This window comes from Prevotella multiformis, from assembly GCF_018127985.1.
Lineage (GTDB): Bacteria > Bacteroidota > Bacteroidia > Bacteroidales > Bacteroidaceae > Prevotella > Prevotella multiformis.
In genome coordinates, this window is record NZ_CP072357.1 from 1,095,344 (window position 1) to 1,326,029 (window position 230,686).

Sequence of the window (230,686 nt, forward strand, 5' to 3'; positions counted from 1 at the left end):
TTCGGGAAGCCCGGGGCAGCGTTCAACCCCGTGCCGATGGCCGTACCGCCCATGTTGATTTCATGCAGGAGGGCCGCATTGCGGTTGAGGTTGGCAACCTCTTCCTCCAGCGTATTCGCAAAGGCATTGAACTCCTGTCCGCTTGTCATCGGCACAGCATCCTGCAGCTGTGTGCGTCCCATCTTGATGACGTTCTTGAACTCCTCTCCCTTCTTTCGGAAGGCGTCGATCAACAGGTTCAGGTGTTCTATCAGCTTCTTGTTCAGAAGGATGAGGGTCAGGCGGATAGTCGTCGGATAGACATCGTTGGTAGACTGTCCGCAGTTGGCATGGTCGTTGGGCGCACAGTACTGGAACTCGCCTTTCTTGTGTCCCATGATTTCGCAGGCACGGTTGGCAATCACTTCATTGGCATTCATGTTGACGGATGTGCCGGCACCGCCCTGCACCATGTCAGTCACAAAATTCTCGTGCATCTTTCCGGCGATGATTTCCCGGCATGCCTGTGCCATCGCATCAGCCACCTCATCGCTGATTTCACCCAGCTGGCGGTTGGTCTCCACGGCAGCCAGCTTGACGTACGCAATGGCCACGACATAGTCGGGATAGTCGCACATACGCTTGCGCGAGATGTGATAGTTGTTGATGGCACGCTGTGTCTGCACACCGTAATAAGCCTCCTCCGGCACTTTCAGTTCACCCAGAAGATCGCTCTCTACACGAAATTTCTTTTCTTCCATGATTTTTAATTGATAAAGTTAGTTTTGTGATTCTATTGCCTGGCGGAAGAGGGTCTGCACCCCTCCGTCTTGTTATATGGATGCCGGTGTCCACCCATGGTGCGCACACAACGCCCAGAGAGCTACACGTCCGGCATCCTCTCCCGCATCCGGCTCCACGTTTAGTAGGCCTTGATCCTGTACATGAAGCCCAGTTCGATGCGGTTGGTATTGTACTTGTCGAGGCCGAATCCCTCCTTGTAGGTCACCTTTCTGCCCACATAGGCGAGGAAGAGGCGCAGGTCCTGGCTCTTAATAGGATAGTACTCCACACTGCCGACATAGCTGTAACACTTGCGGAAGTCCTTGAGGTTCTCGATCTTCGTCACGCTCGCCGTTTCATACGATCCCTTCAGCATGAGATTCCACTGCGGAGCAAACTGCCAGTTGAGTTTCGTCACGAACGAGTTGTAATGAACGTCGCTGAGCCAGACTTTGCCTGTGAATCCTGTAATAGAAGGTGCTATCTCACCTGTCGCGATTCCCAGACGGTCCAATCCGTCGAACTCACCCATATAGTCGAAATACCACTGCAGCCTGTCCAGATTCAGCTTCTGCCCCAGGAAGAGCGTGCGGCTGTACTTGTGGTGCGCCTCTCCCTGCAGCCCCAGCGACCAGCGGGTCTGCAGCCTGTCGTTCAGGAAGCTGCCATTCCAGTTGACGATGTAGGCAAGCGGGTTGCGCGGTTTCTCCAATGCCCTCACATGGGTTCCGTCAGCCTCGACGGCAAGCGCATTGCCACCGTACACCTCCTCGAATTTCTCATTGTGGGAATTGGTCACATTCAAGACGAACTCCTGTGTAGGAACCGGCCTGAAAGCCGCCGTCACACCGGCCATATAGGTATCCAGCGTTCCGCCCACTTCCGAAAATTCATAGATATACATCGGGTTCTCGTCATACTCGAAGCCGCCGTAAGCCTGGGTAGTCTTTCCGCCTTCCAGCCTGAACTTGTCGGAGAACCTGTACCCGACCATCATGATGTCGGTCGCCTTGGCGAAGTTATCCTCCCCACTGGCGACGTTCGACTTGTTCAGCCGATGGCGGAACCGGTAGTAAAGCCGGTCGGTCAGGTTACCCTTTATCTCCAGACGAAGCTGTTTGTTGGCAAAAGCGGTTCCCCACGTGTGGTCAGCATCCGACTGTGCCTGTGCGCTGGCAGCATAATTGATGTAGACATTGAACATGTCATTGTGTTTCTTCAGTCCGGCTATCTCTTCAGCCAACGACTTGAACTGTCCGTCACCGGAGCCGTAACCGTGATTGTCCTGTGCCTCTGCCACCAGAGAGAGGGCAAGCAGACAGGTACATAATAGGGCCTTTTTCATATTGTTGTGGTGTTTGAGGATTGATATTTATAGGCGGTGATAGGTGATGAAAGGCGGTAATAAGCAGGGATAAGCGGTGATAGGGGGGGGACGGGGGAGATAATGGGAGGCAACGGGGGACAGGGACGGGCGGGACGGGCAGGCAGCCCTACACTGCCGGCTTCCTAATACTCATTGAAGTACTGCTGGATTGTCTGCCAGTCCCGGGTCTTGGTCAAAGCCAGCATCAGCAGGATGCGCGCCTTCTGCGGATTCAGATTCAGGGAGGCGACGAAATGGTACCTGGCATCGTCGACCTCTCCGTTCAGGTTGGTAGGGCCGAACGGCACACGGCTCGAACGGACAATCTGAATGCCGCCGTTCTGCGCCTTCAGGGCGACATCGAACACGTCTTTGTAGAAATTGCCGTCGCCGACACCGGCAAGGACAATGCCGTCGAACCCCGCATTTACAAACGCCTGCATCGGCAGCGGAGAACAGTTGGCATAGCCATAGACGATTCCCACCTTAGGGAGCGCGGTTACGTTGTCAACGTTGAACGCCGAAGTCATCCCCTGCTTCGCAACCGGCGTGTGGAGGAAATAAGGCCGGCCGTTGTAGACATACCCCATCTCACCGTAGAGACCGCCCTTGAAAGCAGCACAGTCTGTCGTATGGGTCTTGACGAGCGCCTTGGCTTCAAACAGTTCGTTGTTCATGCAGGCCATCACGCCATGTCCTTTTGAAGACGGGTCGACGAGCGTACAGACGCCGTTGTAGAGGTTGGCCGGCCCGTCAGCACTGATAGCCGTCGAGGGGCGCATGGCCCCGACAAGGACAACGGGCTTGTCAGAGTGGACCGTCAGGGACAGGAAGTAAGCGGTTTCCTCCATAGTATCAGTGCCGTGCGTAATCAGCACACCGTCATACCCTTCCTTGTTCAAGAGGTCGTTCACCCGCCTGGCGAGCTTCAGCCATACCTCATCGTTCATATCCTGACTGCCGATGTTGACGAGCTGCTCACCCGACACGTCCGCAATGTCCTTCACCTGCGGCACGGCCTCTATCAGTGTCTGGATACCCACCTGTCCTGCACCGTATGCGGAGCTTGTAGCCGATGCCGAAACACCGGCGATGGTTCCTCCTGTGGCGACGATGCGGATCCGCGGTTTCTGCGCCATGACGACAGTCGCCGTCACCAGCGCCATCACGGTCAGGGATGTGATCTTGAATATTCTCATAAGATTGGAATTGATAAGTTGAACATACTTGCCAGAAAAGGCGCGGGCAGGGCTGCATACATCCGCCGAACTGCATCCCTTGGAGAGACATCCTTTCACATCCTGCTCCTACAGGAACTGTATCACCAGCACCCCCAGCCCGATGGACACCACCGTGGTGATGAACCCCGGCAGCTGGAAGCTGTGGTTGACGACATACCTGCCCACGTGAGTCGTGCCTGTCCTGTCGAAATCGACGGCCGCCACCTCCGTCGGATAATTCGGAAGGAAGAAGTAGCCGTTGCAGGCGGGGAACATGGCAATGAGCAGCAGCGGATTCACCCCCAAGGCAATGCCGACAGGGTAAAGTGTCGTCACCGTCGCCGCCTGCGAGAAGAGCATGATGCTCAACAGGAAAAGCGCCACGGCAAAGAGGATCGGTGCGGAAGTGATCATGGTAGACAAGGCCGCATCCAGGACTTTCTCGTTGCCCATGTAGAAGGTGTTGCCCATCCAGGCTACACCGAAGATGGCGACCACCGCATTCATGCCTGCCTTGAAGATATTGCCATTGACAGCATCCCCCACTTTCCCCTTTCCGACGAGCAGTATCAGGGCGGCATCAGACATCATGATCATCTCTATCGTCTGACTCATCGACACACCCTCCGGACGAAGCCCTGGAAAGAATCCGAAGACCACTACCAGTGCTACACCGAACAGGAAGGCAAGGACAGAACGCTTCGCCACCCGACTGTTCTCCGTCCCGGCCACGACACCCGCCTCCCGAACTTCATCCGGACTGATGAGGCCGGCAGCCACCCGCCGCTTATACTCCGGATCCTCCTCCAGCTCCTTGCCGACATGGTTCTCTACGAACGCAGCGACAAGTATAGACAGGAAGGCCGTCGGCACACAGACCATCAGCACCGTCCCCAGTTCTACCCCCTTGGCTCCCAGCAGGTCCTGGCTGATCAGTGCCGCCGTGGCCGCACTCACAGGACTGCAGGTGATGCCGAGCGAGGCCGCTATCACGCTGAGGCTCAGCGGACGCTCCGGACGTATCTTATTGGTCTGCGCAACCTCCGATATAATCGGCAGCAGAGAATAGGATGTATGGGCAGTACCCGCCACGACACAGAACAGCCAGCAGATGATCGGCCCGAAATAAGTAATGTGATCCGGATGATTCCGGAGAAACCCTGCCGCTACCCCCACAAGATAGTCCAGACCGCCTGATGCCTGAAGGGCTGAGGCCGCCGTAATGACGGCCACGATGATCATCATGACGTCAACGGGGGCCGTGCCGGGCGGGAGGTGGAAGCCGTAGACAAGGACAAACACTCCCACCATGCCAAAGACTCCCAGCCCGATGCCTCCGATACGTGTGCCGATGAAAATCAAGGACAAGACGATCAGCAGTTCTATGATAACCAGTGCTGTTGCCATAAGCAGTGTCTTGAATGGCGTGTAATGGATCCACATCGCAAATATAGGAAAAATATCAATAGCTTTCTAAAACCAATCAGCAAAAACAGACGGTTTAACAAACTTTAGCTTCACAAAGCCACCTCTCCCGCCGATTCCGAGCCGGACGGAACAGAAGATGTGACACTTTGATTATCTGAAGGTGCAAAAAGAAACCGTCAGCAGGCTGCACAGACAGAAATTCCCAACCGGTTGGGAACCAAGTTCCCAACGCCTGGGAAACCTGTTCCCAACGGCTGGGAATGATGTTCCCGACCGACAAGGAATTATCGGATGCAGCGTTCTGAAGACAACACCCGCCGACGAGACCTCTTCCCATGTGTGTCTTCACCCTGTGAAAGACCTTGTCACTGCATCCAGCCTGACGGTCCTGTCACAAAAAAGGCGGACACACACGTGCCCGCCATTGCTTGTCTCATTAAAATATTACTTGAATCGTTGTCTTGTCCTCATGTCTCCCGACGCGGCAGATTCCCTACCGGATGACTATCTTCCGCCCGGCATGGATATAAATGCCGCGCTGCACCGGACGGGCGGAGAGCCGCTGGCCAGAGAGTGTATAATAAGCACTGTCTGCCACATTCCTGCCAGCCTGCACATTGTTAATGCCCATGGCAGCCGTCTTGTCAGTAAGCGTAAACTTCCCGTTCTCCTTCGTTGAGGAGATTTCAAAGTAGGAGGTCTTCTTCACCCGCTCGACATCCAGCGTCTGGTTGTCGCTCGCAGTAGCTGCTGTTCCGATGCTGAACACGAAGTTCACGTAGTCGTCTGCATTGTTGAGGGTATAGTCCTTATAGTACCATTTCTTTCCGTCTTTGGTTTCCGCTGTCGTCACACGGTCGCCCGGCCACGCCGTACCCTTGTGCGTGCCGCCCCAGGAGTGATAGTTCACGTAGCTGTTCCAGCCCACCTTATCGGCATTCACATAGACCCGGATGGTCTGCGGCGTGAACGGTACGGGGCGTTTCACCTTGTAGGAGCGGGTAATGACCTTGCCCACAACTCCATTGACGAGCAGTGCCACCTTCAAGGTCGTCTCACCCTCGGGGATGGTTATCTCCGTATCTGAAGCTACCCGTGTGCTGCCAGCCGTGGGTGTCGTACCGTTCGTTGTATAAACAAGCCTGGCATCCGCATGAGCTGACACAGCCGTCAGCTTTACTTTCAAGTCCTCTGTCTCATACGTACCGCTTGCCTTGTCCGCCCATGGCGTTTCTGCCTCACGGGCGAGATAGTAAGCATAGTGATAGCCGCTGAGCAGCTTTGCATAACGCCCCGGGGATACAGACAGCCCGTTGGCACCCTTGCCGACAACCACCAGCAGCTTGCCGTTCGTTCCCTCGACGGTATTTGCATAGTAGTCTTTCGAGGAACGGTAGGGCAGATAGCTGCTCATATTCGTCACGCCAGCCAGCTTGCGGGCGGCGATCATCGCCTTGATTTCCTTCGGATAAGCCAGGTAATGGGCATAGAACACACAAGGTGTGCCCGGCATTGCCAGCAGATAGGCATTCGCGGCAAGCGTGTCCCGGCGGATGGGGTCCTGAGGTTCGGAAGCCGAACGATACTGCATATCATGGTTCTCGACAAAGGTGACGGCATACTGCCGGTACTTCCCATCCTCGACCGTAAGCCCCGATGCCCCTGCGAGCTTCTGCCAGTCGTCGGCATTGACGGCATCACGCACCGTATAGCGGAAGGCGAAGTCGAAGGCTGCGCTCTTCTTGCCGGTGGCGTCGATCCACGACTTCACCGTATTGGTATTGCCGTCCCAGTACTCGCCGACAGAGTACTTCACGTTGGCAGCCGTATTATAGTCGCCGATGTGCGAACCGGCAAAGCCCTTAACCATGTCATAACGGAAGCCGGCATAACCGAGATCGTTGAGCAGGTAATTCTCGTATGCCTTCACGATTTTCTGCACGTTCGCTTGCTTGTGGTCGAGGTCGCGCATACCGTCCCATCCTTCTCCTTCGTCATCGTTCGTACTGAGCTGCACCCCTGTACGGCGGGCCTCAGCGGCAGCTTTGCCATTGTCGTCGTTGGCGCAGACATCCGTTGACTGATGCTGATAAGTCACCCCCTTGTAGGCCTCGGCAGGGAAGCCGAACCAGCCACTGTTCGTGCCGTGATGGTTGATGACGACATCGGCGATGGTCCCGATGCCTTTTGCCTTGAAAGTTTTTATCATGCTGCGGAGCTCCGCCTCCGTACCGAACGAGGAGTTCTGGTTGAAGTAATAAAGCGGATCATAGCCCATCGACTTCGATGCAGCCGCCTTGCCGCTCTGCGGCACCCATACAAGGTCGAAGCAGCCGGCGAAATCGTCGGCTTTCTTCTCCAACACCGTCCATTGGGAGTCGTCGAATGAATCCCAGTAGAAGCCCTGCAGCATCACGCCGCCGTAGCCGGCCGGCCAGCCCTGTACCCCCTGTGCCATAGAACAGAGAGAAAGTGCCAAAGTAAATGCACCTGCTAACATTCGTTTCATATAGATCTCAATTTTTAGTTCGTCTGTTTCTGGAGTCAGGAAGAATAAAAGGAGTCAAGGGGATAAAAGACTCCCCCGCAACACTCCGATATATCCCATACTCTAAATGACACATTCAGCCATTGTCAGTAGGTACAAAGGTAACCATTAATCATCTGCCACACGACATATTGCTCTTCTGCCATGCAAAATCTTGATGCAAACGTTTGCACTCGTATTTTCAATTCTGTGCGGGTTTCCACCGACATCCCCCAAAGAAACGTTCCATCCGTCTCATTCGCCCAACAAAAAAGGTGCATCAGCTTTCACACCGATACACCTCTTTCTCAATTTATAAATCCTGTATTTATGGAGCTACTTCCATTGTGCAATGAGACTTGGTATCACACAGAAGGTAGAGTTTGATGTTGTACTTACCGGCTGCAACCTTGATATTGCCGCCCTTGAGAGTAATGTCGGCCAATGAGCCGCCCCAGTCTAAATCCCAGGCTTCGTTGGCACGGAATTTCATCTCACCCTCGGTCAGTGTGATGCCTTTGATTTCCCAGCACTTGTCTGTTGCGTTGTAGGTCATTGCCTGGTCGCTGTCCCATCCGCCTGCTGTTGCAGAACCGATGACACCGACACGGTTGATAGCAGTGTAGGTAAGCGCCTGTGACGTGAGGTCGACATCCACCTTGTAGAAGCCCTCAGGCTCTGTCATGACGATGTTGCCACCTTTCTCGACGAGTCCTTCGCCATAATCCGTACCGTTCCAGTCCTGCTGGGTAGCGAACTTAAAGCCGTTCTGGTTGAGGTACATAAAGCCCGTGTACTTGCCGTCGGCATCAGGGCTATAGAGCGGATTGCTGAACGACCAGCCGTTGGCATCGCCCGACATGTACAGATACTGCGTGAAAGCCGGTGCGACACAGGTGACCTTTGCCTTCACGTTCTGTGTGAGTGAAAAGCCCTCGCCACGCTGCAGTCTCACCTTGTTCGTAACAGCGACAGCCACTTCGTGCAGGTCGCCGTTCTTGCCATAGAGGTTCTCTACGGCAGAGACGAGTTCTGAGCTCTTCACCTTTCCGCCCTCACTGGCATTCAGTGTCGCCGTCTTGCTGTTGCTGGAGAGTACGGCCGTCAACGTCTGAGAAGTTACGGCATCTGCAGAAACCAACGTCGGAACGAACAGCTGGACTGAGTCGGCCGTCTCCGTCTTGAAATCGATGGCCGGTGCTTCAGCGACGGTAAATTTCACTTCGCCGGCTGTCTCTGCACCGTTGGCCTGTGGCTTAGCCCACTCTTCATATTCATCGCTGCCGCAACTTGCCAGCAGCAATGCGGCACTTGCCATGATAAACAATTTCTTCATTTCGATTCTTCTTGTTATGTGAGGAGGACGCGCCGCCATGGTTGTGCCTGCCGGCACGTCCCCTGTAATCATCCTTAATAAACTATTGCTTTACAAAAGAATACTGACCCGTAATATCGTTGAAGTAGACCGTGTAGGTGCCCTTCTTGTTACGGATGTTCTTTCCACCCTTGGTGGCAACACCATAAGGGAACGCCTCAGCACCCCAGTTGTCGTCCCAGGCCCCGTTGGCAGCGAACTTGCAGCCCTCGCCGTCGGCACCGGTAGACTTCTCCGTGAAGGTCACGGTACCCTTCCAGTCATGGTTCTCAACGACCGAGGTCTCGGCTGTCAGCGGCGTGCCGCCGGCAGCATTCCAGCTGTCATGTTTGCCTGGAAGTGCCATCGAGGCATAGGCAGTAGGTGCTGCTCCCGTGTACTTCTCGATTTTCAACTTCAAATTCTTCGTATCGTAAGTGATTGTGTAGTAACCTGCTTCCGGAACTATAATATCTCCGGAACCACCGTCGTTGTACTTGAAGTCGCCGAAGCTTGCACCCTGACCGACCTGACCGTCATTCCAGCTTGAAGGATTCTTCTTCAGCTTGAAGCCGGCTGTTGACAGGTAACCCGTCCAGGAGATGACACCCTTTCCGGTCTTCTTGTCATACTCCTGGCCCTCCATAGGCAGCAATGGAACCACCTGACTGTTGCCCCAGGAACCGTCACCGAACGATCCGCCGACGAGGTACCACGTCTCGACCGGTGCGTCGGAAAGTTCAACATAGTAAGGAGCAACGCTCACCTTCACCGGATTGGAGTAAATGGTATCACCTTTCACCAATGAATAGACACGCGCATAAAGTTCCTGGCTGGCAGGAACCTTTCCCTCTTCATAACGTTCCATCTTCTCGACGGCCGTAGCAAGGTCGGCAGCAGAGACCGATGTAGAGCAAGTCGTTGTCGGCGAACCTACAGGCGCATAGTCGCCCCGCTCGCTATCCATATCCACCACCTGGTCGACAGACTTCGTCCACTTGTTGGTGGTAGAGAACTGCATACCGTACTCAGCCGATACCGGGAAGCCGTAATCCGGCTGTGACCAACTGAAGTTCAGGCCATTGGCAACCTTCAGGTCGACTGTCTGGGCTGCGTATGCAGGTGTATTCAGCGTGAAGGTTTTCGGTGTCTGGAGGGTCGGATTGTTGTCCAGATCCTTCTCGCAGGCAGAGAACAGCGCCACACTTGCACACAACAGCAATGATGACTTTATTATTGATTTCATATTGATTGTTCTTTAATCGTTTTGCTTTCTATTGTTCTGTACGTGTCACTTCGATGAATACCCTGGGTTCTGTGCCAGATTGCCGTTGGCTGTCAGGTCGCTCGTCGGAATCGGGAAGAGGTTGAAATGAGCATCAAAGTTACGGCCGTTCTTCACGCCGCCCTTCCAGCTCCAGTTGTAGTTGACGTTGCCGCCGAAATAGCCGAAGCGGATCAGCGTAGTACGGCGCAGGCCCTCGAAGTAGAACTCGCGGCTCCACTCGTCGCAGATCTGGCGGAGAGAGTAAGCTGTATAGGTCGTTGCATGAGCACGGCTGCGGAGTTCGTTGATGTACTTCGCACCATCGGCGGTCGTCGTGCCGCCGTTCTGGCGGGCATCAGCCTCGGCATACATCAGGTAAGCCTCGGCAGCACGCATAAGGAAGAAGTCGGCATCAGGGAACTTGGAATCGTGTCCGGCAGAACCGTCCGTCTTGAAGTTGTTGAACTTGCAGACAGAGAAGCCGTTGGTAAACACCTTCACGCCATTCTCATCATCGCCGTTGGTAACGTTGCGTCCGTCACCGTCGAAGAGGGCACGGTCGTCGTCGGCTGCCGCCGGCATGGCGTATGCACTGATATTGGGAGCATCGTTGTTCGGGAAGAACTTCTGTACAAGGTCGGGACGCATACGGTTGCCGGCCCATCCTTCTGTCGTGTTGTTACCCTTTTCCGTGGCACTCTTCACACGCTCCTTGTTGTCGTTGCAACCCGCCATGAGGAAGAGGGTCGTACCCCATGAAGTGGTCTTCTTGCCATCCTGCAGAATCGGGAATATGGCCTCAACGGAGGAACCGTTCTCACCATTGTCACCCATGAACAGCTGCTGGTAGGCACTCCACTGTCCCTTCTTCGCAGTGTAGAGCTTGTAAGGAGAGTCGATGACTTTCTTGGCATAGGTCTTCGCATCTGCCCAGTCAGCAGTGCCGGTATAGACCTCGGCATTCATGTAGAGACGTGCCAGAAGCAGCCAGGCTGCTGCCTTGTCAACACGGCCGTAACCCTGGGTGGAAGAAACCTTGGGCTGCGGTTCGTTCAGTCCCTGTTCAATCTCCTTCAGCTCGCTGACCAGCCATTTGTAGAGGTCGGCACGCTTGATACGCGGAGGTTTCGTTGAAGAGATGGCTGTCGTGAAAGGAACATTTCCCCATTCATCCAACAGATAATAATAGTTCAGCGCACGGATGAAGCGTACCTCTGCCGACATCGTTGCGTTGTAGTCGCCGTAATCTGACAGATACTGGTTGCAGTAGGTGATACCCACACAAAGACGGTTATAAAATCCCTTCAGCATGGGGTTGGACGCATCGTAGGTGTTGAAGTTGAAGTTGGCAACACCCTCGTCGCCCCATGAGCAGATGGCCTCGTCGGTTGGCAGCTCCTGCGAGTTGAACAGCTGACGGATGTAACCACTCGTACCACCGTCGATACCGTCAACATCACTGTCGCCGTTGGCACCGCCGTTTCCGGCCATGGCAATGTGGGCATAACACTTGTTGAACGAGCTTTCTGCCGGCGTATTCTCCTTCGTATTGAGGTTCGGGTCAATCGGCTTGACATCCAGGTCACCCGTACAAGAGGAGAGTCCTACAGACAGCAGAAGCGCTGCCGCAGAGAACATATATTTGAATTTAGTATTCATTGTCTTAACTCTTTAATAGATTTAGAAATTCAGGTTCAACCCCAGGATGAACGAGATAGGACGCGGATAGAGGTTGTTGTCAATACCGTTGAACACCTCCGGGTCGAGGCCCTTATACTTGGTGATGCAGAACACGTTGTTGACAGTTCCGTAGATACGGCCGGAGATACCGTTCCATGAACCCTGCTTGAGAAGGTTCGCGAAGCTGTAACCCAGTGTCACGTTGTCCATCTTCAGGAAGGAAGCGTTCTGTACCCAGTAGTCACTCTGTGTTGAGGTCGGATCATTTGACAGCCAGTTGTCACCCACAACTTCTGAAGGACGGTTTACAAGGAACTTGCCTTTCGGGAAAAGATCCGAAGTCGACATATTGGAAGTACTTGCAAAAGCGTCATTGTAGACATAGTTGCCGATGCTTGCACGGAGTGCGAAGCCGAGATCCCAGTTATGGTACTCGAGGCGGGAAGCAAAGCCCATGGTGACAGGAGCCGCCGGTTTCTTGTAGTAGTACTTGTCTGCATCGGTGATCTTGCCGTCGCCGTTGCGGTCTACGACAACACCCTCCAGCGGCTTTCCGTTCTTGTCGTATGCCTGCTGGAACACGTGGAAAGAATTGACTGCATTGCCTACGTGCTGCGCCTGGATGTTTCCGCCTGTGCCGGCAGAGATACCGCCTGTAGGAACGTAATAGTCAGGGTCAGAACCACCGTTGAGGTCGGTGATCTTGTTGTAGGTGTAGGTGAAGTTGTAATCCATCGTCCAGTTGATGTCCTTGGAGTTCACGGCCAGCCAGTGAATGCTTGCCTCGACACCCGTGTTGTACATCGATCCGATGTTGCTCATCACCTCGTTGCGGAAGTTGGAGCCCGCCGATACGGTCGCTTTGTTGAGGAGGTCGCTGGTCTTGCGGTAGTACCAGTCGACGGTACCGGAAAGACGCTGCCTGAGGACACCCCAGTCAAGACCTATGTTATAAGAGGTAGTCGTCTCCCACTTCAGTGTCGGGTCATACGCTTTCGGACGGGCCAGAGAGCCGTCACCGGCAATTGGATAGTAAGAGTCGTTGCCTGTGTTCATTTCGTACACAGCGAAGTAGTTGTAGTCGCCGATACCTTCCTGCTGACCGGTCATACCCCAGCTGAGGCGGAGCTTCAGGTCGGACAGCCAGTCGATCTGCTTCAGCATGTTCTCTTCGTTCATGCGCCATGCGAAGGCGAAGGACGGGAATACAGCCCAGTGGTCCTGGAAACGGGAAGAACCGTCGTCACGTACTGTTGCCGTCACCATGTAGCGGCCATCCATCAGAGACCAGTTGGCACGGCCGAAGAAAGAAACGAGGTAGTTCTCCGTCGCATAGTTATAGTAACTGCGGTTGCGCTCCTTGCCGGCAAGGCTGGTGTCCTTGTTCGTCGAAGGATAGAAGCTCCAGTAAGAATTATGGGTGTTGTGCCAGAAGTGTGCCCACTCGTAGCCGGCCATGATGTCAAAGTGGTTCTTGGCCTTGTCGTTGAAGTCGTGGTAGTACTGTGCGTAAGCAGACAGCTGCATATTGCGCTTCAACTGTGACTCCCAGCCGTATGAGCCATAATAGACAGCCAGTGGGGAAGCCGGGTCGACATCCGTTACCTGGCGTCCCTTTGCAACATCAAGGCCTGCCGTCACGTGGAGGCGCAGGTCCTCAAAGCCGTGTACCTTATAGTCGATGTCAGCACTGCCGAGGAAGTCGCGGCTGATGGCACGGTCGTTCTTCAGGTTGAGGATAGACACCGGGTTCTTGGTTGCAAGAGAATAGAATGTCATCGGCCATGTCGGATCGTTGAGGGCTGTACCGTCATCCGTCCACTGGTAATAACCGCCGAAGTTGTTGAAACCGTCTGCATAGACAGGCTGTGTCGGGTCGAACTGACGTGCAGCCTTGATCGCCTCGCCGTCAGCATAGCGGTTCTTGGTCCACATGCCCTTGGCGTTCAAGGTGACCTTCAAATGGTCGTTCAGGAGAGAAGGGCTTAATGTCAGGGCACCCGTGAAACGCTCGAAGCTGGAGGTCTTGACGATACCCTGCTGGTTGGTATATCCCGCACTGACACGGTAAGGCAGCCAGTTGGCAGCCTGACCGGACACAGCTACGTTGTGGTCGTGGCCGATGGCGGTACGGAAGATTTCGTTCTGCCAGTTAGTATTGGCCTTGCCCAGGCTTCCGTAAGCTGTCGGGACCTTGTTGCCGTTAGCGTCCAGCGTGTACAGTGCCGTACCGTACTTGCTCTTTATCAGGTCACGGTACTCATCAGCCGACAGCACGTCAAGGTTCTTCGACTTCGTGCTGACGGTAAAGCTGCCGTTATAAGAAATCTGCATACCGCGACGACCCTTCTTGGTGGTGATGATGATGACACCATTCGAACCACGTGAACCGTAGATAGCTGTAGCGGAAGCGTCCTTCAGGACGTTGAACGACTCAATATCCTGCGGATTGACGAGAGAGAGCGGATTGGCCACACCCTTGACACCTGTCTGGTCCATGGCCACACCGTCGATGACAATCAACGGACTGTTGGACGCATTCAGTGACGAACCGCCACGGATACGGATGTTAGAACCGCCACCCGGCGTACCGCCGTCGTTGGTGACGCTCACACCGGCAACTTTTCCGGCGAGCATATCCTGCGCATTGACAACCAGACCCTTGTTCTTGCCGTCCGGCTTCAGAGCCGTGACAGAACCGGTAAGGTCGCTCTTCTTCACAGCACCGTAACCGATGACGACGACTTCATTCATCTGCTGTGCCACGTCTTCCTTGAGCGTGACGACCATGCCATTGGATGCAGCGACCTGCTGCTTCTGATAACCAATGTAGGAGATTGTCAAGGTTGCACCGGGCTGTACGTTGACAGAGAAGTTACCGTCAAGGTCGGTCACCGTACCGTTGGATGTCCCGTTGATAAGGACGGAAGCACCAATGACGGGCTCGCCGGCAGCATCCTTCACCTGTCCAGTAACAGTAGACTGTGCAAAAGCACTGACTGAAAGGAACAGCCCCAGCAAAAGGGTCAGTATCCTGACAGGAAATTTGCATTTTACCTGCTTCATCATTTTTGTTAATTAAAAGATTATAAATTGATTAAAGTTATTTTGTACACTCCGTCAAGGTCGGTTAATAGCCGATAGCATTGGCTTTATGTCTGCAAAGTTAATCGAGTTTGACGGATTTCACACTTTTTTGTCTTTGAAAATGTTATTTACGCTGTGCAAACGTTTGCACAAATAAATAATGATTAATAAATTGACATAGGTCAAATGATTTGTGAAAAATGTGTATATTTGCGTTACCAAAACAACAAACGGGCTAAGAACGGACTAAATCGAATGGTTGATACACCCAGCATAACGATGAAGGATATTGCACGGGACCTCGGTGTCTCCGTGGCGACGGTGTCTCGCGCCCTCAAGGACAGCCCCCGTATTTCGGCCGAGAAGCGGGAAGAAATAAAGAGGTATGCGCGCGAGCATTACTTCTCTCCGAACACCATTGCCGAAAGCCTGCGGAAGAGCAAGGTACAGCCTATCAAGGTCATCGGTGTCATCATCCCACAGCTTTCCCACTTCTATTTCTCGTCTATCCTCTCGGGAATCGAGGAAGAGGCCTCGGCACGAGGCTACCGGCTGATGGTGGCACAGAGCCGGGAGAAATACGAGGACGAAGTGAGGATATGCCAGGCATACTTAGAGAGCAAGGTATGCGGTATCATCGTATCGCAGGCCAAGACCACTTCCAAGTACGACCATTTCCAGCGGCTCGCCAGACACGGCACACCGCTTGTCTTCTTCGACCGTATCTGCACGGGCATCAATGCCAGCCGGGTCGTCGTCGACGACTACATGGGAGCCTACGCCGCCGTCACCCACCTCATCGACACAGGCTGCAAGCACATCGCCTTCTACGGCACGAAGCTGACCATGGAGATCGGCAGGAACCGGTACAACGGCTACCGGGACGCCCTGCTCAAACACGGCATGCGCCCCGACGACCTGCTGATCAGGAACTGCGACAACCGCGCCGATGCCGAGGCCATCACACCCGACATCATGAGCCTGGGCATCCCGCCCGATGCGTTCTTCGCCGTCAACGACGATACGGCCATCGGCATTCTCTATTCCTGCAAGCGCATGGGCTACCGGGTGCCGGAGGACATTTCCATCTGCGGCTTCACGAACGGTGAGCGGGCCGTAGCCTGCGAGCCGATGCTGACGACGGTAGAACAACGCGGCAAACAGGTGGGCGAAGAGGCCGCCAACATCCTCATCGACCAGGTGGAAGGAGCCTTGCCAAAGGACAAAGTAGTGAAGCGGGTGGTCAGGACAAGGCTGATCATCAGAGGGACAACAAGGTGAAAGCCTCCCCCAGCCCCCAAGGAGGAGCATGCCCACGGAAGCCAGTCAGGACAAGGCCTATCATCGCTTATCACAGCCTATCATCACCTACAACAGCCTATAACCGCCTACCCTTCCTTACAGGATCCGGGAAGGCACAAATACAAATACAACAATGAAGCAAAAGCCTAACTTAAGTTTCTGGCAGCTCTGGAATCTCAGTTTCGGATTTTTCGGAGTGCAGATCGCCTATGCGCTGCAAAGCGCAAACATCTCCCGCATTTTCGCGACACTGGGTGCTGACCCGCACAAACTCAGCTATTTCTGGATACTCCCGCCGCTGATGGGCATCATCGTACAGCCGATCGTCGGGACACTGTCCGACAAGACATGGACACGCTTCGGACGGCGCATACCCTATCTCTTCATCGGGGCTGCCGTTGCCGTCCTCGTGATGTGCCTGCTGCCGAACGCCGGGTCGCTCGGCATGGCGGTATCGACGGCCATGGTCTTCGGACTGCTCTCGCTGATGTTCCTCGACACGAGCATCAACATGGCCATGCAGCCGTTCAAGATGCTGGTAGGCGACATGGTCAACGAGAAGCAGAAGACGCTCGCCTACTCCATACAGTCGTTCCTCTGCAACGCCGGATCCATTGCGGGCTACGTCTTCCCCTACTTCTTCACCCTGCTGGGCATCTCCAACCAGGCGCCGCTGGGCGTCATCCCCGACTCCGTGGTCTATTCCTTCTACATCGGTGCGGCCATCCTCATCCTCTGCGTCATCTACACGACAGCCAAGGTAAAGGAAATGCCACCGGAGGAATATGCCGAGTACCACAGCCTGAAGAAGGCCGACAACGAATCGAAGGCAAGCATGCTCACCCTCCTGAAGAATGCGCCGGCCACCTTCTGGAAAGTGGGCCTGGTACAGTTCTTCTGCTGGTTTGCCTTCATGTATATGTGGACTTACACCAACGGCACCGTGGCAGCCAACTGCTGGGGCGTGGATATGTTTGCAGCTGACGCCACCACAACCACAGGCTATCAGGAAGCCGGCAACTGGGTGGGCATCCTCTTTGCCGTGCAGGCCATCGGCTCCGTAGCATGGGCAATGGTGCTCCCGCAGTTCAAGAACCGCAAGATGGCATACGCCCTTTCGCTTGTCTTAGGCGGCATCGGCTTCACCATGGCGGCCTACGTACACGACCAGTACCTGCTGTTCCTCCCGTTCATCCTCATCGGCTGTGCCTGGGCTTCCATGCTCGCCATGCCGTTCACATTCGTCACGAATGCACTGGAGGGCTACGGGCACATGGGGGCATACCTCGGACTCTTCAACGGCACCATCTGCATACCGCAGATCGTCGCTGCTGCGGTAGGCGGCGTACTGCTTCATCTGGTGGGCTCCGTACAGAGCAACATGATGGTGGTTGCCGGCGTCGCCCTCATCCTCGGTGCGCTCTCCGTCGGCATCATCAAGGACCGCCGCACGGCAGAATAGGGTTTCACAACTCTTTTTATATATCTCTCTGAAGAACAAGGTGTGTTGAATGGCGATTCAACACACCTTTCTTTTGGTTCTTCCGTTGTGCGGATGCTTTTCGTATAGCTTTAACGGAAGAACAGAAGTGATTCATTCAACAAAAACACAGCCAAGACCGTCAACAGTCTATCCTGTTATCCTCCTCCGATACAAAAACCTTTTCATTAACACGTTGGAAAAACAGATAAGACATTGAAAAGTCCTTACACAATTCAAACAAATCATCTGCGAACATAAAAACACACGTACAAAAAGAAAAATTGTAACCGACAGTCAATCAGCTGGTTATTAGGCCATTTATAAAAGGTGCTTAATTGGGCCTCAAAAGGGCGTTGGTAATGCGCTGAAAGAGCACCTGCTGCAAGTCAATCAGGCTTCTTTTAGAAGCCAGAAGAGCATGTGTCCGCTTTGGCTGCATGAAAACAGTTTACAGACACTGGTGATATGGGAAGTTGTTTGCAGAAGAGGAAAGACAGGCTGATGGACAGGCTTCGTATCAATCTGCCTTTTCAGCATTTCATCGGTTCTTCCGAAATATGGAGTGATAAAGCAAGCCTGCTACATAATAAAGCATACAGAGAAGCGGAGGAAAACCATCACGTACAGGTCAGACAGGGCTTTCCACGTCACTGCAATACCTGTTAAAGGTTAACGTCCGGCTTATGTGGGAAGTGTTGACCGGACTGGAACAGAAGCCGGCAAAGGGACGGCGATGCCAGGACATCGTCTGTAACGACAGACTCCCTGCCGCCATCCTCCATTCACGACAGCAGGGGCTGCCGGCATCTGCCGGCAGCCCCTGCTGTTGTATATAATTAAGGTGGAATAAAGTGTCCCACGACCCTCAGACCTTCCTTTCCCGCAGGAAAAGGGAATGTAACCCTATGTTCTGTACACCTGTCAGAAACTGAGAATCATTGTCTGACGGTGTCCCAGCGGGATGTTCCTGGTCAGGTCGACGGACTTGCCTGTGGTGATGTCGGTGGCTGTCGCATGTGTTCCGATTACTTCGGCATAGCGTCCGACTTCAAGCTGGTTGTCGGCTTTCCTTCCGTTGAGGACGGTGAGTACGGTCCTGCCTTTATGTTGACGGGCAAGCACATAGACCCCGTGCCAGGGGATGAACTGTGTCTGCGAACCACGGGTGATGACTTCGTTGTTCTGCCGCCAGTGCAGCAGTCGGCGGATCCAGTCGTACATGGCATTCTCGGCTGCAGTGCGTCCTTCAGACGTGAACTTGCTGACCTTGTCGCCCGGGAAACCGCCGGGGAAGTCCTTGCGGACATTGCCGTCGGTCACCTCCTTGGTGCCGTTCATCAGTATTTCCGTACCATAATAGAGCTGCGGGATGCGGTTCATCGTCAGCAGGAGGGCATAAGCCTGCTTCAAAGCCGTAGAGTCCTTTCCGTTTCCGAGGAAGCGGTCGGTATCGTGGTTTTCGATGAATGCCATCACGAATGACGGGTTGGTGTAGAGATAGTCATAGCAGAGGGAGTTGTAGATACGGTTCAGTCCCTTCCACCAATCGTCCGTCTCTTCGTGCTTCGCCTGTGAAAGGCGGTCGAAGAAGGCGAAGTCCATCACAGTCTTCAGGTAGCTGTTGATGTCCGACAGTTTGCTGTCCTTCTGCCAGGCTGCCGTGTAAGCCGGCTCTGTGACCCATGTCTCGCCCACGGCGTTGAAATTGGGATATTCCGCATCGAGTGCCTTCATCCACGCTGCCATTGCCTTGCGGTCGGCATAGGGATAGGTGTCCATGCGGATGCCGTCGATGCCGACGGTCTCGATCCACCACTCGGAGTTCTGGATAAGGTACTTGATGACGTGCGGGTTGCGCTGGTTGAGGTCGGGCATGGACGACACGAACCATCCGTCCACGGTCTCCGCCATGTCCACCTTGCTGGCATACGGGTCGAGAACAGGGGTGAGCTTGTAGCTTGTCTGCAGTCCGTAGCCGGGATGGTTGAACCAGTCTTTTGACGGTACGTCCTTGTTCCAGGGGTGGTAGTCGCCGCAATGATTGAAGATCATGTCCATGACGACCTTCAGTCCTTTCCTGTGACAGGCGTCGACAAGTGCCTTGTATTCCTCGTTCGTACCGAAGCGCGGGTCAACACGGTAATAGTCGGTGGTGGCATATCCGTGATAGGTACTGTATTTCCCGCCGTCAGCAGGACGGTCATTCTCCAGTACCGGCGTGAACCAAAGGGCTGTCACGCCGAGGTCGGTGAAGTAATCGAGGTGCTGGCGGATGCCTTCCAGATCGCCGCCGTGCCGCAGACTCGGTTCGTTGCGGTTGCAGAGCTGATCCTGCATGCCCTTGACGATGTCGTTCTTCGGATTGCCGTCGGCGAAGCGGTCGGGCATGAGCATGTACAGAACATCCGAGTTGTCAAACCCTTTCCGGTCGGCACCGGCCATGGCACGGGCTTTGAGCTGGAGCTTCTGTCGGGTGGTCTTACCGTTTTTGTTCGTGAAGCTGAGGGTCACTTCTCCTGGCTTCGCATCTTTCAGGTTGAGGTAAACGAGGAGATAGTTCGGCGAGTCGAGCCGCACGAGCGAGTCTATCCTTGCATTCGGATAGTCGGTGGACACATCCGAGAACTTGATGTCCTTGCCGTAGACCATCAGCTGGAGTGTCGGATCCTGCATCCCGGCGAACCAGCTGGCAGGCTCGATGCGCGATATGACAGGCGCGGATGGACGTTGACGGGCGGCTATTGGCATTGACACAGTGAACAGTAAAAGGAGGACAGACTTGCTGAAAACTTGTTTGAATTTCATATTCGGTTCATTATTGTTGTGCCGGGATTCATGGGCCTGATCAGTCCCTGTCAGGCTCATAAGCTCCCTTGTTTAATTGTGAAGAATCAGTGCGCTTTGCCCGTCTACCATCACTTCACCGCCTTCCATCTCGCCCAGTCCGGATTCGTTTACTTCGCCGTTGGCGCATACGATGGTGTATTTTCCTTTAGGGATATTGACCGTGCGGAGCTCCTTGTTGGCGTTGAGGACGACGTAGATGTCGTTCCATCTGTCGCCGCCGGCATGCTCCTTCAGGCGGAAAGCAACGAGACAGTCCTGCGTCGGGAGAAACTCGAGATGTCTGCGGACAAGGTCGGCATTGCCCATGTGGAAAGCCGGATGCGCCTTGCGGAGATGGATGAGGCCGCTGTAGTATCTGAACACCTGTGGATAGACCTTGAGGTTGTTCCAGTCGAGACGGTTGATGCTGTCGGGCGAGTTGAAGGAATTGTGTACCCCTTTCTTGTCGCGCAGCATCTCTTCTCCGGAGAGCATGAACGGCACTCCCTGCGAAGTGAAGACGGCCGTCTGGGCAAGTTCGTCCAGCCTTATCAGCTCGTTCTCGTCGTATTCAGCCTCCGGGACAGAGGCTTTCAGGCGGTCGACGAGGCACATATCGTCGTGACAGCTGACGTAGGCGACCATCTGTGTCGGCTCTGTGGCGTATGGCTTTTTGGAATAGTTCACCTTCGAATAATCCACCTGCGGATGCGCGATCATACCCGCTATGCCTGCCTTCAGGCTTTCTTCCAGCCCTGCTACCCCTCCGAGGAAACCGGCTTTATGGTCATCGGAGAAGGGGCCGCGCAGTGCATCGCGTATGTCATCCGAGAAGGCAGCAACGCCCGGCATCTGCGGGATGGCGGCTTTCATCGCCAGTTTCTCCTGCGGATAGGCGCACGTACCGGCGCTCCATCCCTCGCCATAGACGAATATCCCGGGGTCGATGGCATTGAGCTCACGGCGGATGTCGTTCATGGTCTGGATGTCATGGATGCCCATGAGGTCTACACGGAAGCCGTCGATATGGTACTCGTCCACCCAGTATTTCATCGACTCCAGCATGAAGTCGTGCATCAACGGCCTCTCGCTTGCCGTCTCGTTGCCGCAGCCCGACCCGTTGGAGGGGGTGCCGTCGGCATTGTAGCGGTAGTAAGCCTTGGGGAACGTACGCTCGAAGTTGCTGTTGGCAAGGTCGAAGGTATGGTTGTAAACCACGTCAAGAATCACTCTGATCCCCGCTTTGTGCAGTGCCTGCACCATCTGCTTGAATTCCATGATGCGGCGTGAGGGGAGGTCGGCGTCATAGGAATAGCTGCCCTCCGGTACATTGTAGTTCAGCGGGTCATAGCCCCAGTTGTATTGCGGTACGCCCGGTTTTGACTCGTCCACAGAGGCGAAGTCAAAGGAAGGAAGGATATGGACGGCATTGACGCCCAGCTTCTTCAGATGGTCGATGGCCTTCTGTTCGGTCAGTGCGAGGAATTTTCCTTTGTGTACCAGACCTGATGACGGGTCGACGGAGAAGTCCCGGTGGTGCAGCTCGTAGATGACCAGATCTGCCGGACTCTTCGTCGGTACACGCCGGTCGGTGCTCCAGCCTGCCGGATCGGTTTCCTTCATGTCGATGACGGCACCGCGGCCTCCGTTGCAGCCGACAGCCTTGGCGAATACGCCCGGTGTCTCTCCGTGTCCGATGTCGAAGGTATAGAACTTGCCTTTCAGATTGCCCTTCACGGTGACAGTCCAGATGTTGTCACCGCTCTGTACAAGCTTTATTTTCTTGTAGGCTTTCCCTCCCCGTCCCGCATCGTAGAGCCGAAGTGTCGGTTTGGAAGGGGCGTTGAGGCGGAAAGTCGTCTCGCCGGGAGAATAGGACATCTCGTTGAAACGCTGCTGGGCGGAAACATTCTGTGAGAGAAAGAGGGCGGCAATGGATGCTGCCAGATGATATTTCATATTCATTGTCTGTGTGAGGATAAAAGCCTGACCCAGCCCTTCAGAGGGAGGAATGAGACAGGCGGTGATGGGAGATGTGAGTGGGGACAAACGATAATAAGCGGAGATGGGCGGAATGGAAGATAACGGGAGACCATGCGAGGTCATGAGCAATAACAGGCGATGCCAGGCAATATCAGACGACAATATACGAAGACAGGCGGTGACGGGTAACCGAAAGAACCCCCGTCACCGCCTTCTCTGTCGTTATCGGCCGGCCTGGCTGATCAGGTCGGTTACCTGCTCATTGAAGGCCTTGTTCTTCATCAGGTCCTCAATGCCGACGTGCATGCGGTAGCGCCAGTAATGCTTCGGATTGGCCGGAATGTTGATGCGTTCGGCGTTCGGATCAGCCAGACGGAGGTCTTCGTCAATGCTCATCCAGTCCTGGATACCGAGGATGCACAGCAGACTCGGCGATGTCAGATGCCGGCTGACAATGTCTCTTGCCAGCCATCCCGGCAGCGGATGAGGTGCCGGGCCGCCCCGGTGCAGCATACTGTTGAAGTAATCCTGCGCACGTGCCCAGTCTTCATCCCACCACTGTCGCAGCGTCGCCATGTCGTGTGTGGAGATGGTGCTCACGCTCCGGTACGGGTTTTCGCTGAGATGCCCGAAGCGTACATGCGGATCCTTCGGCATACTCTGGATTTCCAGACTGAGGATGCGCAGTTCGTTCATCACCCATGCCACGCAGTCGGGCACCATTCCGAGATCCTCGGCGCAGACCAGCATACGGGTGGCATTCACCAGTTTCGGAAGTTTCTTCATTGCCTCCTGGTACCAGAACTGGTTGTTGCGGCGATAGAAATAGTCGTTGTAGAGCTTGTTGAATACAGCCTTGTCGCTGTCGTAGAGGCTCTCGTAGATGAAGTCGAACTGAACGCTGATGCGCGGATGGAATCGGTTCGGATCCTTGTGGTCGCGTACGAAGAGCACGTCGCTGATCAGGGCATAGAGTCCGTCACGGATCCAGACATCCGTCTCGGAGTTCTTACCCGCAAACACTTTCTCCACCTTTCGCTGCGTATCATACTCCGGACGCATCCTGTAACGGTCGCCCCATACGTGCTCCACATACTTCTGCCGCACCTCATCGGCATGCTCACGGAAGATACGGTCGAGCACCCAGTCGGTAATGAACGGCTCCGTGAAGAGTTCCTCCTGCCAGTGCAGTCCGTACCCTTCGATTTCCTCACGGCTCATGCCGAGAGCCGGTGCGAACTGTCCGAGCAGTCCGTGAACCGAGCTGATGGGAATCTCCCAGATACGGAAGAAGCCGAGTACATGGTCGATGCGGTAGGCATCGAAGTATTTCGCCATGTTTTGGAAGCGGTTGACCCACCACTGGCAGCCGTCCTTGATCATCTCGTCCCAGTTGTAGGTGGGGAATCCCCAGTTCTGTCCGTTGACGGAGAAATCATCGGGCGGAGCACCTGCCTGTCCGTTGAGGTTGAAGTAGCGAGGTTCCGTCCACACGTCACAGCCGTAGCGGTTCACGCCGATGGGAATGTCTCCTTTCAGGATGACCCTGTGTGCCTGCGCATACTCGTGGACTGCCTTCAGCTGGCTGCTCAGCACGAACTGTACATAATAGAAGAACGCCACTTCCTTGTAGGCTGCATCCTTGGGATTGGACAGCGCCTTGCGGTCGGATTCGTCCCACTGCTTATGGTCTGCCCACCGGGAGAAGTCGGCTGTCCCGAATTTATCCCTCATGTAGCAGTACTGCGCGTAGGGAACGAGCCAGCTCTCAGTCTCGGCAAAGAACGCCTTGAAGGCACTGCTTCCCAGCACTTTCTCCCCTTCCTGCGCAAAGAGCAGCCGGAGGTATTCCGTCTTTGCGTCGTTTACACGCTCATAGTCGATCTGCGGCAGAGCGTTGAGTTCCTTGCGCAGTGCCTCGAATTTCTCCCGCTGCTTCTTGTCCTTCAGCTCCGGCAATGTCGTGAGATCGGCATATTGCGGATGCAGGGCAAAGACCGAGATACAGCTGTAAGGATAGGAATCCGTCCATGTATGGGTGATGGTGGTGTCGTTGATCGGCAGAATCTGCAGCGCACGCTGTCCGGTCTGGCTCACCCAGTCGACCATTTTCTTCAGGTCGCCGAAGTCGCCGATGCCGAAGCTCGATTCCGAACGGAGCGAGAACACCGGAACCAGTGTTCCTGCCACGCGGATGGCCGGAACCGGGAAGAACGCCTCGTCCAGTTCGTAGACGATGGCATCTCCTTCCTCCATGCCGGGCAGTTCCAGCATCCGGTTGTTGCTGTATTCCCATACCGGAGCTGCATCGTTGTCGCGGTTCTTGATGAAGAATTTTATTTCAAGCTGGCTGCCCGAGAGCTTTGCAGCATCCAGGGTAAGGCTCCATTCGTTGATGCTGTGCTGCACCATCTTCAGTGCCTTCTTCACGTTCCACGCCCCCAGTGCAGGCTCAGCCCCTGACAGGTACAGCTCGTCCGACGCACCTAACTGCGGCGCACGCACCTTCAGCGTTACGGCCTTGTTGTAATTGTTGAGTCTCGCTTTCGTCAGTTTCTTCCCCACGATGCAGTCGGCAAGGGCGGAAGTGTAGAGGTAGGCATCCTCCGGGAGGTCGCTCCAGTGGTCGTAGACACGGTAGTTCAGGCCGCGTTCTGCATTGAATTCCAGTCTGTGGTTCATTATCCCCCATTCCCTGCGCTCCTCATTGTCGCCGCGGAGAATGCTGTAGAAGTAGTCTACTTGCGTGCCGGGTTTGGCGTCTTTCTTCACTTCCACCTCCCAGTGGTAGCCGTCTTCCGTACGCATTCTGTACTGTGAGGCCTCATGCGCCCCGTTGTGCTGACCCGTGATGATGTTCAGGACAAGATCTTGTCCATAGTAGGTCTGGTAGTCAATGTGAAACTGTACGTTCATATAGAGTTGGGATAGTTATTTTTCGTCAAAGTTAATCAAATTAATGCAGAATCGCAACTCTGCCGCACATGATTTAAATCAATTTGTGCGTAATCGATTGCATGATGTCGGTCAGGTGAGATTTCTCCAGACGCCCGCCGCCGCATCTTCTCCGTGGTATCGGCGTGTCACCGGCTCCGTATCTGCCTCTTCACGAGGGCATCCGAACTCATGAAGAAGCCTCCCGTACCACGCCCACACCAGGGAAACTCCTCATTGTCAGCCGTTTGCCTGCACCCTATGCGACCTTTCCGCTCCGTCCCCGGCCTTGCAATATCACCGACAACACAGCCTGCCCCGCTGCTTTCTGCAAACGTTTGCACAATGAAAAACACTGATTATCACCGGCATCTACATTCAATACGGCTTAAAACAGTACATTTGCAGGACAAACCCGAAGATACATACAACCTAAATATATAAGATGAAACGATTACTTTTATTATTTTCATTCCTGCTGTCGTTACAGCAGGGATTCAGTCAGGGATGGCCCTCCAAATATCAGGGCGTTATGCTGCAAGCCTTCTATTGGGACTCCTACGAAGATACGCATTGGACAAAATTGCAGTCACAAGCCGATGTCATCAGCCGTAGTTTCAACTCCATCTGGGTGCCGCAGAGCGGTTATTGTAATACCGGTCTCAACGGCAAGAGTATGGGCTATAACCCTGTGTGGTGGTTCAATCAGAACAGTTCTTTCGGTACGCAGGAAGAACTCAAACAGATGATTGCCGCATTCAATGCCAGGAATGTTGCGGTGATTGAGGATGTCGTGATAAATCACAAGAGCGGCGACAAAGACTGGTGCGACTTCCCGGAAGAAGAATGGAAGGGGAAGAAACTTAAATGGTCATTGGCTGACATCTGCCGGGATGACGAGGCAAATGAGAAGTTCCCTGTTTCTGGCAATTACGATACTGGCGACCATTTCGGCTACCGTGACTTAGACCACAAGGGCGAGAACGTACAGAAAAACGTGAAGACCTATTTGCAGTTCCTCAAGGAAGAGATGGGCTATAAGGGTTTCAGATACGACATGGTGAAGGGTTATGGTGCGGAGTTTATTAAGATATACAACGAGGATGCCAAGCCGGAGTTTTCTGTCGGAGAGTATTGGGACAGCAATTATGACAATGTAGTGGGCTGGATCAAAGGAACCGGCTACACCTCGGCAGCTTTCGATTTCCCTTTGAAATACATCATCAACGATGCCTTCGGAAACGGTAATTGGGGCGCACTGACCTATAAGGGGGTAGCCGGCGACCCGAACATGAGCCGCTATGCGGTGACTTTCATAGACAATCACGATACTTATCGCAACGAAAACGGTGAGAAGTTGCAGAACAACATCCTGGCTGCCAATGCTTTCATATTGGCAATGCCGGGTACGCCCTGTATCTTCCTTCCGCACTGGAAAGCCTATCAGACCGAGCTTGAGAAGATGATTGCCGCACGTAAAGAAGCGGGCATCAGCAATCAGAGCAGGATAGTATCAGGTAAATACTACGATGGCGGTTATGTAACCATCGTGCAGGGTGAGCGCAGTAAGATTATGGTTATCAGCGGTTATCCGAAGGGCGTTGACACGGAAGGGTACACACCCGTGTCGGTCGGAACGGCAGAAAACCCGAATTATGCCTTCTATAAGGAGACAAATCCTGCAAAGGACATCACGGTATATGTGGAAGCAAACGAGCAGCCACTCTATCTCTATGCGTGGACGGACAATGACAGTCCGCTCACAGATGGCTATCCTGGAACCCTGTTGACAAAGAAACGGCAGGTGGGCGATAAGGTATTCTATTATATGACATTGAAGGCTGACCGTCTGAACTTCCTGCTCAACAAGGGTAGTGATGCTACAAAGACGGACGATGTACGGGGTATAACCAACGATGTGTTCTATACCTACAACAACAGAAAGGCAACGGATAACACTGCGCAGTATGAAAATGAACCTGTTATGGGTGAAGTGAATCCGCTTACTTTCAGCAACAGTGAGACTGTAGCTTTCTTTGAATCGCCTGCATCGTGGGGCAAAGCAGCTTGCTGGGCATGGGATAGTCATTCAAATTATACGGGTGGCAACTGGCCGGGACAGCAGTGCGAATACATCGGGAAAGCTGCCAATGGCAATAAAATATGGAAGTGGACCTGCAACGTTACAGGAACACCGGAAAATATCATGTTCAATGATGGAGTAGCCACAGGCACACAGAAAAGCCATGAATACGCCTTTACCAATGGCGGCTATTACACGATGAGCGAGAGAACCGGTGCAGGCAGCAACACCGACAATCTATTTGAACGCGAATTTAAGGGGAATGTGAAGAGTACCCTCTGCCTGCCATTCAATGTCAGTCCGACAGAAGCTGTGCAGCTTGACGGTAAGATTTATCAGCTGACAGGTGCGTCAAACGGAGTCTTCATCTTCAAGTCCTGTAACTCGATAGAGGCTTTCAAGCCTTACGTCTTTATAGCCAACAGAACCGCAAAATGCCTCATTCCGTTCCGTGGAAAGGCTGTACTTTCCGGCAATGCCATTCCTGCAACAATTGGAGATTACACCTTTGCAGGTACAATGGCCAAGGTGACGAAGGTGTCAACAGCAGAAACATCCTGTTTTATCTATACAGCAGCTGACGGCAGCTTTGTCAAGGCAAACAGCAATGCCGGTGTCGTCATCCCTGCCTATCGCTGTTACTTCCAGACGAAGTCGGATGCTGCCGCACCTGCCAAGATGCAGTTCATCAACGAATCCACTGGTCTGAGTACAATCACTTTATACGAAGATGACAACATCTATACGCTGCAGGGTGTATGCCTGGGCAGGCGTTCAGCACAGTCCGACCTGCCAAAGGGGATATACATTTACAAAGGCCGAAAGATCCTAAAATAAAGAAACGACAATGAAAAGACAATACCTGATCCCAACAATCGAAGTGCACAAGCTATCCTGTGAGAACTTATTAGACGGTTTCTCACAGCACAGTGAGACCGCCCCAGAAGCTCCCGGCGGTACAGAAGCAGGTGCAAAGGAATATGACTTCGACTTATGGGAAGACGACAATTACGACGGACAACAGTTCCTTACAGATTCGCGATAATCTAATACCGTCTGCAGATTATAAGCAAGGAGCAGGACGCAGCAACAAAAATTCCATCCAACAAGCGGGGACTGCCGACACATCGGCAGTCCCCGCTTATCGTTCCTGCAAATATCGCTTGTGTGTGATGCTGAAAGACGCGCGTCCGAGATAAGAAAAAAAGTTCTTCCTTTAAATGGATAGATGGGAATAGAATAAAGGGCTTGTGTACTTGCATAGTATGACTCTCCCAAAACGGATGGTCTTGCAAAGGAGGGTAAACTACAGGATAAAAGGCAGAAAAGACAAATTGATACGATGCCTGTCCGTCAGCCTGTCTTTCCGTCTTCTACAAACAACTTATTCTCAGATTATCGGTGTTTGTAAATATTTTTGTGCAGTGCAAAGCTGACACATGCTCTTCTGGCTCCTGAAAGATGCCTGATTGATCTGCAATGGGTGCTCCTTTAGCGTGTTACCAACGCCCTTTTGAAGTCCAATCAGACACCTTTTACAAACGACTTGACAACCGATTGATTGACTGCTGGTTACAGACCCGCTTTTTGCACGTGTTCTTTACATTTACAGATGATTTGTTTGAAATTATGTAATGGTTTTTCAAAATCCTATCTGTCTTTTCAACGTATTAAAATGAAAAGGTCTTTGACTCGGAGGCTGATGATTAGGATAGACTGTTGACAGTCTTGGCCATGTTTTTGTTTCATCAATCACTTCGGTTCTTCCGTTAAAGCTATATGAAAAGCATCTACGCATTGAACGGAAGAACCTGAAAAAGCCTCCCGTGCCACACCCATGCCGATGAAAAGCACCTATTGCAGTAACTGGAACAAACCGGTATTCGCACTTCCTTCAGAAGTGCGGATGCCCGACACCGATTGTGTTGCCAGTAAACACCATACGTGCTGAGGGTTTGCACCGACACAATATACCGCTGTCCTCTCATCCCTTTATCTGTGATCATGGAAAAGCAAACATTGCATATATGAATCTGACCGTTCTTTCTCAGACGACAGGCTATAGGGTACAAGCTGAAAAAGAGGGGCGTATAACATCATGGTATGAACCGTCTGTCGTGACGTGCAAGAGAGACCTATGGCTGCAGGAGGCAGGGCACATAGGCTACACCGCCAGCTTTGCCCCCTTCAACATTCTGCGCGTGTCCGCTTTTCTCAAACTTTTTCATGGATTGTCGGGAAAAGGAAGTACCTTTGCAGAGAATTCATCTTTCTCTTCGCACAGGCAGAGAGAATTGGTGAAAACACATATATGACAAGGCGTTTGCCAATGCTTTTTCTTGGCAGTCCAAACCTTTACGGACTATCCATCACAGCCGGGAACAGAGTTACAGTAGATTTCTGCAGATGTGTATATCAGGATCCCACATGTACCCTTCCGAGTACATACAGGTAATCTTCACATATCAGCGTGGACTTCTGTGCTGCTCGGGATTACCTGCGACAGCCATACGAAGACAACGGACTGCAAGGACGGGCAACCAGCCTGCCCACGCTTTTCATATCATGTGGAAATATACAACAAACACAGAGGTTCCACAGGGCAGCAAGGGAACTTTTCACAGCTATGCTACCACATCCGTCATTTGGGAAAGCAGACATCTGTAACGGCCTGACCCGTTCCGCAAAGGTACTCCTCAAAGGAATATCATCTCCTATCCGCCGTGAGTTCCCGTTCTTTGTCCTGTTCTTCCTGCTCATCAGCTTGTCTACGCTCAAGTTTTTCATCTCAGGAATGCTGGGATTCCATCTTGATCCGATTGTATTTGAAGATCTCGCACGAGGGCTTTCCGTCAGCTATGTCTTTACAGCAATCATCAGCTACACAAGAAAGAAATGGCTGAAAGTTATGTTCTATGCCATCGGCCTTTCCCTTTTCGGGCTGAATGTTTTCTTATGGCTGGTCTTCCATCTCATCATACAGCCCCAGATCATCACGTTCATTGGGGAGACCAACAGCAGAGAGGCAACAGAATTTCTGTCCACCTATCTGTTCTCCCGGAATGGGATTATCTCCATAATCGTCATTTGTTTTGCACTCATGACAGTTGTAATGGCAGAATGGAGACACGATCTTATCGATAACTCTATATCACAGAAAACCAGCTGGACTGCAAGAAAGGCCTTCCTGTGGGGCACTGTCATTACAGTCCTTTTCGGTTTCGGCCAATTCGACATCTTTTATCATATCGCAAAAAGCAAGACCACCGACGACTTACCGATAAAAGACACCTTTCCTTATGATACCGTCACGAAGATGATTTTCTCCCTTAACAGCATACGGACAACCGAAAACGAATTACAGGAAGCTGTCAAAGCCTCTTGCAAGGCGGAGAAGGGGACTGTCGCCGATAATGACTCTTTAAACGTCGTATATATCATCGGCGAATCGTATATTAAATATCACTCCAACCTGTATGGCTATCCTCTATTGACAACACCAAGATTAACAAAAGAGAAAGCCAAAGGCAACCTGTACATCTTCAATGACGTGGTCAGTGCGTATGCAGCAACCTCGCTCACCATAAGGAATACATTCTGCTGCAATTCCCTGATGGATAATGAGAAATGGTATCACACGCCATTCTTCCCTGCCATATTCAAAAGGGTCGGCTTCGATGTATACTATTGGGATAATCAGAAAACGGACGTGACAGAAGGGCTTACAGGGTTTACAACCAATTCATTCCTATACAACAAGACCATAGCAAGCCTATCTTATACCGCTTCATCTGATAAGACTTTCCGCCATGACGACCAGCTTATCCAGGACTATTTCAAGAACAAGAAACCAACAGGAAAATACAACCTAATCATGTTCCACCTCTGGGGACAGCATATAGACGCAGCCTCAAGATACCCCCATAACAAGTCTTTCAACAGATTCACATTCAAGGACATTCGGCGGAGGGATTCGTATCTTACAGAAAGCAAGCTGCAAGATATTGCGAATTACGACAATGCCACATACTATAACGACTCGGTCATCAGTCACATCATCAACAGATACCGGAAGACGAATGCTGTCATAGTTTACCTGTCCGATCACGGAGAGGAAATATATGATTACCGCGACTCAAAGGGACGGGTGAGTGCGGCCCCAGGACAATATAAGGAACTTCTGAAATATCAGTATGGCATTCCTTTCATGATATGGTGTTCTGACACTTACAAAAGGAAGCATCCTCAAGTGATAAGAAACATCAAGGCTGCACTGGACAAGCCTTTCATGACAGACAATGTGTGCCAGATTCTCTTCGACCTCAGTGGAATCCAAACAAAATATTATGTTCCGCAAAGAGATCTGCTGAGTCCGAAATACAAGATCAGGGACAGGATACTGGGGAACGGGGACAACTACGATAAAATTATGCGTTCCCGTCAAAACAAATAAAAAACGCCGTCTGCAGATTACAAGCAAGGAACAGGACGCAGCAACAAAAATTCCATCCAACAAGCGGGGACTGCCGACACATCGGCAGCCCCCGCTTGTCGTTCCTGCAAATACCGCTTGTGTGTGATGATGAAATGGATCTGACGAAACGAAGTGCCAGGCCGTCAGGAAAGAGATGTTTCACACATGTAATCTCTCCTCCAAAAGACTTTCCCGTCCGGCATCCCGGCCCGACCTGCTTATTGGGGAAGCCGCCACTCCAGCCCCGTGAGTTCCATCAGCTTGTTGAACGCAGGAGAATATCGCGCACCGGCATAGCCATGGTCGTACTCGTACCGGACGACCTTCCCCGGACAGTAGACCGAGACACACAGTCCGCCCATGTCATAACAATAATCATCGGAAACCAACGAGTCTATGTCTCTTGAGGTATGGTCGACATACAGTTCCCTGACAAGTTCATTTATCTTCCAGGCCGTTACACCGCTGATCTGTACAGGCACGATAGAGTCCTCATCCGACTCTTTAAGCGGGAAATACACTTCGTTCTTCACGACACGACGGTTCTTGTACACCATCCATCTTACCGTATGACGTACTTTCATCATTCCGGATGCAGGGGCAATCTCAATGGAATCGAAACCGGCGGCAGCACACCTGTCTGTTTTCTTCTGCTGCGTACCCGTGGAGCAGCCTGCCACCAAAGCGGCGAATAGCCCCAATATACAAATTGATTTCATACTCATGTCTGTTCACTAATTAAAAAAGTAATGTTGCAAAGATAAACATTTAGGACTGTAAAGCCAAATAAAGTCCATAAAATATGAAGTGGCAACCATGAGAGGCTCCTGTCCGCCCCGTCCATTTCACTTACGAGGACGTTTACCCTCCGCCAGCACCGCAGGACTGACAACAGCTTCATCTTCCAAGAAAAATGCAATAAGGAACATTTCACTTTCTATGAACCAGCTTTACGGGAAAGTGCGGTTTCCAACAGTCCATTTAGCAGAAAAGTACAGGAACCAGAGAACCTGATACGGAAAAAGTGTAGTATGCAGCCCTCCATACTACAGAAAAAGTGTAGTATTTGCTTGCTCGTTTTATAGGAAAAGTGTATATTTGCCGCAGTATAAACATTAGAAAAGTGTATTCATGCTGTATAGAAAGATCGGGGAATTTATAAGCTCTCACCTTCAGACACCTGATGGAAAGATACTTCTGATAGATGGAGCACGACAAATCGGAAAGTCATATATCATCCGACATATCGGCCAGAAGAAATTCAAGAATTACATTGAGTTAAATATGGAGGAGGACAAACTCGGTGACCGCCTGTTTGCCGATGTCCGTACTGTACGGGATTTCTACCTGACACTGAGTATCAATTTTGGAGACAAAATGGGCGACAAACACGACACCCTTGTGTTTATCGACGAGATTCAAGCATACGACCACCTGTTTACTTTACTGAAATTTCTCAGGGAAGATGGACGGTTTACCTATATAGCCAGCGGTTCTCGTCTGGGCATTGCCTTAAAACAGACAAGTTCCTTGCCTTTGGGAAGTATCTTGGTCAAACATATGTACCCTTTAGACTTTGAGGAGTTTCTCATCGCAAACGGTGTCGGGCAGCTGCTGCTTGACAGCCTTTACAAGAACTTTTCGGACAGGAAAGCCATGCCTCTGGCAATCCACAACAAGCTGATGAGTCTGTTCAGACAATACCTTCTCTCGGGTGGTCTCCCGGATGCCGTCAACAATTTCCTTGGACAGAACAACATACGGACAACACGTGAAGCTCAGGAAGCCGTCTACCTCAACTATGGCATTGATGCCGCCAAATATGAGCAGCAAGCAACCCGCCGCCTGAACATCCGGCGCATCTACGAAATGATCCCATCTAACCTCGAAAAGACAAAAAAACGAATCATAGCCAAAGAGATAGAAGGAAAGACAGGGAAAAGAATGTCCAACTACGCAGAGGAGTTCGAATACATCATTGCTTCCGGGATTGCACTGGAGGTCAAGGCAATCAGTACACCCACCTTTCCCCTGATACAAAACAGCGGGAAAAATCTTTTAAAACTCTACATGAATGATGTGGGAATACTGACTTCCATCTATTATCACAACAATCCGAAGGCCGTGCTTGATGATGTTCCAAGCATTAATTTAGGTTCCGTCTACGAGACGGTAGTGGCCCAAGAACTGAAAGCACATGGCTATTCTCTTTATTACTATGACAACAAACAGAACGGAGAGGTCGACTTCCTGATAGACGACACAGAGCATCTCAGCGTCATGCCGATAGAGGTCAAATCTGGAAAAGACTACAAAAAGCACAGTGCCCTGGACAAGTTTGTGTCCAACAAGCACTACAATGTCCACCAGGCATTTGTACTGTCCAATGAGCAGACCGTAAACACGCAGGATGGCATTACATATATGCCTGTTTACTACATCATGTGCTTCAAAAACCAATAAGGAAGCGCATCATAAGCAGGACAGACTCCCTTGGTATCTCCTCTTAATAATATATAAGCACGGCACAGCAAGAAGAGCGTATGTCAAGCTGGCCCATGGCAGGCATCAGATCCTGCGCATTGGACAATTGACATACGCTCGTCTTACACAGCCGGATGTACTGCATCAGAATGTAAGGGTCAGGCCTACAGAGAGGGCCGTCTTCCCCTTATAGACAGGAGCATGGTCGGAGTTCTCGCCGAAAGTCTTGAACAGGTTCTGGCGAACCTGCGCATACAGGCCGAACGTCTCACTGAAATTATAACGCACGCCGGCCTGCAGACCACCCGTGCGCAGTCCGATGGATGCACCGGTATAGATGTCCATCACGGACGGCAGCTTCATCACCTCCGCCCAGTGGTAATCACCATGAAGACTGAAGTCGTAACCATCCAGGGCACCGTAATCATCATCGTCACGGTCCTTGAGAGGAATGACCGTTATCTGGCCGCCCAGCGACACGAAGTCGCTGATGGCATAATCACTTCCTGCCTCGAAGCCCGACTTGCCGCCGACATTGGCATAACCGGCATAAACCTTTACGTCTCCATCACCGTCCCAAGCCTGTGCACATACGGAACGGGGCACGCAGAGCAGGCAGACTACCATGGCGAGCCACAGAAAGAGGCTGCCGTGTCTGAAAGAATTTTCCATTGTCGTCTTTTCCTTTTATCTAATTGTATACTTTGTGATGGCGAACACCTTACGCCTTTCACCTGTCTTCGAATTCTTCACCACCTGTGTCCCATAGACAAGGAAGTTGTCTCCATACCAGTACTGCGAGTTGGAATAGCGCATTTTCTTGACATCCTCCTCATCATTTCCGGTCTCTATCATCTCCGACGTACGGTCCTGGATCACCTTGCCGTCAGCATTCCTGAAGAGTTTGGAAACCAGCCGGTTCTTGTCGGCAAAAAGCAGGTTCACATTGTTTCCCTTCATGCTTGCCGAGACAAAACGTTTCACATACATCGGCAATGTGCGCGGATCCATCGGGAAGCACTCGTCCCAGAGCAGATTGCCGGCCGCATTGAATTTCGCCAGGACAGCGTGCGTGTAGGCATATCCGGCAAAAGTCGACATGACCATATTGCCCACCATCGTGGTACGGTACACCGGATAATAAGCCTCACCGAGGTAGAAGTAATCCTTGCCGTCGGTCATGATGCGGTGCGAGGCCATCAGATAGTCCAATGCGTACTCCTTGCCAGCCTTCTCGGCCTTTGCTTTTCTGCGCTCTACCTTCGCCTGCTTGCGGCCGCTCATGTACTCGGTGAAATTCTTGAGATCAAGGAAATTGTAGAACTTGATGTTGTTGAACCGGTTGTTCTTCAGTTCAGAGAAGAAGATTCCTTCCGATCCCCCTTTCTTCACTTTCGAGTAGGTTCCCGTGACGAAGAACCTGCCGCCGGCCTTAGAGACAGAGGCAGAGACGATGCGCTCGGCAATATCTGCCGTCAGGTTGTCTGTCCCCAGCACCTTTCCCTGCTTGTCCACACGCACCAGCTGCACATCATCCCCGGTGCGCACCAAGGCATAGATGACATTGTCAATCACGGTGTTCTCAAGGATGAAAATGTCCTTGTCCTTCACTTTCGGGAAATGGATGTCGGCGAAATTACAGTGGCCGGTCTTCAGGTCAATGATGCCGATGCGGTCCGTCTTCTTCTGCGTCGAGCTGAATACGACCGATCCGTTTGTAATGACAAGGTTGCGCATCGATCCCTTGCGGGTGTACTCACCGTCCGTAACGTTGCACTTGCGTGTGGCGGCATTGAAGGCGACGACCATGAACGAACCGTCCCTCTCGCGCAGCACCGTGTAGAGCACGCCGTTCTCAACCACATTGGAATAGTAGTACATTCCCTTGTCAATCAGCATGGAGTCGGCACTGACATACTTCATCGCCGTTGAATAATATGCGGTTTTGAAATACCGTTTCCCGTCCTTGGTGTCCTTGGCAAACGACTGTACGACCAGTCCTTTATCACCGACAGGCAGCACCAGCTGGTCCTCATAGTCGGCCCGGTACGGAAACTCGATACGTCCCGCCACCTGTGCGGTCATACTCACCGACTGCGCAAACAGCGCAATCATACATAGCATAAAAGTTTTCATTGCTTTACAGTTTTATTATTGGTTTATCAGTCCTAATATATGGGAAGCCGATTCCCAACCGGCCGGGACTTGTGTTCCCGGCCGCTGGGAGTCACATTCCCAGCGGCTGGGAACCATGTTCCCAAGCAGCAGGGGATGTTGAAGACAATCCCTGACGAACGGGCCTTCCGGCTACGCCTGGAAGACGATTGTCAGACTTGTCTTGCTCTGGACAGGTCGGCCTTTCTGTTCGGCAGGCTTCCACTTCGGCATGGCGTTGGTCAGACGGACGGCCTGGTTCTTGTAGAACTCCGTACAGTTGTCCAGCACCCGCTTCTGTTTGGCCGCATCCATCTTCAGGAAATGCCTGCTTGTCCCCTGCACGTTCTCTACCCTGACGACACGTGCGCCGGTGACGGAGCCGTCCATCTCGACATTGAAGACGACAGTCATCTCAGCATGTACCTTCGAGCGGATGGACTGGATAGTGTGGTGCTGCCGCTGTGCGAAATATCCGGCGACGGCTTCCTGTCCGCCGTCGAAACTGGGGAGTACGTCTGTTCTGCTTGTCTGCGGAGCTGGTGCGACGGTCTCCAGCTTTTCCTTCAGCTTGTTGATTTCCACCGTTCCCATGACAATCCGGCCGTCTGGGCCAACGAGATACATCGAGGGGATCCAGTCAATCTTGTACAAGCGGTCAATGACGGTTGCCTTCCTGAACTTCTTCAACTCGCTCACCTGTATCCAATGCATCTGATAGCGGTCCCAGTAGGTCTTCGCCCATGCGTCACGGTCGGTATCGAATGATATGCCGATGAACTGCACGCCATGGTCACGGAACTGCTCGTAGAGAGCCTTCATCGCCGGAATGTCACGCCGGCAGTCAGGACACCAGCTGGCCCAGAAGTCCAACACCACATAACTGCCGCGATACTGACTCAGCCGTATGTCCTTTCCGTCATACGTTTTCAACTTGAAATCCGGCGCAGGTGTGCCCGGTTTCAGCATATTCACAGCATACCTGGCATCCAGCCCCGAAGTCTGCACGGTGTCTGTTGTCTGTGCAGAAGCCGTCGCTGCCGCCATGAAGAGCAGGCAGGCAGCCGCTAAGAATATTCTTTTCATAACTGTCCCTGTCTTTTTTTCTTTTTTGTCCGATCATCTATTAGCAACCAACACAAAAGCACTATGGCTATCAGCAATGCTGTTACAGAAGAATAAAGCAATCCCATACAGTTTCCTCCTATTTCTTGTTATTACGATTAGAATTATTACTTGTACTTGCCTGAATGAAGATAATGCCGATCGCCAGAAGCAATCCTGATATCAGCAACGCCATTATCGACATAAACGGTTCGCCGAACCCTTTGAATGCAGATGTAAGAGCTACCGCCGTCATCAGGTACTTGGCTATATCCAACAGCCAGTCCCCAAGTTTTTCTTTCAGCTTGTCAGTCATGCTGCAAATATACAACCTTATTCTGAATACAGCAAACGGCTTATTGTATTTTTTCTATTGTCAGCGTCTGGTCACAGTAATCTACGACCGCCGGACGGTGGGTGATGAAGATCACCGTCCGGTCGTGCCGGGAGAGTATGTTCTGCAAGAGCTGGCGTTCTGTCTGCGGATCAAGGGCCGATGTAGCCTCGTCAAAGATCATGACACTGCGGTCACGCAGCAGCGAACGGGCAATGGCAATGCGCTGTGCCTGTCCTTCGCTGAGGCCGCCTCCCAGCTCCGAGCAGAGCGTGTCGAGCCCTAAGGGGAGATGGAAGACGAAGTCGGCACAGCTCTTCTCGAGCACGGCGACCATCTCTTCTTCCGTGGCATCCACTTTCCCAAGCAGCAGGTTCTCACGGATCGTACCGCTGAGGAGCGTGTTGCCCTGCGGCACATAGACGAAGTTGGTACGCATGAGCGGTGTCAGCTCCATGCGTTCCTGTCCGTTGTAGATTTCCACCGACCCTTTCTTCGGCTTCAGCAAGGCGAGAAGCATACGCACAAGTGTGGTTTTTCCTGCACCCGTCTCGCCGAGAATGGCTGTGCAGGAACCGGGATAGAAATTGAAGCTGAGGTCTTTCAGTATCTCCCGGTCGCCGTCGTCATAGCGGTAATCCACGTGCCTCAGACGGATTCCGCACGGTCCGTCCAACTCTATCGGCTCTCCCTGTTCCTCCAAAGGATCTTCTTCCAGCTCCATCAACCGTTCGGCGGCAGTAAACACGGACACGAAAGCGGGCACCAGCTTCGTAAGCTGGCGGGCAGGACTCTGTATCTTGTTCACCAGCTGCAGGAAGGCCGTCATGCCGCCGAACGTCAGCGAGTGGAGCGACATACGGATGGCAGCCCACGTGAAGGCGACAAGATAGCCGAAAGCGAATCCGAAGTTCAGGACGAGGTTGGAGAAGACCGAGAACTTCGTCCGGCGCACCACCCTGCTGCGGAGTTCGCGCTGTGTCCCCTCCAGCCTGCCCACGATCATCTCGTCGCTCTCGAGCGTCTTGATGAGCATCCGGTGCTGGATGGTCTCCTGGAGAACGCTCTGGACCTTCGAATCAGAGTCGCGCACTTCTCGTGTCAGCCGCCTCATCTGGCGCACATAAACCTTGCTGACCAGGACAAACAGCGGTATCATGACGACGATGAGAATCGCCAGCCGCCAGTCCATCGACATCAGATAGAGAAACGCGCCGAGGAACATCGCCAGCGTAGAGATCGAACTCGGTATGGTCTCAGTGAGGAAGTTCACCACATTGGCGACATCAAACTCCAGCCGGTTCAGCACATCGCCACTGTGGTGACGCTCCTTCCCATGCCATTCCGAGCGCAGGATACGGTCGAGCATACGCTGCTGCATACGGTTCTGCGCCTTGATGCCCAGCAGGTTCCGCACCCATACGGAAGCAATGTTCAAGGCGAAGTCGCAGAGAATCAAAACTCCCATGACGGACACTGCCACATAGATACTGCCGTCGATGACATGAGACGCCACGTCGATGGCGTGCTGGACAGCCCCTACGGCAGCCAGCGAGACACCCACACCGAGGATGCCTATCACTGCGTTCAGCACCGCCTGCTTACGGTTTCCGCGCCAGGCGATCCACAGCCAGCGGAATATTTCCCTGGCCGTATAGTGCGTGTCAGGAACCTGCAAGAGTCTTTTTATCCTGTTCATCATTGTTTTCTGCTTGTCTTTGTATTCAAGGGTGGAGAGGTTTGCGCAGCGTCCGGAGAGAGGCGGAAAGGCTTGCCACAGCATCCGGAGAAGGGGAGACGGAATTGCTGTCCTCGCACAGACCGGCAGCCTTCTTCCCCGTCTTAGAGCCTGCGGGCATCCGCTCCCCACATCAGTTTCTCACGCAAGGTGGAGAAGAAACGCTGTCCGCTTCGCTTGACAATCCGGACTTTATGCGGAGCTTTCCTGATGGTCAGCGTCACTCCCTCCCGCAGCTTCTCCGACCTGCCGTCCACAGCCGCCAGGAAGTTATGGCTCCGGCTTTCCACTTCCAGCCGGATTTCACTGTCGTCGCTGATGACGATCGGGCGGATGTTCAGACTGTGCGGCGCGACGGGTGTCACGCTCAGAATACCCGACTGGGGAACGATGATCGGACCGCCGATCGAGAGGGAATAGGCTGTCGATCCTGTCGGCGTACTGATGACCAGTCCGTCGGCAAGATAGGTGACGAGGTATTCACCGTTGACACTTGCCCGGATGGAGATCATCGCCGCATTGTCACGTTTCAGAATGGCAATGTCGTTCAGCGCATAGGGACAGCCTTCCAACGGCCCGCCGTCAGCCTCGAGCTGGATCACCGCACGCTCTTCCATCTCCGGCTGGCCCTCAAAAACCTCGTCGAGTGTAGCCCGGATCTCATCTGGAGTCACATTCGCAAGAAAGCCGAGCCGCCCCATGTTCACGCCGATGATCGGTATCTGCTTCGCACCTACCCTGCCCGCCGCCTTCAGGAACGTACCGTCGCCGCCCAGCGAGATGACGTAGTCGACATCGAAGTTCCCCCCCTCGAACACGCCGGCTATGGCGACAGCACCCTCCAGCTTCTGCCGCAGCCCGAGGTAGAGGCTCTGGTCCAGATAGATCTCCGCATCGTGACGGACCAGATATTCTAACATACCCCATATCCGGACAGACTCCAGGACCTTGGACGCATTCCCGAAAAGCGCAAAACGAAGTCTCCTTTTTATCATAAAACGTATCTTTTTAAATTCTTTTAGCCTGACAAACTCTACAAAACCATAGATATTTAGTACATTTGCAGCATACTTGCATCTGCAAAAGTAAATATTTTAATTGGATTTATTACTTAAAAACAAAACAAATATGGGTAAAGTGTACGAGTTTCTCGCCAACGGCTTCGAAGAGGTAGAGGCGTTGGCGCCGGTAGACATCCTGCGCCGCGGCGGCGTAGAAGTGAAGACGGTCAGCATCACGGGCAGCCGTCTTGTGGAGTCGTCACACGGCGTACCGGTCAAGGCCGACCTCCTCATAGAGGAATTGGGCAATGCCGACGACGCCGACCTGCTGCTGATACCGGGCGGCATGCCGGGGGCAAAGAACCTGAAAGACGACTCCCGGGTTGGGAAGATGCTCCTCCGCCAGTATGAAGACGGAAAGCGTATAGGAGCCATCTGCGCCGGCCCGATGGTGCTGGGGGTTCTGGACATCCTCAAAGGCAGACGCGCGACCTGCTATCCGGGTTTCGACAAATTCCTCACAGGGGCAGAATACACGAACGAGCTGTGTACCGTCGACGGAAACATAACGACCGGGAAAGGACCTGCCGCTTCTTTCCTCTATGGTCTCAGACTGCTCGAGCAGCTCACATCACCCGAGAAGGCCGACGAGATAAAGAAGGGAATGCTGCTCGACGAACTGACCGCCCTGCACTGAAAGACAACGGACAGCATGAAATACGTCATCATCGTCGCCGGCGGAAAGGGGCTGCGGATGGGGGCTGACATCCCCAAGCAGTTCCTGCCCGTCGGCGGGAAGCCTGTCCTGATGCACACCATCAGCCGCTTCCGCGCCTACGACAAGGACATGAACATCGTCCTCGTCCTGCCGAAAGAGCAGCAGGCCTACTGGCAGAAGCTGTGCGGGGAATATCACTTCGGTGAGGAATACCGGCTGGCTGACGGCGGTGCAAGCCGCTTCCAGTCGTGCAGAAACGGACTGTCGGCGATTCCCGACAATGCGGTAGGGCTCGTCGCCATCCACGACGGGGTACGCCCGTTCGTCTCCACAGAGACAATCGCCCGCTGTTTCGACACGGCAGAGAAGACGAATGCGGCGATTCCCGTACTCCCTGTGACCGACACCCTGCGCTATACCGGCGACGCACCGGGAGGAAGAAACGTGCAGCGCGGCGACTACAGAACGGTGCAGACACCGCAGGTGTTCGACATCCAGCTTGCCAAGAGGGCATACAGGCAGGACGAGAATCCGGCATTTACGGATGATGCCAGCGTCGTCGAGAGCCTCGGACATCCCGTCACCATGGTCGAAGGCAACCGTGAGAACATCAAGATCACCACCCCGTTCGACCTGCAGGTGGCAAAGACGCTCTTAGCTCTCAACACATCGTTTTCTTTTCGAAGGCATTATGACCGATGCTTGAAGCAATGTTTACCGGATGAGAACAACAAGCCGGCAGAGGCTTAAAGCAGAAGCCTATGAGTGAAAGACCCATGCGCCAAAGAGATGCAGAATGCACGGCTGCAAAGCTTGGAAAAGCCCTCCCGGAGATTATCTCCATGGCAGACGGAGCATCTTTTCGTGAAGAAAAATGTTTCTCTCCATGGAAAGAATCCGAAGCAGACAGATAAATTCCCAAATGGGAAAGAGGGAGAGGCAAGGCAGTCCCATTCACACCGCATCATCCGAAGGCATAGACTTCAAGACAACCTTTGCCATATACCCACAATAATATGAATGATGGCCTTCGGATCCTAAATTAGAAATGGACATACTATCGCAAGACATCATGTATCTGCAGGGCGTAGGCCCGAGAAAGAAAGAAATTCTGAGCAGGGAGCTTGGCATCCGTACCTACCGTGACCTGTTGGAATACTTCCCCTACAAATACGTCGACCGCACGAAAGTATATCTCATTTCAGAGCTTTCGCCGGACATGCCCTTCGTACAGATAAAAGGCAGGATCATCCGCTTCGAGGAGACTGAGACGGGGAAGCGCAGGAAACGGGTCATCGCCCACTTCACGGACGGACACGGTATCTGCGACCTCGTATGGTTCAACGGAACGAAGTACGTCTATCAGAACTACCAGCTCAACAGGGAGTATGTCGTTTTCGGAAAGCCAGGCGTCTTCAACGGCAGATTCCAGTTCTCCCATCCCGATATCGACGATGCCGCCCAGCTGCAGCTCAACGACATGGGGATGCAGCCTTTTTACATCACGACCGAGAAGATGAAAAAGGCCGGAATTACCTCCCGGGCCGTGGAGAAGCTGACGAAGACACTCATCGGCAAGCTCAGCGAGCCTCTGGAGGAGACGCTGCCGCCCTTCATCACGAGCCACCTGCACCTCATTTCCCGGGATGCTGCCCTGCGTAAGATCCATTATCCCAGGTCAGTCGACGACACCCAGCGTGCCCGTGTCCGCCTGAAGTTCGAGGAGCTTTTCTACGTGCAGCTCAACATCCTCCGCTATGCCAGCGACCACCGGCGCAAGTACCGGGGGTACATCTTCAACCGCATCGGAGCACAGTTCAACTGGTTCTATACCCACAACCTGCCCTTTGAACTCACCGGAGCACAGAAACGGGTGATGCACGAGATACGTGCCGACATGGCCGGCGGACGGCAGATGAACCGCCTGCTGCAGGGCGATGTGGGTTCGGGCAAGACACTCGTCGCCCTGATGTCCATGCTCATCGCCATCGACAACGGTTACCAGGCGTGCATGATGGCACCTACGGAAATCCTTGCCGAACAGCACCTCCAGACCCTCAGGGACTTCCTGAAAGGGATGAACCTGCGCATAGAACTGCTGACAGGCATCATAAAAGGAAAGAGACGCCGGGAGGTACTCGACGGACTGATGGACGGCTCCATCCACATCGTCGTCGGCACACACGCCCTCCTCGAAGACAAAGTGCAGTTCCACCGCCTCGGCATGGCCGTCGTCGACGAACAGCACCGCTTCGGCGTGGCACAGCGTGCCAGGCTCTGGGGCAAAAGCGAGAATCCTCCGCACATCCTCGTCATGACGGCCACGCCCATCCCCCGGACGCTCGCCATGACCATCTACGGCGACCTCGACGTCTCCGTCATCGACGAACTGCCGCCGGGACGCAAACCGATACAGACCCTCCACAAGTACGACGACCAGATGCCGAGCCTCTACAACGGCATCCGACAGCAGATACACCTCGGACGGCAGGTGTACATCGTCTATCCGCTCATCAAGGAGAGCGAGCGGATGGATCTCAAGAACCTCGAAGACGGCTTTGCGGCCCTGTGCGACATCTTCCCCGAGTTCCGGCTCAGCAAGGTACACGGAAAGATGAAGGACAAGGAGAAAGAAGCGGAGATGCAGAAGTTCGTCAGCGGACAGACCCAGATTCTCGTTGCCACGACAGTGATAGAAGTGGGCGTGAACGTACCCAACGCCAGCGTGATGGTCATCCTCGACGCACAGCGGTTCGGTCTCTCCCAGCTCCACCAGCTGCGCGGACGCGTCGGACGCGGGGCCGACCAGAGTTACTGCATCCTCGTGACAAGCCACAGGCTGACGAAGGAGACCAGCAGGCGCATCGACATCATGTGCGAGACAAACGACGGCTTCGAAATTGCAGAAGCCGACCTCAAGCTGCGCGGACCCGGCGATCTGGAAGGGACACAGCAGAGCGGCATCGCCTTCGACCTAAAGATCGCCGACATCGCACGCGACGGACAGATCGTACAGATGGCGCGTGAGGAGGCGCAGAAGATCATCGATGACGACCCCGACTGCCGGAAAAGTGAATACAGTCTGCTTTGGAACAGGCTCAAAACGTTAAGAAAGACTAATATTGACTGGGCTTCCATCTCATAGCGGAAATTACCAGAAAACCGCCGGGAGACTATGGTTTAAAGGCTTGACATAAATCATCTGCGGGCAGGAAGAAGTGAGCCGTTTTGTTAAACAGCCTATAAAAACTGTTAAGCAGCAACTTTCCCTATATTTTTTCATTATCTTTGCAAAGTCTTTTGGTTCAAAGTTGTATGCCATTTTTCCGGCAAACAACCCTCCACCAATCGAAAGGGACATGAAAAACGGTCCCGTGCCGGCATGGCATCTGAGTTTAGAAATAAAACAACTTGATTATGACTTTCAGAAAGATAGTTAGAACTTTTGCACTTACATCTCTTTTAACCTTGACATCCCATTCTGCCAACGCACAAGACCTGCTCGCACGCCAGGCTCCTATCGACCGCCGTGCCAAAGCACTCGACACCATGGTCATCACCCGACTGCGTGAGGCGGAAGAAATCGAAGAACCCGCATCCGAACTCTATAACGACTGGAACAACAACTACGCACACCGCGGGGGCAACCTCCCGGACGTGTACAAGATAGACCTCCGCGGCTTCCACATGCCGACGCCGAGCCGTGTCATCACAAGTAACTTCGGCCGCCGCTGGGGCCGCCGCCACCAGGGACTGGACATCAAGGTCTATATCGGCGATACCATCCGGGCAGCCTTCTCAGGCAAGGTACGCGTCGTGAAATACGATGCCAACGGATACGGAAAGTACATCGTCATCCGCCACAACAACGGACTCGAGACCATCTACGGACACCTCTCCAAGCAGATTGTCTCACCCAACCAGACGGTACGTGCAGGCCAGCCCATCGGTCTGGGCGGCAACACGGGACGTTCCACCGGTTCGCACCTCCACTTCGAGACACGTCTGGCAGGTGTCGCCCTGAACCCGGCACTGTTCTTCGACTTCGCCCATCAGGACGTTACCGGCGACTACTATGTGTTCCGCCGCAGCACCGTGGCACAGGAGTCTGACCGGGCGACAGCAGCGCGCGGTACCTCGTCAAGCCTCGGTTATTCCCGTGAGAACATCCAGGGAAGGAGCAACCGCAGCTACAGCCAACGGCAGGAAAAGACCTACAACACCGATTTCTCCAGCCACACGCCACGGACAGAGGCCGCAGCAGAGGGCAGCCAGATCACTTACCACAAGGTGGTCAACGGCGAGACACTGGAGACGATCGCACGGCAGCACGGCATCAGCCTCGAGCAGCTCTGCCGACAGAACCACCTGGGGAAATTCACCAAGGTGGTGGGAGGACAGCTGCTTGCCATCGGCAAGTAAACAAGACAGAACATGAATACGGACAGCTCCGGCAGGCATCAACCTGTCGGAGCTGTCTGCTTTCCGCTCCACACGGACGACAGCAGGAACGCTCCTGATGCACGGAGACGAGAACCCTTCACCGGCAAGACCGTCCCATACCAGCAGACAGACAGGAGGACGGCCGGACTTCCTCGCAGAAACGGCAGAAGTGCGGACAGCAGACGACCTTGACGCCGTTGACAACGGCCAGGACGTTTCCCTCTTCCGCAGTCCTCCTGTCTCCGGGACTGCCCCCCGCTCTGCCCTAAAGAAAGAACCATAGAAAAAGGGTACACAAGCACTCCTGCAAGGAGAACCCGTGTACCCTGTACTCTATGTCAGTTTAAATACCCGCGTTTATTTCGAACGCCACAGCCCATGGAGGTTGCAGTACTCACGTGCATAGACCTCTGTGGCATCGGTCCTGAACTCTGCTACCGGCCGGTCTGTCGGCTCCAGATACTTGCGGAGCACTTCGTTCTTATCGGTAATCAGCTCTATCCAGAGAATGGAATGCGCCTCCGTCATGGGATGCTCCACCTCGCCGACTGTGACACGGTAGCCGCCGTCAATCTTCTCAACGACCGGCACATGCTTCTCGGTAGCTGCATCTGTGGTATTCTCCTTCAGCTGCTTCATGCCGTCCAACCCACACTCACCGCCTGCAAGAACTTCAACGATGCTGCCACTCTCTGCACACTTATATAATTCGTTTCTTTTTACCATAATAAATTATTTCTTAATGTCCGGGTGCAAAGGTAAGGGGTTTTTCTGAAAGAAGCAAGCCCAGAACTTGAAATTATTACAGTTTTTACATTGTTTAAGGATCGGATGAGTCCTGCCCCGCTTCTATCCGGCAGACGGAGAAACTGCTGCCGGCGCACACGTCCGGGACAGAGCGCCCGTCCCGGATGACAGGAACACGTCGGGAGGAGAACAGGCCGGACGAATGTCCGCAGCCGTCCCTGACCCGAGGACAAAGGGACAGAGCCGGCTTTCCCGGCATTACCACTGTCCGGCCAGCATCTTACATCCAAGACCGCCAACAGCCCTTTGCAATATGTGTGACCGGAACAGGAAAGAATCCGTCTATCCGCCTTCTGTCGATGCGATGGTGCCCGACACCGACCGTGCCGGCGGTGGACACCCGCCGTGCTGAACGCACACACGCATACAACATGCCGTCGGCACGGGAACCGCCTGCCGTCGAAGAAATATTGCACAAGCCAAAGCCAGACGATCGGATCTGATGAATGAGGACATTTTTCCTGGAACAACGAGGGTTTGTCGGGCGGAGGGGGACTGCGCATAGAAATCTATACCGTTCAAGTTTTATCCGTCTGCAATATTTCAGAATATAAAACTGCTTTTATCCTAAAATTTGTACCTTTGCCAACAGATATGAACAGACGGATACTTTTCACATTTGCGGTGTTGCCGTTTTTCACGATGGGGGCAGTTGCGCAGGACCATATCAATCCCGAGGACCGGACGGTGGATATGGATTCTCCCACGTTCGTGCCCATGGTCCACATCGGCAAGGCGAAAGTGGGGACAGACAGTATTCAGTATGTGCGGACGAGCAATGTCTATGTCTTCCCCCCGCTGGAGTTCAAGAACAAATCGCAGGAGATGGCTTATTACAGGCTGGTCTACAACATCAAGAAAGTGCTGCCGATAGCCAAGGAGTGCCATCAGATCATCCTGGAGACCGGAGCCTATCTTGAGACCATCCCGTCGAAAAAAGAACGGTCCGAGCACATGAAGCGGGTGGAGAAAGAGATATGGAACACCTATAAACCCCGTATGAAGAAGCTGAGCTTCTCGCAGGGAAAGCTCCTCATCAAACTCATTGACCGGGAATGCAACTCCACCTCCTACGAACTTGTCCAGGCCTTCCTCGGTCCGGTCCGCGCCGGTTTCTACCAGGCTTTCGCCTGGGCTTTCGGCAGCAGTCTGAAGAAGCGGTACGACCCCAAGGGTGCCGACAGGCTGGTAGAACGCATCGTCCTGCAGGTCGAGGCTGGACAGCTGTGAGGGGGACCGTCGCATACACCTAAACCAGAATCCTTATGAAACGAACATTCCTCTTACTACTGCTTGCCTGCTGCCTGCAGACCGTACGGGCACAAGGCGTGAAACCAGCACACGTGTCCGTCTATCCGGTTCCGGCTGATCTCCCTGAAGTCATTTCAGCGGTCAGCGAGAAGCTGCTGCCGGTGCAGGGAAAAATCACGGAGACACCGCTCATGGAGCTTCTTACGCATGAACTGTATATTCCCGGTTCCGATCCGGCCGGCCCGACACACCCCACCTGTCCGCCGTCTCCGTCGGATGATGAGGAAAGTGACGCGGAAGATACGGCTTCCTGGGAGGACGACATGGATTCCGTTGTCGTGGACTCCGCTGCCTACGACACGGAGGGAAAGGACAAAGGGGTTTCTACGGTTTTCATCGTCAACAGAACCGACTCGGCGAAGGTGGAAGCTCTGCTGGCACTTGCCCGTGAGAAAGGCTTCTATGACGCTTCGCGCTACCGGTACTTTTTCCAGCTGGACGGCCTCAGCAACACACAGCTGTATCTTTATATAGCTGACATGAAAAGCCCCTATGCCATCCCCTCTGTCCAGTACACGGATGTCTGGTCGGAGGATGCCCGGAAAAACAGCGATGACAATCCCTGGCTGTTCTCCCTGAATATGAACCGGACGTCAAGGGATGCCTTCGCCCTGCTCAGTCACCGCAGAATAAGCGACGTGGCGGCCATCTTCGTGGATGACGAGCCTGTTGCCATCCCGCGTCCCATCCCCGAAGAACATTACGACGGAAGCCTGCTGCTCGTCTGCAATCCGGCGGATGCGAAGCGCAGCCGCCTTTACGACCGTCTGAAGGCTGGTGCCGCCCACGTGCCGGAACCCGCCCCCCTGTTCCGCCCGCAGTATGTTGCCGGCGACACGCTGACCTATCGGGTCACATGGCCGAAACCGTATGAAGAGAACTGTCTTGACCATATGTTCCGGCTTGTGCCGCTGCTGTCAACTGACAGTCTCTGCCGTCTGGAGTTGATTGCCGATACCGTTCTCTCCTCCAGCAAGGAAGACCTGGAGTTCCATGGATTCAGGATTCCGATAGGAGAATTCCGTCAGCTGCTGCGCCGCAATCACTTCGTCATCGTGTATAAACCGGCATCGAACGATACGGGCATAGAACTGAAGGACAAGGAACGGTTTGCGAAAGAGCTGATGAAAATGTTGATGCGCCAGGCTCCGGCATGGAAGAAAGTACACCGGAGAGAGTCGGGCGATACCGCAGAAGAGGTGGCCATGGTGATGACATTCTATATCGTAAACGGAGTTGATCTATGGGATTTCTATCCTTCCATGCCTGAACTGCAGATGATGACCACCTTCAACAACCGCTTTTCAGCAGGGCAGACATCAGGAGAATACTTTTTCGACAGATTTGAAGGTGTGGTGAATTACCATATTGCGCACACCGGACAGGGGACCGTGATTTCCCTCCGGTCAGAAGAAGACAGATTCTATCCGACAAAGAATGGGTCAGTCCTAAAACCCAGTTGCAAGCCTACCCGCTTAAACACACAATTTCATAAGCCTATATAAAAAGAAAGGAATATCTGTAACTCCTCTGAACTGTGCCCTGAATGCCTTAACCTTAGCATTGAATGACTCGGCATTTGCATTCGTAGCTCTGTTTACAAAGAAATTGAGTATGGTTTGATAATGATTTTCAAACGTGTCAATCACTGTGTAGAAATTGTCCACTCCCAGCTCTTCAACCTCATTAAACCATTTTGCCAGCTTCAGCCTTGCAGCATCCTTGATGCTCTTGATGTTATAAATGTCGGTAAGTTTCATAGCCAAATCATATGCCTTTTTCAGTGTCGGATAATGTTCAAAGATGATCTGTGCCCTACCTTTCTGTGTTTCAGTCCACTTGGTCTTGTGCTTGGTCAATATGAACTTTGCTCTGGCGAGCAACTGCTTGCGCGTGTCACCATTGCTGTATCTAAATGGTATATATTCCTTTCCCTTACTTTTAGCTTCTTTTATCTCCTCATTCTCTTTATCTCTTGCCATCCATCGGTAAGCGATACGCATGTCATCCAGAGCATCATAATATAGTTTCTGCACATGAAATCTGTCATTGGTAATAAGTGCTTTGGGAAAAACAGAGCGGGCTATGCGCATCATCGAAGATGACAAATCGAGTGTTATCTCCTTGACAGTCTTCCGTTTAGAAAGGTTTATCTTCTTGAGAACCTGGATGACGTCCTCAGCCTTGGTCCCTTTAACCACAGCCACTAAAGTCCCTTTTCTGCCCTTTCCCGCCTTGTTGGTCAGAAAAGTATAAACCTCGCCACTGCTTAGACAGGTCTCATCGATACTTAGACTCTCTCCTATGTTATCTTCAAACAATAGCCAGTCTTGAGCATGATCCAACTGATTCCAGCTACGATAATCACTGAAATGTTCCTTGTACTGTGTGGATAACAGCTTGCCATTTACGCCATAGTGCGCACCAATGCTTGCGATGCTCTCTGCAGTGGACTCAATTCTATTCTTTTAAAAAAGAAACGAACTCGGGGGATAGTTTACTGCCCTCGGCCGTCAAATCATCATATGAATAAGTAAATATCTCTCCGTTGGAACTGTCACGCCACTTGCGACGGCGAACATGGAGGTAAACTGCTTTGCCACGAAGGGGAAAGTCCTGAATAACACGCTCGCTGGTAAAACCATAACTGCTTACAGTGCCTAACTTATGGTCTGACTTTTCCATGAAGTTACGCTCGTCAAGCCAAAAGTCAAACTGGGAAACACTCTCTTGAATATCGACAACATCAAAGTAGTCGGCAAGTACATCTGGAAAGATGCAACGTAATAATTGGTGACTCTTCATGATGCAAAGGTAATAAATACTTATGAGATTGTGTGCTTAAGCGGATAGACTTGCAACTGGGTTTTAGGACTGACCCCAAAGAATTCCATGGAAGTCCATGTTGATACAAAGGGGCTTATAGAAAAAATCGAGTATCACAGCCTCATGGAAGACACGGACAACGGATATACGATAGAACGGATAAGATAAGAAAAACGCCGGTACTCTCAGCGAGCACCGGCGTTATCAGTATGTTTAACTAAGAAATCTTTTCCAAATGAAAGGAAACCTCACGGCCGCCTTTATCATCCCAGATCAATCGTTAAACTTTTACCTTAATAAAATAACTAAAAACCTAAATCTATTACTACTAACCTAAACAATCTATTAACCTTTTGACGATGCAAAGGTAGAGAGATTTCTGTCTTCACACAACTTTTCACCGGAGAAATCCCTGAACACCGCATCATTCTTGACGCAAATCAACTCATTGCGTACGCAAACAACCAATATTTTGTTACTTTTCTTGTCTGTTTATCGCTTTTCTTGTAACTTTGCTGCAAACGATACGCCAATGAGAATACTGATAGTAAATACCAGTGAGAAGACAGGCGGGGCGGCCGTTGCCGCCAACCGGCTCAAGGATGCGCTGAACAACAACGGCGTGAAGGCGAAGATGCTGGTGCGTGACAAGCTGACGGACGACATCACCGTGGTCAGTCTCGGCCACGAATGGCAGAACCAGCGGCACCTGCTCTGGGAACGGTTCTGCGTGTTCTGCCACCTGCACTTCTCACGGGAACACCTCTTCGAGATAGACATCGCCAACGCAGGGAGCGACATCACGAAGCTGAGGGAGTTCAAGGAGGCCGACATCATACATCTCTCCTGGATCAACCAGGGCATGCTCTCCCTGAAGAACATCCGCAAGATCCTGTGCTCGGGCAAGCCGGTGGTGTGGACGATGCACGACCTCTGGCCGGCAGCCGGCATCTGCCATTATGCCCACGGCTGCTGCCGCTACGAGAACGGATGCGGCAACTGCCCGCTGCTGCCCGGCGGCGGCAGCCCGCACGACCTGTCGGCAAAGGTGTGGAAACGCAAGAAGGAAATGCTCAGTCACGGCAACATCTGGTTCGTCACCTGCAGCCAGTGGCTCTCCCGGCAGGCGAAACGGAGCGGACTCCTGCGCGGCATCAGCGTCAGGGACATCCCCAACCCGATCGACAGTCACTTCTTCCAGCCACAGGACAAGCAGGCGGCCCGGAAGCGGCTGCACCTCCCCGACGACAGACGCCTCGTGCTCTTCGTCTCACAGCGTGTGACGGACCAGCGCAAGGGAATGGACTATTTCGTGGAGGCGGTCGCCCGGATGGCGGAAGAGCATCCGGAGATGAAAGGACATACCGGCATCGCCATCCTCGGCGGACACGCCGAGGAACTGGAGGGGAAACTGGCACTGCCGGTCTATCCCATCGGCTACGTGAGCGACCAGCAGCGCATCCGGGACGTCTACAATGCCGCTGATGTATTCGTCCTTCCGTCGCTCGAAGACAACCTCCCCAATACCATCATGGAGGCCATGGCGTGCGGGGTACCGTGCGTGGGCTTCGCAGTCGGGGGCATACCCGAAATGATCGACCACAGGAAGAACGGCTACGTGGCGGCGGAACGTGATGCCGCCGACCTGGCAAAAGGCATCCGCTGGGTGCTGGACGAGGCCGACTATAAGGCTCTCTCAGAAGCGGCCGTGGCGAAAGTGCTGCACAGCTATTCGCAGCGGAGCGTTGCCAGACAGTACCTGGAAGTGTATAACGAGGCGATGGCCTATAAGAATTTCTGTCTATGATCACATTCTCTGTTGTCACGATAACCTACAATGCGGCCCCGGTGCTGCAGGCGACACTCGACAGCGTACTCATGCAGGACTATCCTCATGTAGAGCATCTCATCATTGACGGAGCCTCGACGGATGAAACGGTGCAGGTTGCCGAAAGCTATCGGCAGCAGTCTGCCGAAACCGACAACGAACATGTAGTGCGCATCCAGAGCGAACCGGACAACGGGCTCTACGATGCGATGAACAAGGGACTGCGGCTGGCGACAGGCGACTATGTCGTCTTCCTGAACGCCGGCGACCGCTTCCCTGCCGCCGACACGCTCGACCGCGTGGTGCTGGCTGCCGTGGTGGGCGACGGCGAAGAGCATCCTGCCGTCCTCTTCGGCGATACGGACATCATCGACGAGAAGGGCAACTTCCTCTGCCATCGCCGGCTCAGTCCGCCCGAACGCCTCACCTGGCGTTCCTTCCGCTACGGCATGCTGGTGTGCCATCAGGCGTTCTACGCCCGCACGGACATCGCCCGGTCGCTGCCGTATGACACCGGCTACCGCTATTCAGCAGACGTAGACTGGTGCATCCGGGTGATGAAAGAGGGGGAACGGCGCGGACTGCTGCTGCGCAACATCCATGCCGTCGTGGCCGATTACGTGCAGGAGGGACAGACGACCCTCCACCACAAGGAGTCGCTCCGGGAGCGTTTCGATGTGATGCGGCGGCATTACGGACTTCTCCAGACCTTGTTCCTCCATGCGTGGTTTGCCCTCCGGAGTCTTGTCAGATAGGACATACCTGCCTGTTCCAAAGGGTTCTTCCGTTAAAGACGTGGATGCTTTTCGCATAGCTTTAACGGAAGAACCGACGAAAATATAGCCAAGAGCGTCAACTTTCCATTCTATTTTCATCCTCCGATACAAATCCCTTTTCATTTGAATACGTTGAGAATACAGATGGGATTTTGAAAAGTCATTACATAATTGCAAACAAATCATCTGCAAACAAAAAGAACACGTGCAAAAAGCAGGTCTGTAACCGGCAGTTAATCAATTGGTTATTGAGCCGTTCGCAAAAGGTGCTTGATTGGACCTCAAAAGGGCGTTGGTAACACGCCGAAAGAGCACCTGTTGCAAGTCAATCAGGCATCTGTCAGAAGCCAGAAGAGCATGTGTCAGCTTGGATCGCATGAAAACAGTTTACAGACACCGATGATATGGGAACAGGTCGTCTGTAAAAGACGGAAAGACAGGCTGATGGACAGGCATCGCATCAATGCGCCTTTTCAGCATCTTATCTTGCAGTTTGTCCTCTTTTGAAGACCATCTGATTTCGGACAGTCATGCCATGCAGGTGCATAAGCCATTATTCTATTCCCCATCTACGCATTTAACGGAAGAAGCTTTTAAAGGGCTTTAATACGTCCTATCGATTGTTAAGGACGGCAATATTCCCGGTCATCGGGCGTTTTTCATCCGTACAACAAAGAAATGACAATGAAAGCTATCAGAATGAAAATGCTGGTTGTCCTGTCGATGCTGTGCCTGTCGGCAGCAGCCCAGACAGAGTACAGCGGCATCGCAGGAGCATCCCCGAGACTCGTCAGGGCACACAAGAAAGCACTGCAGAAAGAAGCCCGGAACAGTTCACGGACAGAGACCGTGTCCGGCACGGCAGGTCGGCAGCCAGCCGGCAGCCAGCGTGTCACCGCCAGCACTGCACCCCGGCAGACGGCCCGCAAGGATTCCGGTGAAATGGAGGTAAGACAAGGGCTGCAATCCGTCTCACGAGGCGTAGGACAGGTGGTGAAGCGTGAAGTCAAGACCATGGGAGAGATCACCCGCAAGATAGGCGAAGGGGGCAAAAAGTTCTTCAAGAAACTCGGGAAAGGCATCTCCGACTCCTTCAAGTCCGACAGTACCAGTCACAAATAACACGCTCCTTACTGCCCGGAAAGGCTTTTCCCGCATATCCGGGTCCGGCACACAGGGGAAAGAAGGCATCCTCCCTACAGCCCGGGGACGGCTTTCTCCGGTGCTTCCAGCACCGACGGTACAAGGAACAAATGCCGCACGGCAGGGGACTGTGTTCCTTGAGGATATGGTTTTCAATCCCATGCCCTGCCCTTCCTCCTTATTTTATCACACACAGCCTTTGCCGTTTCCGGTCAATTTCATACCTTTGCCGGCATGATTATCCAAATGCAGAAAGCTAAACCGAGGATAGAGGAGCTGGACTTCCTGAAATGTGCGTTCATCACCCTGATGATCGCCTTCCATCTTGTCTATATCGGAAACACCTACCCTGTCGCCAAACAACTGGTCTATACCTTCCACATGCCGGGGTTTCTGCTGGTATCAGGCTATCTGTTCAATGTCAGCAAACCCTGGGCGGCCTTGGGGAAGACACTGCTGTGGATATTCATTCCCTATTCCGTGATGGAGACCGGCTACACCGTAATGGCATCGCTGCTGCCTATCCGCGAGCACATCGACCACCTGACCCCAGGACTGCTCATCGACCACATTTTCCTTCATCCGACAGGCCCTTACTGGTACCTGCATACACTGATGCTGTGCGGAGCATGTTATTACGTGGCTTTCAGGAAACCGAGGGGAAGATCCGTCCGGACAGCCGGAACGGGGAAACCGCTCATCCCCGAAAGGCTGATAAGCCTGGAGAACCAGATGCTGACGGGGCGCTTCGTTCTCCTTGCCCTTTTCCTCTGGCTGCTCTCCCATGGCTGCGGACTGCTCTCGACCGCCAATGCCGCTTATTTCTTCGCAGGGGCTGCCGTCCGGCAGATGGTGGGCGACTTCCGCCGTGCCTTCCCTGTCAGCTGGTGGACTCTGCCGCTGCTGGCCACAGTGTGTCTCGACCCCGGCCATTACCACAAGGAAACATTCTGGGGTGCCTGCATCGTCTACCTCGTCATCTGCTCACTGCTGTGGATCTATTCACGCAGGATTCCACAGGGGCTGAAACGCCTGATGCTCTTCATCGGACGAAACACCTTTCCCCTCCTGCTCTTCTCTCCCGTCTTTACGATTCTCGCCAAGTACTACCAGCCCCTGCTGCTCCGTGCAGAGCCTACGGGGATGCTTTTTCTCGCCGTCAGTGTAGGTTTTGCCATGGCCGGATCGTTCGGAATAACCTGGATGATGGACGCGACAGGCGTTTCAAGACTGTTCTTTGGGAAAAACGGACTTAACCGGTAGGCGGTGACGGATCCTTCACCGCCTGGCGACGGCGACCTTACAGACTCTCCTGCGCCAGCACCTCCCCGTCCAGCGTATAGGCGGTGAAGACACCGTGCTCATAGACCATGAAAGTAGGGACATTCCCGCCTTTGGGAAAAGTGATGGAACCGAGATTGCAGACAAGCGTACGGTCTTGGCGCGTAAGTTCCCACAGGTGCGTATGTCCGTAGACGATTGCATCAATGCTGCCTTTCGGCATCGACACCTTATTATATATATGTCCGTGGGTCAGGAAAAGTCTCCTGCCCTCGTCGACCAGCAGCAGATAGTCCGCCATCATCGGGAAATCCAGCAGCATCTGGTCGACCTCCGCATCACAGTTCCCCCTTACAGCCACAATGCTGCCGGCCCGCCTGTTCAGGGCTTCCACAATCCCTTTGGCATCGATACCCTCCGGAATGGAGTTGCGCGGACCGTAGTTCAGGATGTCTCCGAGAATACAGAGCATGTCACAATGTTCACGGTCGTAGAACCGAAGTACCTTCTCAAGTGCGGGCAGACTGCCATGGATGTCTGATACCAACAGATATTTCATTATGCTATGGTTATTGGTTATGCCGGCAAAGGTACGGCTATTTTCCCATATATCCTTGACAGCCGCAGACATATTGCCGTCGGGCAGGACACAGGACATCCTCCTCCTGACCGGCAGAGCATCCGGGCTCCTCCTTTCATGTGCCCCGCCGGCCATCTTTCCCCGGTAAAACAACGGCTGCCGTCCGGCAAGACCAGAACCGCATGGATTCCCATGCGTGATCTCCTTTCAACTGGCTGTTCCTTTTTGTTTTAGGAAAAGCCAGCCCACCGGCTTCATCCGAAAAGCCATGCCGGCATCGGCCGGACAGCGCCTCTTTCACGACAGGCGGCTTCCGTACCGGCGGCTGTTGTATGCGTGTCAGGCCTCAGCAAGACGGGCGACCACCAACAGCACGATTTGTGTCAGGCACCTTCTCATCAGCAGAAGGCAGTGGAACGGATCTGTCCCGGTCCTTGTCACAGATTCGGCAGGCAGCCGGCGGCAGGCTCATACGGAAACTGCCAGCCGGACAGCGATTTAACATGATATTGGAAACAAAAGCCGCCTTTTCTGCAATGTTGTTCCGTAGTCAAAATAGGGATATATATATTTTTTTAAAGAAAACACCTGATTTAATTTGTTTGTTTAAAACTTTTAGCTATATTTGCGCCATAGAAGTCTATTACTTACAACCTAACATGATAATAACATAAAGGACCTGCCTTATGAATATGAAAAGACTCGTTTTATGTTCCTTGTTCATGCTGTCAGCCATTGTCAGCTTCGCCCAGCAGTTGTTTACCTCCAAGGGCGTCGTCGTCGACGAGACGGGCGAGACCGTCATCGGAGCGACTGTGCAGATTGCGGGCGACAGCAAGTTGATAACCGTGACCGATGCTGACGGCCATTTCACACTGGGCAATGTGAAGCCGGGATCGAAGATGGAAATCAGCTATGTCGGCATGAAAACCTTTTCGGGCATTGCCAAACCCGAAATGAAAGTGACGCTGGTCAATGACAACTCCACCCTGGACGAAATCATCGTAACGGCCTTCGGAGAACAGAAACGTTCCGCCTTTACAGGGTCCGCCGCCATCGTAGACTCGAAGAAGATGGAGCAAAAGCAGCTGAACAACGTGATGAGCAGTCTGAAAGGTGAAGCGGCCGGCGTACAGATCATAGACAACAGCGGTGAGCCGGGAGCGACACCCGCCATCCGTGTGCGCGGTTTCAGCAGCATCAGCGCCGGACAGAGCCCGCTGATCATCGTGGACGGTGCGCCCTACGACGGCGGATGGAACAACATCAACCCTGCCGACGTGGCCTCCGTGACGGTGCTGAAGGATGCCTCCTCGACGGCACTCTACGGCGCACGCGGCGCCAACGGCGTCATCATGGTGACGACCAAACGCGCGCAGGCAGGCAATGCCCGCATCACGGTCGACATGAAATGGGGTGCCAACACCCGCATCAAGCGTGACTACGAGACCATCAGCGACCCCGCAGAATACTATGAGTATTATTACAAGGCACTGTATAACTACCAGCTCAACGGACTTGGACTGACACCTGCACAGGCTATGGTGGAGGCCAACAAGCAGCTTCTATCACCACCAAATGAAGGCGGATTGGGCTATCAGATCTTCACAATCCCCAACGGAGAATACCTTATCGGGGCCGACGGCCGCATCAATCCGCATGCAACACTGGGGCATATCTTCAACTACAATGGGAAAGAGTACATGGTGACCCCTGACAACTGGGAGCGACTGGGATTCCGGCACGGTGCACGAAAACAGTATGACATCAGCCTGACCGGCGGAAGTGAGAAGATGCAATACTATCTTTCTTTAGGATATCTGAACAATGAGGGCATTGCCTATAATTCGGACTTTAATCGAATAACGGTACGTGCCAAAGCCGACTATGAGGCACTCAAGTGGCTGCGCGTAGGTACAAACGTAAACTTCAGTCGTACAAAGTACCATTCTATTAGTTCTGACGACAACGGTCTTTTCTATCAGATCAACAACATGGCTCCCATCTACCCGGCATTTATCCGTGATGGTGCCGGCAACATCATGACCGACGAGAACGGACAGATGTATGATTACGGAGACGGATCTTTGATAGGATATGCACGCCCCATCTTGCCAAACAACAATCCTTTGCAGGAGAACAGTTTGAATACAAACAGTAGTAAAAACAACATGTATTCTTTCTTCGGATACGCTGACATTATGCCGATTAACGATCTGAAAATCACACTCAACGGGACGCTTACGAGCTACGACTCACGCGGGACAGATGCGACACAGCCATTTTATGGTTATAGCCGCACAGCCTACCCGACAGGTTTCGTGTCAAGGTCAAGTGACCAGACATACTCTTACAACTTCCAGCAGCTTGTCAACTACCACCATGATTTCGGACACCATCATATGGAAATACTCTTGGGACACGAATTCTATCGCAGTCGTTACGAGAACTTGTTTGGTACAAAAACGGGCATGGCATCTTACTTTACCAATCAGACGCTGGCGGGAGCCATCAAGCTGGACAAGACTGGAGAAAGCGGAAACAGCGCATACGAATCAGAAGGATTCTTTGGCCGAGGACAGTACGATTACGACCAGAAATACTTCGGCAGTATCTCTTACAGGCGTGATGCGTCAAGCCGCTTTGATCCGGACCATCGATGGGGCAACTTCTACTCTCTTGGCGGTGCATGGATCATCACAAAAGAAAAATTCATGAAGTCACTCCGCTGGCTGAACATGCTTAAGCTGAAAGCCTCTTTCGGACAGCAGGGCAATGACAACATCGGCGACTTCCACTATATTGATACTTATTCCATCGTGAACAACAATGGTAAAGTCGCTCTTGTACTGAACGAAAAAGGCAATCCTGATATCACCTGGGAAACCAACAACAATTTCAACATCGGTTTCGATTTCGAGCTTTTCAACAGCCGTCTACGTGGAAGCGTCGAGTATTTCTACAAGAAAACAACAGACATGCTCTGCTTCGTTGAAGCCCCGAATTCGGCAGGCTACAAGGGTTCCTACGACAACATCGGTGACATGGTGAACAAGGGACTGGAGGTGGATCTCTCCGCAACCGTCCTGAAGAAAAAGAACATCAGCTGGGATGTCAACGTGAACGCTACAACCTATAAGAATAAAATTGCCAAACTCGCAGATGAGCTCAAGGCCGACTTGGTTGTTGACGGACATCCAGGTTATGTTTCAGGAGATAGGCTCTATGCCGAGGGACTTCCTCTTTACACATGGTATATCCGCCGTTATGCGGGACTGTCAGAGGAAGGGAAATCAATGTGGTACTATACTGACAATGACGGGAACTTGCAGAAAACAGATGTATATGGAAACGCAACCTATTACAACTGCGGGAGTCCTCATCCAGACCTTTATGGCGGTTTCGGGACGACACTAAGCGCATACGGACTCGACCTCTCCGTTTCCTTCAGCTACTCTATCGGTGGAAAAGCTTACGACTATGGTTATGCGAGTCTGATGGGAGTTCCTATTGGAACATCTGGCGGCTGTGCAATCCACAAGGACGCACGGAAAGCCTGGTCAACGGACAACCCTACAAGTGATATCCCCCGCTGGCAATACAATGACCCGAATTCCGTGTCTGTAAGTGACAGATTCCTGGTCAGTGGAAGTTACCTGACTTTACAAAGCATCAACTTCGGCTATACACTGCCTGACAACTGGGTTCAGCGCATAGGACTGACCGGTATCCGTGTTTATCTGGCGGCAGACAATGTGTACTACTGGAGCAAGCGGAAAGGATTTGACCCTCGCGGCTCTTTCTACGGAAGCAGCAGCACAGCTGATTACAGTCCAACACGTACCGTTTCAGCAGGCTTAAAGCTAACTTTCTAAGATCAACATCAACTAAAAATCAAAGAAGTATGAAACACCGTATATTAAATTACTTCATGTCACTGGTCATGCTTGCAGTAATCTCGGGACTTGGAGGATGCATAGACTCTGTCGACCCATCATCAACACTGACCTCCAAACAAGTAAAAGACCTGACCTCCTCTCAGCAGGGTTTGCTGAACGGCATCGTTTCTTATATGATCAAGTTCGGTTCTTGGGGTGACGGAGCCTTGCCCTTGAACGATTGGGGTTACCCGTGCCAGATGTTCTATCGGGAAATCCTCGGTTCCGACATTCCCGTCTACAACAGCAGTTACAGCTATTGGCCGGCTGTCGAGAACGGAAATGACTCACGTTACAAGGCCTATTATACTTACGATTATTATTACAGCCTCATAGCAACCTGCAACAATGTGACAAGTGTGATTGACCCTGCCACGGCTTCCCAGACTTCTAAGAACTATCTGGGAATAGCCCTGGCTTACCGTGCAATGGCCTATCTGGATATAGCACGTCAGTTTGAATTCAAGAAGACAGGTATCGCAAGTCTGGACGATAAGGCAGAAAAGGACAAGATATGGGGGCTTACCGTGCCTATCGTTACAGAGAAGACAACCAAAGAGATGCAACGCCACAACCCACGCGCTCCTTTCTATACGATGTACCGATTTATCCTGACCGATCTGAATCATGCGGAAGAGTATCTGAAGGACTATACTCGACCTAATAAGAAAATGCCTGACCTCAATGTAATTTATGGAATGAAGGCACGCCTATGGCTGGAACTGGCCACACGTTTTGACAAATCAACTGACGACCTAAAAAACGCAGTAGCAGCCGAAGACTCCACAAGCATTACATACGACAAATTGGGTGTGAGAACAGCTCGTGAATGCTACGAGAAAGCACGCAGCTATGCGCGTTTAGCATCAAATGGTTACAGCCCTGTCACAGAAACAGAATGGCATGACCCTAAGAAAGGCTTCAACACACCTAACCAGGCTTGGATGTGGTGCCTCGGCTATAGTACCCGAGAGGAGCTTACCTATATGTACTACACCTTCACAAGTACGGTGACAACTGAGACTGACTGGGGGCTGACACGTGCCTATGGAGCCTATCGCATGATAGGGAGCTGGCTTTACGGTCAGATCGGACAAGGCGACTGGCGCCGTTATTCATGGGTCGCTCCCGATGCAGCAGGGACGCACGAGGGATACAAGCAATACGACTCTCTCACAATAGCAGGGCATAAGGTACCATGCTCCTTGCTGAACGAGGAAGAATGGAAAGAACTTCCTGCTTACGTGAACACGAAATTCCGACCGGCAAATGGCAACAGGGTAGATCCTTATGCAGGTCAATTCATCAGCCTTCCGCTGATGCGTGTAGAGGAGATGAAGTTCATTGACATGGAGTGTACGGCACATCTCGATGGCGTAGCAGCCGGTGTCGCCGCCCTCAACTCGTTTGTCAACACCTATCGCTACACAGACAACTCCTATCAGGCCAACGCCACGACAATGGACGAGTTCGTCAAGGAATTGATGATCCAGAAACGCATAGAATTCTGGGGAGAGGGGATTACTTACTTCGACTACAAGCGCCTTGCATTACAGGTTCGACGAAAAGACAACACAAACTACGAGCCGATTGCACAGATCAATTCCAAGCCCGGTTATGTCTGCCCATGGATGAACTTCTTTATCCTTGAATATGAATCGCAGAAGAACGTTGCCTGCAAACCGAATCCGGACACTTCCGGCAGCCTTACGGTGACCAACCAGTAATCATTTAGGAAATTGACAGATAGACCATAAACAAAGACAGACCCTGAAGACGAGCATCGTGTCCCGGCTTCGGGGTCTGTTTTCTTTATCATGGATATTATGGAGATAAAAGACATCTTTGAACTGCGGAAACAAGGACGGACCGAAGAAGCATACGCAGCCATCCTGCCCATGTATGCCGCACACAAGGGGCACTATACCACGATTGCCATGTTCTGGGTGGGTGTGGACATGATGAGACTCCGGTTCCAGCAACGCAGACTGGAGGAAGCATATAAGATATTCAGGAGTCTGGTGAGACTCTACCCTACCATGGACGACAAGGACCTGAAGGGGCAGAATGCCATGATGCGAGCCGCCCTGCTCGTCTTCGACCATCACCCGGCTTTCTCTATGCTCGACTTCATCACGCAGTGGGACATCACCCGACTGACGGAGGAGGACTGGACAAGAGGAGAGAGCAACGGACATCCCGTTCCCTCCATCGGGATGCGTGTCGTCGGCAAAGTGTTCAAGGAAGTAGAGGGCAAGCCGACGGTCGACATGGCGCTGAAGGCCGCCCCCATTCTGGCCGAGGCACTGAAACACAGTCCTTACAACATGAACAACCAGCGTTACAAGGCGATGATCTACCGGATCATGGGCAAGAAGGACAAGGCCGTCAACATCTACATGCACCTCATCAGCAAGCACCGGCAGTCCTACCTCTTCCACGAACTGTCCGAGCTCGTCGATGACGAACGCTATAAGATCGCCCTGCTGTGCAAAGCCATCTCCGCACAACGTGAAGAGAAGTTCCGGCAGCGTATGCGGTTCACCCTCGCCGGCCTGCTGTTCGGCAGAGACAAGGCCCGCGCCCGTTACGAACTGGACAAGTGCCTCGCCATGCGCAGGCAGTTAGGGTATTCCATCACATGGGAGATGCAGAACCTCGCAGCCAGCCTGGCGGAGGTCGCCCCCGTGTCAGACATCGATGAGAAGAGCTTTTACAGGGAGCAGGAGACGGTCCTCCGCGAACTCATGCGGTAGTCCCCATGCCGCACCTCTCTTCCCTCTTCCATGTTCTCACCGGCTGTTCGGCAGGTGCCCCCTCCGGCTGCACGTCCGGCTTCTCTGCAAAACATCTTTACAAAGGCTTTTCAGGATGTGCCGCTCATTGACAGCCGATACGGAGCCATTTGCATAAACAGAACCTGCAGAGACTTCTGTCCGTTCAAGGCAGAGTCTAAAGATTACCCTGGACAGATGCTCCTTCAGGCGACCGTCCCTTGCATGAGAGGCCCACACGACTACCCGAGGCGAATGCCCTGACAGAGAGAAGGTGCATGGAGACCGCATGATCCGACAGCCTTTCCCGTCCTCTTCCGCCCATTTCCGATAGCCTGACAAAACAGAATCCGACAGGACCGGCAGTGAAAAACACCGGCAGTTTGCCGGCCTCGCAGCGATATTTGGAGACATTTGCTTTGCAGTTTTATCAATTTACGTTACCTTTGCACAAAGCATATAAACAAAAAAGTAATATCTATCAGGCAATGAAGCATTCTATCGGAAGAATACTGGCGGCTGGAGCAGTGGCTGCAGGACTGGCGGTACTGACAGGCTGTACAGGAGAACAGTTCCACGTGACGGGTTCCGTCGCAAATGCCAAGGACTCTGTGCTCTATTTTGAACACAACGGACTGGACGGATTCTCGACCGTCGATTCTGTCAAGCTCGATGAAAAGGGGAATTTCTCGTTTGCTGGTGACAAGATGGACAATCCCGAGTTCTACCGGCTGCGTATAGCAGGACAGATCATCAACATCGGCATCGATTCGACGGAGACGGTCGAGGTGAAGGCCTCCTATCCGCAGATGGCTACCGATTACACCGTGAAGGATTCCTACGAGAATGAGAAGATAAAGGAACTGGCTCTGAAGCAGATCGGCCTGCAGGCGCGTTGCCAGACGATTCTTGCCGAACGTCCCGAACTGGCCGACTCGATCATCAACGTGATGCTGACCGACTACAAGCGGGACGTGTCACGAAACTATATCTTCAGGGAGCCTATGCGGGCTTACAGCTATTTTGCCCTCTTCCAGTACATTGCCGTCGGCAACCAGGCCCGTCTGATCTTCGATCCTGCCAAGGACGCGAACGACAACAAGGTGTTCGGTGCCGTTGCAACGAGCTGGGACACCTATTATCCCGGTACCGAACGTACGCAGAACCTGCACAACATCACGATCAAGGGGATGAAAGACGAACGCATCGTGAAGGCACAGAACAGACCGGTGGAACTGGAGGCCAAGGAGCTGGGAGTAGTAGACCTTCCGCTGCGTGACAACCATGGTCTGGAACGTCATCTGACAGACCTGAAGGGCCATGTCGTACTGCTCGACTTCCATGTCTTTGCCGCCAAGGGCTCGACGGAATACATCATGAAGATGCGTGACCTCTATAACAAGTATCACGACCGCGGACTGGAAATCTACATGGTCTCGCTGGACAACAACGCACACTTCTGGAAGGAGCAGGTGGCCAGTCTTCCCTGGATCAACGTCTATGACGACACGGGCATCAGCCAGGCATATACCGCTCCGGCACAGGCGTTCCCGATCATCTATCTTATCGACCGCGGCAACAACATCGTGAAGAATCCTTCGCAGATCAGGAATCTTGACGAGGAGATAGCGAAACTGCTGTAATACGGCTTGCCGTACTGTCCCCCCGGAGGAAACATGAGCGGACGAACTCATGATCGCATCCCGCCCGCTCGCTTTTACGCCCCGTGGTATATAATACATGGGGACAGGCTGCCGGAGGGGATGAAGCGTGTCGCTCCGGTTGCCGACTTTGCCGGTGCAGGCTGTCAGAAATCTGCTGCATGGAACGACAAAAGGCCTGTGCAGGGTGTGAAACCCTGTGCAGGCCTTTTGTCTTTTTGTGTTCCGGCCGGATTCAGACCGGCTGTTGTTTACTTCTTCAGCTTCAGGTCATAGTTCATGTCCTTCGAGTTGACAGCCGGCTCCTCGAAGTCGGAGCTGACAAGACGGAGCGTCGAGTCGTTCACGACGAGGAAGTTGGTCTTGTTGTCCTTGCCCAGCTCGAACTGATAGTAAGTGTTACTCTTGCCCTTTACATCCTTCTTGACAATCTGGTACTTGCCTGTATAGTTGTAGGTGGTATCAGCCTCAGTGTCCGACTTCATGTAAGACTCTGACACGCTGAAACCGTTTGTAGAATCCTGTGCGAGTGCGACACGGTACTTGATGCCGGCAACGTCGGCAGCAGGGGTCATGCCCTCGTAAACAGCCGAGTCAGCTGCTACGGAAGAGTCCTGTGCACTGTCCTTGCTCTCGTTGTTTGCAGTAGTCTTGCCATTGTTGCAGGCTACCATAGCTGCGCAGGCAGCTACCATTAACATGATTTTTTTCATAATTATACTGTTTTAGCTTGTAAATGCTTATTTAACTCCCGAGGTGCAAAGATATTACATTTGAATTTAAAAACAAGAATGTTTTAACCTTTATTTCGTCTTTATTGCATCGGTTTTATTTTATCTTTATCGCCATGGCCCGGAGCTGCTGGTTGCCTTTCTTGTCGGTCAGGCGGATCATGAAATGGTAGTCGCCGGGGTCGATGTCCTCCGGAATCTGTATGTCCTGGCTGGCATCGTAGGCCTTCAAGCCATGCGGAATCTTGTAGTCCTGATTGTAGATCCAGGGCTGCACCGCCTTCTTCTTAGGGTCCAGGCTGCACGATGAGGCCTGCGTACCGTGGGTGTGATGGTCGAAATTGTTGTGTATCTCGATGTTGTAGTTGCCCAGTTCTTCGTTGTCGGTAAAGCGGTAACGGAAAGGAATCTTGTCCCCTCGGTTGTACACCTGGCAGTCGACCGGGTTGGCGGTGATGCCCTCATCGGTGATGACAGGCATATCATCTGCCATGTCATCGTTGCCACAGGCGGCCGTGAGGAGCAGTGCTGCTGCGGCTGCCAGACTGAATAGAATCTTCTTCATCGTTTGTTCGTTTATTGCGTAGGAAGCTGCCGGGGGCAGCTGTTCATGGGCTGGAGCGGAGGCTGACGAGGATGCGCCAGGCCGCCGGCTGGTCCGTCTGACGCATCTTCCTACGCTGTGTGGTTGTTTTCTTGTCGGTTACTTGATCGTGAAGCCTTCGATCTCTTCTGTCGTCTCGCGACCCTCTGCATCCTTCACAGTGAAGTGGATGTGATACTTTCCGGCCTTGCATTCAGCGGGAATCGTCACCTCCTTTTTGAAGGTCAGCTTGCCCGTTTTCCCATTGAGATCGTCCACTTCTATTTCCGTCTCTTTGTCACCGTGGAACTCGATTTCAATCTCTTTCACTTTGGCGACCGTCTCTATGTCGGCCGTGAAAGTGACCTTTCCGTTCACCGTACTCTCCATCTTGTCTACCTTGAGATTGGCTATCTTCGGTGCTTTGGGGTCGACGGCTTTCTTCTTCAACGTGATTTCCGCACTGACAAAGTCAATCTTTTTCTCCTCATTCTTGACGATGATGAAGCACTGGTACTTGCCCTCGGCGAGTGTCTCGGGGAGGTCGATGTGCTCGTGGAACCGGGTGTTCAGCACGCCGACGTACTTGCTGTCGGTGTAGGTCTTCTTGATGACGTTCTTCCCGTCCTTGGAAAGTACGACCTCAACGGACTGTATCTTTGAGCCTGATTTGATGTCGCATTCCAGATGAAGGTCATCGCCGATCGTGCCCGTCTTGCTGTTCTTGTGTCCGAACTCCACGTTCTTGAACTCGATGTTGCTCTGTAACAGATCGTCATCATCGTTACTGCACGACGTAAATGCCAGTGCAATCACACTCAGGAGTGCCATAGCACCCGTAAAAAGTAGCTTTTTCATTGTTTGATTTGTTTTTTGAAGGCTTCCGCCTTGGTTTGAATATAAGTTCACTGTTCGTTTCGTTTTGTCTGGGCTGTGAGGACATCACAGTGACAGGAGCGATGTGCCCCGTCCACCATGATGATTCCCCGACAGTCTCAGGTCGGTTTGCAAGATCAAGTGTTATATCTTGTTCCACTTCCGGGAATCGTATGCATCAGAACTCGAAGGTCGCCATCAACGCCACGTTGCGTCCCGGTTCCGGCACGTCGATGAGCCGGTAGAAACTCGTGTGGTCGTAGTATTTGCGGTTGAGGAGGTTCTCCGCATTGAGGGTCAGGCGCAGTTTCCTGTCCCCGAAGGCAAAGTCTTTTCCTGCATTGAGGTTGATGGTGTAGTAACCTGATGTCGGCTTCTCCGGCGGAACGATGCGGTTCTGTCTGCCGGTGACGTGCAGGTTGAGTGCCACGAAGCCTTCATTACCGGCTTTCTTCCGGCAGAATCCGTATTTCAGGGTGACATCCGCCGACCAGGGGGTCGAGAAGGGGAGCGTGTACCCTTTCTTTTCTCCAGACAGCTGTTCGGCATAGAGATATTCACCTTTCAGTTCCGCATCCAGAGAGGGGAGTATCTTCCAGTCTGTCTGCAGCTCGAAGCCACAGCGGATGACACGGCTCTGCGTGTAATAATACCACTGCAGCCCCTCGTAGTAGTCGGGAGTCGGATTCATGTAGATGTAGTTCGGGAAATAATTGAGGTACGGGTCGAACTGAACCGTCACCCTGTCATTCCCCCAGTGGATGCCTGCGTCCAGCTGGTAGGATTCTTCCGGGTTCAGACCAGGATTCCCCTTTTCATATCTGAAGATGTGGTAATTGACGCCGTCAGTGCCCAGTTCCTTCGGAATCGGGACACGGAAGCTCTTTCCGACGTTCGCCTTCAGAATCCACTGGCCGACAGTATAGTTCACGCCGGCCGACCACGTGAGGCTGTTGAACGAACGGCGGAGATCCTCCGAACGTTCCTTGAAGACGGAGTCGGTGGCGCTGACGGGCGTTTTGAACCAGTCTCTGTAGCTGTGGATGCTTGTCCTGACGTGGTCGTACCGTACGCCGGCATTCAGTATCAGGTCTTTCCTGACCGTGAACCGGTCGAAAGCGTATGTACCGAATGATGCCGTCTCGAAGTCCGGCATGATAAAGCCCCAGCCTGAACGGCGGTTGTGCTGGTACTCGCCGTTGAAGCCTGCGGTGAGTGTATGCCTGCTTCCCAGAGACAGCCGTGCAATGAGGTTGGCTGTATAGGTGTCCTTCTTGAACTCACGTTCCAGGCTGCCGGGCGGAACCGGCATATAGCCATGCGACACCGGTTCGGAAAGTTCCTTGCGATGGTTGTTCTGATAGGCGAGGTCGGCTTCCAAAGCAAGACTTCCCTGTTCGTAGACCGTGTGGCTCATGACCCTCAGATGGTTCACACTCTGGTAAGGAAGGTCGATGTCCCGGCGCGACCTGTCGTAGTCGATGTCCGACAGTCTCACCTCCAGTCCGTGTGCGTTGGCAAAGAAGCCGCTCTTGCTGTACGCATCCGACAGCTTCAGTTCCGTATGGAAGTTGTGGCTTCTGTAACCGAGCGTCATGCTCCCGTCGCGTTCAAAGCCGGCCGTGTTGCGGAGCCGGCGGTCATGCAGCGGAATGTCGTAGGAATAGTACTGGATGCTGCCCGTGGGGACTTCGTAGTCGGCATAGTCGATGAATGTCCCGCTGGCTTTCCAGTAGAAATGGTCTCCGGCACCCTGCAGACGGGCTGACAGACCGACCGACTCGTTGTTGCTGCGCATGAACAGCGATGCGCTTCCCTGGAACTTCGCAGTCGGGATGTAGTTACCGTACAGGCTGATGACCCCTCCGATGGCATCCGAGCCGTAAAGCAGGGCGGCCGGTCCTTTGGTCACTTCGATGCGGTCGATGGCAAACTGGTCTATTTCCAGACCGTGGTCGTCGCCCCACTGCTGCCCCTCGTGTTTGATGCCGTCCTCTGTTACAACCATGCGGTTGAAGCCCAGGCCGCGTATCGTCGGCTTCGACTGCCCGGAGCCGATGTTCATCGCCTTTACGCCGGGGATGCCGCTGAGCGTCTGCATGAGACTGCCCGCGAAGTTGTTCTGAAGAAACTGCCTGTCAATGCTGATGGTATTGACGGACGAACGCATTTGAAGGTCTTTCTGCCTGTTGCCCAGTACGGTTACGTCCTGCATGACAATACTGCTGTCGACATCATTCCCTTTCTGCTGGGGAACTGCTGCTGACAGATGATTGCCTGCGCTGGCAACCGCACACACAGACGAAAGAACAAAAGCTCCAATAGCCTTATTCATTACCATGTGTTTATGATTTCTTGATGAAATGATGGATCTGTATGCTTGTCACAGGCACATAGACGGCTGTGCGACAAGCTGATGACGTGGTGCAGCGGCATGGTTCCATGGTGTGGATACGGCATGGCATTCCTTTCTGTAAGGACACACTACACCGCCATAGCTCCTTTGACTGCATCCGCGTCAGACGATTCCTCGATATGGGAATTGTCTTCTAAAAGTCGGCAGGAGGAGCACGGAGACTCGTGACTTCAACCTCCGGACGCCGATAAGGTGTGACAGCGGAAAGGAAGAGGAAGCCGAAGAAGATGACAGCTACCGCATCCAGCCGGATGTCCGTAGCTCTCATGTAATTGAAAAAGGCAAAATGACAGATGGCACAGCTGCCGGCATTGTGGCTCTGGCTGTGCTGTCCGGAAGTCTGATGACCGGCGGAAAGCTCCGTCTCCACCTGGCATACGTGTACAGACTTGACAACCATCGGCAGCATGAAAAGTGCCAACAGCAGCCACGCTATAAGCGTATGTCTTGTTTTCCGGTTCTGCCTGGTCATTTACAAAATCCTTTTTACTTCTTGGCAAAGATATTTATTATTTTCCCACAAAGCAAATAATGGTGGCTGCTTTTTGATATAATTAACACAAGCGGGTACAGCCTTCCCTGCCCCGCAGTCCTCAGCCTTTCCCGGGACAGAACATAGGGCCGCACCGGATACTGACACTGTTGTTTCCGCCCTTTGTCCGTGTCGTTGCCGACAGGATGATGCTCCGGGATGATACGGCCGGCAGGCCGGCACAGCGCAGAGACTCGCAGCATCGGCAGGCCCCATCCTTCATCAGTGCTGTTCATCAACAGATATAAACCAGGAAAGTCCGGCCGGGCAATGCTCTCCGAAGGGAACAGCTGCCGGCCGGACTTTCTGCTTTCCAATTCAACACGGTCTCTTTCCCGTCACTTTAGGGAGCGTGCGGAAAAGATGACAGAGACGCTTTCCACAATTGCAGGAAACGCTCCATGTTCTTTATCGCAGCACGAAACCGTAAGAAACGAAGAAGGAGGTCTTGTCCTTGTACAGGTCTCCGCGGTAATTGTTGTGGCGGATGCCGAAACCGATTTCCGACATCACGCCGTTCTTCCTGTCAGCTTTCAGGTAGATACCGCCTTGACAGTACATATAGCCTCTGTCGTGCCCGCCGCCGATCGTGTGGCCGACGATGAGGCGAGGCTGCACGTTTATCATCGTGAGGATGCGGAATGCGTCATAGCTTACCTGTCCGCCAAGCGTCGCAAGGTAGTCGTAGGTCTTGACACCTTGTATCTTTGCCAGGGTGATGGCGTCTTCCACCCTCGCTCCTACCGACAGCTTGGGTGTCAGGTCATAAGTCGCAGAGACGTTGGGCGTGACGATCCTGTAGTTCTTGCCGGCAAGTCCCAGGTCAGTGCCCAGCGTCATGGCAAACCTGGTGGTCTGTGCATGACAGAGAGAAGAGAATACTGTCAGCAGTGCGAAAATAAGTGTTTGCTTCTTTCTCATAATAATATCTCATTTAAATGGTTCCGTTGTCTGTTCTTACAACCTCAATCGATCTTGCCATCCAGACCTTCGCATGGACATAGGCGGCCGTATTGGCACCGGCGACAAGGATATAGCCGTATCCCCGACACAAAAGCCGACCGTCTTTTCAGCACGTCAACTATTAAATTCATCGAAAAACACACAATATAATTATTGTTTAAAAGACTTATTATTGCAAATATAGCGATTTGCTTCCTATATGCAATACAACGTGTTGCTTTTTAATTTATTTTAATACAGAAGGGCGTTCTTGCGACCCACATTCTCTTCTATGTTGCTATCCACAGTGCATACAGACACACTGCTGCTGTACAAGGCAGGATGGTTCCGTTCTTGTTCTGTCCTGATTATTTACCATAATCAACACCGGCAAGACAGCCCATTACACACATCTGCGGGATGCCGGGTATATTCAGCGGGACAGGCCGATGCACCTTATCTTTTCCAGTCCGCAACCAGCTGTTATCCAGACTTCTACGAGCACCTTTTGAAAAGGTGCCTGATTGCGGCCTTAACAGGCGTTAGTTGGGACGTTGACAGGCGTTGATTGGAACGTCATCAGGCGTTGATTGGAAGGCGGTCAGTGCCCGGTTGCGATGCAGCCTGCCTTCTCCAACGGTTCTGACGGCTGTTTCCACCCCGGAAAAATACCGTCAGGGCGACTGCAAATGTAAAGAACTTTCACCCTTCCTGTCAGGCCGGGACGGCATGGAAGCGAATGCGGCATGGGACGTTCCCCGTCTGACAGAACAGAACGGACTGAAGCGGCAGATTCATCCGAGACCCGACGGCCGGCAAAGGGTCTGCTGCCTGACGGCCGGGGGATGTGCGCATCGCATTAGTTAAATAATCGTAAATAACGGGTGCGGAAAACATCACCCTTATAATATAAGGTCGGAAATAAGTACCTTTGCAGTCCGATTATTATTGTGGGTACACTTAGAGCCCCGTACGGTTCGTGTTAATAGTGCTGTCTTTGGCCGGGCAGCATGGTTAGGACAAGCACGGTCGTAGAAAGAAAACGTTTTTTAGTAGTAAAATTATTAATTTTTCAGAATGGACACTTTAAGTTACAAGACTATTTCCGTCAACAAGGAAACAGCTAAGAAAGAGTGGGTCGTCATCGATGCCAGCGATCAGATTGTAGGTCGCCTTTGCTCTAAAGTAGCCAAGCTGCTTCGCGGAAAGTACAAGCCGACTTTCACTCCACACGTAGACTGTGGCGACAACGTAATCATTATCAATGCAGCCAAGGTTGTATTCTCCGGCAAGAAGGAGACAGACAAGGTCTACACACGTTATACTGGTTACCCGGGCGGCCAGCGCTTCAACACCCCTGCCGAGCTCCGCAAGCGCAAGAACGGCATCGACAAGATGATCCGCCACGCCGTAAAGGGTATGCTGCCGAAGGGCATTCTGGGTCGTCACCTGCTGGACAACCTCTATGTCATCGAAGGAACAGAGCTCAACGGTCTCGAGGCACAGAAGCCAAAGGCAATTGATATTAACCAGTATAAATAATAAGGAGAAAGATGGAAGTAATAAATGCAATCGGTCGCCGCAAGAGCGCAGTAGCACGCGTTTACCTCTCTGAAGGTACCGGCAAGATCACTATCAACAAGAAAGACTTAACTGAATTCTTCCCATCAGCTATCCTGCAGTACGTGGTTAAACAGCCACTGCAGTTGCTCGGTGTAGAAGGGCAGTACGACATCAAGGCCAACCTCGACGGCGGCGGCTTCACAGGACAGAGTCAGGCTCTGCGTCTCGCCATCGCCCGCGCACTGGTCAAGATCAACGCTGAAGACAAGAAGAACCTGAAAGACCACGGATTCCTGACACGCGACAGCCGCAAGGTCGAGCGCAAGAAGCCAGGTCAGCCGAAGGCCCGCGCTCACTTCCAGTTCAGCAAGCGATAAATGGTTTGAGGTTTGAGGTTTGAGGTTTGAGGTTTAAACTTTGAGCATTGAACTTTGAACATTGAGCATTGAACTTTGAACATTGAGCATTGAACTTTGAACATTGAGCATTGAACTTTGAGCATTGAGCATTGAGCATTGAGCATTGAACATTGAGCATTGAACTTTGAACTTTGAGCATTGAACATTGAGCATTGAACTTTGAACTTTGAGCATTGAACTTTGAACTTTGAGCATTGAACTTTGAACTTTGAGCATTGAGCATTGAACTTTGAACATTGAGCATTGAACATTGAACTTTGAACATTGAACTTTGAACATTGAGCATTGAGCGTTGAATACTGAGAATGAATATCAGGACTTGAGCGTTGCGATACAGCATCAGCTGATTCAGCAGCGAAACCTCAAATCTCAATCCTCAAATCTCAAATCTCAAATCAATCGGTTTAGTATCTAAACCGGCGCGATTCCTGATCGGGGGACTACCCGCCGGTTGATTCTAACAAGCCTGGCAAAGCTCATTTGCCAAGAAGAATTAAAAAGAAAGTAAACAAGAAAAAAACAAACGAAATGTCAAGAACAAATTTCGACCAGTTACTGGAGGCAGGATGCCACTTTGGCCACCTCCGTCGCAAGTGGAACCCCGCCATGGCTCCTTACATCTTCATGGAGCGCAACGGCATCCACATCATCGATCTTCACAAGACTGTAGCCAAGATTGACGAGGCTGCAGAGGCACTCAAGGGACTTGCCAGAAGCGGAAAGAAGATCCTGTTCGTCGCTACTAAAAAACAAGCTAAGGAAGCTGTAGCCGAGAAGGCCGCAGCTGTGAACATGCCATACGTCAACGAGCGTTGGGCCGGCGGTATGCTGACCAACTTCCCTACAATCCGTAAGGCAGTGAAGAAAATGACGAACATCGACAAGCTGATGAACGACGGAACATTCGCCAACCTCTCCAAGCGAGAGCTGCTGCAGATCTCCCGCCAGCGCGCCAAGCTGGAGAAGAACCTCGGGTCCATCGCCGACCTGACCCGCCTGCCGTCTGCCCTCTTCGTAGTAGACGTCATGAAGGAGCACATCGCCGTCAAGGAGGCCAACCGTCTGGGAATCCCAGTATTCGGCATCGTCGACACCAACTCTGACCCCAAGAACATCGACTACGTCATCCCGGCCAACGACGACGCAAAGGATTCCGTAGAGGTGATCCTCACCGCCTGCTGCGATGCCATCGCAGAGGGTCTGGAGGAGCGCAAGGCTGAGAAGGCCGACGAGAAGGCCGCAGCCGAGCAGGCTGAAGAGGCTGCCGAAGCAAAGCCGAAGCGTGCTGCACGCAAGGCTGAGGAGGCTCCCAAGACCGAGGAGGCTCCCAAGGCTGAGGAAGAAACACCAGCTGCTGAGTAACAATTGAAAACATAGTGGGCGCTGGTGAGTGCCAATGGGCTGCCGTATCCGTGCGATACATGAAGGCTCATCGTCTCTCATCAACGCCCACGATATTTAAATAACATTAGAAAGGAAAACAATAAAATGGCTGTATCTATTGAAGATATCAAGAAGCTCCGTGCCATGACCGGTGCCGGTCTGGCTGATGTAAAGAAGGCCCTCACAGAGGCTGAAGGCGATTTCGACAAGGCAAAGGATCTGCTCCGCGAGCGCGGTCTGGCTATCGCCGCCAAGCGTTCTGACCGTGAGACATCCAACGGTTGTGTGCTCGTCAAGCAGGTTGACGGCTTCGCTGCTATGGTCGCTGTCAAGTGCGAGACCGACTTCGTTGCCAACGGCAAGGACTTCATCGCACTCGTCCAGGAGATTCTGGACGCTGCCGTTGCCGCCAGGTGCAAGAGCCTCGACGAGGTAAAGGCACTGAAGCTCGCCAACGGAGAGGATGCCGCTACCGCTGTCCAGCAGCGTTCCGGTGTCACGGGTGAGAAGATGGAGCTTGACGGCTATAACTTCCTGGAGGGCGGTAACGTCTCTGTTTATGACCACATGAACAAGCACACCCTTGCTACGATGGTTCAGCTCAACGAGAACAATGAGGAGGCCGGTCACAAGGTAGCCATGCAGGTGGCAGCCATGAAGCCGGTAGCCCTCGACGAGGAGTCTGTTCCACAGTCTGTCAAGGACGAGGAGTTCAAGGTTGCCGTTGAGAAGACCAAGGAAGAGCAGGTGGAAAAGGCTGTCGTAGCTGCCATCAAGAAGGCAGGCATCAATGCCAACCTCGTTGACAGCGAGGACCACATCGAGTCGAACATCAAAAAGGGCTGGCTGACCCGTGAGGAGGCTGACAAGGCTGTGGAGATCCGCAAGACCGTTTCTGCCGAGAAGGCTGCCAACCTCAATGAGAACATGATCCAGAACATTGCGAAGGGTCGCCTCAACAAGTTCTTCAAGGAGAACTGCCTCATTGACCAGGAGTTCCAGTTCGGCGACGGCGACAAGCAGAGCGTCGGCGAGTGGCTGAAGGCACAGAGCAAAGATCTCAAGGTTGTTGCCTACAAGCGTTTCACACTCTCTGCTGAATAAGCCGGAGACTATCCTTCTGAGAAAAGAACAGGGAGTCGCAGGAAAGCCGTTTGGCTCCTGCGGCTCCTTTCTTTGTCAGAAGGGACAGACGGGGGATAAGCGATGACAGGCGGTCATAAGCTCCCGTCATCACCCATCACCGCTTATCACCGCCTATCACCGCCCATCACCGCTTATCATCGTCCATCACCTCCCATCCCCATCCTAAAAAGCCAACACCCAATGAAGATCTTTGCAGTCGGCATGAATTACGCCGAACACAATAAAACGCAGAACGAAGCGTTATCAGGAAAGGAGACGCCCGTCCTCTTCACCAAGGCCGACTCGGCCCTGCTGAAAGACGGAAAGCCCTTCTTCATCCCCGACGACCTCGGGATGATAGAATACGAGACAGAACTTGTCGTGCGCATCTGCCGGCTCGGCAAGACCATCCCCGAGCGTTTCGCCCACCGCTATTACGATGCCGTGACAGTGGGCATCGACTTCACGGCACGCGAACTGCAACAGCACCTGATGGAACAGGGAATGCCCTGGGATCTGTGCAAGGGCTTTGACGGCGCAGCCGCCTTGGGTGAATGGGTGCCGAAGGACAGATTCCTTGACATCCAGCGGCTGCGCTTCCGGCTGGCCGTCAACGGCAGGACAGTACAGGAGGGATATACAGGCGATATGCTGTACAAAGTGGATGAAATCATCAGCTACATCAGCCGCTATTTCACCCTCAAGACGGGCGACATCCTCTATACGGGCTGTCCGTCAGGCTGCGGCTCTGTCCATATCAACGACCATCTGGAAGGATACTTGGAGGATCGGAAAGTCCTCGAGTTCAACTGCAAATAGACAACACGGAAAGCATGCAGGACAAACCTGCTGCATATACCAACGATGAAAGGATTGTCCATCACAATGAAGAGAACATCCATTATACTCTGCTTCCTGCTGCTCATGGGCTGTATGAGACTGTCAGCCCAGCAGCAAAGATTCTTCAACCTGACGGTGGAAGACGTGACCATCGACTCCGTACTGCCCCACTTCCACTATGCCATTCCTGTGGGTGAGCAGTATGCCGACTCCGTCTACGAGCTGGAGATACGCTATCCGGAGTTCATGGACATGAGCAAGACCGACATCGAGCGATACAATGCACTGACGGCCGTCATACCACCCTCACTGCCCGAGATTCACCGCCAGATGACGGTGGAACGCAAAAAAGGCGTACTGGAAATCTCGCTCATGCCCATCGTACAGCGCAACGGGAGAAAGCAGTTTCTCGTCAGTTTCATGATAGCACTCACCTCCCGGCCCAGAACGAAGACCGCCAGCGGGAGAAAAGACCCTGCCACCCGTACAGGCGCCATGCAGGCAACTTCCGCTGCCAGCCGCTATGCGGAACACTCCGTCCTTGCCAGCGGCAAGTGGGCGAAGATACGCATTCCGTCCAACGGGGTGTACCAGCTGACACCGGAACTCATCCGCCGTGCAGGCTTCTCACACATGAATAAGGTGAAAGTCTATGGCTATGGCGGCAATCTGCAGGACGAAGTACTGACAGCTGATTTCATCACTTCGCACGACGACCTGCAGGAAGTCCCTACCTATGACGCAGGCGGCAGGCGGCTCTTCTATGCCCGCGGCCCTGTCAGCTGGGAGCAGAACACATCGTCCAGTAGGACCCGCAACCCCTATTCCGATTATGGCTATTACTTCCTGACAGAGGACGACAGCGGTACACCGGCCGTCATCGCAGACAGCACGGAGTTCCTCAACAGCTTCTATCCCGCTGCCGAAGACTATCACAGTCTGCACGAGGTGGACGACTTCAGCTGGTATCACGGCGGCCGTAATCTCTTCGAGAAGACACCGCTGAAGCTGAACGAGAGCAAAGTCTTCACCTTGGCCAACAAGGCACATACCGCAGCCGGCAGGCTTACCGTAGCCGGCACGACAGGCACCTATGCCTCGACGGTGAAGCTGGAGGCGAACGGCAGAGACCTCGGTGAAATAAGAATAGCACCCCACGACTCGTTCGACAAGGGTTATGAGGAGGTAAGAAGCTATGCGCTCGACAACCTCCGCGCAGTCGACAGCATCAAGGTTACGACTACGGCAGGCGGTCCGGCACGGCTCGATTACATCGCCATGACCTATCCGGCACCAGCACCGGCACCCTCGTTGAAATCGAACTTCCCGGTACCGGAATACGTCTACAACATCACCAACCAGGACCATCATGCAGACGGACCGGCCGACATGGTCATCATCATTCCGACAAGCCAGAAGCTCTTGGAACAGGCCGAACGGCTGGCCGACTTCCACCGCACGCACGACAACCTTACGGTACGTATCGTTCCGGCTGACGAACTGTACAACGAGTTCTCCAGCGGAACGCCGGACGCAATGGCCTACCGACGCTACATGAAGATGCTCTACGACCGTGCTTCCGGCGGCAGCCTGCCGAAGTCGCTCCTGCTCTTCGGCGACTGTGTATGGGACAACCGAATGCTGACCCCTGCGTGCCGCCATCTCAACCCGGACGACTACCTGCTGGCTTACGAGAGCGAAAACTCCTTCAGCGAGACCGACTGCTATGTCAACGACGGATGGTTCACCCTCATGGACGACGGTGAGGGCAGCGACCTCCTGCGCCGTGACAAGGAAGACCTCGGAGTGGGACGCTTCCCGGTGACGACCGTAGCGGATGCCAGAACCTTGGTGGACAAAACCATCCGCTATGCCGAAAACAAGAACGGCGGCAGCTGGGAAAACACAATCATGTTCATGGGTGACGACGGCAACAACAACCTGCACATGACAGATGTCAACGAGACCGCCGAGACCATCATGGCAGCCTATCCCGACTATCAGGTGAAGAAAGTGATGTGGGATGCCTACACCCGTGTGTCGTCTGCAACAGGCAACACTTACCCCGAGGCAAGCAGCATCATCAGGCAGCAGCAGGCACAGGGAGCACTCATCATGGACTATGCCGGCCATGGCAAGGAGGACCAGATCTCCCATGAAGCGGTGCTCCGGCTGACCGACTTCGCCGGCTTCACCAATGCCAACCTGCCGTTATGGATCACCGCCAGCTGCGACATCATGCCTTTCGATGCCACCATGCCGACCATCGGCGAGACGGCCATGCTGAATGCGAAGGGAGGGTCGGTGGCATTCTGGGGAACGACCCGCACGGTATATGCCTACTACAACAAAGCCATCAATACGGCTTTCCTCCGCCATGTGCTGAGCTTTACGGACGGCAGACCGACCACCCTGGGCGAGGCCCAGCGGCTGGCGAAATGCGAACTGATCAATGGCAACAGCGACCTCACGCCGAACAAACTACAGTACGCTCTCCTGGGCGACCCGGCCCTCTCGCTGAACCTGCCTACCCTTCAAGTCAAGGTGGAGACCATCAACGGACAGACACCGGACACATCCAACCCGATAACTCTCAAAGGCGGTTCCATCGTGAAGGTAAAAGGCTATATAGCCAAGGACGGTGAGAAACAGACCGACTTCAACGGACTGCTCGCAGCTACCGTACGTGACACAAGAGAACTGATCACCTGCAAGAAGCAGGAAGATACGGCAGAAAAGGCTTTCACATTCTACGACCGGCAGAAAGTGTTGTACAACGGAACGGACAGCATCCGCAAAGGTGAGTTCACCTTCACCTTCGCCCTGCCGCGCGACATCAATTACACTTCAGGCACCGGACTGATGAACTTTTCTGCCATCAATGAAAATCACACGCTCATGGCCCAAGGGCACGAAGAGGGCTTCAGCATCGACGGGTCAGAGACTGTCTACAACGACTCCATCGGTCCGTCCATCTACGCTTATCTCAACACACCGTCCTTTGCGGACGGCGGCGAAGTCAACAGCACGCCATACTTCTTCGCACAGATTACCGACAAGGACGGCATCAACGCGTCCGGCAACGGCATCGGACACGATATGCAGCTGACAATCGACGGCAAACTGACGCAGACCTATGTCCTGAACGACAACTTCCGATACGACTTCGGCAGCTACACATCCGGCTCGACGGGCTACAGCCTGCCGGAACTCTCCGAAGGACACCACACCCTCCAGTTCCGTGCATGGGACATCCTGAACAACCCGTCGACCGTCACCCTCCACTTCAAGGTAGTCAAGGGTCTGGCCCCGGAAATCTACAGTGTCAACGCATCGAAGAACCCGGCTACCACGGAGACGACCTTCATCGTGACACACAACTACGTCGGCTCCAACGTGGATGTCGACATCGAAGTCTTCGACATGAGCGGCCGTCTGCTCTGGCACCGGGCAGAGACGGGAACGGCATCAGGCAATGCCATCACGGCCGACTGGGACCTGACGGTCGACAGCGGGAAACGCCTCCACACCGGGGTCTATCTCTATCGTGTGCGGCTCAGCAGCGACGGAGCAACGAAGGTGTCCAAAGCCAAGAAACTCATCATCCTGGACAATAAATAAAGCAGGGATGACGTTACAATCCATGAGACAATGCCGAAGGAGGAAGGCGATCCGCACCTCTCCGCCCTGACACCGTCTCATGGATTTTCATTTAGCAACAAGCAACCCAAGTAAAGAATGAATAAGACACTCCGCACCGTCCTCTTCTCGGCAACGGTACTTTCCGCTTCCGCCGCCTTTGCGCAGGACAGCAAGAAGGATATGTTCAATCCTGTCAATACGGCAGTGACCTCGCAGACCATCGCTCCTGATGCCCGTTCGGCAGGTATGGGTGATGTCGGTGCGGCCACCGACCCGGACGTGAACTCACAGTACTGGAATCCGGCCAAGTACCCTTTCACCATTTCCCGCGCCGGTGTCTCACTGAACTACACGCCCTGGCTGCGCCAGCTGGTGAACGACATCGACCTCGCTTACCTCGCCGGTTACTACCGCATCGGCGATTACAGTGCCGTGTCCGCCTCCATGCGCTACTTCTCCCTGGGTGAGGTGACGACCGACGACGGAACAATGACCATCAATCCCTACGAGATGTCATTGGACGTGGCTTATTCCCTGATGCTCAGCGAGCACTTCTCGCTCGGCGCCGCTGTACGCTGGATCTATTCCGACCTGACCTACAGCTACAAAGACGACACTTCACCGGGCTCTGCCTTTGCCGCCGACCTGTCGTGCTATTACCAGAACTACATCAACATCGGTGAGCGGGAGTGCCAGCTGGGACTGGGCATGAACATCTCCAACATCGGATCGAAGATCACCTTCGGCGGCGACAACCGTTCCGAGTTCATCCCGACCAACCTCCGGCTGGGTGCTTCGCTGATGGTTCCCATCGACGAGTTCAACCGTTTCACCATCGCCGCCGATGCCAACAAACTGCTCGTTCCGACCTATCCGAAGCGCAATGCCGACGAGTCGCAGGTCGATTACGACAACCGCCTGCAGAAGGATTACTATGATGTCTCGTCCATATCGGGGATCTTCAAGAGCTTCGGTGATGCGCCCAACGGGTTCTCCGAAGAGATGCAGGAGATACAGTGGAGCGTCGGTGCGGAATATACCTACAACGACAAGTTCTCCCTCCGGGCCGGTTATCACAATGAAAGTGAGAACAAAGGCAACCGCAAGTACTTCACCGTCGGTGCCGGTTTCAAGATGAACGTCTTCTCCCTCGATGCCGGCTACGTCATCGCGACGGCCAAGAACAACCCGCTCGACCAGACCCTCCGCTTCTCTCTCTCGTTCGACATGGACGGCATCAAAGATCTCTTCAAGAGGAAGTAAGGTCACCTCCGACCATCACCCATCACCACTTATCATCACCTATCATCACCCATCACCGCTTATCACCCCCAATCCTCATGCAGACCCCCCAATCCCCCTCCATCCCATCCTTCCGCGTCGGAATGGGATACGACGTACACCGTCTCGTTGAAGGACGCGGCCTCTATCTCGGAGGCATCAAGATCGAACACAGCCTCGGGCTGCTCGGTCACAGCGATGCCGACGTGCTCATCCATGCCATCTGCGACGCACTGCTCGGTGCTGCCAATCTGCGCGACATAGGCTATCACTTCCCCGACACAGCCGCTGACACGCTGGACATGGACTCGAAGGTCATCCTCGGGAAGACCATCAGGCTCCTTGCAGAAAAGGGGTTTCGTGTGGGCAACATCGATGCTACCGTATGCGCTGAACGGCCGAAAATCAATCCGCACATCCCGGCCATGTGCAAATGTTTAGCTGAGATTATCGGCTGCGACCCTGATGCCGTCTCCGTCAAAGCCACCACCTCCGAGCGGATGGGCTTCGTCGGACATGAAGAGGGAATGGCGGCCTATGCCGTCTGCCTCATCGTGAAGGACTGATCCGAAACAGACAGCAGGCATTTCCAACAAGAAGGCAGGCAGCCTACCCACAGCAGCCCCCCTCTCATTCTTTTCCCGATAAAGGGAGAGGACGAGAGGGGGCTGCTGTGGGTAGGCTGCCTGCCTTCTGTCTGTCCGGTCGCCGTCCGGCCCGCCGGTCATCCGGCACGGCATCCTGCTATCCTTTCGCTTTCAGAATCAGCCGGAGGCTCTGTTTGTAATTCAGATAGTTCCACACCCAGTTGAGCAGGATGAACGCCTTGTTCTTCACGCCGAGGATGGAACGCAGATGAACGACGAGCCACAGCACCCAGGCTGCGAAGCCGCCGAACTTCCGGCCGCCGATTTCCGCAACGGCATGGTTACGCCCGATGGTCGCCATCACGCCGAGGTTTCTGTATTTGAAGGGCTTTTCCTCTCCGCCGCATTGCAGGGACTTGAGGTTCTCCGCCACGGTCTTCGCCTGCTGCATGGCCACCTGTGCCAGCTGCGGATGGCCGAGCGGATACTCCTCATCGCCTTCTATCAGGCTCTGGTCGCCGATGGCAAAGACATCCTGCACACCCTTCACACGACAGAACCGGTCGGTGAGAATCCTGCCCGCATGGCCGATGCTCTCCGCCGGCAGCCCCTCAACGGTGTTCGCACAGATGCCGCTCACCCAGATGACCGTCCGGGCAGGAATCTCCAGACCGGCACTCGTCTTCAGAATCCCGTCCTTGTATTCCGTCGCAAACTGCGGCTGACGGATGTGCACGTGCAGTTCCTTCAGATCGCGCTCGGCACGTGCCGACGAGACCGGATCCATGGCGGCAAGGAGACGCTTACCCGCATTGACGAGATAGATGTGCATCTGCGAGGAATCCAGGTCGGGGTAATCCCGGGCGATGATGTTCTTCTTCATCTCCGCCACAGCCCCCGCAATTTCTACCCCCGACGCACCGCCTCCGACGACCACGATGTTCATCAGCGCCTGCCTGCACGCAGGGTCTTCCTCTGTCTCCGCCTTTTCAAGATTCCGCAGGATGGTGTTGCGCAGCTGCATGGCCTCGCTAACGGACTTCATGGGGAGCGTGGTGGCCTCGATTTCCTTGTTCCCGAAGAAGTTTGTCCGGGCACCTGCCGCCAGTACAAGGTAGTCGTAGTGGATGTCGCCTACGGAAGTCACGATCCTCTTCCCGGCCGCATCCACCGCTTTCACCTCCGCCATCCGGAAGAAGAAGTCCTTGTGTCCCTGGAAGAGACGGCGGAAGGGGAAGGAGATGCTGCTCGGTTCGAGACCGGCGGAAGCCACCTGATAAATCAATGGAGGGAACTGGTGATAGTTGTTCTTGTCGACCAGAACCACCTGGAAGTCACCGCCGGCCAGCTTGAAAGCCAGCTCCAGCCCTCCCAGACCGCCGCCTACGATGACGACCCTCTTCTTTTCCGTACGTTCGATGTTTGCTTTCATTATCCCTGCTGTATATAATATGCTGTTCTATATATATGTGTCCTGTATGCGACACAGAAAATACTGTGCCAAAGTCGTTTCCCGGTACGGATGTTCCCGACCCATCGGGAATCCTGTTCCCAGGGCTTGGGAATGTCGTTCCCAGGGCTTGGGAATGTCGTTCCCGAAGCCCGGGTGTCCCGCCTTCCGTGTCACTCGTAGATCAGTGTCGTCAGCCGCTCCTGCGGAAAGAGCTCGCACGCAACCGCCTGCACCTCGTCTGCCGTAACGGCATCAATGTCACGGAAAAGAGCCGTGATGTCCTTCTTCCAGCCATAGTGCAGGAAGCCCTTCCCGAAGTCGAGAGCAAGGTTCTCCCGGTTGTCGCAGGCAATGCCGATCTGCCCCTTGATCTGCTGCCGGGCGACAGCCAGCTCGTCATCGGTAAGGGGAACGGACATGAAGCGGTCGAGCTCCATGCGGGCAAGACGCATGCACTCGTCGACATCGCCGGCATCACAGCCGAAATAGATGCTCCAGACACCTGTCGTGGAATAGTTCACCATCGTGCTCTCCACCGTATAGACGAGTCCCCGCCGCTCGCGGAGTGCGAGGTTCAGCCGTGCGCTCATGCCCGGACCGCCGAGGATGTTGTTCAGCAGATAGAGTGCCATGCGCCGCCGGTCGTGTACACAATAGGCACGGTTGCCGACCATCACGTGTGCCTGATGGGTATGCCTGTCTGTCCTGACCGTCTGCGGGCGGTAGCTGCTCAAGGCCGGACGGATCGTCTCCCCGTCGCCGACAGGTCCGCCGAAACCGGTCACATTTGTGCCGTTCGCTTCAGCCAGAAGACGGAGGAGGGCGTCAAAGTCGATGTCTCCGTAGGCAAAGAAGACGGCATTCTCCGGGCGGTAATGCCTGCGGGTGAAGCGGAGGGCATCCGCCGTAGTGAACTTCCGCACGCGGTCCGCCGTCCCGAGGATGTTGTGCCCAAGGGGGTGACCGCCGAAGACGAGGTTCTCAAAGTCGTCGTAGATCAGCTCCGCCGGACTGTCGTTATACGACTCTATCTCGTCGCAGATGACTTCTGCCTCCTTGTCGATTTCCTTCTGGGGATAGACACTGTGGAAGACGATATCCGTCAGCAAGTCCACCGCACGGCCGACATGCTCTTTCAGAATCGCCGCATAGTAAACAGTATCCGCCTTGGTGGTGAAGGCATTGAGTTCTCCGCCCACCTCTTCGAGACAGTTGATGACCTCCAGTGCCGAACGCCTCGCCGTCCCTTTGAAACTGACGTGTTCGCAGAAGTGGGCGATTCCCTCTTCACCGGGCTGTTCGCTGGCCGACCCGGCGTTCACCTGGTAACCGCAATAGACCACCGGAGAGGCCGAAGGCAGAGCGATGATGCGCAGTCCGTTGCCGAGGGCTGCCGTCTGGTAATTCGTCATAAGGTGCAAAATTAAGAAAAAAGAACGAAAGGGAGCAGACTTTGCTGCCCAAAGAAAAAAGAACCTGATTCTTTTTGTAGTCCGCCCGATTTACACTATATTTGCACGACAAAAGCAGACACAACATAAGTCACAGTAAAATGCGGAAAGTTATAGGTATCGGCGAGACCGTACTGGACATCATCTTCAAAGACAACAGGCCCCTCGAGGCCGTACCGGGAGGCTCTGCCTTCAACGCCATCACGTCGCTGGGCCGCTGCGGGGTCAATGCGTCGTTCATCTCCGAGGCCGGCAACGACCACGTCGGCAAGTACATCATCGGCTTCCTGAAAGACAACGGGGTCAATACCGACAACGTGGCGACCTTCCCCGACTCCAAGTCGCCTGTGTCGCTGGCGTTCCTCAACGAGAAGAATGACGCCGAGTACATCTTCTACAAAGATCATCCGCACGACCAGCTGGAGTTCACTTACCCGGACATACAGCCCGATGACATCGTGCTTTTCGGCTCGTTCTATGCGGTGAATCCGGTCATCCGTCCGCAGCTGGTGGGGCTGCTCGACTATGCACGGTCGAGGGGAGCCATCATCTACTATGACGTCAACTTCCGCCCGGCGCACAAGGACGAAGTGATAAAGATCACTCCCAACCTGATAGAGAACCTTGACTATGCCGACATTGTCCGCGGCAGTCACGAAGACTTTGCGACACTCTACAGGAAAGAGGATGCCGACAAGGTCTACAATGCGGAAATCTCCTTCTACTGCCGGCAGTTCATCTACACCCACGGCAGCCGGCCGGTAGAGGTGCGCGGCGGCAAGAACATAAAGAAGGCTTATCCTGTACCCGACACGGAGGTCATCAGCACGATCGGTGCCGGCGACAACTTCAATGCCGGTTTCATCTTCGGAATGCTGAAGCAGGGCATCACACGGGCCGACCTCGACAGCGGGCTGAGCGAGGAGCAGTGGGACGGACTCATCGCAAGTGCCCTGGCTTTCTCGGCCGATTGCTGCAAGGACATCTTCAACTATGTCAGCAAGGAGTTCGGAGAGAGGATGAAAGGGTAGAAGGCATCGGAAGTGAAAGGAACCGGGAGGGGTGAAAGGCGTCGAGCCGACAGTGCCGCAGGATGCAAGTCCGACAGGAACATACGCAAAAAGGTCAGTCGGCTTTCACACCCCCAATCTCTCTGAACCCTTCCGCAGCTTCTTCAACTGCTCCAACTCCTCCTCCCAATAAAGAACCAAACCCAATATAAAAATGATAGAAATTGCCAATAAAGTTTATTACGTAGGTGTCAACGACCGCAACAAGGCGCTCTTCGAGGGATTGTGGCCGTTGCCTTACGGCGTCAGCTACAATTCTTACCTCATCGACGACGAGAAGGTATGTCTCATCGACACGGTAGAAGTAGACTTCTTCGTCCAGTTCATCGAGAATCTCCGTGAGGTTCTGGGCGACCGTCAGATCGACTATCTCGTCATCAACCACATGGAACCGGACCACTCCGGTTCGCTGGCGCTGCTGAAGAAGTACTATCCCAATATCCAGGTCATCGGCAACAAGAAGACCTTTGACATGATGGCAGGCTTCTACGACATCAAGGACAACACGACAGAGATGAAGAACGGCGGGGAACTTCCGCTGGGCAGCCATACCCTGCAGTTCTTCATGACACCGATGATCCACTGGCCGGAGACGATGATGACACTCTGCAAAGGCGAGGTGTCGCACCTCTTCACAGGCGACGCCTTCGGCTGCTTCGGCGCACTGAACGGCGGTTTCATCGACCAGGAGATCGATACCGACTGGGCATGGCCGGAGATGGTGCGCTACTATTCCAACATCGTCGGCAAGTACGGCACACCGGTCCAGAACGCACTGAAGAAGCTCGCCGGCATCCACATCGACTACATCTGCTCCACCCACGGACCGGTATGGCACAAGTATGTGGACAAGGTCATCAGCCTGTACGACCGTATGTCGAAGTACGAAACTGATCCGGGACTGGTCATCTGTTACGGCACGATGTACGGCAACACGGAGCGCATGGCAGAGCAGATCGCCCGTTCGGCGTCCCTCGCCGGCGTAAAGGACATCCGCCTGTACAACGTCTCCAAGACCCATCACAGCTACATCCTGCAGGACATCTTCCGCTTCCGCGGCCTGATTGTGGGCGCTCCTACCTACAATGCCGGCCTTTACCACGAGATGGACGTGCTGCTCCAGGAGGTTGCCAACCGCGACATCAAGCACCATCTCATCGGCTGGTTCGGCTCTTATTCGTGGGCTTCAAAGGCGGTCGCCGCCATCGGTGAATGGAACGAGAACCGTCTCCACTTCGAGAAGGTGGGCGAGCCGGTAGAGATGAAGCAGGCCCTCACGCCGGCCATCAAGGACGAGTGTACACGCCTGGGCCGTGAGATGGCAGCCAGACTCTTGGAAGGACAGGCATGAACATAGCTGTATTCTGCTCGGCAAACAACGACATCGATCCTGATTACTTCCGTGCTGCGGAAGAACTGGGACGGTGGATCGGCGAGAACGGACACGTCCTTGTCTACGGTGGCGGCAACAGCGGACTGATGGAATGTGTCGGCAAGGCGGTGCATGAAGCCGGCGGACGCACCATCGGTGTCGTTCCCCGCATCATGGAGGAAGGACGCAGAGTGAGCGGTTATGTGGATGTAGAGATTCCCTGTGAAGACCTCAACGACCGCAAAGCCATCATGATGGAGCGGGCTGATGTGTTCCATGCGCTGCCCGGCGGTGTAGGAACACTCGATGAAATCTTCACCGTAGCAGCCTCCGCCTCCATCGGTTATCACCGCAAGAAGATAATCCTCCACAATGTAAAAGGATTCTGGAACAGTCTGGTCGACCTGCTGGACGACCTGCAAAGACACGGCATGACACGTGGTGATTACCACGATTCCATCGAGATAAAGGACGCATAGGAATGTCCGCCCCAAGGCCGTACAGACCGGAAGAGGCGGCATGACGGCCCGTCTGGACGGCATCGGCCAGCATATTGCCCAGCAATTCACAGGACGGAAAAGGAAGGTGTGTCAAAATGCGAATTAACAGCTTGACAACCTTCAAACTATAAGCAGGTTTTCCTAAAAGCAAAGAAAAGACCATTTCTTTACTCAAAATCGAGTACAGAAATGGTCATTTTTAATGAATTGTCTCAAACTGCAAGATGATCAAAATGGTATTTGCATTTTGACACACCCTCATAAGCCATGGTCTTTTACAGCGCCTTCAGACTGATGGCGAAGCCGCCGCCGCGTGCTTCCCAGAGCCTGAGGACATCGCCCTTCTTCACCGTACGCTTGGTAATGGCGTATGCGCTCGGGTTCTTCTCGTAGTCGGCATCCTTGCCATCGGCATAGATCGTCGCCTCATACTTGCGCCCCTTGTCGAGGAAGTCGAGCCGGATTGTACTCTGGCGGGCAGCCAGTCCGGTCTTGCCGCCTACAAACCAGTTGTCCGTCCCTTTGGCCTTGCGGGCTACGGTGACGTAGCGTGCCGGTTCGGCCTCCAGGTAACGGCTGTCGTCCCAGTCGCAGGCTACGTCCTTGATGAACTGGAAGGCATCGTTGTACTTCCGGTAGTTCTCCGGGAGGTCGGCTGCCATCTGCAGCGGACTGTACATCGTCACATAGAGGGCGAGCTGTCCGACAAGCGTGGTGTGTACATAGCTCTTGTTGTCGCACCAGGCAGAGAGCCGTGTCTCAAGGATACCCGGCGTGTAGTCCATCGGGCCGCCCTGCAGACGGGTGAACGGGAGGATGACCGTATGGTTGGGGGCGCTGCCACCGAAAGCTTCATACTCCGTGCCCCGTGCCGACTCGTTGCCGACGAGGTTCGGCCATGTACGGCAGAGACCGGTAGGGCGTGTCGCCTCGTGTGCGTTCACCATGATGTGATGTCTGGCAGCCTCCTTGACGACATGGAGATAATGGTTGTTCATCGACTGCGAATAGTGATGGTCGCCGCGCGGGATGATGTCGCCCACATAGCCGGTCTTCACGGCATCATAGCCGTATTTGTTCATCAGGTTGAACGCCTCCTCGAGGTGACGTTCATAGTTGAGCGCACTGGAAGAGGTCTCGTGGTGCATGAGCAGTTTCACACCCTTCGAGTGGGCATACTCGTTCAGAGCCTTGAGGTCGAAGTCAGGATAAGGCGTGACGAAGTCGAACACGTCCTGCTTCCAGTGGCCGAACCAGTCCTCCCAGCCGATATTCCAGCCTTCCACCAGCACCTCCTGCATTCCGTTGGCTGCAGCGAAGTCGATATACTTCTTCACGTTGGCAGTATTCGCCGGATGGCGGCCGTTGGGTCTGGCGTGCGCATAGTCGGTCTGACCGAGCTTCACGGAACTGAACTCATCCGTATAAGCCCACGGCTTGCCGCCCGCTATCATCTCCCACCACACCCCGCAGTACTTGGTAGGATGGATCCAGGAAGTATCTTCGATTTTGCAGGGTTCGTTGAGGTTGAGGATAAGGTTGCTTGCCAGCATATCCCGCGCATCGTCGCTTACCATCACCGTACGCCATGGGGTCTCGCAAGGTGTCTGCAGACATCCCTTCAGACCTGTCGCATCAGGCGTGAGCCACGACTCGAAGGTCATCGTCTTGTCGTCGAGATTGAGGTGCATGGTAGAGTAGTCGGCACATGCCGCCTCGTGGATGTTGATGTACAGACCGTCGGCAGACTTCATCTGCAGGGAGGTCTGGACACCTGTCTCCGAGAACACGTCAACAGAGGAGTTGCCCCAGTTCACGGCATCATGGAAGCGCGAACGGATTTCCGACAGCTTCGACTCCTGTGTCTCCTGCTCCTGCGTGTCATAGTCGCCGGGGAGCCACCAGGCGGTGTGGTCGCCGGCCATGGCAAACTGCGTATGCTCCTCCTTGATGATAAAATAGTTCAGCTCGGGCTGCTGCGGGAACTCATAGCGGAGTCCCATGCCGTCGTCGTAGACACGGAAGCGGATGACGATGTCGCGCCTGCTGGAAGGCTGGCTGAGGTCTACCTCCAGCTCATTGTAGTGGTTGCGGATGGTAGCCGTCTCGCCCCATACCGGCTTCCATGTCTCGTCGAAAGCAGTCGTCCGGGTGCCGGTCTTCTCAAAACCGTCCATGAGGCTGGTCTCTTTCATTCCTTTGCTGGCGTGTTTGTCCTTGGCAAGCTCCAGTCCCAAATGCGAAGGTTTCACGACAGCCTTACCTTTGTAAGTCATCTCGTAGGTCGGCACACCGTTCCCTGTCAGCGAGAAGGTCACGGAGATATTGCCGTCCGGAGACTTCACGGTCTGCGCACCGGCAATGTCTGCCATCCCCATCAGTAGCCCCAGAAGGGCAATGTAGGTTTTCTTCATTGTTCTGTTAAAGTATAATATGGATACCAATGTTTAAGTTCGATGATATGCAAATTTAGATAAAATCTCTGAAATACAGGCCGGTTTTATAGAGGAATTTATATAAAGTTCCTGAATTATCAGCCTGTTTTATGGAGGATAGACGACAAGGAACACGAAGGAGAGAAAGGAACGGCCATCAAGTCATCGATTTTAGCCGGATTATACATCACCCACCCTCGTCATCCACCGCCCCCTGCCGCCCCCCCTCCCTCGGAGTGCCCAGGGGAAGTCCCTGTCCCCGCCCCGGCTCGGGAAGCCACTGTCCCCTCCCTCGGCCTGGGGCGGCTCCTGTGCCATCGGGAAAAGGTTCTTCCGGAATACGGAATGACAAAGTAAGCCAGCTACATCATAAGGCATACGGAGGACAGGACGGCGGAATGACAGAATAATGTCTGCCCTTTTGCTCTTTTACCTTTTCACTTCTCCAACAGCTCCCTGCCTCCGTGTGATATTTCATTAAATCCATCAACGCACGAGAAACGAACCTCATCACTCCCAATTCCTGAAGACCAAAAAAATCACCCGCGACAAAATAAGCAGCCTTTCTTTCCGTTTCTACATTATATGATAAGAAAACCCTATTCATTCACTAACAAATTGAAAGTATGAAAGTAAAAGGACTAAAGTCAATGGTCGTCCTCCTGGCAGGAGCGACCCTCATGAGCTCCTGCGTAGGCTCATTCGCCTTGTTCAACAAGCTCGCAAAGTGGAACAAGCATGCAACGAAATCCAAGTTCCTCAATGAGATCATCTTCCTGGTCATCTCCCCGGCCTACGCAATCTGCAGTGCCGCCGACATGTTCGTCCTCAACACCATTGAGTTCTGGACAGGCGACAACCCCGTTGCCAACCGTGTGGGCAAGACCCGTAACATCAAGGGCGACGACGGGCTGATGTATGCCGTGAAATACCTGGAGAACGGCTACCAGATCACCAAGCCGGACGGAAGCGTGTTCTATTTCACTTACAACAAGCAGGAGAACACATGGTACATGAATGCTGAAGGACAGGAAAAGAAAGTGCTCCATTTCAATGGCGACGGATCCGTAAAGGCCTTCCTGAGCAACGGTCTGACAGCTGACGTCACACCCGATGCTGCAGGTGTCTACGAGGTACGGCAGATGCAGGCCGGCACAAGCTACTTCATGGCAAGGAGATAACAGCGTCTCCTCTGACCGGTGTGGGGCATCAGGTATCCCGGTGACTGACCGGACATCGAGCCAGGACGGATACCTGATTCCCCCGCCGGTTTATCGCCGGCTACAATTGAAAGACCGGCGGCCGGCTCCGGACACCCTGTCCCGGCGATCCGGGAACACCGGACTGAAGGCGGAAAAGAAATCTGTACTGTCATAATAATTTACCACCGCCCGTCAGAAACAGAAGGAACGGAACGAGAGCCTCCGTCCACCTTCCGTCTGACCATGCGAAACACCTTTCCAACGAGAGAAAAGCACATTCCAAGACATCAGCAACCTGTTTGTAATCAGACAGATAGAATACACTCTGGCAAGAAGTGCCCAGTTGCGTTGCAAGTGGGCGTTAGTTGGCTTGCAAACAAGCACCGCTTAGAACGCTATCGGGCGTTGATTGGAAGCCAAGTGACCAACGGTTACGATACAGTCCATCGCATTCTGCCATTCCGGGAATGGTCAGGATGCACGGAACGGAGGGTTTCACAGCCTGCAATCGTAAAGAAAATTCATCAAAGAAACAGCCATTGAGGATTTTCCAGACAGGCTGTCTTCCGGAGGGACGCACCCTTCCGGCCGCCGCACGTGCAGGCGTATTCTTCCCCTCTCATTGCATGTATGTCAACAAAGCAGGTTCTCCGCATGAACTGTGGCAGTACAACCCACCGGCAAATTAGGCTGACAATGCTTGCATATCTGAAAGAAACAGGCTATCTTTGCTGAAACAAAGTTACCTGTCGGATGATGAGACAATATTTCTATCTGGCTCTCCTTGCCCTACTTCTCACGGCCTGCACGGCAGACAACGGGAAGAAATACGTGATCGGTGTCTCACAGTGTTCGGAAGACATCTGGCGTGACAAGCTCAACAGCGAGCTGGTCATGAGTACTTACCAGCATGACAACGTTGTCCTGAAATTCGCTTCCGCCAATGACGACGACCGGCTGCAGGCAAAGCAGATCAGCCGCTTCGTCAAGGAGGGGGTCGACCTGCTGATCGTCTCGCCCAACCAGATACATACCATCTCTTCCGTCATCGACAAGGCCTATGACAGGGGAATCCCTGTCATCCTGTTCGACCGCAAGACCGACTCGAAGAAGTACACGGCTTTCATCGGGGCAGACAACTACGAGGCAGGGCACGAGATGGGTGCGTTCATCGCCCGGCAGCTGAAGGGAAAGGGCAATGTCGTAGAGATATGCGGACTGGAAGGGTCGTCGCCTGCCATCGAACGCAACCGCGGCTTCATGGATGCCGTCAGCGGTTTTCCGGGCATCAGGGTCGTCGACCGGCGGTATGCCGGCTGGCTGAAAGACCGCGGGGCGGCTGCAATGGACAGCATTCTGGCCGGTGGACAGCACGTGGATTATGTCTTTGCACAGAACGACCGCATGGCGGTCGGTGCCTTGCAGGCGGCAGAACGGCATGGCATAAGGGGAATGAGGATTGCAGGCATTGACGCTCTTCCCGTCCCCGGAGGCGGCATGGAGAACGTTCGCGACGGCAGGATGGAGGCTTCCTACATCTATCCTACCCGCGGCGACCTCGTCATGCAGCTGGCATTGAACATCTTGGAAAAGAAGCCCTACAAGCGTGACAACTACCTGAAAGGCACACTCGTAACGAGCAACAATGCCAATGCCCTGCTTCTTCAGAGTGAGGAAATCATGAAGCAGACAGCACGGATCCAGTCGCTGCATGGCAAGGTGGACAATTATCTGGCTCAGTACAATCATCAGAAAGTCTATCTCCTGCTTTTCAGTGTCATCATCATCCTGCTGGCCGGAATCATGGTCTATGCCTATCGGACGACCGTCATGCGCCGGCATATCGAAGAGGAGGCGACAGCCGCCAAGCTGCAGTTCTTCACCAACATCAGCCATGAGCTGCGCACGCCGCTGACGCTGATAGCCGACCCGGTGGAATACATCATCCATGATCCGAACCTCAGTCCGCAGCAGCGCGGCATGCTCCAGATCGTACAGCGCAACGTGGCCGTCCTCAGCCGGCTGGTGAGCGAGATACTCGATTTCCGCAAGATACAGAACGGGAAGATGCAGCTGCACCTGTCCGACTTCGACCTCTCCGAGTGCATGCGGCAGTGGCTCGGCCTCTTCGACACGTCGGCCCGGAAGAAACACATCACCCTGCAGCTCCATGTACCGGAATCCATCCCCATGCGTGCCGACCGTGACAAGCTGGAGCGCATCTGCTACAACCTGCTCAGCAACGCCATGAAGTACACGCCCGAAGGAGGCTGCATCGGCTTTGCTGCTTCCGTGGAGGCTGACAAAGTGGGGATTATGGTGAGCGACAATGGCTGCGGCATTGCACAGGACGACCTGCCTTATGTATTCGACCGGTTTTACCAGGCCGGCAATGCCGGACATGGAACAGGCATCGGACTGGCACTGGTAAAGGCGTTTGCCGAGCTGCACCATGGACAGGCGACGGTGGAGAGCGAAGAAGGGAAAGGCTGCACCTTCGTCGTCAGCATGCCGCTCCGCCAGGAAGGGAAGGCCTGCGCACAAGAGGTGCAGCCGGACGGCCCGCTCATCGAGACGGAGGAGAACACGGAGATTCCCAATCAGGCCCGCCATGTCGACGACCTCATCCGGCCCGCTGAATCCGACAGGCCGGAAGTGCTCGTCATCGACGACAACGGCGACATCCGCACTTACCTCCGTTCGGCACTCTCCCCTATATATAAGGTGAGCGAAGCTGTTGACGGTAAGAACGGGCTGGAAATGGCAAGGCGGATAGTACCCGACCTTATCATCTCCGATATTATGATGCCTGTCATGGATGGACTGGAGTTCTGCAGTCAGCTGAAACAGGACAAAGCCATCAGCCACATCCCCGTCATCCTGCTCACTGCCCGTAGTCTTGACGATCAGCGTGTCGAGGGGTATGAGCATGGTGCAGATGCCTATATATCCAAACCTTTCTCCCTCCGGCTGCTTCTTTCGCGTATTGACAACCTTATCCAGAGTAGGAAAAAACTCAGCCAGCTCTTCTCAAACAGCGATGAAAACGATGTTTTGGAGAAGCTGTCGAACGAAACAGACAAGACTTTCATCACCCAGCTGCGCAAGATAATTCAGGATAATCTTGGTGACAGCGAGTTTAATGTGGAGAGATTCGGCGATGAAATCGGGCTTTCTCGTGTCCAGCTCTATCGCAAAGTAAAAGCCCTGACAGGTCATTCTCCTGTTGAAATGCTCCGTAAAGCCCGCCTCATGCGTGCCCGTCATCTGCTCCAGACAACCGAGAAATCGGTGTCTGAGGTGGCGTATGCTGTAGGTTTCTCCACCCCAAGTTACTTCTCAAAGTGCTATAAGGAAGAGTTTGACTTGCTGCCGGCACAGGAACGTTGACGACCATATATCAGCCACATACAACAAAACGTTCACAGGATAGAACGAATGTTTCGCAGACACAATATTTGCAGTCTATGAACGGATTTTGCGCCACACAATTAATTTATCAATGTAATTTTGCACCGTAGTTAGTTACCTGAAAGGAAGAAAAGACTGCAACTTAAAGTATTCACATTACTAAACAATTTAATTATGGTCAACTTTTATCATTTTTCATTACGCTTAGGTGCGTTATTGTTAGCCACTTTGCCTGCCTTCTCTATTGTCAGTGCTCAGGATGACAACAGTAGCAAGAAGGATAACGGGAACAAGGAAGAGAGCAATCGTAACGTGATGTTGAACGCTGCCAGTGCCAACGGTCCACGTGAGATACAGATTGGTCTGCCTTCTGCTGATGTCAATGTGCTTGAGAACGGTTTGCCGGTTACCTATGCAACCAATCCCCGCAGCGTCAATTCTCTTTGGCGTGGCGATGCCAGTCTGAGCCATCAAGGCTTGCTGAAGATTGCCGAAACGGCCATTACAACCGGCAATATCGGTTATGCTGTCAACTCTTTCACACAGTTGGGGCAGGATGGTTTCCACGGAACACTCAACTACAAGACCAATCATTTCGGCTTGCAGGAAATGTCGTTGAACCTGAATGGTTCGTTCGGAAAAGGCTGGTATTACAGCGGAAGCATGTATCAGAACAGCGATCCCGGTACGTTTAAGATCAAGAGTTCGCAGAACCAGGACCGCACACAGATTTACAAGGCAGCCATCACGAAGCGTTATGCCGGTAACAAAGGTGAACTTACGGCTATGTACAGCTATAGCAACAGCCATCCTGTCTATACTTACGCCACACAGTCCGCACCGTTTATCTATGCCGGTGACGGTAGCGTGAAGGAGTATGGCGACTTCAAGCTCGGTACGACTTCCTATCTGCCAGTGGATGCGAACATCACCTATCGGGATATGCGTGACGGTCAGTTGAAAAGCACTTCCCTCTATGATGCCATCGCCAATCGCAGCAGTCAGATTTCATTGATGAACAACTACGATTTCGGCAACGGACTCTCTTGGAAGGCAATGGCACGCTTTGATCATGGTCATGCTGCTTTGGTTTATCAGACTCCGATGTCGCTGATTAACACGAAAGCACCAGGTTTCGTCAACAATTATATGCAGTATGGCATTGATGGAAGTCAGTCGCTTTATAATGGTGAGTATGTCCAGACCCGTATGTCCTGTCTGAACTCTGGCGATGTCAACGAATTCCTCTTCACTTCAGAGCTTTCAAAGAAGTTCCGCAAATCAACACTGCGTGTAGGTGTCAACGAGTGGTACTATCACATTGATTATACATCTAATACAACGATGTACGACCAGAGCGTTCCTTCTGATGGAAGCTATGCTGTACGACTCTATGATGCTGGCAAGCGCACGTCCTTCTTCTATGATTATAACAAGAACGCATCCGAATTCTACCGTGGTCATGAAAACAAGACAGCCCTTTACTTCACCCATGACTGGGACATTCTCCCACAGTTGAATCTCTACTATGGTGCCCGTGTAGAGCTGCAGAAACTCAAGGGTGAGAACCTTGCTGTGAAGAATGCAGCTGGTGATTACGTCGGACGATTTACCGATTACCATCTCGGTGCTACTGCTGCTGACGGCACGAAGATAACCCCTGTGCCATTGGATTACAGCTGGTTCAACTATGACCTCGCCCTTGCTGCAACCTATAAGGTGAACAAGCATTTTGGACTGACAGGTGATTTCACCTATATCGTTCAGCATCCGAAGTTCGAGGCTTTCTCTCCAGCGACACTCCCTAACACTGACAAGGTTTCTGTTCCTCTCGGGCGTGTAGGTTTCTATTACAACAATTCATGGATGAGCCTCACCTCTCTCTTCTCTTACATCTCAAAGACCAACAACAACTCTACGCTTAATCTTCAGCACGGAAGCGAGATTATGGCCGCACCACTTACTTACGATATACAGACTATCGGATGGACTACCGACGTGGTTGCCCATCCGGTAAAGGGGCTTGACGTTCATTTCCTCTTTACCTATCAGCGTCCTACTTACAAGAAGTATGAAACTTCGGTTACCTTCGCTGATGGATATGTCGGCAGTATCAATGCTACTGGCAACATTGTAGCTGAAATTCCAAGAGTGCTCATCGAGTTTGACCCGAGTTACATGGTTACGAAGGACATCAAGCTATGGACCAGTTTCCGTTATTTCAGCAAGACCTACGCCAATATCAATGATGCCTACTACTTCAACGGACACTGGGAAACATTCGGAGGTGTGAACTGGCAGGTTAACAAGCGACTGGCTTTAGGCTGTACAGTAGTGAACTTCCTCAACCAGACAGGTGCCAAGGGTAGTATTGCCGGTGCAGAACTTATCACCAAGGATGAAGCCAAGAACATCAAGAACCAGCTGATGACAGGCAGCTATCTCCGTCCTTTCACAGTTGAGTTTACCGCTTCTCTCAAGTTCTAAGACGCTTGGCTGCCCATGCTTCCGGGTTATTCGGATTGTTACCAGGTTTTGGTGACTTTGTTACCAAGCACTGGTAATACGTCTACAAAGCGTTTGTAATGCTTCTACAAAGCATTTGTAATATGTGTACAAAGCGTTTGTAATGCTTCTACAAAGCATTTGTAATATGTGTACAAAGCGTTTGTAATATAGTTACCAGATGCTGGGAATATATGAATAATCAGTTGTTGGCAGGTGGATTGTTGACATCTTGCACTCAAGAACATATCAGAAATAAGAGTAAAATATTATCCGGCATGTTCCATAAGTTCCAAATTCTGACTGGAACATGCCATAACTAAAAACAGCTATGAACAGAAAGAATACTATCCTATGTGCTGCATTGACAGCACTTTCACTGTCAGCCACTGCACAGACAATGAAGATTACACGTGCTGGTGATACCACCATCGTGAAGATTGAGAAGTCACCGCGGTATCTCATCCTTCCTGTTGAGGAGGAGAAGGACGAGGCGCAGGTGCTCCTTGACAACGGAAAAGCGACCGACACGTGGATGGATGTACGGTTGGCACAAGAAAAAACCGACTATTGCGTGCCTTTCAAGCTCAATAAAGGCGGGACTTCCATCGTTAAGATTCTCAACCTGAAGGCTGATGCACTGGCACTCAAGAAGGGACAGATGAAACTTTCAAATGTCTGGGATGTGACCAATACCGACTTCTACCGCCCTTCTTACCATCACACTCCTTCGTATGGCTGGATGAACGACCCTAACGGTATGTTCTACAAGGATGGCGTCTATCACCTCTGCTATCAGTATAATCCATACGGTTCCAAGTGGGGTAACATGCACTGGGGGCATGCCATCAGCCGCGACCTTATCCATTGGAAAGAGGTTGAGCCGACAATTGCACGTGACCCGATGGGACATATCTTCTCGGGAAGTGCTGTTATCGATAAGGAGGGTACAGCGAAATACGGCAAGGATGCCATTGTTGCCCTTTATACATCAGCCAGTGACAAGAACGGTCAGATACAGTGCATGGCATATAGTACCGATGGCGGTTACACCTTCCACAAGTATCCGGGAAATCCAGTCCTTACTCCTTTTGACGGACTCAAGGACTTCCGTGACCCGAAGGTGTTCTGGTATGCACCGCTGAAGAAATGGTATATGATTGTTTCAGCCGACAAGGAGATGCGTTTCTATTCGTCACCTAACCTGCGGGATTGGACTTATGTCAGTGCTTTCGGTCAGGGTTATGGCGCACAGCCTAACCAGTTTGAGTGCCCGGACTTCTTCCAGCTGCCTGTTGATGGAAACCCGAACAAGAAGAAATGGGTGATGATAGTCAACATAAATCCGGGCTGTCTCTTCGGCGGAAGTGCTACGGAATACTTCATCGGTGACTTCGATGGGAAGAATTTTGTCTGCGATAGCAAGCCTTCTGTTGCCAAATTCCTCGATTATGGCAAGGATCATTACGCCACTGTAACTTTCTCTGGTGTCCAAGACCGTGTACTGGGTATTGCGTGGATGAGCAACTGGCAGTATGCCAACGTTACTCCTATCCGCCAGTATCGTGGTGCCAACACTCTCCCACGTGAGTTCAAACTCTTTACTGGCAAGGACGGACAGATTTATATGTCGTCCAATGTCGTACCCGAAGTTGCCGGACTGAGAAAGACTTTCAAACGTCTGCCTGACTTGGTCATTGCGCAGGGGAAGGATTCAAAGGGTCTCTCCTCCAGCAAGGAGAATGCCTTTGAAATGGAGATGGACGTTACTCCCGGTGATGCTGCCAGGACTGGTTTCATCCTCTACAATGAAAAGGGTGAGAAGGTGAACATCTATTTCGACATGAAGGCTGGCAGGCTTGTCATGGACCGAACGGAGAGTGGTAGGACTAAGTTCGGTGAGAAGGCTGAAGCCCATAAGATAGAAAAGGAATTCGACCTGCACGAACACCGTGAGATTAAGGAGCCGTTCCGCAAGTTGAATTCAGTCAATTATAAGAATGACTTTGCACTCGGCACATGGGCTCCGTTGAGTCTCTGCGACTCAAAGACCTATCATCTGGATGTCTTTGTTGACAAGTGTTCAATTGAAATCTTCGTCAATGGCGGTCGTATTGCAATGACTAATCTTGTGTTCCCGACGCAGCCATACACATCTGTCAAGTTCTACTCTGATGGCAACAAGGCCGCTTACAGGAATATAAAGGTGAGTGAGCTGAGGCTGTAATTTGCTGATTTTCTGCTGCGTTGAGGCTTTGGTACTGTCGGGAAGATGACTATGGTCAACCTTGTCTTCCTCCCCAGTCCCTGCAACAAGATTCTTGCAAAGGGCTGTAATGGGAAGACTCGTGCAGTGAAGAGGTGAGTAACGCAGCATAAGGGAATGTAACATCTCGTTCATTTGTCGCAAGAAAATCCCTTTGGGAAACATTTGTTGCGATGAATGAACGGAAAGTAAAAGCCGTTTTCACTGCTAAATCATAACTTTGCAATCGAAATCAAGACAATCACTTTACACAAAACTAAAATTTAAAGATTATGTCGAAAACCAATAAACTCACGCTGCTGCCCGTAATGCTTTGCTTCTTTGCAATGGGTTTTGTCGACCTGGTGGGCATTGCTTCCAATTATGTGAAGAGCGACTTGCATCTGTCGGATTCCACAGCCAATGTCTTTCCGTCCCTTGTCTTCTTCTGGTTCCTCATCTTCTCCGTCCCGACGGGAATGCTGATGAACAAGATCGGACGCAAGAAGACGGTGCTGCTCAGCCTTGTCGTCACACTGCTCTCACTGCTCCTGCCCGTCTTCGGCGAGTCGTACGGACTGATGCTCGTGTCGTTCTCGCTGCTCGGCATCGGCAATGCACTGATGCAGACGTCGCTGAATCCGCTGGTTTCAACGGTGATGAAAGGCGGCAACCTCGCATCGACGCTTACCTTCGGGCAGTTCGTGAAGGCGATAGCATCCTTCATGGCACCTTATCTTGCCATGTGGGGAGCACAGGCAAGCATTCCGGCTTTCGGCCTCGGGTGGCGTGTCCTCTTCCCCATCTACCTCGTTATCGGTGTCCTGGCCAGCCTCCTGCTTTTCTCTACCCCTATTGAGGAAGAACCCATAGAAGGCAAGGCAAGCTCGTTCACGGAGTGTCTCAGCCTTCTGGGGAAGCCCATTGTCCTGCTGAGTTTTCTCGGTATCATGTGCCACGTGGGGATTGATGTCGGTACGAACACCACCGCTCCGAAGATTCTCATGGAGCGTCTCGGGATGACACTGAATGACGCTGCTTTCGCCACTTCGCTCTATTTCATCTTCCGTACCCTCGGCTGTCTGACGGGTTCTTTCTTCCTGCGCGTGATGAACAACAAGGTGTTCTTCATCATCTCCGTCACGATGATGGCGCTTTCCATGATCGGCATGGCGGTAGGAACGTCGAAAGCAGTCCTCTTCGTGGCTATCGCCCTGGTCGGTTATGGCAACAGCAACGTCTTCTCGATGGTCTTCGCCCGTGCGTTGCAGAGTGTGCCGGAAAAGCAGAACGAGGTGAGCGGACTGATGATCATGGGACTCTTCGGCGGCACTGTCTTCCCGCTCCTCATGGGCTTTGCCAGCGATGCCATCGGACAGATCGGAGCTGTCATTGTAATGGCGGTCGGCGTATGCTACCTGTTTACGTACATTCCTAAAATGAACAAATAAAGCCAATATGAAACAAGTAATCGTAGGCCTCGGAGAGGCATTGTGGGATTGTCTTCCGGAAGGAAAGAAGCTCGGCGGCGCACCTGCCAACTTCGCTTATCACGCCGGACAGTTCGGTCATGAGTCGCTTGCCATCAGTGCCGTCGGCAATGACGCACTCGGCAAGGAGACACTCGATGAATTCGACAAGAAAGGGGTACGCTACCTCATGCCCGAGGTAGATTATCAGACGGGTACCGTGCAGGTGGAACTCGACGGCGAGGGTGTTCCCACCTACGACATCAAAGAGGGCGTGGCCTGGGACAACATCCCCTTCACGCCCGAGATTGAAGAGGCGGCCCGGAACTGCCGTGCCTTGTGCTTCGGCTCTCTGGCACAGCGCAGCAGCGTGAGCCGGCAGACCATCCAGAAATTCCTGGACGCTACGCCGAAGGACTGCCTGAAGATCTTCGACATCAACCTGCGCCAGAACTTCTATACGAAAGAGGTGATTACCCACTCGCTCCACCAGGCGGACATCCTCAAGATCAACGATGAGGAACTGGTGACGATCGGCCGGCTCTTCGGCTATCCGGGACTCGACATGGAGAACAAGTGCTGGCTGCTGCTGGGCAAGTACAACCTTGATATGCTCGTACTTACCTGCGGCGTGAACGGATCCTATGTCTTTGCTCCCAACTTGCAGTCGTATCAGGAGACCCCGAAGGTGGAGGTAGCCGATACCGTCGGGGCCGGCGACTCCTTCACGGGTGCCTTTGCATCCGCCATCCTCGCCGGCATGCCTATCCCTGAAGCTCACAAGCTGGCCGTAGAGGTGAGTGCCTACGTCTGCACGCAGAACGGCGCCATGCCGAAACTTCCCAGGGAACTGCTCGACAGGGTCAAGTAAGGAAATCGGCCGCCGCGTACGGATTTTGCCCAAAGGGGTAACAACAACACAACACAGACAATACCGGCAGGTATCGGGTAAAAGATGTTTCAGGATAGACATGGACGGCCCGGACTGACAGCGGAAGGGACTCCCTTCCAACGGTCAGCCCGGGCTTTCCGTGTACTGTCAGACCTCCGTCCTCCGACAGCCCCACACCTCCCTGATTGAAGAAGAAAGATACCATCACGCCTGTCCTGTGATTCCGAAACAGCAATGTGCAGCGGGAGGCGGGAGTATTTTCCCATCGGTCAGGGAAGATCGGATGCAGAATGGGAAACCGTCAGAAGCCTTCCTTTGATTTGTAAGGATAAATTACCACCCGTTACAGGGAAAGGGCCGGGACAATGCCGTCATGCCGCCATCCGGCGAGGACGACTGCGGAGCAAGAGGAAACAGAGTTTAAGGTGATTCACAAATCACTAACAGTCAAGCACATACAACTCTCTTTCCAAAAGGTGCCTGATTACGCTCCAAACAGGCGTTGGTTGCCATGCAGACAAGCACCCCTTAGAACGCTGACGGGCGTTGATTGGAAGTCAGGCAAGGGTCGGTTAGAAGATGACCCCACATCCCTTGCCTTTGAACGGGTACGGCAGTGAGGGAAACAGACGGTCATCGGCACGTGGATTGTAAAATTATTTCGTGTCAACGGATGATCCGACAGCCGGATTTCCGCATTCAAACCGGGGACACAGGAAGCCACCCTTTACCGGAAAAGAAAAGGTGCATCCGACATTCCGGTGACAGGCGGAATGTCGGATGCACCTTCAGCGGGCTCCGCCACTGCGGCGGCTGTCTCTCTTCCCGTCAGCTTGCCGGACAGAACTGTATGCACACCGGACGGGGCAGCTGTATGTCCTGACGGGTATCGCGCAGCTGTCCGGTGGACTTGTCACGGCTGAACACCTGTATCTTGTCGGCATCCCGACAGGCTACAAGCAGGTATTTCCCGTTGGGCGTGATCGTGAAGCTGCGGGGGTGGCTGCCTGTACGGCACTTCCCTATCCTGACGAGCTTCCCGCCCGCTTCTACCCTGAAGAGGGTGATGCCCTCCGCCTTCAGGCGTGTGCTGGCATAGACGAAACGGCCGTCAGGGCTGACGTGGATGTCCGCCCCGCCCCGTGCATGGGCATCGTCGGCAAGGATGGTCTGCGTAGCTTTCAGTTCGCCCTTGGCATAGTCGAAGACCGTGATGCAGCCCGAGAGTTCGCTCATGAGGTAAGCATGCCTGCCGTCGGGCGAGAAGACGAGATGGCGCGGCCCTGAGCCTCGTTTCACGTGCGTGGCAATGCCGTACGGCGAGAGCGTCCCCTTCGCCTTGTCGTATCTGAACGTGAGAATCTGGTCGGCGCTGAAATCCGTTGCCAGCACGAATCCGTCGGGGGCAAAGCGCACGCAGTGGATGTGCGGAACATTCTGCCGTGTACGGTCAGGGCCGCCTTTATAGCCGGCAAACTGTTTCGTCATCTTTCCCAGGGTCCCGTTCCGCAGGACGGGGAAGACGGAGAGGCTGCCGCCGGAGTAGTTGGCGGTAAGCGCCACCTTCCCGTCTGTCGCCACATAGCAGGGATCCTTGCCATGGGTCAGCTGGGAATTCATAAACGACATGTTGCCCGTCACCGGATCAAAGGCGATGCTGTTGAGCGTCGCCGTCGCATCGTTGTTCTCGCTGACGGCATACAGATGCCGTCCGTCACGGGCGAAGGCGAGGTAAGACGGATTCATCACTTCCAGCGTACTGCGCAGCGCGGCGACACCGGTAGTCTGGTTGAAACTGAAGGAGTAGAGCCCTTCGCTCCCGGTTCCGGTATAAGTCCCGACAACCATGTCCAGGTCGTTCCCGGCCATGCTGAATGTCGGCAGAGCCGTGGCAATCATGCCTAAAACAAGTGTTTTTGCTTTCATTGGATGGGTTTGATTGATTGTTTTGAATGTTCATTTCCGCTGACCCGAAGACGGATCTTCTCCTGTCACGCTCCTGCAAAAGTAAAGAAAAAGATGTGAACCTGTTCTGTTTTTTACTTTTCTTTGTCTTCAATGACACTGTTTAAGGCAGATTCGGAAAATCCACCAGCCGGATTCCCACCCGAAACATCGACCGCCGCACGGTACCGTCACGCCCATGCGAACCACGGCTCCTTGCGGCCCTGACAATCGAAAAAGGCTCCGCATCCCTGCGAAGCCTTTCGTTTAACATCAGACTTGCTCACGCAAGCCGTGTGTTCTTGTACTAACTCAAATAATTAACTTTAATAACGACTATTTTTCTATTTGACAGGGCAAAGATACAAAAAAAGTGCAGAATAGAATGTAAAATATCCTATAATTAACGGTGCTTTTAGACTTTATAACAGACGCACGGCATTCATATTCAATTATCGGCCATTTCTCTACACGGCACGGGGATTGTAAGACCTGTCCGGCGCATGGCCGGCTGGAAGCGGGCCGGCAGACACCCTGAAACGGTATAGAAATCAGGGATTAAGGCCAATTTTAAACGGTTTTATTTGCTCATCTCAAAATCTTGCCGTACCTTTGCACGCCGATAAAGGTAAATATGCCACCTGAGAGTCTGCGTGCTGACTGATGGAAGCCAGTCACAGGCGAGTGTCTTTCTGTGGGTTCGTTTGGTGGCGCACTTACCTTATTATATTAGGATAATAAATCATAAACAAACGAATTTGAAGACATTTGAAGAGTTGGGTGTGAGCGAAGAGATTCGCCGCGCCATCAGTGAGCTTGGATTTGAACATCCAATGCCTGTACAGGAAGAAGTAATCCCCTATCTGCTCGGTAACCGAAACGACGTCATCGCACTGGCACAGACCGGTACGGGCAAGACGGCCGCATTCGGCCTGCCGCTGCTGCAACGGATCGACACCGGCAGCAAGGACACTCAGGCGGTAGTGCTGAGTCCGACACGTGAGCTTTGTCTGCAGATTGCAGACGACCTGAAGGATTTCGGCAAGTACATCCCCCATCTGCACATCGCCGCCGTCTATGGCGGTGCCTCCATCGAGACGCAGATTCATCAGCTGCGCCATGGCGTACAGATCATCGTGGCTACGCCGGGCCGTCTCATCGACCTCATGCACCGCGGCAAGGCACGCCTGGACAAGGTGACGAACGTCGTTCTGGACGAGGCCGACGAGATGCTGAACATGGGCTTCCAGGAGAGCATCACCGAGATACTGACCGGTGTGCCCGAAGACCGCAACACCCTGCTGTTCTCGGCTACGATGAGCCGTGACGTGGAACGGGTGGCAAAGGGCTATCTGCACGACTACAAGGAAATCGTCGTGGGCAGCCGCAACGAGGGTGCGGAGAATGTCAACCACATCTATTACATGGTGAATGCCCGCGACAAGTACCTTGCCCTGAAGCGGCTGGTGGACTTCTATCCGAAGATCTACGCCATCGTCTTCTGCCGCACGAAGGTGGAGACGCAGGAAATTGCCGACAAGCTGATCAAGGACGGCTACAACGCCGAATCGCTGCACGGCGACCTCTCCCAGCAGCAGCGCGACCTCACGATGCAGAAGTTCCGTTCGCACCTCACGCAGATCCTCGTGGCAACGGACGTGGCGGCACGCGGACTGGATGTGAACGACCTGACACACGTCATCAATTACGGCCTGCCGGACGACATCGAGAACTACACCCACCGTTCCGGACGTACAGGCCGTGCGGGCAAGAAGGGCACGTCCATCTCGATCATCCACTCCCGGGAGAAGCACAAGGTGCGCAACATCGAACGGGAAATCGGTAAGGAGTTCGTGGACGGCACGCTGCCGACACCGGAAGAAATCTGCAAGAAACAGCTGTTCAAGACCATGGACGACATCCTGAAGACGGATGTCGACGAGGAACAGATCGAACCATACATGACGGACATCAACCGCCAGTTCGAGTACATCGACAAGGAAGATATCATCAAGAAGATCGTCACAGCCACTTTCGGACGTTTCCTGAACTACTACAAGAATGCGCCGGAGATAGAGAAACCGTCGTCACGCAGCTCACGGGAGAGTTCCCGCAGCGGCCGCGGAGAGGGAAAGTCCGGACGCAGCCGCGGCCAGCGCAAGGCAGAGAACGGCTACAGACGGCTGTTCATCAACCTCGGCAAGACCGACGGATTCTATCCGGGCGAGGTGATGCAGTTCATCAACAAGAACGTACACGGCCATCAGGAGGTAGGACACATCGACCTGCTGTCCAAACAGAGCTACATCGAAGTGCCGGAACAGGATGCACAGAAGGTGATGCGGGCACTGGACGGCACGACGTACAAGGGACGCAAGGTACGCTGCAATGACGCTGAAGAAGGCGGGCATGGACGGTCGGACAGAGGCCGGGCAGCCAGCGGCCGGGGCGGTTACGGAAGCCGGGGAGAAGGACGGCAGGACAGCCGGGAGCGCAAGGGACGCAGCCGCCGGGAACCGGAAGAGGACTTCTCCTTCGCACAGCACAAGTTCAAGAAGGACGACTGGAAGGAACTCATGAAGGGGGCGACGGCCAAGCTGAAAGGCGAGGAACCGGACTTCTCGGAGGAAGGCTGGGCACGCCGCCGGCCGAAGAAGTAGCCGGCTATCATCGTTTCCGGGCTTTGGGAACGGCATGAGAACGTGCCGGAACTCCGAATCGGGAAAGACCTCTGTTCCCTGCTGACCGTATCAAACCCTCATAAACATCAGAACAACCGCTATCATCGAGTTTTTGACTCTCTGGTAGCGGTTGTTCTTTGCAGTCGGCAGCTGTCTTCCGTCGGAAGCGGGTCCTGACACGTCCGCTTACCCGTACAAAGTGTCTGCAACATTCCTGCAAGGCATCACGGACGGCTTTCTCCATTGACATTCATGCAGGGAAAAGACCCGTGCTGTAAAGTCCTACGCTGCCCTCTGCCGATACTTCACGAAACAAGGACAGCCCTGTCGGAACCGGGACAGGGCTGTCTGCTTGTTGTACAGTCGTTGTAAGCCGGATGTCGGGAAGAGGCTTACCTTTGAGAGGGCACTCGTCTTTGCTGTGCCGCCGCACCTTGCTTACTGCGGGTTGATTTCCTTCAGCAGGCGGTCGGCATGTCCCCATTTGTCCATCATATAGAGGACGAAACGGATGTCAACACCGATACAACGGGCAAGGTTGCGGTCGAAGTTGATGTCGCTGGAAAGACTGTCCCAGTTGCCGTCGAAGGCAAGACCGATGAGACGTCCCTTGCCGTCGAACATCGGTGAGCCGGAGTTTCCGCCGGTAATATCGTTGTTGGTAAGGAAGCAGAGCTGCATCTTTCCGGTTGTCTTGTCAGCGTAACGGCCGAAGTCCTTGACGGTCATCAGACTCTTCATGACAGGTTCCACCTTGTAGTCTTCGAGCTTTGCACCGCGGTTCATCTTCTCGACAATGCTCTCGGCTGTCGTATAATAGTTGCTGTTGAAGCCACCGATCATATAGCCCCCAACCTGTCCGTAAGAGAGACGCATTGTGAAATTGGCGTCGCTGTAATGGGGCATATCCATCTCCATCTGCACCTTCGCTTCACAGAGTTTCTTCTCTTCATTCTCGATGGATTCGGCTTTTTCTGTCAGATCCGCCATGATTGTCTGGTAGACCATGATGAGCTGGACACCCAGCTGTATGCCCGGGTCCATGAGGTTCTTCTCATCGTTATAGAATTTATACCCCTTTGTCAGCAGCTTGCTGTGGGCATACAGCCAGTCAGTGTACTTCTTGTAGTTGTTGCCGAACTCGCCCTTGATTTTCCCGTAGAAATCCGGAAGATACCTGGCCGGCACATGCTCACCATAATTCTTCAGCATGGCCGCTGTCATCTCCTTGTCGAGCGCCAGATTCCATTCATCGCTGTTGTCCTTGAACTGCATGTACTGCTGCTTGGGGTCGTCTTTCGGTCCCTGCGGCTCGATGGCTCCGCGCGAAAGGTCGAAGGTTCTTTGGAGAAACTCCGATGTCCTCCAGAACGATTCGTTCCAATAAGCTTGGGCTAATGCCGGTTCCCTGCTTGTCTCATAGAGTTTACCCAGCTTGGCGAAGTCTACGCTTACAGCCGGGTCTTTCACGGTTTTGGCATCAAGCCACTTCTGTATCTTCGCTTCGTATTCCGCCTTCTGCCGGATAAGGCCGATGGAATCGATACATTTGTTCATTCCCATCGAGTTCTTCCAATAGTTGGCAGAGCCGACATACTTGTTCTCATACTGGATGCGGGTCTTCTCGTTCCGGTCCATGTACTTCTTCATGATGGCGAGCTTGATGTCACGCACCTGTACACGGGTCGTGTTGTCGACGTCACGACGCTGCTGTATTCCATACGATGACAGATAGCGGCTGGTCGAACCGGGATAACCCACGGTCATGGCGAAGTCCTTGTCCTTGTAGCCTTCAAGGCTCACCGGCGCCCAGTGAGCAGGATGGTAAGGTACGTTGTCTTTTGAGTAGGCCGCCGGCCCGTTGGTCTTGGGGTCGGCATAGATGCGGAAGACGGAGAAGTCGCAGGTCTGCCGCGGCCACATCCAGTTGTCCGTCTCTCCGCCGAACTTTCCCATGCTCTTGGGCACGGTGAACACCAGCCGGACATCAGGGAAGTCCTGATAGGTCGTTGCGTAATACTTGTTTCCCTCGTAGAACGGGTCAATGGTCACATGTAAGGTCTTGTCAATCGCCTTTACGGAGTCGGTCATGTGGTTCGTCAGAGAGTCGATGGCGGCCTCTGTCTGTTCGGCATCCTTGCCTGCAATGAGTCGATTGACACGGTCCGTGATGTCCTGCTGGTTCTTCATGAACGACACGAACATGTTTTCATTGGGCAGTTCTTCGACATAGTTCCTGGCATAGAATCCGTCCTTCATGTAGTCGTGTTCAACGGTGGAATGGGCATTGATCGCACTGAAGCCACAGTGATGGTTGGTGAACACAAGTCCATCCGGCGACACGACGACACCCGAGCAGAATCCCGAAAAGTTGACAACGTAATTGCTGATGGCATCGGGCGAGTTGTAAAGCATGTCGCAAGGCAGCTGGAATCCCTCGGCAACCATTTGTTCGTAGACCGCATCAGGGAGGTTGTAGAGCGTCCACATACCTTCGTCGGCATGCATGGATGTGCTTCCCCATGCGAGAAGTCCGGCGATAAGCAAAGCTGATTTTTTCATATTCGTATTATTTGTTGAATGATATATTTATACTGCTTTCCTGGGAGTTCAAGAAGCCGGAGGGGGAAGGGGAATATGTTTCGGCAGTCGGAGGTTTTTGACAGACGGTGCCGTCGGCTGCGTTCTTTTTCCTCTCCATTCTCCTTCAGAAGCCGTCTTCGGCATCCTTCAGGAAATTTTCTTCGGTGTCCGTTACAATCTTCTCCTGTGTCGTTTGGAGCCGCCGTCCCCTGGCTTCCTTTACATCTTCGGCTTTCCTTTATCGGCTTAGAGCTGTTTCTCTGACTGCAGAAAGCCACTATTTTGATATGCGTCGGCGCAATTGTGCCAAAGGCAGGTCGTGATAGACGATATGTGCAATGAAGAAGATGATCACCAGCGTGTTGACACCCAATGCTGCCGGGACTGAAAGGTTGGCGTTGCTGTAAGCGATAATGGCGAAAAACAGTCCGCCTATCAGAACGTAAGTAAAGATACTCTTCAGCGGATAGTCTATCGGATACTTGCGCTGGCCGACGAGATACGACAATACCATTGCCGTTGCATTGCCCAGGAAGCCGGCCCATGCGCAGGCGATGTAGCCGTAGCGGGGTACGAAAACCACGTTGATTCCGATGATTACAGCACAGCCGATTCCCGAGAAGTAGGCTCCCCAGATGGTCCTGTCGATGAGCTTGTACCAGAAACTGAGATTGAAATAGACACCCGTCATGATGCCGCCCGCCATCACGACAGGAACGACCCGCAGTCCTACCCAGTAGTCCCGGCCGATGATATGGCGCAGAACATCCATGTACCCCATTACCACCAGGAACGCCAGCAGCGTGAAGATGATGAAGAACTTCATGGCGCGGGCATAGGTCTCCTTGTTGTCTTTGTCGCGTGCCTTGCCAAAGACGAACGGCTCATAGGCATATCGGAAAGCCTGTGTGATCATCGACATGATCATGGCGATCTTGCTCGCTGCACCGAAGATACCGAGCTGTGCGTGTGCATCGCTGCCCTTGTAGACGTAGGGGAAGAGAATATAACCTGCCGTCTGGTTCAGTATTCCGGCAATGCCCAGGATAAGAATCGGCCAGGAATACGACAGCATTTTCTTCGCCAAAGGCATATCAAGCAGCTTCCCGCCTGCAAAGAAACCTTCTTTCAGTTCTCTCCAGAAGCAGAAGGTGATGGTTCCCGTGCAGACAAGGTTGATGTAGAAGGCGTAACCCACCTCATGTCCGCCGAGAACAAGATAGTAGACAAGGTTCAGGACGATGTTCAGAGCGATGAACAGCAGCTTGAATGCCGCAAACTTTATCGGACGCTTCTTGTAACGGAGGTAGGCAAAAGGAATGCACTGGAAGGCGTCAATCGCCACCGTAACCGCCATTACCCATACATAAGAGGGGTGCGCCGAGTAGCCCATGAAACTGCAGATGGGTTGCAGGAAGACGAAAACCATTGCAATGAACAGCAGTGACGACAGTCCTACCATCGACAGGACAGTGGAATAAACCTTCTGTGGATTCTGGTCCGTCTTGTTGGCATAACGGAAGAAAGTGGTCTCCATGCCGTAGGTCAGGATGACGAGCAGCAGCGCCGTATAGGCATAGATATTCGTAATGACACCGTAACCCCCGCTCACCGCACTGATCTTTGCTGTATAGAGGGGGACGAGAAGATAGTTCAGAAACCTTCCGATGATACTGCTCATACCGTAGATGGCAGTGTCCTTTGCAAGTGATTTTAAATTTGCCATTGTCGCTTTGTTATTGGGCTTATTACCGCTTATATTGCCTGTTATCGTCTGGTCACCGTCCTGTCGTCATCTAAAAGAAAACATAGCAGACGGCTATTGCGGCAATCACGCCGGCCAGGTCCGCCAGCAGTCCGCACGCTACAGCGTGTCTTGTGTACTTCACGCTGATGCTGCCGAAGTAAACAGCCAGAACGTAGAAAGTCGTGTCCGTCGAGCCCTGGAAGATACAGCTGAGCCTGCCGACGAACGAGTCGGGACCGTAGCTCTTCATGGCTTCCAGCATCAGTCCGCGTGCCCCGCTGCCCGACAGCGGCTTCATGAAGGCAGTCGGCAGCGCACCGACGAAATCGGTATTCAGTCCGCATTGCCCCACACACCACTGTATTCCCTTTATCAGCAGGTCCATTGCACCCGACGCACGGAATACTCCCACTGCCACGAGGATAGCGACCAGATAGGGAATGATGCGCACAGCCGTAGAGAACCCTTCTTTGGCTCCCTCTATGAAAGCGTCATAGACGTTTACTCTCCGCAGCAGGCCGGCACCGATGAAAAGGACGATGATCGACATGAGGATAAGATTGGAGGCGACGGAGGTCACCGTACCCATCGTCTGCTTGTCCATCTGCCCGAATCCCCAGATCACCAGCCCCACGAAAACCGTCAGCCCCACAAGGGCTGCAAGCAGAGCAGGCTGGAAGATATTGATGCGCTGCCAGCCGGCCGTGATGATGATTCCGGCAAGCGTTGCAACGGTCGTCGCAAGCAGGATGGGGATGAACACATCCGTCGGCTGGGCAGCTCCATACGAGCTCCGGAAGGCAAGGATGGTCGTCGGGATGATGGTCAGCCCTGACGTATTCAGCACCAGGAACATGATCATCGGATTCGTTGCCGTGTCTTTCCTCGGATTCAGTTCCTGCATCTGTGCCATGGCCTTCAGTCCGGTAGGCGTGGCCGCATTGTCAAGTCCCAGCATGTTCGATGCGATATTCATGAAGATGGACCCCATGACAGGGTGGTTCCTCGGGATGTCAGGGAAAAGTCTGGTGAAAAGAGGACTGAGTATCCGTGCCAGCACGTTTACGACACCTGCCTTCTCGCCGATTTTCATGATGCCCAGCCACAGTGCCAGCACTCCGGTCAGTCCCAATGATGTCTCGAAGGCGGTCTTGGACGAATCAAAGGTCGCATCCACCATCTTCTGGAAGATCGTCGTGTCACCCGTCAGCAGAGAGATGATTCCGAAGACGAAGGCAATGAGGAAGAATGCTATCCAAATGCAGTTCAGTACCATTCAGTTTGTCTGTTACAGCTGTTCATTGTTTGATTGTTTTCAGGGGCGGGGACAGACAGCCCCGCAGAAGGCACCATTCTTTCCCATTGCAAATTTAGATAAAATTCCCGAACTATAATCCAGTCGGATAAAGAAAATGCTTTTTCTTTAAAGGAAAGACAATCCATTCTGTGTGTGAACCCGCAGTAAAATAAATGAAAAAGACAGACAGACACTTCCTGTTCCGTACCATCCAACCGTGGGAAAACGCACGAGGCATATCCTATTGAGTTTTTTTCAAAAGCAGGTGAAACAGGCTGTCATTCCCTGTTTTTGTCGATGACAACCCTGTATCACATATACCATTTAATCTTTTTAACGTACAAAGCAGGCTGATTGTTCCATGAAGTTTTTAACTTTGCAACCAAGAGTTTTCGGAATAGCGCATTGTCTGTATTCCGATTGCGCACATCAGGTTTATTCCATTTGCAAAGAACAATACAGTAACAGCAGACCATATGGGTATATTTGACTTCTTCAAGAAAAACAGGCATAAGGAATGCCGGAACAATCAGCACACGACAGAGGTGATGGCGGAGGAAGAGGAGGAGGCAGACTTGTGGGCCCAGGCTTGTATGGCAAAACCGCATTGCTATACGAAGGAGGGGAAGAAGCCCATCCTGAGTTTTGTCGTGACGGAGGGGATAAACACCATTCTGCCGATGTACCCCAACGAGCTGTACAGGAAAGGCAAAAACGGATTCGCCGACATACGCCTCATTTTTGTCAGCACGTCCCGGAAAGGAGAGCCTGTCGATCTTCCTTTCTTCCACTGTGTCCCCGCACTTTCCAACTATGCACTGGACATCAGAGAACCGAACGTATTGATCAGGGGACTGAACGCACTGGAAATGGGGGAGATTATATCAGGTGTCAGACATACGCTGGCGTGCTGTCCTGAAAGAGAGAAAGTATAGCCGCCTCCCCGTACATCCCATACAGAACCACCGGGACACAGCTCCCCCGCTTTCATCCCCCATTCCGGAAGGAGAGCGATAAAACCTGCCTGAAATGTGAAGACTTGTCCCTTGTGCGGGCCTTCATGTTCCCACAAAAGCCCTTTCAGGAGACTGACTTTTCTCGCAATATAAGTTTTAGTTTTGGTTGCCGTCATTTTAACATTTCTCACCAATCCACTGTATATAAGCACTTTAATTATTGAACAAGTGTGACGGTAGTGACAGGAAAAGTCGTTTTGTGTCCATTGCCTAAAGTGAACGAATCACACATACAGAAGAACCGGCCCCTCCATAAAATGCGTAGATGAGGTTCTTTGATATTTATGGGATGTCAAGGGATTTGCATCACCTATCAATCTATGCAACATTGCTTTACAGTTGGTTGAGAAACAAGTGCGTGACGTTTTGGAAGGCGGGCACAGACCTTCCCATGGTGTTAGCAATCGTATAAATCTATCCCTTTAACGGAAGAACCCTGAATAAGCGACCTATTTAGTCATCTTCAAAATTAAATTCAACTTTACTTTGAAGTATAATCTCTTTGAGAACTTCCGTAACCGCATCTGGTTTGTCTAACTCCTCAAGTTAGTTCTTTAATTGTGGAATGTTGATAATCTCCTCTATACAATCAAGGTGGTCATCAACAGCTTTTTGCACAATAGATGTTTTAAATATTATTTATCGATACGGTTTTGTGAAAAACAACTTGTAAAACGTGGTATTCACCAAAAGAATGTGTAAATTTGGAGCGTTTATATAATGTAATACAAATATGGCAAAAAAAACAGTATACATTATGTCGTTTCTGTTCTTTGCAACCCTTCCTTTATTTGGACAAGTTGTAGATGGATATGTATTCGATGAAATAGATTCTACTGCCATTGCTAATGTGTTGGTAAAAGTCGACAATAATAGCGAGTTGTTTGCTTTAACAGATAGCCATGGCTACTTTAAATTAGATAGTGTTGCATTGAAAGATAGCCACATTATTTCTATGAGCCATATATCTTTTAATTCTCTCACAACAAAATTAACAAGTAATGGGACAACATATTATCTTAAGCCCAAATATGAGATGCTGAATGAGGTTGTGGTTGAAAGTAACTGGATATACAGGAAAGATGGAATGGTCGTTGTCGATTTTGGAAAAATGAAGATGGAACAAAATTTGCAATTGTCAGATGCATTACGTCATATCCCAGGAATTGTTAAGAACTCTAATGGAAATTATTCTTTGGGTGGGAAAAATGCAGTCATATATGTAAATAATGTAAAGCAAAACATTTCACCCCAATCATTGGAGGCTTTTCTGGAGAGTTTACCTGCAAATATTGTTGCAGATATAGAACTGACTTTTGTCAATTCAGGGAAATATAGTGCATCCACCGAGGCTGTTATAAATATTAATACTAAAAGCAATATACCCCTGGGTCAGTCAGTACAACCATATGCTTTTACTTCAATTTTCCCACATGGAATGTATGATACTGGTGGAAATATTTTTTATATGGTAAAGAAAAGCAGATGGCTTTATAATGGCACGCTTTCATTTGCAAACGAAAGAATATACAAGTCATCTACAGATAGCTTGTCGTATAATGGTCTCAAAATCCTTGATGACCATAATTTCAGCGATGGCAGAAATAATGTGTTTACATATAGAGGAAGTACAATTTATGAGTTTACAAACAAATCCAAATTAAGTCTTAATGCGTTTGTATATTACGATAAAGGCAGTGCCGATTTAATTTGGAACAATTATAACATCAATCAATATACTGCGAACAAACATGCCCATAGTGACCTTTATAATATTTCATTGTCATATACTTTACCTTCTATCAACAAAAGGACAAATGGCCATTTGACATATTCCTTTTCATACGGTAATGATAACTCTAAATTGGATTACCTGGCAAAAGATGAGGTATACAAGAGTTCAGACTTGAGAATGAGTGGATATATGAATACATTTAATATAGATTTAAACTCAGAAGTAAAATCCTTTTTATTCTCTTATGGACTACAGGTGGACTATAATAAAGTGAAAGATCATGTTATCTATTCACATGTCAACATGGATAGAAATGATGTTGATGAATCATTTTCTGGTCATGAAGTGCTAACAGGGCTATATGCGCAAGCAAAGTATACATTTTCTAAGCGAGTATCTACACGTCTTGGTTTACGAATGGAGAATACACAATATACATATTCCTCTACTACTAACAACAACAGCAATCATTATGTCAATTTCTTTCCATCCTTGTTGACGTATATTAATATGAACAATTATAATTCGATTATTGGTATTGTCTCAAATATAAACAGGCCTAAATATTCATGGATGGTGTATGGAGAAAGACAGGCAAATGATATGGTATCTATGTATGGTAATCGGGATCTGAAACCAAATAAAGCATACGGCTTTGTTATTTATAACACACTATTTAAATATATGAATCCTAATTTTTCATATATACTAACATATGACTTCATTGGAAATATTTTTTCCTCAAATGGTCAACATTTGTCCAGTACCTATCAGAATATTGCAGATCAACAGACGTTTAAGACAAACATAGTCATACCGTATCGTTTTGCAGACAAGAAAGTTATGGGGCAATTCCAGTTCAACCTCGCTTATGATAAGCTATATAACTTTAAAAACCAATTCTCATTGCCTGCTAATCGAAAGTGTTCGTATGTTAATTATAACATTCATTCTAATATAAGTTACTCTCCAGCAAGTAGGATTTACTTATCAATAGATGGAAATTATTATCCAACATATAAATCCTCTTTAATGAATGCGGCAGCAAATGGCTCTTTAGATTTTGAGCTACAATATATGATGCTAAAAGAAAAGAATCTTCAGCTTAGATTGACTCTTAATGATGTATTTGCAAGAGATGCTAAAAGAGTATTCTATTATGTTGATGGTCAATATTCCTCTTATCAACGGCACATTGGACCAATATTCAGATTGTCGCTTAAATATGTATTCAATAAAGGCCAAAGAGTCGTAGATGAATATCGAGATTACACTCCATCCAACGGCCGATTAAGATAATAAGTCTTTCAGTTTCACATACTGTCAAATTAAAAACAATTTAAACTATAGAGCCGATTTTGTCCTGCTATCATTTTAATATTTTTCATCAGTTCCCTGTATATAAACATCTCATTAATTAGGGAAGCGTGACGGAAGTGACAGGAAAAGTCGTCTTAAAAGCGCATGTTTTGTCCATAAAAATTACTTTTGTTTTATCAGGAGGATGTGAGGAGACAATCTGTTCGGAAACGGAAGGGGAAACGAATGAAACCGGAAAACGAACAGGCTCAAGAGAGGTAGCAAATCACTTATAGACAGACACATAGGAATCTTACAGGAAAAGGTTCCTGACAACATTCTAAGAGGGCGTTAGTTGGCTTGCAACTAACGCCCTCTTGGGATGCTAACGGGCGTTAGTTGGAACACAGGGGACGGCCGGTTGGAGTCCAGGGGCAGGTCATCCCCATTCCTGGTAGGTTTCTTCAGTAAGAGAACAGGGTATTTTCATCTGCAAAATGTAAAATACTTTCAAACCTGTAAAGAAGCTGTCCGGTTTCATTCCGCCTCTGACAGGCACCGGCAGCACACGGCAGCAGGTCGCCGCCCCTGCACCGCCGGCAATTCCTTGTGATGCAGCATCCCCTCCCCTGCCTTTCCATCCCATTGTACAAGACACTCCATGGCATTCGGACTGCCTTGGGAATCTGAGAAAGCAGAAAGCCGGAGTCCCTGCATCTGCAGACCGTTGCGATGAAACCGACCGGACTCTTCGTGTTTCTGTGTTTTCATGCGGAAGGACGGCACACCGCATCCCGCTCTACAGCCTGCCATTACCGCCTGCCAGCCCGTCCGCCGGACCAGAGAGAGAACCCCCTTGAGAGGGGAAAAGAAAAAACCGACACCCACGTGGAGCATCGGTTCTTCTACATTAGTATGTTATGAAAAATTTGAGAGAATTGAGACTTCACAGCCTCTGCTTGTTTAACTAAAAATGATTATTATAGAGAAAGCATAGAAATTGTCTTTACTTTGTGAGGGTAGACACAGGACTCTGTATCTTGTGCTGCAAGGTGTCTCCCTTCACGGAGTCGGCCTTGGCAACGGACGGCCCTTCCTGCGGTTTTTCCACCGCCGCTGTGGCCGGGACAGCCTGCCGGCCGTCTCCATCGGAGAAAGCCACCTGCATGGCATTGCCCAATGTGAGGAAGATGGCCACGACGGCAGCCGCCTTGAAGAGCGGCATAAACCGCTGGCGCATGGTTATGACGCGTGCCTTGACAGGTTCGTCCTCCTCGATGCGGCTCAGGACTTTGCGGTCAAAGTCATCTCCCAACACCTCCTCCGTCTTCTCGCTCTGTGCATAGGCGAACAGATGACGATAAGGCAGCAAGGCGGCTGGAATGTCCTCCTGGGAGAAGAACATACGGAGAATCTCCTCCTCCTGGAGGGATGTCTCGCATCGCCAGTAGCGTTCCAGTAATTGCTCGATGTACTTATAATCCATAATTGTCTAATTTCAAATATTTCTGTTTGACCGTCTGCCGTGCCCGGAAGATATTGACTTTCACCTGCTCTTCGCTGATGTCAAGGACACCGGCTATTTCCTTGTAGGTCTTCCCTTCAAAGTCTCTCAGCTGCATGCAGCTCCGTTGCTTCTCGGGGAGTCCGTCTACAATCTGCCTGATGAGGCGGACTTTGTCCGTCTGGATCATACGGTCCTGCGGATTGGATGAAGCGAGGGGCTCGGCAGCCTTCACATCTTCGAGGGAGTCGTTGTCGTTCCCTTTCTTCTTGATGCGGTCGAGCGACAGATTCCGGCAAACCGTCAGGCTGAAAGCCTCGATGGAGTCGATGGCATTCCATTCTTCCCTGCGGTTCCATACCTTTATCAGTGTGTCCTGCACGATGTCCTCGGCTTCCGCTCTGTTGAGCGTGATACGGAGTGCGAGCCGGAAGAGTTCGTTCTTCAACGGCAACACATCGTTACGGAAACTGACTTTCTTCATCTTCTCTCTGTATATATGACGATTATGGATGGGGATAAGTTACAGGGGGCGGACGGAAAAGCCGATGTTTAACTTTCGTTAAGTTATCGGCTGCGCTTTGCTCCCCCTGCTTCCTGCCGCTTTCCGTTCCCTTGCGGAGGGGCGGCAAGTTTCTTGAAGACCGGGAATGTAAGCATCAGCCAGGGACGGGACGGACAAACAGCAGAAACAGACCGGAGCACTCCGGCACGTCTCGCACAGTCTGCCACATCGGCAGGAAACACTTTCCCGGCTACTCCAGATAGGTGTAACCGTACAGTCCGCTGCGGTAGTTGCTGAGGAACTCCTTGCCTTCCTCCAGCGAAATCTTACCCTGCTTGACGCTCTTCGTCACCCATATCTCAAGCTGCCGGACGAGCTTCTTGGGATTGTACTGTACGTATTCGAGCACTTCCTCCACCGTCTCACCGTCGAAGATCTGGTCGATGTGATAGCCTCCGTCCTTGACGGAGATGTGTACCGCATTGGTGTCGCCGAAGAGATTGTGCATATCGCCCAGAATTTCCTGATAGGCTCCGACAAGGAAAACACCGAGATAATAAGGCTCGCCCTTCTTCAGCGGGTGAACCGGCAGGACGTGGCTGGTGCGGCCCATGGAAACGAAATTCGACATCTTCCCGTCGCTGTCGCAGGTAATATCCTGCAAAGTGGCGTTGCGTGCCGGGCGTTCGTTGAGCCGCTGGATAGGCATGACGGGGAAAAGCTGGTCTATCGCCCAGCTGTCCGGGAGCGACTGGAAGAGCGAGAAGTTGCAGAAGTACTTGTCTGCCAACAGCTTGTCCATGTTCCGCAGTTCATCGGGGACGTGCTTCATGTTCTTGGCAAGACTGTTGATCTCATGGCACACACTCCAGTACATCGCCTCAATCTCGGCACGTGTCTTCAAATCCACCATGCCGTGAGAGAACAACTCCAGTGCCTCCTCGCGGATCTGTTCGGCATCGTGCCAGTCCTCCAGCATATTGCGTGAGTCGAGGTTGTCCCAGATGTCGTAAAGGTCTTTTACCAGCTGATGGTCTGTCTCCTTCGCCTCAAACTCTTCGGACATCTCCGGCAGGGAAGCCGTCTCCAATACGTCGATGACAAGGACGGAGTGGTGCGCCGAAAGACTTCTTCCGCTCTCGGTGATGATGTTCGGATGCGGAATACCGTTCTTGTCGGCTGCATCCACGAATGTATAGACGCAGTCGTTGACATATTCCTGAATGCTGTAATTCACGGAACTCTCGCTGTTGGACGAGCGAGTACCGTCGTAGTCGACCCCCAGACCGCCTCCGCAGTCGACGAAATCGACGCCGTACCCCATCCTGCGCAGGTTCACGTAATACTGTGCTGCCTCGTTGAGGGCGGTCTGGATGCGGCGTATCTTGGTAATCTGCGATCCGATGTGGAAGTGAATGAGGTGCAGGCAGTCGTGCAGCCCTTTCCCGTCGAGCGTTTCCAGCGCCTGGAGCAGCTCGGAAGAAGTGAGTCCGAACTTGGAGGCATCGCCGCCGCTCTCAGCCCATTTCCCCGACCCGCTGGATGCCAGTTTGATGCGGATGCCGAGGTTCGGCTTCACATTCAGCTTCTTTGCTGCCCGGGCGATGAGGTCTATTTCGTTGAGCTTCTCCACCACGATGAAGATGCGCTTGCCCATCTTCTGCGCCAGCAAAGCCAGTTCGATGTAGCTCTGATCCTTGTAACCGTTGCAGACGATGAGCGAGTCGCTCTGGCACTGTACGGCGATGACTGCGTGCAGCTCGGGCTTCGATCCGGCCTCCAGCCCGAGGTTGAACTTGCGTCCGTGGGAGATGATTTCCTCCACCACCGGCTGCATCTGATTCACCTTGATCGGATAGATGATGAAGTTCTCGGCCTTGAATCCGTACTCCTTCCTTGCCTTCTCGAAGCAGGAAGAGGTCTTTTCGATACGGTTGTCGAGAATGTCGGGGAAGCGGAGCAGCACCGGCGGCGTGACATCACGCAGGGCGAGCTCGTCCATGACATCGCGCAGGTCAATCTGCGTGTTGTCCTTACAGGGCGTGACATACACGTCGCCCTTGTCATTTATGCCGAAATAAGATGTACCCCATCCCGAGATGTTGTACAGTTCCCGCGAATCTTCAATCGTCCACTTTTTCATTTCTGTTCTTTCCCTATATAATGTTTCTTTCCCTATATAATATCTTGTTTTAAATCCCTGCACACACCCGTCTCCCTGCACCTCCGCACGGGGCGAAGGCTGCCGGTCCTCCGACGACACCATCACCCTGTCCTGACCCGGACTGCCTCACCGGCCGATCCGCAGCAGGCGGCAGAGCTGGTCTACGGAAATCTGTATCTTCTCGTAATTGTCCATCAGACTCACGTCGAGGGTATGTCTTGCCCTGGCATAAAACGGCTCTCGCCATTCGAGCTGCTCACGGATGAACGAACGGACCTCGTCAGGCGTCTTGCCGAGCAACAGCGGACGGACAGACCTGCCCATCTGCAGATGCCTGAAGAGCACGTCAGGCTCTGCCTTCAGATAGACGGTTTCCGCCTGCCGGTTCATGTAGTCCATGTTGTCGAAGAAACAAGGAGTCCCTCCGCCACAGGAGATGATGACGTGCTCGAACTCCGCCACCTCATGGAGCATGGCCTGTTCCATCTTGCGGAATCCGTCTTCGCCCCTTTCATCGAAGATCTGCTTCACAGTCCTGCGCATCCGGCTCTCTATGTACCAGTCCAGGTCGTAGAAAGGAATGCCCAGCTCCTTTGAGAGAGCCTTGCCGACGGTGGTCTTCCCGGCTCCCATATAGCCGACGAGGATGATGCGAAGCGGCCGGTAGCCTTCCTTGTTTTCTGTCATGCTCAAGATCATTTACCATCCCCCCGCAGCAGGCCGTCGCCGCACCATGAGGCGGATGTCATACCCCCTTTGCAGGCAGGCCGGTGTCTTTTTACTTCTTTCGCCGGGGCTCCGGTGCATTCTTCACGATGTCCATGCACTGCTCGTACGTCAGCTCGGCGGCTTTCTCGTGGAGCGTCTTCGGCATACGGTAGTTCTTGCCGTCATAGGCAATGTAAGGGCCGTAGCGGCCGTTCATCACCTCCATCCTGCTGTCTTCTTCAAAGGTCTTGAGGTGACGCTGCGCATCCTGCAGACGCTTCTTCTGAATCAGGTTGATGGCTGCATCAAGGCTGATGGTAAGCGGGTCTTCGTCCTTGGGCAGCGATGTGTACTTCTTGTTGTGGAGCACGTAAGGGCCGAAACGACCTGCACCGATGACGACATCCGTCCCTTCGAACTGCCCGACCGTGCGCGGCAGTTTGAACAGCTCCAGCGCTTCGTCAAGGGTAATCGTCTCTATGCTCTTGTCGGCCGGCAGCTGGGAGAAACGCGGTTTGTCCTCATCATCGGCACTGCCGATCTGGACAACGGGGCCGAAGCGGCCGATCTTCACGAACACCGGCTTGCCGCTCTTGGGGTCTATGCCCAGCTCGCGTTCGCCGGCCTTATGCTCTGAACGGGCGTTCATCACCTTCTCCACCTCCGGCTCGAAGCCCTGGTAGAAGGTCTTCATCTCCTTGTTCCATGCCACCTTGCCCTCGGCGATCTTGTCGAACTCCTGCTCGACCTTTGCCGTAAAGTTGTAGTCCATGATGTCCGGGAAGTTCTCCATGAGAAAATCGTTGACGACAATACCGATGTCCGTCGGGATGAGCTTGCCCTTGTCGGCACCGGCCATTTCCTTCTTGGTCTTGGACGTGACCTTCAGCCCGAGCAGCGTGTCCACGACGTATTTCCGCTCTTCGCCCTTGCGGTCGCCCTTCTGCACGTATTCGCGCTGCTGGATGGTCGAGATGGTCGGGGCGTAGGTGGACGGACGGCCGATGCCGAGTTCCTCGAGCTTGCGCACGAGACTTGCCTCTGTATAACGGCCGGGCCCCTGCGAGTAACGCTCCGTCGAGACAATCTCACGGCGCTCGAGTTCCTCGCCCTCGTGCATGGGGGGCAGTGCATGGGAGAACTCCTCGCCGCCCTCTTCGTCGTCGGACGATTCGTGGTAAACTTTCAGGAATCCCTCGAAAGCAATCACTTCACCGTTGGCAACGAACTGCAGATCGGTCTGGTTCTTGCCGTCTTCCGCTTCAAGGGAAATGTTTACGGTCGTTTTTTCTATCTGCGCATCCGCCATCTGTGAGGCGATGGTACGCTTCCATATCAGGTCGTACAGGCGTTTTTCCTGGCTTGTTCCGTCGATGGAGACATTGTCCATATAGGTGGGACGGATGGCCTCGTGGGCCTCCTGCGCACCCTTGCTGTGCGTATGGTACATCCTTACCTTGCCGTATTCAGCCCCGTAGAGTCGCTCTATTTCGGCCTTGCTGGTGTTGATGGCCAGGGCGGACAGGTTGACACTGTCGGTTCGCATATACGTGATGCGGCCGGCCTCATACAGCCTCTGCGCTACCATCATCGTCTGGCTGACGGTGAATCCGAGCTTTCTGGCCGCTTCCTGCTGCAGGGTCGAGGTGGTGAAAGGCGGCGCCGGCGTGCGTTTCAGCGGTTTCCTGGCGATGGATGCGACCCTGAATCTTGCTTTCTTGCACAGTTCCAGAAACGCCAGGGCCTCCTCATGGGTCTTGAACCGCTTGTTCAGTTCCGCCTTCACCTCATTCTTCGAGCCGTCCTCGTTGGTGACGGCGAAGACGGCATTCAGGCGATAATAAGGCTCTGATGCGAAGTTCTGGATCTCCCGCTCACGTTCGACAATCAGGCGGACGGCGACACTCTGCACGCGTCCTGCGCTCAGTGCCGGCTTCACCTTGCGCCACAGGACCGGCGACAGGCGGAAGCCCACCAGGCGGTCGAGCACACGGCGGGCCTGCTGTGCGTTCACCAGGTTCATGTCCAGATGGCGCGGAGTTTCGATGGCCTTCAGTATGGCCGGCTTGGTAATCTCATGGAACACGATTCGGCTCGTCTTCTCCTCGTCCAGTCCCAGCACCTCACAGAGATGCCAGCTGATGGCTTCTCCCTCGCGGTCCTCATCGGAAGCCAGCCAGACCTTCTTGGCAGCCTTGGCATTCTTCTTCAGTTCGCTGACGACTTTCTTCTTTTCGTCAGGAATTTCGTAGTCGGGGGTCAGGGTGTCAAGGTCAATGCTCAGTTCCTTCTTCTTCAGGTCACGGATGTGGCCGTAAGACGACATTACCTTATAGTCCTTGCCGAGAAACTTCTCGATGGTCTTGGCCTTTGCGGGGCTCTCTACTATTACCAGGTTTTCTTGCATAATCACTCTTGTACGTTTTTTCAAGGGCGCAAAAGTACTTAAACTTTTTGCTTACACCTTATATAATAGGCAAAATTTCTACTTTTTTAAGTTTTCCTTCTCCCTCTGGAGGAAGTCATAGAGCGCCTGGCGGATAGAGCGGAGACCGAACTGCTCGGTATGAATTTCGTCCAGCGGCAGCCACCTCACCTCATCCACGTCGTCAGCTGCCCTGAGAACGGTCTCGTCCTCCACGCTGCAGATGAAGAAGGCATCGAGTGTGGGAATGTCGAATCCACTGTAACGGTACTTGTTCGGAAGCGAGCAGAAATAGCATCTTTCCTTGATGACGAGATGGGTCTCCTCCTCTATCTCACGGGCAAGAGCCTCTTCCGTCGTCTCACCGATGTCGCAGAATCCGCCGGGCAGATCCAGCGTCCCTCGTCCCGGATCAAGTTTCCGGCGCGTCACAAGCAGTTCGCCTCTGCTGTTCAGGATGAACGCAGCCACGGACGAACTGGGGTTCAGGAAATACTCAAAGCCGCAGCTTTCGCAGCGTTTGCTCTTCTCGTTCTGCTCCACGAAGTGTCTGCTTCCACATGCGGGGCAATACTGAAATTTGTCTAATACGTGCATAATCGGGTGATGTTGATAGGGATGACGGACGTGATAAGCGATGAAGGGACGGTGAGAGGGATGAGGGGGTGAACATCAGGTGTCAATGAACGGCCGGCCGCCGGGACAGCAGGGCAGAGCACGGTTGTTAACATAAACGCCGCAATCTTTAAAATACGTTTACATTCAATGACTTTTATCATTTCATGCTGCAAATATACTAAAAACTCTAAATATCTACGGCCGAAACCGTATCTTTTTGTTAACTTTGCGACAATACGCTCAAAATTACATACTTCCTCCTGCTTCTTGCTGCAACAGTGACGACACCTTACGATCATGGGGACACGGCCGTCATACCGCACGGGCAGATGACGGCTGGAACGAGCGAATGACGGAAAAGGCGACAAACAAACAGAATACAGAATGAATTTCAGAAAACTATTCTTCACGATCGGACTGGCTGCTGTCAGCATGGCAATGTCTGCCCAGAGTACATTCGATGTCAAACTATACAACGGCCGCCCACCTTACAGCAACGGCGACTCAAGGGACACGGCAAAGGTACGCATCTTCCTTCCCATAGAGAAAGAGGCGACAGGACGTGCCGTGGTCATCTGCCCGGGCGGCGCCTACGAGACGCTGTCGATGGAAAAGGAGGGCTACGACTGGGGGGAGTTCTTCCAGAACCAGGGCATTGCAGCCATCGTGCTGAAATACCGTATGCCGAACGGTAATCCGGAGGTTCCGGTATCGGATGCCGAACAGGCCATGAGATTGGTGCGCATGAATGCCACGAGCTGGAAAATCAACCGCAATGACATCGGCATCATGGGCTTCTCGGCAGGCGGACATCTGGCGGCAACCATCGCCACGAGAAGCCTGGGAGAGGCGAAGCCGAACTTCCAGATCCTGTTCTATCCGGTCATCTCCATGCTGGAAGGCTACGGACACGACCGGAGCCGGACCAACTTCCTGGGGAAACATCCCGGCAAGCGTGACGAGAAGAAATACAGCGCCGACATGAACGTGAGCCGTGTCACGCCGCGCGCGTTCATCGCACTCAGCGACGACGACGATGCCGTACCCCCCGCAAACGGCGTGAACTATTACACCGAACTTTACCGCAACGATGTCCGCGCCTCGCTGCATGTCTATCCCGGCGGCGGTCATGGCTGGGGCAGCAAGATCGGCTTCCGCTACCATGAAGAGATGATGATGGACCTGAAGGCGTGGCTCAAGAGCTTCTAAGGACAGAAGCCCCCGCCTGTCTCCGGACACGGTTGCGCCCCGGACACGGTCTTCCGACACCATCGGCTGTAAACGTGCGGACCCTCGACACGACCGGTGTCAGGCCTCGACACAACTGGTGCCGGGCAGCCATACGTCGGCAGGAGACGGACAGGACGCACTTGAAGAACCAGCGTTGGGGAGGACACATTGAGGACATCGAGGGGGAGGATGTCTTTGCAGAAGCGGAGGAAGATTCGACTTTTTTATGTAATTTCGCAAAGACAGGCTGCATCCGGCAGGCAGGAAGCCACGTTTTCCCTGCACCCGCCGGTACTGTCTTTCCAACAACAAAGACGAAAGATGATGACCGGCACATTCAATACGGGAGAGACCCGTGAGAGCCTGCGGAAAGAATACAATCCTGACGGCTCGGTACTCAGGCAGGCACAGCTGCGGCTGCTTGACATGCTCGACTATCTGAAAGCAGCGGCGGCGGAAGCCGGAGTGGCATGGCGGCTGGACGGCGGCAACGTGCTGGGCGCATTGCGCCACGGAGGGTTCATTCCCTGGGATGACGATGTGGATATCGTGGTGGATCACAAGGATTACAGGCGCTTCTGTACTTACTTGAAACGCCATCCGCATCCGCAGTTCGTCCTCCAGGACAACAGCACCGACCCCGGCTACCTGAAGTCATGGGCCAGTCTGCGCGACACGAAGAGCGAACACCTGAGTACGGAAAACGAAAACTCCAGAGACCGGAAGGCTCTGGAGATCATGAAATACCGTGGTCTGCACATCGACATTTTCCCTTATGAAGACAGGATACTGCCCTCGCTGCAACGGCTGGCGGGCAAGCTGGCCTGTGTCGTGAACTTCCGTCTTTCGCCGGATCACCCGCACTGGGCACAGGCATGGTATGCGTTCCTCGAACATGGCGTGTTTCCCGTCTTCCGCCTGTTCGGGCAGCTGTTCGGAAAGAAAGGAGCGTATATGCACACATACGGAACGTGGTTCTATGAACGGTTTCCCGAACGGGTACTGCGCCCCTACAGGGAAATCCGCTTTGAGGGCAGGACCTACAACGGCCCCGCAGAACCCGAGGAGTTCTGCGGGATCATCTACGGCAATTACAACGACCTGCCCCCGAAGGACAAACGCAACCGCCATCAGGTGACGGTGCGGTTTCTATAAACAGGAGCCTCCCTGCACCCGCTTCTCTTCCAGCAGGGTCGCTTTGATTTTTTCCTGCATGGACGAGGGAAGCGGCATCCAGCCGAGCTGCTCCAGCCGGGTCGTGTCGAAGACTGCCCGGGTGACGACGGAGTAGCCGGCTTTCTCAGCTTCCTCCGGCAGTTCCATGACCACCTTACGGTTTCCGACGGCGGCAATCATTTCCGCCAGCTGCCGTATCGTGATGTTCGACTGTGCGTCGGCAATATTGTAGGCGGTCATGTTCTCTCCCTTCAGGAGCAGGAAGAGAAGGGCGGCGGCACAGTCGATGACATAGCACCAGGAACGGAACTGCGTCCCTTCGCTCTTCATGACAATATCCTCACCGGCGAGAACATTGCGGAGGAACTGGGCATAGACCCGGTTGTCCGACGGACTGAAATAAGGGCCGTAGACGTGGGAAGGGCGCGCGATGCTTATGTCAAGGCCGTATTGCCGGGCGTAACAGACCGCCAGTGTCTCGGCTGCACGTTTGGAAGACGGATAGCAGGAACGGACCGCCGTCGGGTCGACGTAGCCGCTGTAATCCTCTGTAAAGACTCTTCCGTCGCCTTCCCCGTACACTTCTCCCGATGAGACATAGACGAACCTGCGCAGCCGGTGCCGTCTGCCATAGTCCAGAAGGCGGTCGACACCGCAGATGTTGGCTTTCATCACGCCTACCGGATCGGCGGCATAGAGGGCGGGGGACGCACTGCTGGCGGCATCGATGATGAAATGGAAATCGACATCCGCTGGCAGCGGCTTCGTGACATCGAAGCACAGGAAGCGGAAGTCCGGATCATTGAGATAGGTGGAGAAACGCCTGTCAGCCCTAGCCTTGTTGCGTCCTGCCGCATAGACGGTGTAGTCGCGGTGCCGCCTGTGCATGAGCATATCGACCAGACAGCCGCCGATCAGCCCTGTCGCACCCGTCACAAGGATATTGCAGCCTGACAGCTTCGACCAGGGAAGACCGCTCCGTACGGCTTCTTCCAGCTGCTGTGAATAGGTATTAGTCATTTCAACCATTCCTCTCTTTCCGTATCTTTCAATGCCTTGAACAGCTCTACATCCTCTGTCCGGGTCAGTTTCAGACCGTTTCGTTCGGATCCCGCCACGAGGTGCTGGTCGTCTATGCCGAGCGCTCCGAGCAGAGTACAGGATGCGACCGTATTGCCGATTCCCCTTTCTTCAGCTTCTGCATGCGCTTTCAGCAGCGTGCCCAGCCGGTAGGTATGCGGTGTCTGTGTCCTGATGAGCCGCTCGCGGGGAATGGAAATATTGCGCAGACAGCTGCCCCGCACCTCCATGATGGCTTCTTTGCATACCAGTCCTGTCACGGCATAGCCGTATTCCCTGCACGTTGCGATGTTCTCGGAAATGATCCGTCCGGAGACCAGAGGACGTACTCCGTCGTGTACCAGAACGATGTCGTCGTCAGAACAGTCCATGGACTTCAGTCCCTGCAGACCGTTCAGGATGGAGTGCTGGTTACTGTCGCCGCCCTCGAAGATCCACTTCAGCTTCGTTATGTTGAACTGGTTGGCGTAAGCCTGCAGCACCACTTCCCAGCCTTTAAGACACACGACACCGATGGCATCTACCTCAGGATGCTCCTGAAAAGCCTTCAGGGTGTAGATGATCACGGGAATGTTGTCGATCGTCATGAACTGTTTGGGGATGTCCTGTCCCATGCGGTTGCCGGTTCCGCCGGCTGTCAACAAAGCGATATTCATTCTTTTTCCTGTATTTAGAGGTTGTATTGTATGTCGCAACAGGCGTGTCGTACGTTGCAATAAGCGTATTGTACGTTGCCCTAAGCGAAGATGAACGGACAGAAGAAGCCTCCCTGCCCCCTCCCACCAGTCTCCTTGAAGGGTCTGCATGGGAATGGAGTCCGGCTGTTCTCTGAGGTACTTCTCCCATTGAAGGTACAGACAACCGCCGAGACCGGCCTGCCTGTCTCTCCCCTGCTCACCAACACCCTGTAATTGCTGACAAATATACAGAAAATAATTTAAATGTCAAAAGAATTAGGAGAATATGAAGAAAAACACTACCTTTACGGTCAAAATGCTTTAATTATGTTTATGGATTACGAATTTATTTGGCTTCTTCCTCTGGCGTTACTGGTGATTCCGGCAGCTGTCTGTTATGTACTGTTCTCCAAGATCAATGCACTTGGCGATTCCCTCGACATCATCACCGAAGAGCTTTCGGCACTGCAGAAAATGATCAGGGACAGTCGGAAAGAATACCGGAAACCAGCCGGACCTGCAAAGAAAGCCATCGTGGAAGAACGGGAGCAGACGGCAGAGAATACTCCGGCGGAGATACGACAGGAGACGGCAAAGACTTCCGGAGAAGAAGCCCCTGTCCCCCATGCTCCTGCTGCTTACTGGTGGGAACAGTCAGAGCCCATACGTCCATCCGTCGTCGAAATACCTGTGAAAGAGAAAGATGAAAGGAAACAGGAGACGATTGGACAAGAGACGGAATCCGCCGGACAAAAGGAAGATACAACCGAACAGGCAGCTGACCGGCAGGACCGGAAACCGTTCCCGGCTGCCGACCGTCCCGTCCGCTCCTCCGAGGAAGATGCGGCAAGGGAAAGACAGGACAGCGGACTCTCCAGGGTCATGAGCCGCTCTGCAGAGAAAGATACTGCAAGGGAAAGACAGGACGGCGAGCCCCCCAGAGTCATGGACTGCTCTGCCGGCTCATCCGAGGAAGATGCGGCAAGTGACAGGGAAGAAGCGGTTTTCGCCGGACAGGGAACGAACTATGAGAAGTTCATCGGTGAGAACCTTTTCGGTAAGATCGGCATCATCGTGTTCATCATCGGCATCGGCTTCTTCGTCAAGTATGCGATTGACCAGAACTGGATCAATGAGACGGCGCGGGCTATGCTGGGCTATGCCGTCGGAGCGGGCATGCTCGTGCTGGCCGAACGGCTGCATCGGCGATACCACACCTTCACCTCCCTGCTGGCCGGCGGTGCCTTCGGCGTGTTCTATCTCATCACAGCCATCGCTTTCCATTACTACGGGCTGTTCTCACAGACCATGGCGTTTGTCATCCTCTGCGCCACCACCCTCTTCATGTCGGGCATCTCCATCCTGTACGACCGGAAGGAGCTGGCCGTCACGGCACTCGTCGGCGGCTTCCTCGCGCCCTTCATCGTCAGCACCGACTCGGACAGTGTCATTACTCTGCAGATCTACATCAGCATCCTGAACATCGGCATGTTCGCTCTGGCGATGTACAGGAAATGGGGAATACTGCCTATTGTCGCTTTCTGTTTTACATACGTCATTTTGTGGATGACGACCCTGGCAGGCGGCTGGCAGTTCCTGCTCTCACCCACAGGCTATACCGTCCTGCTGGGATTTGCAACCCTGTTCTATTTCATCTTCCTGCTTCCAGTCATCTTCATCCTGCGCACCCCGTGCAGCAAGTCCATAAGACGTGCGATGCTGTCGGTCGTGACCGGCAACAGCTTCCTGTATCTGCTGTATGGCGACTACGTGCTGAGACGGTGTGGGATGTCGTTCGACAATGACGGTTTCATCGCTTTCTTCATCGCCGCTGTCAATCTGGCAGCCTATCTCTACCTGCGTTTCCGCATATCGGGACAGGACACCCTACGCAGCCTTATGCTGGGTCTGACCATCACCTTCGTCTCCATCGGCATTCCGATGCAGTTCGATACGACCAACCTCCTCATGATGTGGGCAACCGAGGCGGTGCTCCTCCTATGGCTCTTCACCCGGGAGAAAGACCGGATATTTGAGACCGGGGCTGTCGTGCTGTCTGTCTTGACGCTGGTGTCCCTGTTGCTCTGCAGACTGCTGTGCGAGAATTTAGCCGACACCGGTCACTCCCTGTTCTTCAATGGCAACTTCCTTGTGATGCTGTTCCTGAGCATCTCCTCCTTTGTGTTTGCCGTCATCCTGCAACGCCACAGAGCGTTGTTCTCAGAAGACCATCGCCTGATCAGCTACGCTCCCTGCAATGCGGTTGCATATTCCGTCGGCTTCCTGCTCCTGTACCTGGGGCTCTGGGATGATTTCCACTTCCATCTCGAGAATGTCGTGGCAGACCTTGCCTCTCTGCTTGCACTCAACGTGCTGCTTTCGGCGGGTGCCGGCATCCTGCGCAACCGCTTTGAAATAGACCGGTACAGGGTCTTTTACGATATCACCGTCTATTTTGCAGCGGGACTGTATGCGATAGCAGTATGGAACTACACCGGTATGGACGGGAATCTGCTGAAATGGATCATGACCTGCGTGACAGCAGCCTATCTGATATATGTCATGCGCGGACTGCTGCTTGCAATGCCTGACAACAGAAAACAGCACACCGAGTTCGCCATTATCTCAACACTGGTATGGCTCACGGCAACCCGCCTGCTGATGGTTACCTTCAACGAGTACGGCTTCAGCACCGCTTTCTCCCTTTCCCTGGGATTTGCAGCCTTCACCCTCATGTGTGTCGGCATGCGCTGTCACAGCAAGCAAGTACGCATCGTCAGTCTGACAGAGTTCGGTATCGTCTTAGGAAAACTTGTCCTCAACGACGTATGGTCGATGCCGGCTCTGGGGAAAATCATCGTCTTCATCAGCCTCGGTATTCTCCTCCTGACCCTTTCCTTCCTTTATCAGAAGCTCAAAGATGTACTGTTCAAAGAGGAAGAAGAGAAATGACGCCCCTCCTACCGCATAGGCCTGTGACCGGCCGGCTGCTGTCCGCATCACGGCGACAGGGACTGCAGTCTCACCGCTTCCTGCCGATGTGCTGACACCCGACACTATCCGCGTTGATACCCGACACCGAACGTGTTGAGGGCTGACACCGGCCGTGTCGAAGACCCGCACGCAGACCATCCGTTGCCGGTAAGGGAGCGGATGGCCGTGAAAAAAAGCCGCACTGCCGAGAACTGACGTAACCCACACGGACGAAAGAAGCGCATGTTGCCCTAAGGCAAGGAGCAAACACGCTGTCTCATAATGCGGATCCGCCGGCAGGGATTCTCCGGCAGATCCGCAAAAGACATCAACGGAGACCTCCATCCACCGGGGAGAATGCCGCACAGGCATACCGGTCCTGAATTCCATGAAGAAGGAGAATGGAACGGCCGACAGTGTTAAATTGTACTTTAAAATAGACTTACTCATAAAATAAAGTTAACTTTGCACATAATTTCTATAATTCTATGCGCATAAATGAAATACAGAGAGAAAGCTATCCGCCTGTTGAATAAAGTATGGCAGCCCATCAGGGACAATGCCTCATTCTTCGTTTTCATGTACCTGATAGGGATATTCGTGTCGTATGCCGAACTGCCGGCCGGCAATCCCGAGGAAAAAGTTTACGGAAACCTCTGGCTGGAGCTGTTTCTCGACCTGTATGCAATAGCCGTGATCCTCATGCTGATACCCCGGAAGATACGCCGGTGGGTGCGTGCCTGTCTGTATGTCATCGCCTACACGACAAATATCACCGACCTGTTCTGCTGGGTGAAGTTCCAGTCGACGCTGAATCCCTCCATGCTTCTTCTCGTCGGCGAGACCAATGGCCGCGAGGCCGGCGAGTTCTTCAGCAGTTACTTCACTGCCGACCTCCTTGCATCGAGTGTGGGCGTGTTAGGGCTGATTCTGCTTGTCCATATTCTTACCGCTTTCTGCGGGAAGACCATGCTGCCGGCGATTTTCAGACGGCGGGCAGCGGCCTGGAGACAGCGGCTTTCCTCCCTGCAGCCGGCCCTGGGATTCATCTTTCTCGTGCTGCTTGTCTGGTCGGTGGTCAGATCCGCACACAACAAAAGGGAAATAGCGCAGATATTCTCGCTGGACACCATCGGCTCCGTAGAACATGAGCTGACGCACCGCAAGTGCGCCGAGTTCTATCTTCCGGTCTACCGTCTTGTATTCAGCATCTTCTCCAACGAGCTGGCATCGAAGCAGATCGACCGCCTTATCGTGGCAAAGGACAAGGTGACAGTAGACAGCTGCTCGTTCCGTTCGCCGGATATCGTTCTTATCATCGGGGAAAGCTATGGCAAGCACCATTCGGAACAGTACGGATACTTCATGCCGACCACCCCGCGGCAGATAAGGCGTGAGAAGACAGGGCTGCTGGTGCCGTTCAGCGATGTGGTGTCTCCCTGGAATCTGACCAGCTTCGTCTTCAAGAACGTCTTTTCCCTCCATGTTGCAGGCGAGAAAGGAGAGTGGTGCGACTACCCGCTCTTCCCCGAACTGTTCCGCAGAGCCGGCTATCACGTGACCTTCCTCACCAACCAGTTCCTGCCCAAGGCAAAGGAAGCCGTGTACGACTTCAGCGGCGGATTCTTCCTGAACCACCCGGAGCTGTCGAGGGCGATGTTCGATGCACGCAACAAGCAGCTGTACCGCTACGACTGCGGACTGCTGGATGACTACGACAAGAACCAGCAGCAGTACAATTCAGACCACAACCTCATCATCTTCCATCTCATCGGCCAGCACGTCAACTACCAGCAGCGTTATCCGGCCGACCGCCATCACTTCAGGGGAGAAGACTATGCAGAAAAACGGCCGGATCTCGACCTGAGCCGACGGAATGTCCTGGCCGATTACGACAATGCCGTCCTGTACAATGACTCCATCGTCGACCAGATCGTCAGACGGTTTGAAGACCGGGAGGCCATCGTCATCTATATGCCCGACCACGGAGAAGAATGCTACGAGGGCAGCCGCGGCTTCATCTGCCGAAACCACTCTGACACCATTGACTACGACCTGGCGCATTATGAGTTCGAGATTCCGTTCTGGATCTTCTGCTCGCATAAGTATGCGGCGAAGCATCCGGACATCTTCCAGCAGATCATCCGTGCCCGCCACCGCCGTTTCATGACGGATGCCCTGCCGCATCTGCTCCTGTATCTGGCGGGGATCCATACGAAAGACTATCATGCGGAATACAACGTGCTCAGCCCCGACTACGATGAGAAGCGGCCGAGGCTGCTGAAGAATACGACGGATTACGACCAACTTGCAAAACACGGGAAATGAACAGAGAACTGTTGACAAGAACTGAATGCAATGCACTGCGGGGACTTGCCATCATCGGAATCTTCCTGCACAATTACTGCCATTGGCTGGGACCGGTGGTGAAGGAAAACGAGTACCAGTATTTCCAGCACAACGCAGACGGGTTCTGGCAGATCCTGCGAGGGCCGTGGGACGACCTGTTTCTTTTCCACGTATTGTCGTTCTTCGGGCACTACGGCGTGCCGGTCTTCCTGTTCCTCTCCGCATACGGACTGACCATGAAATACGAGCGGGGGCAGGGCGGTTTGTCCGCAGACGGAACAAGGCGGCTCCCCCTGTCAGGATTCATCAGGTATCACTGGCTGAAGCTTTTCCGCATGATGATCGTCGGATTCGTCGCCTTCACCCTGCTGGATGCCGTCACGCCCGTCCCTCACCGTTACGCCGTGACGGACATCCTTGCCCAGCTGGGACTTTTCAACAACGTACTTCCATTCCCCGACAAGATCATCTGGCCGGGGCCTTACTGGTTCTTTGGACTGATGTTCCAGCTTTATATCGTCTACCGCCTTCTCCTCTACCGGCGGCACTGGATGTGGACCGCAGCCCTGATCGTGGTCTGCACCGCCGTCCAGCTGGCGTGCCCTCCTGAAAGCGAGGCGCTGAACCAGTGGAGGTATAACTTCGTAGGTGCCATGCTGCCTTTCGGGACAGGACTGCTTTATGCGAGGTACATGCGGCCGTGGAGCATGGCGACCCACGGGGCTGCATTCCTCGTCTCCGCCCTCGCCGTCCTGCTGATGAGTTTCAATGCCCTGTCGTGGTATCTCGTACCGCTGGCCGTCTGCATCGCCTCCGTCAGCTTCGTGAAACTGCTGGGAGGATTCGAGGCTTTCGCCGGCAGGCGGCGGTCACCGCTGATGCACATCCTCTCCTGGACAGGCAGTATCTCGGCGGCTCTCTTCGTCTGTCACCCCATAACGAGAAAGGTCTTCATTCCCATCTCACGGGGCGGAGATCACTGGACAGGACTCCTGCTGTATGTCCTCGCCTCCCTCTGTCTGGCATGGCTGTTCAAGGAACTGATGAAGAAGATCCCGAACCCGGAACTCAAGTGAAATCCTACGATTCCATTGCGGAAAGATATGAAGATAAAAGACATCGAACTGGCCAACATAAGCCGCTACCGCAGCGAACTGATGGGAGCAGCCATGCTCTTCGTCATACTCTTCCATGTAGGACTGCCGCGAGAGGACATCTTCTTCGGCCTGCGGAGGATGGGCAACATAGGGGTTGACATTTTCCTGTTTCTAAGCGGCATGGGACTCTGGTTCTCCTGGACGAGGAATCCGTCCCTGCACCGGTTCTATCTGCGCCGCTTCCTGCGTATCTATCCGGCATGGCTTCTCATGGCATCCCTGTACTACATCCCCGATTATCTGTCTGCCGGCTTTGCGGGACATAGCGGACACAGCACCAGCCTCATCGACCTCGTCGGCGACATCACTGTCAACTGGGACTTCTGGCTGCACGACGAACTGACGTTCTGGTACATTCCCGCCATCCTGTTCCTCTATGCCGTCAGTCCGTTCTATATGAGCCTCGTCATCCGTCATCCCATCTACCGCTGGCTGCCGGTAGCCATGATCATGTGGTGCATCCTCGTACAATACGTCACCCCGGTCCATGAGGCAGTAGGGCACCTGGAAATCTTCTGGAGCCGTGTCCCGATCTTCTTCATCGGCATCAACATGGCGGCTGCGGTGAAACGGAAGGAAACGATGGACGGAGCTTCCATCTGGATGATCGGCCTGATGTTCGTCATGGCGCTCGCCTCCAGTATCTTCCTGGAACAGGTGAAGCACGGACAGTTTCCCCTCTTTCTGGAGCGGATGCTCTACATTCCCCTTACGGTCACGACCATCCTCCTGCTGAACCGGATCTTCCGCCGGCTGCCCGACACCGTGAACAAAGTCTTCCGTCTTGTCGGCACATTAAGCCTGGAGGCGTATCTCATCCACGACCACTTCGTACTGGAGTATGTCGAGCGCAACGGCTGGTCCTACTGGCCTACATTCCTCGTGACGACCCTTGTCACCATTTTCCTGGCGTGGATGCTGCACGCCTTGCTTGAACGATTCATCACTCCCATAGAGAATAGAATGAAATGAAAAACCTCATCCGTCTGATCCGCCCGCACCAGTGGATAAAGAATCTCGTTGTGCTCCTCCCGGTCTTCTTCGGAGGGGCGCTGCTGCAGCCCGAGGCAGTCTATGCGGCGCTTGTCACGGTGCTGTCGTTCAGCTTTGCGGCCTCCTCCATCTACTGCCTCAACGATATTGTCGATGTCGAAGACGACCGCCGGCATCCTGTCAAGTGTCACCGTCCGATGGCTTCAGGAGCCATCACCGTCGTGCAAGGCTATCTGCTGATGGCGCTGATGTTCGCCCTGTCGATGGTTTCGACCCTTCTGCTGTCTTCACATCAGACTGAGACCGCCAGCGTGATTCTCTTCTACTGGCTGCTGAACATCGCCTACTGCCTCAGGCTGAAGCGGTACGCCATCATAGACGTGTGCATCGTCGCATTCGGATTCGTCCTCAGAATCCTTGCGGGAGGCTATGCCACAGACATCCGTCTGAGCCGATGGATCGTGCTGATGACCTTCCTCCTGATGCTCTTCCTCTCCTTTGCCAAGCGGCGCGACGATGTCGTTCGGATGAACGAGACGGGCCATGCTCCCCGCCAGAACACGATCCGCTACAACCTCACTTTCATCAACCAGTCTATCACGATCACGGCAAGTGTCACTCTGGTATGCTACATCATGTACACGGTAAGCCCCGAGACGATTCAGAATTTCCATACGGACTATCTCTATCTGACGAGTGTCTTCGTCCTGGTGGGACTGCTCCGTTACATCCAGATTTCCGTCGTCGACAAGAAGAGCGGCGACCCTACGAAGGTGATGCTCCACGACCGGTTCATGCAGTGTACCGTCCTGGCCTTCGGACTGGCTTTCCTCTTTATCATCTACGTACTCAAGAATATTTAGGCAGGCTTCCGCATACCGGTGTCCCGGCGGGGGATTTCCAGAGCCGTTCCCGGCAAGACACCCCCTGCACGGCACCCCGAGCCGGCCAGACAAGAAATGAAAAGAATCTACGCTTTCGACTTCGACGGGACCCTGACCGACAAGGACACCCTGCCAGCCTTCATCCGCTTTGCCAAAGGCGGCATACGGATGGCGGCCGGTTTCCTGTACTTCTCCCCCCTGATCGTCCTGATGAAGCTGCATCTCTATCCCAACTGGAAGGTGAAACAGCAGGTATTCTCCTGGTTTTTCAAGGGGATGGAGGCCGGCGTGTTCGACAGGCTCTGCCTTTCCTTTGCCCGGCAGAATCCACAGCTGCTCCGCCCCGAGGGCGTGGCGACGGTCAAAAGAATATTGGGCGAACCGGAGACGGCCGTCGTGGTCATCAGTGCGAGTATCGACAACTGGGTACGTCCGTTCTTCGACGGATTCGGCGGAAAGGTGCAGGTCCTGGGAACCCAGATAGAAGTCGCCGACGGACTTCTCACGGGGCGTTTCACCTCCCGCAACTGCTATGGACAGGAGAAAGTCAACCGGCTTACAGCCCTCTATCCGCACCGCAAGGACTACAGACTGACCGCTTTCGGCGACAGCCGGGGCGACAGAGAGCTGCTCGCATACGCCGACAGAGGATTTTACAAACCTTTCAGAAACGGAGAGACAGAATGTGGAAAGTGAAGAAAAAGCACCGGAAGGAACTCGATGAAATCGTGCGTTTCATGCTTGTAGGCGCATTGGCGACAGGCATCCAGTACGCTGTTTACCTGCTGATGCTCCTTTGGATGCAGCCGCTGGCCGCCAACACGGTCGCTTATCTACTCAGCTTCACCTTCAACTACATTGCTTCCACACGCTATACCTTCCGGGTGAAGTCTACGGCGAAGAGGGGAGCCGGATTCATCTTCTCACACATCATCAACTACGGCCTGCAGACGGCCTTCCTTCATCTTTTCCTATGGACGGGAATCAGCAAACAGCTGGCGATGATTCCCATGTTCGCCATCTGTGTCCCCGTCAACTTCCTGCTGGTGCGTTTCTTCCTGCACAGGAAGTAAGTTGTTCCGTTTCTTCCATCCACTGCTTTCCTGTCCAGACCGGAAGGCTGTCTTGGACGGATCTCCATCTTTCAGGCAGATTCAGATACTGTCCTCTTGAAGGGAGCATGGTATCTGACGCGACAGAAAGCGAAACCGGAACATCCGCCTGAAGACGAAAAGACACAAAACGCCGGCAACATTTCCGGCAGCGACAGGCTTCCGTACGACTTCCAGAACAGGCCTGAAGAGAATGAGAAGGACGGCTTCCCCTACGGAACAGACAATCCCCACGAAGACGGGCACTCGTCCTCGTGGGGATTGTCTGTTTGTGACAGCGGGGAAACACGTCCGTGAGCGACGGGCACAAAACCGCCGGAAGACAAAGCCACGCACGGCATCCTACAGGTACAGCACACTCTCGTTGCCCTCGTTGAACAGCAGGTCGAGGATGCTGAGGTTGGAGAGAAAGCCGAATTTCTGCTGGTAGACCTGATAATAACGGGCCGGTGCGAAGTCCGGATCGGCACCCGGATGTTTTGGACGAATCACCTCCCTGAAATCATCTGTCCCGTCAGAAACGGCCGTCACATAGCCATCTGTGCGCCGCATACAGGGCATTATGTCGATGAGTTCGCACACCTTGAGCGTTATCTCCCAGTTGAAATCATAGAGGAAAGTCCACTTCCGCTCAAAGAAGGGACGTATGTCGTCCTCGTAATACGCAAAGAACGGACTCTCACCGTAAGCCGACTGCAACGCATTCCAGTGCTGGTGCCGCCAGTTGGCATGGTCGCTGATACGCACATCCTTCATCGGACACTTCAGTTCCTCGAACCTCTCCACAGGAACCGTGAGCGGCTGCGGTCCGTTGGCGGCCGCAATCACGCAGCGGTTGCGGTAGGTCTGCTTGACGAAGTGGTCGTGCTGCTCGATCAGGCAGGTGTCATAGCGGTTCAGCTTCTGATACCACTGGATAGGGGCGAAATAGGCGGAAGACAGCAGGGCCTCCCCGCACTTTTCCGAGGGGGGGGAGGCAGGATTGCCGTTGTGGCGGTTGTCAGAATCTATCATGGGGAGACTTTGCCAAATCAAGGAGACAGGGTTTCCCTGTCTTATTTCAGAGGATAATGAAACAAAAGGAGGGGATGCGCAAGGGCTTCACCAGACCATGGTAATCCGCACATCCCCTCCCTTCAGAGGGATCCGGGGGGAGGAGGCTACTCTATCTGATGTTGTCCACCCAGTTGAACAGCCTGTGCCAGCGGATACCGCCGAAGCCCTTGCGGTCAGGATCGCTCGACCACCAGATGAACAGCGGCTTGCCCACGATATGGTCCTCCGGGACAAAGCCCCAGTAACGGCTGTCGGCAGAGTTGTGGCGGTTGTCGCCCATCATCCAGTAGTAGTCCATCTTGAAAGTATAGCTGCCGGCGGGCTTGCCGTTGATGTAGATCCGGCCGTTCCTGACCTGCAGGTCGTTCTTTTCATACACCTTGATGCAACGCTCGTAGACAGGGAGGTTCTGCAAAGTAAGCGCGATGGACTTGCCCTTGGCAGGAATCCATATCGGCCCGTAGTTGTCGCGCGTCCAGCCCGTGAAGGCGTTGAGCGGATAGTAAGGCCCTGCATAGAGGTCCCTGTCCGTCACCGGGCGCATCGACTTCACCAGCCCCTCTCGCTTCAGTTCGGCGGCCGCACGTTTCGTCAACGGCATGTAACCGTCATACTGGAGGAGCACGGCATTGTTGAGCACATAGCCCCGGTCGACATCATAGCCGTGCAGGCGGCTGAGGCTCTGCACGTCCTCCGCACTGATTTCGAAGTCCTTCCGCAGGTCGTCGAAACGTTCGCCGAGGAGGTCGGCCGCCGTGATGTTGTTGAACTTGATAAAGTATGTGTACTGCACCTTCTCCGGCTCTTTGTCGGCCTTTCCGTCGAGATAGACTATCCTGTTCCGGATCTGCAGGGTCTGCCCGGGCAGGCCGACACAACGCTTCACATAATTTTCTCGTCGGTCCGTCGGCCGCCAGTCCAACGGTCCGTAAGTCCCGGCGTTCTTGACGATATAGGCCCTGCCGGTGGCATACGCCTTTTCGTAGAAGGCCCGCTGCTGGAGGGTGGTCATGGCCGACAGGTTGATGCCGGGGTTCTGCTGGGCAAGGAAGTCCTCTCCCATGGTGTAGGCATCGTGATAGAAGTCGTTGCCCTGATAGGCCGGTTCGCTCATGATCGTATCACCGGCAGGGAAGTTGAAAACGACAATATCGTTCAGCTGCACCTTCCCCAGCCCCTTCACCCGGCGGTAGTCCCAGTGCGGCCAGGAGATGTAGCTCTTCGTATTGATGAGCGGGAGCGTGTGCTGGGTCAAGGGCATGGTCAGCGGTGTCTCGGGGATACGCGGCCCGTAGCTGACCTTCGACACAAAGAGGTAGTCGCCTGTGAGGAGCGACTTCTCGAGGGATGAAGACGGGATGACGTAGTTCTGGAAGAAGAAGAGGTTGATGAAGTAGACCGCCACCAGTGCGAACACCAGCGCATCCACCCATCCCATCACGAAACGGACGGGTCCTTCAGCATCCTTCCACCACTGCCAGCGGATCTTCTTCGTGATGTACACATCGAAGATGAAAGGGACGACTAACAGTCCCCACCAGCTCTTGACCCAGAAGAGGAAGAGAAGGTAGAGGACGAAAACACTAACAAACTTGGCCCACTGTTTCTTGGGATTGAGGGCTGCTTTTTCTTTATCGATCATGTTGGAAATGGCTTTAGCCGATGATAAGCGGATATAAATGAGAAGGAGGAAATGCGGGAGCCAGGCGACGGGCAGCGACGACAGGGGCTGACGGCGGAACCGGCGACAGGACTTCAGAACCGGAACAGGTCGCTCGTTGTGAGCAGACCGGAGTGGTCCTTGGTGTATTCAGCTGCCAGGACCGCACCGAGCGCAAAGCCCTTCCGGCTGTGGGCATCGTGGGTAATGGTGATCTTGTCGGCCTCGGAATCGTAGCTGACGCTGTGGATGCCCGGCACTTCTCCGCGACGGATGGAAGCGATGGGCAGCTCGTCCGGAGCGGCTTCGTTGCTGCCGGTTTCCGTACCGTCAGCAGCATGCTGGAAGCCTTTTACCCACTTGTCCTTGCGGTCAAGACGGGCGATGATGTCCTCTGCGAGGGTGATGGCAGTGCCCGACGGCGCATCGAGTTTATGGACATGATGCACCTCTTCCATCTTGACGTCATACTGCGGAAAACCGTTCATGATCTTCGCCAGATAGCGGTTGACAGCCGAAAAGATCGCCACGCCGATGGAGAAGTTGCTCGCCCAGAACAGCGTCTGTCCGCCTTCCGTACACATCTTCTCGACATCCGCCTTGTGGTCCTGCATCCAGCCCGTCGAACCGCTGACGACCTTCACGTTATGTGCGAAGGCACGCTTGTAATTGCCGAAGGCGGCCGTGGGATTGGTAAACTCGATGGCGACATCCGCCGAAGCGAACGCCGGAGAATCAAAGTCTTCTATATTGTCAATATCAATGATACTCACGATTTCGTGGCCACGCTCACGGGCGATCTGCTCGATCATGTGCCCCATCTTGCCGTAGCCTATCAATGCTATTTTCATTATCAATCTGGATTAAAACGTTGCAAAGGTAGCTGATTTGCGGCATAATACAAAATATGTTCACGTATTTTATATAAGGTGTACGCAAGTTTACGGTTCTGCTTTCCCGTCTTTGCAGGTACCGCAGAAGGCCCGTATTCCCAACCGGCCGGGAATCCTGTTCCCGACGGCCGGTACTCCGATTCCCGACGGCTGGTACTCCGATTCCCGACGGCTGGTACTCCGATTCCCAACCGGTCGGGAAGAAACCGGCCGGCCGCGCCATCAGACAGAACCGGCTGACACGAAAGAGGTGCCAGCCGGTTCTGTCCGTTACCTGTGTTCGTCACAGGGCAGTTCCTCGCCCTGCGGGGATTTATGTGCCGATTTCTTTTTCACTTTGAACTTGTCAAATCCTTTTCCGAACACGCCCATGACCTGGCTCTGTGTGACGAAGGCGTCGGGGTCGATGTCGTCGATCATCCGGTAGACGTAGGATGCCTCCCGCTGCCGGGTCACGACAATGACGAGTTTTATCTCATGTCCTGTATAATAGCCCTTCGCATCGACGATCGTACTGGTGCGGTGGGGCTGGTCCCGTGAGATCATGTCGCAGATTTCCCTGTACCGCTCGGAGATGATCAGGAACTGTACCGACCGGCGGCTGGAGTTGATGACCTGATCCAGCACGAAGGACGTGATGATAAGGTTCACGTAACCGTAGATGACCTGCTCCCAGCTGTGGAGGACAAGGTAGCTGCCTGTCACAATGGTCATGTCCACCAGGAGAATGACCCGACCGAGCGAGATGTCACGGTACTTGTTGACGATGGCCGCCACAATATCCGATCCGCCGGAGCTTCCGTTGTACGACAGACCGAACGCCAGTCCTACACCGCAGAACGACGCACCGATGATGGCTGCCATGAAAGGCTGCCCATGGAGGAGCATGGGATGCGGGAAGGCCGACCCGAGAATCCTCGTCAGGACCGTCAGCACCACCACACCGTAGATGGTACGGATGCAGAACTTCAGCCCCAGCACCTTGAGCGCAACGGCCAGCAGGATGGCGTTCAGTATGAAATATGTGGTGCTGACAGGGATGTTCTGCCCCCATTTCAGGATGGAGGCCAGTCCCGCTACGCCGCCGTTGCCGATGTGGTTGGGAAGAAGGAAAATCATCCAGCCGATGGCATAGGAGAACATGCCGACGGCAATCATCACATAGTCTAAGATCTCCCGATAAAGAGCTTTCTTGTTCAGTTTGTTAGTCATACATTTAAGGAATAAGTGAAATCACGCTGCAAATTTAGATAAATTTTCCGAAACAAAGCACTTGCACAGGAAAAATAGAGTACCTTTGCAGAAAATAAGATATATTCGGCAAACAGGAAGCGGGGGCTGTCTTTGCCCCGGCTGCATCACTTCCGCAAGCGGACACCGTTTGCGCGCGGCGATCCTGCCGGACGGGCGCCCTCACCCCTGCGCGGTGGAGGGACAGGCCGCGGCTCTGACACGGTTTCGTGGTCCTGTGCCGTCCTTGCAAAACAATCAGAAAGATGCCAGAAGATTTTGACATACATGAAGAGAAACTGACCTCGACCGAGAAGGATTTCGAGAACGCCCTCCGTCCGCTGCGCTTCCGTGACTTCAGCGGACAGCAGAAGGTCGTCGAGAACCTCAGCGTGTTCGTCGAAGCCGCCAAGTACCGCGGCGAACCGCTCGACCACACACTCCTGCACGGGCCTCCTGGACTGGGCAAGACCACCTTGAGCAACATCATCGCCAACGAACTGGGCGTGGGGTTCAAGATCACTTCCGGCCCGGTGCTCGACAAGCCGGGCGACCTGGCGGGCATCCTCACGTCCCTTGAGCCGAACGACGTGCTCTTCATCGACGAGATCCACCGGCTTTCCCCTGTCGTGGAGGAGTACCTCTACTCTGCCATGGAGGACTACCGCATCGACATCATGATAGACAAGGGGCCGTCGGCACGGTCGATCCAGATCGACCTCAATCCGTTCACCCTTGTCGGGGCGACCACCCGGAGCGGACTGCTCACGGCTCCGCTGCGCGCCCGTTTCGGCATCAACCTCCACCTGGAATACTACGACCCGGAGACCCTGCAACGCATCATCAAGCGGTCGGCGCAGCTGCTGAAAGTCCCCATCGTGGACGAGGCCGCCGCCGAGATCGCACGCCGTTCGCGCGGCACGCCGCGTATCTGCAACTCCCTGCTCCGCCGTGTGCGCGACTTCGCCCAGGTGAAGGGCAACGGGACCATCACCCCCGAGATAGCCGGTCTCTCCCTGCAGTCGCTGAACATCGACAAGTTCGGACTGGACGAGATTGACAACAAGATTCTCCTCACCATCATCGACAAGTTCCGGGGCGGGCCGGTGGGCGTGTCGACCATCGCGACCGCCATCGGAGAAGATTCCGGTACGGTAGAGGAGGTCTATGAGCCTTTCCTGATCATGGAGGGATTCATCAAACGCACGCCCCGAGGGCGCGTGGCAACCCGGCTTGCCTACACCCACCTCGGGAGAAACCACGCTCAGGCCGACTCCCTCCAGCCCGGCCTGTTCGATTAGGCGGAGCCGGCTCCGGCTGCACCTGCCGCCGGCTCCATCGGTCTCCGCTCCCTCTTCCCGGAGGAAGCGGAAAAGTTTTTCTGAAAAAACACACGGCCCGCTGCCACAAAGTTCTCCTTTCTTCCGTCTCTATAGATGTAAGCGGAACAAAGTATGAACCCTTTTCAATATCAGAGACATGAAAAAGAAAATCTTCACCTTGGCTTTCGCAGCCGCCACCTTACTTTGCGGCTGTAACGTACAGGCCCGCCCGTCGGCATCTGTCAGCGCATCGCAGGATGACGGCGTGGAGGCTCTCTTCAAACAGTTCAGGAACTCGGAGAACGTCACCTACCTCAATCTGCCCAAAAGTCTCATCAAGATGGGACTGAAGTCGGCTGACGACAAGACGGCCGAAGCACTCGCCGCCCGGATTGACGGAATACAGATCCTGACGCTGGAGGAGGCCGGCCAGAAGACGAAGGACGATCTCTTCCGCCAGTTCAGCAATCTGGAGAAAAAGGGATACGAACCTGTGGTCAAATCGAATGACGACGGAGAAAAAGTCCGGATACTGATAAAAGGCAACGAGAAGGAGGTTCAGAACCTCGTCATCTTCTCCATGGACAAGGACGACTGCTCGCTTGTCAGCATCAACGGACACATCAATCCTGCCGACATCGACGAAATCGTAGAGCTGGAGACCCATTAAGGGCTGTCCCGTAATACCCGTGCCGGTCTGCCGGCAGCAGGAGACACCGTCGGCTCTTCGGAGCTTTTGCCATCCGGCTGCCCTGCTCGCATGAAAGGCAAAGGACCGTCGGAAATGATTTTAGAACCTTACTGAAACGAGTGAACATGATGAAGCGAATCCTCTTCCTACTGGGCCTGTCCATCAGTGTACTGGGCACCTCTGCACAGAACGTGGAGGGACTGATCAAGCAATACCGGCACGAGAAACATGCCGACTACGTACATATTCCCCGCCTTGTAATGTCCCTGGTACGGCTGTTCGTCAGGGAGAGTCCGGAGGATGTCGAGACCGTCAAGGCCGTTTCCTCCATCCGGGTCCTCAGCCTGGAAGACTGCATGCCGGCTGTAAAGGAGCGTTTCCGGAATACCGTCCAGACTTTCCTGCCGGCGGGCTACATCCCCGTCATCTATACCAAGGAGGGCGGTGAGACCTGCCGTATCTATGTCAAGGAGCGAAAAGGCTGCATCCGGGAGGTTCTCCTCCTCTCTACCGACAAAGACGACGGCTGCATTGTCCAGATCAAAGGGAAGATCAAGCCAGGCGACGTGGGCAATGTGATAGAACAGAACACAAAGAAGGGAATCCGGAAAAGGTGCAATCTGTAACACTTTTTCCGTTCCCACTTTCTCCCTTCGGCGTTCTCCCTGCCGCTTCCCCAACGTCTGTCCTTCCTATCTCCGCCGGTCATGCAAGCAACCGAATTCAAATGTCTCTTCCTTCCCTGCCACCGTAAACTCTTTTCCGTGGCATACAGGCTCACAGGCAATGTGCAGCGTGCAGAGGACCTGGTACAGGAGACGTTCCTGCGGCTCTGGACACAGCGTGACAGGATAGGGAGACCCGACAGTCCCGAGGGATACAGCGTGAGCGTACTGCGCCGGCTGTTCTATGACAGGCTGAGGGCCGCCCGCCTCCCGGAGGTGGACAAAGACGTGGGACATCTCCAGGTGGTGTCCGCACAGGACGTCGGCAGGCAGGTGGAAGACGCTGACGAATGCAACCTGATCAGGCAGCTGATCGTCTCTCTGCCCGGTCCGCAGGGAAGAATCATGCTGATGCGCGACGTGGAAGGACGCTCCTTCGGGGAAATCAGCAGGGAAACAGGGCTTACGGAGGTGAATATAAGGAGCGTCCTCAGCCGTGCCCGCAGGAAAATCAGAGAACAGATAAAGACCATACGACATGACAAAGACTGAAGACATCAGGCGTCTGCTCGACCGCTATTACGACGGGCAGGCCACGGAGGAAGAAGAGAGCACGCTGTTCTCCTGCTTCCGGGGTGACGACACAGATGCCGTCCAGGAGGAGGAACGTGCGTTCTTCACGGCTCTTCAGCCGGAGGAGTGCCCTGTCCCGGAGGGGCTGGAGGGGCGGATCAGCCGGCAGGTCAGCCAGTGGAATACGATAGAGACGGGCACGCTCCGCACGGCAAGGCACAGCAACCTGCGCTGGATAGTGGGCATTGCCGCCTCCTTCCTGCTCCTCTTCGCCGCCTCCGCCATTGTCTATCAGCGTGAGCATGCCCCCGTGCAGAGCGGACAGGACACGTATGCGAATACAAAGGATGCGTATGCCGAGACCACACGGGCTCTGATGAAATTCTCGAAGACCCTCAACAGGGGAATAGAAGCAACGGAGGACATCACCAAAAAGACAAGCGATTAGATTATGAAGAGAATCATTTTGACGGTCTGCATGGCGGTGATCGCCTGTACGGCGGCGTTCGCCCAAAAGGAGCTGTTCGACAGATACGGCGATGCGGAAGGGGTGACCACGGTCTACATCTCACGCAACATGATGCGGATGATGGGACAGGTGAAAGCCGGGAACAGGGACATCAGCAGGATCGCACGGCGGCTCGACCGGCTGCAGATCCTGTCCTGCGAACGTCCGTCGATGGTCGCATCCATCCAGAATGCCGCCGTCGCCATCTTCAGGAAGCAGAAGTTCTCGGTCGTCATGCAGGTCAACGACGGCAGAGAGCACACCACCATCTACGAACGGCACTACCCCAACGGCAAGAACGAGTTTGCCCTGCTGTCTGTGGAACGGGACGAAATCAGCCTCATCAATATTCTCGGCAACGTATCGTTGCAGGACATACAGGGGATAGCCGGTGGGAAATAATCCACCGGCTTTCTTGGTTATGTTCTGGAAATGGAGTATATTTGCAGCGGAAAGAAGGGGCACAGGGCAGGTGCTGTCAGGATGCCGCAGGCAGACGGTCTGCATCCGGAAAAGCCGTCCGCAGCACCAGCCCAGAACCGGTCCGGCCGGCCCCGGAAGACAAGAAGACCCGGCGTCTGGTTTCAGCCAGACCGTCGACGCCGGAGAAACAAACAGCATGCAGCCGCTTATGAGAACAGGAATTTTCGTCGGGAGTTTCGATCCGTTCACCATCGGACACGATGCCATCGTACGCCGTTCACTGCCGCTCTTCGACAGGATTGTCATCGGGGTAGGCATCAACGGCCGCAAGCAATACATGCTCGATACAGCAGAACGGACGGAGCGCATCGCACGCCTCTATGCCGGCAATCCGAAGGTAGAGGTGAAGGCGTACAGCGACCTGACCGTCGACTTCGCCCGCCGCGAAAGAGCCGGATATATCATCAAGGGCGTACGCAGCATGAAAGACTTCGAATACGAGCGTGAACAGGCTGACATAAACCGCCGGCTGGGCGGCATCGAGACCATTCTCCTCTATGCCGATCCGCAGCTGGAAAGCATCAGCTCCAGCATGGTAAGAGAACTGAAGCGCTTCGGGCAGGATATTACCGGGTTTCTGCCGGAGGGATATTGACCGGCAAGGCTCAAAGCTACAGGAGGCTCTCACAGGACCGCTCCGCAAAAACAACAAAGACAGATGATAACATACAATGCAGAAGGCGTGAAGATGCCGAAAATCAGGAAACGTGATACTTCCCGGTGGATCAAGGCGGTTGCCGCCACCTACGGCCGGAAGGTCGGGGAAATCGGCTATATGTTCGTCGGCGACGAGAAGATTCTCGAGATAAACAACGAGTACCTGGGACACGACTATTACACAGACATCATCACCTTCGACTATGACGAGGGGAATGTGCTCAACGGCGACCTCGTCATCTCGCTCGACACAGTGCGAAGCAATGCCGAACTCTTCCACAAGTCCTATGAAGACGAACTGAACCGGGTCATCATCCACGGCATTCTCCATCTCTGCGGTATCAACGACAAAGGACCCGGTGAACGTGAAATCATGGAGGAGAATGAGAACAAGGCGCTTGCTCTGCTGAAGGAGATGTGATGGTGCAGGCGGGCGAAGGCCGTACATACTGCCGCACGTGTGCCGGTATGATGCGGAATTGCCGGCAGCCAGCCTCTGTTCCTCCTATCTTAGATGCCCCGCCGGGCGAGGCGGACTTGTCCGGGCAATGTGTCCCGGGGCTTTCCGGACACGTCCCTGCCGCCTCTCCCTCCCTTTCCGCAGTCCGGTCCGTGCGGACATGGACATGAAAAAAGCTCCGTTTTCTCTTGCCTTGATGAGAAAACGAAGCCTTTTCCGTTTGCATTCCATGTGACGTCTGTCACCGCATCACCGTGGAGACAGATTCCTGCCAGTATGGTAATCCGTTTTTAATCCCAAGATGACGAGCGTCCGTTACCAGCTGGCACATCGCCTGTCTGGTCTTGCCGCCGTTAAGCAGTTCTCGTCAGCATAAGCCGCTCGTCAGCCTCTTGCGGCAGGCTGGACAGTGGCAGGATGCACCCGACTTCCCACCTTCTGCCGGTGTACCGGTGCCCGTCACCGATGGTATTGTCGGCTAACACCGGCCGTGTCGGGCGTTCGCACGCCTGCAACCAGATGCCGGAAAGAAAGCAACCGGGAGTGAAGGAAACGCTGTTCCGCCAAAAGCCAGCGGGACTTATCGGATGGAAGCAGGACTTGCCGCTCCCGACAACAACAGGAAACCGCCTGTGCCCAGGGACACCACACATGGCAATACAGGCTGCTTAGGCTTTGCCGCACAGCAATGGCCGGCCTTAACTTGCGTGCATCATGAACCAGTCGAACCAGCGTGCAGGCAGGAGGGTGTGCAGGAAGACGAGGGGCTTGGCACCGAAACCGATGAGGTAACGGGCTTTCGGTCGGCGGGTGTTGGCTGCACGGCTAATGGCTCTGGCAACGATTTTCGGATCGCTCATCATGCTGCCGCTATATTGTTTGCGCATGCCTTCAGCGGTCTTCTTCGCCTGTGCTTCGTAGGCACCTCCCTTAGCACTTTCTGCCAGGTGGTCGGCTGCGATCTTGCCGTTCTGAATGCCAATACGGTCCGGAATCTGCCGGGCTGCCATACTGATGAAAGGAACAGGGCGGTCTATGTGAACAAGAGCAATCATATCAGGACAGACGAGGAGAGCCGGAGGCAGTTCGAGGGATATACGAGTCTGTTGGCATTCAAACTTGCCCAGACTGACCGCCGCTACAACCGGGAGGTTGTCCGGAGTATCCTCCGCAGTATTCTCTTCGACTATCTTGAACTGATGACGGCGGTTGTTCCGACAGGCGAAACATCCGTAGAAGGGCAGCGCAAAGTGCTGTTCCAGCAGTTTCTCGAGCTGCTCTCCATGCGTCACGTCAAACACCAGCCTGTCGATACTTATGCCCAGGAACTTTGTGTTTCGCCAGGCTATCTCACAAAAGTCTGTAAGGATCTGTCGGGTAAGACGGCCATGAAATGGATCAGGGAGTACACAGAACAGGATGTACGCTACTGTCTGACGAACTCTGACCGGAGTGTGAAGGAAATCTGCAAAGACCTTGGTTTCCAGGATCTCAGCTTTTTCTCGAAGTTCTGCCGGCGTGCTTTCGGCTGTTCGCCCACGGCATACAGGAAGAAGGCGAAGGCCTCTCGTGGCCAGATTCCGAATGTGTGAGCAAGGGTCTGCAAGGCTATGCCAGCAGGTGATAACATCCGCCTGCCATCGCCCTGATGACCCCTTTCATCTCCAGGGTGAAGAGGATGCCCGTGAGCCGTGAGATGGGGATGTCTGTCCGGACGGACAGGAGATTGATCTGCAGGTCGTTGTTCTGCCGGAGCACATGGACGACAGCATTTTCTTCTGGCGACAGATGCGGGAACAGAGTACGTTCAATGCCCTTCTGCTGTGCCTGCGCCAGCTTCCTGTCCTCTTCCCATCCCATCGCTTTCACCAGGTCGGTGGCAGAGGTGACGAGTGCCGCCCCGTTGTCTCGGATAAGGTTGTTGCATCCCTCGCTGTAATCTGAATGTACGGAACCGGGAAAAGCGAATACCTCCCGTCCGTAGCTGCGTGCAATGCTGCAGGTGATGAGTCCGCCGCCCTTGGAAGCCGACTCTACGAGAAGGGTGGCATCCGAACATCCGGCGACGATGCGGTTCCGCTGCACGAAGTTGCGGGCTATGGGCTGTGTGTGTGTCATGTATTCTGTCAGCAGTCCGCCTTGCCTCATCATCTGTGCAGCCGTCTGACGGTGTGTGCGGGGATAGAGGTCGTCAAGCCCGTGCGCCAGTACGCCGATGGTGTCAAAGCCGTTCTGCAGGGCCGCCCGGTGTGCATGGATGTCTACACCGTATGCCAGTCCGCTGAAGATGAGAACATCTGGGCAGAGCGTCTTCAGTTCCCTGACGAACGAACGGATGATATCCTGTCCGTAGGTGGTGCAGTGGCGAGTGCCTACAATACTGATGACGTGACGGCTGTTGAGGTCGGCGTTGCCGAGATAATAGAGCAGGACAGGGGCATCGGGACACTCCCTGAGCCGTTGCGGATAGTGTTCGTCGTTCATGCAGATAGGCTGGATGCCATGCTGCCGGTCGTATTCCAGCTCCTGTTCAGCCCGGTCTCTGAGACTGTCGATGTCTTTCAGCGCCTCAACGAGGTGCGCGGAGGCATCAGGGAGGATGTCCCTGATGTCCCGTCTGTGTTCTATGACGGCAGTAGCCGAACCTGCGCGTCTGTATAGTTCTGCCAGTTCGGCGAGGTGGAAGCGGGTCAGTCGGGTCAGCAGGATGGCGTTAAGGGATTCCATGGCGGGGAGTGTCGGGGGTAGGCGATGATGGGTGGTGATGGGCGGTGATAAGCGGGGAAAGGGATGAGTTTTTCACCTTCCTACAGCACTGCGGCGAATGCTTCGTCATATTCCTTGCTGTTGCCCAGCCTGCCGTTGATAAGCGTCACAAGGTCTACATCGGCATGGAAGCAGAGCTGTTCGTCGCTGGCACGGAAGAGGTCGTGGTTGAACACCCAGCGGAGCCCCTGCTTCTTCAATCCCATGCGTGAGATGATCTCGTCGTCACAGGTCAGCGGCACCTTATAGGTAAGCTGCATCCGTGCGACGACGGCATCGACACCTTTCTCGTGCAAATCGGCGAAGCTGACACCTAACGACCGCAGGAACCGGTGACGGGTGTGCTCGGTGTAGTGCAGATAATTGGCATTGTTTACTATCCCTTGGATGTCGCACTCATAGTCGCGGACTTCCATTCTTGTCTCGAAGATGTATTTCTTTTGTTCCATAATTTATTAATTAAAAGAAGTTTGTCAGACCTGTCTGTCTCATCAGTTTAATCCGTCTTGTCAGCAGAATGTCCCCTGCCACCGGATGGCGGGACTTCCTTTCAGCTACGCCGGGCAGCGGAGCTGCCTTTCAGATATTCGTATCCGATCCGACAGCGCAGGCATTCCTTCCGGTCGCAGTACTCCTTTTTCAGCTGTATGAGCGCCTGTGAGTCACCTGCCGTCTCAACTGTCAAGCCTACTTTCCTCCATATCCTCACGATGTGATTGTCCTCCGCTTTCAACGCTTCAAGGAAGTCGAAGGCCCGTCCGCACAGCCTTTCGGAATTCTTGTGCCTGCCGTATGCGAAGAGGACGGGGACGACTGTGTTGACGGTCAGCAGGTTCAGCGATGCCGACGACAGCCGTTTCTCGCTCCTTGCACTCTCTTCACCAAAGACATAGTGTGTCTCCCAGTAGGTCGTCACCTGCGTAGCCAGCAGTTCCTGCACCTGTCTTACCGTCTCACACTCCAGCAGCTGTGACAGTCCCGCCCGCTGTTCACAGTAAAGCCGGGCGAGCTGCGCGATGCGGATATGCGGGAAGTTCTGCGGCCGGAGACGGAGAAACCGCCACAGCCCGGCATCCATGTGCCTCAGTCCGAACTTATGCGCCAGATACCGGTACTCGCTTTCCAGCTGCGTGAAGTAGCCGTCCTGCAGGGCTTTCTGCTGATAGCGTTCCGGCAGGGCAGCCTCCTCCAGCAGTCCTGCCTGCCCCAGGAAGAAGGCTTCAATCTGCAGCAGGTTGTCCCGATGATGGGCTATGTTCTGCAATGGAACCAGCTTTGCCCATGTTTCAAAAGCATCGCCGTTGATGCCGAAGCCGTAGTTGCGGGCAAGGGTGACGAAGTAAGCGGCTTCCCAAGATCCGTCGCAGTCTTTCACCCGCTGGGCGATCGCCTCCGTTTTCTGTTCCAGCCGTTCCGTCTGCAAGGCACTCATCCACGAGTGAACCATCAGACGTGAGAGGTCAGGAATGATGCGGTAGCAGGGCGGGTAGGCCTCCGTCGTAAGCAGTTCTTCGTAATGTTCCCTGACGGATGCAGGAACCTGCAGCCGCATCTGTGGCGGATAATCGCCTTGTTTTGTCTTGACATCCACGTCAACGGACTCTGCCACGTGCAGGATGATATTGTTATAGTGCGGATCGCGGTCGTGCCGGTGCAGGAACCAGTCGGACGCACGGTCGTGTATCTCTACATTGCCCACCCACAACGTTCCGCCGATCTTCACTTTCGCATTGAAGAAATCGGGACCTGCATTGCGGTTATGCAGTCCGGGATCAATGACTTCCACCTCCTGTCCGTCAGTGGTCTTGAGCCCCGTCAGCGGAAACATTTTGTGTTTCCATACGTAGTGGAGGAGTTGTTCCATAACAGAGATTCTTGGTTTTACAGAACGCAAATATACGAAAAAAACGGGACAATCGATCCGCCTGTCAGTGTGTTTTAAGCATCACAACATCTTTTTTTATGGAAAGATGAGGCTTTTTCTTTTTTTTTTCATAAATTTGTCGGCTGTCAGGGGTTCTGTCATAAAAGCGTCGGACCGCCTCACATAATGAATACCAAGATACATGTCGTGTCTGTCCAAGGGAAAATGAGTTTTAATCCATCCGCAATGAAAAGAAGAATGCCGTCAGACAACCGCCTTCTGGCAAAAGGACTGCTGCTTGCAGTGCTGCAATGTCTTTCCGCTCTGTCGCTTTCCGCCCAGACTCCTTATATTCGAGGGACCGTGAAAGACGGAGCGGGCACACCGGTTGAGTTCGCAACCGTAACCCTGCTGTCAGGAAAGGATTCCACAGTCCTTACCGGGACGGTCACTGAAGAGAACGGAAGTTTCTCGCTTGATGTAACGGACGCAGACCAGCCGAAAATACTTCGCATTTCCTTTATCGGATATAAAGACTGTATGATCCGTAATCCTGCCGGAGACCTTGGCGTTGTCGTCCTGAATCCGGTAGACCAGCAGTTAGACGAGGTGGTCGTGAAAGGAAACCGACGGATGGTGAAGCTCAGGAATGACGGTATACAGGTGGATATTTCAGGCACCTATCTGTCGCATACAGGTTCGGCGCTCGAACTGCTCGGAAAAATGCCGTTTGTCTCCAGGTCAGGTTCAGACATAGAAGTGCTCGGCAAAGGAACGCCCCTCATCTACATCAACAACCGCCAGGTGCGCGACCAGTCGGAGCTTGTCCGGCTCTCTTCTTCAGAGATCAGGAACATAGAGGTCGTGACGTCCCCCGGTGCAAGGTATGCCTCGACAGCGAATGCCGTCATCCGTATTACAACAGCAGCTCCCATGGGGGAAGGCTTCTCTTTCAACGACAGGACGACGACCGGGGTCAAACATTATGCCTATCTTTTCGAGCAGACCGACTTCAATTACCGCCGGAAGGGTTTCGACTTTGCCGGTATGCTGAACTATGAGAACTACCGCGAGCGTCCCCGCATAGAGAACACGACCCTGCAATATCTGTCCACGACGACCATTGAACAGCGGGGCACGGGCAAGGACTTCTCGAAGTTTCCGGTCTATTCGGGAAAGGTCGGCCTGAACTACAACCATAAGTCCCACTATTTCGGACTGTTCTATGATTTCAGATTCAAGCCTTCGGAATCGTCCGGCCCTACGGAAACCTCACGCTACATTGACGGGCGTTTCTCTGAACAGCTTGAAAACAGCACCGTCTCCAGCCGTCATGCCCGCCAGCATCTGCTGAATGCCTACTACACGGGAACTGCGGGCAAATGGCAGCTGTCGGTCAACCTGGACGCTCTGTGGCAGCTGAATGACCGCCATACCCATGAGCACGAACGGTCCACCGTGAACCCAGAACGCGATTTTACGACAGCCAACAATGTCTGCAACCGCCTCCTTGCCGGCAACGCCTCGGCTTCCCGTCCTGTGTGGAAAGGTGAGATGAGAATAGGGACAGAGGGCATTCATATTCATCGTACCGACCGTTATGCAGGGAATGCAGTCTATATTGCCGGCAATGACAACCGCATAGAAGAGGCCACCACCGCCCTTTTCGCCGAAACCAGTCAGACATTCGGAGCCGTATCTGCCAATATCGGTCTGCGGTGGGAATACACTGACTCCAGATACTATCATTTCGGCACTTACTCGCCCGGGCAGAGCCGCACCTGTCACAACCTCGCTCCCACGGCATCGCTCGCCTTCCCCATAGGAAAGGTGAAGACACGTCTCGCATATACACGCAAGACTTCCCGTCCCGCCTTCGACCAGCTCGGTTCTGCCGTGAAATACATCGACCGCTACACCTATGAATCAGGCAATCCCGACCTCCGTCCCATCTACCGCGACTATCTGTCGCTGTCGACGGCGTGGAAGGACCTGTCCGTAGAAATAGCGTACACTTCCACCAAGAATTATTTCATGTGGCAGACCGTACCGTACCCTGGCAACACGGAAGCCACTTTGCTGCAGATGCAGAATATGCCGCGTTTCCGTTCCTACAGTGCTTTCGCAAACTATTCTCCCACGTTTTTCGGCTGCTGGCATCCTGTCTGGATGGCCGGCTTTGCCGCACAGGATTTCAAGCTGACCCATCATGGAGAACTGTTGCGGCTCAACCGTCCGCTGGGCATCTTCCGTTTCAACAACGCTGTCCATCTTCCCTGGGACATGTGGCTGAACATAGACTTCTCGACCCGGACTTCCGGCAATGGCGACAATGCCCGCATCCGCAGTTACTGGACAAATGACCTCGGCCTCTACAAATCGTTCGGCAGAGATACGTGGAGCATCAAACTGCAGCTCAATGACGTGTTCGGTACATGGCGCCAGCAGTTCACCACATTTGATGCCCTTGCACGTACAGACGTGAACAAGGTCTACGACACGCGCGACTTCTCTCTCACCCTTCGCTACAACTTCAACGCTGCCCGGTCAAGATACAAGGGGCATGGAGCCGGAAATACAGAGAAAGACAGGCTCTGACAAACCTCCCGGAATCCCATAGGCAAGTGTTGTGTGCCGGCAGACTGCACAAGGTGCGAATCAGATGACTCCATCAGGAAGCTTCTTCGTACAGGTGGAGCAATGCTCCCGGACGAATGGGTATCGGAGTACCGGATGCTGGGAACAGGAGTACCGGCCGTCGGGAACAGGATTCCCAACCGGTCGGGAATCATCCGATGCCCGATGACTTCAGGGACGGCCGTCCGTCCGCAGTATCTTCACCAGGTCCTTCATACCCTCGCTTGCCCCTTTCCTGATGTGCGTCACACGGCGCAGGCTGCCGGACGGCACATCGTCGGGATCGATGAGGTAAACAGGTATGTCCGGGCGGGTGTACTGCACCAGTCCCGCTGCCGGATAGACGTTCAGCGACGTACCGATGATGACGAAGAGGTCGGCCTGCGCCGCTATTTCTGCTGCCGGCTCAATCATGGGCACCGCTTCGCCGAAGAAGACGATGAAAGGACGGAGCAGACTGCCGTCGCCGGCACGTGCGCCGGGATCGACCTCGCAGGCCTCGGGCGGCAGCTCCCGTATGTAACGGCTGTCGTAAGGAGCATTGCTCGAGCAGACCTTCGTCAGTTCTCCATGCAGATGGATGACCTTTGAGGAACCGGCTTTCTCGTGGAGATTGTCCACATTCTGCGTGATGACGCTCACGTCATAATCCTTTTCAAGGTCTTTGATGAGACGGTGTCCCTCGTTGGGCTCCGCCGCATAGAGTTTTTTCCGGAGGTTGTTGTAAAAGTTGTTGACGAGCGTCGGGTTGGCTTCCCATCCCTCGTGAGAGGCCACCTGTTCGACAGGATAGTTCTCCCACAGTCCGTCATTGCCTCGGAAGGTCTTGAATCCACTCTCTACAGACATTCCTGCACCTGTCAAGAATACGATTTTCTTCATGTTGCTTGGTTTTTAGAGTTTCGGGGAGCTGAAGGGCCTGGAAAGAGACGGATGAGGCAGAGGAGACGGAAAGAAAGCCGACACCGTACATTTCAAAGGGATGGCAGGGGACAGCCCTGTCCGCTCTGTCCTGTTCATCCGCCTCTCCCGGCTGCTTCAAACCCTAAAGCGCCTTTCACTTCGACAAATTTAGTTATTTTAATTCGATTGATGCCATACTATACCTTAAAAATCGTATCTTTGCACATCAATTATAATCATATCAAGGACAGTAATGGATAAATTAAGCTATGCACTGGGCATCGGTATCGGTTCACAGCTCGCCGGAATGGGGGCGCAAGAACTGAATATTGACGACTTCGCACAGGCTATCAAGGATGTCATCTCGGGTTCGGAACTGAAGGTTGACAACGCAGAAGCACAGACACTCGTACAGAACTTCTTCCGTGAACAGGAGACGAAGCAGCAGGCGGCAGCGGCTGCAGCAGGCAAGGCCGCAAAGGCGGCAGGCGAGGCCTTCCTTGCAGAGAATGCCAAGAAGGAAGGAGTCATCACACTGCCGTCGGGTCTGCAATACCAGGTTCTGAAGGAAGGGAACGGCAAGAGACCGTCGGCAACCGATCAGGTGGTATGCCACTATGAGGGTACGCTGATTGACGGGACGGTCTTCGACAGTTCTTACAAGCGCAAGGAGCCGGCTACATTCGGCCTGAATCAGGTCATCGCCGGCTGGACAGAAGGTGTACAGCTGATGCAGGAGGGAGCCAAGTACCGCTTCTTCATCCCTTACGGCCTTGCCTATGGAGAGCGGGGTGCCGGAGCGCAGATTCCTCCTTTCGCCGCCCTTGTATTCGATGTTGAGCTGATTCAGGTGAAGTGAAGATAACGGGCAGGGATAAGCGGCGATAAACGATGGCAGGCGGTGACAGGCGACAATAAGCCTCATCACCCATCACCACCCACCGCCCATCACCGCCCATTCCCGCCTATCACCGCCTATCCGCCCCCCCCAGAAAAACTAACAACAAAAAATAAATGAAGAAAACTTATCTATTAGCCGCCATGGCTATCGTAGCAGCAGGATTCGCATCCTGCGGCAATTCCACTCCCAAGGAGGATCTGAAGTCCGACGTCGACTCTCTGAGCTACGCCTTCGGTATCGACCAGGGACAGAGCGCAAAACAGTATCTCCAGCAGATGCAGATCGACACCGCCTACATCGACGAGTTCATCAAGGGTATGAACGACGGTGCCCAGAATGCTGACGACAAGAAGCGTGCCGCCTACAATGCCGGCATCGGTGTCGGCATGCAGATGAACATGATCATCAAGCAGCAGATCAACCGCCAGATCTTCGGGGAAGACTCTACAAGAACCATCTCGATGAACAACTTCCTCTCCGGCTTCGCTGCCAGTGCAAAGGGCAAGGGCCAGAAGATGACGGTCGAGCAGGCCCGCAACATCGAGCAGAATACATCAAAGTCCATCCAGCAGAAGGCTGCCGAGAAGACATTTGGCGCCAACAAGAAGAAGAGCGACGCCTACATGGCTGCCAACGCAAAGAAGGCCGGCGTGAAGACCATCGGACAGGGCGTTCAGGTCAAGGAACTGAAAGCCGGTTCCGGTGCGGCGCCGAAGGCTACGGACGTGGTAAAGATCAATTATGTCGGCAAGACGATTGAAGGAAAGGTATTCGACCACCGTAACAATGCGACCATGCCTGTCAGCGGTGTCATCCCTGGTTTCACCGAGGCTCTGACCAAGATGCCGGTGGGTGCGAAGTGGGAAATCACCATTCCTTACAGCGCAGGTTACGGTTCGCAGCAGCCCAGTCCGGCCATCAAGCCATTCTCCACGCTTGTGTTCACGGTAGAGCTGCTCGGCATCGAGAAGGCTTCCCAGGAACAGCCGGCAGTGCCGGGTGCGAAACCGGGTATGTAAAACGGTCGCCAACGAAGGCGTAAAACAGAAAAAGAGGGTCGGGTGCAAAGCCTGACCCTCCTTTGAATCATCCTATCTTTAAAACACCTCATCATGAAGAAAGCAATCATAATGGCACTGCTCTTCGCGGCAGGCTCTGCCCTCAGCCCGGCAAGTGCCCAGAACAGGAAGAAAGACAAGAAAGAGAAACAGCAGACGGAGTGCATGCAGCCGTGCAGAACCGCTCCGGTGGAACTGAAGACCGCTTCCGACTCCTTAAGCTATGCGGCAGGTATGGCAATGACCCGGGGGCTGAACAAGTACCTGGCCAACCAGTTCGGCGTGAAGGAAGCCCAGATGCCCGATTTCCTGTGCGGTCTGCGCAAGGGAATAGAGAGCCGCAAGGACTCTGCTTTTGCTGCTTACGTCGCCGGGCTGGTCATCTGCTCACAGGTGGAGAAGACGATGCTGCCGAACATGAGCAGCCAGTTCGAGGGGACATCAGCGCCCATCAACCCCGACCTGCTCTATCAGGGATTTGTCGCCGCCCTGTCGAAAGACACGGTTCTCTTCGGACAGGAAGCTGCGGAAAAATTCTTTGAAAAGAAACAGGTGGAGCTGAAAGCACAGAAAGAAGCCGAGACCAAGGCGAAGAACGAGGCTTATCTGACGGAGAACGGAAAGAAAGAGGGTGTCGTCACGCTGCCCGACGGCCTCCAGTACCGCATCATCAGGAAAGGCGACGGAGCCGTTCCGAAGGAAACGGACCGTGTACAGGTGGCCTACGAAGGAAAGACCATCGACGGAAAAGTGTTCGATGCGACGGCCCGCCACGGCGTGGAGTCTGACACCTTCGCCGTCAACGGCCTCATCAAAGGCTGGACGGAAGCGCTGCAGATGATGCCTGTCGGTTCCAAGTGGGAGATCGTCATCCCCCAGCAGCTGGCCTACGGGGCACGGGGAGCCGGGAAGGACATCGCTCCCTACTCGACGCTGATCTTCACACTTGAACTGAAAGGCATCGAGCCGGCAGCAGACAAGGAGGTCAGGCAAGCAGAGCCTGCAAAGCCGGTTCCGGCGAAGAAACTCCCGGCAAAGACCGTCAGAAAAAATGTGAAAAAGTAAGACCGTGGACGGTGAAACACCCCGTCCGTCTTCCTATAGAAACGAAATGCGCCCCTGCGGCGCATTTTTTATGTCCTTTTGTTGTCTGTTCCATATTTATTCCCTACTTTTGCTTGCACGCAAAACAAGCTTCGAACTACATCACAAATTAAATATTTCAACTTCAGAATATGGAAAAAGTCGATCGATTGGATAAGAAGATCCTGGGCATCCTCTCACAGAACGCCCGAATGCCTTTCAAGGATGTGGCTGCCCAGTGCGGCGTCTCGCGTGCAGCCATCCACCAGCGGGTGCAGCACCTCATGGAGAACGGGGTCATTACCGGCAGCGGATTCGATGTCAACCCCAAGAGCCTGGGGTACACCACCTGTACGTATGTAGGCCTCAATCTGGAACGCGGCTCCATGTACAAAAAGGTGGTCGAACGCATCAGTGCCATCAGAGAGGTCGTTGAATGTCACTTCACGACCGGCCCTTACACCATGCTCGTAAAGCTGTATGCCAAGGACAACGAACAGCTGATGGATCTGCTCAACAACCAGCTGCAAGGCATCTCGGGAGTCGTCTCGACCGAGACGCTCATCTCGCTTGAGCAGAGCATCAAGCGTGAAGTACCTATCGACGAGGACCAGCTGTAACCCTCATCCGCCTCTCTTCAGGCAGATTCCAAGAAACACCTCTGATGCGTCTTCGGCCTTTCAGCAGGCAGACGCAGCCTCCTTCCTGAAAGGACACAGCGGACCGTGCGGCTGAATGCGAAAGCGGAAGACACCGCATAAGGCAAAATGACACAAAGAGTTGACAACACCCCTGCCGGCGACAGACCAACGTAGAATTTCAAGAACAGGCCTTCAATGACAGTGCGGCCTTTCAAAACCAACCAGCATGAAATATGATCTCCAGTCGCATCTCGACAAGGTGTATGCGACATTCCCCGAAGCAAAACACCAGCCTGTAATCGGCATCACGACGAACTTCTCGGACATCGACGCCACGCTGAGGGACGCCTACTACAAGCAAGTGGCGGCGGCAGGCGGAACGCCGGTCCTCATCCCGCCGGTAGCCGACAAGGATGTGCTCGTGAACACGCTGGCACATCTTGACGGTCTGCTCCTCACGGGCGGGGGAGACATCAATCCGCTCTGGGCAGGTGAGGAGCCGTCTACCCGACTGCACAACATCAACGCCGAGCGCGACCTCCCCGAACTCATGCTGACCCGCCTGGCCTTCAACCGCCAGATACCTATCCTCGGCATCTGCCGGGGTATCCAGACCCTGGCGGTCGCCCTGGGAGGAACCGTGCAGCAGGATATTTACGAAGATTATATCCGCACGGACGAGACACCCGGAAAGAAACCGGCGAAGGACAGGACCGACACCACCTATCATGCGGCGACCCTGAAACATTCGCAGGATGCCGACCGGGGGGAGGCGACCCACAGCGTCGCCCTCAGGAAACCCTCCATGCTGTACGCCCTCTACAAGGAGGAACGCATCATGGTCAACACCTTCCACCATCAGGCGGTGAAAGAGCCGGGAAAGCGGTTCCGCATCACGGCACTCTCGCCGGACGGTGTCGTGGAAGGCATCGAGAGCACGGAGTTCAAACCGGTCATGGGCGTACAGTGGCATCCCGAATGGATGGGGGAAGAAGGAGGAAAACTCTTCCACTGGCTGGTCACACAGGCCGCCAACTTCTACCTTGCCAAACAGCTTCACCGACGTGTACTCACGCTTGATACACACTGCGACACACCGATGTTTTTCCCGCAGGGCGTCCGGTTCGACCAGCGTGACCCGCGCATTCTCTACGACCTCCACAAGATGACCGAGGGACGGCAGGATGCGGTGACCATGGCGGCCTATCTTCCCCAACCGAAGATCGGCGAGACCTTCTCCTCGAAGATCGACGTGGAGGGACTGAAACATTACAACCCGAATCTCATCGACACGCTCGACCATCTGTCACCGGCGGTCTATGCCGACCTCATCTTCGACAAAATAGAGGAAATCGTCAAGCAGAACCAGCGTTACATCAGCATCGCAAGGACACCGTCCGACCTTTACGAAGACAAGCGCAAAGGGCGCAAGAGCATCATGTTCGCCATCGAGAACGGCCTCGCCCTGGAGCACAGGGTCGAGAACGTGAAACACTTTGCCCAGCGGGGGGTGGTGTATATAACACTGTGCCACAACGGCGACAACGACATCTGCGATTCCGCACGGGGATGCAACACCCATGGCGGCGTGAGCAAATTCGGCGAGGAGGTCATCCGGGAAATGAACCGGAACGGCATCATGGTGGACCTGAGCCACGGCGGCGAAAAGAGCTTTTACGATGCGCTCGACATCAGTTCGATGCCGATCGTATGCAGCCACTCCAACAGCAAGGCGCTCTGCGACGTACCCCGTAACCTGACGGACGAGCAGATGCGCGCACTGGCGAAGAAAGGCGGTGTAGCCCACATAACGCTGTACAAGGGCTTCCTGAAGAAAGACGGGGAAGCCACGGTCATGGATGCGATCGCCCATCTGGAACACGCCATCAGCATCATGGGAATCGATCACGTGGGCGTAGGCACCGACTTCGACGGCGACGGTACCGTGCGCGGGATGGCCGATGCCAGCGAGATGATCAACTTCACCCTCCATCTCCTCCGCCGCAAATACAGCGAGCGTGACATCGAAAAGATATGGGGCGGCAACTGGCTGCGCGTCATGGCAAAGGTGCAGAGCGTGAGGAAGTGATGCTGCCGCTCCGCCATCGACGCTCTCCCGGCAGGCATCCGGGCCGTCTCTCCTTGCAGACAGGGGCTGGAAAGGCTCCCGTCATCACTTATTTCAGAAAACAATGAAAGCAAAAATGAAACTCCTTATCAGCTGTCTGCTGGCAGCCTCCCTGACAACTGCGGCCTACAGCTGCAAGGGGAAAACAAACAACAACAACAGCAATACAACCGACACCGCCGCCACCGCGAAACCTGCCGGCCCCAGGTTTGATGCCGATTCGGCCTACTCCTACACGGCGGCGCAATGCCAGTTCGGCCCCCGCACGATGAACTCCGCCGCACACGAAGCCTGCCGGAAATGGATCGTCGGCAAGTTCAAGCAATTCGGCTGTGAGGTGCAGGAGCAGAACGCCGACCTGAAAGGCTACGACGGTACCGTGCTGAAGTCGACGAACATCATCGCACGCTTCAATCCGAAGGCAAAGAAACGCATCCTCCTCTGCGCACACTGGGACAGCCGCCCATGGGCCGACAACGACCCGGACTCCACCAACCACAGGAAACCGGTCATGGCAGCCAACGACGGTGCCAGCGGCGTGGCCGTCATGCTCGAGATAGCCCGCCTGCTGCAGACCGACAAGAAGTTTGCCATGGGCGTGGACTTCGTCTGCTTCGATGCTGAAGACTGGGGCGTGCCACAGTGGGAGACAGGCTACCAGGACACGGGCGACTCGTGGGCGTTGGGCGCACAATACTTCTCGAAGAACCTTCCCGCCGGCCCCAAGCCGGAGTTCGGCATCCTGCTGGATATGGTAGGAGGCGAAGGCGCACAGTTCTACCGGGAGGGCATGTCGCTGCAGTTCGCACCGGACATCGTCAGCCGCGTGTGGGAAGCGGCCAGGTCCGCCGGATGCGGTTCGTACTTCCCCGATGCCGTGGGAGGAATGGTCACCGACGATCATGTCCCCGTAAACCAGAACAGCGGCATCCCCACCATAGACATTATTCCTTATTATCCTGACTGCCAGCAGAGCTCTTTCGGACCGACATGGCATACCGTCAACGACACGATGGAGCACATCGATAAAAACACGTTGCAGGCGGTCGGGCAGACTGTGATACAGGTGCTGTACACGAAATAACACCCGCCTGTTCCCTACCTCCCGGCGTGCTCCCGGCGTGCTGATACCGTCACCGATCGTGTCGATGGTGAACACCATGCGTGCCGGGTGTCCGCACGCTTACTGCCGACCGGACGGTGGGCGGGATGGGGTCAGCCTGCAGCGTGAAAGAGCCGTACCGCCAAAGACCGATGCGGTCTGCCGGATGAACGGGAGGCTTTTCCTCAAGGACAATGAGCATGATCTGACAACACAAAAAGATTCCCTTTATGAACTTAAAACTGTCCTTTGCCTGCTTGGCTTTATCCTGGACACTGACGGCATCCGCAGCGCGACCTGACAGCATAAGCAGTCATCTGCAGGACTATCAATACCTCACACGGTTTACAGAAGCCAACCTTGCCACTTTCCCATTCATCTACGAAATGTACGGCAAGGAATATAGAAAACATAAAAAGGCCGTCAGAAAGAACCTGCTGAGAGGACAGGACATAGAGACCGCAACCTGTGATTATGTGTTCTGGTTCTTTTCTCAATTCGACACGCATTTTATTGTTGACCGGCATAAATTCTGGCAGGAATACGACCGGAAAGTGCATACCCAATACAAAGAGAAAATGGAATATGATCCACAGCCGCTTGCCTGTAGGGTTGATTCGGATACGTATCTGGTAAGAATACCCTCCTGTGGCGGGCAGGATCCCACCTTCGCATGGGTTGACAGCGTGGCGCAGGCATTTAAAAAGATAAACTGTCCCTACCTGATTCTGGACATCCGAGGCAATACAGGCGGGAATGATGCCATCTGGGAACCTTTCTTTGAAATACTTGCAGATCATAAACCTACCAAGAGTTGGAAAGTATTATTCAGATGCAGTCCTGCGAACATAGGTGTACTGATGAAACAAGGGGACATAACCCTCGCTGAAAAAGCGAAGATATCAAAGTCACAGTTTATACCCTTAAACGAAGAAGAAAACGATGAGGAGATAACTTTCTTACCAAGCAAGTTAATCAAAGTTGCAATCCTTGTCGATAACAGAACAGCAAGTTCCGGAGAAACATTAGTCCGTTTTACCAAGGATTACTGCAACCGTGGGAAAATATATGGGCAGGACAACACCAGCGGAGCCAACCTGTCGGGTAATGTAACCCCTTTCCGACTCCCACACAGCGGGATTACCTGCTATTACCCCACCTGTGTCGATGAGGACTTCGCCCTGCAGATAAAAAACAGAAAACCTGGCATCCGACCGGATGTAAAGATACCTATTCCACTTCCCGACACACTCAAAGACAATGTTGACACATGGGTGGTATGGGTTGCACGGCATTTGAAGACGAACTGAAAAAAGCAAGTCCTTTTTCATGACCTGACAAAAGACAGCGTACCAAAGGAACAGACCCCTGCCGTTCACTTTGCTACGATGTCTTCAAACTTTTATCCTGTCCCAGAACACATAAATTCCACTTTAAAGACAATTTGCGACATCAAGGGGTTGGGGAAATCCATCTTCATTCGTTATAAGAGTAAGAACAGAAAAAAAACGAATAGATATCTATGTCGAAAGAAGAAACCATTGAACACCTGTTCCGAATGCACTACGGTGCAATGTTCAGGGTGGCGGTGGCAATGCTGCATGATGCTGATGAGGCAAAAGACGCCGTGAGCGAAGTGTTTGCACGGCTGTTCCGCGGCAATGCCCGCCTGCCAGAGAAAGGAACAGACAGCTATCTGCTTGCAAGCGTGCGCAACCAGTGCCTGGACATCATCCGACAGAAACAGATGAGGGAGCGTGTCAATAAGCTGTTGACAACGGAAACCGAGCCTGACTTATCACTCATACAGCACCGGACGGATCGCTACATGGCATTATTGGCCTTTGCAGACAGCAGGCTGACATCACAGACCCGCACTGTCTTCCGCCTGCGCTTTGACAAGCGACTGTCCTATAAAGCCATTGCAGAACAGACCGGCATCAGTGAAGCCGCCGTCTACAAGCACTTGGCAAAGGCCATCAGGAAAATGAAAGAACAATTTAACCCCAACCAGAAATGAAGAAAGATAGTTACGGACGGATGGAAAGGCTGCTTGACATGACAGAGCATCCTGACCGATATACTGACGAACAGCTGAACGAACTGTTGCGTGATGACGAGTTGCGGCAGACCTATCAGCTCCTGTCAGACGCTGCCAGTGCATACGAGTACGGACGTACTTCCGATAAACTGACAGATGAGGTCATAGAAGAGGAATGGCACAAGCTGATGGAAAAGAAGTCTACTTCCAGACCTGTACACCATTACAACAGACAGATTGCAGCAGCAGTCATTGGTGTTCTCGCTGTATCGGGAATTGCCTTGGCTGCGGTCAGCATTGTCAAAGGTGGCAGAAAACAGTTGGCAACGGACGCAGATGTTGCGGTCACAGACAAAATGACCCATACTGAAACATTACGGGGAAAAGACTCAATACGCACAGCTTCCACATACAACAGGCGGCAAGAAACGGAAAAGGAGGCAGGGGAGACGGTTCCTTCCAGGCAGTTTGATAATGTCATGTTGCAGGACATTGTCCGGGAGATAGCCGGTTATTATGGGATAAGAACAGTCTGTCGTAACCCTGAAGCGGGACGGCTGCGGCTGCGCTTTCTTTGGAACAGAGACCAGAGCGTAGAACGTGCAGTAGAGGCACTGAACAGCTTTGAAAAAGTACAGCTGACTTTGGCTGACAGTACAATCACCATAGAGTAAAGCACTATGAGAAAGCATCTCTTTCTTGGCATACTGCTGCTGATTGCCTGTAGCGTGCAGGCACAGCACATCACCCGGAACTACAATAAGACTCCTCTGCCGTATGTGCTGACCGACATTGACAATGCCAGCCAGCGGTACACAATCAACTTCATCTATAACGAATTAGAGGACTTTACAGTCACAGCGAACCTACGTAACCGCACCGTTCCCGAAGCGGTACGGGAGGTATTGGGCTTCTATCCCATGCGCATGACCGTCAGTGACAGTATTATCTTCGTAGAGTGTACGCAGAAATCACCAGCAAAAGTCATCGGACACGTTGTTGATCAGCACAGCCAGCCTGTACCGTTTGCCAATGTAGCTTTGTTGAATCCATCGGATTCCGGCTTCATCAATGGCGGAGTGACCAATAACGGAGGCGATTTTGTCATTCCCTGCAGTCAGCGGAAGGTCTTGCTGCGGGTTTCTTTCGTTGGATTCGCTACTTACTGTAAGCTGGTCAATGCCGGCAATATCGGTACCGTCCGTATGAAGCCAGATGCATACAGGCTGAAGGCTGTGACAGTAAAAGGTATGCGTCGGGTTATCAAAAATGATGTTGACCGGCTGCAATATCTTGTCGACAATGACCCTTTCTCCAAGGGGATGAACGGTATAGAAGTGATGGGACGTGTACCGATGCTGACTGTCAGCGACGAGATCGTCAGCATCGTAGGCAAGGGCAGTACCCACATCATGCTTGACGGGCATATCCTTGAAATGACGGCTGATGCTGTCAAGGCAAAGCTCCGCAGCCTGAAGGCGGAAGATATTGAGCGTATAGAGGTAATAACCATTCCACCGGCAAAGTATAAGGCAGAAGCCAATGCGGGATACATCAACATCGTCATGAAGCGTGACCAGTCGAAAGGGTGGAGTGGGAGCATCAGTGAGGAGGTGCAGCGACAGTACCGTGGGAGGTATTTCCAGGATATAAACCTCAACTATGCCGGCAGGAAACTTGAGCTGTCCACAGGTCTGGGAATGTCTTTGGATAAAGTAATCAACGAGTCTTACTGTGTCTATAACTTCAAAGACGGTCATCAGCGCAGTACAAGAAAGCGGACCATAGCCCCCTGGCCGTCGTATAATGCAGATGCCATCGTGAAATATCATGCCACCCGACGGTTGGAACTGGGTGTTATGGCATCAGTCTATGCCGACCACACCTCTCCCCGGCACACGTTTGTTTCAATCAACAAGGACACGACATTTACGACAGCTCATGCCCCGGCTGTCTGGAACGACAACGTAAGTACGACACTGTATGCAGAATACAGGCTCGATTCATTGGAGAAGACCGTCAGCCTGAACTATAACATCTTCAACAGCAATGCCCCCACGCAAAGCGAGAACGTGTCGGTAACAAATGGGATGACCGAATCGCTGCGCAATGAAAGCAAGGCAAAATACCAGATAAACGCATTGAAACTTGATTTTTCCCTGCCTTTCAAGCATCTCTATATGGAGACAGGGGCATCTTTCTCTGCCATCCGCAACAAGACAAGTCTGATGCTGGAGAACTTTGCCAACGGACAGTGGAAGTACAATGCGGCCGAAAGCAATGATTTCCTGTACAAAGAGCGAACCCTTGCAGCCTATCTATCGGTAAAGAAACAGCTCACGGAAAAGCTTCAGGTGCAGGCCGGATTACGCTACGAACATACATGGACGGAAAGCAACCAGCTCACACAGGGACAGATCAGCCGCAGTCATTACGGACGCTTCTATCCCACGCTGCACCTGAACTGGCAATTGAAAGGGAATCAGAATCTGGCATTTGCTGCCAACTGGGGGATAGAACGACCCGATTTCAACGACCTCAATCCTTTCCGTATCTATACATCCACCACTGACTACATGACAGGAAACCCTTATCTCGCAGCTGCCTATACCCGCAACATGGAGATAAACTATAGCAATGGGAAAGGACTTTATGCCGTCCTCTACAGCAGTCATGGCAAAGGGGAGACAGGCTGGAGAACCACATTCCTCGCAAACGGAAGCCAGGTAACCGGTCCCTATGACGGCCTGCGCCATGAAAAGACCGGTGTCTATGCCAATTATAACCGCAATGTGCTGGCATGGATGAACCTTAACATAGGAGGAGAAGTATATTACTACGATTCCCATTCTGATTATCAGACAGACGTGCTACAGATAAACGGATGGGGCAGGCGGGCTGAGGGTTCGCTCTCGTTCCTGCTCAACCGGCAGAAAACGCTCATCGCCGAGATCAACTATCGGCACTGGTTCCGGGAATATTTTGCACAGACTCAAAGTGATCCTCATGCTTACCTGCGGATGAGCCTTAAATACAGCTGTCTGGACGACCGCTTGAAAATGAGTCTTACCATTGGCGATCCCTTTCATCAGAATATCAACCGGAACACCATATTCTACCAGGAGTACACCAACACGAACCGATTTGACAATCATTCCCGGTATATCGGATTCCGTGCTGCATGGTCATTCGGCGGCAGGCAGGTCCACCGCACCTACCATGACAACCGTGATACGGAATCTCAACGCGCAAAGTAGAGAAGAGAGCATAAATGACAGGAGTTATAATGCTCTTTATAATTTAGTCGTTATCATGATGTAAGTATCAAGAATATTTGCTGTCATTTTAACATTCCCAACCAACTGGCAGTATACTAAATATTTATAAGCCTATGCCGGATGACGGGAATGACAGTAATTTTGTTTTCCGGGAAATTATTCATTCAGAGAACCGGTAATATGTAGCTGTGAAAATATTGATGGGATAAGGCTTAATCAACTTTTCATATACCTGCCAATTCTTGCAAGTTCTTCAAAAACTTGCAAGAATTAGCAGATATTCAGTTACTGGCCTTTCAGTATTTTCTTAATGTCATTCAGCTTGTTGAGGGCTTCAACAGGCGTAAGGTTGTTGACATCCAGGCCGAGGATCTCGTCACGGATCTGCGTGAGGACAGGATCGTCGAGCTGGAAGAAGGAGAGCTGCACGCCTTCCCTGCTCTGGTCAAGCCGCTCAACGGCAGCCTTGCCGACGCCCCCCACCTGCGCATTATCCGTTTCAAGCTCCTTGAGAATGACGTTCGCACGCTTGACAATGGAGCGTGGCATGCCTGCTATCTCGGCGACATGAATACCGAAGGAATGCTCGCTGCCGCCCGGTTCCAGCTTGCGGAGGAAGATGATCTTGCCGTCGACTTCCTTTACAGAAACGTTGAAGTTCCTGATGCGTGGGAAGCTCTTCTCCATCTCGTTCAGTTCATGGTAGTGCGTGGCGAAGAGGGTACGTGCCTGTACACGTGGATGTTCGTGCAGATACTCCACGATGGCCCATGCAATGCTGATGCCGTCGTAGGTACTTGTGCCGCGTCCCAGTTCGTCGAAGAGGGCCAGCGAGCGTGGAGTGACGTTGTTAAGGATGTTCGAGGCCTCTGTCATCTCCACCATGAAGGTCGACTCCCCCAGTGAGATGTTGTCCGAAGCCCCCACACGTGTGAAGATTTTGTCCACCATCCCGATGCGCGCCCGTTCGGCCGGGACGAAGCAGCCTATCTGCGCCAGGAGCACGATGAGTGCCGTCTGCCGCAGCAGTGCCGACTTACCCGCCATGTTCGGGCCCGTTATCATCATGATCTGCTGGTGTTCCGTATCAAGCAGCACATCGTTAGGCACATACTGTTCGCCTATCGGAAGCTGTGTCTCAATCACCGGGTGGCGACCCTGCTTGATGTCCAAGACCTCCGAACCGTCTACCACCGGGCGTACATACCGCTGCTGCTGCGACACCTTCATGAACGAAAGCAGACAGTCGAGATGGGCAATGAGGTTGGCATTGATCTGTATCTGCGGAATGAACTCCTGCATATCCTGTATCAGTTCCATGAAAAGCTGCCCCTCCATCGCCAGTATCTTCTCGTCAGCACCCAGTATCTTTTCCTCGTACTCCTTGAGTTCGGGTGTGATGTAACGCTCTGCCTGCGCCAGTGTCTGTTTACGGATCCAATCCTCCGGCACCTTGTCCTTGAACGTATTGCGTACCTCCAAGTAATAGCCGAAAACGTTGTTGAATCCTATCTTCAGCGAGGTGATACCCGTCTGTTCTGCCTCTTTCTCCTGAATCTCCAGCAGATACTGCTTGCCGTTGTCACGGATAGAGCGCAGCTCGTCGAGCTGCCGGTCATACCCCGGTGCTATCACGTTGCCTTTCGCCGCCAGCTGCGGCGGGTCGGGCTGTATCTCCTTTTCTATTCTGTCACGCAGGGACTCGCAGAGGTTCAGCTGTTCGCCGATCCTTTTCAGCGTCTCGCTCTTTGCATAAAGACAGGCTGTCTTCACTGGCTGGATGGCCATGAGGGCGTTCTTCAGCTGCACTACCTCACGTGGTGACACCCGGCCGACAGCTACCTTTGAGATGATACGCTCCAGGTCGCCGATGCGGTGGAACTGCTCATCGATGCATACGCGGAAATCCGGCTCACGGAAAAGATAGTCCACTACGTCCAGCCGCTCATTGATGGGTTTTGCATCCTTCAGCGGAAAGACCATCCAGCGGCGCAGCATACGTCCGCCCATCGGCGTGACGGTATTGTCGATGACATCCAGAAGTGATGCACCGTCTTCGTTCATCGGTGCAATCAGTTCCAGGGAGCGGATGGTAAAGCGGTCCATCCGCACGTACTTGTCTTCTTCTATACGTGCCAGCGAAGTGATGTGGTTGATGTGGGTATGCTGTGTTATCTCCAGATACTGCAGGATGGCACCTGCTGCAACAATGCCGTTATGCAGGTGGTCGACGCCGAATCCCTTGAGGTTCTTCGTGCCGAAATGCTTCAGGAGCTTCTGGCGAGCTGTCTGGTCGGTAAACACCCAGTCGTCCATTTCAAACGTGCAGAGCCGTGTGCCGAAATAGCGTTCAAAGTCCTGTTTCTTCGCACGGTCGAAGAGTACTTCCTTGGGTTGGAAGTTGCCCAGCAGCTTCTCGACGTAATCAAAGGTACCTTCACCCGTCAGGAACTCACCGGTAGATATATCCAAGAAACTCACCCCACAAGACCCTTTGCCGAAATGCACCGCTGCAAGAAAGTTGTTCTCCTTGTAATTCAGCACATTATCACTCATGGCAACGCCGGGAGTGACAAGTTCGGTGATGCCGCGCTTCACCATCTTGTCCATTGCCGAAAGTCCTTTTTTCCCTTTGATGGCCTCGCGCTTCTTCTTCGGATCTTCCAGCTGGTCGCAGATGGCCACTCGCTTTCCGGCACGGATGAGTTTTGGCAGATAAGTATCGAGGGCATGATGCGGGAATCCGGCCATCTCTATCGAATCGCAGTTTCCTCCGTTGTTACGGCGTGTAAGGGTGATACCGAGTATCTTTGCCGATTCCACGGCATCCTCACCATACGTCTCGTAGAAGTCGCCGCAGCGGAAAAGCATCAGGGCACCCGGGTGCTGTGCCTTCATCGAGAAGAACTGCTTCATCATCGGGGTCAGTCCCTTGTCGTCCTTTGCCATATCTTTTACTTCCTTATTAAGTCTGTTTCCTATTTTATCCTTAGACTTACAAAATTACAAAAATAAGGAAGAAAGCCCAAATAATTAATTACCTTTGTCAAAAATAAACACAAACATGAATATATTGATCATAGGATTAGGAGTGTCGGAACAACTTATGGTTCTGTGTTCAAAGAGGCCGGTCACAACGTTGCACATTACATTCGGGAAGGAAGTAATAAAAAAACAGTTGTCTCTTCCGGTGTTTACAGTCACCGTGCCTGTATCATAAAATCGCCTTATCCTACCGCTTGATAAAGTCATTCGTTTCCTAATCCCTCATCGGCAACCTTTGGAGCCATGAATTTGACGACTTCCCTAAAAGCACTGATAGGGCTGATCTTTCGCTTTCTTATTTCATCACTTGACAGCAAAGCAGCCTTGTTTCCTTTATGTTCAACAAGGATAAAGGCCAAGTCATCATAACGCACACGCAGGCTGTCGGGCACTATCTGATGATAGGCTTTCCTGCATTTCTCCTGTTTCGTAAAGGAATCTGCACGTGAGCAGAGAAAGACAATGCGGTCGTCAATTCTGAAATAGTGCGAAGGATACATATCGTCAACAGACCATTCTCCACCCATAAACGCATCATGATAAGCCGGGTAGATTATAAAGATGTCATTGTTGATATCGACACCATTTGTTATAACACCATGGTCTTCGTATCCGTATCCAGATTCAAGAATGAACGCATTGTCCCTTGGATGTTGCTTGATAAAACGATGGATACAGCCCAGAAAGGCCGACTTCATCTGTGTGGTATCAACGAGAACCAAGCCGTCTAATGGATTACTGTCTGCTGGCTTTTGACAAGTCTTGTTGCAGCAGGAGGACAGGAGGGTAAGGAAAAAGACGAAAAGGAGTGCCGTTTGTTTCATATTTTCGGTGTCAAAAGCGAATGACTTCAAAGGGTTCAGAGGATATGGGAGAATATGAAAGGATTCAAGCCGACAGCCTTATCTGTAATTTCTGTACAATAAAGCTAACGGCCTGACCTGTTTAAGTTCTCTGTAACTTTTTGTGATTTATCATCTTCTGGTCTTCTGTCCCGACAGTAATCCTGCTTCGATGCGTTGTACGATTTCTTCAGGCAGGATATTGTTCATACAGGCGAAGTCGCCACGATGGCAGGGTCTGTTGCCGAAGACGGAACAGGGACGGCAGGGCAGGGTGGTAATCTGCACGGCATCCTCCGCCTTCTGGTTCCATCCCATGAATCCGCAGTAAGGGTGTGTTGCCCCCCATACGCTTACGACCCTCGTACCGGTAAGGGAGGCCAGATGCATGTTGGCACTGTCCATGGAGAGCATGGTGTCGAGGTGGCTCATGAGGATGAGTTCTTTGTCAAGCCCTTTCAAGACACTGGCGACACAGAGGCACTGTGGATATTGCGCTGCCCAGCCGTTCAGCACTTCAATTTCCTGTCTGCCACCGCCGAAGAGGAAGATGCGCCAGGAAGGATGCTGTTTTGTGAGCAGAGAGATGGCCTTTCCCATCTTCTCCTGCGGATACATCTTGCCGGCATGGGCAGCGAAGGGTGCGATGCCGATCCAGCATTCATCAGGCCGTTTTACACCTATTATATTAGGGAGGTTCCGGAGGTCGCCGCCTTCCTGCGGGAAGATGCTCTTGAAATCGGGTTTGACAGGATAGCCCAGCTGTCCGAGCACATCCGCATAGTTGCGGAAGGAGGTGGGCTGCTGTGCGAACACCTTGTTCTCCTTCCGGCACAGCTGCCTTTTCCCTTTCTTGTGCTTGTTGATATGTGCCACAGGGTAGCCGCCAAGAAGGAAGCGCAGGCGCAGGTAACGTGTGCGCAGAACATTGTGGAAATCGGCCACCGCAGTAGGCCGTTTGGCCACCAGACGGCGGTAAAGTCTGTTGAGCCCCATGAGTCCTTTGTACTCTCCTTTCAGGTCAGCCGCCATGAAGCATACGTTCGGTGCAAGATCCTGGAAGAAAGGCTGTGCGAAAGGACGGGAGAGCACGCTGATCCTCACATTGGGATACTGTCTCGCAAGCGAGTAGACGATGGGAACTGTCATGGCGACATCGCCCATGGCCGAGAAACGGATGATAAGGAGGTGCGGGGTCTTCATAGGATGATAGGCGGTGACAAGAGGCTGTAGGTAATGATGGGCGGTGATAAGCAGTAATGGGCGATGACAAGCGGTGAGGATTTTGCCCGGCTTGTCCCCTGACAAGACCCCTCATCGGTGATTACTCCCCTCTCCATTCGGAGAGGGGTTGGGGGTGAGGCTTGGGCTTACTTCTTCTTGTTATTATAAAGTATCGGATTTGTCGCAGGATCGTTGTACATTTTCATCTGCCGGTACACTTTCATGTACTTCCGTCCGTGCTGGATGTCATCGAGCAGCTGGTCGATGGCGAGGCTGAGGTCCTTCTGCTGTTCGAGGAGGATGTTCAGTTTCGACCTGCATTTCTCGATGTGCTCGGCCGGCGCATCCGTACGTTCGGTCTGCTCCTTCATGTGGTAGATTTTCAGTGCGAGGATTGACAGCCGGTCAACTGCCCATGCCGGACTTTCCGTGTTGATGGTGGCTTCAGGCAGCGGTGTCACATCAGAATAAAGCTGGCGGAAGTAGGAATCAATCTGCTCGACAAGATCCGTCCTGTCCTGGTTGGACCGGTCGATGCGGTGTTTCAGGCTCATTCCGTTCTCAGGGTCGATGTGCGGGTCGCGGATGAGGTCCTCGAAATGCCACTGGACAGTATCAATCCAGCACTTCAGGTAGAGCCGGTTCTCAATGGAATCTCTGTCATAAGGATTACTGATAGGTGTATCTACATTGTCCGTGACATGGTAATCACGGATTGCCTGATTGAAAATCTCGTTACAATGTTCTGTAAATGACATTCGGTTTTTGTTTTTTGTTTATTTTGCAAATATATAGTAAAATCCTCAAAACGCAAAATAAAAACCGTTGTTTTTCATTGAGCACCACCAAAAGACCATCAGTCAGAAAAGCGGCTGCATCCAGCTGCCACGCAAGGTCACTCGGTGCAGAGACACATCAGGATTACTTACGTTTTGGTTCTTCCGTTAAATGGATAGATGGGAATAGAATAAAGGGCTTGTGTACTTGCATAGTATGACTTTCCCAAAGCGGATGGTTTTACAAAAGAGGGTAAACTACAAGATAAAAGGCAGAAAAGACAAATTGATACGATGCCTGTCCGTCAGCCTGTCTTTCCGTCTTCTACAAACAACTTATTCTCAGATTATCGGTGTTTGTAAATATTTTTGTGCAGTGCAAAGCTGACACACGCTCTTCTGGCTTCTGAAAGAGGCCTGATTGGCCTGCAGCAGGTGCTCCTTTAGCGTGTTACCAACGCCCTTTTGAAGTCCAATCAAGCACCTTTTACAAACGACTTAACAACCGATTGATTGACTGCTGGTTACAAACCCGATTTTTGCACGTGTTCTTTACATTTACAGATGATTTGTTTGAAATCATGTAATGGTTTTTCAAAATCTTATCTGTCTTTTCAACGTATTAAAATGAAAAGGTCTTTGACTCGGAGGCTGATGACAGGATAGACAGTTGACGGTCTCGGCCATGTTTTTGTTTCATCAATCACTTCGGTTCTTCCGTTAAAGCTATATGAAAAGCATCTACGCATTTAACGGAAGAACCTACGTTTTCCGCATGACTCAAGCTTCGGATGTAGCCTAAACAGCCGTTTTTCCGACCATATCATCCATGTTTCACTTGTCACCATACGCTACAACCAGCTTACATCAGTCAATAAGGCGCATGGCCATGACAACATCGTCGGAATCTTCGAGGACATATATACGGAGATACACGAGTTGACCATGGTCGAAAATACGGGCCGTCATAACAGAAGCCGTAACTGAAATAACCGGTGCAGAATCAGGCAATCTGATGATACAGAGCATTGAAAACAACAAAAGACCGGAGACGCTTAGAGCAAACGCACAGACTCACTAAATCCGAAACTTGAGTAAAGACCACCAAACGGTCATCCGGCACCAGCCGCCCTTTCCAGAAAACAGGCGACACATAAAACGAGCAACAGGAACCGGCACCAAGCCTCTGTCCCCATTGCTCGTTTTGTCGTTTTCTCCAAAAGCGAAGCCTGCCTGCCGGTCTTTCCGACCGGCACAGCCGCTTACTTTCTCTTTGGAATGATCTCGTACACCTCAGACTTCCCGACCAGCTCGATACGGGCCGCACCCTTTGCGACGGCTGCCGTAAAGAACGGCTCACTGTAACTTGTCTCCGCCTTCAGGCGGTTGCGTCTGTCGTACTGACGCAGGCTGACGCTTCCTCCTTCGGGCAATGAAAGGAGGAAAGTGTACGAGGTCGTACCGTGCGGCACTTCAAACGAAACGGCACCCGTGTTCTTGAAGGCCGTACAGGGACGATGGTCGAAGGCCAGAAGAACACCGTCTGATGCAGCGGCATCCCCGCCGAAAGCAAGGGAAGCCCCGGCCGCAGGAGTCACCACGAACGAACGTATGGAAGCCCAGTTGGTACGTTCGGAATCGAGCCTGCGGAGACGGATATAGCGCATCTCTACCGGCTCGCCAGCCTTCCACAGGACATCATACCGGTTACGCATATCTGAAAGAAGCGGCTGCCATGTCTTTCCGTCAACGGAACACTCCAGCGCAGCATGGTCGTAGAAGTCGCTGTCGTCCTTGGAATTCCTGCCCTGCAGGATGTGTACCTCGCGCACCGCCATTGCCTCGGGAAGGGCGACACCCATCCAGTCACCCGCCTTCTGGCTCTCTCCGGAGGTATAGAACGTAGTGCTGTCGCCGTCAAGCATCAGACGGCTTTGTGTCGTCGCAAGACTCCTGTAAGTTCCGATTCCGTGCAGCGTAAAGGCCTTTTCGCCCGACTGCTGCTCGTAGAACGCATCGGCGAGGTCGGCCATGGCACACGCATAGAACGGCTGCAGCTTCATGGTTCCCGACTTGTGTGCCTCGTACGCTTTTTCCTCGGCGGGCGTCATGCGGTTCTGCACATACGCCTTCCAGAAGGCGGCAGCGTCTCCCGATCGGTAGAGGTCCATCAGTTCGATAGACTTCTTGCCACGCTCGCCGAGCTTGCCGAACTCCGTCAGCCACGGACGAAGCTCCTTGATAAGCAATGTATCGGTGCAGCCTGCCTCGATTTCGGCAGGGGCCTTTGCGACACGTTCGAACTCTTCATAAAGCCGGTCACGCTTCTCCTTTGTGTAATCAGCGAGCCGGAAGGTCTCGGTCTCCCATGACTCGTCGCGGCGGTAGCCTGTCTCCGTATCGGCCGAATGGATGGCGAACGTGCGGTAAGCCTCCTTTGCACGGGGCATCATCACCTCCAGGCCACGTTCCCAGCTGTCAATCGGGTTGTAGTCCTTCGGATTCCACGTGTAATCGGCCACGCTGTAAAGCGAGAGCTTCGAGGCCTCTCCATGTTCCATCGGGTTGCTGACAAGTCCGCACATATCCCTGTCTGTGAGCGAGGTGTCCAGTCCGTAGACCGGCCCCTGCAGGATAAGATTGCGCACATAGTCGGTAACGGCGTAGTTCCACCAGAAGAGAGCAGGCCGCTTGATGCGGCTGTCCACCCAGTCGAGCGTGCTCTTCGTCACGTCACTGCACACGACATCACCCGTCCAGAACACCCGGACAGAGGGGTCGAGCGTCCTTCCATAGATGCTCAACGGCCCGTCTTCACCCGGTTTCGCCCACAGTCTGGAATAATCGGTAGGGCAGATAATCAGCGGAGAAACGTCACCCTTCGCCTTTACAAACTCCCTGGTCAATCGGTTCAACAGCTCGACCTGCCTGTCAGGATTGGTTCCTTCACCCTCAATGTCATCGAAGAAGATGGCGAACGAACGCACACCGTCAGCATACATGAGGTCGAACTTACGGACAAGGTTCTGATAGTCTTCCTCGTTCCACTTGATATCCTTGCCCGGATGGATGGCCCAAACGAAATCTACACGATTCCGTTTACAAGCGTCAACAAGTTCTTTGATGTTCTTTTGTTCGCGTTCGGGATAAGGCAGACGCCAGTTGGGCGAACTGTGATAAGGGTCGTCCTTCGGGCCGTAGATATAGGTGTTGAGCTTGTACCTGCCGTAGAAGTCGATCAATGACAGGCGTACGGCGTGCGACCAGGGCGTACCGTAAAAGCCCTCGACCACGCCGCGGTAAGGGAATACCGGTGCGTCCATTATCTTTATACAGGGAAGTTTCTTTCCACCTTCCACTGACGGGTTCTCCATGATCTGGCGCAAGGTCTGTATGGCATAGAAGACACCTGTATCGTCAAAGCCGCTGATATCGATTCCACTCGGAGTTATCTGCAGTATATAGGCACCTGGAACATTCTCCACACCATTGACCGACGGCATCTTGCCATAGGCCGCCCGCAAAGGAAAGCCTTGCTTGTAGTGCGGAGAGCGGACGTTGAGAAGAGGCAGGAAGTCAAGGTCGTCGTCGTAAGGCCTTTCACTGTCATGCTTCGGGACGACAGTCCGGATGCCGCCGCTGATGTCCACCGTCTTCTCTCCCGCCAGCTTCATGTAACGTGGGGTAGGATTGATGACAAGTCCGTGATGGTCCATCTTCTTGCCGGGAACAGGATTTACCAGCTGTACTTCCGAACGCTGGCTGCCTAAGTCGAATTCGTTGTCCTGCGCCTGGGCTGCCGTAAGTGTACACAAGCCCACGGCGAAAGTAACGAAAAGTCTCTTTTGTTTCATGTAGGTTCTTAATATTTTGCTTCCGACTGCCACATACTTCCGCATAGGGTCAAGTCGATAAAAATGGTAACACGATTGCTTCCCTTTCTGTAAACAAGGGATTCTACCTGCAAAGATAAGGAATTAAAATGGATTTCGCCCATCATCAGTCTCCCAAAAACAATAAGGAAAGAATTATTTTCCGCGAAAAGAAACAGTTTCTTTCATGAAAATGGCTTTGTAATCAACAGTATTCCGTTCAGGAAAGCAGCTGATGAAAAGAAACCGACAGGGGACCTTTACGAGCTGGAAAAGATGGATTTACAAACACAGAAGTCGTAGGATAAAGATTCATAGAGACTTTGTCAATACGTAACTATTCAGCTGTATGTAGTATTGAACATCTGCGACAATGACTTGTCGGATGGTTGTATTCCGACTGCACGCTGCGCAGTGTATTGCATAAATGATGCCCTGATGTAGCCAGAGGTGTTCAAATAAACTGCAGTCGTTCAGGATTTTTGATCCAATCACCCCCATGACCGGGGAGAAGAAATGCCCTCCGGAATCAAACATACCTCCATCAGATTATCAGCAGATTAAAGGACAATGCGAAAATCGGTGCTTAATTGCGTTTCAAGTAAGCCTTAGTTGCGAGTGAAGTAAGGCTTGCTTTCAATGCAACCGGGCATCATGTTATTTTCCAAGTATGATTTCATTGATCTGAAACCGGACGTTTCTTCTGTTCTGTTCATTGGGATTTATCGGTATTCGGAGCCGTAGGATTTTCCAATGAACGGTTTGGGATGAAACGGCCTTTCGGGTGTTTCGCTGCTGCTGGGAAAATCAGTATTGATAGCGAAGAATTACGATTACGACTGTGAAATCACTAAAAAAGGGTAAATAAAAATAGCTCGTAAAAATCATATAATCTAAGTATTGTGAATAACATGCAGGGTTCATACCTTTGCAATGGAAATTACATAGAGGGAGAAACAGCCGGTTATGCCGTTAAAAACAGTGTTCTCAACCTGATTTTCAATAGAGAACCGATAAGTCCGTTCCAGGATGCAAAGCCCCTATAAACCAACACTATTCATTGTAGTGACTAAATATATGTCTTCAAACAAAACATTCACAATCAAAAAGCAAATATGGATAAATTATTAAAACTGTTGTTATTGTCAACTTTAGCACTTCCGGGAAGTGCCACGGGCAAGCCTGCTTCGAGCACAAGCACCGTGAACAACCGTCCGGTCCAGATTCTGGCGGCAACGAAAAACATGCTAACAGATGATGACAAGGACAAGCCCGCACACATTGTAGGACACGTGCGTGACGCTTCGACGATGAAGTTCCTGCCGCATATCCTGGTGAAAGTAAAGGGCACACATATTACAGCCATGACAGATGTCACCGGCCATTACATGCTCAAGAACCTGCCTGTCGGCGATCTGGAGATTGAGGTTTCCATCATGGGGTATGAAACGCAGGTGCATAAAATCACCACAACGCCGGACGGGACTTTCCCAAGCGACTTTGAGATGGAGCCTGCCGTAATCAACCTGAATGATGTTGTCGTCTCCGCTACCCGCAATGTAACAAAACGAAGGTTGGCACCAACCTTGGTGAATGTGCTCGATGAAAAGATTTTCAACCGCACACAGAGTTCGTTCCTCTCGCAGGCTTTGAAGTTCCAACCGGGGCTGCGTGTAGAAGACAACTGTCAGAACTGTGGTTTTTCACAAGTCAGAATCAACGGTCTGGACGGGCCTTACTCGCAGATACTGGTGGACTCCCGTCCCGTGTTCAGTGCCCTTGCGGGTGTATATGGATTGGAGCAAATACCCACGAACATGATAGAACGTATAGAAATTATGCGTGGTGGTGGAAGTGCCTTGTTTGGGTCTTCGGCAATAGCAGGTGTGATAAACATCATCACCAAAGAGCCTGCATCATCCTCGGCAAGCCTGTCGCATGAGATCAGGGGTATCGGCGGATTAAGTACTTTTGAGAACACATCCAACATCAATGCCACGTATGTAACGGACAACAACAGAATGGGCTTCTCCATATTCGGCCAGATTCATCACCGTTCGCCCTATGATTACGACAAGGACGGGTATTCTGAAATGCCTAAACTGCACGGAAACAATGTGGGATTGCGCACATTCTTCTACCTGTCTGACTGTTCCAAGCTGACAGCAGAACTGCATAACACACGTGAGTTCAGACGTGGCGGCGACCGTTTCGACTATGAGCCGCACGATGCACATGTGGCTGAACAACTGCGGCACAACAACCTGACAGGAAGCATCAACTACACTTTCTTCTCCAAGGATGAGCACCACAGGCTGAATGCCTTTGCATCATTCATGAAGGTAAAGCGGGAGAGTTACTACGGAGGAGGGGCGAAAACAGTTGAACAACTGCTGGAGAAAGCAGGAGATGCCACAACCCCTTTCACGCCGGACGACGCCCTTGAACTGAAGAAAAGGATGGCAAGCTATGGCCGTACAAACGGGTCAACCAACGTTTTCGGTCTGCAATATTCATGCAATATAGACAAGTTGCTTTTCATGCCTTCAGAACTGACATTGGGATTGGAGTACAACGGTGACAGATTGAAAGACAAAAGCGGATTCAGGTCAGAAGCCATAGACCAGAACGCACACACGACCTCGGGATACATTCAGAACGAATGGAAAACGGAACGTTGGAGTTTCCTTGTCGGAGGACGACTGGACAAGCACTCACTGGTGCGGCACGTGATTGTTTCTCCTCGTGCAAATGTACGGTTCAACCCTACCAAGGACATTGTTCTTCGGGCTAACTACAGCTCCGGTTTCAGGGCACCGCAGATCTTTGATGAAGATCTGCATGTGGACAATGCCGGCGGTGACCTCATCATCATCCAGAATGCTTCCAATCTGCATGAGGAGCGCTCAAACAGTTTCAGCCTGTCGGCAGACTGGTACAAACAGCTCGGACAATGGCAGTTGAACCTTACGGGAGAGACTTTCTATACCCAATTACGGGATGCTTTCACGCTGACACAGTCGAGAATAACAGATAAATCGGGCAAGGAACAAATCCTGAAAACACGCAGCAATTCCGATGGCGCAAAGGTGATCGGAGCAAGTATCGAAGGGCGGTTGGCATACCCGCAGCTGCTGTCTATACAGCTGGGACTGACCTGTCATCAAAGCCGGTGGGACAAAGCACAGCAATGGAACGAAAATGATGCCTACACGACACGACGCATGTATCGCAGCCCGGACGTCTATGGATATTTCGTTTCAACATGGAATGTTACGAAAAGCCTTGACCTGACCCTTACCGGGAACTTCACCGGCAGCATGCTCGTAGGGCATGAGATTCCAACGGAAGAGGACGGAAAGACATTGGCTATGGATGAGTATTTAGGAGCCATCTCTGCCAATATAGCTTACGACAGGGTAATGTCCGGAGAAGGACAGACGAATAAGATAGGAGAGGTGTACGGACCGCGAACTTTCAAGACACCTACATTCATGGAGCTGGGCTTGAAAGCAGAATACTCCTTCCCGATATACACCTACTATCAGGCAAAAGTTTTTGCAGGCATACAAAACATTTTCAATGCCTACCAGAAAGACTTTGACAAAGGCTACAACCGGGATTCGGCATACATCTATGGCCCCATGTCGCCGAGAAGTTTCTATGCCGGTTTCCGGCTGACCTTCTGAAAGCTGATGAGTGCGGCGGAAGAATGAAAATCAAGAACTTTTATTCTGTAAGCTGAGTTCTCCCAGGAACGAAAAAAGCCCGTTATATCACTCGGAGACGAGTTTATAATGGGCTTTTCAGGTTCTTGCGCTATGGATATTCGCAAACGAGTGCCGACATTTCCATGCAAGCCACTCCACTTTTCAGAAGCTCCGTCTTTCCATAACGGAGGAAGAAAGGAACACGGAGAAATCGATTCTTCCGTCAAATGCGTGGATGCTTTTCACATAGCTTTCACGGAAGAACCGAAGTGATTCAATAAACAGAAACATAGCCAGGACTGTCAACCGGCTATTCTTTCACCATCCTCCGATACAAAGCCCTTTTCATTTTAATTGGAAATGCAGCTAAGATTCTGAAAAACCATTACATAATTTCAAACAAATCATCTGCAAATATGAAAAAACCGTGCAAAAAGCAGACTTGTAACCAGCAGTCAATCAATTGGTTGTCAAGCCGTCCAAAACAGGTGCTTGATTGGACTCCAAAAGGGCGTTGGTAACACGCTGAAAGGGCACCAGTTGCAGGTCAATCAGGCATCTTTTAGAAGCCAGAAGAGCATGTGTCAGCTTTGGTTGCATGAAAACTGTTTACAAACACCGATGATATGGGAATAAGTTGTCTGTAGAAGACGGAAAGACAGGCCGATGGACAGGCCATCGTATCAATTTGTCTTCCTGCATTTTATCCTGTAGTTTATCCTCTCTTGTAAGACCGCCTGATTCAGGACAGTCATACCATGCAAGTGCATAAGCCTTTATTCTATCTCCAATCTATACATTTAACGGAAGCCCCCCAGCACTATTCTCTTTAGGCGATACACTGGCGAAGGCTGAAAAGCTGTCAAATTATTAGGGGCCGACAAAAGATTAAATGTCATGGAATGCTATGCGTGGCTTCCTCTCAACCGGCAAGCCCGCTTCGCCTTTGGGGAAGCCCCTACCCTATCAGATAAAGTACGTCGGTCTTTGCCTTCTCCTGCGGGTCGTTTCCATCCGGAGAGCGACAGACGGAAGGCGCACAAGCCGTCAGCACGACTGGGTGTCAGCCGTCAGCACACAGGCAGGGAGACAAGGTCCGATTCCCGTCACGTCCATGCGTACAGCAGAAAGAAAGGAAGAACCGACTTATACGGAAAGGATTTACCAGACAGCAATATAATGCGATTGAAAAACAACACTTCCTTACAATCGATTCCGACACCTATTTGCTAATGAAAGAAGGACGGGTCAGGGTCACAAAGCAGGTTCTGTAAAACTACCTTTGACGGCGGTCGATACACCTTATCGGCGGTCGGCCGGTGCAGCATATCCTGGACATGCCCTCCATCAACATACAGATAAACGCCGGCTCATACACGCTTCATCTTTGGCAGACAGATGGCCATAATGCCTAACAACGGGAGCAATGTGCTGACTTTGAAGACAAAAAGAATACTTGTCTGGTCGGCCAGCCAACCGAAGAACGAACTGCCCAGCCCACCAAGACCAAACGACAGCCCATAGAAGATACCGGCTATCGTCCCGATATGATTGGGCATGAGGTCGGTGGCATAGACCAATATGGCGGAAAAGGCCGAGGCTATGATGAGACCGATAACGGCTGACAGAACAACCGTACCGGCAAGGCTTCCCACATAAGGGAGCAGGATTGTGAAAGGGGCCGCACCGAAGATAGAGAACCATATTACGTATTTCCGCCCATAGCGGTCGCCTATCCACCCTCCGAGAAGTGTCCCGACGACCTCTGCTGCCAAGAAGACAAACAGACAGAGTTGGGAATATTGGATAGAGACGCCGAACTTCTCGATCAAGAAGAACGTGAAATAGCTGGTCATGCTCTCCGTATAGAAATTCTTGGAGAACATCAACACGAACAGGATAAACACAAAACCGTAAATCTGCCGGCGGGTGTAGCTCTTTGCCGTGGTCCATTGCGGCCGTCTCCGCCTACGGACCTGCTTTAATTGCCTTACGTGCCATTTCCCAATATAAACCAGAATAAAGGCCAGGAGAAGAGCTATGAACGCAAACCAACGCACACCGCCCAGGCCGACCGGTATCACGATGAGTGCCGCAAAGAGAGGGCCTATTGCAAAACCGCCATTGCCGCCTACCTGGAAAATGCTCTGTGCCAACCCGTTTCTGCCACCGGAGGCTTGCTGCGCCACCTGCGAACCTTGCGGATGGAAAACAGAAGAACCTAATCCGAACAACGACACCGACAACAATATGACGAGGAAACTATCGGCATACGACAGCATGAAAATACCGATGAGCGTAAAAACCATGCTCACGGGCAATTGCCACCAGCCATGATGCCTGTCGGCATATAGCCCGACAAACGGCTGTATGATGGAAGAGGTCAACTGCAGGACAAGCGTAATGATGCCTATCTGGAAGAAGGATAAGCCGAACTCTTCTTTCAACATCGGATAGATTGCGGGAAGCATCGAATGCATCGTGTCGTCTAAAAGATGGCAGAAGCTTACCGTGAGGAGAATACCGAAAACGGTGCGTTCTTCGTTCTCCTTTCCTATTTTACTGTTCATCCCCATTTTCTTCGTTTTTACAGTTAAGCATGCAAAGGTACATCTTTTTTGAATAGACAAAGAATGCTTGACAGAATAACTGCATCCCCCGCAGTTTACATGTTCCTTTGTTTCCCATGTTTCTCTTGTTCCCTCACAGGACAATGAGTTCTCGCGATACAAGATCGTACCGGCCTCGGAGCTGCATGGCTGCAGAATGAACTGAAGAGAGGCATTTCCCAAGGAACTTTACAAGGAACTTTTCCTCCCATAATCTGTTTGTAATTCGATTTTATTTCTTAATTTTGTGACGTTTTAAATTAGGGGTGTTGCGCCCCTATACTTTTGTAAGAAGACGATGAAATTCAAGTATGATGTACTTGTTATCGGCGGTGGACACGCAGGTTGTGAGGCTGCTACGGCAGCCGCCGGCATGGGTGCAGACACTTGCCTGGTGACAATGGACATGAATAAAATCGGGCAGATGAGCTGTAACCCGGCCGTAGGAGGAATTGCCAAAGGACAGATAGTCAGGGAGATAGATGCTCTTGGAGGCTATATGGGACTGGTAACCGATGCTACGGCGATACAGTTCCGTATGCTGAACCGGTCCAAAGGCCCTGCCGTATGGAGTCCGCGCGCACAGTGCGACCGTGGCAAATTCATCTGGGAATGGCGGAAAAGACTTGACCAGACGGATCATCTTGACATCTTTCAGGACCAGGCTGACGAACTGCTGACAGAGAACGGCAGGGTATTGGGTATCAGGACAATATGGGGTATCTGCCTGTATGCGCGGACAGTAATCGTCACCGCCGGCACCTTCCTCAACGGACTGATGCACATCGGCAGACGGAAAGTGGAAGGCGGACGATGCGCCGAGCCGGCTGTCCATCACTTTACGGAAAGCATCACGCGCCACGGAATCCGCTCCGAACGCATGAAGACAGGCACTCCTGTGCGCATAGACCGCCGTTCGGTTCACTTTGACGAGATGGAACCGCAGCCGGGAGAGACAGACTACCATCAGTTCTCTTTCTTCGGTCCGCACCGGCAGCTTCCGCAGCTTCCCTGCTGGACCTGCAACACAAACGAGCAGGTACACGAGGTGCTGCGTAGCGGACTGGCAGACTCTCCCCTCTTCAACGGACAGATTCAGAGTACAGGGCCACGCTACTGCCCTTCCATAGAGACGAAACTCGTCACCTTCCCTGACAAGCATTCGCATCCGCTCTTCCTCGAACCGGAGGGTACGGACACGAATGAAATGTATCTCAACGGCTTCTCTTCGAGCATGCCATGGGAGATCCAGCTGGAGGCCATACACAGGATTCCGGCTCTGCGCAATGCTAAGATCTACCGGCCGGGGTATGCCATCGAATACGACTATTTCGATCCTACGCAGCTGAAACACTCACTGGAATCGAAAATCATAGACGGACTGTTCTTTGCCGGACAGGTAAACGGTACGACAGGATACGAAGAGGCTGGCGGACAAGGTACGGTTGCAGGGATCAATGCAGCCCTGCTTTGTGCCGGCAAAGCACCTTTCGTAATGAACAGGGACGAAAGCTATATCGGCGTGCTGATTGACGACCTCACGACAAAGGGGGTCGACGAACCTTACCGTATGTTCACCTCGCGTGCGGAATACCGTATTCTCCTGCGCCAGGATGATGCCGATGCCCGCCTGACAGAACAGGCCTACCGCCTCGGCATCGCCAGACGCGACCGATACGAATGGTGGCTGCAGAAGAAAGAACACATCAGCCGCATCACCGACTTCTGCAACAACACCTCGGTAAAGCCGGATGTTGTTAACGGCCTTTTGGAACAGCTGGGGACTTCTCCGATAAAAGGTGCGGCCAGGATTACCGACCTCGTAGCCCGCCCGCAGGTGAACTTCGAGAATCTATCAGCTGTTGTTCCAGCTCTGAAAGAAGCCATCGAAGCATCCCCCAACCGTCAGGAAGAGATTGCGGAAGCTGCGGAAATAAAGCTGAAGTATAAGGGGTACATCGACCGTGAGCGTGTGTTCGCCGAAAAGATGCACCGACTTGAGGACATAAAAATAAAAGGATATTTCGATTACGGCAGACTTCACGACCTCTCGACAGAGTGCCGGCAGAAGTTAGAACGAATACAACCGGAAACACTCGCACAGGCAAGCCGCATCCCGGGAGTAAGCCCAAGTGACATCAATGTGTTGCTCGTCCTCATGGGAAGATAGAACGCATAGAGACGGAAACACGCATACAGAGACGGGAAGACTCCATTGCCAAAGAGCGGATACATGCCCCTATGACAACAAGCATGCACGTGGTTCCACGTGAAACAAACGCATAAAACGAAACAATATAACAAACTGAAAATGAACAAAAAACTATTATTGGACAACCTCCGGTGCATCCCCGACTGGCCGGTCAAGGGAGTCAACTTCCGAGACGTAACCACCCTGTTCAAGTCACCAGAAGCTCTTCAGGAAATTACAGATGAGATGGTCGACCTTTACAAGGGGAAAGGCGTGACAAAGATTGTGGGCATTGAGAGCCGGGGCTTCGTCATGTCGTCAGCCGTAGCCACACGCCTCGGTGCCGGCATCGTGCTCTGCCGCAAGCCGGGAAAGCTCCCCTGCGAAACTGTACAGGAAAGCTATGCCAAGGAATACGGCGTAGACACCATCGAGATTCACAAGGATGCAATCAATGAAAACGATATTGTCCTGCTGCACGACGACCTGCTGGCAACAGGTGGAACAATGAAGGCGGCGTGCGACCTTGTCAAGAAGTTCCACCCGAAGAAAGTATATTGCAACTTCATCATCGAACTACACACGGAGTTTCCGCACAGCCGTGAACAGTTCGACAAGGATGTCGAAATAAGCTCGCTGCTCCGATTCTAAGCGGTGACGGAACTGTAAGGAAGACAAATCCCAGCCTTCTTTGGACAAGGAAGGGAATAAGAAGAAAAACAAAAGAATGAGGAGCTGCCAACAAAAGGGGCTGCTCCTCCTTGCTTTAAGACAATGCTCTCGCTCCCAGCCTACCGATGCCCAATTTTAATCGGCCATACCCGCTATTGATACTCCACGGCCTATCAATGTCCATAAATGATTATCCCTTTCCGCCAGCTCATAGCTTTTCGAGTTCACGTTCCACGTGAAACGAAATTGCTTAGAAGCCCTTTATACAAAGGAGTTACACAAAATGAATAAAGAAGACAACTTGAAGCGATTGGCTTATCTGAGGAACATTGTACTCAATATGCCAGAGAAGCCGGGCACCTACCAGTTCTATGACGTAGAGCATACTATCATCTATGTCGGTAAAGCAAAAAACCTGAAGCGTCGTGTGTCATCCTACTTTCACAAAGAGGTAGACCGTTTCAAAACAAAAGTACTGGTTTCAAAGATCCATGACATCTCCTACTCTGTCGTCAATACAGAGGAAGATGCACTGCTGATAGAGAATCAGCTGATCAAACAGTACAAGCCGAAATACAACGTACTGCTCAAAGACGGGAAGACTTATCCCAGTATCTGTGTAACGAACGAATACTTTCCCCGTATCTTCAAGACACGAAACATCAACAAGCGTTACGGCACTTTCTACGGCCCTTACAGCCATATCGGCAGCATGTACGCCATTCTTGACATAATAAAAAAGGTGTATAAACCAAGAACCTGCCGTTTCCCCATCACGAAAGAAGGCATAGAACAGGGAAAATACAAGCCCTGCCTGGAATACCATCTGCATAACTGCGGAGCGCCTTGCATCGACAAACAAAGTTATGAAGACTATCAGGAAGCGATACGACAGGCCCGGGAAATACTGAAAGGAAACACGCGCGAGGTACAGAACATACTCAAACAGCAGATGGAGAAATATGCTGAAGAACTGCGGTTCGAGGAAGCAGAACTGTGCAAACAGCGTTACATGGCTCTCGATAATTTCGCAGCAAAAAGTGAAATCGTAAGCCATACGATTACAGATGTCGATGTATTCACGATTGTCGATGATGAGGCAAGGAAGAATGCCTTCATCAATTATATTCATGTAAAGAACGGTGCAATCAACCAGAGCTTCACGTACGAATACAAGCGGAAACTCGATGAAACCGATGAAGAACTCTTGAATGAAGCCATTCCGGAGATCCGTGAACGCTTCAACAGCACGGCCAAGGAGATCATTGTCCCCTTTTCGCTTGACTTCAAGGTGAAGGATGCCGAGTTCTTCATTCCTCAACGCGGCGACAAACATCATCTTTTAGAACTTTCTGAGATGAATGCAAAGCAGTACAAGTTCGACCGGCTGAAACAGGCGGAGAAGCTGAATCCGGAGCAGAAGCAGACCCGACTGATGCGGGAACTGCAGGAAAAGCTGAAATTACCGGAGCTGCCTTACCAGATAGAATGCTTCGACAACTCCAACATTTCAGGAACGGATGCAGTCGCAGGGTGCATCGTCTACAAGGGCATGAAACCCTCCAGGAAAGACTACCGCAAGTACAACATCAAGACCGTGACCGGTCCTGATGACTATGCCTCCATGCAGGAAGTCGTAAGACGACGCTACAGCCGGATGCAGGAAGAGGGCACTCCCCTCCCCGACCTCATCATCACCGACGGCGGAAAAGGGCAGATGGAGGTCGTAAGAGCGGTCATCGAGGACGAGCTCCACCTGCACGTCCCTATCGCCGGCCTTGCCAAAGACGACCGCCACCGTACCAACGAACTCCTCTACGGGTTTCCCCCGCAGACCATCGCCTTGGACATCAAAGGCGAACTGTTCAAGGTCCTGACGCAGATACAGGATGAAGTGCATCGTTTCGCCATCTCCTTCCATCGAGACAAACGCTCCAAGAGCCAGCTGCACAGCGAGTTGGACAATATAAAGGGAATCGGACCGAAGACAAAGAATCTGCTACTCAAGAAGATGAAAAGTGTCAAGAGAATCAAAGATGCTGATAGTCAGGAGCTAATAGACATTGTCGGTACAAGCAAGGGCAACATCGTTTACAATTATTTTCACAACTGATAACCGAGAAGTCAAATAAAAATCGTATATTTGCCGTATGAGAATCGTGATACAACGCGTGGGCCATGCCTCCGTCACCATTGAAGGACAGGTGAGGTCGGCTATTGGCAAAGGATACCTCATCCTTCTCGGAATAGCCGAAGAGGACACCGAAGACGACATCAGATGGCTTGTCAACAAGATTACAGGACTGCGTATCTTCGATGACGAGGAGGGTATGATGAACAGAAGCATCATGGACGTAGGCGGCGAAATACTTGTCGTCTCACAGTTTACGCTCATGGCGAGTTACAAGAAAGGCAACCGTCCAAGCTGGATCCATGCGGCCCGTCACGAGCTATCCATCCCCCTCTACCACCGCTTCTGCGACGCTCTGAGCGAGGCCTTGGGGAAACCCGTCAGCACAGGAGAGTTCGGTGCAGACATGCAGGTAGAACTGCTGAATGACGGTCCCGTCACCCTCTGCATGGACACAAAGAACAAGGAGTAAAGGCCTATCATCATCCAGTATCACCGCCCATCATCCACCGATCATCGCCTATCACCGCCCACCAGCACCTACCAGCGCCCATGCCCCCTATCACCGCCTATCACCGCCTAAAAAGAAAAGAGAACTATGACAATCAAAGATGCCCAGCAAGCCGTAGACAAATGGATCAAAGACTACGGCGTGCGTTATTTCAGCGAGCTGACCAACATGGCCTGCCTTACCGAGGAAGTGGGCGAACTGGCACGTGTCATCGCCCGCACCTACGGCGAACAGAGCTTCAAAACCGGTGAAAACGCCGATTTAGGAGAAGAGATGGCAGATGTCTTATGGGTGCTGCTCTGTCTTGCCAACCAGACAGGCATCGACCTGACAGAAGAACTAAAGAAGAGTTTTGACAAGAAGACGAAACGGGACAAGAACAGACACAAAGACAATCCGAAATTGAGATAAAGGCTATTTAGATCTGCAAAATAGACTATAATACAATTTTCTCTTCGTAAAAAGGAGGAAAAGAGACCAACAGGGAAGCACGGGAAAACGCCGGTAAACGGCTACAAACACTGAGGAACCATGAAGCAGCTGAACTTCATCCCTCACCTTCCACACAGAAAATGATACAGCTAAATTTATAATTAAAACCAGACATGGGAAAGATTAAAGACACAGTAACAAAAGACATCCAGGCACAAAAAGCCGATGGAATCGTAGAAAAAAGCCAGTATGACCAGGCCTTGGCGCAGTACGACCTCAACATCACCGATGAGGAAGTAAAGGCCGCAGTAACCAAAATCATTGCAGAGAAAGTTTCAGAGAACGACAACCTCGACGTAAAGAAATTCCTCTTGGGCAGCGTCGAACTGACGACCCTCAGCACGACAGACACCGAAGAGAAAGTACTCGCAATGATCGAGAAGGTAAACAGATTCGACAGCGAATACCCCGACCTCCCGCACGTTGCAGCCGTCTGTGCCTACCCCTGCTTCACCAAGCTGATGGCCGACAGCCTCGAGGTCGACGGTGTCGAAATCACCAATGTAACCGGCAACTTCCCCTCTTCGCAGACCTTCTTGGAGGTAAAGACCATCGAGACGGCACTGGCCATCAAGGACGGAGCGACCAACATCGACATCGTCATGCCTGTCGGCAAATTCCTGTCAGGCGACTATGAAGGTGTCTGCGATACCATCAGCGAGATCAAACAGACCTGCGGCGACGTGCCCATGAAGGTGATCCTCGAGACAGGCGACCTCCGTAATGCCCGTGACATCAAGACCGCTTCCCTTCTCGCCATGTACGCCGGCGCCGACTATCTGAAGACAAGTACGGGAAAAGAGAAGGTCAGTGCGACCCCCGAGTCTGTCTACATCCTCTGCCAGGCCATCAAGGAATACTACGACAAGACAGGCATTCAGATCGGTCTGAAACCAGCCGGCGGAATCAATACCGTGATGGATGCCGTCATCTACTACACCATCGTCAAAGAGGTGCTCGGCGAAAAATGGCTCACCAACTACTGGTTCCGGATGGGCACCAGCCGTCTTACAAACCTCCTGCTGAGCGAGATTACAGGCACTGAGACCAAGTTCTTCTAAACCTCATTATCCTCAAACACAGCATTCCGTTCAACAGCCAGCACATATTGTGCATGGCAAGATCAACCCGACAGGGGCACACGGCTTCGTGTGCCCCTGAATTATATCTGCCAATAGAAATAAAATGAATACGTACTTGAAAAGAAATCAAACTACCTAATTAAAGAACAAATAAAATAATCTATAATTACTATATATATAGACTATACAACAAATTTGCAGCTTACACAACTGATCGGACATCCCTCTCCAAAGTACGTCCCAACACCTATAAGACATAGCCCAAAACACACTTCCCGCTGCAGACCACCTATTATCGACCTATCCACTGCCGATACTTACGATTCCGAAAAATCCTTACACAAAGTATCGTCAGAATCCCCTGGAAACAAGATGAAGCCCCAAAAAACATCATGATCAACAATCTACAAATCAACAAGTTACGACATGCGGTAACAAGAGAGGCTTAGTCAGACCTCAATTAAGCCTTACTTAGCCATCAACAAAGCACCTATTGAGAGGCAATTAAGGCTTGAATGAACAGCAATCAGGCACCGGCAGGACTTGGAAGATAAAATATTACGACAAAACAAACCGCTTATGCACGTCTATTCCACTCCTTTGAAAGAAGACAATAAGTTATAAGAGAACAGGCTTCCAAGTTTCGTAAACAGGATTGCACTGTATCCTGCCGCTCCTGAATACTGCCCGGAACGGGAAGAATCAGGAAACACACAACCGCCTGAAAAAATAAAAAAAACTTCATGGCAAGGGAAAATCACCATGAAGATAGCCCGACCCTACCGTTACAGATACCGACAGGAAAACCGGAAAAATAGAAAAAAGACTTCAATCAGCACACCGGCCGGCAGTCATTTCTCCCTCTTAATTACATAATCAAGATAAGACCGGAGCGAAGTACGGATGCTTTCATCCTTCACGTATCTGTCAAGGAAAGTCTGTGCTTCAGCATGGAAATCCCACATACGGCGTTCTGCATATTCTATTCCACCACTCTCCTTGGCAAAAGCAACCAGCCTGCCGATTTCCTCACGTGTCACATCGTGCGCCTTTACCTTATTCGCCAAAGCGAGCATCTCATCATTTTTTGCCGAATTCAACGCATAAATAACAGGAAGCGTGAGCTTTCCCTCTGCCAGGTCATTCCCTGTAGGCTTGCCGATATTCGTTTCAGAGTCATAATAGTCGAAGATGTCATCGCGGATCTGGAACACAATTCCGAGATTCTTTCCGAAACATCTTGCCGCATCGACTTCCTCTTCAGAGGCACCGGCAGACACCGCCCCGATTGCAGCACACGCTTCAAAAAGTGCGGCGGTCTTGCGTTCGATTATCCTGTAATAAGCTTCTTCCGTGATATCCTTACGCTGGATATTCGATAGTTGCAGAATCTCTCCATCACTCAATGTCTGCCCCAGCCCCGCCAATCTGCGGACAATAGCCTCAGAATGTGTGTGACTAACATACAGCAAGGCCGTAGAGAGCACGTAATCACCCACCAGAACGGCAACCTTGTTGTCGTAGTCGGCATTGACACTCGCCTGCCCTCTCCGCTCAGCAGACTCATCAACGACATCATCGTGAACAAGTGAAGCCGTATGCAAAAGCTCCAGTCCCACAGCAGCGTGCAGTGTTGCTTCAGAAACCTTACCAAAGTTCTTTGCTATCAGGAGGATAAGGATGGGGCGCATCCGTTTGCCGGCCCGCTGTCGGATATGGTTCAAAACCGTCTGCAACAAACCGTCTTCGTGGTCGAGAGCATGATTAAAAAGGTCGATGAAATCGCCCAGTTCTGCCTCTATAGGCCGTTTTATTAGAGAAAGGGTATCCATTATAGACTTGAAATTTGATACAAAATTACGCATTTTGTCGGAGATTATGGAAGAAAATTAGTAATTTTACAGCTAAAATAAGCAGAATCCATTATGGCAAAACTCTTCCTTCTCGATGCATATGCGCTCATCTACCGTTCGTACTATGCCTTCCTCAAAAGCCCCCGCATCAATTCCAAAGGACTGAACACATCAGCCGTCATGGGCTTTTGCAACACATTGAACGAAGTGCTGACCAAAGAGAAACCTACCCACATCGGCGTAGCTTTCGACCATGGAAAGACCTTCCGCCACGAAGCGTTCCCGGACTACAAAGCACAACGCGAGGAGACGCCGGAAGACATCAGACAGTCAGTTCCCATCATCAAGCAGATTCTCGAAGCCATGCACATCCCTATCCTGCAGGCAGACGGTTTCGAGGCAGACGATGTCATCGGCACGGTAGCCACCCGGTTCGGTGCCGATGGAATCGATACTTTTATGCTTACTCCCGACAAAGACTACGGCCAGCTGATCAGGCCCAATGTCCATATGTACCGCCCCCGGCATGGCGGCGGCTACGAGACGCTCGGTGAAAAGGAGGTGGAAGCGAAATACGGCATATCCACTCCCGCTCAGGTAATCGACCTCCTCGCACTGATGGGCGACTCGGCAGACAATTTCCCGGGCTGTCCCGGTGTCGGAGAGAAAACAGCCGCTAAACTGATCAATCAGTTCGGTTCCATCGACAATATGCTCCAACATACGGATGAGATCAAAGGGAAACTGAGAGAGAAAGTAGAACATGCCAAGGACGACATCAGAATGTCGAAATACCTCGCTACGATCCGCACGGATGTCCCGATAAAAATTGAACTGGAGGAACTCAAAGTCGAGAAGGCAGACGAGAACAGATTGCGGGAACTGTTTGAGGAATTAGAATTCAAGACGCTCATCAACAAGTTTCTTAACAAAAGTGAAGCAAAGCAAAAAAACACAGAAAAACAGTTGGATCTCTTTACGGAAAATACGTCCGGCAGGGCAGAAACACCGGAAAAAGCGAATTACAAGACACTTAAAACGACACCGCACGAATACAAACTCATTGGTAATGAGGAGGAAATGCAACGGATATGTGACTTTTTCATGACAAAAGGTTTTGTCAGTTTAGACACAGAGACCACTTCTACAGATGCGATCAGCGCAGAACTGGTGGGTCTGAGCTTCTCCGTAGAAGAGAACAGGGCATTTTATGTCGCCATCCCCGCCGACCGTCAGGAAGCCACAAGAATCGTCGGAATCTTCAAACCGCTATATGAGAACGAACAGATATTGAAGATCGGACAGAACATCAAGTACGACTACGAAGTACTGAGCCACTATGGCGTAACCTTACAGGGAAAGATGTTCGACACGATGATCGCCCACTACCTCATCCAGCCGGAACTCCATCACAACATGGATTATATGGCAGAAACGCTGCTCGGCTACCGGACCATCCACATCGAGGAACTTCTCGGTCCTAAAGGCAAGAAACAGAGGAATATGCGCGACCTCTCCCCTACCGACATCTATGAATATGCAGCAGAGGATGCCGACATCACCCTGCGCCTGAAGCACGTACTGGAACCGCATCTGAAAGAACTGGGCTTGGAAGAACTCTTCTGGAACATCGAGATGCCGCTCGTCCGGGTACTTGCCGACATGGAACTGAACGGTGTCTGCCTGGATACGGAAGCCCTGCAGGAAACGTCAAGAATATTCACCGACCGCATGAAGCAGTATGAACAGGAAATATACAAGGAAGCCGGTGAGACATTCAACATCGGAAGTCCGAAACAAGTAGGCGACATCCTCTTCGGCAAGCTGCAGATCATGGACAAACCCAAGAAGACCAAAACAGGACAATACGTCACAAGCGAAGAAGTCCTGCAAAGCCTTGAAGCCAAGCATCCTGTCGCACGTAACATCCTTAACTACAGAGGGATGAAAAAGCTGCTCAGCACCTATATCGATGCGCTCCCGAAGCTGATCAACCCACGCACAGGGCATATTCACACGTCGTTCAATCAGGCGCAGACTGCAACCGGCCGTCTCTCCTCCAGCGACCCTAACCTGCAGAACATCCCTGTACGCACCGATGACGGCAAGGAGATACGCAAGTGCTTCATACCGGAAGACGGCTGTCTGTTCTTTTCAGCAGACTACAGTCAGATAGAGCTGCGCATCATGGCACATCTGTCAGGCGACGAGAACATGATGGAGGCATTCCGCGAAGGACACGACATCCACCGTGCAACAGCGGCGAAGATATGGCACGAAGACATCGACAAGGTGACGGATGCCCAGCGGAAAAAGGCCAAACAGGCCAATTTCGGCATCATATACGGCATTACAACCTTTGGCCTTGCACAGCGCATGGGCATCCCGAACAGCGAGGCGAGAGAGCTGATACAGGACTATTTCCACACTTTCCCGAAGGTGAAAGCCTACATGGAACAGGCGAAAGAGACGGCAAGAGCCAAAGGATATGCCGAGACACTTTTCCATCGCCGACGTTACCTGCCCGACATCAACAGCCGCAACGCCACCGTACGCGGCTTCGCAGAGCGCAATGCCATCAATGCGCCGATACAGGGGACAGAGGCCGACATCATCAAAGTGGCGATGGTTCGCATCTGGAAACGGTTCAAGGAGGAAGGCATCCGCTCGAAAATGATTCTGCAGGTACACGACGAGCTTAACTTCTCGGTCTACCCGGAAGAGCGGGAACAGGTGGAACGGATTGTCATCGAGGAAATGCAGAACGCCTGCCAACTGAACGTTCCGCTGACAGCCGATGCCGGATGGGGCAGCAACTGGCTGGAGGCACATTAAACTGCTTACAGCATCGGAAAAGCCTCCATCAAAGCTTCGGAAAAGACCGAACCGACGAAGCCCTGAGGCCTTTGCAATGAACATGAAAAGAATGGGAGGAATCTCATTTATAAGCTACAACAAAACTATTTATAGACTATAAATAGAAAATAAATATCAGAAATCCGGCTGCCTCATCGCAAAAGAAAGGGCAGAATCCTGTAACGGAAACAGGTTGTTATTTTCAAAGACACCGGCTCTTTCAAGCCCTCGAATCCCTTCGCCTTCCGATAAGGCATCCGCTATTCGGACAGACGAAGGGAGTATCTTTCCAACCTTAATTCCGCCAACAAAGACGGCAGAAAGTATTGCTATCCGGTAAACATTTACTGTACAGATCTGACACCCGCCTCCTGTCTGCCGGTATCATGTTGACAAGAACGGACCGGGCCACCGTCTCCCGCCGGCGTGCCGATGCCTGTCACCAATGGTGCCGGCGGTGAACACCAACCGTGTCGGGCGTTCGCACGCATACAATATGCCGTCGGAATGAGAGCGACCTGTCGTGAAAGAAGCGTTTTTCTACCAAAGGCCGGACGAAGCCGACAGACGAAATAGAAGGCTGCCATTTCCCAAAACAATGACGAATGGCCTGTTAAATGGAATTTACGCATGGAGAGCTATGACGGCTAAGGTTTACCGGACAGCAGTCATAGAAACATATCTCGTACCATGACTATCCGCTGTCCCCCACTACGCAGACAGCAGGGAGGCATCCTGTAAAGGATCGGTACGAAGTCTGCAACAGGCGACGAAATAATCTAACGAATATAATAAAATAATCTATTTTACAAAACACCCACTGTTGTTCCTACATCATTCCCATGAATGATCAGGCAGACTTCATCTCGGAATGCCACCGGCAGCCTCCCGCTTTCTGCCTTGTTCCCAGTTTATAAATCCAACAGAAACGAAGCGGTTTACGGAAACTTTTTGTAAATTTGCACATTAGATATAATTAAAAAAGAGAATGGAATACAACTTCAGAGACATCGAGAAGAAATGGCAGCGGAAGTGGGTCGAGGACAAGACCTACAAAGTTGTTGAAGACGAGAATAAGCATAAGTTCTACGTGCTCAACATGTTCCCCTACCCTTCGGGAGCAGGACTGCACGTCGGACACCCGCTGGGGTACATTGCAAGCGACATCTATGCCCGCTACAAGCGGCTCAAAGGCTTCAACGTCCTGAACCCTATGGGGTATGATGCCTATGGGCTGCCGGCCGAGCAGTATGCCATCCAGACGGGGCAGCACCCTGAAGTTACGACCCAGAAAAACATCGCCCGATACCGGGAGCAGCTGGACAAGATCGGCTTCTCGTTCGACTGGGACCGAGAGGTACGGACGTGCGATCCGCATTATTACCACTGGACGCAGTGGGCATTCGAGCGGATGTTCAATTCCTATTATGACTATACACGGCAGAAAGCACTGCCCATCACAGAACTGATCCGCCACTTCGAGGAAGAAGGGACACTCGAACTCCACGCAGCACAGAGCGAAGAACTGATGTTCTCGGCCAACGACTGGAAGAGCATGGACGAGCAGGAGCAACAGAAGACGCTGATGAACTACCGCATCGCCTATCTGGGCGAGACGATGGTGAACTGGTGTCCGGGGCTCGGCACAGTGCTGGCCAACGACGAGGTGGTCAATGGCGTGAGCGAGCGCGGGGGCTACCCTGTCGTACAGAAGCTGATGAAGCAGTGGTGTCTCCGTGTATCGGCCTATGCGCAGCGGCTGCTGGACGGACTGGAAGAGATCGACTGGTCCGCCTCCATCAAGGAGACACAGAAGAACTGGATAGGACGCTCTGAAGGAACGGAGGTGGAGTTCAAGAGCCTCACCCCCAGACACGCCTCTCAAGGCAATGGAGACGATATGCGGGAAGGGCATTTCACCATCTTCACAACCCGTGCAGACACCATGTTCGGCGTTTCCTTCATGGTGCTTGCACCGGAATCGGAGCTGGTCAGCGAACTGACGTCAGACGAACAGAAAGCCGAAGTGGAACAGTATCTGGCCTATGTGAAGAAGCGCACGGAACTGGAACGTATGTCCGACCGCAAGGTGACAGGCGTCTTCTCCGGTTCTTACGCCATCAACCCGTTCACCGGCGAGCAGATTCCCATCTGGATTTCAGAGTATGTCCTGGCAGGCTACGGCACAGGAGCCATCATGGCCGTACCGGCCCACGACAGCCGCGACTATGCCTTTGCCAAGCACTTCGACCTGCCGATCATCCCGCTGATCGAGGGTGCTGATGTATCGGAGGAGAGCTTCGATGCAAAGGAAGGCATCGTGACCAACTCCCCTGCCCCGGGCAAGGAGAGTCTGGACGGCTTCTCACTGAACGGACTGACCGTCAAGGAGGCGATAGCCCGCACGAAGCAGTTCGTCACCGAGAAAGGCATCGGCCGCGTGAAGATTAACTACCGGCTGCGCGATGCCATCTTCTCCCGCCAGCGTTACTGGGGCGAACCGTTCCCCGTCTACTACAAGCAGGGAATGCCCTACATGGTGCCCGAGGAGTGCCTGCCGCTGGAGCTGCCGGAGATTGACAAGTACGAGCCTACGGAGACCGGCGAGCCTCCATTGGGCCGCGCGAAGGTGTGGGCATGGGACGAAGCAGAGCGCAAGGTCGTCGACAAGTCACTGGTTGACGGCAGCACGGTCTTCCCCCTGGAGCTGAACACGATGCCGGGCTTTGCAGGCAGTTCGGCCTATTATCTCCGTTACATGGATCCGCACAATGACGAGGCACTCGTGGGCCGGAAAGCCGATGAATACTGGCAGAATGTCGACCTCTATGTCGGCGGTACGGAGCATGCGACCGGTCACCTGATTTACAGCCGTTTCTGGAACAAGTTCCTCTACGACCTCGGTTGCAGCTGCAAGGAAGAGCCCTACGAGAAGCTGGTCAACCAGGGAATGATTCAGGGACGCTCCAACTTCGTCTACCGTGTCAACTCCGACGACCATTCCAAAGCCCCCGTCTTCGTCAGCCTGGGACAGAAAGACAAGTATGATACCACCCCCATCCACGTCGATGTGAACATCGTCCATGCCGACGTACTGGATATTGCAGCTTTCAAGGCATGGCGTCCGGAGTACCACAACGCCGAATTCATCTTCGAGGACGGCACCCGTTCAGCAGAATCCACCGCCGACCGCCCCAATCCAGCTGCCGTCTACAAATGCGGATGGGCCATCGAGAAGATGTCAAAGTCCATGTTCAACGTCGTCAATCCGGACGACATCGTCGAGCAGTACGGTGCCGACACGCTGCGTCTGTACGAGATGTTCCTCGGTCCGGTAGAGGCAAGCAAGCCCTGGGACACGAACGGCATCGACGGCTGTTTCCGCTTCCTCAAGAAGTTCTGGAAGCTCTACCAGCAGGAACTCGACGACGGAGAGCCGTCAAAGGAGTCGCTCAAGAGCGTCCACAGGCTCATCAAGAAAGTGACCGGCGACATCGAACAGTTCTCTTACAACACGGCCATCTCGGCTTTCATGATCTGCGTGAACGAACTCGGACAGCAGAAGTGCGCCAGCCGTGAACTGCTGAGGAAGATGATCGTCCTCATCGCACCGTTCGCACCCCACATGGCCGAAGAACTGTGGGAGCAGCTGGGCGGCGAGACGAAGAGTGTCTGCGATGCCGCATGGCCGGCGTGGGACGAGGCTTACCTCGTGGAGAACGAGGTGCAGCTTACCGTCTCCTTCAACGGCAAGGCACGCTTCCAGATGACCTTTCCGGCTGATGCCGCACGGGAAGACATCGAGAAGACGGCTCTGGCCGACGAGCGGAGCCGCCACTACATCGACGGCAAGACCATCGTAAAGGTCATCGTCGTGCCGAAGAAGATCGTCAACATCGTCTGCAAATAAGTATTCCCGAGAAACAACGGGCGGGCGTATCAAGGTGACAGGAGACAGACCTGCGCTCCCTCTGATACGCCTCCCATTCCCACAAATGAAGACCTATGACTATTAATCAACAACTCATCCGCTCTGAAGCCAGAGATTATTTCTTTCTGACAATAGGCCTGCTTCTCTATGCAGCAGCCTTCACCGTCTTTCTTATGCCTTACGAAATCGTGACCGGCGGAGTGACGGGTATGTCTGCTGTGATCTACTATGCGACAGGCTTCAAGATCCAGAACACCTATATCATCATCAACGTATCGTTGCTGATCGTCGCTCTGAAGATCCTGGGGTTCAAGTTCCTGATGAAGACCATCTATGCCATCTTCGCCCTTTATTTCATGCTGATTTTCGCACAGGACCTGATGCCCAGGGATGCAAACGGGGACTTTGTGAAGATGCTCGGCGAGGGACAGGACTTCATGTCGCTGATCATCGGCTGCAGCCTTACCGGTACCGGACTGGCCATCGTCTTCCTGAACAACGGCAGCACGGGCGGTACGGACATCATTGCAGCCTGCGTCAACAAGTACCGGGACATCTCCCTCGGACAGGTTCTGATGGGAGTCGATGTCCTCATCGTCGGCAGCTGTCTGTTCTTCCCCCAGTTCGGTGACATCATGGAACGGCTGCACAAGATGGTTTTCGGCTACTGTACGATGTTCATCGAGTGCTTCATGCTGGACCACGTGATGAATATGCGGCGGGAGTCGGTACAGTTCATGATCTTCTCCTGGAAACACGAGGAGATTGCCAAGGCCATCGTCGACGAGACGGAACACGCCCTGACCATCCTCGACGGTCACGGCTGGTACACAGGCAACGACATGAAGGTCATCTGTCTGCTGGCAAAGCGCAACGAGAGCAAGACCATCTTCCGTATCATCAAGATGGTCGACCCGACGGCCTTCGTCAGCCAGAGTTCGGTCATCGGTGTCTATGGCGAAGGCTTCGACCAGATAAAGATCAAGGCGAAGAAGGAGAAGAAAAGACAGGAAAAGAAACTGGCCCAGGCCAGGGAAACCGCTGCCGATGAAAAGAAATAGAAACGCTGGAGAAGCCGTGTCCCAGACAGCGTAGCTACAGGGACATAGGATCCGTGTAACCGCCGGCGGCAAGCCTTTGCGGAAACAGGGGTAATGTGTCCCTGTTGTATAGAACAGGCTCTGTGATGCTCAGGCATGGATTTTTCAGGGCTTAAAAACGTTTCATGAACATGAAAATAGTATTTGCAACAAACAACAGGCACAAACTGGAAGAGATCAAGGAGATTCTTGGAAGAGACTTCGAGATTGTCTCTCTGGCCGAGATCGGCTGTCATGAGGATATTCCCGAGACAGGACTGACACTGCAGGAGAATGCCCGCCAGAAGTCAACCTATGTCGTCGGGCATTACCGGCAGAACTGTTTTGCCGACGACACAGGGCTCGAAGTGGATGCGCTCGGCGGCGAACCCGGTGTCCATTCGGCACGCTATGCCGAGGGAACCGACCACGACAGCGAGGCGAATATGCGTAAACTGCTGTCGAAGATGGCAGGTATGGAAAACCGGACGGCACGTTTCCGCACGGTCATCTCACTGATAATCGACGGGGTGGAACATCAATTCGAAGGGCGTGTTGACGGACGTATTGCAACCGAGAAACACGGCTCGGAAGGATTCGGGTACGACCCCATCTTCATCCCCGAGGGCTATGACAAGAGTTTTGCCGAGCTTGGAGAAGAGGTGAAGAACAAGATTTCCCACCGGGCAAGAGCCGTGAAGAAGCTGGCAGAACACCTGAGAAAGATAAAAGGGTAAAAAAGTAAAAAGGGAAAACAGGCCCTTTGAAAAGGAAAAGGGTAAAAAGTAAAAAGGTAAAAACGCTTCCTTGGAGACGTGACATAGTAGCTGATATGTTGTCAATTCTTCTTCCTGTTTACAACTGCAACTGTGCAGCTCTGGTCACAGAGCTGCAGCGGCAGTGCGTGGAAAGCAGTGCCGACTTTGAAATCATCGTGGCTGACGACGGTTCTTCCGTTGCAAGCTATATAGAGCACAACCTGCGCATTGAAAGGCTGGAAGGGGTACGTTACATCACAAGACGGCAGAACGTCGGGCGTTCAGCGATACGCAATTTCCTCGTTTCTCAGGCCCAAGGAGAGTGGCTGCTCTTCATTGACGGCGATTTGACATTGGACAATCCACACTTTATCCGACGTTATCTACAGACGAGAAACAAGGATGTTGTTGTAGGCGGAATAAGGATTGGCGGCGATCCGGATGTATGGAGAAACAACCTCAGATACCGTTATGAGAAGGCGTATGAGCAGAAGAATACGGTGAAGAACAGACAGCAATATGCCGCGGAACACTTCAGTACGGCCAATTTCTTAGCACATAAAAGTGTTATGAGGAGCCGCTCTTTTGACGAACGTTTCACCCGGTACGGCTATGAAGACGTGCTCTTCGGCAAGTCACTTGCCGAAGCTCACATCCCCATCACACATATTGACAATCCCATAACATTTGATTTCTTCGATTCAAACAGTACGTTTCTGGAGAAGACAGAGGAGTCTCTCCGCACGCTGTATAACTTCCGCGACCAGCTGAAAGACTATTCCCGACTGCTTGATACGGCCGGGCACTTTAGGGCATTACACCTGCAAGGCGTGCTTTCCATGGTTTATTCTCTTGCCGGACAGCCCATAAAGAAGCATCTGCAAGGCAATAATCCGAGCGTTTTCTGGTTTAATGTATATAAACTCCTGTATTATTTACATTACGAAAAGAACACGATATGACCATAAAAAGATATTTCCTATCGCTTATTCTCCTGCTGACAGTTGCCGTATCTGCCGCCGGCAAAGGCATGGGAACGTGGAAGAGCTACCTTTCCTACAGCAACATACAATGGGTAGAACAGGGAGGAAACAAGCTGTATGTGCTTGCTTCCAGCAGCCTTTACTCCTATAACAAAAACGACAAGAGCATCCAGACCTACGACAAGACCAGCGGACTGAGTGATATGGACATCCGTTTCATCGGATGGAACAGGCCGGCACGCCGCCTGGTAATCGTCTATTCCGACTATAACATCGACCTGCTGGACGACAGAGGCAATGTGACGAACGTCCCCGACTACTACCTGAAGATGCTGACGGTAGACAAGACCGTCAACGGCATTGATATGTCAGGTACAGACTGTTACCTGTCCACCGGCTTCGGACTCGTCAGACTGAATGTCGCCAAGGCAGAGGTCACCGACAGCTACAACCTCTCCTTCCCTGTCAATTACAGCTATATTGAAGGCAATTATATCTATGCTGCCAGCCAGAGCAACGGCCTTTACCGCGCCCTGCTGACCGCCAACCTCCTCGACAGGAACAACTGGGTACATACAGGCAGCTATACGGCACGTCCCCATACCATGGATGCCGACCTGCTTGCGCAGGCCAAGACACTGAAACCCGGCGGGCCGAAACGCAACACCTTTATATGGACTGACTTCCATAACAACCGGCTTTACACGACAGGCGGATTCTTCGACCCGATTGCCGACAACTGGGAGAACCCGGGCATCGTGCAGGTACTGCACGGTGATGAGTGGGAAATCTACGAGGACGACTTCCCGAGCCGTACAGGCTATCTCTACCGAGGAACAAAGGCGGTAGCCGTCGACCCGAAGAACAGCGGGCACGTGTATGTAGGGGCGAGAACAGGGCTCTACGAGTTTCAGTCCGGCAGGATGGTCTCCTTCTACAACAGGGACAACAGCATCCTGCAGGCCGCCATGGACAGGGGGAAAGAACTGGACAACAACTATGTTCTGGTCAACGGACTGGCCTATGACAGGGACGGAAACCTGTGGGTACTCAACAGCCAGACAAAGAAAGAAAACCTCATCCGGCTGTCCAGAGACGGGCAGATGACCTCCTTCGGCAAGCCCGAACTGATGAAAGACGGCGTGGGCCTTTCCGGCCTTTCACAGATGCGACAGGACAGCCGGGGGCTGCTGTGGTTCTGCAATGACGACTGGCGCAAGCCGGGACTGTTCTCCTATGATCCGAAGAACGACAGACTCAACGCCTACACCCGCTTCGTCAATGACGACGGAAACAATATAGAACTGACCGCCGTACACTGCTGGGCAGAGGACATGGAAGGGGACATCTGGACCGGGACGACAGCCGGCCCGCTGGTGCTCCGACGCTCGCAGATGAACGACAAGGACGGCTACCGCTTCGTACAGGTCAAGGTGCCGCGCAACGACGGCAGCAATCTTGCCGACTATCTGCTCGCCGGTCTCGACATCACGGCCATGGCCATAGACGGCGGCGGACGCAAGTGGTTCGGCACGAAAGGCAACGGTGCCTACCTCATCAGTGCCGACAACATGACGCAGGTACAGCATTTCCTCACGTCGAACAGCAATCTCCTGTCCAACAACGTGCAGTCCATCTCCATCGACGATGCCACAGGAGAGGTGTTCTTCGCCACAGACAAAGGACTCTGCTCCTATATGGGCGATGCCACGAAGGCAGCCGATTCGCCCGATGACGACAAGGTGTACGCCTACCCCAACCCGGTGAAACCCGGTTATACCGGGCCGATAACCATTGTCGGGCTTACCCTGAATGCAGATGTGAAGATTGTCACTACCAACGGCATTCTGGTCGCCGAAGGCACGAGCAACGGCGGCACTTTCGTCTGGAACGGCAAAGACAAGAACAGTAAACGGGTTGCATCGGGCATCTATATGGTGCTGTCTGCCGGCGAAAACGGCGACAACGGCACTGTCTGCAAGGTTGCTGTCGTGAATTGATGAAAGCTATGAAGGCACGGATAAGGCGCAATCCGATTTTCTGGATACTGCTGACGGCTCCGCTGGCATTGCTGCTGCTGTGCCAGCTCCAGCCCACCTTCGACGACTGGACGTATTACACCGTACCGCAGACAACGCCCCTGACGATCCGGAGTCTGCTGCCCGACGGCAACTACTGGCGGCCTTTCGACGTGCTATTCGGGCATCTGCTCGGGCTTGATTACCGGCTTTTCCCACTCTTGAACCACCTTTTCATCCTGCTGGGACACATCCTCAACACGTTGCTTATCTGCCGGATTCTGCAATGGTTCCAGGTCGGCAGGCTGTCCCGCAACCTGTCTGTCATTTTCTTTTATCTGTCGTCAGGCACGCTGGGAACCGTCCTGGACATCGATTCACTGAACCAGGTCTATTCGCTTCTATGGGGACTTCTTGCCTTATACAGCTACATCAGCCTGTCAGGATGCCGGAGACTTATACTGTGGCTGCTGTGTGCGCTGCTTTCAGTCTTTGCCAAAGAGTCTGGTTACATCTGGTTTGTCTGCCCGCCGTTCCTTGTGTGGAGCGTCGGAAAAGCCAGTTTCAGACACGCAATGAGACAGGCTGCCTGCGGCTGCCTTCCGTTTGTTCTCTATCTTGTCTGCCGTTTCCTGCTGACCGACAGTTTCCATCTTGAGAACAATGTCTATATGGAGTTCACTGCGCAACGGCTGCTGCGCAACATCAGCCTGCTGTTGGGAATGACCCTCTACCCCGTCGATTACGCCAGCCTCATCCACCCCCAGCACCGCCATCTTGCCGTGGTCGTGGTCACAGGACTGCTCCCCTTGCCTTTCCTATGGCTTCTGCTGCGTTCCTACAGGTGGCGGAAACCGCTCACAGTACTGCTTTTATCCTTCTTTGCCGGGGCTTTCGTCAATCTGATGACCGTATTCACATTGATGCACTGCTATGCTGTGCTGCCCTTTGCAGCGATGATGACTGCCCTGCTTTGCGAACAGATCAAGAACAAGCGGGTACTGATCGTCTCGGCATCGCTCTACCTGCTGACCGCAGCCTTTACCCTGTTCCATCACGGCTATGCCGCCTGGCTGTCGGGAAAGACGGGCGAACGGATGGCAAGGAGCTTTGTCAGTCAGTGCAGCCGGCCGGTAAACAAGGTGATGCTGATACATTTAGAGAAAGGAGAAACAAAGTATTCCTCTTTCTGGGTCATTCCTTACGAGGCCTTCGGGTGGGGGTATTCCGTGAGGCAGCAGACAGGTTACCAATGGCCACAGACCATTCTCAACGAGGAAATAACAGATAAAAAGCAGCTGGAGTCCTTACTTCCAAAGGCAGAGAAAGCCGGCTGTGACGGCGTGTGGTACGCAGAAGACGACACAGTAAAACGCATCAGATGAAACAGAAGATAGCCGAAATATCCTTCCTCCATGTGTTTGCCATCCTCCTGGTAGTCATCGGACACTCTTTCTTCCGGACAGAAAGCCGTGTCGTCGACTGGATCTATCAGTTCCACATACCGCTTTTCTTTTTCATATCGGGCTATCTGCTCCACGTCTCCATGCAGGGAAAGACCATCAGCCTCTGCACCTTCCTCCTGCGGAAGGCACGCCGCCTGCTGCTCCCCTACTTTGCATTGAGCACGCTGCTGTTCATTCCGAAAGTTCTTCTTTCCCGGCTCATGGTACGCCCGATACATGCCGGATGGGGCGAATATGCGGCCATGCTCATCTATCCTTACCGCAATGTCAACGGCTCCTATTGGTTCCTGCCTACCCTGTTTCTGCTCTTTGTCTTTGCAGCAGCGCTACTTTCTCTGTCGCAGCGGCTGAAGCCCAGGTCGCCCCGTATTTCCCCCTGTATTCTGCTCTTCCTGCTTGCACTGGCAAATACCAGCCTTCCTTTCTCTCAGGACACACTTTTCAATGCTGCCGGAACACTCCATTATGCCTTCTATTTCGCCTTGGGCTACTTTGTCTCAGACTTTCTCCTGATACGCTTTCTCGACAAAGAGAGAACGGCTCTTCTGCTTTTTCTGCTTACCCTGGCCGCCTCGTTCATCAGTTCAAACACAAGAACAGCTCCCCTGGCAGGCTTATTGTCTGCTTTGAACGGTATTCTCATGTCGGTCTGCCTGGCACGCTTATACACCATACATGGACTTCGTTTTCTCGGTCATCTCTCTCCGGCATCCTATACCATCTATCTCTATCACGGTATCTTCCAGGCCTTGTGCCTCCAGATACTGACCCATTTCTCCCACCTCGATGCTCTCTGTTACCAGTTCCTCGCCATCCTGACGGGCGTCTACGGTCCTTTGATTGTTTACAAAATGCTCTACAAGTTCCGTAACAGCCTGACAGGAAGAATTCTTGCAATCATTTCCGGCATTCACCTCCCTTGGCAGAAGCCGGAGCCTGCCGGCAGGAAAGCAAAGAAGGAAGGAGCAGCCGCCTCTTTCTGAACTGGCGGCCCCGAGAAACGCCGGATGTCCGGTTGTTCCGTTAAATGCGCCGATTGAAAATAAAGGCTTCTGCACTGACGTGTCTTTTCCGTCTTCTACAAACAACTTATTCCCCTATCATCGGTATTTGTAAACTGTTTTCATGCAATACAAAGCAATACATGCCCTTTTAGCTTCTAAAAGATGCCTGATTGGCTTGCAGCAGGTGCCCTTTTAGAGCCTTACCAACGCCCTTTTGGAGTCCAATCAGGCACCTTTTTGAAACGGCTTGGCAACCTGTTGATTTACTGCCGGTTGCGAACTCGCTTTTTTCGCACGTATTTGTATATTTGCAGCTGATTTGTTTGAAACAATGTAAAGACTTTTCAGATCCTTGTCTGTATTTCCAACGTATCAAAATGAAAAGGGCTTTGTATCGGAGGATAATAATAGGATGGACAGCTGACGGTTTTGCCCATGTTTCTGTTGAATGAATCACTTCGGTTCTTCCGTCAAAACTATACGAAAAGCATCCACGCATGGAACGGAAGAACCGCTTTTCACCTCCCTGCACTCCCTTACGGACAGGTGTGCAGAATTATAATTATGGTTTAAACAAGGCGATATAAACATTTGATTTATCGTTAGATAAAGTTACAAAAGGGCAAAAAACCTGCACACATATATACAGTTTGTGCAGTGTCAAGTGCTTTTTTAAGCAAAAAACTTGCACACATCGAAAAAAAACAGTTCCTTTGCAAGCGCATTTTAGAATTTGGAAATCAATATTAAACAAATTAAAACTTACAATTATGTCAGAAATTGAATCAAAGGTAAAGGCTATTATCGTAGACAAACTGGGTGTTGACGAGGCAGAGGTAAAGCCGGAAGCAAGCTTCACAAACGACCTCGGTGCTGACTCTTTGGACACAGTAGAGCTCATCATGGAGTTCGAGAAGGAATTCGGCATCTCCATTCCAGACGACAAGGCAGAGAAGATCTCTACGGTAGGCGACGCTATCTCTTATATTGAGGAGAACGCTAAGTAAGCATCTGCTCAACATAAAAGCACCAAGCAAAGCCAATCCCTTTGCTTGGCTTTTTTTTAGCTTTACTTTTTTAATTTATATTTCAACGCATGGAATTAAAAAGAGTAGTTGTAACAGGTCTGGGTGCCGTTACTCCGTTGGGTAACACTCCCGAGGAGACCTGGCAGAACATGCTGGCAGGCAAGAGCGGTGCAGCTCCTATTAAAAGTTTCGATACGTCCCTGTTCAAGACACAGTTCGCCTGCGAGGTGAAAGACCTGAACATCAATGACTACATTGACCGCAAGGAGGCCCGCAAGCTCGACCGCTATACGCAGCTGGCAATGATCAGCGCCATGCAAGGCGTAAAGGACGCGGGAATCGACCTGGAGACGGCCGACAAGAACCGCATCGGCGTCATCTACGGTGTGGGCATCGGCGGTATCAAGACCTTCGAGGACGAGGTGAGCTACTATGCGACCCATCCGGAGAACGGCCCGAAGTTCAACCCCTTCTTCATCCCGAAGATGATTGCGGACATCGCAGCCGGACAGATCAGCATCCATTTCGGATTCCACGGTCCCAACTATACGACGACATCGGCCTGCGCCTCTTCGAGCAACGCCCTGGCAGCGGCATTCAACCAGATCCGTCTCGGCAAGGCCGACATCATCGTCAGCGGTGGTGCTGAGGCTGCCATCTGCGCCTGCGGCGTAGGGGGCTTCAACGCCATGCACGCCCTGTCCACACGCAACGACGATCCGGAGCACGCTTCCCGCCCGTTCTCTGCAAGCCGCGACGGCTTCGTGATGGGCGAGGGTGCAGGATGCCTGGTCCTCGAGGAACTGGAGCATGCGAAAGCCCGCGGTGCCCGGATCTATGCCGAGATGATCGGTGAAGGCGAGTCGGCTGATGCCTATCACATCACAGCTTCCCACCCGGACGGACTCGGTGCCAAGCTCGTCATGAAGGCGGCGCTCGAGGATGCCGGTCTGAAGCCGGAGGACATCGACTACATCAACGTCCACGGCACGTCCACCCACGTCGGCGACATCTCCGAGGCGAAAGCCATCAAGGAGCTGTTCGGCGAGGCAGCCTACAAGCTGAACATCTCGTCTACCAAGAGCATGACCGGCCACCTTCTCGGTGCGGCAGGTGCCGTAGAGGCCATGGCGTGCGTCCTTTCCGTGAAGAACGACATCGTTCCTCCTACCATCAACCACGAGGAAGATGACAAGGATCCGGAACTGGACTATCAGATGAACTTCACGTTCAACAAGGCCCAGAAGCGCGAGGTACGTGCTGCGCTCAGCAACACCTTCGGTTTCGGCGGCCACAATGCTTGTGTTGTATTCAAGAAGTATGCTGAATAATATTATCGACAGAATAAGGCTCCCTTTCCGCAAGGAAAAGGAGCTTTATCTGTCCTTGTACCAGATTATCGGCATTATCCCACACGATATCACTTATTACAAGACTGCACTCCTGCACAAGAGCGTAGCGCGTCGTAATGCAAAGGGAAAGCCCGTAAACAACGAACGACTTGAATTTCTGGGCGATGCCATCCTCGATGCCATCGTCGGCGACATTGTCTACGAACATTTCCCGGGGAAACGCGAAGGTTTCCTCACCAATACACGGTCGAAGATCGTACAGCGCGATACGCTCAACCGGCTGGCCAAGGAGATGGGGATCAACCAGTTGATTCTCTCCAACGGCCATTCGTCGTCGCATAACAGTTATCTGGGGGGTAATGCCTTTGAGGCGCTGGTCGGCGCACTCTATCTCGACCACGGCTACAATGCCTGCATGCAGTTCATGAAGACCCGGATTCTCGGCGAACTCATCAACATTGACAAGGTGGCTTACAAGGAGGTGAACTTCAAGTCGAAACTCATCGAATGGAGCCAGAAGAACAAGGTGAAGATGGAATTCAAGCTGATTGAGAACCAGAAGGACAAGCAGGGTAGTCCTACCTTCTACTTTCAGGTGCTCATGGAGGGACTGCCATGTGGCGAGGGGCGCGGCTATTCGAAGAAGGAAAGCCAGCAGGAGGCTTCCAAACTGACACTCCAGCGGCTGCGCCGTGAGCCGCAGTTCATCGACGAGGTGTTCTCGGCCAAGGCCAACCGCACGAAGATGGAGGAAGAACCCGTGCTGAATGTGCCGGAAACGACACAGGACATGAATTTCATCGTAGGGTCTGAGACCGAGGTCGAGAAGCATGAGAATCCCTTCCAGGAAGAAGTGTTCGACGAGAAGTCATCGGCCGCTGATGAAGTGAAGACAGACCATCCGGTTGATTCCCGGAGGTCAGAGACAGGAAAGAACTCCGGAGATCACACCTCCCCTGATACTTCTTCTTCAAAGGAGAAAAACCGGGAGGCCATCATTGCGGCTGCCGAGGCGGAAGCCTTTGAAACAGAATTGTAGGCGATGATGGGCGATGATAAGCGATGATAGGGTAGGACCATTACCGCCTATCACCGCTTATCACCGCTTATCACCGCCTACTCCTCACAGCTCATCACCGCCTACAATCGCCTATCCTTCAAAGGTCACCACCGCTTATCCCCGCCTATCATCGCTTATCTCAAATAAATTGTGTACTTTTGCACCAGAGATATAAACGTTTATTTAAGCATGGCATTAAAATGTGGTATTGTAGGACTGCCGAATGTCGGCAAGTCCACGCTTTTCAACTGTCTGAGCAGTGCCAAGGCACAGGCAGCCAACTTCCCTTTCTGTACGATTGAGCCGAACCTCGGTGTCATCACTGTTCCTGACGAGCGGCTGAACAAGCTGGCAGAGATTGTCCATCCGGGACGCATCGTTCCTGCTACCTGCGAGATTGTCGACATAGCAGGACTTGTAAAAGGTGCTTCAAAGGGCGAAGGACTGGGCAACAAGTTCCTTGGCAACATCCGTGAGTGCGATGCCATCATCCATGTCGTCCGCTGCTTCGAGGATGACAACGTGGTACGTGAGGGCGGCATGGCCGTCAATCCGGTTGAGGATAAGGAAATCATAGACACCGAACTGCAGCTCAAGGACCTCGAAACCATCGAGTCGCAGCTCTCGAAACAGCAGAAGGTAGCCGCAGCAGGTAACAAGGATGCCAAGCTGATGGTGTCTGTCCTGGAGGCTTATAAGGAAGTACTGGAGCAGGGGAAGAACGCCCGCAGCGTGGAGTTTGACAGCAAGGAGGAACAGCAGGCCGCCCACGACCTCTTCCTCCTGACGACAAAGCCGGTGCTTTATGTCTGCAACGTCGATGAGGACAGTGCCAAGACCGGCAACGAATACAGCCGGCAGATTGAGCAGATCGCTGCCGAGGAGGGAGCGGAGGCCATGGTCATCGCTGCCAAGACCGAGGAGGACATCGCGTCTCTCGACAGCTACGAGGACAAGAAGATGTTTCTGGAAGAGCTCGGACTGGAGGAGAGCGGCGTGAGCCGGCTCATCAAGAAGGCCTACCACCTGCTGAACCTCCAGACCTTCATCACCGCCGGAGAGATGGAGGTAAAGGCCTGGACCTTCCACAAAGGCTGGAAAGCTCCGCAGTGTGCCGGCGTCATCCACACCGACTTCGAGAAAGGTTTCATCCGTGCGGAGGTCATCAAGTACGACGACTACCTCAGGTATGGTTCAGAGGCTGCCATTCGCGAAGCCGGCAAGCTCGGTATTGAAGGCAAGGATTACGTGGTGCAGGACGGCGACATCATGCACTTCAGGTTCAACGTATAGCGTCTTCCCCTCCATCTCTTCTCCAGACCGACGGTCACCGGCCGAATGCACCGGGGAGGGGATTCGAGGATGAGGCTGTTCTGATTTCTTTTATCTTATGAACAATCTACTTTACATCGTCTGGCAGCCCGAAGAGGTAATCTTCCGCATCGGCTCGGTTCCTGTCCGCTGGTACGGAATGTGCTGGCTCGTGGGACTTGTCCTGGGTTATTTTCTGATGCAGTGGCTCTACAGGCGGCACAAAATCCCTGACGAGAAGTTCGACCCGCTTTTCCTCTATGTCTTCTTCGGCGTACTGGCAGGTGCCCGGTTGGGTCACTGCCTCTTCTATGAGCCGCAGGACTTCCTTACTTCTTGGGACGGATTCCTCTCCATCTTCATTCCTTTCCACCACCTTGCCGACGGATCGTGGAAATACGTGGGCTATCAGGGGCTGGCATCCCACGGCGGAGTGGCCGGACTGCTCATCGCACTCTACCTCTACATCCGCCGATCGGGGATGAACACCTGGGTGGTGCTCGATTTCTTCGGCATCTGCTCAGGCATCACGGCGTGTTTTATCCGGCTTGGAAACCTGATGAATTCGGAAATCATCGGCAAGGTGACTGACGTGCCGTGGGCGTTCATCTTCTACAATGTCGACACCCACCCGCGCCATCCCGGGCAGCTCTATGAAGCCATTGCTTACCTCGTATTCTTCGTTGTCATCTTCCTTATTTACCGGAAACATCCGGAGAAGGTCGGGACAGGGCTCTACTTCGGTCTCTGCCTCACGCTTATTTTCACTTTCCGTTTCGTCATCGAATACACCAAGGAAGTACAGGAAGCCTTCGAGGCAGGCTTGCCCATCGACATGGGGCAGATTCTCAGCCTTCCGCTCATCGCCCTCGGTGTGTGGGCCATCCTGCGGTCGAGAGGAAGGCAGTACAGTCAGCCGTAACAGGCCGTCAGACCGCCACTGCCCCGCATTTTGTACCCATCCGGGGCGGAGCAGGCAGTACGGAAGCCCCATTCCTATGGCTGTCAGCAGCCGGCCAGGATAGACAAAGGAACCGGAAAAGGTGTGCTGGAATATTCCGGCACACCTTTTCCGGTTTCTCCCGTACAGGCCTATACGATACTCACCGCCGTACCGGAACACGTCACCATGAGCATCGAACCGCCCTGTCCGACGGTCTCGTAATCGAGGTCGATGCCGACAATGGCGTTGGCTCCCAGCTCTTCCGCCCGCTGCATCATCTCCTGAATAGCCGTGTCCTTGGCCTTACGGAGCACTTTCTCGTAGGCACCGCTGCGTCCGCCGAAGAAGTCGCGGATGCCGGCAAGGAAGTCCTTGAAAACGTTTGCACCGATGATGGTCTCGCCGGTGACCAGTCCTTTGTACGCTTGGATGGGATGACCTTCAATGGTCGGAGTTGTCGTGATAATCATAAGATTTTGTTTTTGACTGTTTCTGAAAACGAACGGCTGCTTCCCTGTATGGGCAGGACCGCCGTGCGGCAAAGGTAGCAAAAAGACCGCACAATTGTATGAAGGCTGATAATAATTTTGTAATTTTGCAACATAAAGATTATAAACAGCTCTCTTATGCAAGACTTGGTTATTTACAATACGCTGCACCGGAAGAAGGAACTCTTCCAGCCGACAGCAGCCCCCCACGTGGGCATGTATGTCTGCGGACCTACCGTTTACGGCGATCCGCACCTCGGGCATGCCCGCCCTGCCATCACCTTCGACATTCTCTTCCGCTATCTGAGGCACATCGGGTACAAAGTGCGCTACGTGCGCAACATCACTGATGTGGGACATCTGGAACATGATGCGGACGAAGGCGACGACAAAATAGAGAAGAAAGCACGCCTCGAACAGCTGGAACCGATGGAAATCGCACAGCATTACACCAACCGTTACCACGATGCGATGCGTGCGCTGAACGTCCTTCCGCCGAGCATCGAGCCGCACGCAACAGGCCACATCATCGAGCAGGAAGAGCTTGTAAAGCAGATTCTTGCCAACGGATATGCCTATGAAAGCAACGGCAGTATTTACTTCGATGTGGAGAAATACGACAAGGACCACCACTACGGCATCCTCTCCGGGCGCAACCTCACCGACATGATCAACAACTCGCGCGAGCTGGCAGGAGTAGGTGAGAAGCACAACCAGGCCGACTTCGCACTCTGGAAGCGTGCCATGCCGGAACACATCATGCGCTGGCCCTCACCGTGGAGCGACGGATTCCCCGGCTGGCACTGCGAATGTACGGCGATGGGACGGAAGTATCTGGGCGAACACTTCGACATTCACGGCGGGGGAATGGACCTCATCTTCCCGCACCATGAGTGCGAGATCGCACAGGCCGTGGCCTCCCAGGGCGACCAGATGGTGAAGTACTGGATGCACAACAACATGATCACCATCAACGGACAGAAGATGGGCAAGTCGCTCGGCAACTTCATCACGCTCGAACAGTTCTTCACCGGCAGGCACGAGACGCTCACGCAGCCCTATTCGCCCATGACCATCCGCTTCTTCATCCTCTCGGCGCATTACCGCGGGACGGTCGACTTCTCCAACGAAGCATTGCAGGCTGCCGAGAAGGGCTATGAACGGCTGATGAACGGCATTGAAGACCTGACCCGCATCCAGGCCTCCGCAGCCTCCGACGGAAATACCGGCAAGTTCGTATCGGCTTTCCGGAAGAAGTGCTACGAGGCGATGAACGACGACCTGATGACGCCTGCCGTCATCTCGGAACTCTTCGAGGCCTGCCATCTTGTGAACATCCTCATCGACCACAAAGCGCAGATTTCTGCCGGTGACCTCAAGGAACTCACGGAGGCGATGCACCTCTTCGCCTTCGACATCCTCGGTCTGAAGAACGAGCGCAGTGCCGACAATGACGCCCGTGAGGAGGCTTACGGAAAGGTTGTCGATATGGTGCTCGACCTCCGCGCCAAGGCGAAAGCCGAGAAGAACTGGGCTGTCAGCGACCAGATCCGCGACGCCCTCTCCGCTGCCGGCTTCCAGGTGAAGGACACCAAGGACGGTGTCACGTGGAAGCTCGACCGCTGAACAGGTCCGTCCTGTACACACAGAAACGCAGGGACGCACGGTCCTTTGTCCGCCGGAAAGGCTGTTTATGGACAAATCCATCCGTGTCGTCCCTGCGTTCCTGTGTTTCTGACCGAACCATTATGCAGGCATCCCTCTATTGGGGGACACACCTTATTTATATGGGCTCTTCCGTTAAATTTGCGGATGCTCTTCGTATAGCTTTAGCGGAAAAACCAGAGTGATTCATTCAACAAAAACATGGTCAGTACCGTCAACTGGCTATCATCATCCTCCGATGCAAAAGGCTTTTCATTTTAATACATTGAAAATACAGACAAGGTTTTGAAAAACCATTACATAATTTCAGACGGATCATCTGCAAATATAAAAAACACGTACAAAAAGCAAGTTTCTAACCAGCAGTAAATCAATTGGTTGTCAAGCCGTTTTAAAAAGGTGCCTGATTGGGCTTCAAAAGGGCGTTAGTAACACGCTAAAAGGGCATCTGTTGCAGGCCAATCAGGCATCTTTTAGAGGCTAAAAGGGCATGTGTTGCTTTGCGTTGCATGAAAACAGTTTACAAATACCGATGATAGGGGAATAAGCTGTTTGTAGAAGACGGGCTGATGGACAGGCATCGTATCTATCTGTCTTTCCTGCATTTTATCCCGTAGTTTATCCTCCTTTGCAAGGCCATCCGATTTTGGACAGTCATGCCATGCAAGTGCATAAGCCTTTCATCAGTTTCCAATCTACGCATTTAGCGGAAGAACCCTTATATAAGCCTATCAGGGGGCTGTCCGCCCATTCCGGCCCATAGAAGCCGACCGCCGGCATCCAGTCATATAGCGACAGGACGGGAGCTGCCTTCCCCCTCTTGCCGAAGTTCTGATATCCGTCACGTGCCAGACCGCCGGAAGACACCGGCCGTGCTGATGCACGTCATGGGGAACTCGCGGCAGACACCGTTCGTGTTGACGGCTTACCCCCTGCGACAGGCAGCCGGAATAGGGCCGGTCATCAGAGGAGCGTTGTCCCCTGCAAACAAGGATCATCTGTGACCGGAGTCTCACCTAAACCGGCTTCATGACGGTACGGCGCATTACCTCCTGCGCCTTTTCTTTCCCTTTTTCCTTCCATATCCGGCCGCATCGGCGGCGGCCTGCCTGACCTTCGGCGGACGGCCGTCGTCGAGCGTGAAGTCGAGCTGGCGACGTTCCAGGTCAGCTTTCGCCACCTGGATGCGGACGGGATCGCCGAACCGGTAGACGTGGTGATGCCGTCGGCCGACAAGGCAGTAGTTCTTCTCGTCGAACTCATAATAGTCATCATCGAGGTCGCGCATCGGTATCATGCCCTCGCAGTGGTTCTCATCGATCTCCGCATAGATGCCGAAGCTCTGGATGCCGGAGATGTGTGCATCGTAGCATTCACCGATGCGGTCGCCCATGAACTCCACCATCTTGTACTTGATGGAGTCGCGTTCCGCATTCTGGGCAACGAGCTCCATGTCCGAACAATGCTCGCACAGCTCCTCGTAATGCTCCTTGTTGGCAGACCGCCCGCCCTGCTGGTAGCGCGTGATCAGGCGGTGGACCATCGTATCCGGGTAACGCCGGATCGGCGAGGTGAAGTGGGTGTAATAGTCAAAGGCCAGTCCGAAGTGTCCGATGTTGTGTGTGGTGTATTTCGCCTTCATCATCGAACGGAGCGCGATCATCTGTATCACTTTCGCCTCCCGCTTGCCCTGCACCTCGTCCATCAGCTTGTTCAGCGCACGGGCAGTAGCCCCCTTGGTGCTGGACGACTTGAGCTTGTAGCCGAATTTGGCGGTAAACTCACGCAGGTTCTCGAACTTCTGCGGGTCGGGATTGTCATGGACACGGTAAGGAAGGGTCTTCGCTTTCTTCCCTTTCTCCGTTATTCCGATGCTTTCGGCCACAGTCTTGTTGGCCAGGAGCATGAATTCCTCGATGAGCTTGTTTGCATCCTTCGACCGCTTGAAGTAACAGCGGATGGGCTTCCCTTTCTCATCCACGTCGAAGTGGAGCTCTTCCGAGTCGAACTTGACGCTCCCCTTCTTGAAGCGGCGGGCACGGAGAAGTTTCGCAAGGCGGTCGAGCGTAATCACCTCTTCGGCATATTCGCCCTTGTAACCGGCTTTCCCGGGCTTCGGGGCAGGCTCGCCCGTACCGTCCACCACCCCGTTGTCCTCCAGCAGCTGCTGTGCCTCTTCGTAGGCATAACGGCGGTTCGACTTGATGACAGTATGCACGATGCGGTAAGCCTTCACGTTGGCCTCCTCATCCAGGTTGAAGATGCAGCTGAAAGCGAGCTTTTCCTCGTCCGGGCGGAGCGAACAGATGAAGTTGCACAGCCGCTCGGGAAGCATCGGGATGGTGCGGTCGACGAGATAGACCGATGTCGCCCTCTGCTGCGCCTCACGGTCGATGATATCTCCTTCCTTCACATAATGCGACACGTCGGCGATGTGTACGCCCACTTCCCACAGTCCGTTCTTCAGCTTCCGGACAGAGAGCGCATCGTCGAAGTCCTTTGCATCCTTCGGGTCTATCGTGCAGGTCCACACGTCCCGGAAGTCCTCCCGTTCCTTGAAGTCCTGCTCCGTAATCTCGGCACTGATCTTCTCGGCAGCCTGTTCGACACGTTTCGGATACTTGTAAGGCAGACCGTACTGGGCGAGGATGGTGTTCATCTCCACGTCGTTGTCGCCGGCCTTGCCCAGCACATCCACCACCTCACCCACGAGGTTCTTGTGGTCGGCATCCGGCCACCTGGTAATCTTCACCAGCGCACGGTCGTCCGTCTTCCCGCCTTTCAGCTTCTTCTTCGGAATCAGGATGTCATGGATGAAGAGGTTCTCCTGTGTTACGAGGAAGGCAATGTCCTTCTCGACCCGCAACCTTCCTACGAAGGTGTCTTTCTTCCGTTGCAGTATCTCGATGACCATTGCCTCCTTTATGTGGTTCTGACGGCGGGCCATGAACTGTACCCGCACATGGTCGCCGTTCAGGGCAGCCATGGAGTTGCGTTCGGAGACGAAGACCGGTGTTCCGCCGTCATCGGGCAGGAACGTATTCTTGCCGTTCGCCTTCCGGATGAACGTACCTTCCTGCACCTGTCCCTTGGTGTTGAGCGTATAAGCGCCGTCGCCCACCTTCGACAGGAAGTCGTCCCAGGCCATCTCCTCCATCACGTCTATTGCCAGCATCTTGGCCGGATGCGTCTTCAGTTTCAGTGCATGGAATATCTGTTTGAAGCTGAATGTCTCGTCGGGTTGCGACTGGAAGAGAGCGGTCAGCTTCTCCGAAAGCTGCTTCTTGGTCAGTCGCCTGCTGTCTTTCTTTTCTTTCCTCATAGTGGAATCAATCGTTTGGCCCCAAGTCACAGGTCTCTCCGGAGACATCTGCAGCAGCCATGGATAATGATGTACGAAGCCCTCAGAAGAGACGGCCGGCAGAACGGCTGCAACCTGTCGCTATACGTACAAAACACATGAAGGGGGTAACTTGGGTTTTGTTATTTTCCACAAAGTAACGAAAAAGTTTGTATCTTTGCAAACGTTTGCAACGAATTTTTAATGAAAAAGATACTCATAACAGGTGCATCAGGCTTCATCGGCTCCTTCATCGTGGAAGAAGCGCTGCTGAAAGGCATGGAAACCTGGGCTGCCGTACGCCCTTCCTCCTCACGGGAATACCTGCGGGATGAGCGTATTCATTTCATAGAATTAGACTTCTCATCCGTCGACAGACTGAAGGAACAGCTCTCGGGACATGCGTTTGACTATGTGGTCCATGCCGCGGGCGTGACGAAATGTCTGGACAAAGAAGACTTCTTCCGTGTCAACCGTGACGGAACCCGCAACCTCGTGCAGGCGCTCCAGGAGCTCGGACAGCCTCTGGAACGCTTTGTCTTCCTGTCAAGTCTCAGCATCTTCGGCGCTATCAGGGAACAGCAGCCTTACGGGGAGATTGAACCTACGGACACGCCGCGGCCCAACACGGCGTACGGAAAGAGCAAGCTGGAGGCGGAGGCTTCGATTCCCTCCTCCTTCCCTTGCGTCATCCTGCGACCCACCGGCGTGTACGGGCCTCGCGAAAAGGACTACTTCCTGATGGCGAAGAGCATCCAGGGACACACCGACTTCGCCGCAGGCTACCGCCGGCAGGACATCACCTTCGTCTATGTAAAGGATGTCGTGCAGGCCGTTTTCCTCGCCCTCGACCACGGGAAGACAGGCAGCGCCTACTTCCTGAGCGACGGCAACGTCTACCGGAGCACCGACTTCAGCGACCTCATCCATGAGGAACTGGGCCGTCCGTGGCGGATCCGCATCACCGCCCCCCTCTGGCTACTGCGCATCGTGACGTTCTTCGGCGACCTTGCCGGACACCTCACAGGCAGGATCTCGGCCTTGAACAACGACAAGTACCAGATACTCCGACAACGCAACTGGCGCTGCAACATCCGTCCCGCAATTGAGGAACTGGGCTACCGCCCGCAGTACGACCTCAGGCGGGGAGTGAAGGAGACCATAGCCTGGTACAGGAAGGCCGGCTGGCTGTAAGCGGCCTGCCGTACCTGCCAGTCCAATGACAACAGAAACAATGAAACAACTATTCAGATTAGAAAAGCATCCCGTAAAGGGACTCATGGCTTTTGAATGGGTGGCAATGGGCTACCTGCTGCTGACGCTTTTCCTCATACTCTTCATGTACACCAGCATGAAGAATCCGCAGGCAATGCTCCTCGGAAGACTCCGTATCATCGCCCTGACCGCCGCCATGTGGATCGTCTACCGCATGGCACCCTGCCGGCTGACCCGCTTCGCACGTGTCGCCGTGCAGATGGCACTGCTCGCCTGGTGGTATCCGGACACTTACGAGATCAACCGTCACCTGCCCAACCTCGACCATGTCTTTGCCGCCTGGGAACAGTCGCTCTTCGGCTGCCAGCCCGCCTTGCTCTTTTCAAAGGTTCTCCCCGGTCATGTCTTCAGCGAGCTGTTCGACATGGGGTATGCCGCCTATTACCCGATGATCGCCGCGACAGCCGTCTATTACTTCGGATGGAAATACCGGGAGTTCAACCGGGCGGCCTTCATCATCCTGGCTTCCTTCTTTATCTATTACGTTGTCTTCATCTTCGTGCCTGTCGCCGGACCTACCTTCTATTACAAGGCGGTAGGATTGCAGAACATCACGGCAGGTGTCTTCCCCAGTCTGCACGGTTACTTCAACCACCACCAGGCGTGCCTGCCCAGTCCGGGATTCACCGACGGCATCTTCTATCATCTCGTCGAAGATGCCAAGGCGGCCGGCGAACGCCCGACGGCTGCCTTCCCGAGTTCGCACGTGGGCGTCAGCACCATCTGCATGCTGCTCCTCTGGCACGACCGCAACTACCGGCTGCTTGCCGTCCTCGCACCTTTCTATCTCCTGCTGTGCTGTGCCACCGTCTATATCCAGGCACATTACCTCATTGATGCCATCGCCGGCTTCCTCACGGCCTGCATCCTCTTTGCCATCCTCCTGCGGGTATCGCGTCCGATGATGAACAAGGAGTGAACCGGGCAGACCGGGCGGGGAAGCGGTGGGCTTAAGGCATGTTCTTAGAACCTGCCTCAAAGGGAAGCGGCCTGCTTTATCCGGCCGGTGTATCACCGGGCAGCGCAACTCAGACTACAGAGAAGTTGATGCGTCCAAAGTCGGGATTCAAATTGCAGACGATGACCGACTGGAAAAACTGTTATCCTGCGGCTGCGAATCATGACGGGAAAAGCCCCGGTGTCAGACTTCCGACGGCTCGATCCTGCCGACCGGCAGCACGACTTCCCCCAGCGGAATCATGGCATTGATGAGACTTATCTGCTGATAGTGGGTGAGGTCGGCGACATTGATTTCACGTTCCCGGATCCGTCCGCTGTCGAGCAGACTCTGCCGCATGGTCCCGCAAAGGAGTGGGGTAGAGGGCGTAAACCATTGCCCGCCGTCGTAGAGTACGATGTTGGAATAGGAGGTATCGGTAAGGTGACCGTTGCGGACAATGAGAATTTCATCGCAGTCACCTTGCCGTTTTTCCAGCCTGTCGAGTACGGAACGGTCTTCAGCCTTGTAAGGATAGCTGATGCCGTTGTCGCAGACAAGGCGCAGGGAGTTGATTTGCCGGGGTGCATAAGGCGTACAGGTAAGGTCGTGGATGCCCTCCCTGTCATAGACGAAACGCAGCTTCGAGCAGCCCATGGGCAGGCTTACAGACTCCAGCAGGTCAGCAATCCGCAGCCGGTCCATCATCCCCAGCACCTCTCTGCGTGTGCGGTTCATCCGCTGCTCGTGGTAGGCGAGGTTGCAGACGTGTCCGTCTACGACCCTTATCGTCTCAATATATCGGCACATAAACTTTCTCTATCACCTCCTTGTATTCGTCATCATTATTGCTCTGCGCCGTAATGCCGCCCCCTGCCTTGTAGTGGAGCTGTCCGTCCCTTTCCTGGTCGATGAAGCGGATCATCACCGCACTGTCCAGCGTCCCTTTGCTGTAACACCCCATCACACCCGTATAAAATTCCCTGTCATAGCCCTCGGCTTCATGGATGATCTCCATGGTACGCTGTTTAGGGGCACCCGTGATGGAACCGGCAGGGAGCAGGCGGAAGAGCAGGGAGCCGATGTGCTCGCGGTAGCCGGCAGGAAGCTGCCCTGTAATCTCCGAACTCGTCTGGAGGATTTCGCCCTTGTTCGTCGTCACGTGGTCGACATACCGGTAGCGTTTCACCTGCACTTTCTCTGCTATCATGCTCAAGTCATTGCGGATAAGATCGACGATGGTAGCGTGCTCGGCGGCTTCTTTTTTGTTTTCCATCAGTTCCTTCTCCGCTTCGGGGCGTGTGGCGTCAATCGTCCCCTTCATCGGAAAGGAGCTGACAACGCCTTCTCCGTTGATACGGACGAATATCTCGGGAGAGAAGCAGACGAAGCGGTCCTTCAGCCAGCAGCGGTACAACGCCTTTGAACGCATGAAGATGTCGTGCAGCGAGAGGTTGGTACGGACAGGAATCCTGCACGTCAGGTTGGCCAGATAGCTGTCTCCCTCCCGCTCCCGTCGCTTCACGAGGCTGATGCGCCGTTCGTAGTCCGCCCTTGAGGGCGGCTCGGCGTGCCACTCTACTGGCCCGGCTGTGCCGGTCTCGTCCTCGGGTATGTTGCCAAGCGAAGGAAAGGAGAAAAGCAGTTCGGAAGGGTCGACCGCCGCCGTCTCTTCCACATAGGCGCAGTCGGCCTTGTAGTTGATGATGAAGACAAAGTCTTTTCCGTTCTTTGCCAGCGTATTCATGCGCTGGATGGCGTGTTCTTGATTGTATGGTGTCATATTTTGGAGGGGGAGATAAGCGGGGATAAGCGATAATAGGCGGATGGGAGAGGATAAGAGAGGATAAGTGATAATGGGCGAATCATACCTTTGGAGGACTGGCCTTCCGGCAAGGCTTAATGGTGATTCTGATAAGATAGGTACCTTTGCTGATGCGCTGCTCAATCTGATACCTTTCAGGATAGATCAGCTCCAGCCGGCGGTACATGTTCTCCAGTCCGATGCCCTTTCCGCTCTTGTCCATGTCGGTTTTCGGATAGTTGCTGTTCTCGCACAGGAAGACGATTTCTCCCTTGTCTTCCGTGATGGATATGTGTATGAACGAAGGCCTGTTGCCGCTCACACCGTGCTTGAAGGCATTCTCGACGGGTGTCAGGAACACCAGCGGCGCAATGAGGAGCTGCGAGTTGTGGATGACGAATTCGCTCTTTATCTCCACATTGCTGCCCGACCGCAGCGTCATCAGGTTGATGTAGTTCTTGATGAAGGCGATCTCGCCGTTCAGGCTCACCTCCTTGGGCTGCGTCTCGTAGAGTGCGTAGCGCAGCAGTTCGGACAGCTGCCCGATGGCCTTCTGCGCATTGTTCGGGCTCGTCTGTGTCAGCGACGATATGTTGTTGAGCGTATTGAAGAGGAAGTGCGGATTCAGCTGGTTCTTCAGCCATGCCAGTTCGGCCTCGGTCATCTTCTGCTTCTGCTCGCTGAGCTGCCTCCGGAGGGTGTTGTGGCGGATATAGTAGCGCACGAAGATGGCTGCGACCACCATGGCATAATTGAGAATCGTCCACATCACGCCGAACTGGTAGAATCCGATCCGGATGGTAGTGTCGGGCAGGTCGGCGTTGTAGATGGAAAAGATATGCTTGTTCCACAACAGGATGAAAAGCAGATTGATAATCCAGAAGGCGCACTGCTTCACCTTGCTTCTCTTTTCAAAGAGATAGGGGACAAGCAGGTAGAAGTTCGCCATGAAGACGGTAAGGAGCAGGAACAGCACGAAGGCATTGACGCGCATGGACTCCTTGGCGGCATCGACATCGTGTTCGAGCAGCATGATGACCAGCGACCAGATGGAGACGAGCAGCGCATAGATTCCCACCTGTACGCCCAGGACGGACAGGTTGCGGCGGCTTGCGCACAGCTTCTTTATTTCCTCCATTGTCTTCATGCTGCAAAGATAGGCTTTTAAACGGAAAGAAACAAGCGGATTCCATACTACATTTTTACTTTTACACTGTTCGTCTTCATTTTTAACATTCAGGATAATAAACGGAGAATCAGTGTCTTATAAGGAATACAGACAGATCCCGAGGGAATGCCGGAATCTGCCTGTAAACGATTCAGGGCTTATGAAAACCGTCTGCACCATGAGCCCTGTCATACACTCTGTTTCATCCGGCCATCCTGACGGTGCGGTTGCGGCAGGCTTACCGGAAGCTACTTCTCCCGGTCAGCCTTGATGAGCGCCAGCAGATGTTCCACCGCTTCCTCCTCGGGGATATTATGTTCGACACATACCTGCCGGCGGTACAGACTGACCTTCTTCGGTCCTGCACCCACGTATCCATAGTCGGCATCGGCCATCTCGCCCGGTCCGTTCACGATGCATCCCATGATGCCGACTTTCAGTCCCGTCATGCCCTTGGTAGCCTCCTTGATGCGTGCGATGGTGGCGCGGAGGTCGTAGAGGGTACGGCCGCAGCCCGGGCAGGAGATGTACTCGGTCTTTACCATGCGCAGCCGGCCGGCCTGCAAGATGGCGAAGGCGGTCTGCTCGATGTCCTCCTGTGCCAGGTCGCCGTTGTTCATGAGCCAGATGCCGTCGGTCAGTCCGTCCATCATCAGCGCTCCCATGTCAGCCGCCGCCTCCAGCTGAAACCTCTCTTTGGCCGTGGTATTCTCCTGCTGCCGGATGTTCCCGCCCTCTTCGCCTCCTTCGTCCGTGGAATGCCGGTACATCTGCGCGAAGACAATGGGGTTCTTCACGCCCGCAGTCATCAGCTGGTGCGCCAGTGCCCGCTGGTCGCCGAGACGGTTCTGGTGGCTTGTCATACAGACAACCACCACCTCCGGGTGGGTCTTCAGACAGGCAAGGAACTCTTCCGAAGGCGTGCCGAACTTCAGGACAAGGAACTTAACGGCTGTGTCCATCGCGCTGACAAACGGCATTCCTGTGACAGGGAATATGGGATAAACGTTCTCGAGCATCCGGCTGTCTCTGCCGGCAAGCTCCATGTAGGCATCGTAATCAAGGATGTACTTCTGGTCCTTCGCCTTGTTTTCAGGCAGTCTGCCCTGTACATAGATATAGTCCGGCTTCGGCAGTTCGGGGGACGAGACATCGACAGCCGACCGGTCTGTCCGCCGCGTGGCAATGACAACAGGCACGTTGCCGCCACCGATATTGCCTGCCGCCACCGTCTTCCGGCGTTCAGGACGGAGATAATCAAAGCCGGAATACCGTTCGCCGGGGATGAGAAGATGCTTCTCGTGACGACGGATATACCATGCGAGATACCTCGCTACAGGAATCTCGCACTCCGGCTCTTCACTCAGCGACACACGGATAGTATCGCCGATGCCGTCGGCAAGCAGCGCACCGATGCCCACGGCGCTTTTGATACGGCCGTCTTCACCCTCGCCGGCCTCCGTGACACCGAGATGGAGCGGATAGTGCATACCCTCTTTGTCCATTTCGGCCACGAGGAGACGCACCGAGCGGACCATGACAACGGTGTTGGATGACTTGATGGAGATGACAATATCATGGAAATCATGCTTGCGGAAGATCCGCAGGAACTCCATGCAGCTCTCCACGATGCCTGCCGGTGTGTCGCCATAGCGGTTGCGGATGCGGTCGGACAGGCTGCCGTGGTTCACGCCGATGCGCACGGCGGTATGGTGCTCCTTGCAGATATTGATGAACGGGACGAGCCGGTCCTCAATCTTCTGCAGTTCCCGGGCGTATTCCTCATCGGTGTACTCCAGTTTCTTGAACGTCCGTGCCGGATCCACATAGTTGCCGGGATTGATACGTACTTTCTCCGCATAGAGGGCTGCCACGTCCGCTACATTCGCATTGAAGTGGACATCGGCACAGAGAGGTGTCATGTAGCCGTCGGCCCGCAGCTGTGCATTGATGTTCTTCAGATTCTCTGCCTCACGCTTCCCTTGCGTGGTGAGGCGCACGAGTTCTCCTCCTGCATCAATGATGCGCTCTGCCTGTGCCACGCTCCCTTCGGTATCGTCCGTGGAGGTGGTGGTCATTGACTGTATACGTACTGGATTCTCTCCACCGATGTCGAGTGTGCCGACATGGGTGACTGAGGTTTTCCTTCTTTCAAAGTTGAATAAATCGATCATGGGTGATGATAAGTTATGATGGGCGGTGATGGGCGATGATAAGCGATGCAGTAGGCGATGATAAGCGGTGATGGGCGATGGTAGGCGGCGATGGTAGGCGGCGATGAGTCTGCTCAAGCCGTACCCTGACAAGCCCCTTCGTCGGTGATTACTCCCCTCTCCATTCGGAGAGGGGCCGGGGGTGAGGCTGGAGCCGGGGCCGGACCTAAGACCATTCAGCACCTGAACCTGTACTCCTTCAGCTCGCCCAGCTCCCTGTTGGCCTTTTCAATCTTCTCTCCCAGAGAAGCCTTCCAGGCATCCACTTTCCGGGCAATGGCCTCATCGCCGAGCGCCATCATCTCTGCGGCAAGAATGGCGGCATTCTGGGCACCGTTGACCCCCACGGTGGCAACCGGTATGCCCGGCGGCATCTGGATGATAGACAGCATGGCATCGAGACCGTCGAGCATTCCCTTGATCGGGACGCCGATGACCGGAAGCGGAGTTGAAGCAGCGATGACACCGGGCAGTGCCGCCGCCATGCCGGCTCCTGCGATGATTACCTTTATGCCCCGTCCTCTGGCTTCCTTGGCGAAGGTTTCGACGGCATCGGGCGTACGATGGGCGGAGAGGGCATTCACCTCAAAGGGAATCTCCTGCTGTTCCAACCACTTACAAGCTTTTTCCATGACGGGCAAGTCGCTTGTCGAACCCATGATAATGCTTACTAATGGCTTCATATTCTGTATTGTTTTAAATGAATAGGCTTACACGATGATGATGGTGAAGAATGAGCAGACCAGTCCCAGGAAGAAACCCGACGTGACCTGTTCCAGTGAATGTTGCCGTAGGATCATCCTGCTGCTGCCTACCATACCGGAGACGATGAGGGTCAGACAGAGCCACCACATCGGATCAAAGCTGAGCAGCAGGGAAAAGGCTATCAGCGAACCCGTTACCCCTCCGATGGCTGCCGTATGGGTGGAGATTTTCCACCACACGTTGATGACGGCACAGAGAATCTGTATCACCAGTGCCACCATGAGTATGGATGTCAGCATGTGCGGCAGATGCAGCAGGTTCATGATGTAGAAACACGTGAAATAGCAGATAATCGAGATGGTATAAGGGACCATTCTCCGCTCCCGCTGCCCCAGCTGGATGAGCGTCCAGCCATGATACTGCCGGTAGAGGTGGATGAGCAAGGTAGGGATGAGCACCGTGAAGGCATAAACCATCAGGACGTATGCCAGCTTTGCCTGCCACGGGAACATGCTGAGATAACTGAATGTGAAGATAGCCAGTATGCCCACAACGGGCAGATAGAAAGGCGTGAGCACCATGCTCACGATTCTTGCTGTCAATATGATGTTCTTTTCCTTCATTCTTTTAGGGTGAGAGAGGATGGGCGGATGACAAGCGGGGATAGGCGATGACAGGCGGGACGATGATAAGCGATGAACAGATAAGCGATGAACAGGTAAGCATCAGCGCTCACCCTCCACGATCCACGATCCGTCATTCCTTTCGCAGCCTTGCGACAGGCAGTCCGAGCTGTTCCCGGTACTTGGCGACCGTGCGGCGGGCTATCGGGAATCCCTTTTCCTTCATGACCTTGGCAAGTGCGTCATCGCTGAGCGGCCGGCGTTTGTCCTCCTGGCCGATTACTTCCTTGAGTGCGACCTTGATTTTCCGGGTAGACATCTCCTCACCATCTTCCGTCGTATAGCTGTCCGAGAAGAAGAAGCGGAGCGGGAAGATGCCCCATCGTGTCTGCGCATACTTGATGTTGCTCACCCGCGAGATAGTCGATATGTCCAGTCCGGTCCGGTCGGCGATGTCCTTGAGGATCATCGGCTTGAGGTCGGCTTCATCGCCGTCCTGGAAAAACCTGCGCTGTATATCGATGATGGCTTTCATCGTCACCTGCAGCGTATGCCGTCTCTGCTTCACCGCCTCGATGAATCCCTGTGCCTTGTCCACCTTCTCTTTGGCATAGAGCAGTGCTTCCTTCTCCTGACGGTTCATTCCCGCCTTGTTGTCCCGATAGGCCGCCAGCATCTCGTTGAATGCCGGCGATACGTGCAGTTCGGGCAGGTTGCCGTGGTTGAGGCTGAAGGTGATCGTCCCGTCATCCTCGGTGTCGATGATGAAGTCGGGGGTGATCTGCTGCAGGTTCCTGCCCTGCGTCTCGCCCATGGAGGCGCCCGGCTTCGGGTTCAGCCTCCGGATTTCACGCTGGAGCGTCTCGACCTGATGGTCAGACAGGGAGAGGGCTGTCTGTATCTTGTCCCAATGTTTCTTCGTAAAAGCATCGAAATAATCGGCGAGGATCGTTCGGACACATCTGTACAGTTTCCCGTCACCGGCCCATTCGCCATTCTCCACCTTGCGGTCCACCTGCAGCAGCAGACACTCCTGCAGCGTCCGTGCTCCGATGCCGGCCGGGTCGAAATCCTGCAGTATCTTCAACGCCTCCTCCAGTTCGCCGGCCGTAGCGTCTATGCCGTGGTAGATGGCCAGTTCGTCGCTGATGCTGCCGAGATCTTTCCGCAGCAGTCCGTCATTGTCCAGACTGCCGATAAGATATTCCAGGATGTCCCTCTGCCGGTCGGTAAGCTCTCTCTCGCCCACCTGCTCGTTGAGCTTGTCGATGAAGGAAACCGTGTCCCCGTAGACAATCTCCTCATAGTCGGCGTTGTTGCGCTGCTGGCGTGAGTCGTAGGCCGGCAGTTCGTCATCCGACCGCATCCGCTCCAGCGCCGAGTCGAGGGCATCCTGCCGCTCTTCCCGTTCCTGCTGCGTGTCGAAGTCGTCGCCCTCCGTCTGCTCTGTGGAGCCGTCCGTATCCATGTCATCCGTCTCCTCGCCGCCTGATTCCAATGCGGGATTGTCGTCCAGTTCGGCATTGACGCTCTCCTCCAGTTCCGTCAGCGGCATCTCCAGCAGCTTCACCTGAAGCATCTGCTGCTGCGAGAGCCGCTGTACCTGCTGCTGTTTCTGGGTCTGAAGCTGTACTTGTTCCTGTGCCATTTTTTTACCTGAATTACGTTGCAAAAGTACGAAAAAACAAGTATAATCAATCGAAATACTCCCTTAATTGTGCTGCCAGAGCCGAAAGTTTTTCTGGGTTCCCGTTGCCATAGCGGTTCCATATCTCCTGACAGGACGGCAGCAGCGGAGATGCCATAAGGCCGTCACGGTTCAGATAGGGGTCGCAGAACTGGAAGGTCTCCATCGCCCCGACCACGGTCTTCGGCTTTATCCCCATCCGTTTTGCCAGTTCTCTCACCTCGGGTGTCTCCGCCGCCATCGTAACCGGCGTGAGCCGGAAGTAAAGATCCAGTATCATGACGAGCATGAAGGGGCGCAGCTCGTGACAGCATTCCAGCGGCAGGAAGTCATGCTCGAAGGTCTCGTTCGTCTTCACGCCGTCGTAGAACTCCCTTGGCTGCCCGAAGCCCTTCATCGACCGCAGCTTCTTCACGTCCCGGTTCAGCCTGCGGGGGTTCTCTCCGTAGGTGTCCCAGATGAGGTTGAGGACGGGGGTGGCACGCTGCCGCAGCCGGAACAGCTGCCCATAGAGTGTCCTGGGCGGGATATGCAGTTCCAGACTGAGGTTGACCAGCGCACGTGAATACATGGGCTTCATGCCCTCCGGCTTCTTGAGGTAAAGCTGTAAGAGCAGCAGCCAGTAGTCGTCAGACCATAAAGGATGTGTTGCCATAAGCGTAAATTGTCCGTCCCTTGCCCCTCTCTTCCCTACGTGCCGAGAGGATGAAGACTTGCGCAGGGGGCATCTGTTTGTTTTTCGCAAAGATACTCCTTTTTATCGTAATGGCAAAGGAGTTGCGTGCTTTTTGACCGGGTGGCCGGCAGGTACCCTGTCGCCTGCAGCCCGTCGGGCAGCATCGGGAGCATGTGCCGCAGAGGCATCCGCGTTGCAGGCGGACACCTGCGCGATGGCGCAGGGACTGCCATGCGAGCCCTCCTGTCCGGACTTGATTTCCCTTTGACCTGCATGGCAGGTGCAGCCTGCCACGAATGGTTTTCCATGAAAACGGATGATTCTCTACATGACGGATGATTCTCTACATGCAGATAAATCTTTCTCTACATGTAGAAAGACTTTTCTCTACCTGTAAATAAATTCATCTCTACACGTAGATGATCGTTCTTCTTCACGGAAACATCATCTTCGGCAATGCGCGTCCGCCTGGGAGAGACAGCCTTCTTCCTGTTCCAGACGCGCCGGAAAGGCCGGCCGGAAGCCATGGATCGCATTTCTTTCCAATCGGGCTCCGGACGGACAGGCCATTGCATGCACGGCCCCTGCCAGGCAAACGGCTGACATGAAGAAGGCCGGAATCCGCTTGGACTCCGGCCTGCAACCTGTTCCGGCGGCGGCATGGACAATGCACGTTTGCCGGCCGTTCCCTATTTCTTTCCTCCACCCACCAGGTCATCATTCTGAATGCTCCGTTCTGCCTTCTTGACGCTTGCCTTCAGCTTGCCAAAGCTCCATGAAAATCCGATGTTAAAGCATCGAGGGTACATGACAGAGCGTTCATAACCGGTATAATCACCTCGAACGATACGATAAGTACTTGATTTTTCTTTGATGAAAGGCGACTCGGCTGATAGAGATACTGTCAGCTTGTCCTTGAGAAAGCGGCGTGTCAGGGTGAAATCATAATAGAACCAGTGCCCTTCAATGGCATAGGGATTGTAAACCCTGTTGCCGTATTCACCTCCAATACTGGTCGTCAACGTCAGTTTCCAGGGTATTTTCTGCTCCCAGTCAAAGTAGATACCACCACCGCAACCGCTGTTCTTGATGTAAGGTGTGGGCAAGGTGATGTGTGCATAACGCATCGAGGCGTTGAGTGTAAACGATGTTCCGGTGAAAGGCGTCCATTCTGTGTAGGATGAAATACCGAACACTTTGCTTTTCAGTACGTTCTGATAAGTGGACACATCTTTGCGGTTCTGTTC

The 230,686-nt window shown here is 53.1% G+C and carries 166 protein-coding genes (2 of these 166 cut by a window edge); 94 read left to right on the top strand and 72 right to left on the bottom strand.

What is annotated here, in order from left to right:
• From aspA to J4864_RS04525, 9 genes are all read right to left on the bottom strand, one after another.
• Nucleotides 1–740, bottom strand: the 5' portion of a protein-coding gene (aspA, locus tag J4864_RS04485; RefSeq protein WP_211813834.1) for an aspartate ammonia-lyase. 673 nt of this gene lie to the left of the window's left edge; the window shows 740 of its 1,413 coding nt (coding positions 1–740); it begins with the start codon at nucleotides 738–740; the stop codon falls past the left edge of the window.
• A 161-nt stretch (nucleotides 741–901) separates the two neighbouring features.
• Nucleotides 902–2,107, bottom strand: a complete 1,206-nt coding sequence (locus J4864_RS04490) for a porin (RefSeq protein WP_211813835.1) — start codon at nucleotides 2,105–2,107, stop codon at nucleotides 902–904.
• Nucleotides 2,108–2,271: 164 nt separating this feature from the next.
• A complete protein-coding gene (locus J4864_RS04495) occupies nucleotides 2,272–3,327 on the bottom strand; it encodes a type II asparaginase (protein WP_211813836.1) in 1,056 nt (351 codons plus the stop codon).
• 108 nt (nucleotides 3,328–3,435) lie between these two features.
• Entirely contained in the window at nucleotides 3,436–4,755 is a 1,320-nt protein-coding gene (locus J4864_RS04500; protein ID WP_211813837.1) for an anaerobic C4-dicarboxylate transporter family protein, read from the bottom strand.
• Nucleotides 4,756–5,269: 514 nt separating this feature from the next.
• Nucleotides 5,270–7,285, bottom strand: coding sequence for an alpha-amylase family glycosyl hydrolase (locus J4864_RS04505; protein ID WP_211813838.1), 2,016 nt, complete (start codon nucleotides 7,283–7,285; stop codon nucleotides 5,270–5,272).
• 346 nt (nucleotides 7,286–7,631) lie between these two features.
• Nucleotides 7,632–8,639 carry an Outer membrane protein SusF domain-containing protein gene (locus tag J4864_RS04510; RefSeq protein WP_004353278.1) on the bottom strand — a complete coding sequence of 336 codons (1,008 nt, stop codon included), beginning with the start codon at nucleotides 8,637–8,639 and terminating at the stop codon, nucleotides 7,632–7,634.
• Between the two features lie 82 nt (nucleotides 8,640–8,721).
• Nucleotides 8,722–9,903, bottom strand: a complete 1,182-nt coding sequence (locus J4864_RS04515) for a SusE domain-containing protein (protein WP_211796813.1) — start codon at nucleotides 9,901–9,903, stop codon at nucleotides 8,722–8,724.
• Nucleotides 9,904–9,948: 45 nt separating this feature from the next.
• Nucleotides 9,949–11,583, bottom strand: coding sequence for a RagB/SusD family nutrient uptake outer membrane protein (locus tag J4864_RS04520; protein ID WP_211813839.1), 1,635 nt, complete (start codon nucleotides 11,581–11,583; stop codon nucleotides 9,949–9,951).
• A 21-nt stretch (nucleotides 11,584–11,604) separates the two neighbouring features.
• A complete protein-coding gene (locus tag J4864_RS04525; RefSeq protein WP_211814616.1) occupies nucleotides 11,605–14,670 on the bottom strand; it encodes a SusC/RagA family TonB-linked outer membrane protein in 3,066 nt (1,021 codons plus the stop codon).
• 276 nt (nucleotides 14,671–14,946) lie between these two features.
• Between J4864_RS04525 and J4864_RS04530 the strand changes: the two genes are divergently transcribed.
• Both J4864_RS04530 and J4864_RS04535 read left to right on the top strand, forming a co-directional pair.
• Nucleotides 14,947–15,972 (top strand): LacI family DNA-binding transcriptional regulator, encoded by a 1,026-nt coding sequence (locus J4864_RS04530; protein ID WP_211813840.1) that lies wholly within the window; start codon nucleotides 14,947–14,949, stop codon nucleotides 15,970–15,972.
• A 154-nt stretch (nucleotides 15,973–16,126) separates the two neighbouring features.
• Entirely contained in the window at nucleotides 16,127–17,455 is a 1,329-nt protein-coding gene (locus tag J4864_RS04535; RefSeq protein ID WP_211813842.1) for an MFS transporter, read from the top strand.
• Between the two features lie 942 nt (nucleotides 17,456–18,397).
• Here J4864_RS04535 and J4864_RS04540 read toward each other — a convergent pair.
• The 3 genes from J4864_RS04540 to J4864_RS04550 form a co-directional block, all read right to left on the bottom strand.
• On the bottom strand, nucleotides 18,398–20,281 hold the full coding sequence (locus J4864_RS04540) for a glycoside hydrolase family 13 protein (RefSeq protein WP_040555125.1): 1,884 nt from the start codon (nucleotides 20,279–20,281) through the stop codon (nucleotides 18,398–18,400).
• Between the two features lie 72 nt (nucleotides 20,282–20,353).
• The gene (gene pulA / locus J4864_RS04545; RefSeq protein ID WP_211813843.1) at nucleotides 20,354–22,267 is read right to left on the bottom strand and encodes a type I pullulanase; all 1,914 of its coding nucleotides are present in this window, start codon (nucleotides 22,265–22,267) and stop codon (nucleotides 20,354–20,356) included.
• Nucleotides 22,268–22,507: 240 nt separating this feature from the next.
• Nucleotides 22,508–25,201 (bottom strand): 4-alpha-glucanotransferase, encoded by a 2,694-nt coding sequence (locus J4864_RS04550; RefSeq protein ID WP_211813844.1) that lies wholly within the window; start codon nucleotides 25,199–25,201, stop codon nucleotides 22,508–22,510.
• A gap of 463 nt (nucleotides 25,202–25,664) precedes the next feature.
• Between J4864_RS04550 and J4864_RS04555 the strand changes: the two genes are divergently transcribed.
• The 3 genes from J4864_RS04555 (at nucleotide 25,665) to J4864_RS04565 (ending at nucleotide 31,755) form a co-directional block, all read left to right on the top strand.
• Nucleotides 25,665–28,139: an alpha-amylase family glycosyl hydrolase gene (locus tag J4864_RS04555; RefSeq protein ID WP_211813845.1), complete on the top strand. Its 2,475-nt coding sequence runs from the start codon at nucleotides 25,665–25,667 to the stop codon at nucleotides 28,137–28,139.
• A 10-nt stretch (nucleotides 28,140–28,149) separates the two neighbouring features.
• Nucleotides 28,150–28,347 carry a hypothetical protein gene (locus tag J4864_RS04560; protein ID WP_007369040.1) on the top strand — a complete coding sequence of 66 codons (198 nt, stop codon included), beginning with the start codon at nucleotides 28,150–28,152 and terminating at the stop codon, nucleotides 28,345–28,347.
• Nucleotides 28,348–29,928: 1,581 nt separating this feature from the next.
• Nucleotides 29,929–31,755: a phosphoethanolamine transferase gene (locus J4864_RS04565; RefSeq protein ID WP_211813846.1), complete on the top strand. Its 1,827-nt coding sequence runs from the start codon at nucleotides 29,929–29,931 to the stop codon at nucleotides 31,753–31,755.
• Between the two features lie 239 nt (nucleotides 31,756–31,994).
• Here J4864_RS04565 and J4864_RS04570 read toward each other — a convergent pair whose 3' ends face one another.
• Nucleotides 31,995–32,495, bottom strand: a complete 501-nt coding sequence (locus J4864_RS04570) for a hypothetical protein (RefSeq protein WP_211813847.1) — start codon at nucleotides 32,493–32,495, stop codon at nucleotides 31,995–31,997.
• 412 nt (nucleotides 32,496–32,907) lie between these two features.
• Between J4864_RS04570 and J4864_RS04575 the strand changes: the two genes are divergently transcribed.
• The gene (locus J4864_RS04575) at nucleotides 32,908–34,239 is read left to right on the top strand and encodes an ATP-binding protein (RefSeq protein ID WP_211813848.1); all 1,332 of its coding nucleotides are present in this window, start codon (nucleotides 32,908–32,910) and stop codon (nucleotides 34,237–34,239) included.
• A gap of 165 nt (nucleotides 34,240–34,404) precedes the next feature.
• On the opposite strand, the gene J4864_RS04580 is transcribed toward J4864_RS04575, so the two are convergent.
• From J4864_RS04580 to J4864_RS04605, 6 genes are all read right to left on the bottom strand, one after another.
• Entirely contained in the window at nucleotides 34,405–34,932 is a 528-nt protein-coding gene (locus J4864_RS04580) for a DUF6646 family protein (protein WP_211813850.1), read from the bottom strand.
• Between the two features lie 15 nt (nucleotides 34,933–34,947).
• Nucleotides 34,948–36,396 carry a hypothetical protein gene (locus tag J4864_RS04585; RefSeq protein WP_211813852.1) on the bottom strand — a complete coding sequence of 483 codons (1,449 nt, stop codon included), beginning with the start codon at nucleotides 36,394–36,396 and terminating at the stop codon, nucleotides 34,948–34,950.
• A 171-nt stretch (nucleotides 36,397–36,567) separates the two neighbouring features.
• Entirely contained in the window at nucleotides 36,568–37,500 is a 933-nt protein-coding gene (locus tag J4864_RS04590; RefSeq protein ID WP_211813855.1) for a redoxin domain-containing protein, read from the bottom strand.
• Nucleotides 37,501–37,618: 118 nt separating this feature from the next.
• Nucleotides 37,619–37,834, bottom strand: coding sequence for a DUF6722 family protein (locus J4864_RS04595; RefSeq protein WP_246479366.1), 216 nt, complete (start codon nucleotides 37,832–37,834; stop codon nucleotides 37,619–37,621).
• Between the two features lie 40 nt (nucleotides 37,835–37,874).
• Nucleotides 37,875–39,554, bottom strand: a complete 1,680-nt coding sequence (locus tag J4864_RS04600; RefSeq protein WP_211813857.1) for an ABC transporter ATP-binding protein — start codon at nucleotides 39,552–39,554, stop codon at nucleotides 37,875–37,877.
• Nucleotides 39,555–39,694: 140 nt separating this feature from the next.
• Nucleotides 39,695–40,585 (bottom strand): NAD kinase, encoded by an 891-nt coding sequence (locus J4864_RS04605; RefSeq protein WP_211813858.1) that lies wholly within the window; start codon nucleotides 40,583–40,585, stop codon nucleotides 39,695–39,697.
• Between the two features lie 133 nt (nucleotides 40,586–40,718).
• Between J4864_RS04605 and J4864_RS04610 the strand changes: the two genes are divergently transcribed.
• The 5 genes from J4864_RS04610 (at nucleotide 40,719) to J4864_RS04630 (ending at nucleotide 45,731) form a co-directional block, all read left to right on the top strand.
• A complete protein-coding gene (locus J4864_RS04610; RefSeq protein WP_007367554.1) occupies nucleotides 40,719–41,288 on the top strand; it encodes a DJ-1 family glyoxalase III in 570 nt (189 codons plus the stop codon).
• A gap of 15 nt (nucleotides 41,289–41,303) precedes the next feature.
• Entirely contained in the window at nucleotides 41,304–42,059 is a 756-nt protein-coding gene (locus J4864_RS04615; protein WP_211813859.1) for a 2-C-methyl-D-erythritol 4-phosphate cytidylyltransferase, read from the top strand.
• A gap of 11 nt (nucleotides 42,060–42,070) precedes the next feature.
• Nucleotides 42,071–42,223, top strand: a complete 153-nt coding sequence (locus tag J4864_RS11790) for a hypothetical protein (protein ID WP_246479367.1) — start codon at nucleotides 42,071–42,073, stop codon at nucleotides 42,221–42,223.
• Nucleotides 42,224–42,357: 134 nt separating this feature from the next.
• Nucleotides 42,358–44,454, top strand: a complete 2,097-nt coding sequence (recG, locus tag J4864_RS04625) for an ATP-dependent DNA helicase RecG (protein WP_211813860.1) — start codon at nucleotides 42,358–42,360, stop codon at nucleotides 44,452–44,454.
• A 272-nt stretch (nucleotides 44,455–44,726) separates the two neighbouring features.
• The gene (locus J4864_RS04630; RefSeq protein ID WP_211813861.1) at nucleotides 44,727–45,731 is read left to right on the top strand and encodes a M23 family metallopeptidase; all 1,005 of its coding nucleotides are present in this window, start codon (nucleotides 44,727–44,729) and stop codon (nucleotides 45,729–45,731) included.
• Nucleotides 45,732–46,109: 378 nt separating this feature from the next.
• Here J4864_RS04630 and J4864_RS04635 read toward each other — a convergent pair whose 3' ends face one another.
• Nucleotides 46,110–46,478 (bottom strand): desulfoferrodoxin family protein, encoded by a 369-nt coding sequence (locus J4864_RS04635; RefSeq protein ID WP_007367561.1) that lies wholly within the window; start codon nucleotides 46,476–46,478, stop codon nucleotides 46,110–46,112.
• Nucleotides 46,479–47,153: 675 nt separating this feature from the next.
• Here J4864_RS04635 and J4864_RS04640 point away from each other — a divergent pair.
• Both J4864_RS04640 and J4864_RS04645 read left to right on the top strand, forming a co-directional pair.
• On the top strand, nucleotides 47,154–47,789 hold the full coding sequence (locus tag J4864_RS04640) for a DUF4294 domain-containing protein (RefSeq protein WP_211813862.1): 636 nt from the start codon (nucleotides 47,154–47,156) through the stop codon (nucleotides 47,787–47,789).
• A gap of 35 nt (nucleotides 47,790–47,824) precedes the next feature.
• Complete coding sequence (locus J4864_RS04645) at nucleotides 47,825–49,375, top strand: hypothetical protein (protein WP_246479368.1); 1,551 nt, start codon at nucleotides 47,825–47,827, stop codon at nucleotides 49,373–49,375.
• Here the strand turns inward: J4864_RS04645 and J4864_RS04650 are convergent.
• Nucleotides 49,346–50,329, bottom strand: a complete 984-nt coding sequence (locus J4864_RS04650) for an ISAon1 family transposase (protein ID WP_449579655.1) — start codon at nucleotides 50,327–50,329, stop codon at nucleotides 49,346–49,348. The two genes, J4864_RS04645 and J4864_RS04650, sit on opposite strands and share 30 nt — an antisense overlap.
• Nucleotide 50,330: 1 nt before the next feature.
• On the bottom strand, nucleotides 50,331–50,675 hold the full coding sequence (locus tag J4864_RS04655; RefSeq protein WP_211813866.1) for an ISAon1 family transposase N-terminal region protein: 345 nt from the start codon (nucleotides 50,673–50,675) through the stop codon (nucleotides 50,331–50,333).
• Between the two features lie 553 nt (nucleotides 50,676–51,228).
• On the opposite strand from J4864_RS04655, the gene J4864_RS04660 reads away from it, so the two are divergent.
• The 4 genes from J4864_RS04660 (at nucleotide 51,229) to J4864_RS04675 (ending at nucleotide 55,706) form a co-directional block, all read left to right on the top strand.
• A complete protein-coding gene (locus tag J4864_RS04660) occupies nucleotides 51,229–52,503 on the top strand; it encodes a glycosyltransferase family 4 protein (protein WP_211813867.1) in 1,275 nt (424 codons plus the stop codon).
• Nucleotides 52,500–53,279 (top strand): glycosyltransferase family 2 protein, encoded by a 780-nt coding sequence (locus J4864_RS04665; RefSeq protein ID WP_211813868.1) that lies wholly within the window; start codon nucleotides 52,500–52,502, stop codon nucleotides 53,277–53,279. Before J4864_RS04660 ends, J4864_RS04665 begins: the two co-directional genes overlap by 4 nt.
• A 705-nt stretch (nucleotides 53,280–53,984) precedes the next feature.
• Nucleotides 53,985–54,422 (top strand): hypothetical protein, encoded by a 438-nt coding sequence (locus tag J4864_RS04670; RefSeq protein WP_211813869.1) that lies wholly within the window; start codon nucleotides 53,985–53,987, stop codon nucleotides 54,420–54,422.
• Between the two features lie 255 nt (nucleotides 54,423–54,677).
• Nucleotides 54,678–55,706, top strand: coding sequence for an acyltransferase family protein (locus tag J4864_RS04675; protein WP_211813870.1), 1,029 nt, complete (start codon nucleotides 54,678–54,680; stop codon nucleotides 55,704–55,706).
• A 37-nt stretch (nucleotides 55,707–55,743) separates the two neighbouring features.
• Here J4864_RS04675 and yfcE read toward each other — a convergent pair whose 3' ends face one another.
• A complete protein-coding gene (gene yfcE / locus J4864_RS04680; RefSeq protein ID WP_040554566.1) occupies nucleotides 55,744–56,283 on the bottom strand; it encodes a phosphodiesterase in 540 nt (179 codons plus the stop codon).
• 707 nt (nucleotides 56,284–56,990) lie between these two features.
• Between yfcE and J4864_RS04685 the strand changes: the two genes are divergently transcribed.
• From J4864_RS04685 to J4864_RS04700, 4 genes are all read left to right on the top strand, one after another.
• Nucleotides 56,991–60,179 (top strand): SusC/RagA family TonB-linked outer membrane protein, encoded by a 3,189-nt coding sequence (locus J4864_RS04685; protein ID WP_211813871.1) that lies wholly within the window; start codon nucleotides 56,991–56,993, stop codon nucleotides 60,177–60,179.
• A gap of 29 nt (nucleotides 60,180–60,208) precedes the next feature.
• Nucleotides 60,209–61,969, top strand: coding sequence for a RagB/SusD family nutrient uptake outer membrane protein (locus J4864_RS04690; protein WP_007367572.1), 1,761 nt, complete (start codon nucleotides 60,209–60,211; stop codon nucleotides 61,967–61,969).
• 99 nt (nucleotides 61,970–62,068) lie between these two features.
• A complete protein-coding gene (locus J4864_RS04695; RefSeq protein WP_040554569.1) occupies nucleotides 62,069–62,998 on the top strand; it encodes a tetratricopeptide repeat protein in 930 nt (309 codons plus the stop codon).
• A 506-nt stretch (nucleotides 62,999–63,504) separates the two neighbouring features.
• Nucleotides 63,505–64,659, top strand: coding sequence for a redoxin domain-containing protein (locus J4864_RS04700; RefSeq protein ID WP_211813872.1), 1,155 nt, complete (start codon nucleotides 63,505–63,507; stop codon nucleotides 64,657–64,659).
• A 269-nt stretch (nucleotides 64,660–64,928) separates the two neighbouring features.
• Here the strand turns inward: J4864_RS04700 and J4864_RS04705 are convergent, their stop codons facing one another.
• The 6 genes from J4864_RS04705 to J4864_RS04730 form a co-directional block, all read right to left on the bottom strand.
• On the bottom strand, nucleotides 64,929–65,390 hold the full coding sequence (locus J4864_RS04705; RefSeq protein ID WP_211813874.1) for a copper resistance protein NlpE N-terminal domain-containing protein: 462 nt from the start codon (nucleotides 65,388–65,390) through the stop codon (nucleotides 64,929–64,931).
• Nucleotides 65,391–65,505: 115 nt separating this feature from the next.
• On the bottom strand, nucleotides 65,506–65,973 hold the full coding sequence (locus J4864_RS04710; protein WP_211813875.1) for a DUF4625 domain-containing protein: 468 nt from the start codon (nucleotides 65,971–65,973) through the stop codon (nucleotides 65,506–65,508).
• 138 nt (nucleotides 65,974–66,111) lie between these two features.
• Nucleotides 66,112–66,849: a DUF4625 domain-containing protein gene (locus J4864_RS04715; RefSeq protein WP_211813876.1), complete on the bottom strand. Its 738-nt coding sequence runs from the start codon at nucleotides 66,847–66,849 to the stop codon at nucleotides 66,112–66,114.
• 196 nt (nucleotides 66,850–67,045) lie between these two features.
• Nucleotides 67,046–69,202 carry a TonB-dependent receptor gene (locus J4864_RS04720; RefSeq protein WP_211813877.1) on the bottom strand — a complete coding sequence of 719 codons (2,157 nt, stop codon included), beginning with the start codon at nucleotides 69,200–69,202 and terminating at the stop codon, nucleotides 67,046–67,048.
• A gap of 214 nt (nucleotides 69,203–69,416) precedes the next feature.
• Complete coding sequence (locus J4864_RS04725) at nucleotides 69,417–69,755, bottom strand: hypothetical protein (RefSeq protein WP_007367583.1); 339 nt, start codon at nucleotides 69,753–69,755, stop codon at nucleotides 69,417–69,419.
• Nucleotides 69,756–70,223: 468 nt separating this feature from the next.
• Nucleotides 70,224–70,736 carry a hypothetical protein gene (locus J4864_RS04730; RefSeq protein WP_211813878.1) on the bottom strand — a complete coding sequence of 171 codons (513 nt, stop codon included), beginning with the start codon at nucleotides 70,734–70,736 and terminating at the stop codon, nucleotides 70,224–70,226.
• Nucleotides 70,737–71,834: 1,098 nt separating this feature from the next.
• Between J4864_RS04730 and rplM the strand changes: the two genes are divergently transcribed.
• The 8 genes from rplM (at nucleotide 71,835) to ispF (ending at nucleotide 81,576) form a co-directional block, all read left to right on the top strand.
• A complete protein-coding gene (gene rplM / locus J4864_RS04735) occupies nucleotides 71,835–72,299 on the top strand; it encodes a 50S ribosomal protein L13 (RefSeq protein ID WP_211813879.1) in 465 nt (154 codons plus the stop codon).
• An 11-nt stretch (nucleotides 72,300–72,310) separates the two neighbouring features.
• Nucleotides 72,311–72,697: a 30S ribosomal protein S9 gene (gene rpsI / locus J4864_RS04740; protein WP_007367589.1), complete on the top strand. Its 387-nt coding sequence runs from the start codon at nucleotides 72,311–72,313 to the stop codon at nucleotides 72,695–72,697.
• A 570-nt stretch (nucleotides 72,698–73,267) separates the two neighbouring features.
• Nucleotides 73,268–74,101 (top strand): 30S ribosomal protein S2, encoded by an 834-nt coding sequence (rpsB, locus tag J4864_RS04745; RefSeq protein ID WP_211813880.1) that lies wholly within the window; start codon nucleotides 73,268–73,270, stop codon nucleotides 74,099–74,101.
• Between the two features lie 126 nt (nucleotides 74,102–74,227).
• Nucleotides 74,228–75,226: a translation elongation factor Ts gene (gene tsf, locus J4864_RS04750; protein WP_211813881.1), complete on the top strand. Its 999-nt coding sequence runs from the start codon at nucleotides 74,228–74,230 to the stop codon at nucleotides 75,224–75,226.
• Nucleotides 75,227–75,448: 222 nt separating this feature from the next.
• Nucleotides 75,449–76,066, top strand: a complete 618-nt coding sequence (locus J4864_RS04755) for a fumarylacetoacetate hydrolase family protein (RefSeq protein ID WP_211813882.1) — start codon at nucleotides 75,449–75,451, stop codon at nucleotides 76,064–76,066.
• A 66-nt stretch (nucleotides 76,067–76,132) separates the two neighbouring features.
• Nucleotides 76,133–79,708, top strand: a complete 3,576-nt coding sequence (gene porU / locus J4864_RS04760) for a type IX secretion system sortase PorU (RefSeq protein WP_211813883.1) — start codon at nucleotides 76,133–76,135, stop codon at nucleotides 79,706–79,708.
• Between the two features lie 117 nt (nucleotides 79,709–79,825).
• The gene (gene porV / locus J4864_RS04765) at nucleotides 79,826–80,992 is read left to right on the top strand and encodes a type IX secretion system outer membrane channel protein PorV (RefSeq protein WP_211813884.1); all 1,167 of its coding nucleotides are present in this window, start codon (nucleotides 79,826–79,828) and stop codon (nucleotides 80,990–80,992) included.
• 77 nt (nucleotides 80,993–81,069) lie between these two features.
• Nucleotides 81,070–81,576 (top strand): 2-C-methyl-D-erythritol 2,4-cyclodiphosphate synthase, encoded by a 507-nt coding sequence (gene ispF / locus J4864_RS04770; protein ID WP_040554578.1) that lies wholly within the window; start codon nucleotides 81,070–81,072, stop codon nucleotides 81,574–81,576.
• A gap of 178 nt (nucleotides 81,577–81,754) precedes the next feature.
• Here the strand turns inward: ispF and J4864_RS04775 are convergent, their stop codons facing one another.
• Entirely contained in the window at nucleotides 81,755–83,029 is a 1,275-nt protein-coding gene (locus J4864_RS04775) for an NAD(P)/FAD-dependent oxidoreductase (RefSeq protein ID WP_211813885.1), read from the bottom strand.
• Between the two features lie 191 nt (nucleotides 83,030–83,220).
• Nucleotides 83,221–84,462, bottom strand: coding sequence for a M16 family metallopeptidase (locus J4864_RS04780; protein WP_211813886.1), 1,242 nt, complete (start codon nucleotides 84,460–84,462; stop codon nucleotides 83,221–83,223).
• 140 nt (nucleotides 84,463–84,602) lie between these two features.
• Here J4864_RS04780 and J4864_RS04785 point away from each other — a divergent pair, with 140 nt between their 5' ends.
• From J4864_RS04785 to J4864_RS04795, 3 genes are all read left to right on the top strand, one after another.
• Nucleotides 84,603–85,532, top strand: coding sequence for a carbohydrate kinase family protein (locus tag J4864_RS04785; protein WP_211813887.1), 930 nt, complete (start codon nucleotides 84,603–84,605; stop codon nucleotides 85,530–85,532).
• 193 nt (nucleotides 85,533–85,725) lie between these two features.
• Nucleotides 85,726–86,922 carry an FprA family A-type flavoprotein gene (locus tag J4864_RS04790; protein ID WP_211813889.1) on the top strand — a complete coding sequence of 399 codons (1,197 nt, stop codon included), beginning with the start codon at nucleotides 85,726–85,728 and terminating at the stop codon, nucleotides 86,920–86,922.
• Nucleotides 86,919–87,422, top strand: coding sequence for an LOG family protein (locus tag J4864_RS04795; RefSeq protein ID WP_211813891.1), 504 nt, complete (start codon nucleotides 86,919–86,921; stop codon nucleotides 87,420–87,422). The genes J4864_RS04790 and J4864_RS04795 overlap by 4 nt, the downstream gene beginning before the upstream one ends.
• 296 nt (nucleotides 87,423–87,718) lie before the next feature.
• On the opposite strand, the gene J4864_RS04800 is transcribed toward J4864_RS04795, so the two are convergent.
• Nucleotides 87,719–89,857, bottom strand: coding sequence for a glycoside hydrolase family 97 protein (locus J4864_RS04800; RefSeq protein WP_211813892.1), 2,139 nt, complete (start codon nucleotides 89,855–89,857; stop codon nucleotides 87,719–87,721).
• 647 nt (nucleotides 89,858–90,504) lie between these two features.
• On the opposite strand from J4864_RS04800, the gene J4864_RS04805 reads away from it, so the two are divergent.
• From J4864_RS04805 to J4864_RS04830, 6 genes are all read left to right on the top strand, one after another.
• Entirely contained in the window at nucleotides 90,505–91,059 is a 555-nt protein-coding gene (locus J4864_RS04805; protein ID WP_211813893.1) for a DUF3332 domain-containing protein, read from the top strand.
• A 777-nt stretch (nucleotides 91,060–91,836) separates the two neighbouring features.
• Nucleotides 91,837–94,470 carry a substrate-binding domain-containing protein gene (locus J4864_RS04810; protein ID WP_211814617.1) on the top strand — a complete coding sequence of 878 codons (2,634 nt, stop codon included), beginning with the start codon at nucleotides 91,837–91,839 and terminating at the stop codon, nucleotides 94,468–94,470.
• 195 nt (nucleotides 94,471–94,665) lie between these two features.
• The gene (locus J4864_RS04815; protein ID WP_211813894.1) at nucleotides 94,666–96,978 is read left to right on the top strand and encodes a TonB-dependent receptor; all 2,313 of its coding nucleotides are present in this window, start codon (nucleotides 94,666–94,668) and stop codon (nucleotides 96,976–96,978) included.
• A gap of 349 nt (nucleotides 96,979–97,327) precedes the next feature.
• Complete coding sequence (locus tag J4864_RS04820; RefSeq protein WP_211813895.1) at nucleotides 97,328–99,223, top strand: glycoside hydrolase family 32 protein; 1,896 nt, start codon at nucleotides 97,328–97,330, stop codon at nucleotides 99,221–99,223.
• Between the two features lie 311 nt (nucleotides 99,224–99,534).
• Nucleotides 99,535–100,692, top strand: coding sequence for an MFS transporter (locus tag J4864_RS04825; RefSeq protein ID WP_211813896.1), 1,158 nt, complete (start codon nucleotides 99,535–99,537; stop codon nucleotides 100,690–100,692).
• 7 nt (nucleotides 100,693–100,699) lie between these two features.
• A complete protein-coding gene (locus tag J4864_RS04830) occupies nucleotides 100,700–101,581 on the top strand; it encodes a carbohydrate kinase family protein (protein WP_211813898.1) in 882 nt (293 codons plus the stop codon).
• Between the two features lie 849 nt (nucleotides 101,582–102,430).
• Here the strand turns inward: J4864_RS04830 and J4864_RS04835 are convergent.
• Nucleotides 102,431–103,528: a lactonase family protein gene (locus J4864_RS04835; RefSeq protein WP_211813900.1), complete on the bottom strand. Its 1,098-nt coding sequence runs from the start codon at nucleotides 103,526–103,528 to the stop codon at nucleotides 102,431–102,433.
• Between the two features lie 776 nt (nucleotides 103,529–104,304).
• Between J4864_RS04835 and J4864_RS04840 the strand changes: the two genes are divergently transcribed.
• Complete coding sequence (locus tag J4864_RS04840) at nucleotides 104,305–106,206, top strand: DEAD/DEAH box helicase (RefSeq protein ID WP_211813902.1); 1,902 nt, start codon at nucleotides 104,305–104,307, stop codon at nucleotides 106,204–106,206.
• A 459-nt stretch (nucleotides 106,207–106,665) separates the two neighbouring features.
• On the opposite strand, the gene J4864_RS04845 is transcribed toward J4864_RS04840, so the two are convergent.
• The 3 genes from J4864_RS04845 to J4864_RS04855 form a co-directional block, all read right to left on the bottom strand.
• On the bottom strand, nucleotides 106,666–108,789 hold the full coding sequence (locus J4864_RS04845) for a S46 family peptidase (protein ID WP_211813904.1): 2,124 nt from the start codon (nucleotides 108,787–108,789) through the stop codon (nucleotides 106,666–106,668).
• Between the two features lie 298 nt (nucleotides 108,790–109,087).
• Nucleotides 109,088–110,536, bottom strand: coding sequence for an oligosaccharide flippase family protein (locus J4864_RS04850; RefSeq protein WP_211813906.1), 1,449 nt, complete (start codon nucleotides 110,534–110,536; stop codon nucleotides 109,088–109,090).
• Between the two features lie 70 nt (nucleotides 110,537–110,606).
• A complete protein-coding gene (locus J4864_RS04855; protein WP_211813907.1) occupies nucleotides 110,607–111,833 on the bottom strand; it encodes a spore maturation protein in 1,227 nt (408 codons plus the stop codon).
• 497 nt (nucleotides 111,834–112,330) lie between these two features.
• Between J4864_RS04855 and J4864_RS04860 the strand changes: the two genes are divergently transcribed.
• The gene (locus J4864_RS04860) at nucleotides 112,331–112,789 is read left to right on the top strand and encodes a hypothetical protein (RefSeq protein ID WP_211813910.1); all 459 of its coding nucleotides are present in this window, start codon (nucleotides 112,331–112,333) and stop codon (nucleotides 112,787–112,789) included.
• An 814-nt stretch (nucleotides 112,790–113,603) separates the two neighbouring features.
• On the top strand, nucleotides 113,604–115,904 hold the full coding sequence (locus tag J4864_RS04865) for a TonB-dependent receptor (protein ID WP_246479369.1): 2,301 nt from the start codon (nucleotides 113,604–113,606) through the stop codon (nucleotides 115,902–115,904).
• Nucleotides 115,905–116,910: 1,006 nt separating this feature from the next.
• Here the strand turns inward: J4864_RS04865 and J4864_RS04870 are convergent.
• The 6 genes from J4864_RS04870 to J4864_RS04895 all read right to left on the bottom strand — a co-directional run bounded on the left by J4864_RS04870 (nucleotide 116,911) and on the right by J4864_RS04895 (nucleotide 123,807).
• Nucleotides 116,911–117,390 (bottom strand): PG0215 family putative anti-sigma factor, encoded by a 480-nt coding sequence (locus tag J4864_RS04870; protein WP_211813912.1) that lies wholly within the window; start codon nucleotides 117,388–117,390, stop codon nucleotides 116,911–116,913.
• A complete protein-coding gene (locus J4864_RS04875) occupies nucleotides 117,380–117,892 on the bottom strand; it encodes a GFO_1088 family ECF-type sigma factor (protein ID WP_007367628.1) in 513 nt (170 codons plus the stop codon). Before J4864_RS04875 ends, J4864_RS04870 begins: the two co-directional genes overlap by 11 nt.
• A 271-nt stretch (nucleotides 117,893–118,163) precedes the next feature.
• A complete protein-coding gene (gene speA, locus J4864_RS04880; RefSeq protein WP_040554584.1) occupies nucleotides 118,164–120,056 on the bottom strand; it encodes a biosynthetic arginine decarboxylase in 1,893 nt (630 codons plus the stop codon).
• A gap of 147 nt (nucleotides 120,057–120,203) precedes the next feature.
• Nucleotides 120,204–120,764, bottom strand: a complete 561-nt coding sequence (locus J4864_RS04885; RefSeq protein ID WP_211813914.1) for a shikimate kinase — start codon at nucleotides 120,762–120,764, stop codon at nucleotides 120,204–120,206.
• 91 nt (nucleotides 120,765–120,855) lie between these two features.
• Nucleotides 120,856–123,192, bottom strand: coding sequence for a type I DNA topoisomerase (topA, locus tag J4864_RS04890; RefSeq protein WP_211813915.1), 2,337 nt, complete (start codon nucleotides 123,190–123,192; stop codon nucleotides 120,856–120,858).
• Nucleotides 123,193–123,270: 78 nt separating this feature from the next.
• Complete coding sequence (locus J4864_RS04895) at nucleotides 123,271–123,807, bottom strand: NUDIX domain-containing protein (RefSeq protein WP_211813917.1); 537 nt, start codon at nucleotides 123,805–123,807, stop codon at nucleotides 123,271–123,273.
• Nucleotides 123,808–124,212: 405 nt separating this feature from the next.
• On the opposite strand from J4864_RS04895, the gene J4864_RS04900 reads away from it, so the two are divergent.
• Nucleotides 124,213–125,037: an alpha/beta hydrolase gene (locus tag J4864_RS04900; RefSeq protein ID WP_211813919.1), complete on the top strand. Its 825-nt coding sequence runs from the start codon at nucleotides 124,213–124,215 to the stop codon at nucleotides 125,035–125,037.
• A 345-nt stretch (nucleotides 125,038–125,382) separates the two neighbouring features.
• Nucleotides 125,383–126,213 carry a LicD family protein gene (locus J4864_RS04905; RefSeq protein WP_211814619.1) on the top strand — a complete coding sequence of 277 codons (831 nt, stop codon included), beginning with the start codon at nucleotides 125,383–125,385 and terminating at the stop codon, nucleotides 126,211–126,213.
• On the opposite strand, the gene J4864_RS04910 is transcribed toward J4864_RS04905, so the two are convergent.
• Nucleotides 126,208–127,254, bottom strand: a complete 1,047-nt coding sequence (locus J4864_RS04910; RefSeq protein WP_211814620.1) for an NAD-dependent epimerase/dehydratase family protein — start codon at nucleotides 127,252–127,254, stop codon at nucleotides 126,208–126,210. The two genes, J4864_RS04905 and J4864_RS04910, sit on opposite strands and share 6 nt — an antisense overlap.
• Nucleotides 127,251–127,970: an IspD/TarI family cytidylyltransferase gene (locus J4864_RS04915; protein ID WP_211813921.1), complete on the bottom strand. Its 720-nt coding sequence runs from the start codon at nucleotides 127,968–127,970 to the stop codon at nucleotides 127,251–127,253. The genes J4864_RS04910 and J4864_RS04915 overlap by 4 nt, the downstream gene beginning before the upstream one ends.
• A gap of 348 nt (nucleotides 127,971–128,318) precedes the next feature.
• Between J4864_RS04915 and J4864_RS04920 the strand changes: the two genes are divergently transcribed.
• The 7 genes from J4864_RS04920 to J4864_RS04950 all read left to right on the top strand — a co-directional run bounded on the left by J4864_RS04920 (nucleotide 128,319) and on the right by J4864_RS04950 (nucleotide 137,420).
• Nucleotides 128,319–130,943 (top strand): DUF2339 domain-containing protein, encoded by a 2,625-nt coding sequence (locus J4864_RS04920; RefSeq protein WP_211813923.1) that lies wholly within the window; start codon nucleotides 128,319–128,321, stop codon nucleotides 130,941–130,943.
• Between the two features lie 519 nt (nucleotides 130,944–131,462).
• Complete coding sequence (locus J4864_RS04925; RefSeq protein WP_211813924.1) at nucleotides 131,463–133,292, top strand: phosphoethanolamine transferase; 1,830 nt, start codon at nucleotides 131,463–131,465, stop codon at nucleotides 133,290–133,292.
• On the top strand, nucleotides 133,289–134,389 hold the full coding sequence (locus tag J4864_RS04930) for an acyltransferase family protein (RefSeq protein WP_211813925.1): 1,101 nt from the start codon (nucleotides 133,289–133,291) through the stop codon (nucleotides 134,387–134,389). Before J4864_RS04925 ends, J4864_RS04930 begins: the two co-directional genes overlap by 4 nt.
• Before the next feature lie 27 nt (nucleotides 134,390–134,416).
• Nucleotides 134,417–135,442: an acyltransferase family protein gene (locus tag J4864_RS04935; RefSeq protein ID WP_211813926.1), complete on the top strand. Its 1,026-nt coding sequence runs from the start codon at nucleotides 134,417–134,419 to the stop codon at nucleotides 135,440–135,442.
• Nucleotides 135,439–136,326, top strand: a complete 888-nt coding sequence (locus J4864_RS04940; RefSeq protein ID WP_007367645.1) for a decaprenyl-phosphate phosphoribosyltransferase — start codon at nucleotides 135,439–135,441, stop codon at nucleotides 136,324–136,326. Before J4864_RS04935 ends, J4864_RS04940 begins: the two co-directional genes overlap by 4 nt.
• Before the next feature lie 96 nt (nucleotides 136,327–136,422).
• Entirely contained in the window at nucleotides 136,423–137,043 is a 621-nt protein-coding gene (locus J4864_RS04945) for an HAD-IB family phosphatase (protein WP_211813927.1), read from the top strand.
• Nucleotides 137,031–137,420 carry a GtrA family protein gene (locus tag J4864_RS04950; RefSeq protein ID WP_211813928.1) on the top strand — a complete coding sequence of 130 codons (390 nt, stop codon included), beginning with the start codon at nucleotides 137,031–137,033 and terminating at the stop codon, nucleotides 137,418–137,420. The genes J4864_RS04945 and J4864_RS04950 overlap by 13 nt, the downstream gene beginning before the upstream one ends.
• A 381-nt stretch (nucleotides 137,421–137,801) precedes the next feature.
• Here J4864_RS04950 and J4864_RS04955 read toward each other — a convergent pair whose 3' ends face one another.
• The 4 genes from J4864_RS04955 to J4864_RS04970 all read right to left on the bottom strand — a co-directional run bounded on the left by J4864_RS04955 (nucleotide 137,802) and on the right by J4864_RS04970 (nucleotide 142,280).
• The gene (locus tag J4864_RS04955) at nucleotides 137,802–138,473 is read right to left on the bottom strand and encodes a WbqC family protein (protein WP_246479373.1); all 672 of its coding nucleotides are present in this window, start codon (nucleotides 138,471–138,473) and stop codon (nucleotides 137,802–137,804) included.
• A 151-nt stretch (nucleotides 138,474–138,624) separates the two neighbouring features.
• Nucleotides 138,625–140,157 carry a S26 family signal peptidase gene (locus J4864_RS04960; protein ID WP_211813929.1) on the bottom strand — a complete coding sequence of 511 codons (1,533 nt, stop codon included), beginning with the start codon at nucleotides 140,155–140,157 and terminating at the stop codon, nucleotides 138,625–138,627.
• 113 nt (nucleotides 140,158–140,270) lie between these two features.
• Nucleotides 140,271–141,026, bottom strand: a complete 756-nt coding sequence (dapB, locus tag J4864_RS04965; protein WP_007367650.1) for a 4-hydroxy-tetrahydrodipicolinate reductase — start codon at nucleotides 141,024–141,026, stop codon at nucleotides 140,271–140,273.
• A gap of 312 nt (nucleotides 141,027–141,338) precedes the next feature.
• Nucleotides 141,339–142,280, bottom strand: a complete 942-nt coding sequence (locus tag J4864_RS04970; RefSeq protein WP_007367651.1) for a YitT family protein — start codon at nucleotides 142,278–142,280, stop codon at nucleotides 141,339–141,341.
• A gap of 284 nt (nucleotides 142,281–142,564) precedes the next feature.
• On the opposite strand from J4864_RS04970, the gene ruvB reads away from it, so the two are divergent.
• From ruvB to ybeY, 8 genes are all read left to right on the top strand, one after another.
• The gene (ruvB, locus tag J4864_RS04975; RefSeq protein WP_211813930.1) at nucleotides 142,565–143,599 is read left to right on the top strand and encodes a Holliday junction branch migration DNA helicase RuvB; all 1,035 of its coding nucleotides are present in this window, start codon (nucleotides 142,565–142,567) and stop codon (nucleotides 143,597–143,599) included.
• Between the two features lie 178 nt (nucleotides 143,600–143,777).
• Nucleotides 143,778–144,290 (top strand): DUF4252 domain-containing protein, encoded by a 513-nt coding sequence (locus tag J4864_RS04980; protein WP_211813932.1) that lies wholly within the window; start codon nucleotides 143,778–143,780, stop codon nucleotides 144,288–144,290.
• Nucleotides 144,291–144,436: 146 nt separating this feature from the next.
• Complete coding sequence (locus tag J4864_RS04985; protein ID WP_246479375.1) at nucleotides 144,437–144,937, top strand: DUF4252 domain-containing protein; 501 nt, start codon at nucleotides 144,437–144,439, stop codon at nucleotides 144,935–144,937.
• 81 nt (nucleotides 144,938–145,018) lie between these two features.
• On the top strand, nucleotides 145,019–145,528 hold the full coding sequence (locus J4864_RS04990) for a GFO_1088 family ECF-type sigma factor (RefSeq protein ID WP_211813934.1): 510 nt from the start codon (nucleotides 145,019–145,021) through the stop codon (nucleotides 145,526–145,528).
• A complete protein-coding gene (locus J4864_RS04995) occupies nucleotides 145,515–145,997 on the top strand; it encodes a PG0215 family putative anti-sigma factor (RefSeq protein WP_211813936.1) in 483 nt (160 codons plus the stop codon). Before J4864_RS04990 ends, J4864_RS04995 begins: the two co-directional genes overlap by 14 nt.
• A 3-nt stretch (nucleotides 145,998–146,000) precedes the next feature.
• Nucleotides 146,001–146,459, top strand: a complete 459-nt coding sequence (locus J4864_RS05000; protein ID WP_211813937.1) for a DUF4252 domain-containing protein — start codon at nucleotides 146,001–146,003, stop codon at nucleotides 146,457–146,459.
• Nucleotides 146,460–146,688: 229 nt separating this feature from the next.
• The gene (gene coaD / locus J4864_RS05005) at nucleotides 146,689–147,135 is read left to right on the top strand and encodes a pantetheine-phosphate adenylyltransferase (RefSeq protein WP_211813938.1); all 447 of its coding nucleotides are present in this window, start codon (nucleotides 146,689–146,691) and stop codon (nucleotides 147,133–147,135) included.
• A 63-nt stretch (nucleotides 147,136–147,198) separates the two neighbouring features.
• Nucleotides 147,199–147,618, top strand: a complete 420-nt coding sequence (gene ybeY, locus J4864_RS05010) for an rRNA maturation RNase YbeY (protein WP_211813939.1) — start codon at nucleotides 147,199–147,201, stop codon at nucleotides 147,616–147,618.
• A gap of 737 nt (nucleotides 147,619–148,355) precedes the next feature.
• Here ybeY and J4864_RS05015 read toward each other — a convergent pair.
• On the bottom strand, nucleotides 148,356–148,712 hold the full coding sequence (locus tag J4864_RS05015; RefSeq protein ID WP_211813940.1) for a retinol dehydrogenase: 357 nt from the start codon (nucleotides 148,710–148,712) through the stop codon (nucleotides 148,356–148,358).
• Here J4864_RS05015 and J4864_RS05020 point away from each other — a divergent pair.
• A complete protein-coding gene (locus J4864_RS05020) occupies nucleotides 148,695–149,249 on the top strand; it encodes a helix-turn-helix domain-containing protein (RefSeq protein WP_211813941.1) in 555 nt (184 codons plus the stop codon). The genes J4864_RS05015 and J4864_RS05020 overlap by 18 nt on opposite strands.
• 16 nt (nucleotides 149,250–149,265) lie before the next feature.
• Here J4864_RS05020 and dprA read toward each other — a convergent pair whose 3' ends face one another.
• From dprA to J4864_RS05035, 3 genes are all read right to left on the bottom strand, one after another.
• A complete protein-coding gene (gene dprA / locus J4864_RS05025) occupies nucleotides 149,266–150,384 on the bottom strand; it encodes a DNA-processing protein DprA (RefSeq protein WP_211813942.1) in 1,119 nt (372 codons plus the stop codon).
• An 80-nt stretch (nucleotides 150,385–150,464) separates the two neighbouring features.
• Nucleotides 150,465–150,872, bottom strand: a complete 408-nt coding sequence (locus tag J4864_RS05030; RefSeq protein WP_025067120.1) for an acyl-CoA thioesterase — start codon at nucleotides 150,870–150,872, stop codon at nucleotides 150,465–150,467.
• Between the two features lie 101 nt (nucleotides 150,873–150,973).
• Nucleotides 150,974–152,287 (bottom strand): DUF2851 family protein, encoded by a 1,314-nt coding sequence (locus J4864_RS05035; RefSeq protein ID WP_211813943.1) that lies wholly within the window; start codon nucleotides 152,285–152,287, stop codon nucleotides 150,974–150,976.
• A gap of 246 nt (nucleotides 152,288–152,533) precedes the next feature.
• Here J4864_RS05035 and J4864_RS05040 point away from each other — a divergent pair, with 246 nt between their 5' ends.
• Nucleotides 152,534–154,885 carry an outer membrane beta-barrel family protein gene (locus J4864_RS05040; RefSeq protein ID WP_211813944.1) on the top strand — a complete coding sequence of 784 codons (2,352 nt, stop codon included), beginning with the start codon at nucleotides 152,534–152,536 and terminating at the stop codon, nucleotides 154,883–154,885.
• A 210-nt stretch (nucleotides 154,886–155,095) separates the two neighbouring features.
• Here J4864_RS05040 and J4864_RS05045 read toward each other — a convergent pair whose 3' ends face one another.
• Nucleotides 155,096–155,806, bottom strand: coding sequence for an SIR2 family NAD-dependent protein deacylase (locus tag J4864_RS05045; protein WP_211813945.1), 711 nt, complete (start codon nucleotides 155,804–155,806; stop codon nucleotides 155,096–155,098).
• Nucleotides 155,807–156,080: 274 nt separating this feature from the next.
• On the opposite strand from J4864_RS05045, the gene J4864_RS05050 reads away from it, so the two are divergent.
• The 10 genes from J4864_RS05050 (at nucleotide 156,081) to J4864_RS05095 (ending at nucleotide 168,038) form a co-directional block, all read left to right on the top strand.
• Complete coding sequence (locus tag J4864_RS05050) at nucleotides 156,081–156,686, top strand: BamJ family beta-barrel-assembly machinery protein (RefSeq protein ID WP_211813946.1); 606 nt, start codon at nucleotides 156,081–156,083, stop codon at nucleotides 156,684–156,686.
• A gap of 155 nt (nucleotides 156,687–156,841) precedes the next feature.
• Nucleotides 156,842–157,747, top strand: a complete 906-nt coding sequence (locus tag J4864_RS05055; RefSeq protein ID WP_007367674.1) for an FKBP-type peptidyl-prolyl cis-trans isomerase — start codon at nucleotides 156,842–156,844, stop codon at nucleotides 157,745–157,747.
• Between the two features lie 93 nt (nucleotides 157,748–157,840).
• Complete coding sequence (locus J4864_RS05060; protein ID WP_211813947.1) at nucleotides 157,841–158,851, top strand: BamJ family beta-barrel-assembly machinery protein; 1,011 nt, start codon at nucleotides 157,841–157,843, stop codon at nucleotides 158,849–158,851.
• A gap of 170 nt (nucleotides 158,852–159,021) precedes the next feature.
• Nucleotides 159,022–159,489, top strand: a complete 468-nt coding sequence (locus J4864_RS05065) for an Lrp/AsnC family transcriptional regulator (protein WP_007367676.1) — start codon at nucleotides 159,022–159,024, stop codon at nucleotides 159,487–159,489.
• Nucleotides 159,490–159,736: 247 nt separating this feature from the next.
• Nucleotides 159,737–161,599 carry a gamma-glutamyl-gamma-aminobutyrate hydrolase family protein gene (locus tag J4864_RS05070; RefSeq protein WP_211813948.1) on the top strand — a complete coding sequence of 621 codons (1,863 nt, stop codon included), beginning with the start codon at nucleotides 159,737–159,739 and terminating at the stop codon, nucleotides 161,597–161,599.
• 103 nt (nucleotides 161,600–161,702) lie between these two features.
• Nucleotides 161,703–162,722, top strand: coding sequence for a M28 family peptidase (locus J4864_RS05075; protein WP_211813949.1), 1,020 nt, complete (start codon nucleotides 161,703–161,705; stop codon nucleotides 162,720–162,722).
• 248 nt (nucleotides 162,723–162,970) lie between these two features.
• The gene (locus tag J4864_RS05080) at nucleotides 162,971–164,050 is read left to right on the top strand and encodes a S41 family peptidase (RefSeq protein WP_211813950.1); all 1,080 of its coding nucleotides are present in this window, start codon (nucleotides 162,971–162,973) and stop codon (nucleotides 164,048–164,050) included.
• Between the two features lie 212 nt (nucleotides 164,051–164,262).
• Nucleotides 164,263–164,760, top strand: coding sequence for an RNA polymerase sigma factor (locus J4864_RS05085; protein ID WP_211813951.1), 498 nt, complete (start codon nucleotides 164,263–164,265; stop codon nucleotides 164,758–164,760).
• Nucleotides 164,757–165,455 carry a DUF4974 domain-containing protein gene (locus tag J4864_RS05090; RefSeq protein ID WP_211813952.1) on the top strand — a complete coding sequence of 233 codons (699 nt, stop codon included), beginning with the start codon at nucleotides 164,757–164,759 and terminating at the stop codon, nucleotides 165,453–165,455. The genes J4864_RS05085 and J4864_RS05090 overlap by 4 nt, the downstream gene beginning before the upstream one ends.
• A gap of 6 nt (nucleotides 165,456–165,461) precedes the next feature.
• Nucleotides 165,462–168,038, top strand: coding sequence for an outer membrane beta-barrel family protein (locus J4864_RS05095; RefSeq protein ID WP_211813953.1), 2,577 nt, complete (start codon nucleotides 165,462–165,464; stop codon nucleotides 168,036–168,038).
• Nucleotides 168,039–168,344: 306 nt separating this feature from the next.
• Here J4864_RS05095 and mutS read toward each other — a convergent pair whose 3' ends face one another.
• From mutS to J4864_RS05120, 5 genes are all read right to left on the bottom strand, one after another.
• On the bottom strand, nucleotides 168,345–171,008 hold the full coding sequence (mutS, locus tag J4864_RS05100; protein WP_211813954.1) for a DNA mismatch repair protein MutS: 2,664 nt from the start codon (nucleotides 171,006–171,008) through the stop codon (nucleotides 168,345–168,347).
• Nucleotides 171,009–171,307: 299 nt separating this feature from the next.
• Nucleotides 171,308–171,928 carry a hypothetical protein gene (locus J4864_RS05105; protein ID WP_211813955.1) on the bottom strand — a complete coding sequence of 207 codons (621 nt, stop codon included), beginning with the start codon at nucleotides 171,926–171,928 and terminating at the stop codon, nucleotides 171,308–171,310.
• A 150-nt stretch (nucleotides 171,929–172,078) separates the two neighbouring features.
• Nucleotides 172,079–173,149 carry a glycosyltransferase family 9 protein gene (locus J4864_RS05110; protein ID WP_211813956.1) on the bottom strand — a complete coding sequence of 357 codons (1,071 nt, stop codon included), beginning with the start codon at nucleotides 173,147–173,149 and terminating at the stop codon, nucleotides 172,079–172,081.
• A gap of 167 nt (nucleotides 173,150–173,316) precedes the next feature.
• On the bottom strand, nucleotides 173,317–173,928 hold the full coding sequence (locus tag J4864_RS05115; protein WP_211813957.1) for a DUF4254 domain-containing protein: 612 nt from the start codon (nucleotides 173,926–173,928) through the stop codon (nucleotides 173,317–173,319).
• Nucleotides 173,929–175,208: 1,280 nt separating this feature from the next.
• Complete coding sequence (locus tag J4864_RS05120) at nucleotides 175,209–177,800, bottom strand: glycoside hydrolase family 84 protein (RefSeq protein WP_211813958.1); 2,592 nt, start codon at nucleotides 177,798–177,800, stop codon at nucleotides 175,209–175,211.
• 1,133 nt (nucleotides 177,801–178,933) lie between these two features.
• On the opposite strand from J4864_RS05120, the gene J4864_RS05125 reads away from it, so the two are divergent.
• Both J4864_RS05125 and J4864_RS05130 read left to right on the top strand, forming a co-directional pair.
• The gene (locus tag J4864_RS05125) at nucleotides 178,934–181,507 is read left to right on the top strand and encodes a TonB-dependent receptor (protein ID WP_211813959.1); all 2,574 of its coding nucleotides are present in this window, start codon (nucleotides 178,934–178,936) and stop codon (nucleotides 181,505–181,507) included.
• A gap of 913 nt (nucleotides 181,508–182,420) precedes the next feature.
• Nucleotides 182,421–182,708 carry a hypothetical protein gene (locus J4864_RS05130; RefSeq protein WP_246479378.1) on the top strand — a complete coding sequence of 96 codons (288 nt, stop codon included), beginning with the start codon at nucleotides 182,421–182,423 and terminating at the stop codon, nucleotides 182,706–182,708.
• Between the two features lie 190 nt (nucleotides 182,709–182,898).
• On the opposite strand, the gene J4864_RS05135 is transcribed toward J4864_RS05130, so the two are convergent.
• Nucleotides 182,899–184,104: an MFS transporter gene (locus J4864_RS05135; RefSeq protein WP_211813960.1), complete on the bottom strand. Its 1,206-nt coding sequence runs from the start codon at nucleotides 184,102–184,104 to the stop codon at nucleotides 182,899–182,901.
• 331 nt (nucleotides 184,105–184,435) lie between these two features.
• On the opposite strand from J4864_RS05135, the gene mnmG reads away from it, so the two are divergent.
• From mnmG to deoC, 6 genes are all read left to right on the top strand, one after another.
• Nucleotides 184,436–186,307, top strand: coding sequence for a tRNA uridine-5-carboxymethylaminomethyl(34) synthesis enzyme MnmG (mnmG, locus tag J4864_RS05140; protein ID WP_211813961.1), 1,872 nt, complete (start codon nucleotides 184,436–184,438; stop codon nucleotides 186,305–186,307).
• A 141-nt stretch (nucleotides 186,308–186,448) separates the two neighbouring features.
• On the top strand, nucleotides 186,449–186,979 hold the full coding sequence (locus J4864_RS05145; protein ID WP_013670782.1) for an adenine phosphoribosyltransferase: 531 nt from the start codon (nucleotides 186,449–186,451) through the stop codon (nucleotides 186,977–186,979).
• A 304-nt stretch (nucleotides 186,980–187,283) separates the two neighbouring features.
• The gene (uvrC, locus tag J4864_RS05150) at nucleotides 187,284–189,113 is read left to right on the top strand and encodes an excinuclease ABC subunit UvrC (protein ID WP_211813962.1); all 1,830 of its coding nucleotides are present in this window, start codon (nucleotides 187,284–187,286) and stop codon (nucleotides 189,111–189,113) included.
• A 37-nt stretch (nucleotides 189,114–189,150) separates the two neighbouring features.
• Entirely contained in the window at nucleotides 189,151–189,603 is a 453-nt protein-coding gene (gene dtd / locus J4864_RS05155) for a D-aminoacyl-tRNA deacylase (RefSeq protein ID WP_211813963.1), read from the top strand.
• 126 nt (nucleotides 189,604–189,729) lie between these two features.
• Entirely contained in the window at nucleotides 189,730–190,053 is a 324-nt protein-coding gene (locus tag J4864_RS05160) for a nucleotide pyrophosphohydrolase (RefSeq protein ID WP_211813964.1), read from the top strand.
• 194 nt (nucleotides 190,054–190,247) lie between these two features.
• A complete protein-coding gene (deoC, locus tag J4864_RS05165) occupies nucleotides 190,248–191,195 on the top strand; it encodes a deoxyribose-phosphate aldolase (RefSeq protein WP_211813965.1) in 948 nt (315 codons plus the stop codon).
• Nucleotides 191,196–192,067: 872 nt separating this feature from the next.
• Here the strand turns inward: deoC and J4864_RS05170 are convergent.
• A complete protein-coding gene (locus tag J4864_RS05170) occupies nucleotides 192,068–193,048 on the bottom strand; it encodes a polyprenyl synthetase family protein (protein WP_211814623.1) in 981 nt (326 codons plus the stop codon).
• A gap of 93 nt (nucleotides 193,049–193,141) precedes the next feature.
• Between J4864_RS05170 and polA the strand changes: the two genes are divergently transcribed.
• From polA to lgt, 13 genes are all read left to right on the top strand, one after another.
• Entirely contained in the window at nucleotides 193,142–195,904 is a 2,763-nt protein-coding gene (polA, locus tag J4864_RS05175; RefSeq protein WP_211813966.1) for a DNA polymerase I, read from the top strand.
• Between the two features lie 1,009 nt (nucleotides 195,905–196,913).
• Nucleotides 196,914–199,835 (top strand): leucine--tRNA ligase, encoded by a 2,922-nt coding sequence (locus J4864_RS05180; RefSeq protein WP_211813967.1) that lies wholly within the window; start codon nucleotides 196,914–196,916, stop codon nucleotides 199,833–199,835.
• 95 nt (nucleotides 199,836–199,930) lie between these two features.
• The gene (locus tag J4864_RS05185) at nucleotides 199,931–200,917 is read left to right on the top strand and encodes a YitT family protein (protein ID WP_211813968.1); all 987 of its coding nucleotides are present in this window, start codon (nucleotides 199,931–199,933) and stop codon (nucleotides 200,915–200,917) included.
• A 170-nt stretch (nucleotides 200,918–201,087) separates the two neighbouring features.
• Entirely contained in the window at nucleotides 201,088–201,672 is a 585-nt protein-coding gene (locus tag J4864_RS05190; protein ID WP_211813969.1) for a non-canonical purine NTP diphosphatase, read from the top strand.
• Nucleotides 201,673–201,767: 95 nt separating this feature from the next.
• The gene (locus tag J4864_RS05195; RefSeq protein ID WP_211813970.1) at nucleotides 201,768–202,655 is read left to right on the top strand and encodes a glycosyltransferase family 2 protein; all 888 of its coding nucleotides are present in this window, start codon (nucleotides 201,768–201,770) and stop codon (nucleotides 202,653–202,655) included.
• Nucleotides 202,652–204,676: a type IX secretion system anionic LPS delivery protein PorZ gene (gene porZ, locus J4864_RS05200; RefSeq protein WP_211813971.1), complete on the top strand. Its 2,025-nt coding sequence runs from the start codon at nucleotides 202,652–202,654 to the stop codon at nucleotides 204,674–204,676. Before J4864_RS05195 ends, porZ begins: the two co-directional genes overlap by 4 nt.
• Before the next feature lie 8 nt (nucleotides 204,677–204,684).
• Nucleotides 204,685–206,079, top strand: a complete 1,395-nt coding sequence (locus J4864_RS05205; RefSeq protein ID WP_211813972.1) for a hypothetical protein — start codon at nucleotides 204,685–204,687, stop codon at nucleotides 206,077–206,079.
• Nucleotides 206,076–207,143, top strand: a complete 1,068-nt coding sequence (locus tag J4864_RS05210; protein ID WP_211813973.1) for an acyltransferase family protein — start codon at nucleotides 206,076–206,078, stop codon at nucleotides 207,141–207,143. Before J4864_RS05205 ends, J4864_RS05210 begins: the two co-directional genes overlap by 4 nt.
• Nucleotides 207,144–207,934: 791 nt before the next feature.
• Nucleotides 207,935–208,171, top strand: a complete 237-nt coding sequence (locus J4864_RS05215) for an acyl carrier protein (protein ID WP_007367715.1) — start codon at nucleotides 207,935–207,937, stop codon at nucleotides 208,169–208,171.
• An 89-nt stretch (nucleotides 208,172–208,260) separates the two neighbouring features.
• Nucleotides 208,261–209,523, top strand: coding sequence for a beta-ketoacyl-ACP synthase II (gene fabF / locus J4864_RS05220; protein ID WP_007367716.1), 1,263 nt, complete (start codon nucleotides 208,261–208,263; stop codon nucleotides 209,521–209,523).
• Nucleotides 209,513–210,583, top strand: coding sequence for a ribonuclease III (rnc, locus tag J4864_RS05225; RefSeq protein ID WP_211813974.1), 1,071 nt, complete (start codon nucleotides 209,513–209,515; stop codon nucleotides 210,581–210,583). The genes fabF and rnc overlap by 11 nt, the downstream gene beginning before the upstream one ends.
• A 210-nt stretch (nucleotides 210,584–210,793) precedes the next feature.
• On the top strand, nucleotides 210,794–211,897 hold the full coding sequence (ychF, locus tag J4864_RS05230) for a redox-regulated ATPase YchF (protein WP_211813975.1): 1,104 nt from the start codon (nucleotides 210,794–210,796) through the stop codon (nucleotides 211,895–211,897).
• 97 nt (nucleotides 211,898–211,994) lie between these two features.
• On the top strand, nucleotides 211,995–212,837 hold the full coding sequence (gene lgt / locus J4864_RS05235; protein ID WP_211813976.1) for a prolipoprotein diacylglyceryl transferase: 843 nt from the start codon (nucleotides 211,995–211,997) through the stop codon (nucleotides 212,835–212,837).
• A gap of 170 nt (nucleotides 212,838–213,007) precedes the next feature.
• Here the strand turns inward: lgt and J4864_RS05240 are convergent, their stop codons facing one another.
• The gene (locus tag J4864_RS05240; protein WP_211813977.1) at nucleotides 213,008–213,328 is read right to left on the bottom strand and encodes a heavy metal-binding domain-containing protein; all 321 of its coding nucleotides are present in this window, start codon (nucleotides 213,326–213,328) and stop codon (nucleotides 213,008–213,010) included.
• A gap of 156 nt (nucleotides 213,329–213,484) precedes the next feature.
• Here J4864_RS05240 and cysS point away from each other — a divergent pair, with 156 nt between their 5' ends.
• The gene (cysS, locus tag J4864_RS05245; protein ID WP_211813978.1) at nucleotides 213,485–214,972 is read left to right on the top strand and encodes a cysteine--tRNA ligase; all 1,488 of its coding nucleotides are present in this window, start codon (nucleotides 213,485–213,487) and stop codon (nucleotides 214,970–214,972) included.
• Between the two features lie 1,084 nt (nucleotides 214,973–216,056).
• Here cysS and rnr read toward each other — a convergent pair.
• Complete coding sequence (rnr, locus tag J4864_RS05250) at nucleotides 216,057–218,333, bottom strand: ribonuclease R (protein ID WP_211813979.1); 2,277 nt, start codon at nucleotides 218,331–218,333, stop codon at nucleotides 216,057–216,059.
• 222 nt (nucleotides 218,334–218,555) lie between these two features.
• On the opposite strand from rnr, the gene J4864_RS05255 reads away from it, so the two are divergent.
• Together J4864_RS05255 and J4864_RS05260 are read left to right on the top strand one after the other, a co-directional pair.
• Nucleotides 218,556–219,545, top strand: a complete 990-nt coding sequence (locus J4864_RS05255; RefSeq protein ID WP_211813980.1) for an NAD-dependent epimerase/dehydratase family protein — start codon at nucleotides 218,556–218,558, stop codon at nucleotides 219,543–219,545.
• A gap of 25 nt (nucleotides 219,546–219,570) precedes the next feature.
• Complete coding sequence (locus J4864_RS05260) at nucleotides 219,571–220,545, top strand: phosphatase PAP2 family protein (protein ID WP_394370996.1); 975 nt, start codon at nucleotides 219,571–219,573, stop codon at nucleotides 220,543–220,545.
• 222 nt (nucleotides 220,546–220,767) lie between these two features.
• On the opposite strand, the gene J4864_RS05265 is transcribed toward J4864_RS05260, so the two are convergent.
• The 10 genes from J4864_RS05265 to J4864_RS05310 form a co-directional block, all read right to left on the bottom strand.
• Nucleotides 220,768–221,373: an aminotransferase class IV gene (locus J4864_RS05265; protein WP_211813982.1), complete on the bottom strand. Its 606-nt coding sequence runs from the start codon at nucleotides 221,371–221,373 to the stop codon at nucleotides 220,768–220,770.
• A complete protein-coding gene (locus J4864_RS05270) occupies nucleotides 221,357–222,346 on the bottom strand; it encodes an aminodeoxychorismate synthase component I (RefSeq protein WP_211813983.1) in 990 nt (329 codons plus the stop codon). Before J4864_RS05270 ends, J4864_RS05265 begins: the two co-directional genes overlap by 17 nt.
• A gap of 82 nt (nucleotides 222,347–222,428) precedes the next feature.
• Nucleotides 222,429–223,514, bottom strand: coding sequence for a sensor histidine kinase (locus J4864_RS05275; RefSeq protein WP_211813984.1), 1,086 nt, complete (start codon nucleotides 223,512–223,514; stop codon nucleotides 222,429–222,431).
• Nucleotides 223,515–223,783: 269 nt separating this feature from the next.
• Nucleotides 223,784–225,709, bottom strand: a complete 1,926-nt coding sequence (locus tag J4864_RS05280; RefSeq protein WP_211814624.1) for a 4-hydroxy-3-methylbut-2-en-1-yl diphosphate synthase — start codon at nucleotides 225,707–225,709, stop codon at nucleotides 223,784–223,786.
• 215 nt (nucleotides 225,710–225,924) lie between these two features.
• Complete coding sequence (gene purE, locus J4864_RS05285; protein WP_211813985.1) at nucleotides 225,925–226,431, bottom strand: 5-(carboxyamino)imidazole ribonucleotide mutase; 507 nt, start codon at nucleotides 226,429–226,431, stop codon at nucleotides 225,925–225,927.
• A gap of 27 nt (nucleotides 226,432–226,458) precedes the next feature.
• A complete protein-coding gene (locus tag J4864_RS05290; protein ID WP_040554609.1) occupies nucleotides 226,459–227,076 on the bottom strand; it encodes a hypothetical protein in 618 nt (205 codons plus the stop codon).
• Nucleotides 227,073–227,213 (bottom strand): hypothetical protein, encoded by a 141-nt coding sequence (locus J4864_RS05295; protein WP_211813986.1) that lies wholly within the window; start codon nucleotides 227,211–227,213, stop codon nucleotides 227,073–227,075. The genes J4864_RS05290 and J4864_RS05295 overlap by 4 nt, the downstream gene beginning before the upstream one ends.
• Nucleotides 227,210–228,724 carry an RNA polymerase factor sigma-54 gene (gene rpoN / locus J4864_RS05300; protein ID WP_211813987.1) on the bottom strand — a complete coding sequence of 505 codons (1,515 nt, stop codon included), beginning with the start codon at nucleotides 228,722–228,724 and terminating at the stop codon, nucleotides 227,210–227,212. Before rpoN ends, J4864_RS05295 begins: the two co-directional genes overlap by 4 nt.
• A 46-nt stretch (nucleotides 228,725–228,770) precedes the next feature.
• Complete coding sequence (locus J4864_RS05305) at nucleotides 228,771–229,418, bottom strand: hypothetical protein (protein ID WP_211813988.1); 648 nt, start codon at nucleotides 229,416–229,418, stop codon at nucleotides 228,771–228,773.
• A gap of 710 nt (nucleotides 229,419–230,128) precedes the next feature.
• Nucleotides 230,129–230,686: the 3' portion of an outer membrane beta-barrel family protein gene (locus tag J4864_RS05310; protein WP_211813989.1), read on the bottom strand. It continues 1,620 nt past the right edge of the window; 558 of the gene's 2,178 nt are visible here — the last part of the coding sequence; its start codon lies off the right edge, out of view; the stop codon is at nucleotides 230,129–230,131.

What these genes read in the sequence shown, in the direction of transcription:
- J4864_RS04715 (WP_211813876.1), bottom strand. Translation starts at nt 66,849, where the DNA reads ATGAAAAAGCTACTTTTTACGGGTGCTATGGCACTCCTGAGTGTGATT.
- J4864_RS05190 (WP_211813969.1), top strand. Translation starts at nt 201,088, where the DNA reads ATGAAAATAGTATTTGCAACAAACAACAGGCACAAACTGGAAGAGATC.
- J4864_RS05280 (WP_211814624.1), bottom strand. Translation starts at nt 225,709, where the DNA reads ATGATCGATTTATTCAACTTTGAAAGAAGGAAAACCTCAGTCACCCAT.
- J4864_RS04515 (WP_211796813.1), bottom strand. Translation starts at nt 9,903, where the DNA reads ATGAAATCAATAATAAAGTCATCATTGCTGTTGTGTGCAAGTGTGGCG.
- J4864_RS04705 (WP_211813874.1), bottom strand. Translation starts at nt 65,390, where the DNA reads ATGAAAAAAATCATGTTAATGGTAGCTGCCTGCGCAGCTATGGTAGCC.
- J4864_RS04490 (WP_211813835.1), bottom strand. Translation starts at nt 2,107, where the DNA reads ATGAAAAAGGCCCTATTATGTACCTGTCTGCTTGCCCTCTCTCTGGTG.
- J4864_RS05170 (WP_211814623.1), bottom strand. Translation starts at nt 193,048, where the DNA reads ATGGATACCCTTTCTCTAATAAAACGGCCTATAGAGGCAGAACTGGGC.
- J4864_RS04730 (WP_211813878.1), bottom strand. Translation starts at nt 70,736, where the DNA reads ATGAGAAAGAAGCAAACACTTATTTTCGCACTGCTGACAGTATTCTCT.
- ybeY (WP_211813939.1), top strand. Translation starts at nt 147,199, where the DNA reads ATGATAACATACAATGCAGAAGGCGTGAAGATGCCGAAAATCAGGAAA.
- J4864_RS04815 (WP_211813894.1), top strand. Translation starts at nt 94,666, where the DNA reads ATGGTCAACTTTTATCATTTTTCATTACGCTTAGGTGCGTTATTGTTA.
- J4864_RS05105 (WP_211813955.1), bottom strand. Translation starts at nt 171,928, where the DNA reads ATGAAACAAACGGCACTCCTTTTCGTCTTTTTCCTTACCCTCCTGTCC.
- recG (WP_211813860.1), top strand. Translation starts at nt 42,358, where the DNA reads ATGGACATACTATCGCAAGACATCATGTATCTGCAGGGCGTAGGCCCG.
- J4864_RS04565 (WP_211813846.1), top strand. Translation starts at nt 29,929, where the DNA reads ATGCTACCACATCCGTCATTTGGGAAAGCAGACATCTGTAACGGCCTG.
- ispF (WP_040554578.1), top strand. Translation starts at nt 81,070, where the DNA reads ATGCAGACCCCCCAATCCCCCTCCATCCCATCCTTCCGCGTCGGAATG.
- J4864_RS04970 (WP_007367651.1), bottom strand. Translation starts at nt 142,280, where the DNA reads ATGACTAACAAACTGAACAAGAAAGCTCTTTATCGGGAGATCTTAGAC.
- J4864_RS04810 (WP_211814617.1), top strand. Translation starts at nt 91,837, where the DNA reads ATGAGACAATATTTCTATCTGGCTCTCCTTGCCCTACTTCTCACGGCC.
- rplM (WP_211813879.1), top strand. Translation starts at nt 71,835, where the DNA reads ATGGACACTTTAAGTTACAAGACTATTTCCGTCAACAAGGAAACAGCT.
- J4864_RS05000 (WP_211813937.1), top strand. Translation starts at nt 146,001, where the DNA reads ATGAAGAGAATCATTTTGACGGTCTGCATGGCGGTGATCGCCTGTACG.
- rnr (WP_211813979.1), bottom strand. Translation starts at nt 218,333, where the DNA reads ATGAGGAAAGAAAAGAAAGACAGCAGGCGACTGACCAAGAAGCAGCTT.
- J4864_RS04960 (WP_211813929.1), bottom strand. Translation starts at nt 140,157, where the DNA reads ATGATCGATAAAGAAAAAGCAGCCCTCAATCCCAAGAAACAGTGGGCC.
- J4864_RS04835 (WP_211813900.1), bottom strand. Translation starts at nt 103,528, where the DNA reads ATGAAAGCAAAAACACTTGTTTTAGGCATGATTGCCACGGCTCTGCCG.
- J4864_RS04505 (WP_211813838.1), bottom strand. Translation starts at nt 7,285, where the DNA reads ATGAAACGAATGTTAGCAGGTGCATTTACTTTGGCACTTTCTCTCTGT.
- J4864_RS05125 (WP_211813959.1), top strand. Translation starts at nt 178,934, where the DNA reads ATGGATAAATTATTAAAACTGTTGTTATTGTCAACTTTAGCACTTCCG.
- J4864_RS05255 (WP_211813980.1), top strand. Translation starts at nt 218,556, where the DNA reads ATGAAAAAGATACTCATAACAGGTGCATCAGGCTTCATCGGCTCCTTC.
- J4864_RS05160 (WP_211813964.1), top strand. Translation starts at nt 189,730, where the DNA reads ATGACAATCAAAGATGCCCAGCAAGCCGTAGACAAATGGATCAAAGAC.
- J4864_RS04925 (WP_211813924.1), top strand. Translation starts at nt 131,463, where the DNA reads ATGAAATACAGAGAGAAAGCTATCCGCCTGTTGAATAAAGTATGGCAG.
- J4864_RS04700 (WP_211813872.1), top strand. Translation starts at nt 63,505, where the DNA reads ATGAAGCATTCTATCGGAAGAATACTGGCGGCTGGAGCAGTGGCTGCA.
- J4864_RS04540 (WP_040555125.1), bottom strand. Translation starts at nt 20,281, where the DNA reads ATGAAATTCAAACAAGTTTTCAGCAAGTCTGTCCTCCTTTTACTGTTC.
- J4864_RS05265 (WP_211813982.1), bottom strand. Translation starts at nt 221,373, where the DNA reads ATGTGCCGATATATTGAGACGATAAGGGTCGTAGACGGACACGTCTGC.
- speA (WP_040554584.1), bottom strand. Translation starts at nt 120,056, where the DNA reads ATGAAAAAGTGGACGATTGAAGATTCGCGGGAACTGTACAACATCTCG.
- J4864_RS04955 (WP_246479373.1), bottom strand. Translation starts at nt 138,473, where the DNA reads ATGATAGATTCTGACAACCGCCACAACGGCAATCCTGCCTCCCCCCCC.
- J4864_RS04850 (WP_211813906.1), bottom strand. Translation starts at nt 110,536, where the DNA reads ATGGCAAATTTAAAATCACTTGCAAAGGACACTGCCATCTACGGTATG.
- porZ (WP_211813971.1), top strand. Translation starts at nt 202,652, where the DNA reads ATGACCATAAAAAGATATTTCCTATCGCTTATTCTCCTGCTGACAGTT.
- J4864_RS05110 (WP_211813956.1), bottom strand. Translation starts at nt 173,149, where the DNA reads ATGAAGACCCCGCACCTCCTTATCATCCGTTTCTCGGCCATGGGCGAT.
- J4864_RS05085 (WP_211813951.1), top strand. Translation starts at nt 164,263, where the DNA reads ATGTCGAAAGAAGAAACCATTGAACACCTGTTCCGAATGCACTACGGT.
- J4864_RS04990 (WP_211813934.1), top strand. Translation starts at nt 145,019, where the DNA reads ATGCAAGCAACCGAATTCAAATGTCTCTTCCTTCCCTGCCACCGTAAA.
- J4864_RS04980 (WP_211813932.1), top strand. Translation starts at nt 143,778, where the DNA reads ATGAAAAAGAAAATCTTCACCTTGGCTTTCGCAGCCGCCACCTTACTT.
- J4864_RS05185 (WP_211813968.1), top strand. Translation starts at nt 199,931, where the DNA reads ATGACTATTAATCAACAACTCATCCGCTCTGAAGCCAGAGATTATTTC.
- J4864_RS05145 (WP_013670782.1), top strand. Translation starts at nt 186,449, where the DNA reads ATGAACAAAAAACTATTATTGGACAACCTCCGGTGCATCCCCGACTGG.
- J4864_RS04870 (WP_211813912.1), bottom strand. Translation starts at nt 117,390, where the DNA reads ATGGATTATAAGTACATCGAGCAATTACTGGAACGCTACTGGCGATGC.
- J4864_RS05215 (WP_007367715.1), top strand. Translation starts at nt 207,935, where the DNA reads ATGTCAGAAATTGAATCAAAGGTAAAGGCTATTATCGTAGACAAACTG.
- J4864_RS04915 (WP_211813921.1), bottom strand. Translation starts at nt 127,970, where the DNA reads ATGAATATCGCTTTGTTGACAGCCGGCGGAACCGGCAACCGCATGGGA.
- J4864_RS04645 (WP_246479368.1), top strand. Translation starts at nt 47,825, where the DNA reads ATGAAACGAACATTCCTCTTACTACTGCTTGCCTGCTGCCTGCAGACC.
- J4864_RS05075 (WP_211813949.1), top strand. Translation starts at nt 161,703, where the DNA reads ATGAAAGCAAAAATGAAACTCCTTATCAGCTGTCTGCTGGCAGCCTCC.
- J4864_RS04830 (WP_211813898.1), top strand. Translation starts at nt 100,700, where the DNA reads ATGAAACAAGTAATCGTAGGCCTCGGAGAGGCATTGTGGGATTGTCTT.
- fabF (WP_007367716.1), top strand. Translation starts at nt 208,261, where the DNA reads ATGGAATTAAAAAGAGTAGTTGTAACAGGTCTGGGTGCCGTTACTCCG.
- J4864_RS04685 (WP_211813871.1), top strand. Translation starts at nt 56,991, where the DNA reads ATGAATATGAAAAGACTCGTTTTATGTTCCTTGTTCATGCTGTCAGCC.
- ychF (WP_211813975.1), top strand. Translation starts at nt 210,794, where the DNA reads ATGGCATTAAAATGTGGTATTGTAGGACTGCCGAATGTCGGCAAGTCC.
- J4864_RS04575 (WP_211813848.1), top strand. Translation starts at nt 32,908, where the DNA reads ATGCTGTATAGAAAGATCGGGGAATTTATAAGCTCTCACCTTCAGACA.
- J4864_RS05270 (WP_211813983.1), bottom strand. Translation starts at nt 222,346, where the DNA reads ATGACACCATACAATCAAGAACACGCCATCCAGCGCATGAATACGCTG.
- J4864_RS04555 (WP_211813845.1), top strand. Translation starts at nt 25,665, where the DNA reads ATGAAACGATTACTTTTATTATTTTCATTCCTGCTGTCGTTACAGCAG.
- J4864_RS04895 (WP_211813917.1), bottom strand. Translation starts at nt 123,807, where the DNA reads ATGCACGTATTAGACAAATTTCAGTATTGCCCCGCATGTGGAAGCAGA.
- J4864_RS04900 (WP_211813919.1), top strand. Translation starts at nt 124,213, where the DNA reads ATGAATTTCAGAAAACTATTCTTCACGATCGGACTGGCTGCTGTCAGC.
- rnc (WP_211813974.1), top strand. Translation starts at nt 209,513, where the DNA reads ATGCTGAATAATATTATCGACAGAATAAGGCTCCCTTTCCGCAAGGAA.
- J4864_RS04905 (WP_211814619.1), top strand. Translation starts at nt 125,383, where the DNA reads ATGACCGGCACATTCAATACGGGAGAGACCCGTGAGAGCCTGCGGAAA.
- J4864_RS04560 (WP_007369040.1), top strand. Translation starts at nt 28,150, where the DNA reads ATGAAAAGACAATACCTGATCCCAACAATCGAAGTGCACAAGCTATCC.
- J4864_RS04945 (WP_211813927.1), top strand. Translation starts at nt 136,423, where the DNA reads ATGAAAAGAATCTACGCTTTCGACTTCGACGGGACCCTGACCGACAAG.
- J4864_RS04630 (WP_211813861.1), top strand. Translation starts at nt 44,727, where the DNA reads ATGACTTTCAGAAAGATAGTTAGAACTTTTGCACTTACATCTCTTTTA.
- J4864_RS05290 (WP_040554609.1), bottom strand. Translation starts at nt 227,076, where the DNA reads ATGAAGGAAAAGAACATCATATTGACAGCAAGAATCGTGAGCATGGTG.
- J4864_RS05260 (WP_394370996.1), top strand. Translation starts at nt 219,571, where the DNA reads ATGACAACAGAAACAATGAAACAACTATTCAGATTAGAAAAGCATCCC.
- dtd (WP_211813963.1), top strand. Translation starts at nt 189,151, where the DNA reads ATGAGAATCGTGATACAACGCGTGGGCCATGCCTCCGTCACCATTGAA.
- J4864_RS04805 (WP_211813893.1), top strand. Translation starts at nt 90,505, where the DNA reads ATGAAAGTAAAAGGACTAAAGTCAATGGTCGTCCTCCTGGCAGGAGCG.
- J4864_RS04640 (WP_211813862.1), top strand. Translation starts at nt 47,154, where the DNA reads ATGAACAGACGGATACTTTTCACATTTGCGGTGTTGCCGTTTTTCACG.
- J4864_RS04610 (WP_007367554.1), top strand. Translation starts at nt 40,719, where the DNA reads ATGGGTAAAGTGTACGAGTTTCTCGCCAACGGCTTCGAAGAGGTAGAG.
- porV (WP_211813884.1), top strand. Translation starts at nt 79,826, where the DNA reads ATGAATAAGACACTCCGCACCGTCCTCTTCTCGGCAACGGTACTTTCC.
- J4864_RS04695 (WP_040554569.1), top strand. Translation starts at nt 62,069, where the DNA reads ATGGAGATAAAAGACATCTTTGAACTGCGGAAACAAGGACGGACCGAA.
- J4864_RS05080 (WP_211813950.1), top strand. Translation starts at nt 162,971, where the DNA reads ATGAACTTAAAACTGTCCTTTGCCTGCTTGGCTTTATCCTGGACACTG.
- J4864_RS04660 (WP_211813867.1), top strand. Translation starts at nt 51,229, where the DNA reads ATGAGAATACTGATAGTAAATACCAGTGAGAAGACAGGCGGGGCGGCC.
- J4864_RS04525 (WP_211814616.1), bottom strand. Translation starts at nt 14,670, where the DNA reads ATGAAGCAGGTAAAATGCAAATTTCCTGTCAGGATACTGACCCTTTTG.
- J4864_RS04605 (WP_211813858.1), bottom strand. Translation starts at nt 40,585, where the DNA reads ATGATAAAAAGGAGACTTCGTTTTGCGCTTTTCGGGAATGCGTCCAAG.
- J4864_RS04570 (WP_211813847.1), bottom strand. Translation starts at nt 32,495, where the DNA reads ATGAAATCAATTTGTATATTGGGGCTATTCGCCGCTTTGGTGGCAGGC.
- yfcE (WP_040554566.1), bottom strand. Translation starts at nt 56,283, where the DNA reads ATGAAATATCTGTTGGTATCAGACATCCATGGCAGTCTGCCCGCACTT.
- ruvB (WP_211813930.1), top strand. Translation starts at nt 142,565, where the DNA reads ATGCCAGAAGATTTTGACATACATGAAGAGAAACTGACCTCGACCGAG.
- J4864_RS04795 (WP_211813891.1), top strand. Translation starts at nt 86,919, where the DNA reads ATGAACATAGCTGTATTCTGCTCGGCAAACAACGACATCGATCCTGAT.
- J4864_RS04875 (WP_007367628.1), bottom strand. Translation starts at nt 117,892, where the DNA reads ATGAAGAAAGTCAGTTTCCGTAACGATGTGTTGCCGTTGAAGAACGAA.
- J4864_RS05295 (WP_211813986.1), bottom strand. Translation starts at nt 227,213, where the DNA reads ATGACGGATCGTGGATCGTGGAGGGTGAGCGCTGATGCTTACCTGTTC.
- rpsB (WP_211813880.1), top strand. Translation starts at nt 73,268, where the DNA reads ATGTCAAGAACAAATTTCGACCAGTTACTGGAGGCAGGATGCCACTTT.
- topA (WP_211813915.1), bottom strand. Translation starts at nt 123,192, where the DNA reads ATGCAAGAAAACCTGGTAATAGTAGAGAGCCCCGCAAAGGCCAAGACC.
- J4864_RS05065 (WP_007367676.1), top strand. Translation starts at nt 159,022, where the DNA reads ATGGAAAAAGTCGATCGATTGGATAAGAAGATCCTGGGCATCCTCTCA.
- cysS (WP_211813978.1), top strand. Translation starts at nt 213,485, where the DNA reads ATGCAAGACTTGGTTATTTACAATACGCTGCACCGGAAGAAGGAACTC.
- lgt (WP_211813976.1), top strand. Translation starts at nt 211,995, where the DNA reads ATGAACAATCTACTTTACATCGTCTGGCAGCCCGAAGAGGTAATCTTC.
- J4864_RS05015 (WP_211813940.1), bottom strand. Translation starts at nt 148,712, where the DNA reads ATGATTGCTCTTGTTCACATAGACCGCCCTGTTCCTTTCATCAGTATG.
- J4864_RS05195 (WP_211813970.1), top strand. Translation starts at nt 201,768, where the DNA reads ATGTTGTCAATTCTTCTTCCTGTTTACAACTGCAACTGTGCAGCTCTG.
- J4864_RS04885 (WP_211813914.1), bottom strand. Translation starts at nt 120,764, where the DNA reads ATGACAGAAAACAAGGAAGGCTACCGGCCGCTTCGCATCATCCTCGTC.
- J4864_RS04755 (WP_211813882.1), top strand. Translation starts at nt 75,449, where the DNA reads ATGAAGATCTTTGCAGTCGGCATGAATTACGCCGAACACAATAAAACG.
- tsf (WP_211813881.1), top strand. Translation starts at nt 74,228, where the DNA reads ATGGCTGTATCTATTGAAGATATCAAGAAGCTCCGTGCCATGACCGGT.
- J4864_RS05030 (WP_025067120.1), bottom strand. Translation starts at nt 150,872, where the DNA reads ATGGAACAAAAGAAATACATCTTCGAGACAAGAATGGAAGTCCGCGAC.
- J4864_RS04845 (WP_211813904.1), bottom strand. Translation starts at nt 108,789, where the DNA reads ATGAAAAAATCAGCTTTGCTTATCGCCGGACTTCTCGCATGGGGAAGC.
- J4864_RS04790 (WP_211813889.1), top strand. Translation starts at nt 85,726, where the DNA reads ATGATAGAAATTGCCAATAAAGTTTATTACGTAGGTGTCAACGACCGC.
- J4864_RS04935 (WP_211813926.1), top strand. Translation starts at nt 134,417, where the DNA reads ATGAAGATAAAAGACATCGAACTGGCCAACATAAGCCGCTACCGCAGC.
- J4864_RS05045 (WP_211813945.1), bottom strand. Translation starts at nt 155,806, where the DNA reads ATGAAGAAAATCGTATTCTTGACAGGTGCAGGAATGTCTGTAGAGAGT.
- J4864_RS04590 (WP_211813855.1), bottom strand. Translation starts at nt 37,500, where the DNA reads ATGAAAAGAATATTCTTAGCGGCTGCCTGCCTGCTCTTCATGGCGGCA.
- J4864_RS05120 (WP_211813958.1), bottom strand. Translation starts at nt 177,800, where the DNA reads ATGAAACAAAAGAGACTTTTCGTTACTTTCGCCGTGGGCTTGTGTACA.
- J4864_RS04860 (WP_211813910.1), top strand. Translation starts at nt 112,331, where the DNA reads ATGGGTATATTTGACTTCTTCAAGAAAAACAGGCATAAGGAATGCCGG.
- J4864_RS05035 (WP_211813943.1), bottom strand. Translation starts at nt 152,287, where the DNA reads ATGGAACAACTCCTCCACTACGTATGGAAACACAAAATGTTTCCGCTG.
- J4864_RS05090 (WP_211813952.1), top strand. Translation starts at nt 164,757, where the DNA reads ATGAAGAAAGATAGTTACGGACGGATGGAAAGGCTGCTTGACATGACA.
- J4864_RS05050 (WP_211813946.1), top strand. Translation starts at nt 156,081, where the DNA reads ATGGATAAATTAAGCTATGCACTGGGCATCGGTATCGGTTCACAGCTC.
- J4864_RS04995 (WP_211813936.1), top strand. Translation starts at nt 145,515, where the DNA reads ATGACAAAGACTGAAGACATCAGGCGTCTGCTCGACCGCTATTACGAC.
- J4864_RS04910 (WP_211814620.1), bottom strand. Translation starts at nt 127,254, where the DNA reads ATGACTAATACCTATTCACAGCAGCTGGAAGAAGCCGTACGGAGCGGT.
- J4864_RS04725 (WP_007367583.1), bottom strand. Translation starts at nt 69,755, where the DNA reads ATGACCAGGCAGAACCGGAAAACAAGACATACGCTTATAGCGTGGCTG.
- J4864_RS04820 (WP_211813895.1), top strand. Translation starts at nt 97,328, where the DNA reads ATGAACAGAAAGAATACTATCCTATGTGCTGCATTGACAGCACTTTCA.
- J4864_RS04855 (WP_211813907.1), bottom strand. Translation starts at nt 111,833, where the DNA reads ATGGTACTGAACTGCATTTGGATAGCATTCTTCCTCATTGCCTTCGTC.
- J4864_RS11790 (WP_246479367.1), top strand. Translation starts at nt 42,071, where the DNA reads ATGAGTGAAAGACCCATGCGCCAAAGAGATGCAGAATGCACGGCTGCA.
- J4864_RS04530 (WP_211813840.1), top strand. Translation starts at nt 14,947, where the DNA reads ATGGTTGATACACCCAGCATAACGATGAAGGATATTGCACGGGACCTC.
- J4864_RS04655 (WP_211813866.1), bottom strand. Translation starts at nt 50,675, where the DNA reads ATGAAGAGTCACCAATTATTACGTTGCATCTTTCCAGATGTACTTGCC.
- J4864_RS05115 (WP_211813957.1), bottom strand. Translation starts at nt 173,928, where the DNA reads ATGTCATTTACAGAACATTGTAACGAGATTTTCAATCAGGCAATCCGT.
- J4864_RS04585 (WP_211813852.1), bottom strand. Translation starts at nt 36,396, where the DNA reads ATGAAAACTTTTATGCTATGTATGATTGCGCTGTTTGCGCAGTCGGTG.
- J4864_RS04550 (WP_211813844.1), bottom strand. Translation starts at nt 25,201, where the DNA reads ATGAACGTACAGTTTCACATTGACTACCAGACCTACTATGGACAAGAT.
- J4864_RS04940 (WP_007367645.1), top strand. Translation starts at nt 135,439, where the DNA reads ATGAAAAACCTCATCCGTCTGATCCGCCCGCACCAGTGGATAAAGAAT.
- J4864_RS05095 (WP_211813953.1), top strand. Translation starts at nt 165,462, where the DNA reads ATGAGAAAGCATCTCTTTCTTGGCATACTGCTGCTGATTGCCTGTAGC.
- dprA (WP_211813942.1), bottom strand. Translation starts at nt 150,384, where the DNA reads ATGGAATCCCTTAACGCCATCCTGCTGACCCGACTGACCCGCTTCCAC.
- J4864_RS04930 (WP_211813925.1), top strand. Translation starts at nt 133,289, where the DNA reads ATGAACAGAGAACTGTTGACAAGAACTGAATGCAATGCACTGCGGGGA.
- porU (WP_211813883.1), top strand. Translation starts at nt 76,133, where the DNA reads ATGAAGAGAACATCCATTATACTCTGCTTCCTGCTGCTCATGGGCTGT.
- dapB (WP_007367650.1), bottom strand. Translation starts at nt 141,026, where the DNA reads ATGAAAATAGCATTGATAGGCTACGGCAAGATGGGGCACATGATCGAG.
- J4864_RS04950 (WP_211813928.1), top strand. Translation starts at nt 137,031, where the DNA reads ATGTGGAAAGTGAAGAAAAAGCACCGGAAGGAACTCGATGAAATCGTG.
- J4864_RS05055 (WP_007367674.1), top strand. Translation starts at nt 156,842, where the DNA reads ATGAAGAAAACTTATCTATTAGCCGCCATGGCTATCGTAGCAGCAGGA.
- J4864_RS05130 (WP_246479378.1), top strand. Translation starts at nt 182,421, where the DNA reads ATGTCATGGAATGCTATGCGTGGCTTCCTCTCAACCGGCAAGCCCGCT.
- J4864_RS05135 (WP_211813960.1), bottom strand. Translation starts at nt 184,104, where the DNA reads ATGGGGATGAACAGTAAAATAGGAAAGGAGAACGAAGAACGCACCGTT.
- J4864_RS04595 (WP_246479366.1), bottom strand. Translation starts at nt 37,834, where the DNA reads ATGACTGACAAGCTGAAAGAAAAACTTGGGGACTGGCTGTTGGATATA.
- J4864_RS05060 (WP_211813947.1), top strand. Translation starts at nt 157,841, where the DNA reads ATGAAGAAAGCAATCATAATGGCACTGCTCTTCGCGGCAGGCTCTGCC.
- J4864_RS05210 (WP_211813973.1), top strand. Translation starts at nt 206,076, where the DNA reads ATGAAACAGAAGATAGCCGAAATATCCTTCCTCCATGTGTTTGCCATC.
- J4864_RS05275 (WP_211813984.1), bottom strand. Translation starts at nt 223,514, where the DNA reads ATGAAGACAATGGAGGAAATAAAGAAGCTGTGCGCAAGCCGCCGCAAC.
- J4864_RS04825 (WP_211813896.1), top strand. Translation starts at nt 99,535, where the DNA reads ATGTCGAAAACCAATAAACTCACGCTGCTGCCCGTAATGCTTTGCTTC.
- J4864_RS04600 (WP_211813857.1), bottom strand. Translation starts at nt 39,554, where the DNA reads ATGATGAACAGGATAAAAAGACTCTTGCAGGTTCCTGACACGCACTAT.
- J4864_RS04985 (WP_246479375.1), top strand. Translation starts at nt 144,437, where the DNA reads ATGATGAAGCGAATCCTCTTCCTACTGGGCCTGTCCATCAGTGTACTG.
- J4864_RS04920 (WP_211813923.1), top strand. Translation starts at nt 128,319, where the DNA reads ATGTTTATGGATTACGAATTTATTTGGCTTCTTCCTCTGGCGTTACTG.
- J4864_RS05205 (WP_211813972.1), top strand. Translation starts at nt 204,685, where the DNA reads ATGAAGGCACGGATAAGGCGCAATCCGATTTTCTGGATACTGCTGACG.
- J4864_RS04535 (WP_211813842.1), top strand. Translation starts at nt 16,127, where the DNA reads ATGAAGCAAAAGCCTAACTTAAGTTTCTGGCAGCTCTGGAATCTCAGT.
- rpsI (WP_007367589.1), top strand. Translation starts at nt 72,311, where the DNA reads ATGGAAGTAATAAATGCAATCGGTCGCCGCAAGAGCGCAGTAGCACGC.
- J4864_RS05070 (WP_211813948.1), top strand. Translation starts at nt 159,737, where the DNA reads ATGAAATATGATCTCCAGTCGCATCTCGACAAGGTGTATGCGACATTC.
- coaD (WP_211813938.1), top strand. Translation starts at nt 146,689, where the DNA reads ATGAGAACAGGAATTTTCGTCGGGAGTTTCGATCCGTTCACCATCGGA.
- purE (WP_211813985.1), bottom strand. Translation starts at nt 226,431, where the DNA reads ATGAAGCCATTAGTAAGCATTATCATGGGTTCGACAAGCGACTTGCCC.
- J4864_RS04775 (WP_211813885.1), bottom strand. Translation starts at nt 83,029, where the DNA reads ATGAAAGCAAACATCGAACGTACGGAAAAGAAGAGGGTCGTCATCGTA.
- J4864_RS04780 (WP_211813886.1), bottom strand. Translation starts at nt 84,462, where the DNA reads ATGACGAATTACCAGACGGCAGCCCTCGGCAACGGACTGCGCATCATC.
- J4864_RS04500 (WP_211813837.1), bottom strand. Translation starts at nt 4,755, where the DNA reads ATGGCAACAGCACTGGTTATCATAGAACTGCTGATCGTCTTGTCCTTG.
- J4864_RS04720 (WP_211813877.1), bottom strand. Translation starts at nt 69,202, where the DNA reads ATGAATAAGGCTATTGGAGCTTTTGTTCTTTCGTCTGTGTGTGCGGTT.
- J4864_RS04520 (WP_211813839.1), bottom strand. Translation starts at nt 11,583, where the DNA reads ATGAATACTAAATTCAAATATATGTTCTCTGCGGCAGCGCTTCTGCTG.
- uvrC (WP_211813962.1), top strand. Translation starts at nt 187,284, where the DNA reads ATGAATAAAGAAGACAACTTGAAGCGATTGGCTTATCTGAGGAACATT.
- J4864_RS04670 (WP_211813869.1), top strand. Translation starts at nt 53,985, where the DNA reads ATGAAAGCTATCAGAATGAAAATGCTGGTTGTCCTGTCGATGCTGTGC.
- mnmG (WP_211813961.1), top strand. Translation starts at nt 184,436, where the DNA reads ATGAAATTCAAGTATGATGTACTTGTTATCGGCGGTGGACACGCAGGT.
- J4864_RS04665 (WP_211813868.1), top strand. Translation starts at nt 52,500, where the DNA reads ATGATCACATTCTCTGTTGTCACGATAACCTACAATGCGGCCCCGGTG.
- J4864_RS04710 (WP_211813875.1), bottom strand. Translation starts at nt 65,973, where the DNA reads ATGAAGAAGATTCTATTCAGTCTGGCAGCCGCAGCAGCACTGCTCCTC.
- J4864_RS05180 (WP_211813967.1), top strand. Translation starts at nt 196,914, where the DNA reads ATGGAATACAACTTCAGAGACATCGAGAAGAAATGGCAGCGGAAGTGG.
- J4864_RS04800 (WP_211813892.1), bottom strand. Translation starts at nt 89,857, where the DNA reads ATGAAGAAAACCTACATTGCCCTTCTGGGGCTACTGATGGGGATGGCA.
- J4864_RS04690 (WP_007367572.1), top strand. Translation starts at nt 60,209, where the DNA reads ATGAAACACCGTATATTAAATTACTTCATGTCACTGGTCATGCTTGCA.
- J4864_RS04675 (WP_211813870.1), top strand. Translation starts at nt 54,678, where the DNA reads ATGATTATCCAAATGCAGAAAGCTAAACCGAGGATAGAGGAGCTGGAC.
- J4864_RS05305 (WP_211813988.1), bottom strand. Translation starts at nt 229,418, where the DNA reads ATGGCAACACATCCTTTATGGTCTGACGACTACTGGCTGCTGCTCTTA.
- rpoN (WP_211813987.1), bottom strand. Translation starts at nt 228,724, where the DNA reads ATGGCACAGGAACAAGTACAGCTTCAGACCCAGAAACAGCAGCAGGTA.
- J4864_RS04865 (WP_246479369.1), top strand. Translation starts at nt 113,604, where the DNA reads ATGGCAAAAAAAACAGTATACATTATGTCGTTTCTGTTCTTTGCAACC.
- pulA (WP_211813843.1), bottom strand. Translation starts at nt 22,267, where the DNA reads ATGAATATGAAATATCATCTGGCAGCATCCATTGCCGCCCTCTTTCTC.
- mutS (WP_211813954.1), bottom strand. Translation starts at nt 171,008, where the DNA reads ATGGCAAAGGACGACAAGGGACTGACCCCGATGATGAAGCAGTTCTTC.
- deoC (WP_211813965.1), top strand. Translation starts at nt 190,248, where the DNA reads ATGGGAAAGATTAAAGACACAGTAACAAAAGACATCCAGGCACAAAAA.
- J4864_RS04615 (WP_211813859.1), top strand. Translation starts at nt 41,304, where the DNA reads ATGAAATACGTCATCATCGTCGCCGGCGGAAAGGGGCTGCGGATGGGG.
- J4864_RS04495 (WP_211813836.1), bottom strand. Translation starts at nt 3,327, where the DNA reads ATGAGAATATTCAAGATCACATCCCTGACCGTGATGGCGCTGGTGACG.
- J4864_RS04580 (WP_211813850.1), bottom strand. Translation starts at nt 34,932, where the DNA reads ATGGAAAATTCTTTCAGACACGGCAGCCTCTTTCTGTGGCTCGCCATG.
- J4864_RS04635 (WP_007367561.1), bottom strand. Translation starts at nt 46,478, where the DNA reads ATGGTAAAAAGAAACGAATTATATAAGTGTGCAGAGAGTGGCAGCATC.
- J4864_RS04785 (WP_211813887.1), top strand. Translation starts at nt 84,603, where the DNA reads ATGCGGAAAGTTATAGGTATCGGCGAGACCGTACTGGACATCATCTTC.
- J4864_RS04510 (WP_004353278.1), bottom strand. Translation starts at nt 8,639, where the DNA reads ATGAAGAAATTGTTTATCATGGCAAGTGCCGCATTGCTGCTGGCAAGT.
- J4864_RS05040 (WP_211813944.1), top strand. Translation starts at nt 152,534, where the DNA reads ATGAAAAGAAGAATGCCGTCAGACAACCGCCTTCTGGCAAAAGGACTG.
- polA (WP_211813966.1), top strand. Translation starts at nt 193,142, where the DNA reads ATGGCAAAACTCTTCCTTCTCGATGCATATGCGCTCATCTACCGTTCG.
- J4864_RS05240 (WP_211813977.1), bottom strand. Translation starts at nt 213,328, where the DNA reads ATGATTATCACGACAACTCCGACCATTGAAGGTCATCCCATCCAAGCG.